Annotated in this window: 212 protein-coding genes, 1 tRNA gene and 3 pseudogenes (1 of these 216 running past the window's edge); 123 read left to right on the forward strand and 93 right to left on the reverse strand. The window is 66.1% G+C overall.

All coding sequences use genetic code 11. From position 1 onward, the window contains the following. From QF036_RS22065 to QF036_RS22085, 5 genes are all read left to right on the forward strand, one after another. A protein-coding gene (locus QF036_RS22065) for a mannitol dehydrogenase family protein (protein WP_307105298.1) crosses the window boundary here: on the forward strand, positions 1-363 show its end. The gene continues 1,173 nt to the left of window position 1, outside the view; only the last 363 of its 1,536 coding nucleotides appear in the window; its start codon lies off the left edge, out of view; it ends in the stop codon at positions 361-363. Beyond that, entirely contained in the window at positions 360-1,412 is a 1,053-nt protein-coding gene (locus QF036_RS22070) for an alcohol dehydrogenase catalytic domain-containing protein (protein WP_307105299.1), read from the forward strand. The genes QF036_RS22065 and QF036_RS22070 overlap by 4 nt, the downstream gene beginning before the upstream one ends. Positions 1,413-1,487: 75 nt before the next feature. After that, complete coding sequence (locus QF036_RS22075; RefSeq protein WP_307105300.1) at positions 1,488-2,876, forward strand: MFS transporter; 1,389 nt, start codon at positions 1,488-1,490, stop codon at positions 2,874-2,876. 99 nt (positions 2,877-2,975) lie between these two features. Next, complete coding sequence (locus QF036_RS22080) at positions 2,976-3,662, forward strand: bifunctional 4-hydroxy-2-oxoglutarate aldolase/2-dehydro-3-deoxy-phosphogluconate aldolase (RefSeq protein ID WP_307105301.1); 687 nt, start codon at positions 2,976-2,978, stop codon at positions 3,660-3,662. Then, entirely contained in the window at positions 3,659-4,609 is a 951-nt protein-coding gene (locus tag QF036_RS22085; protein WP_307105302.1) for a sugar kinase, read from the forward strand. The genes QF036_RS22080 and QF036_RS22085 overlap by 4 nt, the downstream gene beginning before the upstream one ends. Positions 4,610-4,675: 66 nt before the next feature. Here the strand turns inward: QF036_RS22085 and QF036_RS22090 are convergent, their stop codons facing one another. The 5 genes from QF036_RS22090 to QF036_RS22110 all read right to left on the reverse strand — a co-directional run bounded on the left by QF036_RS22090 (position 4,676) and on the right by QF036_RS22110 (position 9,592). Further along, positions 4,676-5,770 (reverse strand): type I restriction endonuclease, encoded by a 1,095-nt coding sequence (locus QF036_RS22090; protein WP_307105303.1) that lies wholly within the window; start codon positions 5,768-5,770, stop codon positions 4,676-4,678. A gap of 203 nt (positions 5,771-5,973) precedes the next feature. Then, positions 5,974-6,312, reverse strand: a complete 339-nt coding sequence (locus tag QF036_RS22095; protein ID WP_307105304.1) for a hypothetical protein — start codon at positions 6,310-6,312, stop codon at positions 5,974-5,976. 12 nt (positions 6,313-6,324) lie between these two features. Beyond that, positions 6,325-7,197: a putative bifunctional diguanylate cyclase/phosphodiesterase gene (locus tag QF036_RS22100; RefSeq protein WP_307105305.1), complete on the reverse strand. Its 873-nt coding sequence runs from the start codon at positions 7,195-7,197 to the stop codon at positions 6,325-6,327. Next, entirely contained in the window at positions 7,194-8,837 is a 1,644-nt protein-coding gene (locus QF036_RS22105) for a sensor domain-containing protein (protein ID WP_307105306.1), read from the reverse strand. The genes QF036_RS22100 and QF036_RS22105 overlap by 4 nt, the downstream gene beginning before the upstream one ends. 116 nt (positions 8,838-8,953) lie before the next feature. Continuing rightward, positions 8,954-9,592: a GOLPH3/VPS74 family protein gene (locus tag QF036_RS22110; RefSeq protein ID WP_307105307.1), complete on the reverse strand. Its 639-nt coding sequence runs from the start codon at positions 9,590-9,592 to the stop codon at positions 8,954-8,956. A 156-nt stretch (positions 9,593-9,748) separates the two neighbouring features. Between QF036_RS22110 and QF036_RS22115 the strand changes: the two genes are divergently transcribed. From QF036_RS22115 to QF036_RS22140, 6 genes are all read left to right on the forward strand, one after another. After that, on the forward strand, positions 9,749-10,642 hold the full coding sequence (locus tag QF036_RS22115) for a MurR/RpiR family transcriptional regulator (protein ID WP_307105308.1): 894 nt from the start codon (positions 9,749-9,751) through the stop codon (positions 10,640-10,642). A gap of 48 nt (positions 10,643-10,690) precedes the next feature. After that, positions 10,691-11,638, forward strand: coding sequence for an NAD(P)-dependent oxidoreductase (locus tag QF036_RS22120; RefSeq protein ID WP_307105309.1), 948 nt, complete (start codon positions 10,691-10,693; stop codon positions 11,636-11,638). A gap of 46 nt (positions 11,639-11,684) precedes the next feature. Beyond that, complete coding sequence (locus tag QF036_RS22125) at positions 11,685-13,232, forward strand: aldehyde dehydrogenase family protein (protein ID WP_307105310.1); 1,548 nt, start codon at positions 11,685-11,687, stop codon at positions 13,230-13,232. A gap of 13 nt (positions 13,233-13,245) precedes the next feature. Then, the gene (locus tag QF036_RS22130; RefSeq protein ID WP_307105311.1) at positions 13,246-14,460 is read left to right on the forward strand and encodes an amidohydrolase; all 1,215 of its coding nucleotides are present in this window, start codon (positions 13,246-13,248) and stop codon (positions 14,458-14,460) included. Next, positions 14,457-15,851: a DUF3100 domain-containing protein gene (locus QF036_RS22135; protein ID WP_307105312.1), complete on the forward strand. Its 1,395-nt coding sequence runs from the start codon at positions 14,457-14,459 to the stop codon at positions 15,849-15,851. The genes QF036_RS22130 and QF036_RS22135 overlap by 4 nt, the downstream gene beginning before the upstream one ends. Before the next feature lie 347 nt (positions 15,852-16,198). Next, positions 16,199-16,651 carry a hypothetical protein gene (locus tag QF036_RS22140; protein WP_307105313.1) on the forward strand — a complete coding sequence of 151 codons (453 nt, stop codon included), beginning with the start codon at positions 16,199-16,201 and terminating at the stop codon, positions 16,649-16,651. 2 nt (positions 16,652-16,653) lie between these two features. On the opposite strand, the gene QF036_RS22145 is transcribed toward QF036_RS22140, so the two are convergent. From QF036_RS22145 to QF036_RS22190, 10 genes and pseudogenes are all read right to left on the reverse strand, one after another. Beyond that, positions 16,654-17,166, reverse strand: a complete 513-nt coding sequence (locus tag QF036_RS22145) for a gluconokinase (RefSeq protein WP_307105314.1) — start codon at positions 17,164-17,166, stop codon at positions 16,654-16,656. A gap of 27 nt (positions 17,167-17,193) precedes the next feature. Continuing rightward, positions 17,194-18,312 carry an L-idonate 5-dehydrogenase gene (locus tag QF036_RS22150; protein ID WP_307105315.1) on the reverse strand — a complete coding sequence of 373 codons (1,119 nt, stop codon included), beginning with the start codon at positions 18,310-18,312 and terminating at the stop codon, positions 17,194-17,196. Then, positions 18,312-19,082 (reverse strand): SDR family oxidoreductase, encoded by a 771-nt coding sequence (locus QF036_RS22155; RefSeq protein WP_307105316.1) that lies wholly within the window; start codon positions 19,080-19,082, stop codon positions 18,312-18,314. Before QF036_RS22155 ends, QF036_RS22150 begins: the two co-directional genes overlap by 1 nt. Next, on the reverse strand, positions 19,079-20,023 hold the full coding sequence (locus QF036_RS22160) for a 2-hydroxyacid dehydrogenase (RefSeq protein ID WP_307105317.1): 945 nt from the start codon (positions 20,021-20,023) through the stop codon (positions 19,079-19,081). Before QF036_RS22160 ends, QF036_RS22155 begins: the two co-directional genes overlap by 4 nt. A 64-nt stretch (positions 20,024-20,087) precedes the next feature. Continuing rightward, positions 20,088-20,837 (reverse strand): SDR family oxidoreductase, encoded by a 750-nt coding sequence (locus QF036_RS22165; RefSeq protein WP_307105318.1) that lies wholly within the window; start codon positions 20,835-20,837, stop codon positions 20,088-20,090. 30 nt (positions 20,838-20,867) lie between these two features. Beyond that, positions 20,868-21,218, reverse strand: a complete 351-nt coding sequence (locus QF036_RS22170) for an MFS transporter (protein ID WP_307105319.1) — start codon at positions 21,216-21,218, stop codon at positions 20,868-20,870. Positions 21,219-21,333: 115 nt separating this feature from the next. Continuing rightward, positions 21,334-22,248, reverse strand: a pseudogene (locus tag QF036_RS22175) (MFS transporter); the annotation flags it as partial. 9 nt (positions 22,249-22,257) lie between these two features. Then, complete coding sequence (locus QF036_RS22180) at positions 22,258-23,271, reverse strand: 5-oxoprolinase subunit C family protein (RefSeq protein WP_307105320.1); 1,014 nt, start codon at positions 23,269-23,271, stop codon at positions 22,258-22,260. Beyond that, the gene (locus tag QF036_RS22185; protein WP_307105321.1) at positions 23,268-23,993 is read right to left on the reverse strand and encodes a 5-oxoprolinase subunit B family protein; all 726 of its coding nucleotides are present in this window, start codon (positions 23,991-23,993) and stop codon (positions 23,268-23,270) included. The genes QF036_RS22180 and QF036_RS22185 overlap by 4 nt, the downstream gene beginning before the upstream one ends. A gap of 1 nt (position 23,994) precedes the next feature. Next, positions 23,995-24,783, reverse strand: a complete 789-nt coding sequence (locus QF036_RS22190; protein ID WP_307105322.1) for a LamB/YcsF family protein — start codon at positions 24,781-24,783, stop codon at positions 23,995-23,997. 548 nt (positions 24,784-25,331) lie between these two features. On the opposite strand from QF036_RS22190, the gene QF036_RS22195 reads away from it, so the two are divergent. The 3 genes from QF036_RS22195 to QF036_RS22205 all read left to right on the forward strand — a co-directional run bounded on the left by QF036_RS22195 (position 25,332) and on the right by QF036_RS22205 (position 28,502). Then, positions 25,332-26,252, forward strand: coding sequence for a LysR substrate-binding domain-containing protein (locus QF036_RS22195; RefSeq protein ID WP_307105323.1), 921 nt, complete (start codon positions 25,332-25,334; stop codon positions 26,250-26,252). Between the two features lie 136 nt (positions 26,253-26,388). After that, positions 26,389-26,622 carry a hypothetical protein gene (locus tag QF036_RS22200; RefSeq protein ID WP_307105324.1) on the forward strand — a complete coding sequence of 78 codons (234 nt, stop codon included), beginning with the start codon at positions 26,389-26,391 and terminating at the stop codon, positions 26,620-26,622. A gap of 164 nt (positions 26,623-26,786) precedes the next feature. After that, entirely contained in the window at positions 26,787-28,502 is a 1,716-nt protein-coding gene (locus QF036_RS22205) for an HNH endonuclease (RefSeq protein WP_307105325.1), read from the forward strand. 248 nt (positions 28,503-28,750) lie between these two features. On the opposite strand, the gene QF036_RS22210 is transcribed toward QF036_RS22205, so the two are convergent. After that, positions 28,751-29,428 carry a 4-carboxy-4-hydroxy-2-oxoadipate aldolase/oxaloacetate decarboxylase gene (locus tag QF036_RS22210; RefSeq protein ID WP_307105326.1) on the reverse strand — a complete coding sequence of 226 codons (678 nt, stop codon included), beginning with the start codon at positions 29,426-29,428 and terminating at the stop codon, positions 28,751-28,753. Positions 29,429-29,478: 50 nt separating this feature from the next. Next, positions 29,479-30,687 (reverse strand): aspartate transaminase, encoded by a 1,209-nt coding sequence (locus tag QF036_RS22215; RefSeq protein WP_307105327.1) that lies wholly within the window; start codon positions 30,685-30,687, stop codon positions 29,479-29,481. 305 nt (positions 30,688-30,992) lie between these two features. Here QF036_RS22215 and QF036_RS22220 point away from each other — a divergent pair, with 305 nt between their 5' ends. Continuing rightward, the gene (locus QF036_RS22220) at positions 30,993-31,526 is read left to right on the forward strand and encodes a hypothetical protein (RefSeq protein ID WP_307105328.1); all 534 of its coding nucleotides are present in this window, start codon (positions 30,993-30,995) and stop codon (positions 31,524-31,526) included. 99 nt (positions 31,527-31,625) lie between these two features. Then, positions 31,626-33,803 (forward strand): amylo-alpha-1,6-glucosidase, encoded by a 2,178-nt coding sequence (locus QF036_RS22225; protein ID WP_307105329.1) that lies wholly within the window; start codon positions 31,626-31,628, stop codon positions 33,801-33,803. A gap of 308 nt (positions 33,804-34,111) precedes the next feature. Here QF036_RS22225 and QF036_RS22230 read toward each other — a convergent pair whose 3' ends face one another. Next, positions 34,112-34,627 (reverse strand): flavin reductase family protein, encoded by a 516-nt coding sequence (locus tag QF036_RS22230; protein ID WP_307105330.1) that lies wholly within the window; start codon positions 34,625-34,627, stop codon positions 34,112-34,114. A gap of 365 nt (positions 34,628-34,992) precedes the next feature. Between QF036_RS22230 and QF036_RS22235 the strand changes: the two genes are divergently transcribed. Continuing rightward, a complete protein-coding gene (locus QF036_RS22235) occupies positions 34,993-35,268 on the forward strand; it encodes a hypothetical protein (RefSeq protein WP_307105331.1) in 276 nt (91 codons plus the stop codon). 87 nt (positions 35,269-35,355) lie between these two features. Continuing rightward, positions 35,356-35,426 (forward strand) — tRNA-Cys (locus QF036_RS22240). An 18-nt stretch (positions 35,427-35,444) separates the two neighbouring features. Here the strand turns inward: QF036_RS22240 and QF036_RS22245 are convergent. After that, the gene (locus tag QF036_RS22245) at positions 35,445-35,816 is read right to left on the reverse strand and encodes a PadR family transcriptional regulator (RefSeq protein WP_307105332.1); all 372 of its coding nucleotides are present in this window, start codon (positions 35,814-35,816) and stop codon (positions 35,445-35,447) included. Positions 35,817-35,873: 57 nt separating this feature from the next. Between QF036_RS22245 and QF036_RS22250 the strand changes: the two genes are divergently transcribed. Genes QF036_RS22250 through QF036_RS22265 form a run of 4 tightly spaced genes read left to right on the forward strand, consistent with a single transcriptional unit; the run spans position 35,874 to position 39,037 of the window. After that, positions 35,874-36,284 (forward strand): TOBE domain-containing protein, encoded by a 411-nt coding sequence (locus QF036_RS22250; RefSeq protein WP_043417530.1) that lies wholly within the window; start codon positions 35,874-35,876, stop codon positions 36,282-36,284. Beyond that, positions 36,281-37,150: a molybdate ABC transporter substrate-binding protein gene (gene modA, locus QF036_RS22255; RefSeq protein ID WP_307105333.1), complete on the forward strand. Its 870-nt coding sequence runs from the start codon at positions 36,281-36,283 to the stop codon at positions 37,148-37,150. The genes QF036_RS22250 and modA overlap by 4 nt, the downstream gene beginning before the upstream one ends. Further along, on the forward strand, positions 37,125-37,991 hold the full coding sequence (locus QF036_RS22260) for an ABC transporter permease (protein WP_307105334.1): 867 nt from the start codon (positions 37,125-37,127) through the stop codon (positions 37,989-37,991). The genes modA and QF036_RS22260 overlap by 26 nt, the downstream gene beginning before the upstream one ends. Continuing rightward, complete coding sequence (locus QF036_RS22265; protein ID WP_307105335.1) at positions 37,988-39,037, forward strand: sulfate/molybdate ABC transporter ATP-binding protein; 1,050 nt, start codon at positions 37,988-37,990, stop codon at positions 39,035-39,037. Before QF036_RS22260 ends, QF036_RS22265 begins: the two co-directional genes overlap by 4 nt. Before the next feature lie 57 nt (positions 39,038-39,094). Here the strand turns inward: QF036_RS22265 and arfA are convergent, their stop codons facing one another. The 6 genes from arfA to QF036_RS22295 all read right to left on the reverse strand — a co-directional run bounded on the left by arfA (position 39,095) and on the right by QF036_RS22295 (position 46,416). Next, the gene (gene arfA, locus QF036_RS22270) at positions 39,095-40,633 is read right to left on the reverse strand and encodes an arabinosylfuranosidase ArfA (RefSeq protein WP_307105336.1); all 1,539 of its coding nucleotides are present in this window, start codon (positions 40,631-40,633) and stop codon (positions 39,095-39,097) included. Between the two features lie 65 nt (positions 40,634-40,698). Then, the gene (locus QF036_RS22275; protein ID WP_307105337.1) at positions 40,699-41,595 is read right to left on the reverse strand and encodes a carbohydrate ABC transporter permease; all 897 of its coding nucleotides are present in this window, start codon (positions 41,593-41,595) and stop codon (positions 40,699-40,701) included. A 2-nt stretch (positions 41,596-41,597) separates the two neighbouring features. Continuing rightward, a complete protein-coding gene (locus QF036_RS22280; protein ID WP_373460220.1) occupies positions 41,598-42,578 on the reverse strand; it encodes a carbohydrate ABC transporter permease in 981 nt (326 codons plus the stop codon). Between the two features lie 44 nt (positions 42,579-42,622). Further along, positions 42,623-43,972: an extracellular solute-binding protein gene (locus QF036_RS22285; protein WP_307105338.1), complete on the reverse strand. Its 1,350-nt coding sequence runs from the start codon at positions 43,970-43,972 to the stop codon at positions 42,623-42,625. 182 nt (positions 43,973-44,154) lie between these two features. Then, positions 44,155-45,156 (reverse strand): LacI family DNA-binding transcriptional regulator, encoded by a 1,002-nt coding sequence (locus QF036_RS22290; RefSeq protein WP_307105339.1) that lies wholly within the window; start codon positions 45,154-45,156, stop codon positions 44,155-44,157. A 42-nt stretch (positions 45,157-45,198) separates the two neighbouring features. Next, positions 45,199-46,416, reverse strand: coding sequence for a Vgb family protein (locus tag QF036_RS22295; RefSeq protein WP_307105340.1), 1,218 nt, complete (start codon positions 46,414-46,416; stop codon positions 45,199-45,201). A gap of 112 nt (positions 46,417-46,528) precedes the next feature. Between QF036_RS22295 and QF036_RS22300 the strand changes: the two genes are divergently transcribed. Next, positions 46,529-47,173, forward strand: coding sequence for a VOC family protein (locus QF036_RS22300; RefSeq protein WP_307105341.1), 645 nt, complete (start codon positions 46,529-46,531; stop codon positions 47,171-47,173). A 26-nt stretch (positions 47,174-47,199) separates the two neighbouring features. On the opposite strand, the gene QF036_RS22305 is transcribed toward QF036_RS22300, so the two are convergent. The 7 genes from QF036_RS22305 to QF036_RS22335 form a co-directional block, all read right to left on the reverse strand. Beyond that, on the reverse strand, positions 47,200-47,700 hold the full coding sequence (locus QF036_RS22305; RefSeq protein ID WP_307105342.1) for an alpha/beta fold hydrolase: 501 nt from the start codon (positions 47,698-47,700) through the stop codon (positions 47,200-47,202). Positions 47,701-47,884: 184 nt separating this feature from the next. After that, positions 47,885-48,820: a polyphosphate kinase 2 gene (ppk2, locus tag QF036_RS22310; RefSeq protein ID WP_307105343.1), complete on the reverse strand. Its 936-nt coding sequence runs from the start codon at positions 48,818-48,820 to the stop codon at positions 47,885-47,887. Positions 48,821-48,906: 86 nt separating this feature from the next. Further along, positions 48,907-49,308, reverse strand: coding sequence for a universal stress protein (locus QF036_RS22315; RefSeq protein ID WP_307105344.1), 402 nt, complete (start codon positions 49,306-49,308; stop codon positions 48,907-48,909). Positions 49,309-49,493: 185 nt separating this feature from the next. Beyond that, positions 49,494-49,898 (reverse strand): VOC family protein, encoded by a 405-nt coding sequence (locus tag QF036_RS22320; protein WP_307105345.1) that lies wholly within the window; start codon positions 49,896-49,898, stop codon positions 49,494-49,496. 31 nt (positions 49,899-49,929) lie between these two features. Continuing rightward, positions 49,930-50,175 (reverse strand): hypothetical protein, encoded by a 246-nt coding sequence (locus QF036_RS22325; RefSeq protein ID WP_307105346.1) that lies wholly within the window; start codon positions 50,173-50,175, stop codon positions 49,930-49,932. A 78-nt stretch (positions 50,176-50,253) separates the two neighbouring features. Then, a complete protein-coding gene (locus tag QF036_RS22330; RefSeq protein WP_307105347.1) occupies positions 50,254-51,138 on the reverse strand; it encodes an aminoglycoside phosphotransferase family protein in 885 nt (294 codons plus the stop codon). A 22-nt stretch (positions 51,139-51,160) separates the two neighbouring features. Further along, on the reverse strand, positions 51,161-51,958 hold the full coding sequence (locus tag QF036_RS22335) for an IclR family transcriptional regulator (RefSeq protein ID WP_307105348.1): 798 nt from the start codon (positions 51,956-51,958) through the stop codon (positions 51,161-51,163). A 121-nt stretch (positions 51,959-52,079) separates the two neighbouring features. Here QF036_RS22335 and QF036_RS22340 point away from each other — a divergent pair, with 121 nt between their 5' ends. The 8 genes from QF036_RS22340 (at position 52,080) to QF036_RS22375 (ending at position 59,339) form a co-directional block, all read left to right on the forward strand. Then, positions 52,080-52,583, forward strand: a complete 504-nt coding sequence (locus QF036_RS22340; protein WP_373460222.1) for a tripartite tricarboxylate transporter TctB family protein — start codon at positions 52,080-52,082, stop codon at positions 52,581-52,583. Positions 52,584-52,585: 2 nt separating this feature from the next. Next, positions 52,586-54,085 carry a tripartite tricarboxylate transporter permease gene (locus tag QF036_RS22345; RefSeq protein WP_307105350.1) on the forward strand — a complete coding sequence of 500 codons (1,500 nt, stop codon included), beginning with the start codon at positions 52,586-52,588 and terminating at the stop codon, positions 54,083-54,085. A gap of 52 nt (positions 54,086-54,137) precedes the next feature. Beyond that, on the forward strand, positions 54,138-55,139 hold the full coding sequence (locus tag QF036_RS22350; RefSeq protein WP_307105351.1) for a tripartite tricarboxylate transporter substrate binding protein: 1,002 nt from the start codon (positions 54,138-54,140) through the stop codon (positions 55,137-55,139). Positions 55,140-55,241: 102 nt separating this feature from the next. Next, positions 55,242-55,868, forward strand: a complete 627-nt coding sequence (locus QF036_RS22355; RefSeq protein ID WP_307105352.1) for an RraA family protein — start codon at positions 55,242-55,244, stop codon at positions 55,866-55,868. Between the two features lie 15 nt (positions 55,869-55,883). Further along, entirely contained in the window at positions 55,884-56,669 is a 786-nt protein-coding gene (locus QF036_RS22360) for an NAD(P)-dependent oxidoreductase (protein WP_307105353.1), read from the forward strand. A 79-nt stretch (positions 56,670-56,748) separates the two neighbouring features. Then, positions 56,749-58,083 (forward strand): TRAP transporter large permease subunit, encoded by a 1,335-nt coding sequence (locus QF036_RS22365; protein WP_307105354.1) that lies wholly within the window; start codon positions 56,749-56,751, stop codon positions 58,081-58,083. Between the two features lie 12 nt (positions 58,084-58,095). Next, positions 58,096-58,353: a hypothetical protein gene (locus tag QF036_RS22370; protein ID WP_307105355.1), complete on the forward strand. Its 258-nt coding sequence runs from the start codon at positions 58,096-58,098 to the stop codon at positions 58,351-58,353. Beyond that, complete coding sequence (locus tag QF036_RS22375; protein WP_307105356.1) at positions 58,350-59,339, forward strand: cyclase family protein; 990 nt, start codon at positions 58,350-58,352, stop codon at positions 59,337-59,339. Before QF036_RS22370 ends, QF036_RS22375 begins: the two co-directional genes overlap by 4 nt. On the opposite strand, the gene QF036_RS22380 is transcribed toward QF036_RS22375, so the two are convergent. The 3 genes from QF036_RS22380 to QF036_RS22390 all read right to left on the reverse strand — a co-directional run bounded on the left by QF036_RS22380 (position 59,336) and on the right by QF036_RS22390 (position 61,500). Next, entirely contained in the window at positions 59,336-59,695 is a 360-nt protein-coding gene (locus QF036_RS22380) for a hypothetical protein (protein ID WP_307105357.1), read from the reverse strand. The two genes, QF036_RS22375 and QF036_RS22380, sit on opposite strands and share 4 nt — an antisense overlap. Before the next feature lie 75 nt (positions 59,696-59,770). Continuing rightward, on the reverse strand, positions 59,771-60,337 hold the full coding sequence (locus tag QF036_RS22385) for a hypothetical protein (RefSeq protein WP_307105358.1): 567 nt from the start codon (positions 60,335-60,337) through the stop codon (positions 59,771-59,773). Between the two features lie 14 nt (positions 60,338-60,351). Further along, positions 60,352-61,500, reverse strand: coding sequence for a zinc-dependent alcohol dehydrogenase (locus QF036_RS22390; protein WP_307106066.1), 1,149 nt, complete (start codon positions 61,498-61,500; stop codon positions 60,352-60,354). A gap of 239 nt (positions 61,501-61,739) precedes the next feature. Between QF036_RS22390 and QF036_RS22395 the strand changes: the two genes are divergently transcribed. Further along, on the forward strand, positions 61,740-62,069 hold the full coding sequence (locus QF036_RS22395) for a hypothetical protein (RefSeq protein WP_307105359.1): 330 nt from the start codon (positions 61,740-61,742) through the stop codon (positions 62,067-62,069). Positions 62,070-62,071: 2 nt separating this feature from the next. Here QF036_RS22395 and QF036_RS22400 read toward each other — a convergent pair whose 3' ends face one another. Both QF036_RS22400 and QF036_RS22405 read right to left on the reverse strand, forming a co-directional pair. Beyond that, positions 62,072-64,078, reverse strand: a complete 2,007-nt coding sequence (locus QF036_RS22400; RefSeq protein WP_307105360.1) for a vWA domain-containing protein — start codon at positions 64,076-64,078, stop codon at positions 62,072-62,074. A 30-nt stretch (positions 64,079-64,108) separates the two neighbouring features. Continuing rightward, positions 64,109-65,497: a sigma 54-interacting transcriptional regulator gene (locus QF036_RS22405; protein WP_307105361.1), complete on the reverse strand. Its 1,389-nt coding sequence runs from the start codon at positions 65,495-65,497 to the stop codon at positions 64,109-64,111. 136 nt (positions 65,498-65,633) lie between these two features. Between QF036_RS22405 and QF036_RS22410 the strand changes: the two genes are divergently transcribed. The 3 genes from QF036_RS22410 to QF036_RS22420 all read left to right on the forward strand — a co-directional run bounded on the left by QF036_RS22410 (position 65,634) and on the right by QF036_RS22420 (position 68,586). Next, positions 65,634-66,302 (forward strand): MSMEG_4193 family putative phosphomutase, encoded by a 669-nt coding sequence (locus tag QF036_RS22410; protein ID WP_307105362.1) that lies wholly within the window; start codon positions 65,634-65,636, stop codon positions 66,300-66,302. Positions 66,303-66,348: 46 nt separating this feature from the next. Further along, positions 66,349-67,050, forward strand: a complete 702-nt coding sequence (locus tag QF036_RS22415; protein ID WP_307106067.1) for an SCO1664 family protein — start codon at positions 66,349-66,351, stop codon at positions 67,048-67,050. Positions 67,051-67,173: 123 nt separating this feature from the next. Further along, a complete protein-coding gene (locus QF036_RS22420; protein WP_307105363.1) occupies positions 67,174-68,586 on the forward strand; it encodes an MFS transporter in 1,413 nt (470 codons plus the stop codon). 120 nt (positions 68,587-68,706) lie between these two features. Here QF036_RS22420 and QF036_RS22425 read toward each other — a convergent pair whose 3' ends face one another. Further along, positions 68,707-69,129, reverse strand: coding sequence for a hypothetical protein (locus tag QF036_RS22425; protein WP_307105364.1), 423 nt, complete (start codon positions 69,127-69,129; stop codon positions 68,707-68,709). Positions 69,130-69,241: 112 nt separating this feature from the next. Further along, complete coding sequence (locus QF036_RS22430; protein WP_307105365.1) at positions 69,242-69,586, reverse strand: CBU_0592 family membrane protein; 345 nt, start codon at positions 69,584-69,586, stop codon at positions 69,242-69,244. A 264-nt stretch (positions 69,587-69,850) separates the two neighbouring features. Between QF036_RS22430 and QF036_RS22435 the strand changes: the two genes are divergently transcribed. Together QF036_RS22435 and QF036_RS22440 are read left to right on the forward strand one after the other, a co-directional pair. Next, positions 69,851-70,774, forward strand: coding sequence for a LysR family transcriptional regulator (locus QF036_RS22435; RefSeq protein WP_307105366.1), 924 nt, complete (start codon positions 69,851-69,853; stop codon positions 70,772-70,774). A gap of 153 nt (positions 70,775-70,927) precedes the next feature. Then, a complete protein-coding gene (locus tag QF036_RS22440) occupies positions 70,928-71,077 on the forward strand; it encodes a lmo0937 family membrane protein (protein ID WP_307105367.1) in 150 nt (49 codons plus the stop codon). 10 nt (positions 71,078-71,087) lie between these two features. Here the strand turns inward: QF036_RS22440 and QF036_RS22445 are convergent, their stop codons facing one another. Then, positions 71,088-73,112 (reverse strand): ABC transporter ATP-binding protein, encoded by a 2,025-nt coding sequence (locus tag QF036_RS22445; protein ID WP_307105368.1) that lies wholly within the window; start codon positions 73,110-73,112, stop codon positions 71,088-71,090. Then, positions 73,109-74,854 carry an ABC transporter ATP-binding protein gene (locus tag QF036_RS22450; protein WP_307105369.1) on the reverse strand — a complete coding sequence of 582 codons (1,746 nt, stop codon included), beginning with the start codon at positions 74,852-74,854 and terminating at the stop codon, positions 73,109-73,111. Before QF036_RS22450 ends, QF036_RS22445 begins: the two co-directional genes overlap by 4 nt. Positions 74,855-74,999: 145 nt before the next feature. Between QF036_RS22450 and QF036_RS22455 the strand changes: the two genes are divergently transcribed. The 12 genes from QF036_RS22455 (at position 75,000) to QF036_RS22510 (ending at position 88,864) form a co-directional block, all read left to right on the forward strand. Then, on the forward strand, positions 75,000-75,482 hold the full coding sequence (locus QF036_RS22455; protein WP_307105370.1) for a hypothetical protein: 483 nt from the start codon (positions 75,000-75,002) through the stop codon (positions 75,480-75,482). After that, entirely contained in the window at positions 75,479-76,000 is a 522-nt protein-coding gene (locus tag QF036_RS22460; protein WP_307105371.1) for a YbaK/EbsC family protein, read from the forward strand. The genes QF036_RS22455 and QF036_RS22460 overlap by 4 nt, the downstream gene beginning before the upstream one ends. A gap of 19 nt (positions 76,001-76,019) precedes the next feature. Next, positions 76,020-76,868 (forward strand): PhzF family phenazine biosynthesis protein, encoded by an 849-nt coding sequence (locus QF036_RS22465; protein ID WP_307105372.1) that lies wholly within the window; start codon positions 76,020-76,022, stop codon positions 76,866-76,868. Between the two features lie 383 nt (positions 76,869-77,251). Beyond that, the gene (locus QF036_RS22470; protein WP_307105373.1) at positions 77,252-77,800 is read left to right on the forward strand and encodes an AAA family ATPase; all 549 of its coding nucleotides are present in this window, start codon (positions 77,252-77,254) and stop codon (positions 77,798-77,800) included. Positions 77,801-78,121: 321 nt separating this feature from the next. Further along, positions 78,122-79,096: an SRPBCC family protein gene (locus QF036_RS22475; RefSeq protein ID WP_307105374.1), complete on the forward strand. Its 975-nt coding sequence runs from the start codon at positions 78,122-78,124 to the stop codon at positions 79,094-79,096. Positions 79,097-79,511: 415 nt separating this feature from the next. Continuing rightward, positions 79,512-80,672, forward strand: coding sequence for a glycosyltransferase family protein (locus QF036_RS22480; protein WP_307105375.1), 1,161 nt, complete (start codon positions 79,512-79,514; stop codon positions 80,670-80,672). Then, entirely contained in the window at positions 80,659-81,876 is a 1,218-nt protein-coding gene (locus QF036_RS22485; RefSeq protein WP_307105376.1) for a glycosyltransferase, read from the forward strand. The genes QF036_RS22480 and QF036_RS22485 overlap by 14 nt, the downstream gene beginning before the upstream one ends. Continuing rightward, on the forward strand, positions 81,876-83,054 hold the full coding sequence (locus QF036_RS22490; RefSeq protein ID WP_307105377.1) for a glycosyltransferase family 4 protein: 1,179 nt from the start codon (positions 81,876-81,878) through the stop codon (positions 83,052-83,054). Before QF036_RS22485 ends, QF036_RS22490 begins: the two co-directional genes overlap by 1 nt. A 2-nt stretch (positions 83,055-83,056) precedes the next feature. Continuing rightward, positions 83,057-84,970: an ABC transporter ATP-binding protein gene (locus QF036_RS22495; RefSeq protein ID WP_373460224.1), complete on the forward strand. Its 1,914-nt coding sequence runs from the start codon at positions 83,057-83,059 to the stop codon at positions 84,968-84,970. Beyond that, a complete protein-coding gene (locus QF036_RS22500) occupies positions 84,967-86,247 on the forward strand; it encodes an aminoglycoside phosphotransferase family protein (protein WP_307105379.1) in 1,281 nt (426 codons plus the stop codon). The genes QF036_RS22495 and QF036_RS22500 overlap by 4 nt, the downstream gene beginning before the upstream one ends. Beyond that, positions 86,247-87,389, forward strand: a complete 1,143-nt coding sequence (locus QF036_RS22505; protein ID WP_307105380.1) for a phosphotransferase — start codon at positions 86,247-86,249, stop codon at positions 87,387-87,389. Before QF036_RS22500 ends, QF036_RS22505 begins: the two co-directional genes overlap by 1 nt. A 20-nt stretch (positions 87,390-87,409) precedes the next feature. Then, positions 87,410-88,864 carry a UDP-glucose dehydrogenase family protein gene (locus QF036_RS22510; RefSeq protein ID WP_307105381.1) on the forward strand — a complete coding sequence of 485 codons (1,455 nt, stop codon included), beginning with the start codon at positions 87,410-87,412 and terminating at the stop codon, positions 88,862-88,864. A 13-nt stretch (positions 88,865-88,877) separates the two neighbouring features. Here the strand turns inward: QF036_RS22510 and QF036_RS22515 are convergent, their stop codons facing one another. Beyond that, entirely contained in the window at positions 88,878-89,084 is a 207-nt protein-coding gene (locus QF036_RS22515) for a hypothetical protein (protein WP_307105382.1), read from the reverse strand. A gap of 336 nt (positions 89,085-89,420) precedes the next feature. Here QF036_RS22515 and QF036_RS22520 point away from each other — a divergent pair, with 336 nt between their 5' ends. Further along, on the forward strand, positions 89,421-89,612 hold the full coding sequence (locus QF036_RS22520) for an SRPBCC family protein (protein WP_307105383.1): 192 nt from the start codon (positions 89,421-89,423) through the stop codon (positions 89,610-89,612). Further along, complete coding sequence (locus QF036_RS22525) at positions 89,570-89,836, forward strand: SRPBCC family protein (protein WP_307105384.1); 267 nt, start codon at positions 89,570-89,572, stop codon at positions 89,834-89,836. The genes QF036_RS22520 and QF036_RS22525 overlap by 43 nt, the downstream gene beginning before the upstream one ends. Positions 89,837-89,922: 86 nt before the next feature. On the opposite strand, the gene QF036_RS22530 is transcribed toward QF036_RS22525, so the two are convergent. From QF036_RS22530 to QF036_RS22540, 3 genes are read right to left on the reverse strand one after another with little or no spacing between them, the layout of a single operon-like run. After that, positions 89,923-91,245 carry an MFS transporter gene (locus tag QF036_RS22530; RefSeq protein WP_307105385.1) on the reverse strand — a complete coding sequence of 441 codons (1,323 nt, stop codon included), beginning with the start codon at positions 91,243-91,245 and terminating at the stop codon, positions 89,923-89,925. Next, complete coding sequence (locus QF036_RS22535; protein WP_307105386.1) at positions 91,242-92,840, reverse strand: acyl-CoA synthetase; 1,599 nt, start codon at positions 92,838-92,840, stop codon at positions 91,242-91,244. The genes QF036_RS22530 and QF036_RS22535 overlap by 4 nt, the downstream gene beginning before the upstream one ends. A gap of 14 nt (positions 92,841-92,854) precedes the next feature. Further along, complete coding sequence (locus tag QF036_RS22540; RefSeq protein WP_307105387.1) at positions 92,855-93,622, reverse strand: enoyl-CoA hydratase/isomerase family protein; 768 nt, start codon at positions 93,620-93,622, stop codon at positions 92,855-92,857. Positions 93,623-93,734: 112 nt separating this feature from the next. Between QF036_RS22540 and QF036_RS22545 the strand changes: the two genes are divergently transcribed. The 8 genes from QF036_RS22545 to bcp all read left to right on the forward strand — a co-directional run bounded on the left by QF036_RS22545 (position 93,735) and on the right by bcp (position 102,452). Beyond that, positions 93,735-94,628, forward strand: a complete 894-nt coding sequence (locus QF036_RS22545; RefSeq protein WP_307105388.1) for a LysR family transcriptional regulator — start codon at positions 93,735-93,737, stop codon at positions 94,626-94,628. A 199-nt stretch (positions 94,629-94,827) separates the two neighbouring features. After that, positions 94,828-95,628, forward strand: a complete 801-nt coding sequence (locus QF036_RS22550) for a hydroxypyruvate isomerase family protein (RefSeq protein ID WP_307105389.1) — start codon at positions 94,828-94,830, stop codon at positions 95,626-95,628. Positions 95,629-95,677: 49 nt separating this feature from the next. Next, positions 95,678-96,556, forward strand: coding sequence for a 2-hydroxy-3-oxopropionate reductase (locus QF036_RS22555; RefSeq protein ID WP_307105390.1), 879 nt, complete (start codon positions 95,678-95,680; stop codon positions 96,554-96,556). 126 nt (positions 96,557-96,682) lie between these two features. Beyond that, on the forward strand, positions 96,683-98,461 hold the full coding sequence (gcl, locus tag QF036_RS22560) for a glyoxylate carboligase (protein ID WP_307105391.1): 1,779 nt from the start codon (positions 96,683-96,685) through the stop codon (positions 98,459-98,461). Between the two features lie 53 nt (positions 98,462-98,514). Then, entirely contained in the window at positions 98,515-99,738 is a 1,224-nt protein-coding gene (locus tag QF036_RS22565) for a glycerate kinase (RefSeq protein WP_307105392.1), read from the forward strand. Continuing rightward, positions 99,731-101,074, forward strand: a complete 1,344-nt coding sequence (allB, locus tag QF036_RS22570; RefSeq protein WP_306926227.1) for an allantoinase AllB — start codon at positions 99,731-99,733, stop codon at positions 101,072-101,074. The genes QF036_RS22565 and allB overlap by 8 nt, the downstream gene beginning before the upstream one ends. 10 nt (positions 101,075-101,084) lie before the next feature. Next, a complete protein-coding gene (locus QF036_RS22575) occupies positions 101,085-101,897 on the forward strand; it encodes a winged helix-turn-helix domain-containing protein (protein WP_307105393.1) in 813 nt (270 codons plus the stop codon). A 75-nt stretch (positions 101,898-101,972) separates the two neighbouring features. Continuing rightward, the gene (gene bcp / locus QF036_RS22580; protein WP_003806269.1) at positions 101,973-102,452 is read left to right on the forward strand and encodes a thioredoxin-dependent thiol peroxidase; all 480 of its coding nucleotides are present in this window, start codon (positions 101,973-101,975) and stop codon (positions 102,450-102,452) included. Between the two features lie 126 nt (positions 102,453-102,578). Here the strand turns inward: bcp and purU (QF036_RS22585) are convergent, their stop codons facing one another. From purU (QF036_RS22585) to glyA, 7 genes are read right to left on the reverse strand one after another with little or no spacing between them, the layout of a single operon-like run. Continuing rightward, the gene (purU, locus tag QF036_RS22585; RefSeq protein WP_307105394.1) at positions 102,579-103,478 is read right to left on the reverse strand and encodes a formyltetrahydrofolate deformylase; all 900 of its coding nucleotides are present in this window, start codon (positions 103,476-103,478) and stop codon (positions 102,579-102,581) included. 2 nt (positions 103,479-103,480) lie between these two features. Next, positions 103,481-104,854 carry an L-serine ammonia-lyase gene (locus QF036_RS22590; protein WP_307105395.1) on the reverse strand — a complete coding sequence of 458 codons (1,374 nt, stop codon included), beginning with the start codon at positions 104,852-104,854 and terminating at the stop codon, positions 103,481-103,483. Then, positions 104,854-105,489 carry a sarcosine oxidase subunit gamma gene (locus QF036_RS22595; protein WP_307105396.1) on the reverse strand — a complete coding sequence of 212 codons (636 nt, stop codon included), beginning with the start codon at positions 105,487-105,489 and terminating at the stop codon, positions 104,854-104,856. Before QF036_RS22595 ends, QF036_RS22590 begins: the two co-directional genes overlap by 1 nt. After that, positions 105,482-108,424 (reverse strand): sarcosine oxidase subunit alpha family protein, encoded by a 2,943-nt coding sequence (locus QF036_RS22600; protein ID WP_307105397.1) that lies wholly within the window; start codon positions 108,422-108,424, stop codon positions 105,482-105,484. The genes QF036_RS22595 and QF036_RS22600 overlap by 8 nt, the downstream gene beginning before the upstream one ends. Then, the gene (locus QF036_RS22605) at positions 108,421-108,792 is read right to left on the reverse strand and encodes a sarcosine oxidase subunit delta (protein ID WP_306926244.1); all 372 of its coding nucleotides are present in this window, start codon (positions 108,790-108,792) and stop codon (positions 108,421-108,423) included. Before QF036_RS22605 ends, QF036_RS22600 begins: the two co-directional genes overlap by 4 nt. A 30-nt stretch (positions 108,793-108,822) precedes the next feature. Then, positions 108,823-110,043, reverse strand: coding sequence for a sarcosine oxidase subunit beta family protein (locus tag QF036_RS22610; RefSeq protein WP_307105398.1), 1,221 nt, complete (start codon positions 110,041-110,043; stop codon positions 108,823-108,825). Continuing rightward, on the reverse strand, positions 110,040-111,395 hold the full coding sequence (gene glyA / locus QF036_RS22615) for a serine hydroxymethyltransferase (protein ID WP_307105399.1): 1,356 nt from the start codon (positions 111,393-111,395) through the stop codon (positions 110,040-110,042). Before glyA ends, QF036_RS22610 begins: the two co-directional genes overlap by 4 nt. Positions 111,396-111,552: 157 nt before the next feature. Between glyA and QF036_RS22620 the strand changes: the two genes are divergently transcribed. Beyond that, positions 111,553-112,224 (forward strand): GntR family transcriptional regulator, encoded by a 672-nt coding sequence (locus QF036_RS22620; RefSeq protein ID WP_307105400.1) that lies wholly within the window; start codon positions 111,553-111,555, stop codon positions 112,222-112,224. Positions 112,225-112,387: 163 nt separating this feature from the next. Further along, positions 112,388-112,861, forward strand: a complete 474-nt coding sequence (locus tag QF036_RS22625) for a hypothetical protein (RefSeq protein WP_307105401.1) — start codon at positions 112,388-112,390, stop codon at positions 112,859-112,861. Positions 112,862-113,191: 330 nt separating this feature from the next. Here QF036_RS22625 and QF036_RS22630 read toward each other — a convergent pair whose 3' ends face one another. Then, positions 113,192-113,731 (reverse strand): hypothetical protein, encoded by a 540-nt coding sequence (locus QF036_RS22630; protein WP_307105402.1) that lies wholly within the window; start codon positions 113,729-113,731, stop codon positions 113,192-113,194. A gap of 275 nt (positions 113,732-114,006) precedes the next feature. Here QF036_RS22630 and QF036_RS22635 point away from each other — a divergent pair, with 275 nt between their 5' ends. The 3 genes from QF036_RS22635 (at position 114,007) to QF036_RS22645 (ending at position 115,592) form a co-directional block, all read left to right on the forward strand. After that, complete coding sequence (locus tag QF036_RS22635; protein WP_307105403.1) at positions 114,007-114,309, forward strand: hypothetical protein; 303 nt, start codon at positions 114,007-114,009, stop codon at positions 114,307-114,309. Further along, positions 114,300-115,013 carry an EAL domain-containing protein gene (locus tag QF036_RS22640; protein WP_307105404.1) on the forward strand — a complete coding sequence of 238 codons (714 nt, stop codon included), beginning with the start codon at positions 114,300-114,302 and terminating at the stop codon, positions 115,011-115,013. The genes QF036_RS22635 and QF036_RS22640 overlap by 10 nt, the downstream gene beginning before the upstream one ends. A gap of 213 nt (positions 115,014-115,226) precedes the next feature. Continuing rightward, complete coding sequence (locus tag QF036_RS22645) at positions 115,227-115,592, forward strand: hypothetical protein (RefSeq protein WP_307105405.1); 366 nt, start codon at positions 115,227-115,229, stop codon at positions 115,590-115,592. A gap of 120 nt (positions 115,593-115,712) precedes the next feature. On the opposite strand, the gene hxlA is transcribed toward QF036_RS22645, so the two are convergent. Continuing rightward, a complete protein-coding gene (gene hxlA, locus QF036_RS22650) occupies positions 115,713-116,336 on the reverse strand; it encodes a 3-hexulose-6-phosphate synthase (RefSeq protein WP_307105406.1) in 624 nt (207 codons plus the stop codon). A 172-nt stretch (positions 116,337-116,508) separates the two neighbouring features. On the opposite strand from hxlA, the gene QF036_RS22655 reads away from it, so the two are divergent. Both QF036_RS22655 and QF036_RS22660 read left to right on the forward strand, forming a co-directional pair. Beyond that, the gene (locus QF036_RS22655; protein ID WP_175305048.1) at positions 116,509-116,655 is read left to right on the forward strand and encodes a hypothetical protein; all 147 of its coding nucleotides are present in this window, start codon (positions 116,509-116,511) and stop codon (positions 116,653-116,655) included. Next, positions 116,652-117,821, forward strand: coding sequence for a N(5)-(carboxyethyl)ornithine synthase (locus QF036_RS22660; protein WP_307105407.1), 1,170 nt, complete (start codon positions 116,652-116,654; stop codon positions 117,819-117,821). The genes QF036_RS22655 and QF036_RS22660 overlap by 4 nt, the downstream gene beginning before the upstream one ends. Here QF036_RS22660 and QF036_RS22665 read toward each other — a convergent pair. Continuing rightward, on the reverse strand, positions 117,814-118,041 hold the full coding sequence (locus QF036_RS22665; RefSeq protein WP_307105408.1) for a hypothetical protein: 228 nt from the start codon (positions 118,039-118,041) through the stop codon (positions 117,814-117,816). The two genes, QF036_RS22660 and QF036_RS22665, sit on opposite strands and share 8 nt — an antisense overlap. Positions 118,042-118,184: 143 nt before the next feature. Here QF036_RS22665 and QF036_RS22670 point away from each other — a divergent pair, with 143 nt between their 5' ends. From QF036_RS22670 to QF036_RS22680, 3 genes are all read left to right on the forward strand, one after another. After that, positions 118,185-118,757 (forward strand): GNAT family N-acetyltransferase, encoded by a 573-nt coding sequence (locus tag QF036_RS22670; RefSeq protein WP_307105409.1) that lies wholly within the window; start codon positions 118,185-118,187, stop codon positions 118,755-118,757. Between the two features lie 164 nt (positions 118,758-118,921). After that, on the forward strand, positions 118,922-119,737 hold the full coding sequence (locus QF036_RS22675) for an IclR family transcriptional regulator (protein WP_307105410.1): 816 nt from the start codon (positions 118,922-118,924) through the stop codon (positions 119,735-119,737). Between the two features lie 410 nt (positions 119,738-120,147). Continuing rightward, positions 120,148-122,046: a BCCT family transporter gene (locus QF036_RS22680; RefSeq protein ID WP_307105411.1), complete on the forward strand. Its 1,899-nt coding sequence runs from the start codon at positions 120,148-120,150 to the stop codon at positions 122,044-122,046. Between the two features lie 228 nt (positions 122,047-122,274). On the opposite strand, the gene QF036_RS22685 is transcribed toward QF036_RS22680, so the two are convergent. Then, positions 122,275-122,598 (reverse strand): DUF6457 domain-containing protein, encoded by a 324-nt coding sequence (locus tag QF036_RS22685; protein WP_307105412.1) that lies wholly within the window; start codon positions 122,596-122,598, stop codon positions 122,275-122,277. A 330-nt stretch (positions 122,599-122,928) separates the two neighbouring features. Here QF036_RS22685 and QF036_RS22690 point away from each other — a divergent pair, with 330 nt between their 5' ends. The 3 genes from QF036_RS22690 to QF036_RS22700 all read left to right on the forward strand — a co-directional run bounded on the left by QF036_RS22690 (position 122,929) and on the right by QF036_RS22700 (position 126,429). Beyond that, the gene (locus QF036_RS22690) at positions 122,929-124,068 is read left to right on the forward strand and encodes an S-(hydroxymethyl)mycothiol dehydrogenase (protein WP_307105413.1); all 1,140 of its coding nucleotides are present in this window, start codon (positions 122,929-122,931) and stop codon (positions 124,066-124,068) included. Continuing rightward, on the forward strand, positions 124,065-124,685 hold the full coding sequence (locus QF036_RS22695) for an MBL fold metallo-hydrolase (protein ID WP_307105414.1): 621 nt from the start codon (positions 124,065-124,067) through the stop codon (positions 124,683-124,685). Before QF036_RS22690 ends, QF036_RS22695 begins: the two co-directional genes overlap by 4 nt. A 286-nt stretch (positions 124,686-124,971) precedes the next feature. Continuing rightward, positions 124,972-126,429 (forward strand): MFS transporter, encoded by a 1,458-nt coding sequence (locus tag QF036_RS22700; protein WP_307105415.1) that lies wholly within the window; start codon positions 124,972-124,974, stop codon positions 126,427-126,429. 94 nt (positions 126,430-126,523) lie between these two features. On the opposite strand, the gene QF036_RS22705 is transcribed toward QF036_RS22700, so the two are convergent. After that, positions 126,524-127,204: a GntR family transcriptional regulator gene (locus QF036_RS22705; RefSeq protein WP_307105416.1), complete on the reverse strand. Its 681-nt coding sequence runs from the start codon at positions 127,202-127,204 to the stop codon at positions 126,524-126,526. Between the two features lie 113 nt (positions 127,205-127,317). Between QF036_RS22705 and purU (QF036_RS22710) the strand changes: the two genes are divergently transcribed. From purU (QF036_RS22710) to QF036_RS22745, 8 genes are all read left to right on the forward strand, one after another. Continuing rightward, on the forward strand, positions 127,318-128,232 hold the full coding sequence (gene purU, locus QF036_RS22710) for a formyltetrahydrofolate deformylase (RefSeq protein ID WP_307105417.1): 915 nt from the start codon (positions 127,318-127,320) through the stop codon (positions 128,230-128,232). Positions 128,233-128,289: 57 nt separating this feature from the next. Next, positions 128,290-130,782 (forward strand): GcvT family protein, encoded by a 2,493-nt coding sequence (locus QF036_RS22715; protein WP_307105418.1) that lies wholly within the window; start codon positions 128,290-128,292, stop codon positions 130,780-130,782. Positions 130,783-130,894: 112 nt separating this feature from the next. Next, positions 130,895-131,521 carry a cyclodeaminase/cyclohydrolase family protein gene (locus QF036_RS22720; protein WP_307105419.1) on the forward strand — a complete coding sequence of 209 codons (627 nt, stop codon included), beginning with the start codon at positions 130,895-130,897 and terminating at the stop codon, positions 131,519-131,521. Then, positions 131,518-132,396 (forward strand): bifunctional 5,10-methylenetetrahydrofolate dehydrogenase/5,10-methenyltetrahydrofolate cyclohydrolase, encoded by an 879-nt coding sequence (locus tag QF036_RS22725; RefSeq protein WP_307105420.1) that lies wholly within the window; start codon positions 131,518-131,520, stop codon positions 132,394-132,396. Before QF036_RS22720 ends, QF036_RS22725 begins: the two co-directional genes overlap by 4 nt. 12 nt (positions 132,397-132,408) lie before the next feature. Beyond that, complete coding sequence (locus QF036_RS22730) at positions 132,409-132,642, forward strand: hypothetical protein (protein ID WP_307105421.1); 234 nt, start codon at positions 132,409-132,411, stop codon at positions 132,640-132,642. Positions 132,643-132,687: 45 nt separating this feature from the next. Further along, positions 132,688-135,054: an FdhF/YdeP family oxidoreductase gene (locus QF036_RS22735; RefSeq protein WP_307105422.1), complete on the forward strand. Its 2,367-nt coding sequence runs from the start codon at positions 132,688-132,690 to the stop codon at positions 135,052-135,054. A 187-nt stretch (positions 135,055-135,241) separates the two neighbouring features. Next, positions 135,242-136,519 (forward strand): molybdopterin molybdotransferase MoeA, encoded by a 1,278-nt coding sequence (locus QF036_RS22740; RefSeq protein ID WP_307105423.1) that lies wholly within the window; start codon positions 135,242-135,244, stop codon positions 136,517-136,519. Positions 136,520-136,703: 184 nt separating this feature from the next. Next, positions 136,704-137,510 carry an IclR family transcriptional regulator gene (locus QF036_RS22745; RefSeq protein ID WP_307105424.1) on the forward strand — a complete coding sequence of 269 codons (807 nt, stop codon included), beginning with the start codon at positions 136,704-136,706 and terminating at the stop codon, positions 137,508-137,510. Positions 137,511-137,697: 187 nt separating this feature from the next. Here QF036_RS22745 and QF036_RS22750 read toward each other — a convergent pair whose 3' ends face one another. Further along, the gene (locus QF036_RS22750; RefSeq protein WP_307105425.1) at positions 137,698-138,918 is read right to left on the reverse strand and encodes an aromatic ring-hydroxylating oxygenase subunit alpha; all 1,221 of its coding nucleotides are present in this window, start codon (positions 138,916-138,918) and stop codon (positions 137,698-137,700) included. A gap of 55 nt (positions 138,919-138,973) precedes the next feature. Further along, on the reverse strand, positions 138,974-140,215 hold the full coding sequence (locus QF036_RS22755; RefSeq protein WP_307105426.1) for an NAD(P)/FAD-dependent oxidoreductase: 1,242 nt from the start codon (positions 140,213-140,215) through the stop codon (positions 138,974-138,976). Positions 140,216-140,462: 247 nt separating this feature from the next. On the opposite strand from QF036_RS22755, the gene QF036_RS22760 reads away from it, so the two are divergent. The 3 genes from QF036_RS22760 to QF036_RS22770 all read left to right on the forward strand — a co-directional run bounded on the left by QF036_RS22760 (position 140,463) and on the right by QF036_RS22770 (position 144,381). Next, on the forward strand, positions 140,463-140,813 hold the full coding sequence (locus tag QF036_RS22760) for a bifunctional 3-phenylpropionate/cinnamic acid dioxygenase ferredoxin subunit (RefSeq protein ID WP_307105427.1): 351 nt from the start codon (positions 140,463-140,465) through the stop codon (positions 140,811-140,813). Between the two features lie 86 nt (positions 140,814-140,899). Beyond that, complete coding sequence (gene purU / locus QF036_RS22765; protein WP_307105428.1) at positions 140,900-141,838, forward strand: formyltetrahydrofolate deformylase; 939 nt, start codon at positions 140,900-140,902, stop codon at positions 141,836-141,838. A gap of 35 nt (positions 141,839-141,873) precedes the next feature. Then, a complete protein-coding gene (locus QF036_RS22770; RefSeq protein ID WP_307105429.1) occupies positions 141,874-144,381 on the forward strand; it encodes a GcvT family protein in 2,508 nt (835 codons plus the stop codon). 172 nt (positions 144,382-144,553) lie between these two features. Here QF036_RS22770 and QF036_RS22775 read toward each other — a convergent pair whose 3' ends face one another. From QF036_RS22775 to QF036_RS22795, 5 genes are read right to left on the reverse strand one after another with little or no spacing between them, the layout of a single operon-like run. Next, positions 144,554-144,721, reverse strand: coding sequence for a cupin domain-containing protein (locus QF036_RS22775; RefSeq protein WP_307105430.1), 168 nt, complete (start codon positions 144,719-144,721; stop codon positions 144,554-144,556). Positions 144,722-144,781: 60 nt separating this feature from the next. Further along, entirely contained in the window at positions 144,782-145,759 is a 978-nt protein-coding gene (locus QF036_RS22780; protein WP_307105431.1) for a PDR/VanB family oxidoreductase, read from the reverse strand. Between the two features lie 2 nt (positions 145,760-145,761). Beyond that, positions 145,762-146,277 carry a hypothetical protein gene (locus QF036_RS22785; RefSeq protein WP_307105432.1) on the reverse strand — a complete coding sequence of 172 codons (516 nt, stop codon included), beginning with the start codon at positions 146,275-146,277 and terminating at the stop codon, positions 145,762-145,764. Positions 146,278-146,306: 29 nt separating this feature from the next. Then, positions 146,307-147,485, reverse strand: a complete 1,179-nt coding sequence (locus tag QF036_RS22790; protein ID WP_307105433.1) for a zinc-dependent alcohol dehydrogenase — start codon at positions 147,483-147,485, stop codon at positions 146,307-146,309. A 24-nt stretch (positions 147,486-147,509) separates the two neighbouring features. Beyond that, positions 147,510-148,793, reverse strand: coding sequence for a Rieske 2Fe-2S domain-containing protein (locus QF036_RS22795; RefSeq protein WP_307105434.1), 1,284 nt, complete (start codon positions 148,791-148,793; stop codon positions 147,510-147,512). A 161-nt stretch (positions 148,794-148,954) separates the two neighbouring features. Between QF036_RS22795 and QF036_RS22800 the strand changes: the two genes are divergently transcribed. From QF036_RS22800 to QF036_RS22815, 4 genes and pseudogenes are all read left to right on the forward strand, one after another. Then, positions 148,955-150,550 (forward strand): IclR family transcriptional regulator domain-containing protein, encoded by a 1,596-nt coding sequence (locus tag QF036_RS22800; RefSeq protein ID WP_307105435.1) that lies wholly within the window; start codon positions 148,955-148,957, stop codon positions 150,548-150,550. Between the two features lie 143 nt (positions 150,551-150,693). After that, positions 150,694-151,956 carry an MFS transporter gene (locus QF036_RS22805; RefSeq protein ID WP_307105436.1) on the forward strand — a complete coding sequence of 421 codons (1,263 nt, stop codon included), beginning with the start codon at positions 150,694-150,696 and terminating at the stop codon, positions 151,954-151,956. A gap of 125 nt (positions 151,957-152,081) precedes the next feature. Next, a pseudogene (locus QF036_RS22810) lies at positions 152,082-152,640 on the forward strand (hypothetical protein). After that, positions 152,637-155,573 (forward strand): ATP-binding cassette domain-containing protein, encoded by a 2,937-nt coding sequence (locus QF036_RS22815; RefSeq protein ID WP_307105437.1) that lies wholly within the window; start codon positions 152,637-152,639, stop codon positions 155,571-155,573. The pseudogene QF036_RS22810 and the gene QF036_RS22815 overlap by 4 nt, the downstream one beginning before the upstream one ends. Here QF036_RS22815 and metH read toward each other — a convergent pair. Both metH and QF036_RS22825 read right to left on the reverse strand, forming a co-directional pair. Next, entirely contained in the window at positions 155,563-159,213 is a 3,651-nt protein-coding gene (metH, locus tag QF036_RS22820; RefSeq protein ID WP_307105438.1) for a methionine synthase, read from the reverse strand. The two genes, QF036_RS22815 and metH, sit on opposite strands and share 11 nt — an antisense overlap. Positions 159,214-159,288: 75 nt before the next feature. Next, positions 159,289-159,957: a TetR/AcrR family transcriptional regulator gene (locus QF036_RS22825; protein WP_307105439.1), complete on the reverse strand. Its 669-nt coding sequence runs from the start codon at positions 159,955-159,957 to the stop codon at positions 159,289-159,291. A gap of 94 nt (positions 159,958-160,051) precedes the next feature. Here QF036_RS22825 and QF036_RS22830 point away from each other — a divergent pair, with 94 nt between their 5' ends. Continuing rightward, positions 160,052-161,053, forward strand: a complete 1,002-nt coding sequence (locus QF036_RS22830; protein ID WP_307105440.1) for an NAD(P)-dependent alcohol dehydrogenase — start codon at positions 160,052-160,054, stop codon at positions 161,051-161,053. Positions 161,054-161,229: 176 nt separating this feature from the next. After that, complete coding sequence (locus tag QF036_RS22835; protein WP_307105441.1) at positions 161,230-162,180, forward strand: cation diffusion facilitator family transporter; 951 nt, start codon at positions 161,230-161,232, stop codon at positions 162,178-162,180. 351 nt (positions 162,181-162,531) lie between these two features. Here the strand turns inward: QF036_RS22835 and QF036_RS22840 are convergent. From QF036_RS22840 to QF036_RS22860, 5 genes and pseudogenes are all read right to left on the reverse strand, one after another. Beyond that, positions 162,532-162,759, reverse strand: a pseudogene (locus QF036_RS22840) (IS3 family transposase); the annotation flags it as partial. A gap of 177 nt (positions 162,760-162,936) precedes the next feature. After that, complete coding sequence (locus tag QF036_RS22845) at positions 162,937-163,662, reverse strand: SDR family oxidoreductase (RefSeq protein WP_307105442.1); 726 nt, start codon at positions 163,660-163,662, stop codon at positions 162,937-162,939. Continuing rightward, positions 163,659-164,075, reverse strand: coding sequence for a hypothetical protein (locus QF036_RS22850; protein WP_307105443.1), 417 nt, complete (start codon positions 164,073-164,075; stop codon positions 163,659-163,661). Before QF036_RS22850 ends, QF036_RS22845 begins: the two co-directional genes overlap by 4 nt. Before the next feature lie 151 nt (positions 164,076-164,226). Then, positions 164,227-165,132, reverse strand: a complete 906-nt coding sequence (locus QF036_RS22855) for an aldose 1-epimerase family protein (protein ID WP_307105444.1) — start codon at positions 165,130-165,132, stop codon at positions 164,227-164,229. Then, positions 165,129-165,980 (reverse strand): class II fructose-bisphosphate aldolase, encoded by an 852-nt coding sequence (locus tag QF036_RS22860; RefSeq protein ID WP_307105445.1) that lies wholly within the window; start codon positions 165,978-165,980, stop codon positions 165,129-165,131. The genes QF036_RS22855 and QF036_RS22860 overlap by 4 nt, the downstream gene beginning before the upstream one ends. A gap of 137 nt (positions 165,981-166,117) precedes the next feature. Here QF036_RS22860 and QF036_RS22865 point away from each other — a divergent pair, with 137 nt between their 5' ends. From QF036_RS22865 to QF036_RS22940, 16 genes are all read left to right on the forward strand, one after another. After that, complete coding sequence (locus QF036_RS22865; protein WP_307105446.1) at positions 166,118-166,813, forward strand: FGGY family carbohydrate kinase; 696 nt, start codon at positions 166,118-166,120, stop codon at positions 166,811-166,813. Between the two features lie 79 nt (positions 166,814-166,892). Beyond that, the gene (locus tag QF036_RS22870; protein ID WP_307105447.1) at positions 166,893-167,492 is read left to right on the forward strand and encodes a hypothetical protein; all 600 of its coding nucleotides are present in this window, start codon (positions 166,893-166,895) and stop codon (positions 167,490-167,492) included. Beyond that, positions 167,489-168,289 (forward strand): DeoR/GlpR family DNA-binding transcription regulator, encoded by an 801-nt coding sequence (locus tag QF036_RS22875; protein WP_307105448.1) that lies wholly within the window; start codon positions 167,489-167,491, stop codon positions 168,287-168,289. The genes QF036_RS22870 and QF036_RS22875 overlap by 4 nt, the downstream gene beginning before the upstream one ends. Further along, entirely contained in the window at positions 168,286-169,257 is a 972-nt protein-coding gene (locus QF036_RS22880) for a 1-phosphofructokinase family hexose kinase (RefSeq protein WP_307105449.1), read from the forward strand. The genes QF036_RS22875 and QF036_RS22880 overlap by 4 nt, the downstream gene beginning before the upstream one ends. 86 nt (positions 169,258-169,343) lie before the next feature. Continuing rightward, positions 169,344-170,417 carry a sugar ABC transporter substrate-binding protein gene (locus QF036_RS22885; RefSeq protein WP_307105450.1) on the forward strand — a complete coding sequence of 358 codons (1,074 nt, stop codon included), beginning with the start codon at positions 169,344-169,346 and terminating at the stop codon, positions 170,415-170,417. A gap of 11 nt (positions 170,418-170,428) precedes the next feature. Beyond that, a complete protein-coding gene (locus tag QF036_RS22890) occupies positions 170,429-171,817 on the forward strand; it encodes a sugar ABC transporter ATP-binding protein (protein WP_307105451.1) in 1,389 nt (462 codons plus the stop codon). Further along, on the forward strand, positions 171,762-171,974 hold the full coding sequence (locus QF036_RS22895) for a hypothetical protein (protein WP_307105452.1): 213 nt from the start codon (positions 171,762-171,764) through the stop codon (positions 171,972-171,974). The genes QF036_RS22890 and QF036_RS22895 overlap by 56 nt, the downstream gene beginning before the upstream one ends. Positions 171,975-172,009: 35 nt before the next feature. Continuing rightward, positions 172,010-173,137, forward strand: a complete 1,128-nt coding sequence (locus QF036_RS22900; protein WP_307105453.1) for an ABC transporter permease — start codon at positions 172,010-172,012, stop codon at positions 173,135-173,137. After that, entirely contained in the window at positions 173,124-173,702 is a 579-nt protein-coding gene (locus tag QF036_RS22905) for a gluconate 2-dehydrogenase subunit 3 family protein (RefSeq protein ID WP_307105454.1), read from the forward strand. Before QF036_RS22900 ends, QF036_RS22905 begins: the two co-directional genes overlap by 14 nt. Then, positions 173,695-175,392 carry a GMC family oxidoreductase gene (locus QF036_RS22910; RefSeq protein ID WP_307105455.1) on the forward strand — a complete coding sequence of 566 codons (1,698 nt, stop codon included), beginning with the start codon at positions 173,695-173,697 and terminating at the stop codon, positions 175,390-175,392. The genes QF036_RS22905 and QF036_RS22910 overlap by 8 nt, the downstream gene beginning before the upstream one ends. A 90-nt stretch (positions 175,393-175,482) precedes the next feature. Next, a complete protein-coding gene (locus QF036_RS22915) occupies positions 175,483-176,571 on the forward strand; it encodes a nitrilase-related carbon-nitrogen hydrolase (protein ID WP_307105456.1) in 1,089 nt (362 codons plus the stop codon). Positions 176,572-176,668: 97 nt separating this feature from the next. Further along, positions 176,669-177,682: an alcohol dehydrogenase catalytic domain-containing protein gene (locus QF036_RS22920; protein WP_307105457.1), complete on the forward strand. Its 1,014-nt coding sequence runs from the start codon at positions 176,669-176,671 to the stop codon at positions 177,680-177,682. Beyond that, on the forward strand, positions 177,679-178,839 hold the full coding sequence (locus tag QF036_RS22925) for a Gfo/Idh/MocA family protein (RefSeq protein WP_307105458.1): 1,161 nt from the start codon (positions 177,679-177,681) through the stop codon (positions 178,837-178,839). The genes QF036_RS22920 and QF036_RS22925 overlap by 4 nt, the downstream gene beginning before the upstream one ends. A 23-nt stretch (positions 178,840-178,862) precedes the next feature. Continuing rightward, positions 178,863-179,804: an aldo/keto reductase gene (locus tag QF036_RS22930; RefSeq protein WP_307105459.1), complete on the forward strand. Its 942-nt coding sequence runs from the start codon at positions 178,863-178,865 to the stop codon at positions 179,802-179,804. A gap of 120 nt (positions 179,805-179,924) precedes the next feature. Beyond that, positions 179,925-180,140 (forward strand): hypothetical protein, encoded by a 216-nt coding sequence (locus tag QF036_RS22935; protein ID WP_307105460.1) that lies wholly within the window; start codon positions 179,925-179,927, stop codon positions 180,138-180,140. Between the two features lie 190 nt (positions 180,141-180,330). Further along, on the forward strand, positions 180,331-181,137 hold the full coding sequence (locus QF036_RS22940) for a DeoR/GlpR family DNA-binding transcription regulator (RefSeq protein WP_307105461.1): 807 nt from the start codon (positions 180,331-180,333) through the stop codon (positions 181,135-181,137). A gap of 479 nt (positions 181,138-181,616) precedes the next feature. Here QF036_RS22940 and QF036_RS22945 read toward each other — a convergent pair whose 3' ends face one another. From QF036_RS22945 to QF036_RS22970, 6 genes are all read right to left on the reverse strand, one after another. Then, positions 181,617-182,630, reverse strand: a complete 1,014-nt coding sequence (locus QF036_RS22945; protein ID WP_307105462.1) for a sugar phosphate isomerase/epimerase family protein — start codon at positions 182,628-182,630, stop codon at positions 181,617-181,619. A gap of 27 nt (positions 182,631-182,657) precedes the next feature. Beyond that, positions 182,658-184,154: a sugar ABC transporter ATP-binding protein gene (locus QF036_RS22950; protein ID WP_307105463.1), complete on the reverse strand. Its 1,497-nt coding sequence runs from the start codon at positions 184,152-184,154 to the stop codon at positions 182,658-182,660. Beyond that, positions 184,151-185,005 carry a sugar phosphate isomerase/epimerase family protein gene (locus QF036_RS22955; RefSeq protein ID WP_307105464.1) on the reverse strand — a complete coding sequence of 285 codons (855 nt, stop codon included), beginning with the start codon at positions 185,003-185,005 and terminating at the stop codon, positions 184,151-184,153. Before QF036_RS22955 ends, QF036_RS22950 begins: the two co-directional genes overlap by 4 nt. Further along, positions 184,998-185,849 carry a sugar phosphate isomerase/epimerase family protein gene (locus tag QF036_RS22960; protein WP_307105465.1) on the reverse strand — a complete coding sequence of 284 codons (852 nt, stop codon included), beginning with the start codon at positions 185,847-185,849 and terminating at the stop codon, positions 184,998-185,000. The genes QF036_RS22955 and QF036_RS22960 overlap by 8 nt, the downstream gene beginning before the upstream one ends. Before the next feature lie 78 nt (positions 185,850-185,927). Beyond that, positions 185,928-186,917 (reverse strand): sugar ABC transporter substrate-binding protein, encoded by a 990-nt coding sequence (locus QF036_RS22965; RefSeq protein ID WP_307105466.1) that lies wholly within the window; start codon positions 186,915-186,917, stop codon positions 185,928-185,930. A gap of 85 nt (positions 186,918-187,002) precedes the next feature. Then, the gene (locus QF036_RS22970) at positions 187,003-187,716 is read right to left on the reverse strand and encodes an ABC transporter permease (RefSeq protein ID WP_307105467.1); all 714 of its coding nucleotides are present in this window, start codon (positions 187,714-187,716) and stop codon (positions 187,003-187,005) included. On the opposite strand from QF036_RS22970, the gene QF036_RS22975 reads away from it, so the two are divergent. Continuing rightward, positions 187,709-188,041 (forward strand): hypothetical protein, encoded by a 333-nt coding sequence (locus tag QF036_RS22975; RefSeq protein ID WP_307105468.1) that lies wholly within the window; start codon positions 187,709-187,711, stop codon positions 188,039-188,041. The two genes, QF036_RS22970 and QF036_RS22975, sit on opposite strands and share 8 nt — an antisense overlap. Before the next feature lie 134 nt (positions 188,042-188,175). Here QF036_RS22975 and QF036_RS22980 read toward each other — a convergent pair whose 3' ends face one another. Both QF036_RS22980 and QF036_RS22985 read right to left on the reverse strand, forming a co-directional pair. Further along, a complete protein-coding gene (locus tag QF036_RS22980; protein WP_307105469.1) occupies positions 188,176-189,219 on the reverse strand; it encodes a Gfo/Idh/MocA family protein in 1,044 nt (347 codons plus the stop codon). After that, complete coding sequence (locus tag QF036_RS22985; protein WP_307105470.1) at positions 189,216-190,352, reverse strand: Gfo/Idh/MocA family protein; 1,137 nt, start codon at positions 190,350-190,352, stop codon at positions 189,216-189,218. The genes QF036_RS22980 and QF036_RS22985 overlap by 4 nt, the downstream gene beginning before the upstream one ends. A 250-nt stretch (positions 190,353-190,602) precedes the next feature. Between QF036_RS22985 and QF036_RS22990 the strand changes: the two genes are divergently transcribed. Continuing rightward, on the forward strand, positions 190,603-191,877 hold the full coding sequence (locus tag QF036_RS22990) for an ROK family transcriptional regulator (protein ID WP_307105471.1): 1,275 nt from the start codon (positions 190,603-190,605) through the stop codon (positions 191,875-191,877). 95 nt (positions 191,878-191,972) lie between these two features. After that, positions 191,973-193,211, forward strand: a complete 1,239-nt coding sequence (locus tag QF036_RS22995; protein WP_307105472.1) for an AraC family transcriptional regulator — start codon at positions 191,973-191,975, stop codon at positions 193,209-193,211. Between the two features lie 391 nt (positions 193,212-193,602). On the opposite strand, the gene QF036_RS23000 is transcribed toward QF036_RS22995, so the two are convergent. From QF036_RS23000 to QF036_RS23040, 9 genes are all read right to left on the reverse strand, one after another. Further along, complete coding sequence (locus QF036_RS23000) at positions 193,603-195,954, reverse strand: FdhF/YdeP family oxidoreductase (RefSeq protein ID WP_307105473.1); 2,352 nt, start codon at positions 195,952-195,954, stop codon at positions 193,603-193,605. A gap of 103 nt (positions 195,955-196,057) precedes the next feature. Beyond that, positions 196,058-196,678, reverse strand: a complete 621-nt coding sequence (locus tag QF036_RS23005; RefSeq protein WP_307105474.1) for an MBL fold metallo-hydrolase — start codon at positions 196,676-196,678, stop codon at positions 196,058-196,060. Next, on the reverse strand, positions 196,675-197,811 hold the full coding sequence (locus QF036_RS23010; protein WP_307105475.1) for an S-(hydroxymethyl)mycothiol dehydrogenase: 1,137 nt from the start codon (positions 197,809-197,811) through the stop codon (positions 196,675-196,677). The genes QF036_RS23005 and QF036_RS23010 overlap by 4 nt, the downstream gene beginning before the upstream one ends. A 58-nt stretch (positions 197,812-197,869) precedes the next feature. Next, positions 197,870-199,510 carry an APC family permease gene (locus QF036_RS23015; RefSeq protein WP_307105476.1) on the reverse strand — a complete coding sequence of 547 codons (1,641 nt, stop codon included), beginning with the start codon at positions 199,508-199,510 and terminating at the stop codon, positions 197,870-197,872. Between the two features lie 151 nt (positions 199,511-199,661). Continuing rightward, positions 199,662-201,209 carry an aldehyde dehydrogenase family protein gene (locus tag QF036_RS23020; RefSeq protein ID WP_307105477.1) on the reverse strand — a complete coding sequence of 516 codons (1,548 nt, stop codon included), beginning with the start codon at positions 201,207-201,209 and terminating at the stop codon, positions 199,662-199,664. 4 nt (positions 201,210-201,213) lie between these two features. Beyond that, on the reverse strand, positions 201,214-202,932 hold the full coding sequence (gene betA / locus QF036_RS23025) for a choline dehydrogenase (protein ID WP_307105478.1): 1,719 nt from the start codon (positions 202,930-202,932) through the stop codon (positions 201,214-201,216). 377 nt (positions 202,933-203,309) lie between these two features. Further along, positions 203,310-203,894 carry a TetR/AcrR family transcriptional regulator gene (locus tag QF036_RS23030; RefSeq protein WP_307105479.1) on the reverse strand — a complete coding sequence of 195 codons (585 nt, stop codon included), beginning with the start codon at positions 203,892-203,894 and terminating at the stop codon, positions 203,310-203,312. A gap of 64 nt (positions 203,895-203,958) precedes the next feature. Then, complete coding sequence (locus tag QF036_RS23035) at positions 203,959-205,332, reverse strand: HAMP domain-containing sensor histidine kinase (protein WP_307105480.1); 1,374 nt, start codon at positions 205,330-205,332, stop codon at positions 203,959-203,961. A gap of 23 nt (positions 205,333-205,355) precedes the next feature. After that, positions 205,356-206,039, reverse strand: a complete 684-nt coding sequence (locus tag QF036_RS23040) for a response regulator transcription factor (protein ID WP_307105481.1) — start codon at positions 206,037-206,039, stop codon at positions 205,356-205,358. A 604-nt stretch (positions 206,040-206,643) separates the two neighbouring features. Between QF036_RS23040 and uraD the strand changes: the two genes are divergently transcribed. From uraD to purM, 6 genes are read left to right on the forward strand one after another with little or no spacing between them, the layout of a single operon-like run. Next, complete coding sequence (gene uraD / locus QF036_RS23045; RefSeq protein WP_307105482.1) at positions 206,644-207,141, forward strand: 2-oxo-4-hydroxy-4-carboxy-5-ureidoimidazoline decarboxylase; 498 nt, start codon at positions 206,644-206,646, stop codon at positions 207,139-207,141. Further along, a complete protein-coding gene (uraH, locus tag QF036_RS23050; protein WP_307105483.1) occupies positions 207,138-207,476 on the forward strand; it encodes a hydroxyisourate hydrolase in 339 nt (112 codons plus the stop codon). The genes uraD and uraH overlap by 4 nt, the downstream gene beginning before the upstream one ends. A gap of 11 nt (positions 207,477-207,487) precedes the next feature. Beyond that, positions 207,488-208,333: a fumarylacetoacetate hydrolase family protein gene (locus QF036_RS23055; RefSeq protein WP_307105484.1), complete on the forward strand. Its 846-nt coding sequence runs from the start codon at positions 207,488-207,490 to the stop codon at positions 208,331-208,333. Between the two features lie 56 nt (positions 208,334-208,389). Beyond that, entirely contained in the window at positions 208,390-208,800 is a 411-nt protein-coding gene (locus tag QF036_RS23060; RefSeq protein ID WP_307105485.1) for a hypothetical protein, read from the forward strand. 47 nt (positions 208,801-208,847) lie between these two features. Then, positions 208,848-210,584, forward strand: coding sequence for an amidophosphoribosyltransferase (gene purF, locus QF036_RS23065; protein WP_307105486.1), 1,737 nt, complete (start codon positions 208,848-208,850; stop codon positions 210,582-210,584). Then, positions 210,581-211,744 carry a phosphoribosylformylglycinamidine cyclo-ligase gene (gene purM / locus QF036_RS23070; RefSeq protein ID WP_307105487.1) on the forward strand — a complete coding sequence of 388 codons (1,164 nt, stop codon included), beginning with the start codon at positions 210,581-210,583 and terminating at the stop codon, positions 211,742-211,744. The genes purF and purM overlap by 4 nt, the downstream gene beginning before the upstream one ends. 73 nt (positions 211,745-211,817) lie before the next feature. On the opposite strand, the gene QF036_RS23075 is transcribed toward purM, so the two are convergent. Beyond that, the gene (locus QF036_RS23075) at positions 211,818-212,612 is read right to left on the reverse strand and encodes a VOC family protein (protein WP_307105488.1); all 795 of its coding nucleotides are present in this window, start codon (positions 212,610-212,612) and stop codon (positions 211,818-211,820) included. A gap of 329 nt (positions 212,613-212,941) precedes the next feature. After that, a complete protein-coding gene (locus QF036_RS23080; RefSeq protein ID WP_003803040.1) occupies positions 212,942-213,175 on the reverse strand; it encodes a DUF3073 domain-containing protein in 234 nt (77 codons plus the stop codon). Positions 213,176-213,502: 327 nt separating this feature from the next. Between QF036_RS23080 and QF036_RS23085 the strand changes: the two genes are divergently transcribed. Beyond that, positions 213,503-214,321 carry a septum formation family protein gene (locus QF036_RS23085; RefSeq protein WP_307105489.1) on the forward strand — a complete coding sequence of 273 codons (819 nt, stop codon included), beginning with the start codon at positions 213,503-213,505 and terminating at the stop codon, positions 214,319-214,321. Positions 214,322-214,353: 32 nt separating this feature from the next. Here QF036_RS23085 and clpB read toward each other — a convergent pair whose 3' ends face one another. Further along, positions 214,354-217,011: an ATP-dependent chaperone ClpB gene (gene clpB, locus QF036_RS23090; RefSeq protein ID WP_307105490.1), complete on the reverse strand. Its 2,658-nt coding sequence runs from the start codon at positions 217,009-217,011 to the stop codon at positions 214,354-214,356. Positions 217,012-217,240: 229 nt separating this feature from the next. On the opposite strand from clpB, the gene QF036_RS23095 reads away from it, so the two are divergent. Continuing rightward, complete coding sequence (locus QF036_RS23095) at positions 217,241-217,576, forward strand: hypothetical protein (protein WP_307105491.1); 336 nt, start codon at positions 217,241-217,243, stop codon at positions 217,574-217,576. A gap of 3 nt (positions 217,577-217,579) precedes the next feature. Here QF036_RS23095 and QF036_RS23100 read toward each other — a convergent pair whose 3' ends face one another. Then, the gene (locus QF036_RS23100; protein WP_307105492.1) at positions 217,580-218,413 is read right to left on the reverse strand and encodes a S1 family peptidase; all 834 of its coding nucleotides are present in this window, start codon (positions 218,411-218,413) and stop codon (positions 217,580-217,582) included. A gap of 257 nt (positions 218,414-218,670) precedes the next feature. Between QF036_RS23100 and QF036_RS23105 the strand changes: the two genes are divergently transcribed. Continuing rightward, the gene (locus tag QF036_RS23105; RefSeq protein ID WP_307105493.1) at positions 218,671-219,807 is read left to right on the forward strand and encodes a metallophosphoesterase; all 1,137 of its coding nucleotides are present in this window, start codon (positions 218,671-218,673) and stop codon (positions 219,805-219,807) included. 21 nt (positions 219,808-219,828) lie between these two features. Here QF036_RS23105 and QF036_RS23110 read toward each other — a convergent pair whose 3' ends face one another. Continuing rightward, the gene (locus tag QF036_RS23110) at positions 219,829-220,986 is read right to left on the reverse strand and encodes a glycoside hydrolase family 16 protein (protein WP_307105494.1); all 1,158 of its coding nucleotides are present in this window, start codon (positions 220,984-220,986) and stop codon (positions 219,829-219,831) included. Between the two features lie 279 nt (positions 220,987-221,265). Here QF036_RS23110 and QF036_RS23115 point away from each other — a divergent pair, with 279 nt between their 5' ends. From QF036_RS23115 to QF036_RS23140, 6 genes are all read left to right on the forward strand, one after another. Then, entirely contained in the window at positions 221,266-222,072 is an 807-nt protein-coding gene (locus tag QF036_RS23115; RefSeq protein WP_307105495.1) for a glycosyltransferase family 2 protein, read from the forward strand. 1 nt (position 222,073) lies between these two features. Further along, positions 222,074-223,072, forward strand: a complete 999-nt coding sequence (locus tag QF036_RS23120; protein ID WP_307105496.1) for a glycosyltransferase — start codon at positions 222,074-222,076, stop codon at positions 223,070-223,072. Between the two features lie 61 nt (positions 223,073-223,133). Next, complete coding sequence (locus QF036_RS23125) at positions 223,134-224,234, forward strand: hypothetical protein (protein WP_307105497.1); 1,101 nt, start codon at positions 223,134-223,136, stop codon at positions 224,232-224,234. Position 224,235: 1 nt separating this feature from the next. Then, the gene (locus QF036_RS23130) at positions 224,236-226,356 is read left to right on the forward strand and encodes a glycosyltransferase (RefSeq protein ID WP_307105500.1); all 2,121 of its coding nucleotides are present in this window, start codon (positions 224,236-224,238) and stop codon (positions 226,354-226,356) included. Beyond that, positions 226,353-228,377: a hypothetical protein gene (locus QF036_RS23135; RefSeq protein ID WP_307105502.1), complete on the forward strand. Its 2,025-nt coding sequence runs from the start codon at positions 226,353-226,355 to the stop codon at positions 228,375-228,377. Before QF036_RS23130 ends, QF036_RS23135 begins: the two co-directional genes overlap by 4 nt. Beyond that, positions 228,367-228,780 (forward strand): hypothetical protein, encoded by a 414-nt coding sequence (locus QF036_RS23140; protein WP_307105503.1) that lies wholly within the window; start codon positions 228,367-228,369, stop codon positions 228,778-228,780. The genes QF036_RS23135 and QF036_RS23140 overlap by 11 nt, the downstream gene beginning before the upstream one ends. The last annotated feature ends 47 nt before the right edge of the window (positions 228,781-228,827 follow it).

The following is a 228,827-nucleotide window of genomic DNA, read 5'->3' on the forward strand; positions in this document are numbered from 1 at the left end:
CTCGACGACGGCCGGATGCCACAGCTACTGGCCCTCACCACCGCCGCGTATCTCGCATGCATCGCCCCACTGCCCGGGTTCGATCCCGGACCCCAGGCCCACGCCATGGAGGACCCGGCCCGCGTGCTGCTGGCCGGACTGGCAGCAGGCTCCCGCTCGGGCCAGGACCTCGCCCGCAGGGTCGTCGGCGACCACCACCTCCTTGGCGAAGAACTGGCCAAGCGCGACGAGTTCATCCTGCGCACCGGCGAGTTCATCGACATCATCCACTCAGCGGGACCGCTGGCCGCCATCGCCGAAGCCAGCACCGCCGCTTCCCTCACTCCAGCCCCGTCCCTCCAAACCGTTCGGAGCACGCCATGACCACCCAAGCCATACCGTCAACCAACACAGCCGGGCTTCCCACCGGCACCCAGGCCGCCGTGCTGCACGGCGCCCGCGACCTGCGTATCGAGCACAAGCCGCTGCCCGCTCTCGGCCCGCAAGACCTGCTGGTCGAAATGCGCTCCGGCGGGATCTGCGGCTCGGACATGCACTACTTCGCCGACGGCCGCAACGGCACCAACGTGCTGCGCCGGCCCACGGTCCTGGGCCACGAGGGTGCCGGCGTGGTGATCGCCGCCGGACCGCAGGCCACCGTCGCCGCGGGCACCGCCGTCGCCATTGAACCGGCCCTGCCCTGCCGGGAATGCCCCACGTGCCTCTCCGGACGCTACAACCTCTGCCCGGCCGGTACCTGCTTCGGTTCCCCGCCCACAGACGGGCTGTTCGCCCGTCACGTGGTGGTGCCCGAGGCCGCCGTCCACCGGCTGCCGGACACCATCCCGGCGGAAATCGGGGCAGCGATCGAACCGCTCGCCGTCGCCGTCTGGGCCGTGGAACGGGCGCAGGTCCGGAAGGGCCACCGCGTGCTGGTCACCGGCGCCGGGCCCATCGGCCTGCTGGTCGCCCAGGTCGCGGCAGCCCAGGGCGCCGCCGAGATCGTGGTGACGGACGTGAACGACGACCGCCTCGCCGTCGCAGCGAAGTTCGGCGCCACCCGCACCGTCAACACCGCAACCGCACCGCTGGACCTGGCGGGCATGGACCGCCTGATCGAATGCTCCGGCAACACGAGGGCCCTCGCCGAGGGCATCCAGACTTTGGCTCCGGCAACCCGCGCCACCGTCGTCGGCCAGGCCAAACCCACGGTGGACGGCATCCCGCTCGGGTTCCTCCAGCGCTACGAGATCGACCTCGTCACCGCGTTCCGCTACGCAAACGCATTCCCGACAGCGATCGACCTCGCCTCCTCCGGCGTCGTGGACCTGCCCTCCATCATCACCAGCACGTTCCCGCTCGAAGACGCCGCGGCCGCACTCACCGCCCCGGTGACCGACCCCACCAATCTCAAAGTACTCATCACCTACTGACCAAAATGCAGGCCCGTCAGGGCCGCCGGTTGAGCTAGTCGAAACCACAGGACATCCATTCAAAGGAGTTTGGAAATGACCACAGCAGCGCACCTCCCCCCGGGGGAAGTCGATCAGAGCAAAGTCCGGAAGGCCGCCGTCGCCGGCCTCATCGGCACCACCCTCGAACTGTATGACTTCGTCATCTACGGCACCGCCTCCGCGCTTGTCTTCAGCAAACTGTTCTTCCCCAACGTCTCCCCCGCAGCTGCGCTGATCGCCAGCTTCACCACCTTCGCGGTCGGCTTCCTGTTCCGCCCGCTCGGCGGGATCTTCTTCTCCCACTTCGGCGACCGCCTCGGCCGGAAGTGGATCCTCGTGGTCACGCTGCTCCTGATGGGCGGCGCCACGCTGGCCATCGGCCTGCTGCCCACCTTCGACCAGATCGGCCTGCTCGCCCCGGTCCTGCTCTGCGTGTGCCGCGCAGCCCAGGGCTTCGGCGCCGGCGCTGAACAGTCCGGCGGCGCCACGCTGCTCACCGAATCGGCCGCTCCCGGCACCCGCGGCAAGCTGGCCTCGCTGATCATGGTCGGCGCGGCGGCCGGCACCGCCCTCGGGGCACTGGTGTGGATCGCCGCCCAGTCCCTGGCACCGAACGACATGCTGACCTGGGGCTGGCGGCTCGTCTTCCTCTCCAGCATCTTCGTCACCATCGCCGCCCTGATCATCCGGCGCAAGCTCGATGAATCGCCCGTTTTTGAAGAGATCAAGCAGGCCCGCACCGAGCCGCCCGCACCGCTCAAGGAAGTCGCCAAATTTGGCAAGGCCAACGTCCTCCGCGTCATTCTGATGAACTTCGGCGTCAGCACGCAGTCCTACACCATCCAGGTCTTCATGGCCTCGTACCTGATCACCGTCGTCGGAACGGACCCCAAGTTCATCCCGCCGGTGCTCCTCATCGGTGCACTCTGCGGCGGTGTCGCCGCCGTGTCCTTCGGAATCCTCTCCGACAAGATCGGCCGCCGGCGCGTCGTCTCCCTCATCACCGGGGCACTGATCCTCTTCCCGGCACCGGCCTTCATGCTCCTGACCACCGGCTCCCCCGTGGCCATCGTGCTGGTGATCATCGTGGGCTTCATGCTGGCCTGCCAGGGTGTGGTGGGTGTGCATATGAGCTACTTCCCCGAGATCTTCGGCAGCCGCTACCGCTACGCCGGCGTCACCCTGGGCCGCGAGTTCTCCTCCATCATCGGCGGCGGCATCGCACCGATGGTCTGCGCCGGACTGCTGGGCCTCTTCAGCAACTCCTGGATCCCTGTGGCCATCTACATGTCGCTGACCATGCTCGTCAGCTTCATCGCCACGCGGCTCTCACCGGAGACCGTCAACCGCGACCTGACCGACCCCGAGGACGCCCGCCCTGCCGGCGTGGTCGCCACCCCTACGGTGGCGGCTGAGCTCGCCGCCGCCCGCCCCGTCAAGTAACTCACACCGTCAAGTAACACCCAGTGCACGACGGCGGCACGCGCCGCCGTCGTGCACTGTCAGTTCCGCCTTACAGCACTTCCACCGCAAAGGAATCCCATGCTCCGCCTCGAAAACCCCGGCACGGCATCCCGGCCGGCACCCTCCGCACTCCTCCGCGAGACCCGGGCCGTGGCTGTCCTCCGGGCCAGGCACGCCTCGGACTACGCGCCGGTCATCGAGGCGCTGCAGCGCGGCGGCGTGCTCAGCATCGAACTCACCCTCAGCACGCCCGGCGTCTGGGAGGAGCTTCCCCTCCTCCGCGAGCGGTTCGGTGACTCCCTCGAGATCGGCGTCGGAACGGTCACCAAAGCAGCGGAAGCCGAGGCGGCCCTCGACCTGGGCGCCGCCTACATCGTCACTCCCGTCACCGATCCGGGCGTCATAGAAGCGTGCGTCCGCCGCGGCGTGCCGGTCTACCCTGGCGGCCTGACCCCCACGGAACTGCACACCGGCTGGAAACTGGGCGCCACCGCCGTCAAGATCTTCCCCGCCTCCACCGTCGGCGCCGGCTACGTTTCACAGCTGCGCGGCCCGTTCCCGGACATCGAGGTGATTCCGTCCGGCGGCGTCAACATCGAGGACGTGCCGGCCTGGATCAGGGCCGGCGCGCTGGCCGTCAGCCTCGGCGGGCCGCTCCTGGGCGACGCCTTCAAGGGCGGCGACCTGCAGGACCTCACCACCAGGGCACGGCGCGTGCGCGAGCTGATCGACCAGACCGCCGCGCAGCTGGCGGCTACCAAGTGAGACCGGCACCCTACGTCCTCACGTTCGGCGAGACCATGGCCCTGATGCGCGCCGACCAGGTCGGGCCGCTCGCGCACGCCTCCACCATGAGCCTGGGCATCGGCGGATCCGAGTCCAACGTTGCCATCGGCCTCCAGCGGCTCGGCGTGCAGGCTGTGTGGTGCGGCCGGATCGGAGCGGATTCCCTCGGCCAGCTCGTTGAACGCGAAATCCGTGCCGAAGGCGTTGACGTCCGCATCGCCGTCGACCCTTCCGCCCCCACCGGCCTGATGATCAAGGAACGCCGCACACCCGACGCCCAGCGCGTCAGCTACTACCGCGCCGGAAGCGCCGGCTCCCGGATCGCGGCGGCTGACATTGACGACGAGCTCATCTCCGGAGCCGGGCTGCTGCACGTCAGCGGCATCACGCCCGCCCTGTCCGCCCAGGCAGCGGCTACGGTTCGGCATGCCATCGGCGTGGCCAGGAGTGCGGGTGTTCCCGTGTCGTTCGACCTGAACTTCCGCGGCAACCTCTGGTCCGCCGAGGGCGCCGGTAGCGTCTACCGCGACATCATCCCGCTGGCGGACATCGTGTTCGCCGGCGAGGACGAGGCAGCGATCGCCGTCGGTCCAGGTGAACCCGAGGAGCTGGCCCGGAGAATCGCCGGCCTGGGGCCGGGCCAGGCCGTGATCAAGCTTGGCGCCGACGGTGCCCTCGCGCTGGTTGACGGCACGGTGTTCCGGCAGTCCGCTGTTCCCGTTTCTGTGGTGGACACTGTCGGGGCCGGCGACGCCTTCGTGGCCGGTTACCTGGCCGAACTCATGGAGGGCCGCGGGCCCGAGGAGCGCCTCCGCACCGCCGCTGCCACCGGCGCCTTCGCCTGCTTGGTCCCCGGCGATTGGGAAGGCTTCCCCCGCCGGCACGAACTCGCGCTGCTGGAAGCAAAGGAGCCGGTCTCCCGCTAGGAAGGACGACGGCGGAGACCTCCGCCGTCGTCCTTCCTGGGTTAACGTTGCGCCTTCTACTGCCCGTTATGACTCAAGATAGCTACGAACGCTGCTGCGCAGAATGTCTGCGTGCTCGTAGATCTCGTCCAGCGAGTTGATCGGGATACGCGTCTCAGTCTTGCTTTCATCGAACACACCCAGATACTTCTGGACACGGTTGAAGTGCAACCGGGCAATCGGCTTCCTGTTGTTGTCATCGAGCAGAACCGCAAAGTAGGACTTCGCATCGCGCTGCACGACTCGCGCAGGCTTAACGTCGCCGCACACAATTGCCCGGACGATATGGAAACCTTCCAGCTCTTCCAGTGTGGTCTCGATCCCGGTCTCGATCAGGTCGTCCTCCGCCGATTTCTCGCTGGTGACAGTGGCAGCGATCTCAGGGTCACTTGCCATAGGAAAATTCGGAGCACCCAGTGCCGTCTTCAATCGTTCGTTGACCTGATCATTGAGGAACTGCTTGGTCGCCTTAGTCACCAGGCCCGTGAACTGTTCCCTGACCTTCTGGGTGTACGGCCCCTCATAGACCTTCGCCGTCAGGAATTTGATCCAGTCATCCTCAGGCTGCTTGAACTCCGATGCGATGACTCGCTTGATTGCCCCTATGTACTTCAGTTCACCGGCTGCACTGATGATCGAGTCAAGGTCAAAGACGTCCTTGGACAGTTTCATCAACTCGGGGATGAGGGTCTCGTCAACCTCGTTGAGGTCCAGGACGAGGAACGGCTTCGCGTCCATACGGTTCGGCGCATCCAGGTCAGTGAAGAACTGGTACACCTCGCCGTTGGTCAGAATGGCGATACGGGCATTCGTCACCGCGAAGTAGCGGAAGAGTTGGGAGGCGTGCTCAATCCTCAGGGGCTCTTTGGATTTCTTGCACTCGATGAGGATCTGCACCGTGCCACCATGCATGATGGCATAGTCGATCTTTTCTCCCTTTTTCACGCCGACATCAGCCGTAAATTCCGGCACGACTTCCAAAGGATTGAAAACGTCGTAGCCAAGAATCGTCGAGATGAAGGGCATCACGAAGGCGTTCTTCGTTGCCTCTTCCGTCTCGATCTGTGACCTCTGCTGTCGCACTTTTGCTGCCAGCGCGGTCAGTCGTTCAGCAAACTCCATTGTCCCCTCCAGATTTACTTCCACATCAGCCGCGAAATACACACCACATATGTGTAAAAGCTATGTGGTATTGCGACGGGCAGCAAGATATTTCAGTGCACCCGATGAATCCAGGTTTTGCGATCGGCTAACTGCCCGAGCCGGATGCCGCTGCGATGAAAATCAAGAGGAAGACCAGAATCGAGAGAAGTCCCGCAATCGTGTCAATCCAGCCGAGAACCGTTCCCAAGGTTGTGCAAGGCTTCCGCCTTCCGGGCATTGGAAATTGCCAGCGGGCCGAACACGATGCCGAGGAAAAAGAATCCGATGACGCCGAAGATGACGGACTTCTCCTTGAATTTGCTGCCGTGGAAGAACGGGTTATTTGGTGACGTGAGTGGTCGCATCCAGCGTGCATTGGCGACGGTCGATTTCCCGTATTGAAAAATACCTCGTGCGAACTGCTCAAAGAGGCCTTTCAGCCAATCTTGCGGAAATCCTCCCCATAATCTGTGATGACGTTGAGGTTTGGGTCCAACATCTAGACAAGTCAAAAACTCCAACCCGAGCGAAACTCAGCCGACGCGGGGCAGCGACTCCCCCTCGGATATTCCCGCGGAAATCTGGGCGGCGGAAATCGCGGCGGCAACGTTGGCTGGGTGGGACCGCAGCCAGGCGGGGATCCGTTCAGCCGGCAGCGGCTTGCTCCACAGGTACCCTTGGGCGAGGCGCACACCCAGCCGGCGGAGTTCGCCCAGCTGGACGGCGGTTTCCACGCCTTCGGCCACGACGTCAAGCCGCAGACTCTCGGCCATGCCAAGGACCAGTTCGATGATGGTGGCCCCGTGCGGGTCGGTGCCCAGTTCCTCGACGAAGGTGCGGTCGATCTTGAGGGTCCGGGCCGAGAGCCACTTGAGGTAGCTCAGCGACGAGTAGCCGGTGCCGAAGTCGTCGATGGACAGGCCTACCCCCAGGCGGGCCAGCCGCTGCAGCGTTTCCTTGGGCAGGTCCGGCTGGTCCATGAGCACGGTTTCGGTGATTTCCAGGTGGACGGCGGCGGGGTCGATGCCGGTATCGCGGATGGCCGCTTCGACGACGTCGGGAAAATCGCCGGCCACGAGCTGGCGGCCGGAGATGTTCACTGCCGCCGTGAAGTTCGCCGCCCCCGGGACCTGCGTGCGCCACTGCTGCACCTGGCGCAGCGCCTCGCGGAGCACCCAGGTGCCGATTGGCAGGATCAGGCCCGTCTCCTCGGCAATCGGGATAAAGGCATCGGGCATGATCGGGCCGTGCTCATGGTGGTGCCAGCGCAGCAGCGCCTCAAAGCCGACGGCACCCTCGGTGGAAACGTCGATGATCGGCTGGTAGTTGAGGGAAAGCTCGTTGCGGTCGAGTGCAAGCCGCAGATCGGATTCCAGGTCGAGGCGCCCGGTGGCGCGCCCGGTCATGCGGACATCGTAGATCGCTGACGAATCCCCGCCGGCGGACTTGGCCCGGTACATGGCGGCGTCCGCCCCTGCAGCATGGACTCGGCGGTATCCTCGACGTCCGCAAGGGCGATGCCCACGCTGACATTGAGGTAGATCTGCCGGCCGTCCACGTCGAAAGGCCGCCGGGTCGCATCCCTGATCCGTTCGGCCAGATCCTGCGCGCCGCACATCTGCAGGCCCTCACAGATCACCACGAATTCGTCGCCGCCGAACCGGCCCACCGTGTCGCCATCCCGAACGGCGGCCTTCAGCCGCTCGCCCAACTGCACGAGGATCATGTCGCCGGCGCCGTGGCCAATGCCGTCGTTGATGAGCTTGAAGCGGTCGACGTCGACGAACATCACCACCGGCCGGGCGGTCCGGTCCAGAAAATTCTGCAGGACCTCCGTGACCATGTACCGGTTCGGCAGGCCGGTCAGGGCGTCATGGCGCGCCTGCCACTCGAGAATCTGTTCAGCGTTCTTCCGGTCGGTGATGTCCAGGACAGTGTCCAGGAACCGGACAGGGGTGCCGTCGGCGCTGTTAATGCTCCGGATCCGTGAATGCAGCCAACGCTGTTCGCCGCTGGGCCGAACGATCCGGTATTCAAAGTCTGCGAAACCGAGCCCGTGGTCGAGACTCTCCCACACTTCGCGGACACGGTCCCGGTCATCGGGGTGCGTCCGCGCCAGGATGGCTTCCCGGTCCTTCCGGTCCCCGGCGGAGATTCCCAGGATCCGGTCGAATTCCTCCGAATGCCACGTCTCACCGGTGGCAACGGTGTGCTCGACACTTCCAACATGGGCCATCTCCTGGGCAGCCAGCAGCCGCTCACGTTCGGCATCGGCCGCGGCCTTCAGCCGCTGGATCTCCGTGATGTCCCTGGCAATGGCGGATGCCCCCACCCTGATGCCGTCCTGGTCGTAGACAGGGGACACGGTCAGTTCGACGTCGATCACCGACCCGTCCTTGCAGCGCCACCGGGCCTCCACACCGGTAACAAACGCCCCGCTCCCCGAACCGGAGGTGACCTCCGTGCCGAAGTAGGCGCCGTCGTCGGCCGTTACCAGCCCGTGGCTCTGTCCCACAGCTTCCCAGGAGCTCCAGCCGAGCATCCTCGCCGCCCCCGCATTCCAGCTGGTGATCTTCCCGGTGAGGTCGGCGCCGATGATGGCATCGCCGGAGGATTCGACCATGGCCGAGAGCCTGCGCAGGATGGCCTCGGTGTGCTTGCGGTCCGTGATGTCCTTCGAGATCGCGACAACGGCTACGGGCACGGTGTGCCGGCCCCTGATCCGGCTGACCGTCGCGTGGACGGGGAATTCACGGCCGGTGCTGTGGCGGGCCCAAAGTTCGCCGGCCCAGTCCCCGCCGCGGGCCACCCTGTTGGCGATTTCGCGGTCGGTGGCGCCGCCGCCGCGGACCTCGGCGCCGCCGATGATGCCCAGGTCCGTGATCTTCAGCCCCAGAACCTTGTCCGGACCCAACCCGTACAGCCGCTCCGACGCGCGGTTCCAGTACGTGATGCGCCAGTCGCCGTCCATGCCGATGACCGATTGACCGATCTCGTCCAGCAGCAGCGACTGCATCACCAAATCGTCGCGATGTTCCCCAGCCATAACCCCTCCGACAGGTGTTCCCCCAATGGCAGCGCGCTATGCACTCGGACCCGTTTGCTTAGGGAACCGTGCTGGCAGTAAATCAGCAGCCTGCGTTTCCTGCAAGAGAATGGCCGCTACGTGGCGGCTTCCGCCTCCGCGAGCCGGATCATGCGAAGCTCATCCCGCACCGCACGGGAAGGCCAATGGTCACCGGCCAATTCCCTGATCCGGGCGGGACCGGCCCCCGGGAAAAGCTTGTCCATCAGCCCCGCCGCGTGCAGCAGGCCAATCAGGGCGGCGGTCCTGGCGTCCGACGGCGATCCGCTGAGTATGCTTTCAATCCTCGCCAGTAGTGCCGCCTCCGGAGCGTGGTCCTTCTCCGGGTAGCGCGTGGTCCTGAAGACGCCAAGATGCTTTTCGCCCACATGGGTCACGACGCCGAGAGCCGCCATCCCCTCATAGACGCGATGCAGTTCGGTTCGGCTTTCCAGCATGGCAACCCACCGCCGCGGGCTGTGCGGCCGGGACTTGTCGTGGATCAGCTCCCACTGGTGCCGGAAGTCAGACTGCAGAGGGGCTCCGGTGGCCCTGACGTATTTCCCCTGCAGCTGGATTGCGCCCAGCAGGTCCAGCTCGGCCAGGATTGCCCCGGCCAGGGCGGCTTTGAGGACGCTCTGCGGCACTTCCGGTTCGCCGTCCTTGTCATTCGTTGCCAGAACGAGGAACGCCTGCGGGAGGTTCAGCTCCCCGGCGCCCGGTATTTCGGTGCTCATACCCTCATGGTCCACCGGTCCCGTCACCGCTGCAATGGACGATCGAAGCGGGATTTTCAAGCCGGAAACCAACGCACTTCCCGCAAAGAAAATTGCAGAGTACATTTGATGCAATCAATCTTGCAGAGTGATCTGAGTAACAGAAAGAGGTCCGACTTGAACGCCAACACAGCCGGCCTGGAAGCCGGCACAGAAACCGGCGCGGTCCCCGCCTCCCATGCGTGGCTCGGCGACGCGCTTCCGGACCTTCCGCTGTCCAAGGCCCAAAGCCGAGTGGTCGATGTGATTGCGCGCAACCCGCAGCTTTCCTCGTACGCAGACATCGCGGAGATCGCCCAGCGGGCCGACGTCAACAATTCGACAGTGGTCCGCGCGGCCCAGCACCTGGGCTACCGGGGATGGCCGGACCTCCAGCGCGAACTGCGGTCCCGCTACCTGGTGATGATCTCCACCGAGGACACCCTGACCGAGCACGGGGAACACCGCAGTCCCCTGCATGACGCGCTCAACCACGACATCGAGAACCTGCGCCTGACCCTGGACTCGAACACGGCCGACGACGCCGAGGCGGCCATCGCCACCATGGCGGCGGCCAAGTCCATCATCGTCCTTGGGCTGGGCTCGTTCGCCGGCCCCGCCAGCGTGATGGCCCATCTGGGCTCGACCATGGGATACCCCATCACCCTCGAGAACCGCGGCGCCGTCCACCTCGCCTCCAGCGCCAACGCCTTGGGCCCCGGGGATGTCCTGGTGGTCATCAATATGTGGCGCTCGATGCGGCAGATCATCGTCACCGCCGAAGCCGCGAAACAGGCGGGCGCCAAGGTCGTCGCCATCAGCGATATGCGCCGCGGGCGCCTGGCGGCCGTGGCCGACCACCTCCTGGTGGTGGCATCGGAGGGCATCTCCTTCTTCCAGTCCGTCACTGCCGCAAACTCACTGGTCTACGGCCTGCTCGCGGGCATGGAGGCGGCGCACCCCGAGCGCAGCCGTGCAGCCATCCGCCGCACCCAGCAGCTGTGGAAAGACCTCGACATCTACCTCGACTGACCTGCAGCTCCCTCAACTGCCCCCCACGTACCTTCCAGGAGCACCTTCATGAACACCAGCACCGAACGCCGCATCGCCGTGATCGGCCTCGGCTCCATGGGCGGAGCGATGGCAGCCACGCTCCACAACGCCGGCTGGGAGGTCACCGGCTTCGACCCCTCCGAGGCAGCACGGGCCGCCGCGTCCGACGCCGGCATCGCCACCACCGCCAGCGTCGAGGATCTTGCCGGCACCCCCTACGCGGTGCTCTCGCTGCCGGCGGCCAGCGTCGTCGAGTCCACGGTGCCGCAGCTCCTGGCGTCACCCGGAACCGTCGCAATCATCGACACCACCACCTCGGAACCGGCAACGAGCAAGCAGATGGCCGAACTCGCCGAAGCGCAAGGCGCAGCGTTCGTGGATGCCCCGGTCTCTGGCGGCCGCGACGGCGCAGCAACCGGAACCTTGAGCGCCTTCGTCGGAGCAACCGACGCGGCCCTTGCCGCCGCCGAACCCGTCCTGCTGGCACTCACCGGCGGCAAGTACAACCACATCGGCGGGCCCGGCAGCGGCAACGTCGTCAAGCTCCTCAACAACGTCCTGGCCGCGGCCAACCTCGTCTCGGTCGGCGAGGCCCTGGGAGTCGCCAAGGCCTACGGCATCGATCCGGCCACGGCGGCGGCAAGCATCAGCGACGCCTCCGGCGGCAGCAAAGTCTCCGCGAACATGTACCCCAACTGGGTGCTCTCCGGAACCCACGATTCCGGTTTTTCGCTCGGGCTCATGGCACGTGACGCTGCCCTCGCGGTCGACGTCGCCGCCCAGATTGGCGAAAACCCGGCCCTGCTGGCGGCCGTGGCCGGCCGATGGCAGCAAGCCCTGGCGGTCCTCGGACCCCGCGCGGATTTCACTGAGATCGCCCGGACCGTCGCCCCGGCCATCACCCCCGCCGGTGCCCCCGCCGTCACCCCCGCGGGGGCAGCGGAAAGCACAAACGACACGACCGCCGTCGCCTGACGTCCCCCGAAGCAATCGCCTCCCCCAAACAAAGAGGATCAGCACATTGAGCACCATCACAGCACCCACTTCCTCGTCCGCGGCCACCGCCCGCGCCGTCCTGGTTGCCGCCTTCCCCAAAGGGCTCGGAGCCTTCCTTGACGGCAGGACTGTCCCCGGCAGCGGCGAGGGCATCACCCTCACCGCTGCGGCAACGGGCGAACCGTTCGCCACTTACGCCGACCCCGGCGCCGAGGGCGCCGACGCCATCCTGGAAAGCTCAGTCGCTGGGGCAAAAACCTGGGGCGAAATGAACGGGTTCGACCGGGCCGCCATCCTGCGCAACGTCAGCCGCACCGTTGAAGCGCACGCGGAGGAACTGGCCATCCTCGAGTCGGCCACCACCGGAAAGCCCATCCGCGACGCCCGGGGGGAGGTCGCCAAGGTCGCCGAGATGTTTGGCTACTACGCCGGCTGGGCGGACAAACTGACCGGGCAGACCATCCCTGTGCCCGGCCCATGGCACACGTACACGGAACGCGTCCCCTGGGGCGTCGTCGTCGCCATCACCCCCTGGAACGCGCCCCTGTTCACCGCCGGCTGGAACTCCGCGGCTCCGCTGGCCGCGGGCAATGCCGTGATCATCAAGCCCAGCGAATTCACACCGGCCTCCAGCATCCGGCTGGCGCAGCTGGCGCACGAGGCCGGCCTGCCTGCAGGCGTGTTCAACGTGGCCACGGGACTGGGGCAGACCGTGGGCGCGGCCCTCACGAGCGACCGGCGCGTCGGCAAAGTCAGCTTCATCGGCTCCGTCCCCACCGGGCGCCGGGTTGCCGTCGCGGCCGCGCAGGCCGGCATTCCCGCGCTGCTGGAACTCGGCGGCAAGAGTGCCAACATCGTGTTCGCGGACGCGGACCTGGAACGCGCCGCCGACGGCGCCATCGCGGCGATCTTCTCCGGCGCCGGGCAGTCTTGCGTGGCCGGGTCGCGGCTCCTGGTGGAGCGCAGCGTGCACGCCCGGGTCGTGGAGCTGGTCGCACAAAGGGCAGCCCGGCTGCGTGTCGGCGACCCGCTGAGCGCGGACACCGAGGTGGGCCCCATCATCACGGCGCAGCAGTTCGCCACCGTCACCTCGCTCATCGAGGCCGGAATAAACGACGGCGGACGCCGCGTCACGAGCGGAACACTGCCCGACGCTCTGGCCGGGTCGTCGCTGGCCGGAGGCCACTGGGTGATGCCCACCCTGCTCGACGGCGTGACGCCGCAGAACCGCCTGGAAACCACTGAAGTCTTCGGACCCGTCGTCGGGGCCGACGCTTTCGACACGGAGGCCGAGGCCATTGCCCGGGCGAACAATACCAATTTCGGCCTGGCGGGCGCGGTGTGGACCTCGGACGTTTCCCGTGCCCACCACGTGGCACGCCAAGTGAAGGCCGGAACATTCTGGATCAACTCCTACAAGACAATCCACGTGGCAGTTCCGTTCGGCGGTTTCGGGGACTCCGGCCATGGCCGCTCCTCCGGCCCTGGCGTCCTGGACGAGTACACGCAGACCAAGGCCATCTGGGTGCCGACCCGTGCAGCGGGCGCCCCTTTCCCATCCCTCTCCTACTAGGGCAGGCAAGATCATGGAACTGACAGAAACACCGGCCCTCCGCGCGGCCCTTGCCGAGGGTGTCAGCAAGTGGAAACCGCGGGCCATGGCCATGGCGCAGCAAATCCACGCCCTCAAGGAAGTGTCCTTCGAGGAGGTCCACTCGGCGGGTGCGGCAGCAGACCTGCTGGCCGAGGGCGGCTTTGAGGTGGAACGCGGCACCGGCGGACTCCCCACGGCCTTCACCGCCAGCGCCGGCAGCGGCGAACTGACGGTGGCCCTGTGCGTGGAATACGACGCGCTGCCCGACATCGGGCACGCCTGCGGGCACAACCTGATCGCCGGCGCCTCCGTTGCCGCCGCCCTGGCGCTGCGGCCCTTCGTCGACGAGCTGGGCATCACCCTGAAGACCATCGGAACACCCGCCGAGGAACATGGCGGCGGCAAGGCGCTCCTGCTGGAACGCGGCGCGTTCGACGGCGTCAGCCTGGCCCTGATGGTCCATCCCGTCCAGGACGGGGTGACGTACAACCCCGCGGGCACCAGCGCCCAGGCGGTGGGCCGGTACCGGGCGACGTTCACGGGAAAAGCCGCCCATGCGGCTGCCGCCCCGCACCAGGGCGTGAACGCCGCGGACGCCGCCGTGCTGAGCCAGGTGGCCGTCGGACTCCTGCGCCAGCAGATCCCCGGCGACCACCGCATCGCCATGTATGTCGCAGAGGCCGGCCACGTCACCAACATCATTCCGGAACGGGCGGTGGTGGAGTTTGAATGCCGGGCCTTCACGCTGAAGGAATACGAAGTGCTGCTGGAGCGCGTCCGCCGCTGCTTTGAAGGCGCCGCGCTGGCCACCGGCGCCACGCTGGCCATCGAGGACACCGAACCGCTCTACGAACCGCTGATCCAGGACGACGCCCTGGCAGCGCACTGGACCGAGGCCATGGACGTGTTTGGCAAGGACACCTCGCCCTCGGCCGGCATCAGCGGCGGCTCCACGGACATGGGCAACATCTCCCAGGTCATCCCGAGCCTGCATCCCTGGCTGAGCATTCCCGGCGCGGACGTACCCATCCACTCCCACGCCTTTGCCGCACTGGCAGACTCCCCGGAGGCCTACGCCGTGATGTTCGAGGCAGCCACCGCGCTGTCCTGGACAGTCGCCGCCGCGGCCACCACCCCCACAGAAAGGGCACGCCTGATCAAAGCGGCCTACCGCCGTCAGACGGACAGACAGGAAGGCACACCATGAGCACCAGCACAACACCCGCGCGGACAGACAAGGCCGGCACCCGGCTCACGCTTCCCATCGCCGCGCTGGCCTTCGTCATTGCGCTGGCGGTCCAGCTGATCGGCCAGGCCAAGATCGACGTCGGCATCGGCGCGGTCGTCATCTTCCCCATGGTCTGGGGCCTCATCCTCGGCCTGCTGGTCTCGGTCCAGAAATTCAAGCCGCTGGGTCTGGACCTGCAGCGGGTCGCGGCCGCCCTGGTCGGTGTGGCCGTGCTGCTCCTGGTGGCCCGGCTGGCGTTCAATATCGGGCCCAGCCTTCCCACCCTGCTCAAGGCGGGCCCCGCGCTGCTGCTGCAGGAGGTGGGCCACCTGCTGGGCACCATTGCGCTGGCGCTCCCTCTGGCCGTGTTGCTCCGCATGGGCAAGGCGACGGTCGGAGCCACGTTCTCCCTTGACCGCGAACCGTCCTTCGCCATGGTCTCCGAAAAGTACGGCCCCGACTCCGACCAGTACCGCGGTGTCCTGGCCATGTACGTTTTCGGCACCCTGTTCGGCGCCGTCTACATCACGCTGCTGACCTCGCTCGTGTCCAACTGGAAGATCTTCGACCCCCTGGCCCTAGCCATGGGCGCAGGCGTGGGGTCCGGGTCCATGATGGCGGCGTCGTCCGCCAGCATCATCGCCGCGTATCCTGGCGACCAGGAGGCCATCCTGGGCATGGCGGCCATCTCCAACCTGATCACCACCATCCTGGGCGTCTATGTCGGCATCTACCTCGCCCTGCCGCTGGCGGACCGTTTCTACCGGGTCCTCACCCGCAGGCATACCCGCGAAGAGGCCGCAGTCACGGCCGGCGCCCCGGCACAGCGTGCGGACACCCAGCGCAGCGCCGCCGGCGCGGACACCGCCGGAGAAGCAGCCCAGGCAGAGGAAAACCGCCGCTTCCGCGAACGGGTTGCCGAATCGTCGGCGGCCATGCACCTTCCGCTGTGGCTGTCCCTCTCTGTCCTGACCGTCCTCGGCATCGGCACGGCCTCGATCGCGGCCAAGGGATTCAGCCTGACCATCGTCGCCGGGTACGCGATCATGCTGGCCCTCGTTCTGGTCAGCATTGCCCTGGCCAAGCTCACCAAGAAGATCTCGGCCATCGTCTACATCACCACCATCGGCGCCTACATCTCCAGCCCCTGGTTCTTCGGCGCCGCGGCGCTCAACGGCCCCATCAAGTCGGTCGACTTCCTCTCGATCGCCACGGTCATGCTGACGCTCGCCGGCCTGTCCCTGGGCAAGGACATTCCGCTGCTGAAAAACATCGGCTGGAAGATCATCCCGGTGGGCCTGGTGGCAGTCACCGCATCATTCCTGCTGTCCACCGTGATCGCGGAGTTTGCCCTCGGGCTTTGGCATTAAGCCCTTTGGCATTAAGCCTCTGGCACTAACCACTAACGCACAAAAGGAAGCGGACGACGGCGGGACCTCCCGCCGTCGTCCGCTTTCCTTTTCATTTGGCTCTTGTCAGCGCAACCGGTCCATGAGTATGGTGCGGCCAGCCGGACTTTCGGCCGCGCGGGACTTTCGGCCGCGCCGAATGTTTGGCGCACCGCGCGGCACCTCAAACGGCGCCGCAGTCAGGGGCTCATGGCCTTTACAAACATGGCCCCGTAATTCGGGCACCCGGTCGCAGCACTGGCACGGCCACAGGCGACGCAGGACGCCACGCTTCCGTTCGCCACAGCCTTTATGCAAGGAAGAACCTGATGTTAGGCACCAAAAGCCGCCTCGCCGCCGTCGCACTCTCAGCTGGCCTCATGGGCATCGCCGCCCCCGCCCACGCAGCCCCCGCGGCACTCGTCACCGCGGGACCCGGAATCCTCGTCGCCGACGGCGCCGCCGTCGATATTCCATTGACCTTTGTCTGCGACACCGATCCCACCCTGCTCATCGCTGTGCCCGTCATCCAGCTCACCCAAAGGGTCAGCGACGGACGGATCGCCGGCGGTATCGGAAACGAACAGCTCAGCTGCACCCGGCAGGCCCAGAGCGTCACCATCCGGGTGGTTCCCAACGTGATGGCGTTCAACGAGGGCACGGCCGCAGCTACCGTCGTTCTGCAAAGCTGCAACGCGCAGTTCCAGTGCTCGGCCGAAATCATCAACACCGAACTAAAACTCGCCAAGGGCGCGGGAACCGGGATCCTGCCTCAGAGGTAGGGCTATGAAAGTTCCAGCTCGCGGACGATGCCGTCCACCAGCGATGCCGGATCGCCGAGGATATCCACGGGAATATGCACCTCATCGGCCCCCAGCGGCTCCAGCGTCGCAAGCTGTGAAGCCAGGAGGCTGCTGGGCATGTATTCGTGCGCCCTGCCGCTGATCCGGCCCGAAATGGTGGCGGCCTCGCCGGTGAGGTGGATGAACACCAGGTCAGGTGCGAAGCTGCGCAGCAGGTCCCGGTAGCTGCGCTTGAGCGCCGAGCAGGCGATGATGCGCGTGCCCGCTCCGTCGGCGGGCGTTGCCAGCCCCGCACCGATTTCGGCGAGCCAGGGCGCCCTGTCCTCGTCATTCAGCGGTGTGCCGCTTGCCATCTTGGCCTTGTTTTCGGCCGGATGAAAGTCGTCCCCGTCGAAGAAGGGCACGCCCAGACGCTCGCCCAGCAGCGCGCCGACGGTCGACTTTCCGCAGCCGGAGACGCCCATGACAATCAGGGGCGGCAGGTTCGTGATCATTGTTGTTCTTTCCGTACGTGGCCCGGTTTAGCTGGCGAAGTTGAGGAGGACTTTGCCGGATTGGGCGGAGTTGCGGGCGATGTCGAAGGCTTCGAGGGCGTTGGTGACGGGGTAGTCGTGGGTGATGACGGGGCCGATGTGCAGGGTGCCGTCGGTCAGGGCGGTGATGACCTCGTCGATTTCGTCGTTGAACCGGAACGAGCCTTTGAGGTCCAGTTCCCGGGTGATGGCCAGGGAGATCAGGACCGGCTGGGCTCCGGTGGGCAGCAGCCCGACCATTACCACGGTCCCGCCCCGGGCCGCGCCCTGGATCGCGGAGGCCAGGCCGTGGTGGTTCCCGGAGGACTCGATCACGACGTCGGCCTGGACCGCGGCGATCGCCTCCGCGTCGGCCGCGTTCAGGACCTCGTCCGCGCCCACCGCCGCGGCGATTTCCAAGGGTTTGGCGTGCATGTCCACCGCGACGATCCGGGCAGCACCGGCGCGTTTGAGGACCGCGACGGCCAACGCCCCGATCGGGCCGGACCCGATGACCATGGCGGTTTTGCCGGCCACGTCCCCGGCCCGGGACACCGCATGCCACGCCACACTGGCCGGTTCGATCAGCGCCGCCCTCCGCAAGTCCAGGGTTTCGGGCAGGGCACGGAGCATCCGAGTGGGGAGGTTCACGTACCGGCTGAACGCCCCGTCCGTGTGCGGGAACCTCGCCGCGGAGCCCAGGTACGTGCAGCCCGGGGACAAGTTCGGCCGCCCCGCCGGATACCGCGGCGCGTCAGGACCCGCACCGGGGCCCGGAGTGGCCGGGTGCACCGCCACCGGCGTCCCCGCTCCCGGGCCGGTCCCGTCCCCCGCGGCCCGGACCACCCGCCCGGAAATCTCATGCCCCAGCACCAACGGCGCCTTCAGGATGGACTCCCCCGCCGCGCCGTGCAGCCAGTAATGCAGGTCCGACCCGCAAATCCCCCCATACAGCACCTCCACCACGGCCTCGTCCGGCGCCGGCACCTTCAGCGGGATCTCCTCGATCCGCAGATCCCCCTTGCCATGCGCCACGACCGCCGGACCCGATACCGGCAAAGCGGTTTGCGCCGCCGTCGACGATGCTGCTGTTGTTGCTCCTGCTGTTGCTGTCTCTGCGTGTGTCATCAGACCACCACCGTCATTCCGCCGTCGATAAAGATCGTCTGCCCGTTCACGAAATCCGACCCGGACGAGGCCAGCCACACCGCCGGACCCGCCAGGTCCTGCACCGTGCCCCACCGCGCCGCCGGGGTCCGGCCCAGAATCCAGGCATTAAACTGCTCATCATCCACCAGGTTCTGCGTCATCTCGGTATGGATATACCCCGGCGCGATCCCGTTGATCTGCAACCCCGACCCCGCCCACTCCGCGGTCATCGCCCGGGTCAGGTTCCGCAACCCGCCCTTCGCCGCAACATACGGCGCGATCGTGGGCCGGGCCAGGTCCGTCTGCACCGAACAGATGTTAATGATCTTCCCCCTGCCCCGCGGAATCATGTGCCGCGCGGCCTCCCGGCCCACCAGGAACGCGCTGGTCAGGTCCGTGGAAATCACCCGCTCCCAGTCCTTCACGTCCAACTCCAGCATCGGCACCCGGTGCTGGATCCCGGCATTGTTCACCAGCACCTCCAACGGACCCACATGCTCCTCCACCCACGCCACACCCGCCGCGGCCGCCGCATCGTCCGTGACATCAAACGCCACACTGTGCACCCGCCCCGGCGCGTACCCGGCCGCCATCACCGCCTCCGCAGCCTTCAACCGCTCAGCATTCACACCATTCAGCACCACCGTCGCACCGGCATCAGCCAACGCCCGCGCCAACGCATTACCAATCCCCCGACTCGAACCAGTCACCAACGCAACCCGCCCGGTCAAATCAAAAAGTGACGTCATGCGAAGGGGCCCTTCTGAACCAGGTTGGCGGGGGTCTGTCCGGCGGCCAGCGCTTCGAGCTGCCGCCGCAGGAGCTTCAGGATCCGCGGCTCGAAGGCGGACGTGTTGCCGCCAATATGGGGTGTGATGAGGGCGTTGGGCGCGGACCACAGCGGGTGGTCCTGCGGCAGCGGTTCGGGATCGACGACGTCGAGGGCGCACTGCAGGCGGCCGGACAGGACTTCCTTGGTCAGGGCTGCCGTATCCACCACCGGGCCGCGTCCCACGTTCACCACGAGGGCGCCGTCGGGCAGGGCGGCGAGGACTTCCTCGCCGATCAGCTGGTGGGTGTGCTCGTTCAGCGGCAGCACCGTGACCAGGATGTCGTGCGTGGCGGCGAGCGCGGGCAGGTCCGCGGAGGCGTGGACCTCGCCGTGCTCGTCGGTCCGCGCCGTGCTTCCGACCCGTGTGACCGTGACCTCGAAGGGCTCGAGCCGGCGGGCGATCTCGTGGCCGATCCCGCCGACGCCCACCAGCAGCACGCGGCGGTCCGCCAGGGACTGGCGCCGTTCCGGCCGCCAGAGGCCGTACTGCTGGTCGCGGACGGCCTGGTCGATGCCGCGCAGTTTGGCGAGGATCAGACCCACCGCAAGTTCCGCCGTCGCCGCTGCATGCACGCCGGAGGCGTTGGCGACGCCGGCGGCCGGACCGGCGGCCTCAATGACGCCGTCGTATCCGGTGGACTGCGTCTGGACGAACTTCAGTCCGTCCACTTGGGCGAGCGATCCCAGAACCGCGCCGGCGTTGATGTACGGGAGGATGACGCCGTCGATCTCTCCCAGCGTTGCGTCTTCGGGACCCGACTTCATGTCCCAGACAACACCTCTCAGCCCCTCAGGAAGGGGTGCGAGATCGGCGAGCAGTTGCCGGTCGGGGAAGCTGACGGTGCGTACTGGTTGCATCGGAAACCTGTTTCTGTGGATCTGGGGCGGATTGGGCGTGCGGACTCTTGAGGGTCCGGGGCGGTTAGCGCCGGTCGAACGTGAGCCCGCCGGGGACCTGGAAGGTGGGCATGAGTTCCAGCATGCCAACGTTCACGTGGCGCGGCGTTTCGATGGCGTAATCCATGGCATTGACGATGTCGTCGGTGGTCAGGGATTCGTAGCCCTCGTAGTACGTCTTCCAGGCCTCTTCCATGGCCTCAGGCGTACCGCCCATGTTGCGCCCGAAGATCTCCGTCTCGACGCGTCCTGGGCAGATCTCGGTGACACGGATGCGCTTGCCCACGGTGTCGTTGCGCAGCTGGCGTGAGACCTGGTGCACGGCGGCCTTGGTGGCGTGGTAGACCGTGTGGCCGTAGAAGTTGTACAGGCCGGCGATGGAGCTGATGTTGATGACATGGCCGCGGTCGCGTTCCACCATGCCCGGCAGGACCAGGCGGGTGAGCTGGAGCAGGCCGCGGAGGTTGACGTCCACGAGTTCGTCGATGTCGCTCGCCGAGGAGTCCAGGATGTTGCCGGGCCGGGACACGCCGGCGCAGTTCACCAGGACGTCGATTTCGAGATTTCCGACGGCGGCCGTCAGGGCCGCGGTGTCGGTCAGGTCGACGACGTGGGGAATGGCGCCGGTCTTGTCGGCGAGGTCGTTCAGGCGTTCCTCGTTGCGGGCCACGGCGTGGACGGTGAGTCCGCGCTTAGCCAGGCGCTCGGCGATCGCGGCACCCATCCCGGTTGAGGCGCCGGTGACGAGGGCGGTTGAGTAGTCTGAAAACGGCATGTAAGTCTCCTGGTTGTGCAGTGGTAAGTGTTAGGCGTCGCGCAGCGGAAGGTGCGCGCGGTCCTTGACGGTGCTGACGGCCGCCAGCGTGCCGAGCGCGGTGATGACGGCGTAGAAGGCGGGCATGTAGATGTTGCCAGTCGAGGAGATCAGCCAGGTCATCAGCAGCGGGGCGGTTCCGCCGAAGAGTGCCGAGGAGACGTTGTAGCCCAGGCCGTAGGCAGAGTACCGGACGCGGGTGGGGAACAGTTCCACGATCAGGATGTGGATCACCGCGGTGTGCCCGGCGAAGACGACGGCCATGAGGCAGGCGCCCAGGATGGCCAGGGCCATGTTGCCGGTGGCGATGAGTGCGTAGGAGGGGATGCCGAGGACAGCCATGGCGATGGCCGATCCGGCGATGACCTTCTTGCGTCCGATGCGGTCGGAGAGGGCCGCCCATGAACGGGATGGCGATGCAGATGACGACGAGGCTGCAGGCGGTGACGAGGAGCGCCTCGCCGATGGTGAAGTTCAGCTGCTTGCCCTTGAGGAACGTCGGCATGTAGGAGAACAGGACGTAGTAGCCGGAGCCGTTCATCAGCGGGATGAACAGGGCCAGGAGCATGGCACGGCGGTGTTCAGCGGAGGCGAAGGCTTCCTTCAGCGGGTTCTTAGACAGCCCGCCCTCTTCCTTCAGCTTCACGAAGTTGGGGGTGTCGCTGATGGCCTTGCGGATGTACCAGCCGATGACGCCCATGGGGATGGCCACCAGGAACGGAATGCGCCATGCGAACGAGCCGAAGCCGCCGCCGTCGATCGCTGCCGCGGTGAGCCACGGGGACATGGAGAAGGCGACCAGGGTGCCGGTGAGCAGGGCAGCGAAGGAGGCGATCTGGGCGTAGGAGGTGATGATGCCGCGCTTGCCTTCGGGGGCGTGTTCGGCAAGGAAGGTCATGGCGCCGGCAGCCTCGCCTCCGACGGAGAAGCCCTGAACGAGCCGGAGCAACACCAGCAGCACGGGCGCTGCGATGCCGATGGCCGTGTATGCGGGCAGGAGCCCGATGCCGGCGGTGGCGACGCTGATCAGCAGGATGACGAAGACCAACAGTTTCTGGCGTCCGATCTTGTCTCCCAGGATGCCGCAGACGACGGCGCCGAGGGGGCGGACGAAGAAGGACACGGCGTAGCCGGCGAACACGAACAGCAGGGCGTTGTCCGGGTTGCCGGGAGCCAGGAACACGAGCGCAAGCGTTCCGGCCATGAAGGCGAAAATGCCGTTGTCGTAGAGCTCAACAAAAATTCCGACGCACCCGGCGGTGACGACTTTCCGGGTCTGCCTCGCATCGAGGCGGTCGTGCTGCGGGGCACCCGCACGCGTTGATGTAGACATTTTCATTCCTAACTTGGACTTAGTTCGAGGGGAGGTCATCGGTGATCCTTAGCTGCCGGCTGCCGGTACGAGTTCCGGCCATCCGGGATCCTTGCCGATACCAAGGAGGGCGAAGACTGTGCTGACTCGGGAGCGGAGGTTTTCCAGTTCCCGTAACGCTGCCCGATGCTTTGCTGTGGCTTCGGGGACGGTGGTCTTGCGGAAGGTGACGGTGTGCCCGGGCCGGGCCTGGGCGAGGGTGTCGAGCGAGCGGCTGGTGACCACTGCCAGGACGGGGTACCCGGCGGTGACTCCGCGTCCCCGGTGCAGCACCAGCAGCTCTTCCCTGGAGGGAACCTCGATGGCTCCCACCGGTACGCCGCGCGACAGCACTTCGGCTGACGATTGGCGTTCGGGAAGCGCCCCGCCGAGGCGCAGCCCGATGTGGTTGCTCCGGGCGCTGACGGTGTATTCGGTGTTGAACAGCAGCTCTGCTGTGTCGCCGAATTCTGCAACGTCCGGACCGTCCGTGACGTCAATGACCGCCCGGCTGCTGAACTCGGGCCGGGTCAGCCCCAGCCGGAACAGCGGAAGGTCAAAGTATGGTTGCCGGATTGGTCCGACGCTCCTGGAGGTCTTCAGCTCGTTACCCTCGGAGAGCCGAAGGCCGAAGCCGATGACCGTATCGGGGGCACAGCTTCCCAGCAGCGCCGGCGCCTCGACCGAACCGTGAACGGCAAGGTAGGCGCGGAGGCCGCCGGTGATGCGGCGCACCGCCACGGTTTCCCCGGCACGCACCGACACCGGTTCCCACTGCGGGCATTCGCGCCCACCCACCGTGAGGGTCAGCGGCGCGCCGGTGACTGCTATGAGGAGGTCCGTGGTGGCCCGCATCCGGAAGTCCAGGGCAGTTATTTCCAGAAGCGGGGCGTTGTCGGCGTTGGCGGCGAGGATGTTCGCCGCCCGTGCCGAGAACTGATCAAGCGCCCCGTTGACGGGAAGCCCGAACCGGGGTCCGCGGAAGCGGCCCAGGTCCGTGACCACGGAGTTTCCGGGCTGCTGGATGATCAGTGATCCGCTCATCGTGCTGCCTCCAGTTTCCGGCCCGCGTAGTCCGCGAACTGTTCCGGCTGGATCTGGCGGAACGTGAGGAGGTCGCCGGGCAGGTAGGGAACCAGCGGCTCGCTGGCGGCGTCAAGGACGGTCAGCGGGGTCTGTCCGATGACGCACCATCCGCCGGGAGCCACCGCCGGGGCGATGACGGCCTGCCGGCCGGCGACGGCCACGGCGCCTGCCGGAACGGACAGCCGTGGGTCCTTCAGCCGCGGAACGGGGAGCGGAAAATCGGGGCCGTCCATCATGGGTGAACCCGCAGGGGCACCGAGGCAACGGATGACGTAGGACTTGGCCGTGTGCAGGGCGATGATGTCCTCCACGGAGAGCTGCTCGTGCTCGGCGACGCGCTCCAGGTCCGGACCGTACTCGCCACCGTAAACCACCGGAACGCTGAATTCGCGGGGCGTGCGGGCGGGTGCGCCGACGTGCTCAAGCTGGCGCAGGCCAAGGAGGACGAAGGCCCGGACCTGTCGTGCCGAGGTGACCCCGGGGTCAAATTCCACGAGCAGCGAGTCGTACGTCGGCACTGCGCCGTGTACGCCGTCGGCCCCTGCAGTCTCAAGCCACTGCGCGAGGGAGTGGACGGTGCTCCAGTTGGCCTCCGTGTCAGCGGAGGAGGCGACGACCCGCAGGGCCGAATCCCCGGACTCGAAGATCTCCACGGGAGTCGGATTTGGGGTGGCAGCCATGTCAGGCGACCTTCTCTTTGGCGGCCAGCACCTGGGCAAGCGGGGCGATGGTCACGCCGGCGTTCTCCAGTTCGGCGCGGACCTGGCGGGCCAGCTGCACGGCGCCGGGGGTGTCCCCGTGCAGGAGTACGGTGTCGGCAACGATCGGCAGGTCCGTGCCGGCGACGGTCTCGATGAGACCTTCGCAGACCATCCGCACGGTGCGCTCCACGATGGCCGCAGGATCGTGGATCACGGCGCCGGGGCGGCCGCGGGGCACCAGGGTGCCGTCGGCTTCGTAGGCGCGGTCGGCGATCCCGACGATACCCACCGGGAGCTGCCGTTCGGCGGCGGCGGAGGCCAGTTCGCCGTCCTGCGCCAGGACGATGAGGCCGGGGTTCAGTCGGGCGGCGGCGTCGGCCACGGCCGCTGCGTAGTCGGGGCGGGTGGCAACGAGGTTGCCCAGGCGTCCGTGCGGCGCAATGTGGGCGACGCTGGTGCCGTGGTACGCGGCGAATGCGCTCAGCGCACCGAACTGGTACAGGACGTCGTTGCGGACCTCGTCGGCCGTCAGGTCCATGGCGCGCCGGCCAAAGCCACGCAGGTCCGGGAAGCTCGGGTGCGCCCCGATGCTGACGCGGCGGCGGACACATTCAGCGACTGTGGCGTGCATGATGTCCGGGTCACCGGCGTGGAAGCCGCAGGCGATGTTGGCACTGGAAACCACCTCGAGCAAGGCCGCGTCGTCGCCCATCGAGTAGGCGCCGAAGCCTTCTCCAAGATCTGCGACGAGATCAACTGTGGGTCCCATTATCTGCCTTCCTGGGGTGGTTAGCAGCGGCCCTGCCCGCCGGGGCAAAGGGATCAGCTGCGCTGGTGATGATGAGGGTCCGAACTGGCCCTGTGGAGGGTTCCCGGTTCGGCACTGCCGGGCTACCGGCTTCTGCAAAAAAGTCTGACACCGGGATTTGGCTCACACAAAGACGTAATCGGTGTCACGGGATAGGTGCCGGTTATGACCACCGCCGCAGTGGAGTCCATGATGGTCTCCTTCCCACTAAGGAGGGTTCGCCCCTTGCGGCCAGCCCTCGTTGAATTGAAGATATGGAGCATTTATTTCGGGAATGTAAAACAAGCCGTCCATTTCGGATAAAGCCCATTTCTATGCAAAATGCATCTGACCCCATCGGGAATTCGCATGTCACCGGAGGGGATAGAATGTAGGATTAGTGAAATAGCGTTCTGGGTTCAACCTAGTGTCAGCGATGTGGATCACACAAAGACCTATTGCGTGTCCCTCCATAGCAACCCGTTATGACCTTCTGTGGGTTCAGGGCGCCGCAAAGAGAGAGGGCGGCCGTGGATACCAGGAAACTTGCGTACTTTGTACAGATCGTGGATTCGGGGAGCATCACCAAGGCGGCGGCCGCACTTCATGTGGCACAGCCGGCCCTGAGCCAGCAGGTCTCGGCGCTGGAGACTGATCTGAAGCAGCGGCTGCTGATCCGCAGCAAGCAGGGCGTGCAGCCAACGGCCGCCGGGCACACGCTCTACCGCCACGCCCAGTCCATCCTTCGGCTCGTCGCGCAGGCCAGGCAGGACGTTGCCAAGTCCGGGGCCGCCCCGTCAGGCAGGGTGTCCATCGCCATTGCGCCCTACAGCATGGCCTCGAGCCTGACACCTCAGATCATCAGCGAAGTGGCCCGCCGGTACCCGGATATCGTCCTGCACGTCACGGAAATCTATGGCGGTGTCCTGAGTGAAGCCATCAAGAACGGTCGGCTGGACATGGCCCTCATCTACGAACCGGGCCCCATCCGCGGCGTCCTCTTCACCACGATGATCGTCGAGGACCTGCACCTGGTGGTCAACGCCGCCAGAACGGATCTCAACGCCGAGAACGGCGAGATTACGCTGGAGGAGGTGGCCCGTCTGGGACTCTTCCTCCCCGAGAAGATCCACACCCTCCGCCAGGCCGTGGAGAAGGGCTTTGACAGCAAAGGGCTGAAGCTCCAGCTCGTGGGCGAGGTGGAGTCGGTGCCGTCAATTGCCCGTCTCCTGCGGGCGGACCTGGGGGCCACCATCATGCCCAAGTCGGCGGCGGACGCGCTGTTCCATGAGGAGGACTTCCACGTCCTGCGGATCGTGGACCCCGCACTGCAGTGCAAGATCGCGCTGTGCACGCCCGATCACGATCCCCTCTCGGAGGCGGCGTCGGCTGTACTCCTGGTGCTGAAGGAAATGCTGCAGGAAATGCTCAGCAATAAGTATGGCCGGTAGGGGTTCATAGGTTCCGCTTATTAGGGCACTCATCATTTGTCTTAGTAACCGGCCCCCCCGGGATTCTAATATTGGCAGCAAGCCAAGAAATTGTGGAAAAGCATTTTCCACAATCAGAATCAACGGGGAGCCTGCCATGAAAAAGCTCAGCACCATCAGGAGAACTACCGACTCGAGTCTGGGACTTATGGCGAAAACCGGGTCCCACTGCCCCACCAACGGTTTCTGGCGGCCGGAGGACCGGTCCGCAGCTCCAATCTTCGTGTTCGAGGGAAGCATCATGCCGGTCAGCGGCGGCGGCTCGACGGTCTGGTACCTGGAGGACGCAGTCTTCGGCGGCCCGGCCTACCCGGTCCCCCACCGCGTCTAACCGCACCCAACTACGTAGCACTTCAGGGCCTTCTCACGGCTGGGAACGCCCTGAGCTGCTACCTACTTGCCGTTATCAGGTGATCCGGAAAAAACTTTTGATCCCACCCGCATCTGGCCCCCAATCGGCCCTTAAATGTCGGTGCCCCTTGGCAGACTGGGTCCATGGACGGCTTCGAGAATTCAGCGGTGACAGCAGGGGCGCCCCGCGTCGTTCTGCAGGCTGCCGCGGTTCCTGGCACCCTTCTTCCAGACGCCGTCTTTCCGCTTGCCGCTTTTCCGGAGGATGCGTTCGCGGACGACGGGATTCCGTATGACGATGACCTCAACGCCGTGTATCCGGCATCGTTTCCGGAGGACCCCTTTCCCGAGGTTCTGTTTGCCGACTGCCCTTTCGGCGAAGACCTCTTTGACGACATCCCTTTTGACGACGGCGTTCGCTCCACCGCCGCTACTACCTGGCACGCTAGTGCCGGTGCCTGCGTCCAGGACCCTGCAATAACCTCGGGTTCGTTTCTCCCCGCAGCTGACCTCACCGCTGACAATGCCGGTCTAATCGACCAGATCCATGTTTACGAGAACTTCAAGTGCTGGGCCGCCGGCCAACAGGCGCGGCTTTCGGTGGCCTTCGAGGCCCGGCTCCGTCAGGAACAGTCCGACCGGGGGACACTGAGAGCCGAAGACCTGGGCAAAGACCGTACCAAGGAGCACGGCCTGGGCGCGGCCGAACAGATCGCACTGGCCCGGCGCGAATCCCCGAACCGCGGCGGCCGGCTGCTTGGGATGGCGAAGGCGCTGGTGCAGATGCCCCATACCCTGGCCGCGCTGGACACCGGGCAGCTCAACGAAGAGTGTGTCATGCATGTCGTGAAAGAGACCGACTGTCTGAGCCCGGCTGACCGGGCGGCGGTCGACGAGGAGCTCGCCGCCGACACCGGAACCTTCACCGGGGCCGGGACCCGGACCATTGTGGGGGCGGTCCGCGCCGCCGCCACCCGCAGGGACCCCCGCTCTGTCGCTCAGCGCGCCAGCCACGCCGCAACCGAACGGACCGTCAGCCTCCGGCCCGCGCCGGACACCATGACGTACCTGACGGCACTGCTCCCCGTCCACCAAGGCGTCGCCGTCTACGCGGCCCTCACCCGGCACGCCGGTGCCCTCCACGCCGCCGGGGACACACGCTCCTTGGGCCAGATCAAAGCCGACACCCTGGTCGAATGGACCACCGGCACCCCCGGCGGCATCACCGGTATCGAAATCAACCTCGTCATGACCGACCACACCCTCCTGCAGGGCGACAGCGAACCCGCCCGGATCCCTGGCTACGGCACCGTCCCCGCAGACTTCGCCCGCAACCTCATCATCCAGGGACGAGGAGAGCAGGGTAGCGTCCAGCCAGCCGCCGACGGTTCAACCGCCGGTCTGAAGGAGCTCAAGACCTGGATCCGGCGGCTCTACACCGCCCCCGGGACCGGCAACCTCGTGGCCATGGACTCGCGAAGGCGGCTCTTTCCGGCACCGCTGCGCCGGTTTATCCAGATCCGGGATGACACCTGCCGGACCCCCTACTGCGACGCCCCCATCCGCCACCACGACCACATCATCCCCTGGCACGACGGCGGCCCCACCACGTTGGCCAACGGCGCCGGACTGTGCGAGGCGTGCAACCACACCAAAGAACGCCCCGGCTGGAAAGTGAAGCCCAGACCAGGACCCCGGCACACCATCGAACTAACTACGCCCACCGGCCACACCTACCGCTCCACTGCACCGCCACTGCCCGGAACCGGGCCAGCGGGTATCGGTAGGAGTGAATCCAGCCGGCCCGGAACCTGGGCGCGCGAAACACGCCAGTCCGAACAGCCCGACCCAGCCCCGTAACGGGCGGGTTGCGGCGGGCAGGCCGCGGCCGCGGGGAGCAAAGCCCTGGGAGCAAAGAGTGGGAGGCGAAAGAGCGGCGGCATGGCTACGCCTCAGGCGGGACAGAAGACTGTCCCGCCTGAGGCGATGCGGCGGGTCAAGGCACCGGCGCGTCGCGTCAAGGCTGTCGAATCCAGCCACCTGCGCGACTAAGCGTATTCAGCGGGAAGACCCTTGGCCTTCAGAACCGCAGGTCCCCCGCTCCGCGACTACGCGTGTTCGACCAGCAGCCCCTTGGCCTTCAGGACCTCTGTCAGGTTGCACAGCTCGATGGTGGTTCCGCCTGCCTTGTAGAGGCCGATGAGCTCGCGCTCGGCGTCGTCACGTTCCTGAGAGAGGCGGATGACTTCCTCGATCTCGTCCTTCCGGACCACAACAACACCGTCGGCGTCGCCGCGCAGGACGTCGCCCGGGTAGATGATCTCGTCACCGAAAACCACAGGGTGGTTGATGGGGCCGATGGTTTCCTTAACAGTGCCCTTGATGGAGACACTGCCGGAGAACACGGGCAGGCCCAGTTCCATGAGGTCCTGGGTGTCGCGGACGCCGGAGTCCGTCACCAGGCCCGCGAGGCCCTTGGCCTTCATGGCATTGCCGAGGACGTCGCCGAACGTGCCGGCTTCCTCGTACTCACCGGCCGCGGCCAGGACTACGTCCCCAGCCTCGGCGTAGTGGATGGCCACCTGCAGCATGAGGTTGTCCCGCGGCGCGCAGCGGACAGTGGTGGCAGGGCCGCAGAAGGACATGCTGCGGTCGATCGGCTTGATCCTGGAGCTGAGCGCTCCCTTGCGGCCTTGTGCCTCGTGGATGGTGGCCGAGGAAAACTGCGCCAGGCGACGGACGGCGTCGGCGTCGGGTCGTTCGATGTTGGTCTTTACATGGATCACGGAATTTTCCTTCATTTGGTGGGGGTAGCTGAGCGCCCGATTGGCGGTGGTTAGCTGAGGGCCCGGACGGCCTTGTCGATGGCTGCGATGGACTCTTCAATGACGTCGAGGCTGGTGGCGTAGGAGATGCGGAAGTACGGGCCCAGTCCGTAGGCCGATCCCTGGATGACGGCGACGGAAGCTGCCTCAAGAAGGTAGAGCGTGAAGTCCTCGTCGTTGGCGATGACCTTCCCCTCCGGGGTGGTTTTGCCCACGGCACCGCCGCAGTTGACGTACGCGTAAAAGGCGCCTTCCGGCGTCGCGCATGAAAGGCCGTCGACGGCGTTTAGCGCGGCTACCGCCGCGTCGCGGCGGCTACGGTAGACCTCCACACTCTCCCGAACGAAGCTCTGGTCGCCGGTGAGCGCGGCGGCGCTGGCGGCCTGGCTCACGGAGGACGGGCAGGAGGAGATCTGCGACTGGAGCTTGTTGATCGCCGCGATCAGCGGCGCCGGCCCGGCGGCGTAACCCAGCCGCCAGCCGGTCATGGCGTAGGCCTTCGAAACGCCGTTGACGGCGAGAACGCGGTCCTTCAGCTCCGGAGCAATCTCCACCAAGCTCGAAATCCGGCCGGAACCGAAGTAGATCTGGTCGTAGATCTCGTCCGTCAGGACGTAGACGTTCGGGAAGTTCGCCAAGACATCCGCCAGGGCCCGTAGTTCCGCCCGGGAGTACACCGCGCCCGTCGGGTTTGACGGGGTGTTCAGGATGACCCACTTGGTCCGCTCGTTCAGCGCCCCGGCCAGGGCTTCGGGGGTCAGCTTGAAGCCCGACTCCTCGCCGCAGGTGACAACCACCGGGGTGCCCTCGTTCGCGAGCACCATGTCCGGGTAGGAAACCCAGTACGGGGCGGGCACCACAACCTCGTCCCCGGCGTCCAGTGAAGCCATGAACGCCGTGAAGATCACCTGCTTGGCGCCACCGCCGATGGTGATCTCAGCCGGGGTGTAGTGGATGCCGCTGCGCAGCTCGATGGTCTGGAGGATCGCCTTCTGCAGTGCCGGCGTACCCGTGACCGAGGTGTACTTCGTCTCGCCCTTGCTGATCGCCTTAACCGCTGCAGCCTTGATGTGCTCAGGGGTATCGAAGTCCGGCTCACCGACTGTCAGGTCCAGGATCCGGCGCCCTTCTGCCTTCAGCTCACGCACGCGAGCCGCTGCGGCCACGCTGGCGGAAGACTTGATGCGGGACACTCGCGATGCAGGTTCAAATTCAGACATGGTCTCTTCCTAGGGAGTCAGGAGGGAGCGATACTCGTTCCTTCGACACTAGGGAATCCCGGCCGGTATGGATAAGACCTAATCTGCGTGGACGGATAAGCGTCTCTTATGGACCGCCGTTGGACCGCCGTCGAACGTCCTGCAGAAGAACACAAAGCAAACTTTTTGGTTATGGCTCCACGCACTATAGGTATTTCCGCCCCGCCGTCCGGTCTGCCTAGCCTTCTACATAAGTCGGGCCCGCTTGGCGGCCGCCATCTGGCCGGCCCAAGCCGGCGCCGTCCGACGTAAATCCGATCCGAGGAGTGCTCTTGGCTGTTTTGCACGATGACGACCGACGGGAGGGCTACTACCGCTACCGGGGGACAGCGAAACCCGATAAGGCCGCTGTCCAGGCGGAAAAGACGCGCAAGCTGCTCAGGGACAGCCGGCAGCGGATTTCCTTCAATGCCACCAGCATGCGCGCCCTCTCCGTCCGGCTGAACCAGCAGATCGCGCAGGCGCTCTGCGACGGCATGAAGATGACGCGCCTCGCCGAAGCCGCGGAGCTCTCCCGCTGGGCGGTCCGCACAGTGGGCCTGTCGGCCGATGACCTGCTCCCGTCGGGGCTGCCAGCTGAGCTGCATCTTGCCGAGATCCGCCAGCTCAAGTCGGAGCTGGCTGAACTTGAACAGTCCAAGACCGTTCTGGAAGACCGCCGTCTCAACCTCCTGGCAGCAGCACGACGGCGGGGAGTTCTGGATGATTATGAGCTCGCCGCCCTCAGCGGTTTGCAGCGCGAAACCATCCGGAAGATGACGTGGGGCGTCCAGCCGGAATCCGGCGCGATCCCGGCGTAATCCGGCACGCGTCGTCGTCGCGTCAAGGCCTAGCGAGGCCGAGCGAGCAAGCGTAGCGTCGAACTGCACGCTGTTGCTGGTTGCTCGGAGGTGGCAACGATGGCTGGATGGAATGCTGATACGGCGGCGGGCCCGTTGGGGGCCGGGACGGTCACTCTGGTCGAGGGATCGTCTTTCTGCATTTCCTTGCCGAACGGGGACATCAGTGCCGATCATCCGCATGGCCTCTTTGTACAGGACGCCCGCATTCTTTCGGGCTGGAGCCTGACGGTTGATGGACTGGCGCTGGAGCCGCTGGCGGCCGAGACGAAGGAGCCGTACCGGGCGCTGTTTGTCGGACGGGTTCCCCGCTCGGACGGCTACGCCGACAGCCCGCTGATCGTGGAGCGGCTACGGGAAGTGGGGGCCGGGATCCAGGAGCAGATCACCGTCCGGAACTACTCCCTCGAGCCGGCCGAATGCATCATCGCGTTGAGGATCGAAGCGGACTTCGCGGACCTCTTCGAGGTGAAAGAGGCACGGATCCAGCGGCGCTGGGACGAAAGCCGGCAGCCCGACGGCGGTGTGCTCACCATTCGTGCGGCCTGGCAGGATGTCCGGAAGGGCGTGGTGGTCCAGGCCCCGGGGGCGGACATTTCGACGGATACCGTGACGTACCGGGCCTCAGTTCCGGCGCACGGACGCTGGAGCACGGTCCTGACCGTGCTGCCCACCATCGAGGGGACCGATTCGGTGACGGCTTTCGTCCATTCTGAGGGGGATGGCTTGTCGCCCCGGGACGTCCGCCGGCGAGAGTGGGTGGCGAAGATCCCGGTCCTGCAGATGGGCAACCGGTCGGTTGAACGGACGTTGCGCCGCAGCTACGACGATCTGGGCGCCCTTCGGATTGAGGACCCCGACCACCCTGAACGTGTCGTGGTGGCCGCCGGGGCGCCCTGGTTCATGACCCTGTTCGGCAGGGACTCGCTGTGGGCTTCAGTAATGGCGATGCCGGTGGACCCGTCCCTGGCGCTGGGCACGCTGCAGACCCTGGCAGACCGCCAGGGATCCGTGGTGGACCCCATGACCGAGGAGGAACCGGGCAAGATCCTCCATGAGGTCCGGCTCGACGTTTCCAGCGGGCTGTCCCTGGGCGGCAAATCGAACTACTACGGCAGCGTCGATGCCACACCCCTGTTCCTGATGGTGCTCGGGGCGGTCAGCCGCTGGGGCTTCGCCGCGGATACCATCGCCGCGTTGCTCCCTCATGCGGACCGTGCGCTCGAGTGGATCATGAAATACGGGGACAAGGACGGCGACGGCTTCGTAGAGTACGAGCGCCTCAATGACCAGGGGCTGATCAACCAGGGCTGGAAGGACTCCTGGGATGGAATCAACTTCGCCAACGGCAAACTGGCCGCGCCGCCGATCGCACTCTGCGAGGTCCAAGCCTACGTGTACGTCGCTTATCTTTCGCGTGCGTGGCTGGCATACGACGCCGGGGACACGGCTTTTGGGAATGAGCTCGCCGACCGGGCGGCCCGGCTGAAGAAACAGTTCAACGAGCAGTTCTGGATCCCTGAACGCGGGTACTACGCCATTGCCCTGGACGGAAAGAAAAGGCAGGTGGACGCGTGCGCGTCGAACATGGGCCACTGCATGTTGCAGGGCCTCATTGACGAGGACAAGGCACCCCAGGTGGCCGAACGGCTGATGTCCCCCGAGATGTTCAGTGGCTGGGGCGTGCGCACCCTGGCCAGCGACATGGGTGCCTACAACCCCGCCAGCTATCACAACGGATCTGTGTGGCCGCACGACAACGCCATCGTCGCGGCCGGTCTCCTCCGCTATGGCTTCGTCGATGAGGCGCAGCGGATCGCCACCGGCATGATGGATGCTGCCGAGTACTCCGACGGCCGGCTCCCCGAGCTGTTCTGCGGTTTCAGCCGGGAACAGCTCGCCGCCCCCGTCCCGTATCCGACAGCGTGCTCGCCGCAGGCCTGGGCGGCGACCGCGCCGATTCAGCTGGTGACGAGCTTGATGCGGTATGACCCGGTGGTTTCCGCCGGCGGCGTCTGGATGGATCCCGTTCTTCCGGAGTCCTTTGGGGACCTGCACATCACCAACGCGCCCCTGGGCGGTGGCCGCATCACCATCGACATTGCCAATTCCGTCCCCTCAGTCCAGGGGCTGCCTGACGGGATGACGTTCCTCCGGGGGCACCGTCCGTGGATGATTGAACTGGTTGAGCAGGCCCATCGCCGCCGAGCGGAAGCGCGGCGCCAGGCGGGACCGTAGGGCGCTCAGGGCGGCCCCCCAGACACCGGCGCTACTAGTCAATCCGGATACCGGAGGCGGACTCCTTCGCGGTTGCCGTACATCTGGCTGGCGGCCCTGCCCCCCGGAACTGATGATCCACACCAGGCCGGAGTCCCGCGTCTTGGAGTCGACGCGGCCGGTGTAGGAGTGCCCGGCGGGAAGCGTGACTTCAACCGTTGCCCCCACCTCGATGGCTGCCCAGTCCTCCGCAGGCTGCAACACGTCGCCGCTGGTTTCCGGCTGCGCATGCCGGCGGCCGCGCCGCCGGGACGTGGCCTTGGCCCGTGTCATGCGACGCCCTCCAGGATCTTGGCCCCTGGCTGCACGGAGACGTAGTCGCCCTTGAAGAAGAGCAGCGGATCGACGTCGGACCGGGCACTCAGCGCGTGGACCGCGGCCACCACAATGGTGTGGTCGCCGCCGTCGTACTCCTGGTGCAGCTCGCAGTCCACCCAGGCCAGGGCGCCGTCGAGGACGGGGTTGCCCAGGGGCGACGGCGAGTGGTCAACGCCGGCGAACTTGTCCGCACCGGACCGCGCGAACTGGGCCGCGAGGTGCTGGTGGTCGGCGGGGAGGATGTTGACGGTGAAGCGGCCCGCCCGGCGCAGCAGCGGCCAGGTGCTGGAGGTCCGTGCCGGGCTGAAGGTGACCAGCGCCGGTTCCAGCGAAAGGGATGCGAAGGACTGGCAGGTGAACCCGGCAGGGCCGTTCTCGGTGACGGCGGTGATCACGGTCAGGCCTGTGGCGAAGTGGCCCAGCACATTGCGGATCCGGCGCGGGCTGAGGTCTGAGAGTTCCGTCATGGCGAGTCCTTTCGAAGCGTGTACACCCAATCAAGCACCTCGCTGCCCGCTTCCAAACCCCGGCTGCAACGAACTGACGCGCATGGAAACGCAGCTTCACCGGCCGAAGCGGGGCGTAACAAAACCACTCTGAATGCGGGCTTTGGGTGACGAAGAACGTCGGAGGATGTCGCTGCTGCGGGAACCGCCGGCGCGGAGCGTTTAGCCTGTGGTGCAGGCTGGCGGCCGGCCTGCACAACGTCAAAGGCGTCCACGCGTGACACTGCCAGGAACGGCAACACAGTACCGGATCCGCGAGGCCACGGAATCGGAGCTCGACACCGTCGGACGCCTGACTTACGAGGGCTTCGGGCACCATCTTCCCGGTGCCCCGGAGCCTGCGCCCGACCGCCTGGAACTGCTGCTCGCTGCCGCGTCACGGGCCAGGGAGGGTGTGCTTCTGGTCGCTGAGGACGCGGCCGACGGCGGCCACCGGCGCCAGCGGCCTGGTGCTCGACACCGGGGCGAACAACGAGCGGTCGCAGCAGCTATACCGGCGCTTCGGCTTTGTCCGGCGGCCGGAACGGGAGCGGCCCCGGCCCGCTCCGAAAGTCCAGCTGGTGGTCTACACACTGGACCTTGCCGGGTACCAGGCGGCGTAGGCGAGCTCCGGCGTAGTCGGGCGCAACGCAGCGACCGAGTTCTACACACAGGGGACATCGGGCCAGAGCATGCCTAGGCTACCGGTACGTGGTGTGCCCGAGAGGCCAGGGAGCGGTCTGCAAAACCGTTTACGCGGGTTCGAATCCCGCCATCACGTCAGGTTCCGGAGGGCGGCTCAGGCTCGGGAGGACGACGGCCAGCACGTACACTCGGGACACTGCCACGGCCACGGTGGTGACGACCGTTCCGCGTGACCGGCTCTTGCCTTTCGGGAACTGCTTGGCGTACTCCTGCGCAGTCCCGAACTCGTCCTGCGCCGGCGTTCCGCCGCGCGCGTCAGTTCCGCGCGGCCTTCGTCGGTAATGGCGAATTGTTTGCGGCCCGGCCCCGCTGTATCGTGCTGCCATTTATGGCTGACCAGCCCCTGCTCCTCGAGGCGCCTCAGCAACGGATATAGCGTCCCGCCCTGGGTCCGGGGAAACCCGCCGGAGCGGAGGACTTCGGCAATCGTAGTCGCGTACTCAGCGCGTAGAACCGACCCCCGCACATTCGGATTTGCGGTAAAAAGCTCCAGTTTTCACCGCAAATAGTGGAGTATGGTGTCATGCCGAAAATTCGCATCTCTGAAGCAGCGCGCTTCCTGGGCGTCAGCGACGACACCGTCCGCCGCTGGACCGAGAACGGGACCCTGACCCCGGTGAAGGACGCCTCCGGCCGGCTGGCCGTCGAGGGGCTTGAACTCGCGCACCTCGCCCGCGACCAGGCGCAGCTGCCCGAGGACCCCACCCGCGTGGGCAGCTCTGCACGCAACCGGTTCGTTGGCCTGGTCACCGGCATCACCGCGGACAAGGTCATGGCCCAGGTGGAGTTGCAGTGCGGCCCCTTCCGCGTCGTCTCCCTGATGAGCAGCGAAGCCGTCAGGGAGCTCGGCCTGGAACTCGGCTCCGTGGCCACCGCCGTGGTCAAGGCCACCACGGTCATCATCGAAACACCCCAGGGAAAGAGCATCATATGAGCATCACCCGCGTGCGCATCAGCGCCCTGCTGGCCGCCGGCGTCCTTGCCGCCGGGCTGTCCGGCTGCGCTGCTCCCAATACCGCGAACGCCAATACCGCGAACGCCAATACCGCGAGCGGCAGTACCGCGAACAGCACGGCCCCGAACGGCAGTTCGACGGCGGCCGGGACCAGCGGCGCCCAGAAGCTGTCCGGCACCGTGACCGTGTTTTCCGCCGCGTCGCTGAAAGCGACCTTCACCAGGATCGCCTCCGAATTCGAAGCCGCGAACCCGGGCACCAAGGTCACGCTCAACTTTGCCGGGTCCTCGGACCTGGCCACCCAGATCAGCCAGGGTGCTCCGGCCGATGTGTTCGCCTCCGCCGACGCCAAGAACATGGCCAAGCTGTCCGAGGCCGGGCTCATCGACGGAACGGCGAGCAACTTCGCCACCAACGTCCTGGAGATCGCGGTTCCGCTGGCCAACCCGGCGTCGATCAGTTCCTTCGCCGACCTGGCGAAGCCGGGCGTCAAGGTGGTGGTCTGCGCACCGCAGGTGCCCTGCGGTTCCGCCACAGAGACGGTGGAGAAGGCCACCGGGACCACCCTGAAACCCGTCAGCGAGGAATCCTCCGTCACCGATGTTCTGGGCAAGGTCACCTCCGGGGAAGCCGACGCCGGCCTGGTCTACGTCACCGACGTCAGGAACGCAGGCGACAAGGTCAAGGGCATCACGTTCAGCGAGTCGCACCGGGCCGTGAACACCTACCCGATCGCCACCGTGGGCAGCAGCAAGAACAAGGAACTGGCCAAGGCCTTCATCGCCATGGTCACCGGCAGCGAAGGCAAGAAGGTCCTCAGTGACGCCGGTTTCGGGACACCGTAGCAAGGCTTGGACGGTCCGCAAAACAAACAGGCGGGACACCCGATACACCGGTGTCCCGCCGTGGGTGTTCGCCCCCGCCTTAGCAGGAGCCCTGTTTGTCCTGCTGCCGCTGGCTGCCATGGTGGCCAAGGTGAACTGGGGGCAGTTCATCCCGCTCATCACCTCGGATCCCTCCCTCACGGCGCTGGGCCTGAGCCTGCGGACCTCGGCCGCCAGCACCTTGCTGTGCATCGTTCTTGGCGTGCCGCTGGCCCTCGTCCTGGCCCGTGCCCGCTTCCCGGGCCAGCGGCTGCTGCGGGCCTTCGTGCTGCTCCCCCTGGTCTTGCCGCCGGTCGTCGGCGGCATCGCCCTGCTCTACACATTCGGCCGGCAGGGCCTGCTCGGGCGGAGCCTGGAACTGGCAGGGATCCAGATCGCCTTCTCCACCACCGCCGTCGTTCTTGCCCAGACGTTCGTGGCGCTGCCGTTCCTGGTGGTCAGCCTCGAGGGCGCCCTGCGCACAGCCGGCACCAAATACGAGGCCGTCGCGGCGACCCTTGGCGCGCGCCCCACCACGGTGCTGCGCCGGGTCAGTATCCCGCTGGTGCTGCCGGGGCTGGCTTCCGGCGCCGTGCTGTCCTTCGCGCGCTGCCTCGGGGAGTTCGGCGCCACCCTGACGTTCGCCGGCAGCCTGCAGGGGGTCACACGCACCCTGCCGCTGGAGATCTACCTGCAGCGCGAAACCGACGCCGACGCCGCCGTCGCGCTCTCGCTGGTGCTGGTCGCGGTGGCCGTCGCCGTCGTCGGACTTTCCTACCGGCGCCCCCGGGCACTGGCCGCAGAGGCAGGACCAACAGCATGACCTTCACACTCAACGCCGCGCTGCACGCGCGCAACTTCGACGTTTCCCTCAACCTCGGGCCGGCCGAAACCGTCGCCGTGCTGGGGCCCAACGGAGCCGGCAAGTCGACACTGCTGGGGATCATCGCCGGGCTCCTCCGCCCGGACAGCGGGCACGCAATGCTCGGACAGAAAACGCTGTTCAACCTCGACGACGGGAACAGCCACTTCCTGCCGCCGCACACCCGGGGAACAGCGCTGCTCGCACAGGAGCCGCTGCTGTTTCCGCACATGAGCGTGCTGGAGAACGTCGCCTTCGGGCCACGGGCGGCCGGCGCGAACCGGGCCAGTGCGCTGCAGACGGCACGGCACTGGCTGGCCGAAGTGGAGGCCGCGGAGTTCGCTGACCGGCGCCCCGGCCAACTCTCGGGCGGCCAGGCACAGCGCGTCGCCATCGCCCGTGCCCTGGCCACGGACCCCGAACTGCTGCTGCTCGACGAACCCATGACGGCCCTCGACATCCATGCCGCCCCCATGCTGCGAAGGCTCCTCAAGCGGGTCCTCGCAAACCGCCGGGCCATCATCATCACGCACGATGTCCTGGACGCGCTCATGCTCGCCGACCGCGCCATCGTGTTCGAGGGTGGGCGGATCACCGAGGAAGGACCCACCCGCGGCGTCCTGGAGAGACCGCGCAGCAAGTTCGCCGCCGGCTTGGCGGGCATGAACCTCCTCCCCGGAACCATCACAGGCCACGGGCTCACGTCCGACGGCGGACTGGACATCACCGCGCACCCCGAGGACGGTGCCGTGCCCGGCCAGGACGGCGTCGCCGTCTTTTCGCCGACGGCGGTCTCGGTCTTCCTGACCGCTGAACACGGCAGCCCGCGGAACTCGTTCGCCGTCACCATCACGGACCTGGAACCCCACGGCGACCAGATCCGCGTCCACGCCGGTGGGCTGTCCGCGGACATCACCCCGGCAGCCTCGGCAGACCTCGGACTCACGCCCGGGATGACCGTCTACTTCGTCATCAAAGCTACGGCCGTCGCCGTTTATCCGGCGTAGCTCGCAAAGTGCAAGGGACGTACGACGGCGGGACCTCCCGCCGTCGTCGTCTTGCCTCTAGTTCTTGACCACTTCCAGCTCGACGACGGCCCAGGACAGCGCCGGCAGGCTCAGCCGGAGTTCGGAGCCGCTTGCCTTCGCGCCTTCGAGCGGCTTCAGGCCCACGCGGTCCGGGCTGCCCTGCGTGTTGATCGTGAAGCGGTCCCCGCCCTCCGGGATTTCCAGGACCTCGGCCCGGAGCACCTGCCGGGCATCAAAGCCGCGCAGGGCCACCTCAACGTCGGCCGCCTCCTCCAGGCCGCGGTTCGCGAAGAACAGCGCCACCCGGCCCGTTTCCTCGTTCCACGTCGCACTGACATCGACGAGGTCGGTGTCGCCAAAGCGGGCATTCCCGTACTTGTCCGAGTCGACGGACAGGCGCAGGATTTGGCCCTTCGCCAGTTCGGCCATCCGGGCGAACGGGTGGAAGATGGTCTGGCGCCAGGCCGGGCCGTTTTCCTCGCTGAAGATCGGGGCAATCACGTTGACCAGCTGCGCCTGGTTGGCGATCTTGACCCGGTCACCGTGGCGGAGCAGCGAGTTGAGCAGGGTGCCGACGACGACGGCGTCCGTCACGTTGTACTTGTCCTCGATGACCCTGGGGTGCTCGCGCCAGCCCGCCTTGGAGACGTTGTGCGGCTGGTCCTCGGTGTCGAGGCCGCGCTGGTACCAGACGTTCCACTCGTCGAAGGACAGGTTGATGTGCTTCTTGTGCTTGCCCTTCGCGCGGACGGCGTCGGCCGTGGCGATCACCGATTCGATGAAATAGTCGGTGTCGACGGCGCTGGCGAGGAAGCTGCCGACGTCGCCGTCGTGCTCCTGGTAGTAGGCGTGCAGCGAGACGTAATCCACCTCCTCGTAGGCGTGGGTCAGGACGGTCTGCTCCCAGGCGCCAAACGTGGGCATTCCGGAGTTGGAGCTGCCGCAGGCCACCAGCTCGATGTCCGGGTCCACGAACCGCATCGCCTTGGCGGCCTCCTGGGCCAGCCGGCCGTATTCCTCGGCGGTCTTGTGGCCGATCTGCCACGGTCCGTCCATTTCGTTGCCGAGGCACCACAGTTTGATGTTGAACGGGTCCTTGTGCCCGTTCTTGGCGCGCAGGTCGGACAGGTAGGTGCCGCCGGGGTGGTTGGCGTACTCCACGACTTCGCGGGCCGCGTCCACTCCCCTGGTGCCCAGGTTGATGGCTTCCATGATTTCGGTGCCCGCCTGCCGGGACCAGTCCACGAACTCGTGCAGGCCGAAGGCGTTGGTCTCGAGGGTGTGCCAGGCGCCGTCGAGCCGGCGGGGGCGGTTTTCCCGGGGGCCGATGCCGTCTTCCCAGTTGTAGCCGGAGACGAAGTTGCCGCCGGGGTAGCGGATGACGGTGGCGCCGAGCTCCTTGACCAGCTTGAGCACGTCCTGCCGGAAGCCGTTGTCGTCGGCCTCCGGGTGGCCGGGCTCGTAGATGCCGGTGTACACGCAGCGGCCCATGTGCTCAACGAAGGAGCCGAAGAGGCGGCGGGGTACTTCCCCGATGGTGAAATCGCGGTCGAGGGTGATCCTTGCGCGGGACATGTGGGGTATCTCCTTGGTTGTGGAACAGGTTCGTTGATAGGCAGTGGAAAGCGAAGGTGCTTAGGTCAGGTACCGGCGAGTCCCGTCGTCGCAACGCCCTTGATGATCTGGCGCTGGAAGAACAGGAAGACCAGGATGAGCGGCAGCGCCGCGAGCAGCGCGGAGGCCATGTTCTGCGCGTACTGGATGCCGTAGGCGCTCTTGATGGTCTGCAGCCCCACCGGGAGGGTCAGGATGGAGCCGTCGTTGGTGGAGATGAAGGGCCAAAGGAAGTTGTTCCAGGCGCTGATAAACACGAAGATCGCGACGGCGGCCAGGATGGGGCGTGAGAGCGGCAGGATGATCTGGGTGAAGATCCGCATCCGGCTGGCACCGTCCATCACCGCGGCCTCCTCGAGTTCACGCGGGATCTGGTCGAAGAACTTCTTGAGCACGAACACCATGGCGGGGTGGATGACCTGCGGCAGGATGATGGCCCACGACGTGTCGATCATGTGCAGTGCCACCATCTGGTAGAACAGCGGGATGATCAACACCGGCGGCGGAATGATGATGGAGGCGATGATCACCGTCATCAGGACCTTCTTGCCGCGGAAGTCGATGCGGGACAGGGCATAGGCCACCAGCGCGGAGATGGCCAGCGTGATCACGGTGATGGCGGCGGAGGTGTAGAGCGAGTTCCACGTCCACAGCGGGATGTTGCCGTCCTGGAACACCTTGATGAACGCGTCGGCGGTAAAGCCCGACGGCGGGATCCAGCTTACTTTCGGCGCCGCGGCATCCGTCTCGCTCTTGAAGGCGGTAACGGTTGCCCAGGCGAAGGGGACAATCCAGAGGACGGCCAGGATCGCGGCGACCGCCAGGACGGCGGCCCTGCCCACTGTCATCTTCTTCCGGGGCTGGCGGAGTTGTGCGGCGGACGTGCTGCGGGGGGCGGGGCGGGTCAGCGTGTGGGTTGCCATGGTTATGCACTCCTGCGGCGAGTGATGAAGAACTGCATGGCCGAGACGGCCACGATCAGCCCGAAGAAGATGTAGGAGATGGCTGCGGAGTAGCCCAGCCGGTAGCCGGTAAACCCGGTTTCGAAGATGTACTGCACCACCGGCCGGGTGGAGCCGGCGGGGCCGCCGGCGGTCATCTGGTACACCTGGTCGAAGATTTTCAGTGAGGCCAGGATCTGCAGGAGCGCGATCATCACGGTGGTCGGGGTCAGCTGCGGCAGCGTGATGGAGAAGAACTGCCGCCACGCTCCGGCGCCGTCCAGGGATGCGGCCTCGTAGTGCTGGGCGGGAATGTTCTGCATGGCGGCCAGGTACAGCAGGAAGTTGAAGCCCACAGTCCACCAGAGGGTGGCGATGACGATGGACCACATGGCCACGTTCGGGTCATTCAGCCAGGCCACCTTGGGAAGCCCAATTTTCGCGAGGGAGTCGTTGATGAGGCCCAGCTGCGGGTTGTACATCCAGGAGAAGAAGAGGGAGACCACTGTGGAGGCAAGTAGGTACGGGGCAAAGTAGGAGAGCCGCCACAGCCACTGGGCCGGCAGCCCGACGTTGACCAGTGCGGCCATGGCGAGGGCAACGAGTACCAGGGGGACCGTGCTGATCACCGTGAAATAGAGCGTGTTGCCGAGGGAATGCCACATGTCGGCGTCGGCCAGGGCTTCGGCGTAGTTGGCCAGGCCGATCAGGCTGTCATTGGCTCCCGTAAGTGACTTCCCGGTGAGGCTCATGTACAGGCCGTACAGCAGGGGCCAGACGAGGAAGACCAGGAAGAACGCCAGGAACGGGGCGGCAAAGCCCCAGCCGTTGACGTTGTCCCGGGTCCGGCGAGGACTGGAGGTTTCTGAACCGGACGCGCTGTTAGGGAACGGGTTTCTGCGGGGCTGGCCGGGCATGGACTGCGCCGTCTGCTCGGCGCCTTGGGATGTTGCTAAGGAACTCATCGGGGACTCCTTTGTCGCTCAGTGCTTTCGGAAGCTCAGTGGCCTCAGACCGGGTTGGGCCGGGAAAGAAGGGTGTTGGTGCGCCGCACAAAGGCGTCCCAGCCATCGGCTGCCTTGTCGCGGCCGAGGAGTACGTTCTGCACGTTTTCCGCGAAGTACGTCTGCCAGTCCGAACCCGAACCGCTGAACCAGGCCTCGGGATCGTAGGCGATGATGTCCGCGGCGCTGGCGTAGTGGATCTGGGGGGTGAGTTCCCGGTAAGCCTGGGACTGCACAATCGGCTGGTAGGCAGGAATGTGGCCGGCCTCCGCCCAGGACAGCGAGCCCTTGAGCATGTCGCTGACGAACTTGTACACGTCCCGGCGCTTCTCGTCGTCGACGTTCAGCTGCCGGGGCAGCACGAAGGAATGCGAGTCCGCGTAGGACGCCGGCGTCCCGTAGAGCGTGGGGATGGTGGCGGCGTCCACCGGCAGGTCCGCTTTCTTGAAGGTGGGGAGTTCCCACACGCCGCTGAACAGCATCCCTGAACCGCCGCGGGCAAATTCGGCGATGCCCGTCCCGATGTCACCGCTCTTGGCGGCGACGGTGTCATCGAACAGCGAGGCCATGAATGCCAGGGATTCAACGGCGGCATCCCGGTCAGCCTTCATCGGCTGGCCAGGAGTGAGTTCCATGTCCGCCCCGTGCTGCTTGTAGAGCGTGTAGAACAGGCGCCACATCTGCGACCCGCTGCCGAGGTAGCCGAAGGACAGGCCGTGCGCCTGCGTCACCTTCTGCATCTCGCGGGCCATCGCAAGGAAGTCCTGCGGCGAAGTCACTTCCTGCAACTGCCCGTTGGCGGCCAGTACCCCCGCCTTGCCGGCGACGTCGGTGTTGTAGAACATGACGAAGGGGTGGGAGTCCAGCGCGATGGAGAACACGTTGCCGTCGTGCTGGCTCTTGTCCCAGATCCGCGGGGCGAAGCTCTCCGCCGTCACGCCGTGTTCTGCCAGCAGGGACATGTCCCACGGATCGATGAGTCCGCCCGGCGCATACCCGGGGACGCGGCTGGCGTGCATGATGGCAAGCTCCGGGGGTCGGCCGCCGGCTGACGCCATGGCCAGCTTGGTGTAGTACGGCGGGCCCCACGCGAGGACGGTCGGATGGACCTTGAAGCCGGGGTTGGCCCCGTTCGCCGCGCGGATCATGGCCTGCATCTTGATGCCGTCACCGCCGGACAGCAGATGCCAGAACGCAATGTCCCGGACGGCGGCCGCCGAGGCGGTTCCGCCGCAGCCTGTGAGGCCGGCCGCGGCAAAGACACTGCCCAGGGCCGCGGTTCCTGCCAGCAACTGCCGCCGCGACACCTGTTTGCCGGACAACTGTTTCCCGGCGAAAAAATCAAACTGCTTCACCCGTCACTCCTTTGGATGGGTCCGCTGAAAGTAATCCTTGTGGCACCGCGCCAGCCTTTCCGGCCCCTTGCATCCCGGATCCGGTAAGACTTGGCGTGTGACGCAGACCTCACATTACATCGTTGTAAAACGGGGCACAAGGAAAAATTGTTAGCGCCAACAATCTGATGTGACGGTCTCGCTTACCTGCGCGTGCTGTCCCGCTCAATGATCCTGTAATCGACGGTGACCACGCGCTGCCCGCCGGCCCGGTCGGTCATTCGCTCGGTGAGCAGGCGCAGGGCCTCAATGGCCACGCGGCGCTTGTCGAAGGACACGGTGGTGAGCGACGGCACGGCATATTGCCCGTCGGCGATGTCGTCAAAGCCCGCCACCGCCACGTCGTCCGGAACCTTGATTCCGCGCTTCCACAGCACGCTGAGCGCGCCGATGGCCATGGAGTCGGTGAAGCAGAACAGCGCGTCCGGGAGCGGGTGTGAATCGAGGTAGGAAGCAAGCGCACCCGCCGCCGTCTGGGGCGTCCACTTTTCACAGGGGATCAGCAGCGAGCCGTCCCGGCCAATGCCGAGTTCCTCAAGCGCGGCCTGGTAGCCGCGGGTGCGCAGAACCGCTGCTGCGGAGTGCCGGCCTTCGGCAGTCCCCAGCACGGCAATGCGGTGCCGGCCAGTCCGGGCCAGCGCGAGGGTCATGTCGCGGGCGGCGGCAACACTGTCCACCCACACCCGGTCGGCCAGCTGCTGGGATACTTCCCCCAGCAGGACCACCGGAGGCAGGGAGACACCAACCTTGACGGCGCTCTCGTCCAGCACCACAGGGTTGAGGATCAGGCCGTCGATCAGGTTGGACCGCGCCCGGGACATCAGTTCGTATTCGCGGCGGGGATCGGACCCGGTTTCCTCGATCTGGACGCTCCAGCCCTGTTCGTGGGCGACCTCCACGACGTGGTGCGCGATCTCGGCGGAGTACGGCGTGGCCAGGTCCGGCAGCGCCAGGGCAATGACGCCGGACCTGCCGTTGCGCAGGCCCCGGGCGGAGAGGTTGGGCACATAGTCGAGTTCGAGGATGGCCTGCTCGACCTTGAGCCGGGTGGTTCCGCTGACCGGCACCACACCGTTCATCACGTTCGAGACAGTCTTGGGCGAAACCCCGGCACGGCGCGCGACGTCCTTGACCGTTGCGCGCACTGCTCCCCTTTCAAAGACGGATGTGAACGATGTTACAGCCCGCTACCCGGCCTGGCTGGCACCGGCAGCCAGCCCGGCCTTCCGGCGTCGGCCATTCAACAGAATCCAAAAAGCGCCGCCGACGACGACCGCCGCCAGCCCGCCGGCCACGGCGGGCAGGGCGTTCCAGGAACCGGCGGACGGTTGTGCGCCGGCGGCTGGTTGCGTCGCCGCCTCCGGCGCCGGGGTTGCGGCCGGCGCTGCCGCCGTCGGCACCCCGGACGCAAGCGGCGTTGCCGCCAGTGCATCCTTGGAGTACCGGACCACCGACCCCCGTCCGGGGCCGGATCCGGGGCTGCTCACGATGACCGAACCGTCCGGGGCCACCGCCAGGTGACCGGGGCCGCCGTCGGTGGGGATGGAGCCTGCCACTTCCTTCGCGTGGGAACGAATCACGGACAGCTTCTCCGTCAGCAGGCTCGTCACGTACAGGGAGCCGTCCAGTGCGATGGCTACGTCCTGCGGCCCTCCCCCGATGTAGATCCGCTCAGCCACGGTGTCGGCGCCGGGTTTGATCACGGCGATGTCGTTGGACTTGATGTTGGCTACATAGACGGTTCCGTCTGGTCCCGCAGCGATCCCGTGCGGTTCCTGTGACGTACCGGTGTTGGAGATCAGCTCGATGGTTTTTGAGACGGTGTCCACCCCTGCCGGGATCACGGAGACCGTCCCTGCGACCTGGTTGGTCACGAACGCGGTTCCGTCCTTCGCCACCGCTATTTCCGCCGGGCCTGCCCCTACTTCGATAGTCCGGTCCACCGCCGTCGCCTGCGGCGCAATGACTGAAACGGTGTTTCCCGTGGAGTTGGCGACGTACACCGTTCCGTCCGGTCCGACGGCGAGCGGATGGAACCCGGCGGACACCGGAATGGTCCGTGCCATGTCGGCATCTCCGGCCGGAATAACGCCGACGGCGCTCTGGTCCCCGTCCGCCGTGGCCGCATACAGGGTACCGTCCGGGCCGAGCGCGAGCCCTGTGGTGACGTGTCCTCCGGTGCTGATGGTGCGGGACGGCTTGGTGGCACCGGGGGGAACCACGAAGATGCCGCCGCCCTGGCCGTAATTGCCGAGGTAGGCCGTGCCGTCTGCCGCAATGGCCATCCGTACGGGTGTGCCGGAGACGGAGATTGCGGCTTCGTCAGGTGCCGCCACCGCCGGGGCGGAACCCAGGGACAAAATTGCTCCGAAAACGGCAGTGAACGTGGCCCAGCGGTACTTCATCAAATTTCCCCCAACAGATTCCTTAATAATGCTTCGGCGTGACCCAAGGAAGCCTACTAGCTGCCGCACAGCGACCATTGACCGGCGCCTCCGTAGTCCGAATAGTGGGGGCATGGCAACAGCGATTTCCGATGCAGAGTTCTCTTCCGCCGACGGCGTCGCGGAGTGGCGGGTGCTGTTCTGGGGTGCGAAAACACTTTATGAGACAGGCGACTTTGCTACTGGGGCGAAGTTTGTTGCCGCGATCGCAGAGGCCGCCGAAGCCATGGGCCACGCCCCGCTCGTGGACCTCAGGCCGGACACGGTGACAGTCCAGGTCATCACACCGGGTGTGGGCCTGAGCGACCGCGACCTCGAGCTTGCCCGCAGCATCTCCGGCATTGCCGCCCGACTGCGGCTGAAGTCGGATCCCTCGGCCGTGCAGCACGTGCAGCTCGCATTCGACACCGCGGACCGGCCGGCCGTGATGGAGTTCTGGCGGGCGGCGCTGGGCTACGTCGCCGTCGGGGACGAGGACCTCATCGAACCCAACCTCATAGGCCCACCCGCGTGGTTCCAGGACAAGGAGTTCGTTCCGCCGCGCAACCGCATTCACATGGACGTCTCGGTCCCGCACGACCAGGCGCAGGCGCGCATTGATGCGATCGTGGCCGCCGGCGGCCGTGTCCTGGGCGACCGTTACGCGCCTGCGTGGGTGTCCCTCATCGACCCCGAAGGGAATGTGGTGGACATTTGCACCTGGCAGGGGCGCAACTGACGCTCCGCCAGCAGTGCATCCTCTTCCTATGCGTCCAGGAAACGCAGCAGCTGCGGCAGAGTTGCAAGCATGGGACGCAGGTCGCCGTCGCTGGGGGCGAGTTCGCCGAGGTAGTCGCCGTGGCCGCCGGGCACAATCAGCAGGCGGGCACCGGGGATGGCGCGGGACATCCGCACGGCGTGCTCGGGACTCATCACGTCCTGGTCGGCGCAGAGCACCAGGGTTGGCGCGGTGATCCTGCCAAGCTCCTGCTCGGACCAGCCCTCGAAGCCGACGATGCGCTGCCGGTCCAGCTCGAACAGCCGCTCAAGGTGCCCGGGTTCGGGATTGAGGCTGCGGTCCGCGTCCATGTAGGCAGCCGGCATGTTGTCCAGGGTGGCAGTTTTCATGCCCTCCCAGAATTCGTCGGGCACCGCGTCCCGGCTGAAGAACGTGGAGGCTGCGACGAGGCGGCGCACCCTCGCGGGGTGCTGCATGGCCAGGGCGAGGGCGGTGTGGCCGCCGGCGCTGAAACCAAGCACGTCCACCGAGTGTTGTGTCGGTTGTCGGGCGGCCGTGGAGCTCGTAGTACATGCGGAGCTCGCCGTTGGCCGCGTATCCATGGGTGAAAGTCACACGGCATCCTAACGTCGCGTGGTTACGGGTGGGTAGGGGCGCTGCGGCCTGCGGGGGCCAGCAGACGGGCTCGCCGCCTGACCCGAACGCCACCGATCAGTCGCCCACGGCGTCACGGCCGCGCCGCACGATGAGCGGGTCGGGTTCGTAGACCACGGAGGTGTCCTTGCCCTCGTAGTCGAACTGGTTCAGGAAGAAGCGCATCGCGTTGACCCGCCCGCGTTTCTTGTCGTTGGACTTGATGGTGATCCACGGTGCGTGGTCCGTGTCAGTGCGCAGGAATGTCTGCTCCTTGGCCTCCGTGTAGTCCTCCCACCTGTCCAGGGAGGCCAGGTCCACGGGCGAGAGTTTCCAGCGCCGGACCGGGTCGATCTGGCGGATCGCGAAGCGCGTGCGCTGCTCGCGGCGGGTCACGGAAAACCAGAACTTATTGAGGTGGATCCCGGAGTCCACAAGCATCTTCTCAAACTCCGGGACCTGCCCCATGAAGATGCGGTACTCCTCGTCCGTGCAGAACCCCATGACACGTTCCACGTTGGCGCGGTTGTACCAGGAGCGGTCGAACATCACGATCTCGCCCGCCGTCGGAAGGTGCTGGATGTAGCGCTGGAAGTACCACTGCCCCAGTTCCCGGTCGGAAGGCTTGCCCAGCGCCACCGTCCTTGCGGTGCGGGGATCCAGGTGTTCGGTGAAGCGTTTGATGGTTCCGCCCTTGCCGGCTGCGTCCCTGCCCTCAAACACAATCACGTTCTTGAGGCCGTGATCCTGGCCCCAGTACTGGAACTTCAGCAGCTCAATCTGCAGCAGGTATTTCTCCATCTCGTATTCCTGCCGCGACATCCGCAGCGCGTAGGGGTAGTCCTCCCGCCACGTCTCCACCGCCGAACCACCGGGGTCGATGAGCTCCGGGTCTTCGCCCTGGCTGCCGCTGACCGTGTAACCCGATTCCACGAGGTCATCGATGGCCTGGCGCAGGTTTTCCCGGACCCACCAGTCTTCTCCAGCCACCCACGGATTGTTGGACTCTGCCATCCGGATCTCCCCTCCTGTCTGCCGCTTTCGTTGTAACCCTGGCGGCCATTCCCCCGCAAGGCTGGCGCCAGCCCTCCCGTCCCGGGTTAGGGCGCAGGGACGACAATCACCGGGCGGCGCTGGATGCGCATGAGCCGGGCAGACACGGACTGTTCCAGCAGCCTGCTGAGGGTGGCCAGGGCGCCGTGGCGTGGACCTCCGACGACGATGGCCGAGGCACCGGTGCTGTCGGCCAGCCGTGCAAGCGCCTCCGGAACGGACCCGTTCAGCACGCGGAGGGACCATGTGTCTCCGGGGATGCCCAGGACCGCTTGCAGCGCTGAACGCACATCCGCTGCCGGGAACAACGATTCGGGGTTGGGTTGGGGGTCAATGTAACCTGCCGTCCGGGTGCCTGCGGCGTCGAATTCGGCCAAGTACCCGGACGGGTCCACGAACGCGCAGACGAGGTGCACGCCCAGTCCGTCCGCGAGCTCGGTTGCGCGCACGATCAGCCGCCGCGGCGGGGCCCATGGCACCCCCGACGATCAGGGGTCCGTGTGTCCACACGGACCCCTGATCCCGGTCGAAGGGAAGATCATCCATCGGCTGGCAGGGTCCTCGTCACCGAATAAGTCCTCGTCACGAATAGGGACGACGGCGCAGCGCCAGGCAGCTCGAAGCGACTGCGCAGCTACGAGGCGGCTGGGTCCAGGTGCGCGCCCTTGATCTCGGGAGGCGTCGCGCCCTGGATGACCCAGCGGTTGCCGTCCGGGTCGCTGAGGAAGGCGAACTTCACCCCGCCCATGTCCTGGACGTCGCTGATGCCGGCGCCGCGCTCCTGCAGTTCGGCGCGGACGGCGTCGATGTCGAGCACGACGAGCTGCAGCCCTTCGAGGCTTCCCGGTGGCATGCTGGTCATTCCCGTGCCGATGACGATGGAGGCAGCGGAACCGGGCGGCGTCAGCTGCACGACCCTCATACCGGGGATGTGTTCCACGTCGTGGTCCAGGACAAAGCCCAGCTTCTCCACGTAGAACGACTTAGACCTGTCCACGTCGGCGACGGGTACTTGCACAACTTCAAGGCGCATCTCCATGCGCCCCACCCTACGGCAACCATGACCGGGCTCAGCTGGAGGATGGGCGAGCCGGCGGCTTCGACTCGGAGCGGCGCCTGGCAACCTTGAGCCCACGCTTCCGGGCCAGAACACCCCGCTTTGGGACGTGGTTCTCATGGCTCTGGCGCTCCTTCATGCGCAGCGCCTTCGTCTGCTGCCTCAAAGCACGCCGTTCATCCCTATTGATCCTTGAGAGCAACAGCACCGGAACAGCGAGCCACAGCAGCGCCACCACGAACACCAAGACAATTGACACCAGCGGCTCCATGCAACAAGTCTATTGGGCTTCGGAAGAAATAGTAAGTACGCTTATTACTTGCTGCTTCGGGAAGGCTTAACGCGCCAGGACCTGCCGGATCCCGAACTCCCCCACCGAGAACATCCGCGGATTGTCGTCGGAGTTGCTGAGCATGGCAGTGGACAGGACGAGGGCCCAGCCACGGGCGCGCATCCAGGTGTCCCGGTCCACCGAGGTGGCAAAGGCGCCGATGAAGCGCTGGCGGGCGCCGGCGTCGAACATCAACCATCCCGCCGCAAGATCGACGGCGGGATCCCCGGCCCCCACGTCGCCGAAATCGATCACACCGGCCATGGATCCGTCGGCCGCCAGCAGAATGTTGGCCGGATGCAGGTCCCCGTGGAGCATCATCGCCGGACCGTCCCATACGGGAACCGCGCAGGCCTGCGCCCATACCGCCCTCAGCCCCGCCGACTGCGGGTAGCGCTCCCGGTCCCCGAGCCTTTCCCGCACCACCGCGTCTCGGTCAACCAGCGGCACTCCCCGGACAGGATTCACCGGAACCCCGGGGGCGGCGGGCACATGCAGCGACTTGAGAAAGGCGGCCAGGCCATCAACGGCCGGCGCACGGTCGGCCGGTCCGGCGTCGACTGCCTCTGCACCGGGAACCCACCGGACGATGCTCCACGGCCAGGGAAAGTCCGACGTCGGCCGGCCGGCATGGACGGGCACGGGAACCGCGACCGGGGACCGGCTGGCGATGCCGGGAAGATACTGCTGCTCGTGCAGGATCAGCGGCACGGCCTCGTCCCGGCGGGGCAGCCGGACCGCGAGATCATCACCAAGCCGGAAGGTCGCGTTGTCCCAGCCATTCGCTACCCGCACCAGGGAACGGCCGGCAAGGTCGGGCCGCTGGTCCCGGATGAGGGCATGGACGACGGCGGCGCTCACCTCGATGGTGGCCTGCGGCATCCGTGCCATCCAGTCTCCCGCCTTTCCTGCGCTAGTAGACACTGCCCTCCAGCAGTTCAGCGAGCCGGGCTGCAGCGCGGCGCAGTTCTGGCACCCCCGCCTTCAGCCCCTCTTCGGTGGCGGCGTCAACGGGGCTCGTCAGGGCAATGGATTCGCTGGGCAGGCCCGCCCTGTTGATGGCGACCGCCACTGAGAGGACTCCGGTGGCGCGCTCGTCGGACGAGTAGGCGTAGTCCGTCCCGGGCTCGGGCAGGCGGGCCTTGAGTTCGGCCAGGCTGAAGGTGGGACTTTCGTGTCCGGCCGCCACAGCCGCCTGCACCACTTTCTGGAGATCTTCGTCCGACGCGCCGGCCAGCAGGACCTTGCCGGCAGCACCGACCGTCAGCGGAAGCCGCTTACCCAGGGGCATGTCGTACCGGAGCGGGGCGTTGCCGTCGACGCGGACCACCAGGATGCGCTCGATACCCAGGCGGGTGTAGAGGGACGCGGTCATTCCGGTCTGCGCCGCCACCTGCTGCAGCACGGGACGGGACGCCGTCACCAGGGGGTCGTTCTCGATGTAGCTGCGCGCCGCGGGCAGCACGGCCGGCCCAATCCGGTAGGTCTTGTCCGTTTGGCTGACCATGCCGAAATCCTGCAGCACGCGCAGGATGCGCAGCGTGGTGGGCAGGCTCATGCCGCAGTTCCGCGCCAGATCGCTGAGCCGCTGGGGGCGGTCCGCCCGCTGCAGTTCCGCGAACACCTCCAACGCCCGTGACAGCGAGCGCATGTTGGAGGGCTTGCCGCCGTCGTCCGCTGCAGTGCCGGACTGCGCATTGGTGACCGTCATTCTTTCATTCTATGTAAGTTCTGGTCCCCACCTACCCGCTTGACAGCACCTGTGGGCCGTGTCACTATTTCTTCTGACGTAAGACACTTTCATTCTATGAAAGCAATCGGAAGGCATTTTGATGACAACGGAGTCGACCATGACCCAGTCCCCCGCCCGGGCGAGGCCAGCGCGCAGCGTCCTGGCCGGAGTCGCCGCCTTCGGGGCGCTGGGCGCCTACGTACTTGTCAGCTCAGTGGGCCTCGGCCTCTGGACCTCGCTGGGTCCCGGCCCCGGGCTGTTCCCGTTCGCAATGGGCGCGGTGCTCGCCTCGATGTCAGTCCTGTGGCTGCTTCAGGAGCTCAGGCGCCCCAGCGCGGCAGGTGAAAAGGCCGACGGCGGACTGGTGCTCGCCGTCGTCGTCAGCCTTGTGCTGCTGGCAGCGTTGCTGGACCTGCTCGGCTTCCAGCTGAGCATGTTCCTCTTCCTGATGTACCACCTGAAGATCCGGGGGAAGCGGGGCTGGCTGTCCGCCCTGCTCACCGCCCTGGCCGGAAGCGTCGGAGCTTTCTACGCCTTCAACTACGGACTGAACGTGGCCCTGCCTGTCTCATCTATTCCCGTCCTGAACCTGATCGGACTCTAGACATGGACACCCTCAATGAACTGCTGAACGGCTTCGCGGCCGCCCTGACCTGGCAGAACCTCATCTTCGCGTTCCTGGGCTGCCTCCTGGGCACCGTGATCGGCGTTCTGCCGGGCATCGGCCCGGTGGCCGGCGTCGCCCTGCTCATCCCGCTCACGCTGAACATGGACCCCACCGGCTCAATCATCATGCTGTGCGCCATCTTCTACGGCACGGCCTACGGGGGAACCATCACCAGCGTGCTGCTGAACACCCCTGGTGAGGCGGCGTCGGCCATCACCACCATTGACGGCCATGCGATGACATTGATGGGCAAGGCCGGAGCGGCCCTCACCATCGCCGCCATCGGCTCCTTCGTCGGCGGCACCATTGCCACCCTCGGACTCGTCGCCGCCGCCAAACCGCTGGGCGAGCTCGGCCTGCTCGTCGGTCCCCCGGAGTTCTTCGCCCTCATGGTCGTCGGCATCTCCCTGCTCGTGGCGCTGGCCGGCAAATCCATGGTCAAGGCCCTGATCTCCGGAGCCCTGGGCCTGCTGATCTCCATGGTCGGCATCGACCCCGTCGCCGGCGCACCCCGCTTCACGTTCGGCATGGACCGGCTCCTGGACGGAGTGAGCTTCGTGGCCGTCATCGTCGGTGTCTTCGGCCTGTCCGAGATCCTCTCCTACCGCAAGGGCGAGTCGACCGTGGTGCACGCCCCCGGCTTCCGTTCGCTGCTGCCCACCGGCAAGGAATGGCGCCGCAGCGCACCGTCCATGGCCCGCGGAACCGGCATCGGCTTCGGGCTCGGCCTGATCCCCGGCATGACCGGATCGGTCGCATCCCTGCTCTCCTACGGCGCCGAGAAGAAGTTCTCCAAGCACCGGAACGAGCTGGGCAAGGGCGCCGTCGAAGGTGTCGCCGGGCCGGAAACGGCCAACAACGCCCACGCCAACGCCGCGCTCATCCCGCTGTTCACCCTCGGCATCCCTGCTTCCCCGACCATCGCCGTCCTGATGGGGGCCTTCCTTCAGCAGGGTCTGACGCCGGGACCGACGCTGTTCACCGAGCACTCCGAGATTGCCTGGGCCATCATTGCCAGTCTCTTCATCGGCAACCTCCTGCTGGTGCTGCTGAACGTCCCCCTGGTCGGTCTGTGGACCTCGATCCTGCGGGTCCCGGCTCCGATCCTGACCGCGCTGATCCTGCTCTTCATGGTCATTGGCGCCTACACCATCAACTTCAGCGTCTTCGACGTCTTCGTGATGATCGGTTTCGGCCTGCTGGGCCTGGCCCTTCGGCACCTGGAGATCCCACTGGCCCCCATGGTCCTCACCCTGGTCCTGGGTCCGCTGATGGAACGGTCGCTGCGTGAATCACTGGAAATTTCCCAGGGCGACTTCAGCATCTTCCTCAACCGGCCGATCTCCCTGGTCCTGATCATCCTCGGCGTCCTGATCATCTGCAGCCCGCTACTGAAGCTCCGCAAGCCCAAGGCCCTGATGGACGACCCCGAAGCCTAAGCCCGCCCGCACTCCCCTCAATAAACAATCAACCTCTTCGAAGGAGAAGAACTTGTCACGCACCAAAATCACCGCGGCCATCGCTGCTGCTGCCCTGCTCGCCCTCACCGGATGCGGCGCCAACGCCGGCGCAACATCCGCCGCCGGCGACGACTTCCCCAAGAAGGGCAAGTCCATCGACCTCATCGTCGCATTCTCCTCCGGCGGGGCAGTGGACACCGCGGCCCGCCTGGTCCAGCCCGTCCTGGAGAAGGAACTCGGCACCAACGTTGAGGTCATCAACAAGCCCGGCGCCGGCGGCCAGATCGGCTACACCCAACTGACCAGCGCCAAGCCAGACGGCTACACCATCGGCGCCACCGGCTCCCCGTCCGTCGTCGTATCCCCGCTGGACCCCAGCCGCGGCGCAAAATACACGCGCGACAGCTTCCAGCCACTCGGCCGCCAGGTCATTGACCCGGCCGTCATCGCCGTCCAGCCGGACAGTCCGTACAAGACACTGAAGGAACTGCTCGACGCCGCCAAGGCCAACCCCAAGTCCCTCACCGCTAGCACCACCGGCCTGCAGACCGGCGAACACTTCGCGCTGGCCCAGATCCAGGAAACCACCGGCGCCGAATTCGCACCGGTCCACTTCTCCGAAGGGGCCTCCCAGGCCACCACGGCATTCCTCGGCAAGCACGTCGACATCCTGGTGGCCAACGTCAGCGACGTCACCGACCTGACCAAGCAGAACAAGGCCCGCGTCCTGGGCATCATGACCGCCGAGCGGTCCCCGTCCCTGCCGGACGTTCCCACGTTCAAGGAAAGCGGTTACGACGTCGAAGCCGGAACCGCCCGCGGTTACTCCGCCCCCGCCGGCCTTCCGGACGCCGTCGCCAAGAAGCTCGAGGCCGCCCTCCAGAAGGCCATCGAGGACCCGGAGGTCGTCAAGAAGATGAACGACCTCGGCCTGCAGACCAGCTACCTCTCCGGCAAGGACTACCAGACGTTCTGGGCAGCACAGGAAGCGGACTTCAAGAAGGTCCTGCCCCTGGTCCAGAAGAAGGACTAGTTCAAAAGAAGGACTAGTTCAGAAGACGGACTAACCCTCCCACATCCGGCTCAGAGACCGCCCGCCCCAGTTCAAACCGACACCACCAGGGAAGACACCGCCATGACCACCCCCGCCCTTCAGGACACCTCCTTCACCCGACCGGACCAGGAACTAATCAACCGTCTGGCCAAGCTGCCCGCTGCCAACATCGGAGACGCGGTGGACCGGCTCGGTGTGGCAGATTCCGCGATTCAGGCGGTCTGGCCGGGCGCGAAAATCGCCGGTCCCGCTTTCACCGTTTGGACCCGCCCCGGGGACAACCAGGGCATCCACGAAGCGCTGAAGCTGGCGCAGCCGGGGGACGTCATCGTTGTGGCGGGTGGCGGCGACGAGTCCCGTGCCCTCCTCGGTGAGCTGATTGGCGAGCGCGCCATCAACCTCGGCATCGCCGGCTTCGCCCTTGACGGTGCGGCACGCGATGCCGAGGCCCTCGGTGAGATCGGCATGCCGGTCTTCGCCCGGGCGGTCACCCCGGCGGGTCCGTACAAGAACGGGCCGCACCGGCTCGGCGGTCCCATCGCCTTTGGCGGCGTCCCCGTCCTGCCCGGCGACATCATCATCGGTGACTCCGACGGCGTCGTGGTCATCCCCAGCGAGCAGGCCTCAGCCGTGGCGGAAGCCGCCGAGGCTGTATTCGCCGACGAAACCAACCGGCGGGCATCCATCATCGCCTCCCGCGGCGAGTAAGTAAGGAACAGTTTCATGACCAAGTGCACCATCATCGGCCTGGGCGAAGCAGGTGCGGCCTACGCCTCCGCGCTGGCAGCAGCAGGCCACCAGGTCACCGGCTTTGACCCCGTGGCCCCGAACACCCCGGCCGGAATAACGCGGGCAGCCACCGCCGCCGAAGCCTGCCGGGGCGCGGACATCGTCCTGGTGCTCACCGGCGCCGCAGCTGCCCGCAGCGTGGCCAAGGACTGCCTGCCAGTGCTCCCGGCCGGCAGCACCTACGCGGACTTCACGTCGTCGTCCCCGGCGGTGATGGAGGAACTCGGCCAGCAGGCCGGCCAGGTTCAGTTCGCCGACGTCGCGATCCTTGGGCCCGTCGCCGCCCTCGGCGCCAAAACCCCGCTCATGGTCAGCGGTCCCGGATCCGCCGCGGTGGTGCAGCTGCTGGCGCCGCTGGGTGTCGACGTCGAAACCGCCGACGGCGGTCCGGGGGCGGCCATGTCCCATAAGCTGCTGCGCAGCGTCCTCATGAAGGGCCTGGCTTCGGTGGTTGTCGAAGCGGTCACCGCCGGCCGGGCAGCCGGGCTTGAAAGCTGGATCCGCGAGCAGATCGCCCGGCAGCTCGCCGGCGACGGCCAGGCCGTCATCGACAGGTTCCTCACCGGAACGTCAAAGCACGCCGTGCGCAGGTCGCGGGAAATGCAGGACACCGCTGACTACCTTGCCGAGCTCGGCGTCCCCGCGGAAATGACGGAAGCCTCAGCGGCCGCCCTGGCGCGGATCGCGGCAGCACCAGCACCGGAGGCGGCCCTGCGCTGACCGCGCATGAGGCAGAATCAATGAACAGGGAATCAACGATGAACCCGGAAGCAACCGAACACCCCGAAGGAGCAGCCCGATGATCGGCATCTGGGCACTGGGAGCCTACCTGGCGGTCATCCTGCTCTGGACAACTGTCATCAAACGCAGCGTCGGCGAAGCGATGCTCCTCGGGTTCCTCGTTGTCCTTCCATTCACCGGGGCCGCCGGCCAGGTCGGCTGGAACGCCTTTTACGACGCCATTACCGATGAGATCGTCTATGCCACCATGGCGTTCGTCTTCATGGGTTACCTGCTGGAGCGGACCGGCGTACTGGACCGGCTGATCGACCTGCTGAATTCCCTGATCGGCGGGGTCAAAGGCGGCCCGGCCTGGGTCTCCACGGTCGCGTCGGCAGGCCTGGGCGGCGTGGTCCACAACCAGGCCGCGATCGCCGCGACCGTGGGATCGGTGACCATCCCGTGGATGGAAAGGTCCCGCCTCGACAAGCCGTCCGCGGCAACGCTCGTGGCAGGCAACGCAGGCATGGGCATCACCTTCCCGTTCAGCGCCTCGATGTTCGTCCTCGTGGGATCCTCCACCGTCGGCCCGCTGCTAAAGGTCAATGACCTCGTCCTTCCCCTGCTGCTCGGCGGGCTCTGGTGCTTCCTGCACCGCCTGATTGTCACCTACGTGCTGATCCGCAGGAGCGACATGGCGCCCCTCGATGCGGCGCACCGGACACCCGTCCGCCGGGCCTTCGCCCAGGGCTGGGCCACCATGATCCTGTTCGTCGTGGTGGCCGTCCCGCTGATCCTCACCTCCGGCGCCATCGCCGCGGCCCTTTCCGACTGGACGGGCTCGGACGTGGCCAAGTCCGTCAGCGTCATCGTCTGGATCCCCGTGGTCCTGATCATCACGGGCCTCATCCTGGGACGGAAGCGGCTGCCGCGGGGCCGGAAGGCCTACTGGGACTTCCTGCAGCAGTCCGCGCCGCGCTTCGGCGTCGTCGGCGTCACCGTGGTCTTCGCGTTTGCCGGCGCCAACGCCCTGGCCGCCACCGGCCTGCCGAAGCAGATGACGGCACTGCTGACCCAGTTCAACCTGCCGCTGTGGCTGTTGGCCATCCTGATCGGACTGATTGTCATCGCCGTGGCTGCGCCCCTGTCCGCGACGGCGACCATGGCCGCCGTCGGAACCGTGGGTGTTGCCACGCTGGTGGCGGCCGGCGTTCCGGCAACCACCGCGGCAGTCGCGGTGCTGGTCTTTTCCTCCTGTGAAGCGGCTGTCCCGCCCGGCGGCGCTCCGCTTTACGTCGCGTGCGGCATCGCCGACGTAGACCCGTACAAAACGTTTGCCCGCCTGTTCGTCCTCTACGCCCTGCCGCTGCTGGCCATCGGCGTGCTGATCGCCGTCGGCGTCCTGCCGATCTAAGGAAGCGTGGAAATGCAGAAGTTACGTAACACCATCAACACCATCTTCGTGATCAGCCTCGCGGTACTCCTCATCGCCGGAATAGTTTTCGTGGCCGGGCAGGCCCTCGCCCTGATCACCGGGCAGGGTGACTGGCTGGCGGTCCTCAACGAGGCCGTCAAGGGCCCGGCGTGCATCAGCGCGTCCGTCTGTGCCATCGCCGGATTCCTGCTCAGCTACAAGGCCCCCGCGCAACAGAACAACCCGCAGCAGGAAGCCCGCACACCATGACGTCCACGGAATCCGGCACAACCTACCCCTCCTACGAGGCACTCCTGGAACGGGAAGGGCAGCTTTCGGGCACCTCCTGGGGCCTGTTTCCCGACGCCGGGCGCGGCACCCCGTCCTTCATCCAGCCCGGTTCCGTCCGGGATGCCGCCAACTGCGTCAGGACCGGCACCGTTTTCGGCCTCGACTACCCCGCCGACGCCTTCGACCCCGGGATGTCCCTGAAGCGGCGGGCTCCCCGGCACACGATCTACTCGGCACACCCCGCCCACCGCGACGACTTCCTCGACGGGTACTACCTGCAGGGCTCCAGCCAGATCGACGGCCTCCGGCACCGCAGGGCGGACGACGTCGGCTTCTACAACGCCACGCCCGACGACGACATCCGGGAAGGAACAGCGGCCCTCGGCATCCAGGTATGGGCGGAGCAGCCCATCGTCGGCCGGGGCGTACTGGTGGACGTCGACGGATATTGCCGGGACCAGGGCAGGCCCATCGACCATGCGGCCGGGCAGCCTCTTGGCCTGAACCTGATCCGGGCCGCAGCCGAGGCCCAGTCCCTGGCTCTCCGGACCGGGGACATCCTCATGATTCACACAGGGTGGTGCGAGTGGTTCCTCGCGCTCCCCGCCGGGGAAAAGGAGAGCCAGCGCGACAGCCGCCGGGCCAGCGGCATCGAACAATCGGCCGAGTTCGTCGCCTGGGCCTGGGACACCCGGCTCGCCGTCATCGGAGCGGACAACTTCGCCGTCGAATGCCTGCCGCCCGTCCCGTCGAGCCCCTTCCGGGCCACGGCACCCAACGACCACGGCATGATGCACCAGCAGTTCCTCGCCAAGCTCGGCCTACCGCTGGGCGAACTCTGGCAGCTCGGACCGCTCAGCCGGCACATGAAAGCCACCGGCAGCTGGGACGCGCTCGTCACCATCAAACCGCTGAACATTACGGGAGCCACCGGTTCCCCGGCCAACGCGACGGCGGTAACCTAACGCACTTTTGCGCGCCTGTGGCGGTACCAGAGGGACATCCACAGGAATTCGGCTGCCGCATCCAGCAGGTACATCTTGCTGAGGGTGCCGTTCCCGACGTAGATCAGATCGGCGGCAGCAAGCGTTGCTGCTGTGCCAATGCCGAGCTGCCTGGCGTGCCCGGCGCCCTCGGGGCTGCTGCCGGCCCGAAGCTGGGCCAGTCCGTTGGTCAGGAGAAGACCGCCTACCGTCCGGACCAGCCATTTGTCGGTCTTCGGCCCGAAGACAGCCTCAAAGCTGGGCATATGAACAAGCGGCCAAAGGCCGTTCACCACCAGAAACGCCCCCTGCAGGCGTCCAATCGCAACAGCAGACATCGAAGCTCCTTCGAATGATCAGGCCGGCAAGTCCTTAATCCTGCCGGGTATCCCGTACCTTGACCGGGCGCTGGACTAACACCTGCGGCGCCGCCAAGACCTGATACCAGCGACGGCGATCCCGACGGCAAGGAGCCACGGACCCGCCACGACAACAGGGTCCAGTGCCTGATGGGGCAGGTCCGCGCGTTTCTTGCCGAACCGTGAACGGATGCCGTGGCTGCTGAATTCACTGAGCATCCCGGTTTCGGTGACCGGGTTGTCCGGGCGGAGCGTGGCCAGCGAGCGAAGATGGTGTTCCCAGGCATCCACCCGGTCGGCCGCGAGCAGGATCAGCCAGTGCGCGGCACGCCCTTCGCTGTACTTATAGGCAGCCCTGCGCATCGCACCGGAGACGCCCCGCAGCGGGGTGGACGTGCCGAACACCGGGGTGAGCTGCTCGTGCTCGATAGAGCGTTCCCGCGGCCATTTTTCAGGCTGTCGGTCGGGGAAGTGCCAGTGGGCCCCGGTTTCGAGGCCGGGCTGCTCCCGCGGGACGGCGGGACGGTCCTTGGGGTCCAGGTCGGCACCCCATCCTGGGATGCGGGCCCGGAGTTCCTCGCTGGTGGCCTTCGGCTTTGGCCTGTCCGCAGTGTAAGGCACGGTTGCGCTCCTGTTCAGCCGGCAGTGGGTACAACGAGCGGTTTGATGATGTTGTCGAGCTTCGCGGAGAACATGTGGTAACCGTCGGCGATGTGTTCGAGCGGGATCCGGTGCGTCACGATGTCACTCGGTTTCAGATAGCCGTTGCGGATGTGGTCGAAGAGCCGGGGCCACTGGCGTTTGACCGGGCACTGGTTCATCCGGAGGGTCAGACCTTTGTTCACCGCATCGCCAAACTTCACTGCACTGAACATCGGCCCGTATGCCCCCATCACGGAAACCGTGCCGCCCTTGCGGACAGAATCGATTGCCCAGTTCAGCGCCACCGGCGAGCCTCCCTGCAGCTTGAGCTGGGAAGAAGCGACGTGCTGCGTGAGGTTCCCGTCCGCTTCCGCACCCACTGCATCGATCACCACGTCAGCGCCCAGATAATCGGTGATCTTCTTCATGTGCAGGACGATGTCGTCATACTCCGTGAAGTTGTACGTTTCGGCATCCGCGAATGACCGCGCTTTCTCCAGCCGGTACTCAAGGTGGTCGATGACGATGACCCGGCCGGCGCCCATCAGCCAGGAGGACTTCGCCGCGAACAGGCCCACGGGCCCCGCCCCGAACACCGCAACGGTGTCGCCCTCGCCGATGTCACCCAGCTGCGCACCGAAGTAACCGGTAGCCAGGGCATCGGTGCACAGGACTGCATCCTCCTCGTCCATCCAGTCCGGTATGCGTGCCGGGCCCACGTCGGCGAAGGGGACGCGGACAAACTCGGCCTGGCCGCCGTCGTACCCGCCACAGGTGTGGGAATAACCGTAGATGCCGCCCACCGCCGTCGCATTCGGGTTTACGTTGTGGCAGTTCGAATAGAGGCCCCGGGAGCAGAAGTAGCAGGAGCCGCAGAAGATGTTGAACGGCACCATCACCCTGTCCCCGGGCTTCAGATTCTGCACGGAGGACCCCACCTGGTGCACGGTGCCCACGAATTCGTGGCCAAAAGTCATGCCCACGCGGGTGTCGGGCATCATCCCGTGGTACAGATGCAGGTCGGACCCGCAGATGGCCGCCAGGGAAACGCGCACAATGGCGTCATTCGGATGCTCAATCCGGGGAATGTCTTTTTCCTCAACCCGGACCTTGTAGGGTCCGCGGTACACCATCGCCTTCATCACAACCACCTGCAAGCTGGCCAATAAAAGAATCCGAAGGTGCCCAGCGTTCCACTATTGGCCGCCAACGGTCAAGGATTTCAGGCAACACCGGAAGAGGCGCCAAAACCGGATTACCGCACCGAATGCCTCAGCCGGGCGGGGACGGGGCAGCCTCAACTTGTAACGCAGCTCACATTCCCCTATCGTAGTCGGGGGCCACAGCGTGGTGGCCCTTTCTAAATTGGGGAGACAACTTAGTGAATGAGAAGCTGCGGGTGCTGGTCAGCGTTGACCTTGATGGCGCCAAGGCCCAGGTCAAGACGCAGGGTCATGTGACTGTCCAGAGCATTCAGGGCCTGTACGACGTCATGAAGCGCGCGGACTCCCTGGTCCCAGGGCTGGCGCTGGAACTGGACATGACCCTTGCCAGTGTGGAACCCCAGGCGATGGAGGAGCTCCGCGGCTGCGCCCGCTCCCACCACCTTCCGCTGCAGGTCGATCCGCTCCAGCGCGACTACCGGTTCAGCATCCTGGCACCGGCGCTGGTAGCTCTCCCGGTCGCCGCACCTGTGCTGGCAGCCGCCTGATCTCAAATCCCGGCGGCCCAGTCGTCGTCGTAAGCGCGGCCGCGGAAGTGGGCCCGGAGGTACTCCCCCACAACAGCGGCCCCAAGGTCCCCAGTTTCGGGTGCCACCACCCGGCCGTCGATCCGGCGGGCCAGTCGCCCGACGAAGCGTTCAAGTCCCGGGTCATCGCCGAGCCGGAAGAACGTGGCCTGCGTGCCGGCACGCGCCAGCCGGTCCAGCTCCGCGACGGTGACGCGGATCGTCTCCGGATCCGGCGGCCAGCAGAACCACGATTCGCCGTCGGCCAGCAGATGGGCGGTGGGCTCGCCGTCGGTCACCACGAGCAGGACGGGCTGCATCGACGGGTGCTGGCGGAAGAAGCGGCCAGCCAGCAGCAGGCCGTGGTGCAGGTTGGTTCCCTGCTCCCGCAGGGCCGGCAGGGCTGTGAGCTCGCCGATATCCATCGACTGGGCATAGCGGCCGAACGTGACCAGCTGCAGCCGGTCCCCGCGGAACCGAGTTGAGACAAGGTGGTGCAGGGCGAGCGCCGTGCGTTTCATGGGCACCCACCGTCCTTCGGCCGACATGGAAAAGGATACGTCGGCAAGGAGGACGACGGCGGCCTGGGTCCGGGCCTCCGTCTCCGTCACCTCGATGTCGCCGACGGCGAGGTGCAGTCCCCGGCCCGGATCACCGCCGTCGGCCATGGTGCGCCGGATCGCGTTGGTCATGGTGCGGGTGACGTCCCACGGCTCGGCGTCGCCGAACTCCCACTGCCGGCTGGAGCCCGTCTGCTCGCCGGCGGCCCCGGCGACGCGCGTATCCCGCCCGCCCTGCCGGCCGGACAATTGCTTGGCGGTGTCCCGCAGCAGCGATTTCCCGAGCCGCCGCATGGCCTGGGGTGACAGCCTGAGGTCACCGTCGGCCCCGCGCCGCAGGTAGCCGCCGTCCTGCATCGCCCGCTCGATCTCCGCGAGGGTGCGGGCGGTCACCGCGGCGTTCTGCCCGAGCTGGCGGGCCAGGGCATCCAGGTCCAGGTCGTCGAGGGTGGACCCGTTGTAGTGCTGGGAGAGCTGTTCGGACAGTTCGTCGAGCTCGGCGATGTCCTGCAGCACGCCGGTGCCGTCGCCCAAGCCAAGCCCTTCCTGGCCCCCGAAACGCTCGGAGCCGCTCCAGTCCTCGCCGGGGCGCAGCGCGCGCAGGCTGTTGTCGAGCTGATTGAGCTGGGCCATGAGTTCGGCCGAGCCGAACGCCTGGGCGGACAGCCGCATCAGCTCTTCGCGCTGCTCGGGGGACATCGATTGCAGCAGCCGCTGGGCTGCGGCCGCGCGCTTGGCGAGGGCGTCAACCAGTTCCTCGACGGACTGCGGATTCTCCGGGAAGTAGTCACCGTGCTTGGCCATGAACTCCCGGAAATCCGCGTCGGTGTCCTCGCCGCGGCGGTGCTTACCGAGCAGTTCGTTGAGGTCGCGCAGCATCTCGCTCACGGCTTCGCGATCCTCATCCGTGGCGTTCTCGAGCGCCTGCTTCATGCCGGCGAACCGCTGGTCAAGGACTTCACGGCCCAGCAGGTCCTTGATCCTGTCGTAGGCTTCCCGGGCGCTGCTCGACTGCCAGTCGTAGGAGGCCAGTTCGTTGACCGCCGCCGCCGTGGACTGGGGCAGGTTCTGCAGCTGCATCTCCCGGAAGGCGCGCTCGGTGTTGTCCATCATGGCGTCGCGGGCGAGTTGCTTTCGCTCCTCCAGTACCGCCGTGTCGAGCAGCTTCTTGACCTCGTTGAGGGTCCCGTCCAGCCGGTGGCGGCCCAGCAGTTCACTCCGCCGCTGCTGGACGCGCCGGGCCAGGTTGTCGAGCCCTTCGCGGTCCCGGCCGCCGCGCCGCAGGAACTCCTGCAGGGCGTGCCGGGGAGAATACCCTGCCATGACGTCCTCGGCGATCGCGTCAAGCGCCTCTGCCAGATCGACCGGCGGGGCAAGCGGGTCCGGGCCTCCGGCGTACCGGCCGTACCTGGACCGGTTGTGAAGGGTCATGGTGCCTCCTGTACCGAGCAGAAACTGTACCTAGCCGTACACCGTTTCCTCGTCGTCGGACTCCTTGGAGATCCGCCGGGCGAGGTAGAGGCCCTCCAGCGCAAGTTCGACGGCGGCGGCCCGTTGTCCGTCGTTTTTCGCGCCCAGGCGCTCACCGATTTTGTCGTAGAGGCTTGATCCGTTGAGGGACGGAAGGTTCTCGAGGAATTCCCGCGCTGTGACCTGGTCCCCAGTGGTCACCGTGGTGTGGCCGTCGAGGGCGGCCACGAGCGGGCCCATGTCGAGGCCCTGGAAGTGCGCCCGGACGGCTTCGGCCGTGGCCGTGCGCAGCAGGTGGTCCAGGACGCCCTGTTCGCGCCCTTCCTCACCGGATTCAAACTCGATCTTCCCCGTGAGGACCTCCACCGCGGTCTCCAGGTCGATGATGCGCGCCACGGCCTCGTCCTCTCCGCGCACGCTGGCCCTGCGCAGGGCAGCCGCGGCGACGGTTTCGGCACCCGCGATGGCGAACCGTGCGGAAACCCCCGAGGTCTGGTTGATGGCCGGGGACTGCCGCAGCGCCCGGGTGTAGCGGGCCAGGATCTCGAGGATGACGGGCGGGACGTCGGCCACCAGCTTCCCCTCCTGGCGAATGACGGAAACCTCGTCGTCCAGCTCGATCGGGTAGTGAGTGCGGATCTCGGCGCCGAAGCGGTCCTTCAGGGGAGTGATGATCCGGCCGCGGTTGGTGTAGTCCTCCGGGTTGGCGGAGGCGACGACGAGCACGTCAAGCGGCAGCCGTAGCACGTAGCCGCGGATCTGGATGTCGCGTTCCTCCATCACATTGAGCATCGACACCTGGATCCGCTCGGCGAGGTCAGGCAGCTCGTTGATGGCGATGATTCCGCGGTTGGAGCGCGGGACGAGGCCGTAGTGGATGGTTTCAGGATCCCCGAGACGGCGGCCCTCAGCCACCCGCATCGGGTCGACGTCGCCGATGAGATCTGCCACGGAGGTGTCCGGCGTCGCGAGCTTTTCGACATACCGTTCCGAGCGGTGGCGCCAAGCCACCCGCATCCTGTCCCCTTCGGTGGAGGCACGGGCGCGGGACTGCTCCGTGATCGGTTCGTACGGGTGCTCGTTCAGCTCCGATTCCTCGATCACCGGCGACCATTCATCCAGCAGCCCGGCCAGGGTGCGGAGCAGCCGCGTCTTGCCCTGCCCGCGTTCGCCGAGCAGGACGACGTCGTGGCCGGCGATCAGGGCACGCTCGAGCTGCGGCAGGACGGTCCGGCTGAACCCGTACAACCCGGGCCACGGATCGCGCCCGGCGGCGAGCGCGGCGAGCAGGTTGTCGCGGATTTCGTGGCGCAGGTCCTTGTGGACGTGGCCGGCTGCACGCAGTTCGCCAACGGTGAAGATATCGGGACGATCACTCACCCCTCTACCGTAGTCCTCGACTGTGCGGGGAATCGAGCAATTTCCTCCGATTTCTGCGGCGGCGAACGCTACCGCTCCGCGTCTCCCCCTTCCCTCGCAAGCTCGGGCGGGGCCCCTGACGCTACGCTTAGTGCTGATGACTGCAGCAACGCCGACGGCGCCGTCCGCGCCGCCGTCGAAACCGGAGAGCACGCTTCTCCTTTTGGTGCGCCACGGGGAGACGCCCACCACGGGCAAGGTGCTGCCGGGGCGGGCGCCTGGACTACACCTGTCCGAGCGGGGCCGGGCCCAGGCCGAACGGGTCGCAGAACGGCTAGCCGGCCTGCCGGTCGACGCCGTCTATTCCTCGCCGCTGGAGCGAACCTGCGAGACAGCCGAGCCCACCGCAGCCGGCACAGGACTTGAGGTGCGCGAGGAAGCCGGCCTGATCGAATGCGACTTCGGCGAGTGGACCGGCGCTGCACTCACCGAACTGGCCGGCCTGCCGGAGTGGCAGACCGTACAGCACAGCCCGTCCGCCTTTCGTTTCCCGAACGGCGAGAGCTTCACCCAGATGCAGACTCGGATAGTCGGATCCCTTGAGGTACTGCGTGCAGCGCACGCAGGGGGCATCGTGGTGTGCTTCTCCCATGCCGACCCCATCAAGGCGGCCGTCGCCCACGCCTTGGGCACGCCCCTGGACCTTTTCCAGAGAATTGTCATCAGCCCGGGGTCGGTCTCGGCCATCTCCTATTCGGACGGTCAGGCACCCGCCGTGCTCATGGTGAATTCGACGTCGGAACCGCTGAGCGGGCTGCGGGCGTGAAGGTCAGGGTGCCGTGACATGGGCAGAGGGTGACATGGGACCGCCGGTGTCCGGACGGGAGCTGACCCTCCTTGCCGAGGGCCAGGTCGAGCTGCTCGGACGCATCCCGCGCAGCAGCAACGAGACGTTCCTGGTGGAGGTCTCCTCCGGGGACGACTCCTCTTATGCGGTGTACAAGCCGGAGGCCGGAGAACGGCCGCTGTCCGATTTCGAGCCCGGGCTGTACCGGCGGGAACGCGCGGCGTACCTGCTCAGCGAGTCCCTTGGCTGGGGAATCGTGCCGCCGACGGTGATCCGCGAGGAGGCGCCGTTGGGGATCGGTTCGCTGCAGTGGTTCATCGACTGCGATTTCAGCGAGCATTACTTCACCCTGTATGCCGACGTCCCGGAAACGCACCGCGACCTGGCGCGGATCGCCCTGTTCGATTACGTCGCCAACAACACGGACCGCAAAAGCGGGCACGTGCTGCGCGGTGACGACGGGCGGGTGTGGGGCATCGACCACGGGCTGTGCTTCTCGGCCATCTTCAAACTGCGCACCGTGATCTGGGATTTCGCGGGTGACCCTATCCCCGAAGCACTGCTCGACGACATCGCCCCGCTCGCCGATGCCGTGCCCGCCGACGTGGCCGAGCTCCTGGACGGCTCGGAGGTCACGGCCCTGCAGCGGCGGGTGCGGCGCCTGCTGCACGAACCGGTGCTGCCGGTGGACCGCACCGGCATGCGGTACCCGTGGCCCCTGGTGTAGCCGGGCCCTAAGCGCGAACGAACACTTGGGCCCCGGGTATTGGGGCCACAAGTGTCCGTTCGTTGCGCTTAAGGGAAGCGGACGCCGTATCTGTGCCGGTCGGCTGTCAGTACACTTGGACGCATGACCGAGCAGGAACCAGCCCCGGTCGAGGACGCCGAGGCTCCGACTCTGACTGATCCGGACGCCGTCGATACGTCCTTGCGCAGTCCCGAACAGCGGTCCCGCACCTTCGCCGGAATCCTGGTGAATACCGCGCTGGCCAATGTCACCACCAGCTATCTCTGGTTCGCGCTGACGTTCTGGGTGTACCTCGGGACGCGCAATGTGATCGCCACCGGCGTGGTCGGCGGCGCATACATGCTGTTGATCGCCCTTTCCAGCATCAGCTTCGGTACCTTCGTGGACCGCTACCGCAAGCTGGCCGTGATGCGCTTTGCTGCCGGATTCACCCTGGTGATGTTCGTGCTGTCCGGGGTCATGTTCCTCCTGACGCCCGCCGACCGGATCCTGGACCTGGCCCAGCCCTGGTTCTGGATCTTTACGCTGATCATCCTGGTCGGTGTAGTGGTGGAAAACATGCGCAACATCGCACTGTCCACCACGGTCACCATCCTCATCGAGCCGGACCGGAGGGCCAACGCCAACGGGCTCGTGGGAATGGTGCAGGGACTGATGTTCATCGTCACCTCGCTGCTCTCCGGGCTGTCCGTCGGGCTGCTGGGCATGGGGTGGACGATCGTCGTCGCCCTGGTGCTCACCGCCGTGGCGTTCGCGCACCTGCTCACCCTGCGCATGCCAGAGGAAGTGCGCGCGGCCGCCACCGATGCGCAAGGGGGATTCGATCTGCGCGGTTCACTCGCTGCCGTGCTTGCCATCGCCGGACTGTTCGCGCTCATCCTGTTTTCCACGTTCAACAACTTCATCGGCGGCGTCTACATGGCGCTGATGGATCCGTACGGACTGGAGATGTTCTCCGTGGAGATGTGGGGGGCCGTCTTCGCTCTCGGCTCCACCGGGTTCATCGTGGGCGGGGCACTGATCGGCAAATTCGGGCTCGGTGCCAACCCGCTGCGCACCCTGCTCATCGCCGTGGCTGTGATGGGGCTCCTCGGTGCGGTGTTCACGCTGCGGGAGTGGGCCTGGCTGTATGTCGCGGGCATCTGGCTGTACCTCGTCCTGATACCGTTCGTGGAGGCCGCCGAGCAGACGGTCATCCAGCAGGTGGTGCCCCTCCCCCGCCAGGGCCGCGTATTCGGATTCGCCATGGCCTTCGAATCCGCCGCGGCGCCGGTCACCGCATTCCTCATCGCCCCGATTGCCCAGTTCTGGATCATCCCATACGCACGGTCCGCCGAGGGCGCCGCCCAGCTGGCCCCGCTCCTGGGCGAGGGCACCTCCCGCGGCATCGCCCTGGTCTTCCTGGCGGCAGGAATCGTCATGATCGCGGCCGCGTTGGCGGCTTTTCTGACCCCTGTCTACCGCAGGGTTTCGGCCTCATATGCGCGGGCCGCTGCTGACCCCGAAGCGGGATGACCTTCCGGGCCTCCGCGGCGGTCATAAACCGCGAGGCCTAGGTCCGCGGCGTTGATGCAGGGCTACCGGTACCAGCCCACGGCGCGGTCGTAGTTGCACTCCAGCGCGCCCGTACCTGGGTCAGTGCCTCCTCCGGCCGGGAAGTAAATGGCGCCAAAGTTGGCGCCATCCGCTTCGATCCGTCCCCTGGGCCCAGATCTGGGCCGCTTCCAGGTCGGTTTCGGGGATGGATTCGCGCGTGGTGCGGCCCGTCTGGTGATGGATGTCCAACTGGTACTGCCCGGGCTGGGACGTCCCGGGATGATTGCCGGGGTCCTGCTCGTCCCGTCGGCTTATGAGCACCTGGGCGGCAGCATGGAGAGTGGACTGTTTGCTCGGTGCGTTGCCTTGCTGCTGCTGTTTGATTCGGAGGCCCGATGCCGCGCTTTCAACGGTGTCCTCTGGCGTGACGAGGTAGTTTGAGCCGCTGACGTCAGCTTCTGAGCCCCCGACACTTTTCAGATGCTGCTCGAATTGATCGGAGCTGGCTTGGATGGGGTTCATGCACCCTCCTTGAGGGTATTCGCGGCGATTGCCGACAGGTCCCACCCTAGACCTATCTCACCGCTTTCGGGTCGTGTGCAGCCCGTTATCTGCTGCGCGGCCCTACATCAGGTTATGCGCAGCGCGGTGCCCGAGGCGCGTCAACGATGGCCAGCTGGCCGGTTTCGGGGACACCCGGAAACTGCACCTGCGGAGGCTCAACAGCGTCCGCCGGCGACTCCTGCTGGGAGCGCATGCGAAGAAGCGCGACCGCGGAAATGAGGAACCAAGCGACGTTCGTGACCACGGACGGCCATGCTTCGTGGAATGCCCCATTGACAATGAAGGCACACGAACCGAGGAGATTCGCGGTCTGGAATCCCTTGCCGGCCTTGAGCCAACCCATGGACACGGCCAGGTACGCACTGAGAATCGCAACCGCGCCGGCCCAACCGGAGATTTCCCACAGCAGTTCCATGATGTCCTTTCAGGGTTGATGCCCGGCCGCCATTCGCTGGGCGGAGTGAAGATGACGGGCGATATGTTTTGTTTTGGAAGAGGCGTCGTTGCCGGAGCGAACAGGCATCGCTGGAGCGGCGCATGCTCAGCCGTCCGGGCGGGGATCTCCTTCGCTGGACGGTCCGGCCTGTATCCCTTGTCCCTACTTTTACTGCAATTATGGGGACGGGATAGCTTTAGATCAATTGCATTCCACTGAAGACATGGTTTAGAACTACTTAACATGGATATTGATCCGCGCCGGCTGCGAGTTCTTCTTGCGGTTGCCCGTACGGGCGGAGTGCTCGCCGCGGCTGACGAACTGGGGATTACGCCGTCTGCTGTGTCCCAGCAACTCAACAAATTAGAGGACGAGACGGGGCACGCTCTGGTCGTACGCACACCCAAAGGCTCGGTTTTGACGCCCGCGGGCCTGGCCATCGCGGAAGCCGGCGAGGAGATAGAACGCGCACTCAGCGTCGCCCGCGCCCGGATCGAAGGCGGGGCCAAGATCGCGGGGGTCGTGCGGGTGGGCGGATTCACCAGCTTTGTCCGCACGGTGGTGATCCCGCGCCTGCCCGAGTGGCGCATCCAGTACCCGCAATTGCAGATCCGGATGATTGAGGACGACTACCCCGCCTTGATGCGGCTGCTCCGGCAGCGTGCGCTCGACGCCGTCGTGGTCGAGCTCGATTCGACGACGCCCGGTCAGCATTCGCTTTCCGCCGGAATGACCGAGGAGCCCCTCCTGGACGAGCCCTGGAAACTGGTGGTACCCGCGGGTGCCCTGCTCAGCACCGAGAACATCGACCTCGGCCGGCTGCCACTGCCATGGCTCGGCGTCGAGCCCTCAGCCGCCAACGCTTCGGTGCTCGGTCGCCTCCGTGAGTCAACCGGCGCCCAGATGGAGACCGTGCACCAGTACCAGGACACGCTGACCGCCCTCGCACTGATCGCCGCCGGCGAGGGTGTCGCCATTGTGCCCACCTTGGCGCTGACCGGAGTCGTCCAGGACGGCGTCGACGTCCTGGACGTCCCCGGACTCGGAACGCGACGCATCGTTCTGCGGCGGTTCGACCGGCGGCGGTCAGCCAGCATGCCGGTGGACACAGTCGCACGCCTTCTGCGGGAATCGGCTGCGGCGTTCGACACGCGCTCGACAACCTGACCTGTTCTCTATGTGTCCAGAGCTCTCTGGACACATAGGCGGGGTACGGCTATTTCCGGCAACATGCTCCGGGCGTAGGGTGAAAGCACCGCAGCTGGAGCGGCGGGGACGCCAAATAGCGTTTCCATCCGTGAAGAAACGAAGGAGATTCTCATGTTGCTTTGGATAGCCATCATCATCGCAGTTCTCTGGCTTCTCGGCCTGCTCGGCAACATCGGCGGCGGACTAATTCACCTGCTTTTGGTCATAGCCGTGGTGGTCCTGATCTTCCACTTCATCCGCGGTAGGTCCTCCCGCGTGTAAGACGCCACGTCTAAACCTCCGCCGCGGGCGCCGCGAACTGCGCCTCGTACAGCAACGCATATGCACCGCCCGCGGCCAGCAGGGACTCATGCGTGCCCTGCTCCACGATCTGCCCGGCCTCCATCACCAGGATGAGGTCGGCGTCGCGGATCGTCGAGAGGCGGTGCGCGATCACGAAGCTCGTCCGGTCCGACCGCAGCGCACTCATCGCCTTCTGCACCAGCACCTCGGTCCGGGTATCCACCGAACTGGTGGCCTCGTCCAGAATCAGCACCGACGGGCGGGCCAGGAACGCGCGGGCAATGGTCAGCAGCTGCTTCTCGCCGGCGGACACGTTGGAGCCCTCATCCTCGAGCAGCGTGTCGTACCCTTCAGGCAGGGCGCGCACGAACCGGTCCACGTACGTCGCCTGCGCCGCCTCCAGGATTTCCTCCTCCGAAGCCGAGGGCCGGCCGTACGCGATGTTGTCCCGGATGGTCCCGCCGAACAGCCACGTATCCTGCAGCACCATGCCCATCCGCGAGCGCAGCTCGCGCCGGGGAACCGAGGTGACGTCCACGCCGTCGAGCGTTATCCGCCCGGCGTCCAGCTCGTAGAACCGCATCATCAGGTTCACCAGGGTGGTCTTGCCGGCCCCGGTGGGGCCGACGATCGCCACCGTCTGCCCCGGTTCCGCCATCAGGCTGAGGTCCGTGATCAGCGGTTTGTCCGGTGAATAGGAGAACGAGACGTTCTCGAACACCAGGCGGCCCCGGCCGCCAACAGGAGCAGAGCCGGCAGCCTCAGCCGACTGCTCGTCCTCATCCAGCAACGAGAACACCCGTTCCGCCGACGCCACTCCGGACTGCAGCAGGTTGGCCATCGACCCCAGCTGGGCCAGCGGCTGGGTAAACTGCCGCGAGTACTGGATGAACGCCTGCACGTCGCCCAGCTGCATCGCCCCGGACGCCACCTGCAGCCCTCCCACCACCGCGACCCCCACGTACACCAGGTTCCCGATGAACGTCAGCGCCGGCATGATCAGGCCGCTGATGAACTGCGCCCCGAAGCTCGCCTCGAACAGCTCCGCATTCTTCTCCCGGAACCGCTCCTCCACCTCCCGCTGCCGGCCGAACACCTTCACCAGCGCGTGCCCCGTGTACGTCTCCTCGATCTGCCCGTTCAGCTCCCCCGTGTGCTTCCACTGGGCCACGAAGAGCTTCTGCGAGCGCTTGGCGATCAGCGCCGTCGTCACCAGCGTCAGCGGCACCGTTACCAGGGCAATCAGCGCCAGCACCGGCGAGAGCAGGAACATCATCACCAGCACGCCCAGCACCGTCAGCAGCGACGTGACCGCCTGGCTGATCGACTGTTGCAGGCTCTGCGAGATGTTGTCCACGTCGTTCGTCACCCGGCTGAGCAGTTCGCCGCGCTGGATGGAGTCGAAATACCGCAGCGGCAGCCGGTGTACTTTGGCCTCGATCCGCTCGCGCAGCCTGTACACCGTCCGCTGGACCACGCCGTTGAGCACGTACGCCTGGATCCAGCCGAACGCCGACGCCAGCACATACAGCGCCAGCGCCCACAGCAGCACGTTCGCCAGCGCCGCGAAGTCGATTCCCGCCCCCGGCGTCAGCGTCATCGCACCGAGCATGTCCGCCTGCGCATCCTGGCCGGACGCCCGCAGACCGGCGATCACCTGTTCCTTGCTCGCCCCGGCCGGCAGGTTTTTGGACACAACGCCGGCGAAGATCAGGTTGGTGCCCTCGCCCAGCAGCCGCGGCCCGGTCACCGAAAACGCCACACTTACGACGGCGAGCGCCAGTACCAGCACCAGCCATGCCCGCTCGGGACGCAGCTCGCCCAGCAGCCGCCGGGCCGACTGCCCGAAGTTCAGCGCCTTCTCCGCCGGGACATTCATTCCGGCGAACGGTCCGCCGCGTCCCGGTCCGCCGGCGGGCCGGGGAATGCGTACGACGTCGGCCTGCCGGGTTCCGGACGCAGCTCCGGTTCCGGGTGCGGCACCGGTTCCTTGGGCGCGGCTTGACGTGCTCATGCCGCCTCCTCCGCTGCCAGCTGCGAGGACACGATTTCACGGTACGTCTCCGACGTCTCCAGCAGCTCCCGGTGCGTTCCGCGCCCGACGATCCTGCCGCCGTCGAGCACCAGAATCTGGTCCGCGTCCACGATGCTGGAGACGCGCTGGGCGATGATCACCAGCGTGGCACCGGCGGTGTCCCGCCGCAGCGCCTGCCGGAGCCGGGCGTCCGTCGCGGTGTCCAGCGAGGAAAACGAGTCGTCAAAGATGTACAGCTCGGGCCGCTTCACCAGCGCCCGGGCGATCGCCAGCCGCTGCCGCTGCCCGCCGGACACGTTGGTGCCGCCCTGCGAGACGGGCGCGTCCAGGCCGCCCTCCATCTGCCGCACAAAATCCTCGGCCTGCGCGGTGGCCAGCGCCCGCCACAGCTCCTCTTCGGTGGCGTCCGGCTTGCCGTACAGCAGGTTGCTCCGCACGGTCCCGGAAAACAGGTACGGCCGCTGCGGCACCAGGCCGATATGCCCCCACAGCAGGTCGGGATGCAGCTCGCGCACGTCCACGCCGCCCATCCGCACCGACCCGGACGTGGCGTCGAAAAGCCGCGGCATCAGGTTCACGAGGGTGGTCTTCCCCGAGCCGGTGCTGCCGATGACCGCTGTCGTCCGGCCTGCGGCGGCGGTGAAGCTGACGCCGCTCAGGACCGGCCGTTCGGCACCCGGGTAGGCGAATCCGACCTCGCGCATTTCCAGCTCACCGCGGGCGGTGCCGGTTTGTTCCGCGAACACCACCGGGTTTGCCGGCGGCCGGACGGACGACTCCGTCTCCAGAACCTCTCCGATCCGGTCCGCCGAGACGGCCGCGCGCGGGATCATCACGGCCATAAAGGTGGCCATCATGACGGACATCAGGATCTGCAGCAGGTAGCTGAGGAACGCCACCAGTGTGCCCACCTGCATGGAGCCGTCCTCGATCCGGAACGACCCGAACCAGATCACCGCCACGCTGGACACGTTCAGCACCAGCATCACCACGGGAAACGCGAGCGCCATCAGCCGCCCGGCCCGCAGCGCCGTGTCCGTGACGTCCGCGTTGGCGCCCGCGAAGCGCTCCGTTTCCAGGTCCTCGCGCACAAACGCCCGCACCACCCGGATGCCCGCCAGCTGTTCCCGAAGCACCCGGTTGACGGCGTCGATCCGCAGCTGCATCAGGCGGAACAGCGGCACCATCCGGCTCACAATCAGCCCGACGCCGATCAGCAGCGCCGGCACGCTCACCGCGATCAGCCACGACAGCTGGGCATCCTGCCGGACGGCCATCACCACGCCGCCGATGCTGAGCATGGGCGCGGCCACCATCAGTGTGGCGGACATCAGCACCAGCTGCTGGACCTGCTGGACGTCGTTCGTGGACCGCGTGATGAGGCTCGCCGGGCCAAACCGGGTGACCTCCTGCTCGGAGAATCCGCCCACCCGGCTGAAGATCGCCCCGCGCAGGTCGCGCCCCATCCCCATCGCCGCCTTGGCACCGAAGTAAACTGCCGTCACCGCGCAGGCAATCTGCAGCAGGGTGATGAACAGCATGAGGCTGCCAACGCGCAGGATGTAGCCGGTGTCCCCTCTGGCAACGCCCAGGTCAATGATGTCCGCGTTCAGCGTGGGGAGATAGAGGGAGGCAACGGACTGCGCCAACTGAAAAACGACGACGGCGATCAGCAGCCGCCGTTGCGGCTGCAGGTACCGGACAAGAAGCTTCCAAAGCATCCAGGTGCACCCTTGCAGCAGGTCCTCGAAGTGATGGGAAGGCCAGTGTACGTCCGGCGGCTGAGGACAGCCTGTAGGCTGAGGCCGTAGCCGGAATTCCGGAAACGGCAAATTGAACACCGCAAATTGAAGAATGGGGACTTCATTGAGCGATCAGCAGTTGGGCTTTGGCGAGCCCGGAAACATACCGGCGGCTGTCCGGCTCTCGGCAGCCTGCTGGGTGGCCAGCGCCGTGGTGGCCGGCATGATGCCCGTCATCCTGGAGGTGGCTGGTATCGACTTTGGCCAGTCGATCCCAGATTGGGTGGTGCCCTATCTGGTGGCGTTCGCCGTCCCGCTGACAGCCCTGCAGGTATTGGCGGCCCAGCATTTGCTGCACGGAGCCAGATGGGCCCGCATTCTCCTCACTGTCGCCGCTGCCCTGTCGGCGCTCGGCGTACCCGTCGACCTCACGGCCCTGATCCTTGCCGGACTGGTCCTGACGCTGGCCGGGGCCACGCTGATGTGGCTGCCCGCATCCAACCGCTTTTTCGTGCTGCACCGCAGCGGCCCCGCCTATCCCGTGCCGGCACCTTCCGGCGCTGACACCGCCCTCGCTGACACGGCCCTCAAGGGAGAACTCCTGTGACTGACACGCTCCTTCTGCCCGCCGTGGCCGAGGCCTTGGCCGCCCACGGCTTGGTCCACGAGGTCCTGGAATGTTCACCGGATCTGGCGGACACGGCGGAGTTCTGCGCCCACTACGGCTTCAGCCTGGAGCAGGCGGCCAACACCATCCTGGTCGCCTCCAAAAAGGTGGAGCCGCCCCGGTATGCGGTGTGCGTGGTCCTGGGCACCACCCGGCTGGACGTGAACCGCTCCGTCCGGGACCTGCTCGACGTCAAGCGCGCCTCCTTCGCCGACGCCGGCACCACCACCGCGCTGACCGGCATGCTGGTGGGCGGCGTCACCGTGCCCGGCATTGCCGGGCTTCCCGTGTACGTGGACCAGGCCGTGATGGACGTGCCCCGGGTGGTCATGGGAGGCGGCAACAGGTCCAGCAAGATCGTTCTGGACCCGGCCGAGCTCCTCAAACTGCCGGGAGTCGAGGTGGTGGACGGGCTCGCCGGAGCGCGTACAGCCCCAAGCCACGATATGCAGGGTTGAACTCCAGAGAAAGAACAGCATGTCCGCCACCGTGAACGAATATCCCTTTTCGCAGGTCGACGTTTTCGCCCCCGGGCCTAGACCCGGCAACCCGGTTGCCGTCGTCCATGATGCCGACGGCCTGTCCACCGAACAAATGCAGAGCTTCGCGAACTGGACCAACCTCTCCGAGACCACGTTCCTGCTGAAGCCGACACAGCCGGAGGCCGACTACCGCCTGAGGATCTTCACGCCGGCGTCCGAGTTTCCTTTCGCCGGGCACCCCACGCTCGGCTCCGCGCACGCGTGGCTGGAGAATGGCGGCCAACCCCAGCGCCCGGGCGAACTCGTGCAGGAATGCGAGGTGGGGCTCGTGAAGATCAGCCGAACCGACGGCGAACAGTTCTTCGAGGCGCCGCCGCTGCTCCGTTCCGGTGCCGTGGAACCTGAGGTGCTGGAGCAGGCCATTGCGAGCCTGGGCATCACACCCGAACAGGTTCTGGACAGCAACTGGGTGGACAACGGACCCGGCTGGCTCGGGATCCGGCTGGCCTCGGCCCGGCAGGTGCTCGACCTGGTGCCCGACTTCGTGGCCATGGGACAGCTGAACGTGGGCGTCATCGGCCCCTATGGAAACGGCGGCCCGGCAGACTTTGAGGTGCGCGGTTTCCTTCCCAGCCTGGGTATCCCCGAAGATTCAGTCACTGGCAGCCTGAACGCAGGCCTCGCCCAGTGGCTGATCGGTTCGGGAGCAGCGGACGCCAACTACACCGTCAGCCAGGGCACTGTCCTGGGCCGCGGCGGCCGGCTGACCATCACTGGCGAAGGCGGCAGCATCTGGGTCGGCGGCACCAGCCGCACAGTCATCCGGGGCAGCGTCTTCCTGTAGTTCCGAGGCCGCTTGAATTCCGACCGCCCGTTCGACGAACGTGCCGGGGACGGGCCGGTGCCCCATTGCGCCTGCCCGTCCCAGTCCGTGGTGTTCGTCGGTGACCTGGATGGTGATCTTCGTGTCGGGTCCCTTGCGGGGGCCGCGGCGCTTCTGCACGGCCCCTGCGCAATACTGTCCCCCGCAACGCTCAAGAATGGCGCAACTTTCGGGCAGGATCACTGCAAGATCCGGCGGGCCCGCCGTCGTACGTTTTTTAGTGCCGTACGCGGCCGTGGGCTGCTGCGGACGGCTGCTGGTTGGACCAAAGAAAGTGACGTCCGCCTCAAAGCAGCAACGTTGCACGGTCCCGGGGCGTTGGACAGGGGACGGAAGGAGGCCACATGCTCATTGTTCTGACAGGAATCGACGGTTCGGGAAAGACGACGGCGGCCCGTTCCCTGGTTGCCGCAGCCCGGGCGGAGGGTAAGGACGCGCTTTTGCTGAGCAACTATGCCGGCCGGCGGCGGATGTCCCTGCTCAGCGCAAAGCTCGGCATCCGGCTGCCAGCGCGCCTGGCCGACGCGGCTGAAAGCACCATGCGGGTGTTCAATGTGCTGGTGTCGCATGCCCGGGCATCCCGGTTCCGGGGCCTTGTTGTCATGGACCGGCACCTTCATTGCCAGCTGGCGCTGCGCGAGGCAAGGGGCCTGCGCCGCGGGCGGCTTCTCCCCTGGCTGCTCCGCACCCTGCCCACCCCGGACGTGGTCCTCCACCTGGACGTGAGCCCCGAAACCGCACACCAACGGATCTTGGCGCGCGGCACGGACGAGGAATCCGTTGCCGAACTGGCCGCCCTCCGGAACGCCTACCGCGCACTGCCCGAATACGCAGACATGGTTAGGATCGACGCCGGCGGCCCTCCGGGGCGACGTACTGGCCAAGCTGCTTGACGCCGTCGATTTCCGCCGGCTACTCAAGGTTTAGTCAAGAATTTCCAAAACGGCCAAATAGGCCTTCCCTCGGGTTCCGCCGGCTGTACATTAGTGCCAGCTCTCCTCTTTCCCCCCAAACCGGAGTGCTGGAAGCCTCCGCGCTGGAGTCGTCTGATTCGCGCGGAGGCTTCCCCTTTCACCCTCCGCACCAGCTTCACCCCAACACTGCCGGCCGGCATGGCATCCTCTGGCCACACTCCGCCCTCGGCGATATAGTAAGCATGCTGATGACCTCGGATTGCCGGACCATCATCTGTTCACTTCGACGAAGGAGACACTATGAGCACGAGGGTTGAGAAGCGCATTCTGGTGAACGTGCCGGTCAGCACGGCATACAACCAGTGGACCCAGTTCGAAGACTTTCCGCACTTCATGGGCGGCGTCAAGAAGGTGACCCAACTCAGCGACGACCGCCTCGAGTGGGTGGCCGAGATCGCGGGCGTGAAGCGCAAGTGGGAGGCACGGATCCTCGAGCAGAAGCCGGACCAGAAGGTTGCCTGGGCCGCCACGGAGGGGGCCACCAACGCCGGCTCGGTGGAGTTTGAAGACGTGGGCGGCGGCCAGACCTCCATCAAGCTGTTCATCGACTACGAACCCGAGGGGATCGTGGAGAAGATCGGCGACAAGCTTCACGTCGTGGAGCACCAGGCCGAGGCCGACCTTAAGAGGTTCAAGGCATTCATCGAGGACGAAGGCTACGCCAGCGGCGCCTGGCGGGGCTCGGTCAATGAAGGCGGCACGGTGGGCACCCCTGGCGTTGAGCACGCTGCCGGGTCGCTCGGCGACAGCGGCAAGGCCGGCGTCTCCGGCAAGATGGCGGCGGCCGCCGGAGTGGCGGCTGCAGCAGGCGCGGCAGCAGCAGTTGCCGCGGGCGGCAAGGACAAGGACACCGACGCGGCCTATGTTGTGGACGAGACCGTCACCCTGGTGGTTCCGGAGTACACCGAAACCACCGTCGTTACCGACACGACCGACACCCCGGGCTTCTCCGGCGGAACTGCGGCGGACACCGTTGCAGGCGGAACTGCTGCCGGTGGAACTGTTGCCGGTGGAACTGCGGCAGGCGCCGGCTCGGCGCTGACGGACGAGACCATCGCCCATCCCTTCGACCAGACCAACGGACTGATTGACGACGAAGGCGACTCGGACGAGACCGCTGCAAGCGACACACGCAGCGCCGCAGACCGGGCCGAAAGCGCAGACCGCGATCCCGGCACCATCCCGCCCCTGGGCGGCACCTCCGGCCAGCACTAAGGCGGGCTGGCATCCAACAGAATCGCAAAAACGACGGCGGGACTACCCGCCGTCGTTTTTGTCCATTTGCTGCCCTGGATGCCAGTTTTGAACGCTTTATTTTGAGCATTGACCCCGACGTCACGCGGTGGCAACGTAGGATTAATCTTCCTTCCCCCAGTGCCGGGGGATTTGCACAAATATTTCCCTGCCCCGGCGTCTGCGCCCAGGCAAGCACAATTTGATATCGCAACAGTTGCGGCAGCGATATCGCACGCCCTGACATATGAGAATCCTTTATTTCTCTAACCCGACTCAGTCGTCTCATTAATGCTTGCCTGAACAAATGTTCTCATCGAGAACGGCAGGTGTGGGGGCCCACATGGAAATACTAAGAATTGTCCTTTATTCACACGACTCATTGGGTCTCGGTCACGTGCGGCGCAATCTCGCGCTGGCCCACGCACTGAGCAACCAACTCCCCCTCCTGACGGGCCGCGACGTTACCGGCATCCTCATTTCCGGCACCGCACTCGCCCCCGGGTTCGATCTTCCGGCCGGCTGGGACTGGGTCATCCTGCCCGGAGTGGAAAAGAGCCATGACGGCTATCAGCCCCGCCACCTTACAGTGCCCATGCAGGACCTCGTTTCCCTGCGGGCCGGCCTGCTCCAATCGGTGCTGGGCGGCTTCCGTCCCGATCTGGTAGTGGTTGATCGCCACGCCACCGGCATCCACCGCGAACTTGAACCCGCCCTGCGACGGGCCCGCGCGGCCGGGCCCGTCCGCACAGTTCTGGGACTGCGCGAGGTCCTGGATGAGCCTGAGGCAGCCAACGCCGAATGGGAGAAGGTGGGCGGCGCGCCACTGGTCAAAGACCTATTTGACGCCATCTGGGTTTATGGCGATCCTGCCATCCATGATCCTGTTGCTGCGGGCGAAATTCCGCATTCCTTCTCCAAACTGATCCGCTACACCGGATACCTTGCGGCAGGGCGGCCGCCCGGCCCCGGGAAGCTCAGCGTGCAGCGCCCTTATTTCATAACGACGGTGGGCGGCGGCGCTGACGGGCACGCCCTGGCAGCCATGGCGGCGGCGGCCGACGTTCCTGCGGGCGTGCGGCATCTGATCATCGCCGGGCCCCAGATGCCAGGGCGGCAGATCACGGACCTGCGGCGGCGCGCAGCCCCAGGCGTAAGGATTGCCGAGCGGCTCAATGACATGGTGCTTCACCTGCGCGGAGCCCAGGCCATCGTGTCCATGGGGGGTTACAACACCGTCTGCGAAATCATGAGCACCGACGTTCCTGCCCTGATTGTGCCGCGCATCCACGCCCGCTCCGAGCAGCGGATCAGGGCCGCCTCCCTGGCTTCCGCGGGGTACCTGGAATATCGCGAGATCACCACATTGACGCCGGGGATCCTCTCCGGCTGGCTGGTCCGCCGGCTGGGCACCAGGGTGGACCGGAGGCAGGCGCGGCTTGACGGGCTGGTCCGCGTGCCGCAGCTCGCGGCCGAACTCCTGCAGCCCCTGCTGCGCCCTGACGCATCTTCGGCGCCCAGCAGCTCACGGGAAGGTGCCGCGCATGTTGCAATCTGAACCGGCTACCGCCTACATCCTGAAAATGTACCCGCGGTTCTCCGAGACGTTCATCGTCTCCGAGATTCTGGCGCGCGAGGCCGCCGGAGACAGGATTGAGATCTTCTCCCTCCGACCGCCCAACGACCCCCGCTTCCATCCCGAGCTGGCACGCGTCAAGGCGCCCGTGACGTATATCGCCCGGCCGAAGAGCGCCGAGCGTGTCTGGGAGACCTTCCGCGCCGCGGAAGCCGCCGGGCTAGCCCCGGCGGTGTCCCGGGTTTTCGCGGAACTGGCCACCACGGACACAAACGATGCGATTCAGGCCATCAGCCTCGCCGTCGCCCTGCAGAACCGCAACATCAGGCACCTGCACGTCCATTTCGCGTCAATCCCCACGACCGTGGCGAGGCTCGCCTCGGCCATCACCGGCATTCCCTATTCCTTCACAGCGCACGCGGTGGATATTTTCGTTGAGATCGTCGACGACGATCTCCGGACCAAGTTTGCCCAGGCCCACCATGCCGTGACGATCAGCGAGTACAACCTGCGATTCCTGACCCGCCGCTTCCCGGACGTTACCTCGCGCCTGCACCTGGTGCGAAACGGTCTGGACCTCGACCGCTTCCCGTACCGCGACCCCCGGACCATCGGTGCCACGGTGCGGGTGGCCGCCGTCGGACGGCTCGTGGAGAAGAAGGGATTCCAGCATCTGATGCCGGCCGCCGCAGAGCTCGTGGCCCAGGGCGTCCCGCTCGACCTGAGAATCGCAGGAACTGGAATCCTCGCCGCGCAACTGCAGTCCGCCGTCGAGCAGCTGGGGCTTGCGGACCACGTCAGACTGCTGGGGCCGCAGACCCAGGACCAGGTCCATGAGCTGCTGGATTCCTGCGACGTGTTCGTTGCTCCCTGTGTGGTGGCGGCGGACGGCAACGCAGACGGGATGCCCACGGTGCTGCTGGAGGCCATGGCCACCGGCGCGCCATGCATTTCCACTGCCGTGACCGGCATCCCTGAGGTGGTGCACAACGGACGCACGGGAATCCTGACGCCGCCCGGCGATCCGCACCTGCTTGCACAGGCCATCCGCCGCATGAGCGCTCCATCAACGAACAGGGTGTCCCTGGCGCGCAATGCCCGTGCACTGATCGAACGGGACTACGACGTGCGGAATCAGGCAGAGATGCTCCGTGCCCTGGCGCCCGTGGCAAGGAAGGTGGCGTAATGCGCGTCGCCTACATCTGCGCCGATCCCGGCGTCCCGGTCTTCGGGACCAAGGGATCCTCCGTCCATGTCCAGGAGATCGTGCGCGCCTGGGGCAGGGCCGGAGCCGACGTCACGGTGTACTGCGTCCGCGCCGGGAACGACCGCCCGGCCGACCTCACGGGTCTGCCCGTCGTGGAACGGCCGCCCCGCAAGGCAGAACCGGCCGTGCGCGAGCGCGCCATCGAAGAGGCGGCGTCCTCCCTCGCTGACGCCGCCCTCCGCAACGGCTGCGACCTCGTCTATGAACGCTACTCGCTGTTCAGCGCCGCCTTGGCCATGGTGGCCGGCGCACTCGGGGTCCCGGCCGTCCTTGAGGTCAACGCGCCGTTGATCGAGGAGCAGCAGCGGTACCGCCAGCTTTTTGATGTTGGCCTCGCTGAATCGATGCTCCGCCGGAACGCCCTGGCCGCCGACGCCGTGGCCTGCGTCTCTGAGCCGGTGCTCCGTTGGGTGAAGCAGCGCGTACCCGAGGCCAGGACCGTGCTGGCACCGAACGGCGTCAACACCGACCGGATTACGGCCCGGACGTGGTGGCAACCTTCCGGACAGCGGGCAGGACACGGCCGTTTCACAGTGGCGTTCACCGGCACCCTCAAGCCGTGGCACGGCGTCCCGGACCTGCTCGAGTCGGTGGCCCTGGCTAACGCTGATCCGGAGAGAGCGGGCTTGTGGACGGTGAGGATCATCGGCGACGGGCCGGGCCGGCCGGACCTCGAACGGCTCGCCACCCGGCTCGGCGTGGAGACGGAGTTCACCGGTGCCGTCCCGCCGGACTCCGTGCCTGGCCTGCTGCATGAATGCGATGCCGCCGCTGCGCCGTACCTGCAGCCCGCGCCCGGCCAGGACCACTACTTTTCGCCGTTGAAGGTGTACGAATACCTGGCATCGGGCATGCCGGTGATCGCCACGGCCCTGGGCCAGATCCCGTCCATCATTGAGCACGGCCGCACCGGGCTGACGGTCCCTGCCGGCGATTTGGCAGGGTTCGCCGCCGCCCTGAACCGTCTGGGGGCTGACGCCGCGCTCCGCGAACGGCTGGGCACCCAGGCCCGGGCCGCCGCCGTCGAACATCACAGTTGGGACGGCGTGCTTTCCCTGATCACCGCGGCGCTGGCATCCCGGCAGGAGGTGGCCTGACCATGACCGCGCACGACCACCGAGCGCAGCCGCCAGGGCAGAAAGCGGCCGTCGAGCGGAAGCCTGCGGGCCCATCCAGGCGGCGGGGGCGGAACCCCGCCCGGCCGCCAAAGCCGGATTCCGGGCTGCGGCGCACACTGCGCAGTGTGCGCCCGCATCTCCAGGGCCACCGCGTCCTCATGGTGGGCGGATTCGTCGGGCTCACGTTCGACGTGGCTTTCCGCTTGGTGGAACCTTGGCCCCTCAAGGTGGTGATCGACGCCGTCTCCCGCTCGCTGGGCGCCACGCTGCACAAACCCGGTCCCAGCATGGACGCCAGCATGCAGACGCTCATCCTGTGCGGGGCGGCGGTGGTGGCTATCAGTATTGGGCGCGCCATCTCCAACTACTGGTCCGCCGTCTGCTTCGCCCTCATCGGCTCGAGGGTCGCCGCTGACCTGAGGGCACGGGCCTTCCGCCACGTGCAGGGCTTGTCCATGCGCCACCACACCCGGGCGTCCACCGGGGACACCGTCCAGCGCCTGGTGGGCGACGTGACCCGCCTGCAGGACGTGGCCATCACCGCCGGGCTGCCGCTCCTGGGCAACATGGCCACCCTGGTGGCAATGACCGGCATCCTGCTTTGGTTGGATCCCCTGCTCTCCCTGGTGGTGGTCCTGGCCGCCGGCGTCTTCGTCCTCCTTTCCCGCGCCAGCTCAGGCCCCATCACGGCGGCGGCCGGCAACTCCCGCAGGGGGGAAGGGCACTTGGCCACGACGGCGGCGCAGACCTTGGGTGCCATCCGCGAGGTCCAGGCTTACGGGCTGGAGGACACCATCAGTTCCGGCTTCCGCAGCAGTAACCAGGCAACCCTGGGGACGGGCGTTGTGGCGCTGCGGCTCGCCGCCGGCCTCGAGCGGCGCACGGACGTGCTGATCGGCGTAGCGACGGCGGTGGTGTTGGCCGGAGGCGGCTGGCGGGTCATGGAGCACGTGATCACGCCGGGTGACCTGGTGATATTCCTGATGTACCTCAAGACGGGCATGAAACCGCTAAAGGACGTGGCGAAACAGATTGGCCGGATCGCCCGTGCCACGGCCTCCGGCGAGCGGGTGGCGGACCTGCTGGAAGCACAGACGGACCTGCCGGAGTCCGCCCATGCCCGCCGCCTGGACAACAGGAACCCGGACATCGTTATTGATGACGTGTCCGCGGGCCACGGCGACGGAATGGTGCTTCACGGGATCAACCTCACCATCCCGGCCGGTGAGCACGTGGCCATCCTAGGCCCGTCCGGCGCCGGAAAGTCCACCCTGGCCAGCCTCATCCTGCGCATGATCGACCCCGCCACCGGATCTGTCAGGGTGGGCGGCGAGGACCTGCGGGACCTCAAAATCGCATCCGTGCGGTCCCACGTGTCCATCCTGCTGCAGGACTCCGTGCTGTTCGGCATCTCCGTCCGGGACAACATCCGGTTCGGCAGGCTCGACGCCACGGACCGGGAAATCGAGGAGGCTGCCGCCCTGGCCCAGGCCGGCGACTTCATCCGCGCCCTTCCGGACGGCTACGACACGGTGCTGGGCGAAGCGGCAAAGGACCTCTCCGGCGGCCAGCGGCAGCGGATCGCCATTGCCCGCGCCATCCTCCGGCGGGCCCCGATCGTGATCCTCGACGAAGCGACGGCAGGCCTGGACGCCGCCTCCCGGGATTCCGTCCTGCAGGCCCTCGCCGCCCTGACCCGCGAACGAACCTCCATCACGATCACCCACGATCCCCACTCCGCCCGTTCCTGCGACCGCATCGTGTGGCTCGAAAACGGCAGGATTGTGGAGGAGGGACGCCCGGAGGAGCTGCTGCGGGATCCCGGGTCCAGGTTCGCCCGCTGGATGGATGACGAGGACCCCAGCCGGCCCGAAGAGAAGCTGGAAGTGCCATGACCGGGGCAGAACCAGCGTTCAGGGATCCGGACCTCTCCCTGGCCAGCCGCGATGATGCGCTCCCTTGCCTTCCCTACCTGCTGGACGACGCCCGCCTGTCCTCGCTGCTCGGCGAAACCGTCCGCGTGACCCGGGTCCGCTACAAGCCTCGCACCTCCTTGCTGGTGGCATTCCGGTGCATCCGCAACGGCGCCTTCGTCTACGGGTGGGCCATGACCCGGACCCGCGCCGGCAACTCCGATCTCCTGCGGCGGGAGCTCACCTCGCGGTCCCGCGGTGGGGGTATCCGGGTCCTGCGCCCCGATCCGCGGCTGGACGACAACCTGGTGGCGGTGGGCGGCGTCGAGGACGACTGGCTCCTCTACAGAAACCTGCTCTGGCTGCGCGAACACGGCATGGAACGGCTCGGCCTCCCGCAGCGGCCGGGCAGCGCGCTGGCCGGCGCAGGCAGCGCGGTGCGGTACAAACCCGAGCGCCGTCTGGTCCTCTTCGTCCAGAACTCCGGCACACCGGTGGTCATCAAGGTCGCCGCCAGGCCGGCCGGTGCCGAACAGGAGGCCCATTTCCTGGAGCGGCTGAGCCTGCACGGTGTTCCGCACCTCCCCGAGCTGGGCGACGCCGAATGCCTGAGGCACGGCATCACCGCCTGCGCGGCCTGGGGCGGCGGCGACCTTGCAGGTCTCGACGACGACTCCGGGGCGGTCAACGCGGGGGAAGCCCTGGCAAGGCTACATGGCATACCCCCCGGCGGATTCCCGGAAGGGCAGGACGTCTGGCGTGACCACGTCGCGGCGCAGATGCAGGCCACACGGTCCATGGTTGCGTTGCTGCTTCCCACACTGGAGGAGCCGGCCAGGCGGGTCGAATCCGAGCTCCGCGCCCGCCTGCTGACGGACGGCGCGGCAACCGAGTACGTCTTGGTGCACGGGGACTTCTCCCCTGACCAGGTGCTGGTGGGGGGCTCGGAAGTGCGCCTCATAGATTTTGACCGGGCGCGCACCGGTGTGGCTGAGGCTGACCTGGGATCGTTCGCTGCCGCGGAGGAAGCCGTCCGGGCCGGTGCTTCCGCAGTGCCAGCAGGGGGCGCGGGAGGCCCGAAAACCGCACGGCTCAACGAGGGCTACGCCAGGGCGGGCGGGAGGTTCACCGAAGCCGGCGTGGACGCCTGGGCGGCCTACCGGCTCTACAACAGCAGCGTCGAACCCTTCCGCGACCGGTCCCCGGAATGGGCCGCCGACATGTCCTGGCATCTGCACCGGGCCAAGGAACTGATCTAATGAACTGGCATCCTCCCGTACCCCGCCGCGTGACCGACCCCGCGGGAAAAGAGTGGCTGGTGAGCCGTTCGTGGCCCGGCGTTTCGGCAGACCGGTACGTCCTCGAAGTGCAGTCGCCCGGCTATCCCGGGGTGCTGGGCGGGTTCTTCCGCGAAGGCCGGTTTGTCCCGGTAGGTGCGGACGACTCCAAGCTGCCTGCACTCGCCCTCGAGTCGCCTAAGGGCGAAACCGTGGTCCACCGCGCCCACAAGCGGGCAGTCCTGTGTGCCGGTGACACCTACATCAAAGTGTTCCGGCCTGAACAGGCGCCTGCGGCGGCCACAAACCATGTGTTGGCCACCGCACCCCTGGCCGGCGGCCACTTCAGGACACCGGTGATGACCTCAGCCCGGCCGGATGTCCTGGTTTTCGGCCGCCTGGCGGGGCGGTCGTATCATGAGCTCGGCCAGGACCGGACGACCGTCCCGGACGAGTTCTTTGCCGGCATGTGGGCTGACTGGTCGCACGCCTGGACGGAATCTGTTGCCCGTGCCAGGGGCTCCGCTTTCCGCGCCAGCCTGGAGCAGCTTCCGCTGCACGATGCCGAGGAGGAACTGGTCAAGGTGCGGCGGTGGATCGATCACTGGCTGCTCCACAGCAATGGGATCCCCGAGGCTGAGCAGGGACGCGCTGCGCTCCTGGCACAGGCCGACGCCGTCACGGCCGGTCTTCTGGCCGGGCCCCGCGATCCCCTCGGGTGGGCGCACGGAGACCTGCACGACAAACAAATACTGGGCAGCGACAACACCGGAGCGCCGGGGCTGCTGGATTTCGACGAGGCCTGCAGGGCCGAGGCCGCCCTGGACCTGGCCAACCTGGACGTGCACCTGGAACTGCGCCGGAGGCAGAATCTCCTGAGTGAGCAGCGGTTTGCAGTCGCCCATGCGAGCATCGGATCGGCGGCCCGCCGCCTGCACGTCCGCCCGGAACGGTTCGAGGCGTATGCCGCTTCCGCCCGGCTGCGGCTGGCCTGCATGTACTCCTTCCGCCCGCCGTGGGGATCCTGGGCGGTGAGGTACCTGACATCAATGGACCTGGTTTCGCCGGAGCTGCGCCGATCACCGAAATGCCGAGCGCCGCGGCGCGAACCTGTCCCGCTATAGAGCACAGAACCGAGTCTGACATGAGCAATTCCCCATGGGGAGATTACGTCGCCCCGTCCGTCCCGCCGTCGTCCGTTAGAAGTCCCGCTGGCCTTTCCCTGTCCGTCATCGGAACCGGTTACCTTGGCACCACGCACGCCGTCTGCATGACGCTGCTGGGGCACCGCGTGGTGGGGATCGACGTCGACGAGAACAAGATCCGTTCACTGGCCAGCGGAACACTGCCGTTCTACGAACCGGGACTGCAGGAACTGCTCCGCCGGATGCTGGACAGCGGCAGGCTGAGCTTCACCACCGACTTCTCCGCCGCACGCGGCGCCGATATCCATTTCCTGTGCGTCGGCACCCCGCAGATGCCCGATTCGCCGGCCGCCGACCTCCGCTTCCTGGACGCAGCCCTCGCCCGGCTGGCACCGCACCTGGACAGGGACTGCCTCGTGGCCGGCAAATCCACGGTGCCCATCGGCACCGCCGAGCGGCTGGCCCAATTCCTGCAGCTGAACGCCCCGGCGGGCAACCGGGCAGAGCTGGCCTGGAACCCGGAATTCCTCCGCGAAGGGCACGCCGTCGAGGACACCCTGCACCCGGACCGGCTCGTGTTCGGTGTCGCGTCCGAGTGGGCCCGAGGTCGGCTGGCAGCCTGCTACGCGCCGATCATCGCCCTGGGCACTCCAGTGGTGGAGACCGACCCCGCCACCGCCGAACTGGTCAAGGCCGCCGCCAACTCCTTCCTCGCCACCAAAATCTCCTACATCAACGCGATGGCCGAAATCTGCGAAGCCACCGGCGCCGACGTCAACCAACTCGCCGCAGCCCTCTCCTACGACAACCGGATCGGCGGCCGATTCCTCACACCCGGCCTCGGCTTCGGCGGCGGCTGCCTACCCAAAGACATCCGCGCCTTCACCCACCGCGCCAAAGAACTCGGCGTCGGACAGGCCGTGGGCTTCCTGCAGGAGGTGGACGCCATCAACCAGCGCCGCCGCCAACGCACCGTGGACCTCATCACCGAAATGGCCTGCGGGGACCTGGCCGGCGTGCACGTCACCGTCCTCGGCGCCGCCTTCAAACCCGACTCGGACGACATCCGCGACGCCCCCGCCCTGGACGTGGCCCGCATGCTCCACCAGGCCGGCGCCAAAGTCACTGTCTTCGACCCCAAAGCCATGGACAACGCCCGGCTCAGCTACCCAGACCTTGCCTACGCGGACACCCTCGAAGCTGCGGTGACAGGAGCTGAGATCGTGGCCCTCCTCACCGAATGGGACCTCTTCCGCCAAGCCGACCCCGCCACGCTAGGCGCCTTGGTACAGCGGCGGAACATCGTGGACGGCCGGCACGCGCTGGATGCCGACGCGTACCGCGCCGCCGGCTGGGACTACCGCGCCCTCGGCGCCCCCAACCGGATGCCAGCGCGGGTTCCGCAGGGACACGGTTCATTCGTTGCAGAGGCGCATGTGCCTGAGCACGTGTAGCCGGGCGGTGCCATCAGAGTGCGGGGTCCGGTGTTCCGGCTGACTTGTTGCGGGTTTCCATCAGGTGCAGCTGCAGTTTCGCTTCTGCTTCCCGGCGCCGCTTGGCCTGCTCACGCATCTTCCGTGTTGCCTCGGAGCCTTCGGAGTGGATCAGTCCGGCCGTTCGATTGCGGGGAGCGCCACCGCCGGAGGGTGCCGCCGCCATAAGTTCATCGCTCATGCCTCATGGTCACATGGCCGTGATCCTGCGGGAAGAGCCGTAACCGGATCGGAACCTGGCGGCATTCATAAGGGCCGGCGGCGGTTGGGAAGGCGCCCCGGGCTCGTAAGGATCGCTCTCCGGGGCTCTTGCCGTCGGCCCCACCTTCATTTTACGAGCCCGGAGCCCCGTGAAACAGGGGTTCTCGGGCAAATCCGCACCGCTTTGGCCGTCCGTTGGGCGGGCCGGCGTTGGAATATGGGGCGTTCCGGGCACTAGACGTCCGCCAAAGCGGTGCAGATATGGGCGGCAGAGTCCGGCCTAGACCCGAGGCCTACTGGACGAGGAGAACCCGCCATGACTGACAACACGATCCGCCTCACGCGCTACTTCCCGCACCCACCGGAGGCGGTCTGGAAGGCACTTACCACGCCCGACCTGCTCGCACGCTGGTGGGCGCCCGGCGGCATCGCCCCCCCACCGTTGAGCATCGCTTCACCCTCGACATGGGCGCTTGGGGCACCCAGCAGTGCGAAGTCCTCAGCGTAAACCCGGGCACGTCCATCAAATTCCTGTTTGCCGAAGGCGCCCTGGACACCACCATCACGTGGACGCTTGAAACCGTCGAGGACGGCACGGTCCTGCACCTGGAGCACGCCGGCTTCAAGCTCGATACCCCGATGGGCCGGCAGGCATTCAGCGGCATGGGCAACGGCTGGCCCGGCGTGCTGTCGCGGATAGACGGCGTCCTCGTGGATGCTGCGCGCCCTTAGCCCGGCGGCGGGACACCAACAAGGATGAGGAGGCAACGCAATCGACAGTCGACCGCGTTGCCTCCTCGGCCTGTACCCCTCCGGGGCTAGAGCACTGTAGTTCGGGTGAGGGAGAGGTTCTTCGTCTCCCGGAAGAAAAGAATAACGACGACGGCGGAGACTACCGCCACGCCCATCAGGTAGAAGGCGGGAGCCAAGGGTGTGCCGAAGCCTGCAACCAGGCCGGTGGCCACGAAGGGCGCGGTACCGCCGAAGAGGACGTAGGCCAGGGTGTAACCGATGGCCGAGCCGGACGCCCGGACAGAGCTGGGGAACATCTCCACGAGGGCCGGCACGTTGGAGGTTCCGATTACGGCCACCAGGGCGCCCAGGATGCTCGTTCCAAGGATGGCGAAGCCGAGTCCCAGCGGCATGATCGCGAAGGCGGGAATCGTCATCACCACGAAGCCAACGCACGCCACCAGCAACATCCTCTTGCGTCCGTACTTGTCACTGGCCCTGGCCGCGACCGGGCACGTCACGGTGTAGACCAGCATGGTGACCACGCTGGTGATCATCGACTCCGTGCTTGAGTAGTGGAGGCTGGATGTCATGTAGGCGATCATGTAACTGCTCATCAGGTAATAAGCCACGGCGTTGGTGATGCTGTAGCCGAAGAGCGTGAAGATCTGCCGGGCACACATGCGGACAGCGTCGCCGAGCGGCCTCTTGGCCACTTCGCCCTTGTTCTCAAGGCCGCGGAAAACGGGAGTGTCATCCACGCGCGACCGGATGTACAAACCGATCAGGCCAAGCGGCGCAGCGAGCAGGAAGGGGATCCTCCAGCCCCAGGCCTGCAGGTCGGCCGGGCTGAGGTTTGCCGTGATGGCGGCGCCGAGGAGTGCACCGGCAACCGAAGCCAGGCCGACAGTGGCCGGAATTATGCTGGCGTAAGTGGCGCGCTTGCCAGCCGGGGCGTACTCAACGATGAAGGCGGACGATCCGGTGTACTCGCCTCCCGTCGTGAAGCCCTGGACGGCCCGGAAGACGAACAGCAGGATGGGCGCCCAGATGCCGATCACGGCGAACGTCGGCAGGATGCCGATACAGAACGTGGCTGCGCTCATGATCACCACGCACAGCCCGAGCATCTTGTTGCGCCCGATCCTGTCGCCGTAACGGCCGAAGAACGCTGCCCCGAGCGGCCTGGCGATGAAGCCGCCGGCGAAGATCGCCCACACGGCCAGCAGGGACGCCGTCGTCGAATAGTCCGGGAAGAAGAGCTTTGCGATCGTCACCGACATCACCGCATAGGCGGCGGAATCGAACCATTCCACGAAGTTTCCGACGGCGGCCGCTGCGGCCACGCGCTTCAGGCTGCGCCGGGAGGAAGACTCAGTTTCAGCGACGTTCTGGGTCATGGTGTTCATGATGGCTGTCCTTCGAGACGGGGAGAAGGGGTTGTGTGAGGGCGTTCACGCAGCTCTGCGCGCTGGACTTTTCCGGTAGCCGACTTCGGCAGCTCGGCGACGTATTCAATGAATCGCGGGTAGGCGAAGCGGGAGAAGTTCTCCTTCACGTGGGCCACGATGGCTTCACTCAGGTCCGCTCCCCCACAGTGGCCGGGCGTCAGTTCCACCCATGCCTTAATGGACTGGCCTCGGAGCTCGTCGGGCACGCCGGTGACCGACACGTCCTTCACTGGGTCGAGCTCACGAATGACTGCCTCCAGCTCGTAGGGTCCCACTCTGTAGCCGGACGTTTTGATGACGTCGTCGGTCCTCCCCAGGAACCAGAAGTAGCCGTCATCGTCCGCGTAGGCCTGATCCTTGGTGTGGTACCAGCCGCCCCCGAACGCGGCGGCGGACGCCTCCGGCATGTTCCAGTATCCCAAGGGAAATTGCGGGTTGGAGCGCGCGCGAAGGCAGATCTCGCCGGTCTCGCCGACGGGAACTTCCTGCTCATTCGCGTCCAGGAGGCGGACCTCCCAGCCGGGCAGCGGACGGCCCATCGAGCCGGGCTTCACCGGAACGTCCGGGTAATTCCCCAGCAGCGGGTACGACTCTGTGGAACCGTAGTAGTCGAGCAGCGTCACGCCGTACTGCGACTCGAACCATTCGATCAGGTCCTGCGTCAGGGGCTCATTTGACGAACAAACCGTCCGCAGGGACAGCGGGAAGCGAGTGCCGGCGTCGGGCACGTCTTCGCGCATCTTGCGCAGGAACGTCGGGTTGACGAGCGCGCTGGTGACGCCGTTGCGGCTCATGCTGTCCAGCAGGGCCGCGGGGTCGAAGCCGCCGGCGGGGCGGAAGACCAGGTGCGTGGCGCCGAGCCGCAGCGGGCCCATCAGCTTGGCGAGCGACCACGCCCAGTCCCCCGCGCCGTAGAAGACGTCGCCGTCCCCGATCTGGTGGCAGAACTCGAACTCGTTGTGGCCCAGGAGCGTCCTGTGGGCGTGGACGATTCCCTTGGCCCGGCCTGTGGTGCCCGACGTGTAGAAGATGAGGGCGGGGTCGTCGGCTTTCGTTTCGACGTCCTGGAACTCCGTGGGCGCCTCGGCGATTGCGGGGCTGTCGATATCGATGAACGTCCCGTCGTAACCGCCGAACAGTGATTTTGCGGAGTCTTCGGCGAGGATCACCGAGGCGCCGCTGTCTTCGAGCCGGAAGCGGATGGGTTCTGCCGCCCAAAGCAGGGACATGGTGACCAGAATGGCGCCGGTCCGCAGCACGCCGAGGTAGGCGGCGGGGGTGTCGGCGCGCTGCGGCAGGAGCACGGCGACGCGGTCGCCTTTCTTGATGCCGGCGGCTTGCAAGGTAGCGGCGATCTGCCGGGAACGGTCCTGGATTTCTCCCCAGCTCACCTCGCGTTGACCTTCGACGGCGGACTCCAGGATGAGTGCGCGCTTGCTCCGCGGGTGCCGGTCGGCGACGTCGACGGCCATGTTGTAGAACTCCGGCACCTCCCAGCGGTGGGCGTCGAGCAGTTCTGCGTAGCGGTCCTGGGTGGCAGTGTTCGGTGTCATGGCTGCGGATCCCCTCAGCGTCCGCGGCCGGCGAGGAAACGGGCCATTTCCCGCTGCGGTTCGCCGGTGCCGTACGCCTCGCGGTGGACGCGCTTCGCTTCGACCATGGCGTCGCTCAGGTCGTCGTCCTCGAGGCTGCGCAGGCGGTTCTTGGTCAGGCGGACGGCGCCCGGGGGAAGGAGGCTCAAGCGTGCGGCGAGGTCCTGTGCGTAAGCCAGCACGCCGCCGTCGTCCGCGAGGTAGTTGAGCAGGCCGAGGCGCTGGGCTTCCGCCGCATCGACCAGTTCGCCGGTGAGGACGAACTGGGAGGTTTTGGACTTGCCGAGAATGCTCCACATGGCCCAGATTCCGGTGATGCTGGGAATACCGGAGAGGACTTCGGGCTGGCCCATGCGGACTTTGGAGTCGCCGACGCGGAGGTCGGCGAGGAGCGCGTATTGGAAGCCGGAGCCCGCGGCGACGCCGTTGACGGCGGCGATGGTGATCTGGTCGAGGTTGCGGACGGCGCGGTAGAGGCGGTCGAAGCCGTCGATCCATGCCTCGGCGGACGCGTGGTCCTCGGGGTTCATGGATGCCGTCTCGGCGAGGTCCTGCCCGGCGCAGAAGGCCCGGCCGCTGCCGGTGAGGATGACGGTGCGGACGTCCTCGTTGCCCTTCAGGCCTTCCAGATGGCCGATGAGTTCGCTGCGCATGGCCTCGGTCCAGGCATTGAGCTTGTCCGGCCGGTTGAGCGTGATGATGGCAGTTGAACCGGTTTGTTCGAAGAGGACGTCCTGGGACATTGGGGGTTTCCTTCCGTGGATGCTGCGGATTGCATCCATCAGAGCACCGCCGCATGTGACCCGTCTAACATCAAAATCCACTCGGCGTGATACCAAACTGATATGGTGCGGCATGGACATCCACCATTTGAAGTACTTCGTGGTGCTCAGCGAGGAGCTGCATTTCGGCCGTGCCGCACAGCGCCTGCACATGGCCCAGCCGCCGTTGTCGCAGCGGATCAAGGACCTGGAGAAAGAACTCGGGGTTCTGCTGTTTCACCGGCGGCGCACCGGCGTCGAGCTGTCCGAGGCCGGGGCACTGCTGCTGGAGCACGCCCGCAATGTGTTGGACAACGTGGCGATGGCGCAGGAGTCGATGCGGCGGATCCGCCCGGGCGCCTCGGGCATCCTGCAGGTGGCGGTACCTCCCGACACGAACCCTCGTGCTTTGGAGGCCATGGTCTCTTCCTTTGCCGCCGCGGCGCCGGATGTATTGCTGAACCTGCACGAGCTGACCACGGTGGAGCAGGTTGAGCGGCTGCGCGACGGCGAACTGGACGTCGCGGTGGTCCGTCACCCTTTGAGCAGCGTGGGTTTTGAGTCGGGGCCCGTTTTGTCACGCGCGCTGGGCGTGGTGCTGAATGCTTCGCACCCCCTGGCTGCTTTGCCATCCGTGCGGTTGGGCGACCTGTCCGGGAACCCGCTGATCATCTTTCCACGGCACATGGCGCCGCCCCTGTACGACTCGTTCCTGCAGACGTGCCGCGACGCCGGGTATCTGCCGGCCGCCATTGTGCACGCGCGCAACCAGCATTTCACGCACGGGCTGATCATGGCCGGCCGGGGCGTGCATTTCAACGAAGAGCCGTGGACGCCGCTGCCTGACGGGATTGTTTGGCGGCCGCTGGTCGGGGAGCCGTTGGCCTGGCGGACGTCGGCGCTGTGGCTTAAGAGCCGCAGGTCAGCTGAGACGGACGCGTTTGTTGACGCCGTGTGGACCGGGTTGGCAGCAGGCGGGCACGGGTAAAAAGGTGCGAGGCTATCCGTGCTCCTCGCTGGTCATCTGACGGCGTCGCCCTTTCACCCTACTCACTCCCCTTGACTACCCTGCCACCCCTTCCCTACACTTTTCATAAAGCAGAATCTAAATTCCACAAAGCGGAAACGGTAGAACAGCTGAGAAGCAGGGAAGATAGATCAAAGCCCCTCCCCCGGAAGGACCTACGATGACGTACACAGTGAACTGCTCCATCCTGCTGACGGAGCTGCCCCTGCTCGAGCGCCCCGCAGCCGCGAAGGCGGCGGGTTTTGACGCCGTCGAGTTCTGGTGGCCCTTTGAGAGCTCAGTTCCTTCCGACGCCGAGACCACGGCTTTCGAGCGCGCCATCACCGACGCCGGCGTCCAGCTCTCCGGCCTGAACTTCAACGCCGGCAACATGCCGGGCGGTGACCGCGGCCTGGTGTCCTGGGTGGGCCGTGAAGGTGAGTTAAAGGACAACATCGACGTCGTCGCCGGCATCGGCGAGCGCCTCGGCTGCACGGCCTTCAACGCCCTCTACGGCAACCGCCAGGAGGAATTCAGCCCGGAGGAGCAGGACGAACTGGCTGCCAGGAACCTGGCCGCCGCTGCCGAAGGCGTGGCCCGGATCGGCGGCACCGTCCTCCTCGAACCCGTCAGCGGAGCCCCGCGGTACCCGCTCCTCAAGGCCCAGGATGCGCTCGACGTGATCGCCCGGGTCAAGGCGGAATCCGGCGCGCAGAACATCAAGCTGCTCGCCGACTTCTACCACCTGGCTGTCAACGGGGACGACGTCGCCGCCGTCATCGAAAAGCACGCCAAGGACTTCGGCCACATCCAGATTGCCGACAACCCCGGCCGCGGGGCTCCCGGAACCGGCGAGCTTCCCCTCGGCGAGTGGATCGCCCGCAGCCGCGAACTCGGCTACGACGGCTACATCGGCCTCGAATACAAGGAACCGCAGGAAACCGCCTTCAGCTGGGCGATCCGCGAACACGCCGCCCACTAGGTTTCGCTCCCCACCCGCACCACCCACAGACTTCAGAAAGAGAACCATCATGAGCAACGTTGCAGTCATCGGACTCGGCATCATGGGCCTGCCCATGGCCATCAACCTCGTCAAGGCCGGCCACACCGTCACCGGCTTCAACCGCAGCCAGGACAAGATCGACAAGCTCGTCTCCGAAGGCGGCAAGGGCGCCTCCAGCATCGCCGACGCCGTTAAGGATGCCGACGTCGTCATCACCATGGTGCCGGACTCCCCCGACGTTGAGGGTGTCGTCAGCGGCGCCGACGGCGTCTTCGCCAACGCCAAGCAGGGCACCCTCTGGATCGACGCGTCCAGCATCCGCCCCGACGTCGCCAAGCGCCTCTCCGAGGAAGCAGTAGCAGCAGGCATCCGCCCCCTCGACGCCCCGGTTTCCGGCGGCGAACAGGGCGCCATCGACGCCGTCCTGTCCATCATGGTCGGTGGCGACAAGGCAGATTTCGAGGCAGCGCAGGACGTCCTCAACGCCGTCGGCAAGACCATCGTCCACGTCGGCCCGTCCGGCTCCGGCCAGACCGTCAAGGCTGCAAACCAGCTGATCGTCGCCGTCAACATCGAGGTCCTCGGCGAGGCCATCGCCTTCCTTGAGGCCTACGGCGTGGACACCGACGCCGCCCTCAAGGTCCTCGGCGGCGGCCTGGCCGGCTCCAAGGTCCTCGACCAGAAGGGCCAGAAGATGCTGGACCGCAACTTCGACCCCGGCTTCCGCCTGGCCCTGCACCACAAGGACCTGGGCATCGTCACCTCCGCAGCCCGCGAAGCCAACGTCTCCATCCCGCTCGGCGCCGTCGTCGCCCAGCTCGTCGCCGCCACCGTCAACCAGGGCGACGGCGGACTCGACCACTCGGGCCTCTTCAAGCAGGTCCTCCAGCTCTCTGGTCGAAAGTAATCCCGGGCCGGAAGTAAAGCACCTCCGGCTGTAGCCGGCTAACAAGCAAAACACGGAGTACCGCCGTCGTACATAACGACGGCGGCTCCCTCAGCACACCCAAAAACAGACTTTTAGGAGCACACCATGACCAAGATGCGCACCGTAGACGCTGCCACCGCCATCCTGGAAAAGGAGGGCGCCACCGAGGCGTTCGGCCTGCCAGGCGCGGCGATCAACCCGTTCTACTCCGCCATGCGGGCCCACGGCGGCATCCGCCACACCCTGGCCCGCCACGTTGAAGGCGCCAGCCACATGGCCGACGGCTACTCCCGCGCAGCCGACGGCAACATCGGCATCTGCATCGGCACCTCAGGCCCCGCCGGCACCGACATGATCACCGGCCTGTACGCGGCATGGGCCGACTCCATCCCCATGCTCTGCATCACCGGCCAGGCCCCGGTTGCCAAGCTGCACAAGGAAGACTTCCAGGCCGTGGACATCGAGTCCATTGCCAAGCCCGTGACCAAGATGGCCATGACCATTCTGGAGCCCGGCCAGGTGCCCGGCGCCTTCCAGAAGGCCTTCCAGCTGATGCGCTCCGGCCGCCCCGGCCCCGTGCTGCTGGACCTGCCGATTGACGTGCAGATGGCCGAGATCGAGTTCGACATCGACACTTACGAGCCCCTGCCCGTCGAGAAGCCCAAGGCCTCCCGCAAGCAGCTGGAGAAGGCCCTGGACATGCTGACGGCCGGAGAGCGCCCGCTGATCGTGGCCGGCGGCGGCATCATCAACGCCGGCGCCTCCGCGCAGCTGGTGGAACTGGCCGAGCTGCTGAACGTTCCCGTCATCCCCACCCTGATGGGCTGGGGCGCCATCCCGGACGACCACGAGCTGATGGCCGGCATGGTAGGCCTGCAGACCAGCCACCGCTACGGCAACGAGAACTTCCTGCGCAGCGACTTCGTGATCGGCATCGGCAACCGCTGGGCCAACCGCCACACCGGCGGGCTGGACACCTACACGGCGGGCCGCAAATTCGTGCACATCGACATCGAGCCCACCCAGATCGGCCGCGTGTTTTCCCCGGACTTCGGCATCGCCTCCGACGCCGGCGCCGCCCTGGACGGCCTGCTGGAGATCGCCCGCGAACGCCAGGCCGCCGGAACCCTGCCCGACTACAAGGCATGGGTTGCCGAGTGCGCCGAACGCAAGGCCACCCTGCACCGCAAGACCCACTTCGACAACGTGCCGATCAAGCCGCAGCGCGTGTACGAGGAGATGAACAAGGCCTTCGGTAAGGACACCACCTACGTGTCCACCATCGGCCTGTCGCAGATCGCCGGCGCGCAGATGCTGCACGTGTTCGGCGCCCGCAAGTGGATCAACGCCGGCCAGGCAGGCCCGCTGGGCTGGACCGCCCCGGCCGCCCTCGGCGTCGTGCGCGGCAAGCCGGGCGAGACCGTGGTGGCGCTGTCCGGCGACTACGACTTCCAGTTCATGATCGAGGAACTGGCCGTGGGCGCGCAGTTCAACCTGCCGTACATCCACGTGGTGGTGAACAATTCCTACCTGGGCCTGATCCGCCAGTCCCAGCGCGGGTTCAACATGGATTACCACGTGTCGCTGGGCTTCGACAACATCAACTCCCCCGAGACCGAAGGCTACGGCGTTGACCACATCAAGGTGGTTGAAGGCCTGGGCTGCAAGGCCATCCGCGTGACCAGCCCCGAGGACATGCCGGCCGCGTTCGACAAGGCCAAGGCACTGATGGGCGAGTTCCAGGTTCCCGTGGTGGTTGAAGTGATCCTGGAAAAGGTCACCAACATCTCCATGGGCCTCGAGATCAACGCCGTGAACGAGTTCGAGGAACTGGCAACCTCCGCCGCCGACGCCCCCACCGCCATCCTGGCCCTGCAGGACTAACAACCTGCAGGACAGAACCAGCCGCACCCAAAAGTACCGAAGATAGGCAAGCAATGCGCATCGTGATCGCGCCGGACAAGTTCAAGGGCTCACTCTCCGCCCCGGACGTCGCCCGGCACCTTGAAACAGGGCTCCGGAAGGGCTCCGCCACAGCGGACGGCCCCGGCCCTGAGGGACTGGGCACCCTTGAGGTACTGCGGATTCCCGTGGCCGACGGCGGCGAGGGCACCCTCGACGCCGCCGTCGGTTCCGGCTTCACCCGCCGCCGCGCCGTCGTCAGCGGCCCCACCGGTCAGCCGCTGACGGCGGAGTTCGCGGTCCGCGGCCGGGAGGCCGTGATCGAAATGGCCGTGGCGTCCGGCCTCGCCGTCCTGCCGCCCTCCGCTGTGTCCAAACACGACGGCGGGCGGCCGGGTTCGGACTCTGCCCGGACTGCCAGCAGCCTGGGCACCGGGGAACTGATCCGCGCGGCGCTCGACGCCGGCTGCCGGCAGATCATCCTCGGCGTCGGTGGCAGCGCCAACACCGACGGCGGCGCTGGCGTCCTGCAGGGACTCGGCGCCCGGCTGCTCGACGCCGCCGGCAACGAACTGCCCCTCGGCGGCGCCGCGCTGGCGCAGCTGGCGGCCATCGACTTCTCCGGCTTCGACGCCCGGCTGGAGGAATCCCGCTTCATCCTCGCGAGCGACGTGGACAACCCGCTGCTCGGACCGGAAGGCGCGGCGGCCATCTTCGGACCGCAGAAGGGCGCCACCGCCGCCGACGTCGGCGAGCTGGATGCCGCCCTCGCCAACTTCGTCCAGGTCCTCGCCGCGGAGATCGGGCCGCGCGCGGTCAAGGCCGCCAGCGCACCGGGGGCCGGAGCGGCCGGCGGCGTCGGCTACGCCGCCATCGCGGCACTGGCGGCATCACGCCGCCCGGGCATCGACGTCGTGCTTGAATTCACCCGGCTGGCCGAACGGCTGGCCGGCGCGGACCTGGTGATCACCGGCGAAGGCAGCCTGGACGAACAGAGCCTGCTGGGCAAGACGCCCATGGGCGTAGCCCGCGCTGCCGCTGCGGCCGGCGTGCCGGTACTCGCCGTCTGCGGCCGCACCACGCTGGACGCCGCGCAGATCAGCCGGTCAGGTTTCCGGCAGGTCTACCCCCTGACGGCGCTGGAAAGCAATGTAGAGATATGTATAGCTGAAGCAGGCCGACTGCTTGAAGAATTGGGTCAGCACATCGGCGTGCACCTGACCGACAGTGCTTACACGAAGGAGCCCCTGAATGTCTGAAGAACGCTTTGACCTGGTCATCCGGGGCCGGCGCATCCTCACCACCGCCGGCATCGCCGCCCGTGAAGTGGGCGTGCGCGGCGGAAAGATCGTCGCCCTCGAGCCGCTTGGCAACGGCCTCGCGGGCGCCGAGGTCATCGAACTGGCCGACGACGAAACCCTGATCCCCGGCCTGGTGGACACGCACGTCCACGTCAACGAGCCCGGCCGCACCGAGTGGGAGGGCTTCGCCTCCGCCACCCGTGCGGCAGCCGCCGGCGGCGTCACCACCATCATCGACATGCCGCTGAACTCCATCCCGCCCACCACCAACGTGGAGGGCCTGAAGCTCAAGCGCGAGGTGGCCGAGGACCAGGCCTTCGTGGACGTCGGCTTCTGGGGCGGCGCCATCCCCGGCAACAAGGCCGATCTCCGCCCGCTGCACGACGAGGGCGTCTTCGGCTTCAAGTGCTTCCTGCTGCACTCCGGCGTGGACGAGTTCCCGCACCTGGAAGCAGACGAGATGGAGGAGGACATGCGCGAGCTGAAGTCCTTCGACTCGCTCATGATCGTCCACGCCGAGGACTCGCACGCCATCGACCACGCACCCCATCCCGGCGGCGCCCACTACTCCACCTTCCTCGCCTCCCGCCCCCGCGGCGCCGAGAACAAGGCCATCGCCGAGGTGATCGAGCGCGCCCGCTGGACCGGCGCCCGCGCCCACATCCTGCACCTTTCGTCGTCGGACGCGCTGCCCATGATCGCTTCGGCAAAGCGCGACGGCGTGCACCTCACCGTGGAGACCTGCCCGCACTACCTCACGCTCATGGCCGAGGAAATCCCCGACGGCGCCACGGCCTACAAGTGCTGCCCGCCCATCCGCGAGGCCTCCAACCGGGAGCTCCTCTGGCAAGGCCTGCAGGACGGCACCATCGACTGCATCGTCTCCGACCACTCCCCTTCGACACTGGACCTGAAGGACCTCGAAAACGGCGACTTCGCGGTGGCCTGGGGCGGCGTCTCCTCGCTGCAGCTGGGCCTGTCCCTGATCTGGACCGAGGCCCGGCACCGCGGCATCCCGCTGGAACAGGTGGTGTCGTGGATGGCCGAGAAGCCGGCCGCACTGGCCCGTCTCTCCAACAAGGGCCAGCTTGCCCTGGGCTACGACGCCGATTTCTCCGTCTTCGCCCAGGACGAGGCCTTCGTGGTGGACGTGTCCAAGCTCAAGCACAAGAACCCCATCACCCCGTACGACGGCAAGGCACTCTCCGGCGTCGTCCGCCGCACGTACCTGCGCGGCAGCGTGGTGGACGGCCAAACCCCCGGCGGCAAGCTGATCCGCCGCGGCGGCATCTGAGGACCGCGCGGTGGCTGTGCATGCCCATTCACCGCGCGGCACTTCGGCCCCCCGGGGCGCCAAGGCCCCCGGTGCTGCCAACGACCACAGACCTGCCAACGCCCACATACCTGCCATCGCCCCGGGGACTGCGAAAGCCCACGGCCTGGCGGTCTGGGTAGCTCCCCCCGAAGGCCAGGACATCGATCCGGAGGTCCTGGCCCGGGCCGCCGAGCTGGTGCTGGCGCGGGCCCTTCAATTTGCTCCGGAGGCGGAAGTCCACTGGCCCGCCGCCGGAGCTGCAACTTCCGCCGCCGGGACGCACCCGGGCACGCCCCCAGGGGAGGGGGAACCCAACGGTGCGCCCGACGGCGGAACTCCCGTGCCGCCGTCGTCCTCCCTGGAGGATTCCCCGCAACATTCCCCGCAACCGGACTCTGCGCAACAGGAACCAGGGGAATCGGAGTCCCGGGAAACGGACGACGACGGCGCTACCCACCTCCCGCCGTCGGCCGGGCACGTCAGCCGGGTGGCCGTGGACCTTGCCCGGTCCGAGGTGCTGCTGGACGGCGAGCGGGTGCCGCTGACCGGCGTCGAATTCAAGCTGCTGCGCTACCTTGTGGAGCACTGCTCGCGGACCGTTGACCGGGAGGAGCTGCGGCTGTTCCTGGAGTCGTTCGACAGCCCCGGCGCCGCGACCCGTTCCATCGACGTCTACGTGGGGCGGGTGCGGCGGAAGCTGCTCGGCGGCCGGCACGCGATCGCTACGGTCCGCGGCGGCGGCTACCGCTTCATCTGCGGACCCGCAGCCACCGTGCGCGGACCGGCGGAATACAGTATCTAGGGCTGCTGTTATCCATATCAGTCATTGTGCTTGACCAGATTTTTCGCTCGACCCAGATCCATCAGAAGGAATGCCATGAGCCCCAAACTGACCACCAAGCTCCAGCCCGGAACCCAGGCGCCGGACTTCACCCTGCAGGACGCCGAAGGCAAGCAGACCGCGCTGGCCGACTACCGCGGCAAGAACGTCATCGTGTACTTCTACCCCGAGGCCGCAACTCCCGGCTGCACCACCGAGGCCTGCGACTTCCGCGACAACCTGGCCTCTTTCCAGGGTTCGGGCTACGCAGTGCTGGGCATCTCCCCCGATGCGCCGGAGAAGCTGGCCAACTTCACGGGCGACTTCGGGCTCACCTTCCCGCTGCTGGCTGACGAGGACCACGCGGTGGCCCTGGCCTACGGCGCCTGGGGCGAGAAGCTCGTCGACGGCGAGGTGCAGGAGGGCATCGTCCGCTCCACCGTTGTCCTGGATCCCGAAGGCAAGGTCACGCTGGCCCAGTACCAGGTCAAGGCGCAGGGCCACGTCCAGGCGCTCCGCGAACAGCTCGGCGTCTGACACGCTCCCTCACCTTTCGTCGCTTCACCCCAAACGCGTCCTCACCTCTGGTCGCTTAACCCCAAACGCTCCTGCAGGAACTGCAGGAGCGTTTCGGGTTAAGCGGCAGGACCTGAGGAAGCGTCCCTACTTCAGGACCACGGTCCGGTTGCCGTTCAGGATAATGCGGCCTTCGCAGTGCCAGCGGACGGCGTTGCTGAGCGCCTTGCACTCGGTGTCCCGACCGGCGGCAACCAGGTCCTCGGGACCGAAGGTGTGGTCCACCTCGACCACCTGCTGCGCGATGATCGGGCCCTCGTCGAGTTCCGCGTTCACGTAGTGCGCCGTCGCACCAACCGTCTTCACGCCGCGGGCGTAGGCCTGGTGGTACGGCTTGGCACCCTTGAACGAGGGCAGGAACGAGTGGTGGATGTTGATCGCGCGGCCATCCAGCTTCCGCGTCAGGTCGTCGCTGAGAACCTGCATGTACCGGGCCAGCACCACCAGCTCGACGTCGAGCTCGTCCACGATTTCCAGCAGCCGTGCCTCCGCCTGCGGCTTGGTGGCCGCGGTGACGGGGACGTGGAAGAACGGGATGCCGTGCCAGTCCACGAGGGCCTGGTGGTCGGTGTGGTTTGAAACCACGCCCACAACCTCGATGGGCAGTTCCCCCACGCGGGCCCGGAAGAGCAGGTCGTTGAGGCAGTGGCCGAACTTCGAGACCATGATCAGGACCTTGCGGCGGGACCCGTTCCGTTCCAGCCGCCACTTCATGTTGTACTTCTCGGCAACCGGCGTGAAGCCGGCACGCAGCTGCTCCAGCGTGGATTCGTTCCCGTCGGACGCGAAGTGCACCCGCATGAAGAAGTGGCCTTCGGACCGGTCGCCGAACTGCTTGTTGTCGATGATGTCGCAGCCGTATTCCAGCAGGAAGCCGGAGACGGCGTGCACGATGCCCGGGCCTTCGGGGCAGTCCAGGGTCAGGACGTGCTCGACGCCGCTGCTTGCCTGCCCGGAGGCGCGGTCCTCAGTCTGGATAGCAGTCATGTTCAGCACTCAATTACATTCACAGCGAGGCCTCCTCGAGAGGTTTCCTTGTACTTGGTTTTCATGTCGGCCCCGGTGTCGCGCATGGTCTTGATGGCCTTGTCCAGCGACACCTTGTGGCTGCCGTCCCCGTGCAGGGCCAGCCGCGCGGCGTTGATCGCCTTGACGCTGGCGATCGCGTTCCGCTCGATGCACGGGATCTGCACCAGGCCGCCCACGGGGTCGCACGTCAGCCCGAGGTTGTGTTCGATCCCCACCTCGGCGGCGTTCTCCACCTGTTCGGGCGTGCCGCCCAGCACCTCGCAGAGTCCGGCCGCGGCCATGGAGCAGGCCGAGCCGACCTCGCCCTGGCAGCCCACCTCCGCGCCGGAGATGGAGGCGTTGATCTTGAACAGAATCCCGACGGCGGCCGCCGCCAGCAGGAAGCGCACCACACCGTCGTCGTCCGCTCCCGGAACAAACTTCATGTAGTAGTGCAGGACCGCCGGCACGATGCCGGCTGCCCCGTTGGTGGGGGCGGTGACGATGCGGCCGCCGGCCGCGTTCTCCTCGTTGACGGCCAGCGCGTAGAGGTTCACCCACTCCATCGCCCGGAGCGGATCTGTGACGCCGGTGTCCGCCGTCAGGGTCTTGAAGAGCGACGGCGCCCGCCGCCTTACCTTCAGCCCGCCGGGAAGGATGCCTTCCGCGGCGCAGCCGTTGTCCACGCATTCGCGCATGACGGCCCACAGCTTCAGAAGTTCCTCGCGGAGTTCCGCCTCGCTGCGCCACACCAGTTCGTTGGCGAGCATGACGTCCGAGATGGACATGTTTTCGCGGCTGCAGATCTCCAGGAGCTCGTTGGCCGTGGTGAAGGGGTACGGCAGCGGGGTTTCGTCCGCAATCACCTTGGCGCCGGCGTCGGCATCCCCGTCCACGACGAACCCGCCGCCGATGGAGTAGAAGCTCCGTTCGCTCAGCACCGTGCCCGCGTGGTCCAGGGCGCGGAAGGTCATGCCGTTGGGGTGGGCCGGCAGCGACTTGCGCCGGTGCAGCACCACGTCCTCGTCCCAGTTGAAGTCCACCCGGTGGTCGCCGCCGATCCTGAGTTCGGCGTCGAGGGCGGCGGCTGCCACCTGGTCGTCGGCGGTGGAGGTGTCCACCGTCTCCGGCTCCAGGCCCTGCAGGCCCAGCACCACGGCCTTGTCGGAGCCATGGCCCCGGCCGGTGGCACCCAGGGACCCGAAGAGCTCTGCCTGGACCCGGGTGGTGGCACTCAGCAGTCCACCGCCCTTGAGCCCGTCGGCGAACTGCTTTGCCGCCCGCATCGGGCCGACCGTGTGTGACGACGACGGCCCGATGCCAACGGAAAACAGGTCCAGGGCGCTTAGCGCCATCAGGGCACCTCGGGGGAAGCGAACTCCCTCATGGCGTCCAGGAGCCAGCGGCCCAGGTAATCCGCGAACGAGGCGCGGGGGAACAGCCGGAAGCTTTCCTCCCCGGACTTGAACAGGACCACCGGGATGTTGCCGACCTCGGTGTTCAGGGCCGTGCCTGGCTTGAGGGTCCGCGGGTGCAGGTCCAGGGCGCAGCCCTTCTCCAGCACTGCACGGGCCCGCGGGCCGGACAGCTCGAACGTGGTGCGGTTGGCGGACAGGTCCACCACCTGCCCGGCGGCGTCGCCCAGGGCGGACTTGAGGGAGCCGATCAGGTCCCCGCCCAGGGAGTCGTGGGCGTCTTCCGGGGCCACCACCAGGAACTCCTGCGGACCGAGCCACAGGACGCTGACGCGTTCCGTGCCGCGGACCTCGCCGCAGCGCTCCGGCAGGCCGCCGGTGACGGAGGCAATCCGGGCGCCGGCCTCGGTGCTGCGGTCCACCCGGACGCCGACCATGGTCTGGAACGGGCCCTCTTTCAGGGTGACTGTTCCCTGCACGGACCCGGTGTCGAATGCTTCGGCCAGGTGTGAGGCTGGGCTGCGGCGGATTTCCCGGAGTCCATTGATGCCTGTGAAGGCTGCGGTGTTAGCCATCTTTGCGGGTCCCTTCGGGGTCAAAAAGTACGGTTTCTGCCACGACTACGTCGACGAGCTGGTTGCCGGCGGCGGCCACCAGGGTCTCGCCGATCCGGTTGCGGCCGTTCTTGATCAGGGCCAGGCCGAACGAACGGCCCAGCGCAGCGCTGTGGTAGCTGGAGGTCACGAAGCCCTGCATCGGGACGGGGCCGTAGGCGGGGCTGGTGCTGATGCCCTTTTCCACCAGCTGGGTTCCTTCCGGAAGCCTCAGCGAACCGTCCACCGGCAGGACGCTGACCAGGTGCTTGCGGTCGTCGCGCTGCTGGTCCGCCCGGGAGTAGGAGCGCTTGCCGATGAAGTCCTTGGCCTTGGAGACGATCCATTCCATGCCGGCATCCTGCGGGGTGACCGTGCCGTCGGTGTCCTGCCCGACGATCGGGTAGCCCTTCTCGGCACGCAGCACGTGCATGGTCTCGGTGCCGTAGGGGGTGATGTTGAACTCGGCACCTGCCGCGGCAACGGATTCCCAGGTGTTCAGCCCGTACCAGGACGGCACGTTGATTTCGTAGGCCAGTTCACCGGAGAACGAGATCCGGCAGATGCGGGCCTGCACGCCGGACGCGAGGGTGGTTTCGCGGAAGGTCATGAACGGGAACGCCTCGGCGTCGAGGCCGCCGTTGGCGGCGAGTTCCGGGGCAACCTTGGCGATGACGTCGCGGGACTTGGGTCCGACGACGGCGATCGTGCTCCACTGTTCGGTCACCGAGGTGCAGTGCACGTCGAGTTCCGGCCATTCGGTCTGCAGCCATTCCTCCAGCCAGTCCAGCACCTTGGCGGCGCCGCCGGTGGTGGTGGTCATGAAGTAGGTTTCCTCGTCCAGGCGCAGGGTCACGCCGTCGTCGAAGATCATGCCGTCCGAGAGGCACATGACGCCGTATCGGGCGGAACCCGGGGCCAGCTTCTTGAACGCGTTGGTGTAGATCCGGTTCAGGAACTCACCGGCGTCCTTGCCGCGGATTTCGATCTTGCCGAGGGTGGTGGCGTCCATGAAGCCCACGGAGTCGCGGACGGCGGCGCACTCGCGGAGCACAGCCTCGTCCATGTCCTCCCCGTTCTGCGGGTAGTACCACGGACGCTTCCACTGCCCGACGTCCTCGAACAGTGCGCCCTGGGCAACGTGCCACGGGTGGATCGAGGTGACGCGGGCGGGATCGAACAGCTCGCCGCGCTGGCGGCCGGCCAGCGCCGCGAAGGCCACGGGGGTGAACGGCGCACGGTAGGTGGTGGTGCCGATGTCGCCGATGCCCCGGGACGCCTCGCCGGCGGTGCGCAGTGCAGCGGCAATGACGCCGATCGCGTTGACGCCGGACGTCTTGCCCTGGTCGTTGGCGGTGCTGATGGAGGTGTAGCGCTTGACGTGTTCCACGGACCGCATGCCGGCGCCGGTGGAGCGCAGGACGTCGGCCACGGACTGGTCACGCTGGAAGTCGACGAAGTGGTGGTGCCAGTCGTCGGGGGTTCCGGTCTGGCCGGGGACCAGCCACAGCTGGCGGGTCGGGGCGGACGCCTTGGGCTCCGCCAGGGCGGAGGGCTCGACGGCGGTCTCAAAGCCGGCGGCGATCGCGGCCGCAGCTCCGGCCGAGATGCCCTCGGCCAGGCAGTCCGCGAGTTCGAAGCTGCCGCGGCCGGAACCGATGGTCTGCTGGTTCGGAACCACGGTGGCCGGCACGAAGGCCGCGAGGTCCTCGTCCCAGCGCAGCTTGCCCTGGCGCTGCGAGTGCAGGTGCACCAGGGGGCTCCAGCCGCCGGACACTGCCAGCAGGTCGGCGGCGATCTCTTCGATGCCCGAGGTGAGTTCGCCGTCGTCGTTGATGCTGCGGACGGTGACGCTGTTCAGGCGGCCGTCCGAGCCGGCGGCCGTGTTGGCAACCGCGCTGCCGATGAGCACCCGGGTGCCGGCTTCGACGGCGGCGGCAGCCACCGGCGTGAGGGCCGGACGGGCGTCGACGACGGCCGCGACCTTGACGCCGGCGGCGCGCAGGTCCGCGGCCAGGGCGTAGGCGCTGTCGTTGGTGGTGTTGATGACCACGCGGGACCCGGCGGCCACGCCGTAGCGGTTCAGGTAGCTGCGGACAGCCGAGGCGAGCATGATGCCCGGGCGGTCGTTGTTCTCGAACACCAGCGGACGCTCGTGGGCGCCCGGGGCCAGGACAACCTGGTTGGCGCGGATGTGCCAAATGCGCTGCCGGGAGACGCCGGCGGCTGCCGGGCTGGAGAGGTGGTCGGTGCGGTTCTGCACGGCGATGACGTAGTTGGCGTCGTAGGCGCCGAAGGCGGTGGTGCGGTTCAGCACGGTGCTTTCGGCGCCGGAGACGAGTTCAGCCTCGACGTCGGCAACCCATTCCAGGGCGGGCTTGCCCTCGATGGTTTCCGCCAGTTCGGCGGCCGTGGAACCGGACAGCAGCGACCCGCCGAGTTCGGGCTGGTCGTCCATCAGGATGACGCGGGCGCCGGTGCGGACTGCTTCGCGGGCCGCGGCCAGGCCGGCGGGGCCGCCGCCGATCACCAGGATGTCGGTGTGGACGTACTTCTTGTCGTACTCAGCCCGGTCATCCGCGGGGTCCAGCTTGCCCAGGCCGTTCAGGAAGCCGGCCTTCAGGCCGTCCACCAGCGAAACGGTGGTGGCGGGGAGCATGGACTCGGCAACGTCACCGGGGAACCGGGCTTCGATCCGGACCAGGGCGTTGGGCTCTTCCACGCCGGCGGCCAGGATGCCGCGGGCACGGTCCTCGTACAGCGAGTTGCCGGCGGCGATGCGGCCGTTGGCCAGCAGCGCGGAGGCCAGGGTGTCGCCCGGGTGTCCGGTGAATTCCTCGCCGTCCACGGTGAACCGCCAGGAGATGCTGCGGTCGATGCGGCCGCCGGTGCTGAGGCGCGCGTTCTGGGAGGTCACTTGGTCGCTCCTTCCGGGGCGGTGCTGGGGCTGAGGGGGGTGGTGCTGGCGGCGCCGGTGCTTGCGGTGCCGGTGTCAGCTGCGGGTGGGACGGGCGCGGCGGGCCGCGGCACCCCCATCTGGTACACAGCCTGGATGTCGTACGTGACCGTGTCGCGGAGCATGTTGAACCATTGCCGGCAGCCGGTGCTGTGCACCCACCGTTCGGCGAAGGTGCCCTTGGTGTTCTCGCGGTAGAACAGGTACTCGGCCCATTCCCGGTCGGTGAGGTCGTTGGGGTTCTCGGGGTAGGGCACGTGGGCCTGGCCGCCGTAGTGGAACTCGGTTTCGTCCCGCGGGCCGCAGTTGGGGCAGGAGATAAGCAGCATGTGCGTCTTCTTCTTTCTTGTGGACCGTGGCTAGTGGGCGACCGCGGCAGCGCCGTGTTCGTCGATCAGGGCACCGGTTTCAAAGCGTTCCAGGGCAAACGGCCTGTTGAGCTTGTGCGGCGCTCCGGTGGCGATGGTGTGCGCGAAGGTCAGGCCGGCAGCCGGCGTGCCCTTGAAGCCGCCGGTTCCCCAGCCGCAGTTGACGAACATGTTGTCCACCGGGGTGGTGCCCACGATCGGTGAGGCATCCAGGGTGGTGTCAACGATGCCGCCCCAGGTCCGGAGCACGTGTGCCCGGGCAAAGATCGGGAACAGTTCGACGGCGGCCGCCATCTGGTGCTCGATCACGTGGAAGGAGCCGCGCTGGCCGTAGCCATTGTAGGAGTCGACGCCGGCACCCATGACCAGCTCGCCCTTGTGTGCCTGGGAGACGTACACGTGGACGTGGTTGGACATGACGACGGTGGGGTGCACGGGCTCGTGCAGCTCGGAGACCAGGGCCTGCAGCGGGTGGGACTGGATGGGGAGCCGGAAGCCGGCCATTTCCGCCAGGACCGAGCTGTGGCCGGCGGCGCAGAGGCCCACCTTCTCGGTGTTGATGGTGCCGCGGTTGGTCTTGACGCCCACCACGCGGTTGCCGTCCTTGACGAAGCCGGTGACTTCGCAGTTCTGGATGATGTCCACGCCCAACTCGTCACACTTGCGGGCGAAGGCCCAGGCGACGTGGTCGTGCTTGGCGATACCGGCGCGCGGCTGGTAGGTGGCGCCCATGACCGGGTAGCGGATGTCGTCGCGGATGTTCAGGATGGGGCAGAGTTCCTTGACCTGCTGCGGGTCGAGCCATTCCGCGTCCACGCCGTTGAGCTTGTTGGCGCCCACGCGGCGGATGCTCTCGCGCACGTCGCCCAGGGTGTGGGCCAGGTTCATCACGCCGCGCTGGCTGAAGAGGAAGTCGTACTCCAGCTCCTCGGGCAGGATCTCCCACAGCTTCAGGGCGTGCTCGTAGATGGCGGCGCTCTCGTCCCAGAGGTAGTTGGAACGGATGATGGTGGTGTTACGGGCCATGTTGCCGCCGGCCAGCCAGCCCTTTTCCAGCACGGCGATGTTGGTCATGCCGTGGTTCTTGGCCAGGAAGTACGCGGTGGCCAGGCCGTGTCCGCCGCCGCCGACGATCACGGCGTCATAGGAGGACTTGGGCTCGGGGTTGTGCCACAGGAAGTCCGGGTGCTCCGGGAGCTGGTGGGTGCTCACTGGGCTGCTCCAATCATGTCATTTTCAAACGCGGCAATCTCGGGTGCGCCGCCGAGCTGGGGGTACAGGGGGAACTGCTCGGCCAGTGCAGTGACGCGGGCGCGGAGTTCGACGGCGGTGCCGTCGTCGAGCGTTCCGGTGCCGTCTGCGCCAGTACTGGCAGAGGCGATCAGCGCCGTGGCGATGATGTCCGCTACCTCGGTGAACTCGGTGGCGCCGAAGCCGCGAGTGGCCAGGGCGGGGGTACCGATCCGGAGGCCGGAGGAAACCATCGGCGGGCGGGGGTCGAAGGGGACGGCGTTGCGGTTGACGGTGATGCCGATCCGGTGCAGCGTGTCCTCGGCCTGCTGGCCGTCCAGCTCGGAGTTCCGCAGGTCAACGAGGACAAGGTGGACGTCCGTGCCGCCGTTGACCACGGTGATGCCGGCGGCTTCGACGTCAGGCTGCAGGAAGCGCTCGGCCAGCAGCTTGGCGCCCTCCAGGACGCGCTCCTGGCGTTCCTTGAAGCCCTCGGTTGCTGCCAGCTTGAAAGCCACGGCCTTGGCGGCGATGACGTGCTCCAGCGGGCCGCCCTGCTGGCCGGGGAAGACTGCGCTGTTGATCTTCTTGGCGTACTGCTCCTTGGCGAGGATGACGCCGCCGCGGGGACCGCCCAGGGTCTTGTGCGTGGTGGTGGTGACGACGTCGGCGTAGGGCACCGGGTTCGGGTGCAGGCCCGCGGCGACGAGGCCGGCGAAGTGGGCCATGTCCACCATCAGGTAGGCACCGACGAGGTCGGCGATCCGGCGGAACTCGGCGAAGTCGAGCTGGCGGGAGTAGGCGGACCAGCCGGCCACGATGAGCTTCGGCTTGTGCTCCAGGGCCAGGGCCTCGACCTCGGCCATGTCCACGCGGAAGTCGGATTCGCGGACGTGGTACGGGACCACGTTGTAGAGCTTGCCGGAGAAGTTGATGCGCATGCCGTGGGTGAGGTGGCCGCCGTGGGCCAGGTCCAGGCCCATGATGGTGTCGCCCGGGTTCAGCAGCGCGAACATAGCGGCGGCGTTGGCCTGCGCGCCGGAGTGCGGCTGGACGTTGGCGAACTCGGCGCCGAAGAGTGCCTTCACGCGGTCGATGGCCAGCTGCTCGACGACGTCGACGTGCTCGCAGCCGCCGTAGTAGCGCTTGCCCGGGTAGCCCTCGGCGTACTTGTTCGTGAGGACCGAGCCCTGCGCCTCCATGACGGCCGCAGGAGCGAAGTTCTCCGAGGCGATCATTTCCAGCGTGGACTGCTGGCGGTCCAGCTCGCGTGCGACGGCCTGCTGGATCTCGGGATCGACTGCGGAAAGTCGGTCGTTCAACTGCTCAACCACGAATGCTCCTTATGAAATACCACTTTGCTTATGACTGATATATCAGTGTGATGTCAATGGTATGATTGAGCTCACAACATAGTCAATAGCAGTAAGCAAAATGGCACTTCGCTTCCGCCTGAAGCCAATGACCATAAGCAAGGAACGGAGCCTCGCTGTGAATGCTCTTCCCGCCATGCCACCCGCCGAGGACGAAGCGCTGTCCCGGGCCGAGGCCGCCTACCGGCAGCTCCGCGACAAGCTGATCATGCTGGACATCCGTCCGGGCGAGCCCATCAATGACGGCCAGCTGGCAACTGAACTGGGCTTCGGGCGCACGCCCGTGCGTGAGGCCATCAAGCGGCTGGAGGTGGACCATCTGGTGGTGTCCTACCCCCGCCGGGGAACATTCGCCACCACCGTGGACTTCACGGAACTGGCCGACGTCTCGGAGATCCGGGAGCTGCTTGAGCCGCTCGCGGCGCGCCGGGCTGCCAAGCGGGCCAACACCGCCATGCGCGAGGAACTGCTGGAGGTTGCCAAGGCCATCTCGGAGCTGGCGCCCACCCCCGCCCAGTCGCGGGAGCTCATGCGCTACGACCTCATGGTGCACCGCCTGATCTACCGTGCCGCAGCCAACCCGCACCTCGAGGACACCCTGATCCGCTACGACAACCTCGCCACGCGCATCTGGTGCCTGGTCCTGGACAAGGTCCCCTCGGTGAGCGGCCACATCAGCGAGCATGTGGACCTGCTCAAGGCCGTGGCCGAGGGTGACGCGGACAAGGCGGGCGAGCTCGCACTGCACCACGTCACGAGCTTCGAGGAAACCATCCGCAAGGTGCTCTAAACCACGGCATCGGATTGCTGTATGCCTTGTTGGCGGTCGGCGCCCTTGTTGACGGTCACGGCGGCGGCTATTCTGCCAGAAACGTCCGCCGCCAATGAGGGTGACCGCAGGGCCAGGTACCTGCCACTTCCAGGCCTGACCAGCGTTTCGAAAGAGGCACGCCGTGTCCGTTTCACCGACCCCTCCAGCCGCGTCCCGGCGTCGTCTGCTTCTTATCCTCCTTGCTGCTGTGGTGGTGGTCCTGGTGGGTGTGGCCACCGCCGTTTCTGCGCAGGTACCCCGGCCGGACCAGCAGGCCGCCACCGCGCCCCCTTCCCCTTCATCTGCGGCCGCCTCCAGCGCCGCGCCGGGCTCCGCGTCGCCGGCTCCCTCTTCCCCCACCAGGGAAGCAGCGAAACCGGCGGCCGCGGAGCTCCTGGACGAGGCCAACACGGTGTGCGAAATGCGCGTGACGGAGAAGTACCCCACCGCTGAGGTCCAGCCCGGAACCAAGTCCACCGCCAAGGCGAAGAACGGCACCTTCGAGACCACCGGCTCATACACTGACCCGACGGCCGGCAAACCCGCGCCCACGGAATTCCAGTGCTCCTCTGTCAATGCCAGCGGCAGCTGGACCGTGAACCTGGGCCGGGGCTAGGCGCCCGGAGCGGGACTCGGTTGGGTCTGCTGGACCACGCGCTGGGTTTGGTATGGCAGGATCTGAGGACGCGTCGCAGGTGAAGCGACGGGATGTGAGGACGCGTCGCAGGTGAGGCGACGGGATGTGAGGACGCGTCGCAGGTGAAGCGACGGGATGTGAGGACGCGTCGCAGGTGAAGCGACAGGATGTGAGGAAGCGCCGCATGTGAAGCGACGGGATGTGAGGAAGCGTTTGCGGGGGAACGAGGAATCCCCCGGGACCGTCCCGGGGGATTCCTTTTTTGGTGAATTCAGGGCTGACGGTGCCGGCAGCCTGATGGACTGGTTCCTAGTGGCCGCCGCCTCCGATCACGCCTTTCTCGACGGCCTTCGTGACGGCGTCGGCTTCGGCCTCGGTCAGGGTGCCGTCCTTGACCGCCGTGTCCAGCTTGGTCTTCAGAGCGGCGGCGTGCTCCGTCTGGGCAGCGGTGCGGATTTCCGTCAGGGCTGCGGTGACCTTCGATTCTTCGACACCGAGTGCCGTCGCCAGAGCCTTCGCCATCGCCGCATCCTGGGCTGTGCGGTCGGGCTTGGTGCCCTCGGTCGGCGCCGTGGTGGGCTTGTTGGCCTCGCGGAACGCCTGGATTGCCTCGGTCACCTTCGCTTCGTCAACGCCCAGCTTGGTGGCCAGGTCTGCCGCGATCTGGCCACGGCCGCCCTTGTGGCCACGGAAACCGTCAGACGACGCGCTGCTGTCCGTGGATGCGCTCGACGACGCACTGGGGCTCGGGGTGGTGGCGGCTGAGGCCATTCCCGTAACCCCCAGGCCAGCGCCCAGCGCCAGGGCGCCAGCAGTGATTCCGAGGGTGATTCTCTTGGTTCGTGACATGGTGTCTCCTTGATCGGCCGTGCGATACGGCTTTGAACGGAAGGGCATCTGTCCTAGCCCCTCACTCAAAGATCCGGCAGCAGCTTAGGGCACCGCTGTTCAGAAACTGTCAGGAGGCTGTGAACCCGGCTGCCTTACGGAACTTTTTCAACCACTGAAATTCGCGCATACTTCGACCACCTGATCCGGCCTGCAGAAGCCGGGCCCCCACGGACGGACGCTGCCCCGGCGCCCCTCGATCGCGGCATCAGCTACCGAGGAGTAGTGTGAAGGCCATGGACGAGTCGCCTCCGGACGGTGAACATACACCGGAACTGTTCCGCAACGTGGACGGAGAAACGCTTCGGCGCCAGGTGCTGGAGATCATCAGCGATGTGCTGGCAGACTCCGATCCGCAGAAGGCCTGGGCCAGGGAGCAACTCCTCGACCTGCTGGGGACTCACATGGACGACCCCGAACAGGCACTGCTGCACCATCTGATCAGCACCAGGAACGTTCCCGACTCCTCAGATGAGGATTCGTCAGAAGATTCTTCCGGGCCCGCGCCCCGGCCGCAGCGGGAAAGAGGATGTTACTGACGGCCTTCCAGCCGATCAGGCAACTGCCTGGAGGCGAGGTGATCGGGGTTGAGGCGCTGGCACGGTTCGTCAGCCATGAAGGGACTAGCGCAGACGTCTGGTTCCGGGGAGCAGCTGCCATGGGACTGGGACCGGACCTGGAAATCTCAGCCCTGCATCTCGCTCTTGCCGCAGCAGGAGAGATTCCGCCTCACCTTTTTGCGTCGTTCAATCTCAGCCCCACCGCGTGCGCTGACCCCCGCGTTCAGGCGCTGATGCTGGGAGGGACCGTCGACCCGGAAAGGATGGTCATCGAAATCATGGGCGACATAGCGGACCGGGAACTGGCAGCCCTCGCCGCGGCTCTGAGCCCCCTGCGCCAACACGGCGTGCGCCTGGCCGTGGACGGTTCCGGTCCGGCCGCCACCTCAGCGAAGCAAATCCTCCATCTGCTTCCCGACATCATCAAAGTCGACCGCGACTTCCTCGCCGGCGCCGTCGCTTCAGGAGACCGGCCGGCCGCATCCCCCTTCGTATTCGCACTTGCCGAACAGACCGGCGCGACGCTGTCCGCGGAAGGAATCGAAAGCCGGGAGGAACTCGCCGCCGTCGTCGAATTGGGAATCGCCAGAGGCCAGGGCTACCTGCTCGGCAGGCCCTCCGTGGACCCGCGGGACTGGGCAGCCTGGACCGGCGACGCTGACCCAGTGGAGGACCGCGGATAAAACAGTGCGTACTCGGTTTTTACTGGCGGCGGGAGGATCGCACCAGTTCTGTGCCTGGAACCAAACTGTGAGTTCCCTCTTAATCTGACCCGCGGGCTTTGTGTCCCGGCCGGACGGGCGTAACTTTCGAGAAAGGGCCTCTTCTCCACGGTGCCGGCGTCTCCACTACGCCGGCGCTGGAGATTCAGGCCGCCCGGTCCGGAAGGGGCCACAATGAAAACACGTACGCGTAATGCCACCGTCGTGGCGGGTATCGCCATCCTCCTGGGGACGGCCGGTGGTGGAACACTCGCCGCACAGGGGCAGGCGAAACAACAGCTGATTTCCGGTGACGCCGTGATCCGGATATCGGCTACTTCCCCGGACCATCACGGGAAACACAGGACCACGCACCGCAACCAGAACAGGTCTGCGCAGGAGACAGCGGCGCAGATCCGGACAGCAGATGTCGGGGTGGAGGCATCCGCTGACGCAGTGCCCCGCAGCCAGGCGGCTACTGAATCTCCGCAGGGTACGGGCCTGGAGGTGGTCCTCAAGTCCCTGCCCGGGCTCGATTCAGACGGGGAATCGTGTTCCTAGCCGCCCCACTTCCGCAACAACCGCTTCCGAACGCCTTCCAAACGCCGATGGCGGCCCCCACCTGTCGGTGAGGACCGCCCCCGGCGGCGGGTGCCGCCGTCGGCCTTGACCAGGAAGGGCCTAGACGATGGCTGCGCGGAGTTCCTTCGCGGCCACGGCGGGGTCGGCTGCACCGTAGATGGCACCGCCGGCGACGGCGACATCGGCGCCGGCCTTCTGCACGTCTGCGATGGTGGCGAGCTTCACGCCCCCTGCCACGGAGAACGGAACGCGGGCTTCGGCACCGGCGCGGAGCAGACCGTTCAGGTCGAAACCGGGCTTGGCCTGCTCGTCCAGGCCGGCGTGCATCTCTACGAACTTCGCACCCAGCGCGCGGACTTCCTTGGCCCGGGTGACCTTGTCCTCGATGCCGATGAGGTCCACGACGACGCCCTTGGTGTGGGCCTGGGCTGCCTTGACCGCACCGGCGATGGTGGAATCGTCAGCGGCACCGAGCACGGTGACCAGGTCAGCGCCGGCCTTGAAGGCGATGTCGGCTTCGAGCTCACCGGCGTCCATCGTCTTCAGGTCAGCGAAAACGATCTTGTCCGGGTGGGCATCCTTCACGGCGGTGATGACGGAAAGGCCTTCGGCCTTGATCAGCGGCGTGCCCAGTTCGATGATGTCGACGTACTCGGCAACCTTGCCGGCCAGTTCGAGAGCGGCTTCGGTGGTCAGAAGGTCGATGGCAACCTGGAGCTTCATGTGTTTTTTCCTTACTTGGGTGGGTTTGGATCGCCCTTCCATCTTCGATCGCCTGGCAGATGGGCACTACAGCATGTTCGGGCAGTCTTTCCCACCCAAAGGGATAGGGGGCTCACGGCAGGGTGTAGGGTCAGGAGTCAGGAACCTCTTTGGTTCCACTACAGGAGCGATCATGGCTGACAAGTCCCCCCGTCAAGCAGCATCCAAGAAATCCACCAAATCCATCAAGGAAAAGCGTGCTGACAAGCGGGCCGCCGCGGCACCCGCCAGCTCACTTGACAAGACCAGCGCCAAGCCCGTGCCGGCAAAGAAGAAGTGACCGTTTCACCGAACTACCTCACCCTTGGGGTGCTCTCCTCATCACGCAAACCTGATGAACAACGTGTTCCTCTGCACCCGCTCCACCTTGAACGCATCCCGCCGGAGCTGCGCCAGCACATGGTCTTTGAGCGCGGCTACGGGGAACGTTTCGGCTTTTCCGACGCCCAGCTGGCCCAGCTGGTAGGACGGCTGGCCAACCGTCAGGAGATTGTGGCGCAGGCGGACGTTGTTCTGTTACCCAAGCCCCAGCCGCAGGACCTTGCCGAGCTGCGGGACGAACAGGTTCTCTGGGGCTGGCCGCACTGTGTCCAGGACAGGGCCATCACGCAGATGGCCATCGACAAGAAGCTGACGCTGATCGCCTTCGAGGCCATGAACCACTGGGCATCCGACGGCGGCTTCGGCCTTCATGTCTTTCACAAGAACAACGAGTTGGCCGGCTACTGCTCGGTCATACATGCTTTGGCGCTGAGCGGGTCCACCGGGGATTACGGCCGCCGCCTCCGCGCCGTCGTCATCGGTTTCGGTGCCACCGCCCGCGGCGCTGTCACGGCGTTGAACGCACACGGCATCCATGACGTGCAGGTACTGACGAACAGGGGCGTTGCTGCGGTAGGCGCCCCGATCCATTCAGTGCGGATCACCCAGTTTGATCACGACGACAAGGCGCCGTTCCTTAGCCAGGTCATCACCGAACGCGGCCGGGTTCCCCTGGCCCCGTTCCTGGCCGAGAGTGACATTGTAGTCAACTGCACCCTTCAGGACCCGAACAATCCCCTGACCTACCTTCGGACGGAGGATTTGGCCGCGTTCCGGCCGGGAAGCCTGATCGTGGATGTGTCCTGCGACGAAGGCATGGGCTTCAGCTGGGCCAGGACCACTACCTTCGCAAAGCCGATGTTCACCGTGGGTGAGCACATCAACTATTACGCAGTGGATCACAGCCCGTCCTACTTGTGGGACTCCTCCAGCTGGGAAATCAGCGAAGCCCTCCTGCCTTTCCTCGAGCCAGTCATGTCAGGACCTGTGGCCTGGGATAACAGCGAGACCATCAGCAGGGCAATCGAGATCCGCGAGGGCGCCGTCCTCAACCCGGACGTGCTGGAATTCCAGGGACGCGATCCGGGCTACCCCCACGCCGCGCCCGCAACGGTGGTCAGCTAACGGACCACCATTTCCGGGGCGGAGCCGGCTCTGCAGACTCTTCTCCGGTGTGCTCTGCATCAGAATCTTCAGTCCGGTCAAGAACCTCCCACACGACCACCGCCAGGGTGACAGCGGCGGCCAGGGCCCCGGCGACGATCCAGGCGACGCGAGAGCCCTTGCCCGGCCGGTCCAGGCCGTGGCCCTCGATGCGTACGTGTGCGCGTCCAAACATCTCCATTCCCAACTTTCTCTGACCCTGCCGCGTCCCGGGCGGGACTGCAAAACGTATCGAGCACGATAGCAAGAGTCATCAGGAAAGCTGAAGCTGGCGTATTGGTGCTTGATCTTGTCGGCAGCCCCGACCGGTGGCAGGGTGGCGGCATGGCGATCGAAGTCCGTCCGGCGACGCTGTTTGAGGACGTGAAAGCGGTAGTGGGGCCCAAGCGGCCTGACGCAACGGTGTGCTGGTGCCTGAGCTACCGCATCCCCTCCAAGCAGAATGTAGAGCTGCGGGGTACCGCCCGCGGGGAACTGGTCCAGGAACTGCTTACGCAGGATCCGCCACCCGGGGTGCTGGCGTACGACGGCGGGGAGGCAGTTGGGTGGGCAGGTGTCCATCCGCGCGCCGATACCAGCTTCGCCCGCAACCGCCGCATCCCCCACGTGGACGATCTGGACGTCTGGTCGGTATGGTGCATCCGGGTCCGCCCGGGGTACCGGGGAAAGGGAATCTCGCATCGGCTGCTGCAGGGCGCCATCGACTTTGCGCGCTCCTACGGCGCTCCTGCCATCGAGGGTTATCCGGTGGACAATCAGGGCAAGAAGGTGGACCTCACCATGGCCTATGTGGGCACCCGCAAGCTCTTCGAGGAGGCAGGCTTCACCAAGGCCGCCGGCACCGACTCAGTCCTCAACGGCTTCCCGCGGGTACTCATGCGCCTTGACCTGCGCTGATTGCCCCCGTCCCCAATAACTTCCGAGGGCGTTAACGCGCTTAACGCAATGTCGGCTCCGTCACACTTCCCGGCATAGGATCAACACTGTGGATCGGCTGCCAGGCCGGCCCGCGCGGTCTCCCGGGAAAGCACGCTGCCGAAAACTACTTGAGAGTATGGATCATGGCTTCGAACAATGTCCTTGAATCCGATGCCGACGCCGAGGGCGAGGGCGGCCAGCAGGGTGGCGTCCAATCCGTCGACAGGGCGCTCGCTGTCCTGGAGATCCTGGCCCGCGACGGCCATGCAGGCGTGAGCGAAATCGCCGAGGAAATGGGCATCCACAAGTCCACCGTGTCCAGGCTGCTCGGTTCCCTCGTGGGCAGGGAGATGGTCCACCAGAACAGCGAACGGGGCAAGTATCAGCTCGGCTTTGGCATCCTGCGCCTGGCCAGTTCCATTCCCGGCCGGTTGAGCCTGGTCCGCGAGGCCCGCCCGGTACTCGAAAACCTCGCCGAGGAATTCAAGGAAACCGTCAACCTCGCCGTTCTCCGCTCCAATTACGCAGTCAACGTGGACCAGGCCATGGGGCCATCAACACTGGCCACCTACGATTGGGTTGGAAGCCTGACTCCCTTGCACGCGACGTCCAGCGGGAAGGTTCTGCTGGCAGCGCTGGCCGCAGATGAGCGTGAGCGCATCCTGAAGGAGACAGGTCTGCCGGCCCGGACACCGAAGACCATCACCAGGCGCGACAAACTCGAAAAGCAGCTGATCGATGTAGCCCACGACGGCTATGCAGTGGTCCTCGAAGAGTTCGAAATCGGGCTGAACTCCATGGCAGTGCCGGTCTACAACCATCTGGGAACGGTGATTGGCGCGGTCAGCATCTCCGGCCCGGCCTTCCGCTTCGACCCGGAAAAGGTACCGGGCCTCGTGGAGGGCCTCGGCCAGGCCGGCCTGCAGATCAGCGCCAACATGGGCTACACCCGCCGTTGACCCGGACCGCCGATGGAGCCGGACCGCTTAATCAGCGGCTCTGGAATTCGCTGGCGTCGGTATAAGCCACTTCTTTTCTTAATTGCCTAATGCGCAACAGTAATCACGATAAGCAACAGCTAGGGCATCAGACACCCCCTTGTCAAGAAGTGACGGCACCTTAAAAAAGTCCTTGACATCGCGTGTGAGCTGGCGCACTCTGTTGCTGAAGGCGAAGTGTGTTGATTACTGCGGAACGATTGAGCTAACCAAAGCTTCCGACGAAACCGTCGGTCCGCATTCACGAAGTCAGGATCGTCGACGGCGACCATCCTGGCTGTCGACTCCGTGGACGAGCTGAACCTGGCGCCGGGCCCAAACCCCGGCGGCACGGCTGGGCCGTCCCGCATATTCAATTAAGGAAACCCCTCATGACAATCAATAGTGACGTCACTATCGATGAAAGCAGTGAAGACGGTCGGGCCCCGGGGGTGGAACCGGTGTCGGAACGAGAACCTGAAACTCCCCAGGAAGACCTGGAACTCCTTCAGGCCCTGCGGGAAACCGAATCAGAACACGAAGAAGCGCGGCGCAGCAGCCACCTGTTCCGGAAGGGAGGCATCGACAAGGTAGTCTTCGGCGTCGCCGGAGTACTCACGCTGGCCTTTGTTATCTGGGGATTTGCCGGCAGGGAGAATCTGGCCGCGACTTCCCAGGTGGTCCTTGACTGGGTCATGAAAAACACGGGCTGGCTGTTCGTCTCCCTCTCCTCCCTGTTCGTGGTCTACGTGCTGTGGCTGGCAGTCAGCCGCTTTGGCAACATTCCGCTGGGGAAAGACGCGGAAAAGCCCGAGTACTCCATGGTCTCGTGGGTCTCGATGATGTTCGCCGCGGGCATGGGCATCGGCCTGATGTTCTATGGTGTGGCCGAGCCGCTTTACCACTACATCTCCCCGCCGCCGGGCACGGTTGACGGCCAGACGCCCGCTGCTATCCAGACGGCGATGGCAACCTCAATCTTCCACTGGACCCTGCACCCGTGGGCCATGTACGCGGTGGTGGGCGTTGCCATGGCTTACGGAACCTACCGCCTTGGCCGCAAGCAGCTCATTTCCACCGTCTTCACGTCCATATTCGGCATCAAGCGGGTGGAAGGCCCCATCGGCAAGCTCATCAACATGCTGGCCATCTTCGCCACACTCTTCGGAACGGCAGCATCGCTCGGACTTGGTGCCCTGCAGATCGGCAGCGGCATGGCGTCGAACGGCTGGATCGGCGGCCAGCTGGCCACCCCCGTGCTCGTAGTTATCGTTGCCGTACTGACAGCCTGCTTCGTGGCCTCGGCGGTCTCCGGGATCAGCCGCGGCATCCAGTGGCTGTCCAATATCAACATGGTCCTGGCTGCAGTCCTGGCCGTCATCGTGTTCGTGGCTGGGCCCACGCTCTTCATCCTGAACCTGATCCCGGCGGCAGTCGGCGACTATGCACGGGACCTGGCCGAGATGGCCTCCCGGACCGAGGCCGTCGGCGACGACGCCCTGCGCACGTGGATGTCCGGCTGGACCATCTTCTACTGGGCCTGGTGGGTCTCCTGGACCCCCTTCGTGGGCCTGTTCATCGCCCGTATCAGCCGCGGCCGCACCATCCGCCAGTTCGTCACCGGCGTCCTGCTGGTCCCCAGCATCGTCAGCGTGATCTGGTTCGGCATCTTCGGCGGTGCCGCCGTCAACATCCAGTCCACGGCAGATGCCACCCCGGACGCCGGCGATGGCCTGGCCAAGATCGTCGACGGAACTCCCTCGATTTCCTTCGACGGCGCCCTGTTCGACCTGCTTCACCACCTGTCCCTCCCCACTGGCATCGCCGCCGCAGTCTCCGTCCTGGCGATGGTCCTGGTGGCCATCTTCTTTGTCACCGGCGCCGACGCAGCATCCATCGTGATGGGCTCGCTCAGCTCCGACGGTGCTGAAGAACCACGCCGCGGCGTCGTTATCTTCTGGGGCACCCTCACCGGCGCCGTCGCCGCAGTGATGCTGCTCGCCGGTGGTGACAAGCCCGCCGAGGCACTCTCCGGACTGCAGCGCATAACTATCGTGTCTGCGCTGCCCTTCGTCATCGTGATGTTTTTGATGTGCTTTGCCCTCACAAGGGACCTGCGCAGGGATCCGCTGTCACTGCGGAGACGGCTGGTCACGTCCGTCGTCGAGCGCTCCATCCGCAGTGGAGTCGAACAGCACGGCGGCGTCCAGTTCGATCTGGTGACCAAGCACGAATGTGATGAACGATGCGCCAAGAATGAGCTTGATCCGAACGGGCACAAGCAGCACTAAGCGCTGAGCGGCCGGATCCGGGTGGCACAAGCCACCTGGATCCGGCCGCTCTGACGTTGGTCCTCTAAAGAAACGCACTCGCGGCTCACACTAGGAAAGGCATCTCATATGGCATCGGCGCCCGCCATGACACAGGTTGAAACGAAGCCGGATGAAGACCGCCCGGTTGATGACTGCGACTATCACGGCTGCTTCTTCTGTTCCGGCCCAGAGACCGACTGACTGCCGCTACATCGCCCCGGTGTGGCCAGCGCCCTCGCCGTCCTTACTGTTAGCGCGGTCCTCGCACAACCGGAACGCGATGTCTGCGGCCCGGGCAGTCGCTTCCCTGGAACCTTCCGAACCAGCGTTACCCTTCCCGGCTTCATGGCCGGCCACGTAGCCCACCATGAAAGCCGTCACCGGTGCCGCGGCATGAATTACTTTATCCGCAGCTTTCCTGGCCACATCCAGCAGCAGCTCCTGATCGACGTCGAGATCCGGGATCTGCAACGCCTTCGCCAACTGCTCGCACCACTCGGACAGGACCTGCATTTCATCGTCGACGGCCATGATCTCTCCTTGTACAGAACACTTCCGCTTGAAGCTGGTGCCCTGACCCTACAAGGCATGGCGACGTAAGTCATGGGGCTTTTGCTGGCGGGGCCCGTCGTTGCCATGCGGTTGGCCTCAGGCTCGGCCCAGGCCACGTTGACGCAGCCAAGTTCCGGCGCATACGATCGCTCATATATCAGTTACGTAGCTCACAAATATCAAAGGCATATCAGCCCCGCCGCTGATGGCCACCCAGAAGACCTCCGGCCACCGCTCCCCACCGACAGTGCCAAGCTCCTGCTGGGTGGACTGTATCAGCCGCAGAACACCCGAAAGGAACGCGATTTCATGGTTCATAAAGTGCAGGCAGTTGTTGTCAGGGCGAAGGATGCTCCGGTGTCGGTGGAGACGATTCTGGTGCCGGATCCGGGGCCGGGGGAGGCGTTGGTGGATGTGCTGACGTGCGGGGTGTGCCATACGGATTTGCATTACAAGCTGGGCGGGATCGGGGATGAGTTCCCGTATCTGCTGGGTCATGAGGCGACCGGTGTGGTCTCGGCGGTGGGCGAGGGCGTGACGGAGGTGGCCGTTGGTGACCGGGTGATCCTGAACTGGCGTGCGGTGTGCGGGCAGTGCCGGGCGTGCGCGAAGGGCCAGCCGCAGTACTGCTTCAACACCGCCAACGCGTCCCAGAAGATGACCCTGGAGGACGGCACCGAACTGTCTCCGGCGCTGGGGATCGGGGCGTTCGCGGAGAAGACCCTGGTCGCTGCCGGGCAGTGCACCAAGGTCGATCCGGACGCCGATGCGGCCGCCGTGGGTTTGCTGGGCTGCGGGGTGATGGCCGGGATCGGTGCGGCGATTAACACCGGTGAGGTCAAGCGCGGCGAGTCCGTGGCCGTGATCGGTTGCGGCGGAGTGGGGATCGCCGCGATCGCCGGCGCGAAGCTGGCCGGGGCGACGACGATCATCGCGGTGGACATTGACGAGAACAAGATTGCGATGGCGAAGTCCCTGGGCGCGACGCACGGGGTGAACTCCCGCACCACGGACCCGGTGGAGGCGATCCGGGCGCTGACCGGCGGGAACGGCGCCGATGTGGTGATCGAGGCGGTCGGCCGGCCGGAAACGTATAAGCAGGCGTTCTACGCCCGGGACCTGGCCGGGCGCGTGGTCCTGGTCGGTGTCCCGACCCCGGAGATGGTGTTGGAGTTGCCGCTTTTGGATGTGTTTGGCCGGGGCGGGTCGTTGAAGTCCTCCTGGTACGGGGACTGCCTGCCCTCGCGGGACTTCCCGATGCTGGTCTCGCATTACCGGCAGGGCAACCTGGACCTGGACGCGTTCGTGTCCGAACGGATCACCATCGACCAGGTCGAGGAGGCCTTCGAGAAGATGCACGGGGGCAAGGTCCTGCGTTCCGTCGTCGAAATCCAGCCCGCCACCAAGAACCGGCCGGCCACCGTGCAGGCGCAGGGAGCGTCCGTATGAGTGTCAGGATCGAGAACCTGGTCACCTCGGGCACGTTTTCGCTGGACGGGGGGACCTGGGATGTGGATAACAATGTCTGGATCGTCGGTGACGGGCAGGAGTGCGTCATCATTGATTCCCCGCACGACGCCGCCGCGATCATCAACCAGGTGAGGGGCCGGACGGTGAAGGCGATCCTGCTCACGCACGCGCACAACGACCACATCGGCGCCGCCCGCGAGGTCGCCCAGGCCGTAGGCGCTCCTATTTACATGAACCCGGAGGACCAGGTCCTGTGGGAACAGGTCTACCCCGGCACCACACCGGATAAGGCCATCGCGGACGGGGACGAGTTCGAAGTCGCCGGTGCGGTGCTGAAGGCGATCCACACCCCGGGCCACTCACCCGGGTCCACCTGCTTCCACCTCGAGAGTGAGAACACCGTGTTCACCGGGGACACCCTGTTCAACGGCGGACCCGGCGCGACCGGACGGTCCTACAGTGACTACCCGACCATCCTGGCCTCCATCCGCGAACGGCTCCTCACCCTCCCCGCGGACACGGTCGTCAGGACCGGTCACGGGGACAACACCACCGTCGCCGCCGAACGCGAAACCCTCGCCAAGGTGGCACAGTAAGAAACCGCAAAACACCGAATGGCCCCCGTCCAGCGATGGGGGCCATTTGCGTAACTCGTGTCATGTTCTCGACTACCACTGTGAGCTGACGCACTTTGTTGCATAAACTGAACCTTGTTGATTACTACGGAACACGTTGCGATCCCCCGCGCGGTCGCGTGTAGGAAGTCATAGTCCTGGACAGCGCCTTCTGGCCCTGGAGTCCGAGGACCAGCCGAACTTGTCCGCGGGGTGAACAGCAGCTCGCTGCACGTCAGTCCCGTCAATACCCAGTAAGGAACCCCTCATGACACTCAAAGGTGATGTCACAACCGAGCAAAGCAGCAAGAGTAGACAGGCCTCCCGCCGGCTCACGGCCTCCGACATAAACGTCGTGGACCAGCGGATGCTTAAGAAGGCCCTCGGCGGCACAGTCGTGGGCAACACCATGGAGTGGTACGACGTCGGCGTGTTCGGCTATCTGATCACCACCATGGGGCCGGTGTTCCTGCCGGAAGCGGACAGGTCCGTCCAGACGCTGTTCCTGCTCGGCACTTTCGCGGCCACCTTCATTGCCCGCCCCATCGGCGGCGTCGTGTTCGGCTGGCTTGGCGACAAGGTGGGCCGTCAGAAGGTGCTCGCCGCCACCCTGATGCTGATGGCGGCCAGCACGTTCGCCGTCGGCCTCCTGCCCGGCTACGCACAGATAGGCGTCTGGGCCGCAGCGCTGCTGGTACTCCTGAAGCTCGTGCAGGGCTTCTCCACGGGCGGCGAGTACGCCGGCGCCACCACGTTCGTGTGTGAGTATGCCCCCGACAAGCGGCGCGGCTTCTTCGCCAGCTTCCTCGACATGGGCTCCTATATCGGGTTTGCTCTGGGCGCTGCCACGGTCTCGGTCCTCCAGGTCACCCTCGGCGAAGCCGCGATGGAGGACTGGGGCTGGCGACTGCCATTCCTGGTGGCCGGGCCGCTGGGTCTGATCGCCATCTACTTCCGTAACAAGATCGAGGAGTCGCCCCAGTTCCAGGCGGCCCTGGACGCGCAGGAGTCAGCCGCCGTCGAAGCCGCCGCCGGCGATGCAGCAGTCGCCAAGGGCCCGGTGGGCATCATCGCCAGGTACTGGCGTCCGATCGTGCTGGCCATGATCCTCGCCGGTGCCGCCAACACCGTTGGCTACGCCCTGACGTCCTACATGCCAACGTACCTGACCGAATCCAAGGGCTACGACCCCGTTCACGGGACGTTGCTGACCATCCCGGTGCTGGTGGTGATGTCCTTATGCATCCCGCTCACCGGCAAGCTTTCTGACCGCATCGGAAGGCGCCCGGTCCTGTGGATCGGCGCCGGAAGCACCGTCCTGTTCGCGATCCCCGCCTTCACCCTGATCGGCATCGGCGAGATCTGGTCCACCCTGGCGGGCCTCTCCCTGGTCGCCTTCCCCGTGACCTTTTATGTGGCCAACCTCGCCTCGGCGCTGCCTGCCTTGTTCCCCACGTCAAGCCGCTACAGCGGCATGGGCATTGCCTACAACTTCTCGGTGGCGATTTTTGGCGGGACAACGCCCTTCCTGATCCAGGGCCTGATCCAGGCCACCGGCGACGACATGGCCCCCGCCTACTACCTGATGGGCACCTCGGTCATCGGTGCGATCGCCATCTACTTCCTTCGTGAATCCGCCCGCCGCCCCCTGCCGGGCTCCATGCCGAGCGTTGACACCGAGGAGGAGGCCCAGGAGCTTATCGCGTCCCAGCACACGTGGCGCTAGCCCCGGCCCCAAACAGCGGTGTCCCCGTCGTGAGAACGACGGGGACACTTTTTTCAGGCGGCAAACAGGGCCCCTGAGGCAACAAGCGGCCTGTTCAGGCGGCGAACAGGGCTGTCCGCACGGCCTTCTCAAAGCCGTCGACGTGGGCACGGGCCAGCTGCGCCGCACGGGCCTCGTCTCCGCCGATCACCGCTTTCAACAGCTCGACATGCTCGTGCACATGCCCGGAAAGGTTCGGCAGCCGGTCCAGCACCATGCACCAAATGCGCGTTGCCAGGTTGTCATAACGGATCAACGCGTCTTCCAGGTGTGGATTCGCGGCGGCGGCGTAGATTCCCTGGTGCACCCGGGCGTCCAGGCGCAGAGTCTCGACGACGGATGCGCTGTTTACGTCGAAGGCCTCCACTTCCTCCACGATGAGGCGGAGTCGGTCCCGGGTCGCCGGTGTGGCCACACGGGCCGCACGGGAAGCCGCGAGGGGCTCAAGCTGTGCACGGATTTCCGAGATGAACGCCAGATCCGTGACCTCCACGCGTGTGGCGAACGTGCCGCGCCGGGGATACGTCACCACAAGCCGGTCCACTTCAAGCCGTTTCAACGCTTCCCTGACGGGAGTACGGCCGACCCCGAGTTCCTTTGCGATTCCCTCGTCATAGAGGGGGTCCCCGGGCCGGATCTCCAGGGTCAGCAGGCTGTCACGTATCCGTTCGTAGGCCACATCGGCCAACGACCTCGAACCTCCGGCCTCAGTCACCGCCAAAGCTTCAAAAGCCACCGTTCCGCCTCTCCTGCGGGCCAACTATTGACCTCGTCCGCACACCAGTATACGCTGGCCATCACCGCTGATATATCAATAAGGTTATCAACCATATATCTAAAGGATTTGAAATGACTCTTGTGGAGACCGCCACAGAATCCAGCCCGGCGCCGCTGACGGAAGCCGCTGGAGAAACCAAGACCGGCAAGTTTGTGCTCACACTGTCGTGCGCCCAGCGTGCCGGGATCGTTCAGGCCGTGACCACTTTCCTGTTTGAGCGCGGATTCAACATTGAAGAGCACCAGCAGTTCGACGATGGTCTTCGCCAGTCCCTGCACCTGCGCACCGCCTTCTCCGGTGCGACGGGTTACGACCTGCAGAAGCTCGAAGAGGAGTTCCGCCCCATCGCGGAACGCTTCGAGATGAAGTTCGGCGTCCACGACGAGACCAAGACGCGCGTTCTGGTCATGGTGTCCAAGTTCGGGCACTGCCTCAATGACCTGATTTTCCGCTGGCGGGGCGGCAGCCTCGGCGGAGATCTTGCCCTGGTGGTTTCCAACCACGAAACGCACCGGGCGATGGCCGAGGCGGCCGGTCTTCCGTTCGTTCACATTCCGGTGACTCCGGAAACCAAGCAGGATGCCGAACGGCGCCTGCTCGAGCTCGTGGATGAGTACGACATCGACCTCGTCGTCCTGGCCCGGTACATGCAGGTGCTTTCCGATGACCTGTGCCGGTCCCTGGAGGGCAGGGCCATCAACATCCACCACTCGTTCCTGCCTGGGTTCAAGGGCGCCCGCCCCTACCACCAGGCCTACGACCGCGGGGTCAAGCTGGTGGGCGCGACCGCGCACTACGTCACCGCCGACCTGGACGAGGGCCCGATCATCGAGCAGGAAGTCATCCGCGTGGACCACAGCCACGGGCCCACCACGCTCTCCACCATCGGGCAGGACGCGGAGGCCCTGGCACTGTCCCGCGCGGTGCGGTGGCACTGCGAGCACCGGGTGCTGATCGACCAGTCCAGCACCATCGTCTTCCGGTAAGGCAGCCTTTCCACAGGCCGCAGAGGCCCACTACCTAAATCTGCAGGAGAAACCCATATGGCATCGACGCCACGTATTGTCATCATCGGAGCCGGCATCGTCGGGACAAACCTCGCCGACGAACTGGTCGCCCGGGGCTGGAACAACATTACGGTCCTGGACCAGGGGCCTTTGAACATGCCCGGCGGGTCCACCTCACACGCTCCGGGCCTGGTCTTCCAGACCAACCCGTCCAAGACCATGGCCTCCTTCGCCAAGTACACGGTCGAAAAGCTGCTGTCCCTGACCGAGGACGGCGTGAGCTGCTTCAACCAGGTGGGCGGCCTGGAAGTCGCCACCACCGAAACGCGTCTCGCCGACCTCAAGCGCAAGCTGGGTTACGCAGCCTCGTGGGGCATCGAAGGACGGATCCTCACCGCCACCGAATGCAAGGAGCTCTACCCGCTCCTGAACGATGAGAACATCCTGGGCGGCCTCCACGTTCCCAGCGACGGCCTGGCCAGCGCCGCCCGCGCCGTGCAGCTGCTGATCAAACGCACCGAGGCCGCCGGAGTCAAATACCGCGGCTCCACTACCGTGACGGGCATCGAACAGTCCGGGCGGCGGGTCACCGGCGTGCAGACCTCCGAGGGCGTCATCCCGGCCGACATCGTCATCTCCTGCGCCGGGTTCTGGGGCGCGAAGATCGGCGCCATGATCGGCATGGCCGTTCCCCTGCTCCCGCTGGCCCACCAGTACGTGAAAATCACCCCGGTTCCGGCGCAGAAGGGCAAGAACGAACTGCCCAACGGAGCCCAGCTGCCGATCCTGCGCCACCAGGACCAGGACCTCTACTACCGCGAACACGGCGACCGCTACGGCATCGGCTCCTACGCCCACCGCCCCATGCCCGTCGACGTCAACACCCTCGGCACCTACGCCCCCGAGAGCGTCAGCGAACACAACATGCCCTCCCGCCTGGACTTCACCCTCGAGGACTTCCTGCCCGCCTGGGAGGCCACCAAGCAGATCCTTCCCGCACTGGCGGAAAGCGAAATCGAGGACGGCTTTAACGGCATCTTCTCCTTCACCCCCGACGGCGGACCGCTCCTTGGCGAGTCCAGGGAACTCGACGGCTTCTACGTCGCCGAGGCCGTCTGGGTCACGCATTCCGCCGGCGTGGCCAAGGCCATGGCCGAACTGCTGACCACAGGCCGGTCCGAGACCGACCTGGGCGAGTGCGACATCACCCGCTTCGAGGACGTCCAGCTCACCCCCGAGTACGTGAGCGAAACCTCGCAGCAGAACTTCGTGGAAATCTACGACGTCCTCCACCCGCTCCAGCCCAAACTTTCCCCCCGGAACCTGCGCGTCAGCCCCTTCCACGCCCGGCACAAGGAACTCGGCGCATTCTTCCTGGAGTCCGGCGGCTGGGAACGGCCCTACTGGTTCGAATCCAACGCCGCCCTCCTCAAGGAGATGCCGGCTGAATGGCTGCCACCGGCCCGGGACGCCTGGTCCAACATGTTCAGCTCCCCCATCGCCGCCGCCGAAGCCTGGAAGACCCGCACGGCTGTGGCCATGTATGACATGACGCCGCTCAAGCGCCTCGAGATCTCCGGCCCGGGAGCCCTCAAGCTCCTGCAGGAGCTGACGACGGCGGACCTGAACAAGAAGCCCGGCGCCGTCACCTACACCCTGCTGCTCGACCACGCCGGCGGCGTGCGCAGCGACATCACCGTGGCCCGCCTGGACGACACCACCTTCCAGCTCGGCGCCAACGGCAACATCGACACCGCCTACTTCACCCGGGCGGCCCGGCACCAGACGCAAAGCGGATCCGCCACCGACTGGGTCCAGGTGCGGGACACCACCGGCGGCACCTGCTGCATCGGACTCTGGGGTCCCCTGGCCCGGGACCTGGTCGGCAAGGTCAGCGACGATGACTTCACCAACGACGGCCTGAAATACTTCCGGGCCAAGAACGTCGTCATCGGCGGGATCCCCGTTACGGCCATGCGGCTTTCCTACGTCGGTGAACTCGGCTGGGAGCTGTACACGTCCGCCGACAACGGACAACGGCTGTGGGATGCGCTCTGGCAGGCAGGACAGCCCTTCGGAGTGATCGCCGCCGGACGCGCCGCGTTCAGCTCCCTGCGCCTGGAAAAGGGCTACCGCTCCTGGGGAACCGACATGACCACGGAGCACGACCCCTTCGAAGCAGGGCTCGGATTCGCCGTGAAGATGGCCAAGGAGAGCTTCATCGGCAAGGCCGCGCTCGAAGGCCGGACCGAAGAAACCTCGGCCCGCCGGCTGCGCTGCCTGACCATCGACGACGGCCGGTCCATCGTCCTCGGCAAGGAACCTGTCTACTACAAGGAGCAGGCCGTCGGCTACATCACCAGTGCCGCCTACGGATACACCGTGGCCAAACCCATCGCCTACTCCTACCTGCCGGGAACCGTCTCGGTCGGCGACTCCGTCGAGATCGAATACTTCGGACGGCGCATCACCGCCACCGTCACAGAAGACCCGCTGTACGACCCGAAAATGACCCGGCTCCGCGGCTAAGCAGCCAGCAGGGCCCTCTGGGGGCTCGCAGCCCGGCTCATCCTCGCAACGGGAGCCGGGCTGCGTGCAGCCCCCATCCGCTCCAGCCTCTACCCAGCCCAGGAATGGACAAATGATCGGTTCAGAAACAATTAATGACTACCTCGGCAGGCTTGCCGCCCGGAAGCCCACCCCCGGCGGCGGCGCTGCCGCAGCGCTCCACGCGGCACAGGGTGCGGCCCTGGTGGCGATGGTGGCGCGCTTCAGCACCGGCGGCAAATATGAGCAGCACGCCGAGACGACGTCCAGAATCATTGCCGCCGCCGACCAGCTCGTCGGTGAGACGCTGGGGCTGGCCGACGCCGATGAAGCCGCCTTCAAAGCTGTGATCGCCTCGTACAAGCTGCCCGCCGAAAGCGACGCTGAGCGTGAGGCGCGCGCAGCCGCCATCGACGACGCGCTTGGCCAGGCCGCCGAACCGCCGGCCCGGCTGATCAAGCTGTCGGCCGCCGTCGTGGATCTCGCAGCCGAACTTCTGGATATTGCGAACCCGAATGTCATCAGCGACATTGCCGCCGCAGCCGACGCGGCCCGGGCAGCAGCGACCACGGCCCGGGTCAACATCGACATCAACGTCGTCGCCATCAAGGACGCCCAGGTGCGCGCAGCACTGGCTGAACAAACTGACGGACTCGAAGAAAAAGTCGTGCTGGCAGCTGACTCCCTCTCACGCCAGGTACGGGAAAGGATCCTCCGATGACGGCATCCCTGCTCTCCGGCAAGCCCCTCGCCAAACTGATCCAGCAGCAGGCCCGGACCGAAGCCAAAGTCCTCGCCGACGAGGGCACCTGCCCAACCCTCGCCGTCGTGGTTGCGACCGAGGACAGCTCAACGCACTGGTACGTGCGCTCCATCGAGCGCGCCGCCGAAGCCGCTGGGATCAACTGCAGGATTATCGACGTCGGCCATGACGCGACCGAACAGGTGCTCATCGCCGTGTTGAAGGACCTCAGTGCAGAGCCTTCCGTCAACGGCATCATCCTGCAGACTCCCCTGCCTCCGGGCGTCAGAACCCAGGAGCTGGTGAAGTACATCGCCCCGGAAAAGGACATCGACGGCGCGAACCCGCTGAGCCTCGGGCTTCTCGCCGTCGGGGAACGTGCCTTTGCCCCGGCCACGGCACGCGCCGTGGTGGAAATCCTGGACCACTTCGAGATTCCGGTGGCCGGCCGCAACGTGGTGGTCGTGGGCCGTTCCACGGTCGTCGGCAAGCCGCTCTCCCTGCTGCTGCTGCAGAAGGACGCCACCACAACCGTCTGCCACTCGAAGTCCGGCCCCCTCGGGACATACACCAGGACGGCCGACGTCGTGGTTGTTGCGGCGGGCCGCACCGGGCTGCTCACCGGGGCGGATGTTTCGGAACATTCAGTGGTCATCGATGTGGGAACCAACGTGCTCTCCGATGGTTCGCTCACCGGCGACGTCGACGAAGCCAGCGTCCGTCCGGTCGCTGCCGCGCTGACACCGGTCCCTGGCGGCGTGGGCTCAGTCACCACCGCACTGCTCCTTCTCCACACCGCCGAGGCGGCGCGCGAACAGTCACGCGCAACCCGCGCGCCTGTGCTCACGCGGTAACCGGGGGCACTGATGGCACGCAGCACCGCGCCGCAGCCCACCGGCACCAAGGTCGTGGCGGACTGGACGGCGCTCATGCCAGGCGACTTCGTCACCGTACTGGAGTCGTACACGGTTCCCTATAGCGGCTGGATCGACGACCTGACCGAGGACGGCAGCATCATCTGGCTGGTTCGCGCCTTCGGGGGCGGCCGTCGCATGTTCTTCCGCGAGAACGGCGACATCATCACGGTCGAAGCTCCCTAGGCAGCGCACGTCCGCACTGCCGCCACAGATCCAAAGGAAGATCCAATGGCCTCGAAAGCCCCCCGCAACAACATCGACGAGTCAAAGCTGACCGTCAGCAAACCCAAAACCAAGGCCGTGGGCATCCCCGCGGTGACGAACGCGCTGAAAATCTCCCTGGAGCAGATGGGTCCGCTGCGCAGCGTCCAGACCCTGATGGCAATCAACCAGGTAGACGGCTTCGACTGCATGGGCTGCGCCTGGCCGGAACATGAGAAGCGCAATGCCGCGGAATTCTGCGAGAACGGCGCAAAAGCCGTGGCGGAGGAGGCCACCCGCCGCCGCGTCAGCCCGGAGTTTTTCGCCCGGCATTCCGTTGCGGACCTGAAGACCCGTGATGACTACTGGCTGGGGCAACAGGGACGACTGACCCACCCGATGGTCCTGGATGAGGGTGCAACCCACTACAGGCCCATCGACTGGGACGACGCGCTGGAGCTCGTCGCCCAGGAACTCAGGGACATGGACCACCCCGACCAGAGTGTCTTCTACACGTCCGGCAGGACCTCCAACGAGGCGGCGTTCGTGTATCAGCTCCTCGTCCGCGGCGTGGGCACGAACAACCTGCCGGACTGTTCAAACATGTGCCACGAGTCATCCGGGTCGGCGCTGGTGGAGACCATAGGCATTGGCAAGGGTTCGGTCAGCCTCAAGGATCTGGAGACGGCGTCCCTCATCTTCGTGGCGGGCCAGAACCCGGGAACGAACCACCCGCGCATGCTCAGTGCCTTGGAGAAGGCCAAGAAAAACGGCGCCGCCATCGTCTCCATCAACCCGCTCCCCGAAGCCGGACTCCTTCACTTTGAGAACCCGCAGACCATCGCGGGAACGCTGGTGGGCACGCAGCTGACTGACGACTTCCTGCAGATCCGGGCCGGCGGGGACCAGGCACTCTTCCAGGGCCTCGGGAAATACCTGCTGGACGCGGAACGTGCAGGCAGGAGCACACCTGGCCTGTCCACGGTTTTTGACCACGACTTCATCAGGAGCCATACGGCGGGCCTCGAGTCCTACCTTTCGCAACTCGAACAGGTGCAGTGGGACGACATCGTCGAGGCGACCGGCCTGACCATGGAGCAGATCAACGCCACCGGTGAACGGCTTCTGGCCTCGGGATCCACCATCGTCTGCTGGGCCATGGGCCTGACGCAGCACAAGCACTCAGTTCCCACCCTTCGGGACGTCGTCAATGTCCTGCTCCTGCAGGGCAACATCGGCAGGCCCGGAGCGGGAGTCTGCCCGGTTCGCGGACACTCCAATGTCCAGGGCGACCGGACCATGGGCATCTTCGAACGGATGCCCGAGTCCTTCCACGACCGGCTGGACCAGGAATTCCAGTTCCGTTCACCCCGGGGACACGGCTACGACACCGTCGCCGCGATCCGGGCGATGCGTGACGGCAAGGTCAGGCTGTTCGTGGGCATGGGCGGGAACTTCGTGCGGGCGGCTCCGGACTCGGATGCCACCGAGAAGGCCCTGGCGAATACCCGGCTGACCGTCCAGATCTCGACGAAACTGAACCATTCGCACCTGTCGACAGGAAAGCGCGCCCTGATTCTCCCCACGCTGGGCCGCACGGAGCGGGATACCCAGCGGTCCGGTGACCAAAGGGTCACCGTGGAGGATTCCATGAGCGCCGTTCACGCATCCCGCGGCCGGCTCAAGCCCGCCAGCGAGCACCTGATGTCCGAGGTGGCCATCGTCTGCAACCTCGCGCACAGGGTGTTCACGGACGCTGACGGCCGCGCCCTCCCCGACGCACCGGTGGCCGACTGGCTCGCGCTCCGGGACGACTATTCCTTGGTCCGGAAGCACATCGAGGCTGTCATCGATGGCTTCGAGAATTTCGAGGAGAGAATCCAGCACCCCGGCGGCTTCGTTCTGCCCCACCCACCGCGGGACAGCAGGGAATTCAAGACCCCGTCCGGCAAGGCCCACTTCACTTCCAATGCCCTGGAGTACCTTCGGGTCCCGCCCGGCCGGCTGATCCTGCAGACCCTGCGTTCGCACGACCAGTACAACACCACCATTTATGGAAAGGACGACCGGTACCGCGGAATCCACGGAGGCCGGCGCGTGGTGCTGGTCAGCGAGGCGGACATCGCCGAGCTGGGCTATGCCGACGGCGACATGGTGGACTTGGTCTCGGAGTTCCGGGGCACAGAACGCAGGGCGGAGAACTTCCGCATCGTCAGCTACTCGACGCCGAAGGGCTGCGCAGCCGCCTACTACCCGGAAACCAACGTGCTGGTGCCGCTCGACTCCGTCGCTGACACCAGTGGAACCCCGACGTCCAAATCCGTCGTGGTTAGGCTGGAACCGGCACGAATCGAAACAGCGGGAAATCAGGTGCTTGCAGCCCTTCCGCACTGATATATCTTTACGATATATTTGTAATATCAGTGGCGCCGCTGTGATGCGGAGTCCAGCCCGCGCGTCGCCACGGGCACAAAGCAGTTTCGTTTCCCGTAAACGGTGTTTCGGAGGCCTGAAATACCTGGGGAGGTAAGCGCCGAAGCACCGCTTTCGGGAAACGAACCATCCAACGAGGGGACGGCCAGTGGTAGCTCCAGCCTTGCAAACGGTCGACAGGCCGGGCAAGGATGACGGGCGGCCTGCCCACGGGGAGCTCACGTGGGCGGACGCGCGCCGTCTGGCCTTCGACTGCGCCGGGCCCCTTGGGCCAGAGCGTGTGCCCCTTGGGGAGGCGAACGGCAGAACCTTGGCGGCCGACGTCGTCGCGCTTCAGGAGATGCCCCACTACGCCTCATCCGCCATGGACGGCTGGACCGTCAGTGGCGACGGCCCCTGGGTGTTGACGGAGGCGGGACAGCCCCTCAAAAGCGGAGAGGCAAGCCCCGTAGTCACCGGCGGCGTCATTCCTCCGGGCACCCAGGCGGTGCTCCGGGTGGAGAGCGGACGGTTTGGCACCAACGCAGCCGGCCAGGTCATGCTGATGCTGGGCGAGGGAGCATCCCCCGGCGAACCCCGTCCGGGCCAGCACATCCGCAAGTCGGGCGAGGAAGCGGCAGCCGGCGAGGTGCTGATCCCCGCCGGGACAACCTTGAACCCTGCGCATATCGCGCTGGCCGCCGTCGCCGGATTCGACCAACTGACGGTGCGCGGCAAGCCACTGGTCAAGATGCTGGTTACCGGCTCAGAGGTGGTGGCGGCCAGGCTCCCGGCACCGGGCCAGGTCAGGGATGCCTTCGGGCCCCAGCTCAGCACTGTCATCCAGATGCTTGGCGGCACCCCGGGACCATTGGTCCGGATCGGGGACTCCTACGAGGAATGGCTCACGGCGCTGGGCGCCTCCGAGGCGCCGATGGGGCAGTGGCCCGACGTCCTTGTGACCACCGGCGGCACGGGGCGTTCAGGCGCGGACCATTTCCGAAATGCCGTGCTGGCGCTCGGCGGGCGGCTCCTCATCGACGGCATCGCCATGCGGCCCGGCCATCCCGCGGCCTTGGGCAAACTGCCCAACGGCCGGTTCGTCGTCGGACTTCCCGGCAATCCGCTCGCCGCCCTCATGGCGCTTTTCACCGTTGGCGGCCCGCTGCTGGCTGCCCTCGGCCACCAGCCAATGCCCGGCATCAGCCGGGTGCCGTGCGGCACCTCCATCGACGCACACCGTGCGTCCACCCGGCTCATGCCGTTCCGCTGGGTCCAGGACCTGGCGACTCCCGCCGACTACACAGGCCCCGGAATGATGCGCGGACTGGCCACTGCCGACGGCGTCATGGTGGTTCCGTCCCGCGGCGTCCAGCGCGGTGAGCCGGTTCCGGCTTTTGCGCTCCCGTGGCGCCCGGAGCTGCGGCCGCCGCTGCCCGGCGAATAGGCCTGGGAGGACTGAATGTACTAACCCGGGCGCGCCCCGGGTTTCCCTGCGTCCGGGAAATAAACGTTGTGTTCAGGAGAATGACGCCGGGGTGTCCGCCGCAGTCTAGGATCGAACGTGTGAAGCAGGCGGGATGGTGCAGAGCCTGACCGCTGGTCACAGCGACGACACGGGAGCACCTCTGATGGCTGCAAGAGACGAACCAGGGACCGGCAGGGATCCGGACGCCCAAGGCGGAGGCGTCCAGTCCGTGGACCGCGCCCTCCAGATCCTGGAGATCCTCGCCCGGGACGGACACGCAGGCGTCAGCGATATCGCGGATGAAATGGGGGTCCACAAGTCCACCGTCTCGCGGCTGCTCGGATCGCTGGTGTCCAGGGAGATCGTGCGGCAGAACAACGACCGCGGCAAGTATCAGTTGGGCTTTGGCATCCTGCGGCTGGCCAGCTCCATTCCGGGCCGGCTGAGCCTGGTCCACGAGGCACGTCCCATTCTGGAGAGCCTCGCAGACCACTACAAGGAAACCGTCAACCTCGCCGTCCTGCGGTCCAACTACGCGGTGAACGTGGACCAGGCCATGGGCCCGTCAACGCTGGCAACATCCGACTGGGTGGGCAGCCTCACGCCTCTCCATGCCACCTCCAGCGGCAAGGTACTGCTGGCGGCACTGCCGGCTGAAGAACGCTCCCGGGTCCTCCAGGAGGTGGGCCTTCCGGCCCTCACCCCGCGGACCATCACGGACCGGGACACCTTGGAAAACCAGCTTCTCGACGTCTCCCGCAACGGCTATGCGGTTGTCCACGAGGAATTCGAGACCGGTCTGACCGCGGTTGCCGTGCCCGTCTATAACCACTTCGGGACGGTCATCGGGTCCGTCAGCATCTCCGGCCCCTCATTCCGCTTCGACCCGGAAAACACACCCGGCCTGATCCAGGGCCTCCAGGAGGCCGGCCTGAACATCAGCGGAAAAATTGGCTACACCCACCGGTGATCCCGGCCGCTGGTTGAGCCTGAAACCCGGCGCCGCTGGCTGAGCTTGTCGAAACCCGGCGCCGCTGGTTGAGCCCGTCGAAACCAGATTGAGCCTGCCGAGATGTCGGCAGGCTCAATCAGCGGTCCTTCAGGCTCAGTCAGCGATAGACAGGCTCAGTCAGCGATAGACAGGCTCAATCAGCGGACTAGGACTTTGCGGTCTCCTTGCGCTGCAGGGTTTCGGCCCGCTCCTCCAGCGGCGGGGTGTCCGCGGTGAGGCCCAGCAGGGCTTCTCCGGACAGCTGGACGTCGCCGACCTTTTCCTGGACCCAGTCGTGGAAAGCGCCGATGTGGTGTTCGCTGGGGACGAGCACGCCGCCCTTGGCGTAGGACTTGGAGGCCATGCCCGGCTGGCAGCGCTCGCACGCGTCGAAGTCCTGCATGTTCACGCGGTGGAACAGCTCAACGGAGGCGCTGACGTCCTTGCCGGACTCCACCACGGAGGGCAGGTACAGCCAGTCGCATTCAACGATCGTGTGGTCTGCGGACATCGGGAACATGCGGTGGATGATCACGTGGTCCGGAACCAGGTTCACGAACACGGTCGGCTTGATCGTGATCGCGTAGTAGCGCCGGTCCTGGTCCTCGGCCACGCCCGGGATGACGTCCAGGCCCTCGGAGCCATCCACAGTGAAGCCCTTGATGTCCTCGCCGAACTCCGCGCCGTGGCCCACGAAGTACTGCGCGGCCAGGCCGTCAGCGAACTCCGGCAGGACCTCGGTCAGCTCCGGGTGGATGGTGGCGCAGTGGTAGCACTCCATGAAGTTCTCAATGATGAGCTTCCAGTTGGCCTTCACGTCATAGCGGATCCGGCGGCCCACGGACAGGTTCGCCACGTCGTACCCGTCAATGGCGTGGACGTTGCCCAGGCGTTCCTCGATCGCACCCATCACCTCTTCTTCGAAGGACGGCGGCTCCTCGGCGAGGCACACCCACACGTAGCCCAGGTATTCGCGAATGTGGACCTTGGACAGGCCGTACTCGTCGCGGTCGATGTCGGGCATCTTGGTCAGGTTCGGGGCGGCGATCAGCTTGCCCTCGAAGTCATAGGTCCAGGCGTGGTAAGGGCACTGGAAGTTGCGGGCAGCTTCGCCCTTTTCCTCCATGCACAGCTTCACGCCGCGGTGCCGGCAGACGTTGTAGAAGGCCCGGATCTCACCCTTGCGGGTCCGCGAGATCAGCACGCTTTCCCGGCCTATCTGCACCGTCTGCCACGCCCCGGGCTTGTCCAGGTCCGCGGACCGGATCGCGCAGAACCACATCTGCTCGAAAATACGTTCCTGCTCGGCCCGGAAGATAGCCGGATCCGTGTACAGGTGCCCGCCCAGCGTCGGGATCAGGCTCGGGGTGGATACCTCAACAGACAATTTGTTCTCCTAACAAAACAACACAAACAACACGAATGACAAGAAGAGTGGGGGGCTAAAGCCCCGCGGCGGCGCCGGCAAGGGCGGGTCCGACCGCCGGTGTCAAAACTGAGGGCACGACGGCGGCGGCCGGCTTGGGTGCCGACGGTGCGAGGCTCCTGCGCCACTTGGTGAACAGCCGTGGCTGGTTCATGCCCAGAACGGCGACGGGAACGTCTTCCCGGTAGTAGACGGCCAGCAGGCTATGCTCCGCAGCATCCCCCGCTTCGACGTCCAGGCGGTCGTAACCGGCTGAGTGGCCGGCGAACTGGATCTTCACCCCGTGCTGGTCCGACCAGAAGTACGGCGGCTTGAGCGGCTGCGCCGGGGCGTCGTCATCGAGCAGCGCCTGCACAGCCAGGGCCGCCCGCTCCAGCGCACCCGTCCAGTGCTCCACCCGGCGGTGCCTATCGACGGCGGCGTCAAACCAGGCGGCGCAATCGCCCACTGCCACAATGCCCGGAACGTTGGTGCGCCCCATCGCATCGCACAGCACGCCGCCGTCGACCTCCACGCCGGAACCGGCGAGCCATTCAACGTTCGGCTCCGCACCGATGCCCACCACCACAACGTCGGCGGCGACGAACGTCCCGTCGGCCAGCCGCAGGCCGGTAACGTTTCCCTCGCCTGCGTAGAAGTCCTCAATCACAGCCGAGGAGATGAGCCGGACGCCTTTGGCGGTGTGCAGGCCGCCCACTACCGAGCCCATCTCCATGCCCAGCTGGGCGGCGAACGGTACGGGCTTGGTGTCAACGAGGGTGACGTCCATCCCGCGGGAGGCGGCGGAAGAGGCAACCTCGGCGCCGACGAAGCCTGCCCCGATGACGGCCATCTTGCTTCCTGGCACCAGTTCCGGCGCCAAGCTTTGTGCATCGGCGAGGGTGCGCAGGGAGAAGACGTTGCTCAAGCCGGCGAGGGCCGGCAGCTGGCGGGCCCGTGCACCGGTGGCTATGACAATGCCATCGGCCTGGACAACCTGGCCGTTGGCCAGGCTGACGGTTTTCGAATCAGCGTCCAGGGACACGGCACGTGTACCCAGCAGCCATTCGGCGTCGAGGTCGTCGGTTTCGGTTTCCAGGGACAGGTCCTCCGCCGTCATGGATCCCAGCAGGAAGTCCTTGGAGAGCGGCGGCCTGTCGTACGGACGGTGCTCTTCATCGCCGATGATGACGAGCCGTCCGGTGAAGCCTTGGGCGCGGGCTGCCCGTGCGGCGGAAAGTCCGGCCAGGGAGGCTCCCACGATCGCAAGCGTCTGCATTACTTCACCCTCTTTCTATTGCTATTAGCGCAACAAGAATCGCTATATGCAACAGAGTGATTCATACCACGGTGCCTGTCAAGGGGTTGGTGACTCATTAAAGAAGGAGCGCGTAATTGGGCCCTTAGCCCTTGACAAAACAGTGTGAGCGAAAGCACGCTGTTGCATATTACGACGGCTGTTGAGCTATGCGGAACAAGCCGCCGGGCAGCATCCATATACCTTCCACACAAGAAAAGAGGCCCCCATGCACAAGGCATGCCCGCTCAGCGAACTGGCACCAGGGGAAGCCCTGCGCCTGAACACGGCGCCGCCCATCGCCGTCTTCCACACCGAGGACGGCGAGCTGTTCGCCATCGACGACACCTGTACCCACCAGGACGCCTCGCTGACCGACGGCTGGGTGGAAGGCTGCGAGGTCGAGTGCCCGCTGCACGCCTCCAAGTTCAACCTCCGGACCGGACAGGTTGACGCACCGCCGGCCAAACTCCCCGTCCGCACGCACGAAGTGACCGTTGTGGACGGCGACATCATGGTCATCGAGTCCGAGGATGAGCCGAACCTTCCCCCCGGGCTGACGGTCAACGGCCACGTCTAAGCAAGCCCGTTCCGGTGGCCAAAGCAGCGCGGCTTGGGCCACCTCCGCAACCGCAGCGACGTCTGCACCAACCCAGGAGACAACCCTTGTCCACACTCCTTGAAGGCGCGCCCGCGGTCGCCGCCACCACCGCCGCCAACTCCGGCGCTCCGGCAAAAGCCCGCAATGCCGAATTTGTCCTCACCCTGGCCTGCCCCGAACGGCCCGGCATCGTCCGCGCCATCACCACATTCCTGGCCGACCGCGGCTTCGACATCGTGGAGCACCAGCAGTTCGACGACCACGTCAGCGGCAACCTCTACCTCCGCACCGCCTTTGGTTTCGACAAGCTCAGCCAACGGGACCAGCAGACGGCCGAAAGCCTCAGCGCCGAATTCGCAACCATCGCCGGCGAGTTCGGCATGGACTTCAGCATCCACGACAGCCGCCCGCAGCGGCTGCTGGTCATGGTATCGAAGTTCGGCCACTGCTTGAACGACCTCATCTTCCGGTGGCGGGCCGGCAGCCTGGGTGCGGAGATCGCCGTCGTGGTATCCAACCACGAGGACCTGCGGCCCATGGCCGAGGCGGCCGGGCTGCCCTTCATCCACCTGCCGGTGACGGCAGCCACCAAGCCGGAGGCCGAGGCCCGGCTGCTTGAGCTGGTGGCCGAATACGACGCCGATCTTGTTGTACTGGCCCGCTACATGCAGGTGCTGTCCGACGATCTGTGCAGGCAGCTGCGCGGACGGGCCATCAACATCCACCACTCGTTCCTGCCCGGGTTCAAGGGCGCGAAGCCGTACCACCAGGCCTACGACCGCGGAGTCAAGATGGTCGGCGCCACGGCCCACTATGTCACCGCAGACCTCGATGAAGGTCCCATCATCGAGCAGGAGGTCTTCCGGGTGGACCACGCCCTTGACCCGGACGCACTGGTGACGGTGGGCCGGGACGCGGAGACCCAGGCGCTCTCCCGCGCTGTGAAGTGGCACTGCCAGCACCGCGTCCTGCTCAACAAGACCCGCACCGTCGTATTCCGCTAATTTTCCGCTAACGCGAACCAGGAGAACCACACCCCATGAGCGCATCACCACGCGTCGTTATCATCGGAGCCGGCATCGTCGGCACAAACCTCGCGGACGAGTTGTCCAGCCGCGGTTGGAACGACATCACCGTCGTCGAGCAGGGCCCGCTGGAACTGGCCGGCGGCTCCACGTCGCACGCCCCCGGCCTGGTGTTCCAGAACAACTCATCCAAGACCATGACCGAATTCGCCACGTACACGGTCAACAAGCTGCTCTCCCTGAGCAAGGACGGCCAGTCCTGCTTCAACCAGGTGGGCGGCCTGGAGCTGGCAACCACTCCCGAGCGCCTGGCCGACCTGAAGCGCAAGATGGGTGTGATGACCTCCTGGGGCGTCGAAAGCCGGATTATCGACGCCGATGAATGCGAAAAGATCTACCCGCTGCTGAACACCGGCAAGCTCACCGGCGGCCGCGAGGTCCTGGGCGGCCTGCTCATCCCCACCGACGGGCTGGCCCTGGCTGCCCGTGCCGTGCAGTTGCTGATTGAGCGCTCCCGCGAGCGCGGCGTGGCCTTCCTCGGCTCCACCACAGTCACCGGTATCAGCCAGTGGGGCGGCAAGGTCACCGGCGTCGAGACGTCCTCCGGCGTGGTTCCTGCCGACATCGTGGTGTCCTGCGCGGGTTTCTGGGGCCGTGAGCTCGGCAAACTGGTGGGCCTGGAGGTGCCGCTGCTGCCGCTGGCCCACCAGTACGTCAAGACCACGCCGCTGCCTGAACTCAAGGGCGTGAACGACCTGCCCAATGGCGCCCAGAAGCCCATCCTGCGCTACCAGGACCGCGACCTGTACTTCCGCGAGCACGGCGACCGGATCGGCATCGGCAGCTACGCCCACCGGCCGATGCCGGTGGACATGGAACAGCTGCCCCGCGTCGGCGCGGAGGAAATGTCCGACCACCGGATGCCGTCGCGACTTGATTTCACCCTGGAGGACTTCGCGCCCGCGTGGGAGGACTGCCAGGACCTGCTGCCAGCCCTGCACGCCACCCAGATCGAGGACGGCTTCAACGGTATCTTCTCGTTCACCCCTGACGGCGGCCCGCTGATCGGCGAAGCCCCGGAACTCTCGGGCTTCTTCGTTGCCGAGGCCGTGTGGGTGACGCACTCCGCCGGTGTGGCCAAGGCCGTTGCCGAGCTGCTCACCGAGGGCCGTTCCCGCACCGACCTGCACGGTACCGAGCTCACCCGCTTCGAGAAGGTCCAGACCTCTGACGACTACGTCAGCGAGACCTCGCAGCAGAACTTCGTGGAGATCTACGACATCCTGCACCCGCTGCAGCCCAAGGAATCCCCGCGGGACCTGCGCGTCAGCCCGTTCAACGTCCGGCAGAAGGAACTCGGCGCGTTCTTCCTTGAGTCGGCAGCATGGGAGCGCCCGCACTGGTTCGAGGCCAACCGCGCCCTGCTGGACGAACTGCCGGCTGAATGGCAGGCGCCCGAACGCGAACCCTGGGCCGCGATGTTCTCCTCCCCCATTTCGGCGGCCGAAGCGTGGAAGACGCGTACCGCCGTCGCGCTTTACGACATGACGCCGCTGAAGCGGCTGGCCGTCAACGGACCCGGCGCGCAGGAGCTGCTGCACCGCCTGAGCACCGGGAACATCGCAAAGAAGCCCGGCGCGGTCACCTACTGCCTGCTGCTGGAGCACGACGGCGGCATCCGCAGCGACGTGACCGTCGCCAGGCTCGCGGAGGAAGACTTCCAGCTCGGCGTGAACAGCAACGTCGACTTCGACTACCTGCGCGTGGAGGCCCGGAAGCAGTCGGCCGCCGATCCGGCGCAGTGGGTGCATGTCACCGACATCACCGGCAGCACCTGCTGCATCGGCCTGTGGGGCCCGCTGGCCCGCGAAGTAATCGGCAAGGTCAGCAGCGACGACCTCACCAATGACGGCCTGAAGTACTTCCGCACCAAGGAAATTTCGGTGGGCGGTATCCCCGTCACAGCCATGCGCCTGTCCTACGTGGGCGAACTCGGCTGGGAGCTGTACACCACCGCCGAATACGGCCTCAAGCTCTGGGACCTGCTCTTCGAGGCGGGCCGGGAGCACGGCATCATCGCCGCCGGCCGCGGCGCCTTCAACAGCCTGCGCCTGGAGAAGGGCTACCGGCTCTGGGGCACCGACATGACCACCGAGCACCACCCCTACCAGTCCGGTCTGGGCTTCTCGGTGGCCAAGGACAAGGTGGGTTTTGTCGGGGCCGAGGCTTTGGCGGCCCGGAAGGAACAGCCCGCGGAGAAGGTGCTGCGCTGCCTGACGGTCGACGACGGCACCTCCATCGTGCTGGGCAAGGAACCCGTGTACGTGGGCGGGGTAGCGGCCGGGTACGTCACCAGCGCGGCCTACGGTTACTCGATCCGCAAGCCGATCGCCTACGCCTGGCTCCCCGCCGCGGTTTCCGAGGGTGACGCCGTGGAGATCGAGTACTTCGGCCGCCGCGTTGCCGCCACGGTCAGCGCCGAACCGCTGTTTGACCCGGGCATGGAGCGCCTCCGCGGCTAAGGCCGCTGGTTGAGCTTGTCGCAACCCCGCTGGTTGAGCCTGTCGAAACCCAAGAACGGCCCCGCTTCCGAAAGGAGCGGGGCCGTTCTGTTGGTTGAGCGCGAACGAACACTTGAGCCCCGGCCGGGGGCTGACTGGTCCCCCACCGCGGGAACCGGTCCAGTGACGCCATCTAGACAGAGACGGTGATGTACTGCTTCTTGAAGTGCTCGTGGATCTCCCAAACCCCACTCCAGCCGTTCGGGATCAGGACCATGTCGCCGGCCTTGTGGTCGAGGCGTTCGCCGGCGTCGGAGACGAGAGTTCCCTTGCCCTCCAGCACCAGCATGTTCTTTGGCACGTTCCCCCTCATGAGTCATGCGCCATGGCTGGTGGAGTTATGCCAACAACATGACAATCTCTAGGCGTCCAGAACGAGCTTTGGGCACTTGGAGCGGCTGACGCAGATGAACATGGTGTCGTTCCTGGCGCGTTCCTTTTGGGACAGAATGGTGTCCCGGTGTTCGACTTCGCCTTCCAGGACCTTGGTTTCGCAGGTACCGCAGAAGCCTTCCTCGCAGGAGGACATGAAGGAGGGGTTCACCTCGAGCACGACATCCAGGACGGACTTTTCCGGTGGAACGGTCAGCGTGCAGCCGGATTGCCGCAGCTCAATTTCAAATGGTGCGTCCGCCTCTGTTTCCTCAGCGGCCCCGGTGCGGGCCGGTGGAGTGGCGGCGGCAAACAGTTCCGCATGGAAGGCGTCTGCACCGAGGGCATCGGTGGTGATGGTTTGGAGGTCGGCCAGGAGCCATTCCGGTCCGCACGCGTACACGACTGTTCCGGCGGGAGCGTTCTTTATTTCGGTGAGCAGGTCGGCACGGCCGCGCTCGTCCCGGGGGTAGAGCGCGAGGGAATCGCCCATGACTTCCTGGAGCTCGTCGATGAACGCCATGGTTTGCCGGCTGGATCCGCAGTAGACGAGGCGGGCGCTATTTCCCGCTGCCATGAGTTCCCGTGCCATGGCCAGGATGGGTGTAATGCCGATGCCGCCAGCGACCAGGAGGTAGTGTGTTGCGCCATCCTCTACCCTGAAATGGTTGCGCGGTCCGCGCGCTGTCAGTTTTGTGCCGAGCCGGACCTCGGAGTGGAGTTCCTCCGACCCGCCGCGACCGCCGGTCTCGCGGAGGACGGCGAGACGGTATTCCTGGAGGTCACGTGGGTCGGAGCACAGGCTGTAGTGCCGCACCAGGCCCGACGGCAGGACGACCTCCAGGTGGGCGCCGGGCTCCCATTCGGGGAGTGAGCCGCCGTCGGGAAGGGCCAGTTCGAGGGACATGACGTTGGTGGATTCCTGGCGCAGGCCGCGCACAACGAGGTCGAGGGTATCTTGGGACATGGTCAGGCTCCGGTGATGGGGTGTTGGAAGAGTTTTCCGGGGACGGCTTCCCTGGTTCCGCCTTTGAGGACCTCGATGAAGTCGCGCGCGAGGTCTGTTTTTCGCACGGTGACGAGCATGTCGAGTTCACGGCGCAGCACTCTCATGGAGGTCGAACCGGGTTCGGAATCCCAGCCGCCCAGGCCAACCAGGACGCCGGCGAGCAGCGTCCCCTGGTTCCGTCCTGCAGTGGCCATGGCCTCGACGAAATCGTCGGGAATCTCTTCGAGCCGCGATCCGAGGAACACCATAATGTCCGTACTGGCTGCGAGGTCGCTGACGGTTTCGGTGGTGGGTTGGGTCCCGGGTTCATCGATCCCGTGTTGGAGTACTCCGTCGGGGTGGCTCGCGGGTGCCGCTACCCGGACCTGCCGCAGCCCGGCGTCGGACATTGACGAGACGAGTGCAGCGCCCGAGGTCCCAAGGGGGACAAGAAGGATCCGGGCCTTGTAGTAGGCGCGCGACGTTAGGTGTGTCATGGGCTTTCCTTAGTTTGGGTTGTCGGTGCTCAGAGCGAAGGTCGAACGACGACGTGCGGACTGCTGGGCCCTGTCCGGTCCAGTAGGGTGCGGAAGAGTTCGTCGACGCCGTCGAGCGCGACGTCGATGCTGGGCACGTGTTCCAGGCCGGTGTCTTCGGTGGCCAGTAGTTCGATGCTCCTGGTGACCGCCTGTGGTGAACGGCCCCGTACCCCGACGACACCGGACGCCCCCCGCACCAGGGTCTTCAGGTTCACTTCTGCGACGGGAGTGTCCCCGAGCCCGGCCAGGACCAGACGTCCGAGTTTCCGGAGGTGTTCTGTGGTTTGGAGCGCTGGTCCACCAAGGCCGACGGTATCGACGATGACGTCGAATCCGGTGGCTTTGCCGTGCCGGCCCAGGGCCGCGGACGTTGATGAGGCGTCGTCGTTGACGATGACGGAGGCGCCCATGGCCTCGGCGATCTCCAGACGTTCGCGGCTGGTGCGTGAGTTGCGTCCGAGCACGACGATCTCCTGGGCGCCGGCTGCCCTGGCGGCCGCCACGGCGGCGATGCCGTGGTAGCCCGGTCCGATGATGGCCACGCGCGAGCCGCTCGTGGCCCCACCGATGTTAATGACCCAATCAACCGCGTTGGCGAAGGGCTGGGTCCAGGCAGCGAGGTTCGAATCCAGGTCCCGGGGCAGCTTATGTAGCACTGTCCGGGCCGACAGCTCCATGTATTCCGCGTTGCCGCCGTGAAGACCGGAACCTTCATGGAGTCCCAGCATTCCTACCCGGCGCTGTCCGCCCCACAGATCCGCGTCCGGGCAGAAACGGTAGATGTCCGGCTGCAGGCAGGCATCACAGGTCGCCCGCCCGCAGGGCAGGTATTCCTCCAGTGCCACCCTGTCGCCGACCTCGGCGTCCCACGACCACTGCATTACAGGAGTGAGAGAGACGATTTCGCCAATGACGTGGTGGCCCATCACTGCGGGATGGCCCAGGCCCTGCTGGTACAGGTCCAGGTCGGTGCCGCACAGCGCGGAGGACTCCACCTTCAACCACCCTGCGGCGCTCGTGGCCAGTCTCGGGTCAATCGCCTGGACCGTGGTGGTCGAATCAGGCAACGAGACAGCGGCCCTGACAGCATCGGGAAGGGGCGTTGCCAGCGTCGCGGCCGTCTCAGCCGTCTCGGGAGACACAACCATGGAACCGTGGTCTTTCATGCGGAACTCCTAGCGGGTTCGGGTCTAGATGGAAACGAAGTCGGTTCCGGGGACCACCTGGATGGCCTGGTGGGCACCCTCGTGGAACGGCACGTCCTTGGGGAGCAACACAGACGTCGAGCGCACACGCTGGTCCGCGGTGTCGATGCCCGGGAGGGCCTCGTCCTCCATGGAGTCCAGCGCTGCGAGCAGGCGGCGCCGCGCCAGGATGATGGCGGCATCGGAGGTGCCCAACCGCTCCTTGGTGCGGTCCGCGATGTCGCCCATGCTTTCCTGCAGGGAGAAATCCTGCGCGGCGATGCCCTCAATGCCTGAGAAGGTCTTGTTCTGCTTCTGGGCCTCACGGTCCATGAGGTAGTCGTTGTCCTTGTTGGCGAGGGTCCGGTAGGTTCCGGGAATGTATTTGGCGTGGATGCCGTCGCCGTTGCGCATCTGTTCCAGTTCGTCTTCGCGCAGGTCGCGGGTCGGGTGGTAGTTCCAGGACCAGGCCCAGCATGTTGTGTCGTCGATCGGGACCCAGGCGTGCCCGCCCATGGGGTTGTGGGTGCCGAAGGGGGGAATGATCGTGTAGAAGGGCATGATCCACTGGGTGATGCGCCAGTAGAACTCTTCCTCGTTCGCGTTGCGCCGGGCTCCGATCAGCAGGCCGCCGTCGCTTTCGGCCACCTCGAACTTCGGGCGGGTGTCAGCCTTGATGTACTCATTCCCGGCCGTTCCGGAGTGCATGGGGTCATCGTCGAGGTTGAAGCGGTGGGCGAAGGACACGTGGCTGGAGTCGATGCCGCCCTCCATGGCCTGGAGGTAGTTGGTTTCCTGGAGGCGCTTGGAGATGAAGCGCTGCCCGTCGCCGAGCAGGGCCCATTCGAGTTCAGGAAGGTCCGGCATCTTTTCCCCTGGACCCATGTACGCCCAGAGCACGCCTCCCCGTTCCACGAGGGGATATGACTTCTGCTTGATCCGGCATTTGAACTTGGAGTCTTCCGGCTCGGACGGCATGTCCGCCAGGTTGCCCTCCACGTCGTACTTCCACCCGTGATAGGCACACCGGAGGCCGTTTTCTTCGTTGCGTCCGAAGTACAGGGAAGCGGTCCGGTGTGCACAGAACTCGTCCAACAGGCCCAGCCGGCCGGAAGTGTCTCGGAAAGCGATGAGCTTTTCGCCCAGGAGCTGGACACGCACGGGTGGGCAATCGGCTTCGGGGAGTTCCTCGGCGAGGAGAGCAGGGAACCAGTATCGGCGGAACAGGCGCCCCATGGGCGTTTCCGGGCCGGTCTGGGTCAGCAAGACGTTCTGTTCTGAAGTGAGCACTGTTGGCCTTCCATTGAGCCGAGAGGATTTGCTGTCCGATCTGCGCGCAACTGCGCGTCATTCGGTCACCGAAGTGTTGCATGGCTCTCAGTGGTCCGTCAAGCAATGGCCTTGGGCGGCACCACGACCGGCCGGAGGAGCGATGGTCTAGATTCGAGAGTGTGAATGCATCGATGCCGGCAGCCGCAGAACTCGCGGCCACAGACCCGGACTATGTGGAGTCCTTGGATCGGGGCCTCTGTGTCCTCAGGGCGTTCAGCGAGCACGAAGAAGCGCTTTCCGTCACGGATGTGGCGTCGCTTGTGGGTATTACGCGTACTGCGGCGCGCAGGTTCGCCCTGACGTTGGAGTACCTGGGTTACGCAAGCCAGTCGGCGGAGGGGTACAGGCTGACGCCCGGGGTGCTCGAGATCGGGGACGCCTACCTTCGCAGCAATCCGCTGCCGGATGCTGCCCATCCCCATCTGGACGAGCTCGTCCGGGCGGTGGGGGAAACAGCCTCCCTGACCGTCCTGCACAAGCGTCGCGTGTATTATGCCGGCCGAGTGGCCGCTGACAGGATCGTCACTGCAAACATCACCGTCGGCACCAGCGTCGCCGCATACAAGACCGCCACCGGCCGCATCCTGCTGGGCGATCTCACTCCAGACGAACTCGAAGACTACCTTTCGTCCATTGAACCCGCGCCTGGCTTCGACCCCAATTACGTGCGGGAACGGATTGAGGAAGCCCGAAGGCGTGGGTGGACGGTGGCCGATCAGGAGCTGACGCCGGGAATCCGGTCAGTGGCCGTTCCCCTGCACGACCCTGCGGGGCGGATCGTTGCCGCCCTGAATATTGCAGCGCACGCCTCGCGGGTAGACGCCCAGGTGCTCGAAAACGACTTTGTTCCGCTGCTCCAGTCCGCTGCACAACGGACCGCGGCCGCCCTCTGGCCAGCCGCCGGGACAGCTCCCACCAGGCCCGTGTTGACGCCTGCGGACGCCAATCGCCCGAAGATGCGCCCATCGGATGTCATCCAGTCGGTAGAACGCGGATTGTCCATCCTCACCGCTTTCGACGAGGGCCACCCGGCCATGAACCTGGCACAGATCTCCGAGCGGTGTGGACTCCCGCGATCAGCGGCGCGTCGCTTCGTCCTGACCCTGGCCTCCCTTGGCTACCTCGCACCGCAGGGACGCAGCTACGCTCCCACTCCACTGGTCCTGGAGCTGGGGTACTCCCTGCTGTCCCGGCTTTCGCTCGCAGACGTGGCCAAGCCACGCCTCGAAGCATTGGCCCGAAAACTCGGAGCGTCCGTTTCCATCGGCGTTCTCGACGGCATGGACCTGCGCTACGTAGCCAGGGCCAGCGCACCGAGCCCCTTGACCGTGAACATTCGCCCAGGCACCCGGGTCCCCGCAGAGCGCACGGCCATGGGCCAGGTCCTCTTGTCCCTCCTGCCCCCCGCTGCCCTTGAGGACGCGGCGCGTTCCGCGGGCAGAGACAGTACTGCTGACGGCCTGGCAGACCTGCAGATCACACTGGCGGCCGTCCGAGAGCAGGGATGGGGCTACGTTGACCAGTTGCTCGAGGCGGGAATACGTGCCGTCGCAGTCCCCCTTCGGAACCGCCGAGGCGAGGTCGTAGCCGCCATGAGCGCCTCGGTGCACGAAGCCTCAACACCGAACCGGGACATGACCGAGAACTTCCTGCCGGCCCTGCGTAACGCCGCCGAGGAGTTCGTCATGGATCTGAGGGATGGCCTAGACGCCTAGAAACGTCCGCTTTACGCGCATGCTGGCACGATGCGGATAAAAAAGCTTGCTATCCGCTGGCGGGGGTGGTTATATTCATCACACGCAAATTCCTGTTTTCGCGATGTCCCGCGGCAACGACGCCCCCTCAGAATGGGATACACATGACTGCCCTTGAACCTGCACGAGTCTCCTCTGATCTCGATCCATCCAAGCGCCCCTACCGCTGGCTGGTCCTAGTCCTTTGCTGGCTGGCCTTCACCATGACTTCCGTTGACCGTTCCACCTGGGGTCCGGCGTCCATCTCTATTGGTGACGACCTCAGCGTGCCCCTGGCAAGCCTGGGCCTTTTTGCCACCTTCTACTACATTGGCTACGTCGTCTCGAATGCCGGCAGTGGATTTCTCACGGATAAGCTTGGCGGACGCCTCCTCATCGCGGTGTCCCTTGTCGGTGCCGGAGCGTCCATGATGCTCTTCGGGTCCACGACGTCCGCGTGGGTCGGAATGGCCGTCCAGGCGGTCATCGGCCTCTTCGCGGGAGCCGAATACGCCGCCGGCATCAAATTGATTTCCAGCTGGTTCCGTCCCGAGGAACTCGGCAAGGCCATGGGGATCTACACCTCGGCAACGTCGCTGGGCGTCGTGGTGGCGAACACCGCCGTGCCCTACCTCATCAAGCACTACTCCTGGCATGCCTCCTATCTGCTTTTCGGTGGCATTTCCATCCTGGCCGGCATCGCCTGCTACCTCATGCTCACGCCAGGCCCGGTCGTGGCCAAAAGGGCCAACCGCGCCGAAGGCCGGTCCGTCCTTATCGAACTGGGACGCAACAAAAACCTTCTGCTCCTGGCGTTGGCAGGCTTCGGCGGCTTCTGGGGGACCTACGGATTCATCACCTGGTCCAACGCCCTCATGATCAAGGGGCACGGCATCGACCCGACGATCGCCGGTGGCATCGTGGCTGTCTATGGGGCCCTCGGCGTCTTCGGCAAGCCCCTCATCGGCTGGATCGCCGATAAGTTCAACGGCGCCCGCAGGGTTCCCGCGATGGTCGTCCTCGGCTGCTTCGCCGTCATGCTCGTCGTCTTCGGCATGCTGGACAACGCCCTGGCCTTCTTCATCGCCGCCCCGCTGCTCGGTCTCGGGGCCTACTGCTACCTCCCGCTCATCGTGGCCCTCGTACCCCGCCTCGTGAGCAGCCGCGTTCTCGGCGGAGCTGCCGGAATTACAAACGCCATGTGGCAAATCGGAAGCGTCCTCGTCCCCTTGGCAGTGGGCGCCGTCTTCGCCGCAACCGACAACTCCTTCATGGCCGCCCTCATCACGCTTGCCGCCGGCCCCTTCCTCGGCATGATCATCATGTACTTCGTGAATGAGCGCCCCGACGACGTTGAAATCGCCGTAAAAGCCGACGCAAAAGCCTAGGCCGTGCAAAATGGCGCGCACCCCCCCGCGGCGTAGCCGGACCGACCCTGGATTGTATTGAAGAACTAACGTCACACAACGCGACGGCATCCTGATCCGGATAAGCAACGGCCTACCCTTGTCAGGTGACTTTGACTAAGATCCGCACCGCCGCCGCGAGCTCCCTCGCCGCCGCAGGTCTCCTGTTTGCTCTTGCCGGCTGTTCCACGCCGGCTGCCACCCAGCCGACTACCTCTGCACCGGCTTCCCCTGCAACGTCTTCATCCAGCGCCGCCTCCGAGCCATGCGCCGGTGTGAAGGTCATCGTCGATTCGGGCCGCCCTGAAGCAGGATGCCGCCGACACCTCCGTTTGCGTGCCTGTGGACGCCCCGACTCTGGCATCCAAGGTGCTCGACGAGGCAAAGGTGAAAACCGAGGGCACTGCCGAATATCCCAAGGAACTGGTGTGCCGTGTGAACGGTGTGCCCGCCGCAGACTTCGACATCAAGCACAAGGGCGGCACGTACCGGGAGGAATGCAAGAAGATGCCCGCCGCCTTTGCGTACTGGGCGCTCTGGGTTAAGCCGGCCACGGGTGCCTGGGCCTACGCGCAGGAAGGCCTCGCTACCCTGAAGGTCAGCCCGGGACAGAGCCTGGAACTGCTCTACACGGTCGACGGCGCACCGGCCGCACCGGCGGCATGACCTTCCGGCCCGCGCCGTTACGCGCAGCGGCGGCTCTCGCCGTCGTCTTCATCGCGGCGCGGGTCATCTACCGCATCCTTTTCAACGGGGCGGGCATCGGTGACACGGTTCTGCTCAACATACCGGCGATCCCGCTGCCTGCCCCGTACGCCCATGTGGTCCTCCTCGGCCCGGTAACGGCAGCAGGCCTGTGGCAGGCGGTCCTGTCGGCCCTGCCGATTGCCGGAATGATCCTCGGTTTCGGCATCCTCAACGCCTGGGTGGACGTGGCCCGCGGCTTCGTGCACCTGGCCCGCCGCGGCCCCATGCAGGGCATTGCCCGGATGCTTGTGGTGGCGTGGGCGGCGCTCCCGGCACTCGCCGACGCCGTGGGCTCCGTGCGGCTGGCTTTCCGATTGCGGGGCGAACGCTTCGGACCCCGCGCCCTTGTTCCCATACTCGAGCGCACCCTCGAGCACGCTGGCCGGGTCGCCGCGGCCCTGGAGCTGCGGGGCTTCGGGAGCCGGGCGCCGCACCAACCCGTCCGCGGCAATGACGCACCGCTGCTCGTCCAGGACGCACAATTCTGCGTTGGCGACGCGCAGGTGCGCGTCGCCGGGTTCGCACCGCCAAACGGGTCAATTACGGTCATTACCGGACCGACAGGCTCCGGCAAGTCCACGATCCTGCGGGGTATCGCGGGCCTCCTCTCACACGTTGACGGCGGGGAAATTTCCGGCACGGTGCGCGTCGCCGGAACGGACCGTGCCACCACGCCGCCGCGCGATACCGCCCGCCTCATCGGCGTCGTATTGCAGAATCCCCGCGCTGCCTTCGCCACCACCCGGGTCCGGGACGAAATCGGCCTCGCCCTTGAGCTGGGCGGCATGGCATCCGGGACCGCCAACGTCCGGGTGCTGGAGGTCTCGGAGAGTATCGGGGTGTCGGCGCTGCTGGACCGGAACGTCAGCACCCTCTCGGCCGGTGAGGCAACGCTCGTAGCCATTGCCGCCGCCGTGGTGGAGCAACCGCCCCTCCTCCTGGTGGACGAGCCCCTGGCCGACCTTGACACCGCAGCACGCGGACACGTCATCGCCGTGCTCAACGCCCTCGCCCGCGAAGCGGGCGTCTGCGTCATCGTGGCGGAGCACCGGGCGGAACCGCTCGTGCCCGTTGCCGACTCGTGGTGGACCATCGACGACGGCGCCCTGGTGCCGGGTGTTGCGCCATCGCCGCCGTCGCCCGCTGCCGTTGCCGGTCCGGCGCCGGTACAGCCAGTTGTGCACGCACCCGTCCTGACTGCCACGAAGCTCGCGGTGCACCGCCAGGGCACGCCGCTGGTGCGCGAGGCATCCCTGACCCTGCACCGCGGTGAAGTGGTGGCCCTGGTGGGGCCGAACGGGGCCGGGAAGTCGTCCCTCCTGGTCGCGCTCGCCCTTGGTGAAGGCACTGGCGGTGAAGGCACTGGCGGTGTACACACGGTCGACGGCGGCACGGTCGACGGCGGCCGCGTCGCCCTTGTCCCGGATGCCTCGGACGACCTCTTCACACGGGATACCGTCGCCGGAGAGCTCCGGGCCGCCGAGCGGCGCTTGGCGCGCATTCGGCGTCATTCAGACAGGCGTCAGTCAGACAGGCGTCATTCAGATAGGACGGGCGGCGAACAGCTTCCCCCTGAGCCTGCGGATTCACGTCTTGCCCGTCTGCGGGGCGACGTCCGGATTCCGATTGGCCACGAGCATCCCCGGGACCTCTCTGCCGGGGAGCGCCGGATCCTTGCCATCGCGCTTCAGACAATGGACGACCCCCAGGTACTTCTGATCGATGAGCCCACCCGCGGACTCGATCCCGCGGCGCGCGCAGCAGTCTCCGCGGCGCTGCGCGCCGCAGCGGACGCCGGTGCGGCGGTCCTGATCGCCACGCACGATCTCGGTTTTGCGCGCGGCCTTGGCGCCCGGATCCTCCCGATGCGCGCCGGCGTCGCACCCTCATCCGAGCCAGAAGCCGCCACAGCCAGTGCGGCCACGGCGCAGCACATCGAAACAGCACGGCACATCGAAACATCGCAACGCATCGCTGCACCACGGTTCACCGACCGCCGAACAGAGATTCCAGCTGCGAAAAAGGCCCGCCGCCTCCGGATGCCGCGGGGCGTCGAGCTCGCAATTCTCGCCGCTGCGAACCTCGTGGCCCTCGCTGCGTTCTGCTGGCCGCTGCTTGCTGCGGCCCTCCCGGAGGATGCCGCCGCGGCCCTCCCCTACGCGGCGCTGGCCATTGCGCCGCTCGCCGTCGTCGCCATCGTGGTGTCCCTCGACGGCTCGGTCAGCTCCGCGCATACGGTGGCGTTGCTCGGTGTCCTGGCCGCCGTCGGTTCGGCAGTGCGGGTGGCGAGCACTGGCGTCGGGGGTGTGGAGGCAGTCTTTATCCTGCTGATCCTGGCCGGCCGGGCCTTCGGTGCCCGCTTCGGGATGCTCCTCGGCGCCGCCACCATCGCCGTCTCAAGCGCCTTGTGGAGCGGCATCGGGCCTTGGACACCGTTCCAGATATTCGCCTGTGCGTGGGTGGGCGCGGGGGCCGGGCTGCTTCCCCGCCGGGTGCGGGGACGAGCCGAACTGTGGATGCTGTGCGGCTACGGCGTTGTGGCGTCCTACCTGTTCGGCCTGCTGACCAACCTGTGGTTCTGGCCCTTCGCAGTCGGTGCCGGCACCGGCATCTCCTACGTGGCCGGCGCACCGCTGGGCACCAATCTCTCCAGCTTCCTGCTCTACTCGCTGTTGACGTCGACGGCGGGCTGGGACACATTGCGTGCCGTCACCACGATCATCGGAATCGCTGTGGTGGGGCGGGCCATTCTCGCCGCACTCCGGCGGGTGAAGCCGGTCTCCAGCCCGGGCGAACGCGCCGCCCGGGCCCAAGCCATTCAGGACAGGGACCAGCACCAACTCACACCTTGAAGTACTTCGCCTCCGGGTGGTGGAACACGAACGCGTCGGTGGACTGTTCGGGGTGCAGCATCAGCTCATCACTGAGGATCACGCCCATCCGCTCGGGACGCAGCAGCTCCGTCACCTTGCGGCGGTCCTCCATGTCAGGACACGCGGGGTATCCGAGCGAGAACCGCGCACCGCGGTAATCGAGCTTGAAGTACCCTGCCTTATCCTTCGGCTCCTCGGCTGCGAAGCCCAGCTCGGAGCGGATGCGCGCGTGCCAGAATTCCGCGAGCGCCTCGGTGAGCTGCATGACCAGGCCGTTGAGCTCGTAGTAGTCGCGGTAGTGGTTCCCGGCGAACAGTTCGGAAGTCACCTCTTCGATCTTCGAGCCGGCGGTGACCAGCTGGATCGGCAGGACGTCGATCTGCGCCGATTCGCGCGAGCGCACGAAGTCGGCGAGGCAGAGGTGCCGGTCCCGGCGCTGGCGCGGGAAGTCGAAACGCAGCCGCTCGGTGCCGATCGGACCGCCTGAGCCACCATCGGGGGCGAGCAGTCCCGCAGTGCCGAGGACGCCGTCGTGGTCCTCCCCGTGGTGCAGCACCACCACCTGTTCCCCCTCGGAGACCACCGGGAAATAGCCGTACGCGACGGACGCGTCAAGCATTCCCTCGGCGAGGATGCGGTCCAGCCAGTACCGCAGGCGCGGCCGGCCCTCGCGTTCCACCAGTTCCTCGTAGGAGTCGCCGTCATCGCCGCGGCCGGGCTTGAGTCCCCACTGCCCCATGAAGGTGGCGCGCTCGTCGAGCAACGCTGCGTAGTCGTGGAGTGCCACGCCGCGCACAATGCGGGTACCCCAGAACGGCGGCGAGGGCACAGGGTTGTCGGCGGCCACGTCGGATCGGCCGGGCATGGCCTCCGGTTCGGTCACCGTGAGCTTCGCGCCTCCCTTGTGGATCCGCTTCTTCAGGGGCGGAAGGCCGACGGCGTCCGGCGCGGCGCCGCGGGCCACCTGCACCAGCGGTTCCATGAGTGCCAGGCCCTCGAAGGCGTCCTTGGCGTACCTGACGGTTCCCTCAAACTGTTCCGCCAGGTCCTGCTCCACGTAGGCGCGGGTGAGGGCTGCACCGCCGAGGATGATTGGCCACTTCTTCGCGAGCCCACGGGACTGCAGTTCTGCGAGGTTCTCCTTCATCACCACCGTGGACTTCACGAGCAGCCCGGACATGCCGATCACGTCGGCGTCGTGCTCCTCGGCGGCGGCGATGATGTCGGCGATCGGCTGCTTGATGCCAATGTTGATCACTTTGTAGCCGTTGTTGGTGAGGATGATGTCCACCAGGTTCTTGCCGATGTCGTGCACATCGCCGCGCACGGTGGCGATCACCATGGTGCCCTTACCGGAGGCGTCGGACTTCTCCATGTGCGGCTCGAGCAGCGCGACCGCGTTCTTCATCACCTCGGCGGACTGCAGCACGAACGGGAGCTGCATCTCGCCGGCGCCGAAGCGCTCGCCCACAACTTTCATGCCCTCGAGCAGCTGGTCGTTGATGATGCCGAGCGGGGTCATGCCTTCGCTGCGCGCCAGGTCGAGGTCCTCTTCGAGGCCCTTGCCCTCGCCGTCGATGATGCGCCGCTGCAGGCGTTCGCCGGTGGGCAGCGCCGCAAGTTCCGCCGCGCGCTGGTCCTTAAGCGCTGCCGAGTCGACGCCGGCGAAGAGGTCCAGGATGCGCGCCAGGGGGTCGTAGGTGACGTTGCCGTCGGCGTCGTATTCGCGGCGGTCCCAGACGAGGTCCAGCGCCACCTGGCGCTGCTCCTCCGGAAGGGAAGCGAGCGGCACGATCTTGGCGGCGTCGATGATGCCGCTGGACAGGCCCGCCTGCACGGCCTCGTGCAGGAACACCGAGTTCAGGACGATGCGCGCTGCCGGGTTCAGGCCGAAGGAGACGTTCGAGACGCCGAGCGTGGTGTGGATGCCGGGATACTTCGTGGTGATCTGGCGGATGGCCTCGATCGTTTCGATGGCATCGCGGCGGGTCTCTTCCTGGCCGGTGGCGATGGGGAAGGTCAGGCAGTCGACGATGATGTCTTCAACGCGCATACCCCATTCACCCACCAGGGCGTCGATGAGGCGCGAGGCGATCGCCACCTTGCCTTCGGTGGTGCGCGCCTGGCCATGCTCGTCGATGGTCAGGGCGATCACGGCGGTGCCGTGTTCCTTCACGAGCGGCATGATGCGCGCGAAACGGCTGTCCGGGCCGTCGCCGTCTTCATAGTTGACGGAGTTGACTACCGGGCGCCCGCCGATGTGTTCGAGACCGGCTTGCAGCACGGGCGGTTCGGTGGAGTCGATGACGAGCGGGAGGGTGGAGGCCGACGCGAAACGTGAGACGACCTCCTTGATGTCGGCGACGCCGTCGCGCCCCACGTAGTCAATGCAGACGTCGAGCAGGTGCGCGCCAACACGGACCTGCTCGCGGGCGATATCGACGCAGTCGTCCCAGCGTTCTTCCAGCATCGCCTGGCGGAAGGCCTTCGAACCGTTCGCATTGGTGCGCTCACCAATGGCAAGGTACGAGGACTCCTGGTCGAACGGCACATGATGGTAGAGGGACGCGATGCCTGCTTCACGCTCGGTGGGAAGGCGGCCGCCGTCGGCGCCCCTCCCGCCGCCGGTGACGGCGGCGCTCGTGCGGAAGGGCGCAAGGCGTTCGACGACGGCGGCCATGTGTTCCGGCGTCGTGCCGCAGCATCCGCCCACGAGGCCCAGTCCGAATTCCCGCACGAACTGCTCGTGCGCGGTGGCGAGTTCGGTGGGCGAGAGCGGGTAGTGCGCGCCGTTGGCGCCAAGGACCGGGAGGCCTGCGTTGGGCATGCAGGCGATGGCGACGGAGGACTGTTTGGAGAGGTGGCGGAGGTGTTCGCTCATCTCGTCCGGCCCGGTGGCGCAGTTCAGGCCGATGGCGTCGACGCCGAGCGGCTCGAGCGCGGTGAGCGCCGCGCCGATCTCGGATCCCATCAGCATGGTTCCGGTGGTCTCGACGGTCACCTCGACGAAGATCGGGAGCCGGACGCCGCGGGTCACGATGGCCTGTTTGCACCCGTTGACCGCGGCTTTGGTCTGCAGGAGGTCCTGGCTGGTCTCGATGAGGAAGGCATCCGCTCCCCCGTCGATGAGGCCCTCGGCCTGCAGGGCGAAGGTCTGTTTGAGGTAGTCGTAGCTGGTGTGCCCGAGGCTGGGAAGCTTGGTGCCGGGCCCCATCGAGCCCAGGACCCACCGCATCCGTCCGTCTGTTTTTTCTGCCGCCTCTGCGCGCTCACGGGCGATCTCTGCACCCTTGCGGGCCAGCTCTTCAATCCGGTCGTCGATGCCGTAGTCGGAGAGGTTGGACCAGTTGGCGCCGAAGGTGTTGGTTTCGACGGCGTCGATGCCTGTAGCGAAGTACGCGTCGTGGATGTCCGCGAGGACGTCCGGACGCGTGTCGTTGAGGATCTCGTTGCAGCCTTCCAGCCCCAGGAAGTCCTTCTCGAGCGAGAGTTCCCGCCCCTGCAGCATGGTGCCCATCGCACCGTCGGCGATGACGACCCGATGGTTCACGGCATCCAGGAGCTCCTGTGAACGGACGGGGCGGGGGACGGAGTCGATATCTAGCGCGAAACGAGGCATGTGACCAGATTACGGCGAGGCCCGAAACATTGCGCCGTGTTTCCATGTGCTACGACGGCGGGCGGTCACCTTCAGCTAGCCGGCCGGTGCCGGTTCCAACGCGTCGAGGATCAGCTCCAGCCCGTAGGCGAATTCGTTGGCGTAGTCGTAGCCGGGCTGCATGATGACCTGCGTGGCGATCTCGACCATGTGCGGGTATTCGCCGGTCGCGAAGCGTTCCATGATTGGACCGGCCACCTCCGCCATCGGCTCGTTGCCGGCTAGGGGCAGTGCGGCTTCCTGGAGGGCGAACCCGTAGATGTAGCTGTCCAGGAGCGAGTAGGCCCGGGCGGTCTGCTGCACGGTAAAGCCCGCGGCGCGCAGTGTCCCCAGGGTTGCCTCGTGGTGCTTGAGGGTCGCCGGGCCGGGAGCTTTACGGGATTCCAGCAGCCCGACCGCCCATGGATGCCGGCGCAGCACTTCGCGCGCCGAGTGGGCCCGCCGGCGCATCTGTTCCTTCCACTCAGCCCCAGCCTCCGGGGTGTCGATCTCGGTGAAGACGAGGTCCACGAGGCCGTCAAGGATCTGGTCCTTGTTGGCCACGTAGTAGTAGAGCGTCATCGGCTTGGTTCCCATCCTCTGGGCGAGAGAACGGATCGACAGGGCAGCGATGCCGTCCCTGTCCGCCAACTCCAGCGCTTCCTGCAGTACCTTTTCGCGACTGAGCCCCGGCCGCCCCCTGCCACCCGAGCCTGCGTTCTTCATGTTCGCTCCTCACAGCCCTTCCGTTTCCGTACATTGTACGATACCTTTCTCGTACGCTGTACGAAAGTTGACTGCACATGCGGAAGGGATCGTTATGAATACGCAGGAGCGCTCTCATCGACAGGGCATCAGGACCGTGGAGGACATGCGCGCCATCGTTCGGGAGACCTATGGGGGTCCGGAGGTGCTGCGCCTGGAGCGGGTGCCCTGCCCTGTTGTCACAGGCGGCGACGTGCTCGTCCGTGTCAGGGCGGCCGGCGTCGACCGCGGAGTCTGGCACATGATGACCGGCCTGCCGTACCTGGGCCGTCTCGCGTTTGGCGTCCGGAAACCGAAGGACCCGGTTCTGGGCCTGGATCTGGCAGGAACCGTGGAAGCCGTGGGTCCCGACGTCACGCGGTTCGCCGTTGGCGACGCGGTGTACGGCAGCGGCCATGGTTCCTACGCGGAATACGCCGTTGCAGCCGAGGCCAAGCTGGCCGCGAAGCCCCAGGCCCTCTCCTTCGAGCAGGCCGCGGCGGTGCCGGTCTCCGCGGTCACTGCGCTCCAGGGCCTGCGCGCCGGGAAGATCAGGGAGGGGCAGAAGGTGCTGGTCACGGGCGCGTCCGGCGGCGTCGGCAGCTACGCGGTCCAGCTCGCCAAAGCCTACGGTGCGCAGGTCACCGGAGTCTGCAGTGCCGGCAAGGTCGGATTTGTCCGTGGTCTCGGCGCGGACCACGTCATTGACTACACCCGTGAGGACTTCGCAGACGCCGGCCCGTACGACCTCATCCTGGACATCGCGGGAAACCCGCCGATCTCGCGCCTGCGCCGCGCCCTGACACCTGCAGGAACGGCCGTCATCACCGGCGGCGAGGGCGGCGGGAAACTGACCGGGGGCCTGCACCGCCAGCTGGGCGCCCTGGCGCTGTCACCCTTCATCGGCCAGCGGCTGACCACGTTCCTGGGCATGGTCCGTGCCGCCGAACTTCAGGACCTTGCCCCGCTCATCGAGGCCGGCAAAATAACCCCAGCCCTCGACCGGACCTTCACGCTGGCTGAGGCTCAGGACGCGCTCCGCTTCCTGGAGGACGGCAAGGTGGCGCTCATCATCTGACGGGCATGAGTCCCTGTCGAAATTGCCTGCTTTCCTGGCTCGAACCGTTCAACCGCTCCTGCCTCCTGGCTTTCGTGCGCTGATCACGGAGGCCTTTTGGCCCATTACCCGCCCCTGATCATCGGCCCGCACTGCCGCCGGGGCATCATTTCCCTCCCGTTGGGTACGGTATCCCCATGGCGGCATCCGAGAAACGAGAAGACCCGAGCTCCACGCTGCTGACTGTTACCATCGCTTTTACGGCGAACGCCCTCGTTGCCGCGGCCAAGTCCGTGGCGGCCGTCCTCACCGGGTCTGCCTCCATGACCGCAGAAGCCGCGCACTCCTGGGCGGACACCGGCAACCAAGTGTTCCTCTTACTGGCGGAACGGCGCTCCCGCCGCCCGCGGGACAAAAGCCATCCGATGGGCTATGGCCGGGAAGCATATGTCTGGTCGATGTTTGCCGCTTTTGGGCTCTTCACTGCAGGGGCGGTGGTGTCCATCGTGCACGGCATCCAGGAGATCATCGCGCCGGAGCCTGCGTCCGACTTCCTGGTGGCGTACGTGGTCCTGGCCGCGGCCTTTGTCCTTGAAGGGATTTCCTTCGTCCAGGCTTTCCGCCAGACCCGGGAGGCAGCGCGTGAGATGGAGCGGCACACCCTGGAGCAGGTCCTGCTCAGCTCCGATCCCACCCTGCGCGCCGTATTTGCGGAGGACGCTGCCGCGCTTGTAGGCCTGGTGGTCGCGTTTGCGGGCGTGTCCCTGCACCAGGTCACCGGATCGCCTCTGCCGGACGCCGTGGGCTCGATAATCGTCGGTGTTCTGCTGGCAGTTGTTGCCGTTGTGCTGATCGACCGCAACCGGCGGTTCCTGGTGGGCCAGGGCGTAACCCCGGACATCGAACGTTCCATGGCCCGGCGGGTGCTCGAACACCGGGACATTGCCAGACTCACCTACCTCCACATGGAATTCGTCGGCCCCCGCAAGCTGTACCTCGTCGCGGCGGTGGACCTGCAGGGCGACCACCCGGAACACGAAGTAGCCGTGGCCCTGCGCCGGATCGAGCGCGAACTGGAGGATCACGAAACGGTGGAGGAAGCCGTGCTGACGCTGTCGACTCCGGACGAAACTGCACTGCGCTTCTAGGGACGCGCTGAGGGAAAACGAAACCCGGGACGAGCTGTTGCAGAAGCCTTACTTCTGTAGCGGCTGGCGACGGCCTAAGATGGCGGAGCTGGGCGCAGATGACACGCTCTCTGACCTCGGTGATCCTGAAACATTCAGCCCAACCCGTCCCCCTATCTCGCCCCGACCTCATGGCGGAATCACAACACCCGGGAGCGCCGGAACGGGCATAGTCCTTCGCGAGCCTTCCCAAGGGGAAATCGCACAAGAAGTAGCCGTCGCTAGCGCTGAGCAGCGAAGCTATCGGCGCTAGCGGATCGGTCCTCTCACAAGTCGTCGGTGGCGTCATCATGAGCAGGCGTGAGAAAAAGAAGGCTGAAGCCGACGTACGCCGTTGGCATCGGCGTTCCAAAGCGTTTCGATCTCCAGTCGGTTCCGCTTATTCAACTCCCGCACCTCAGTCGGTTCAGCCGATGCCGGCGCAAGCCCGGATTCCATACGTTCGGCGATGGCAATCCAACGCCTCAGCGTAGTTACCGAAAGGCCGAAATCCTTCGCAATCTGTGCCAGCGGCGCCTCACACCTACGGGCGACATCAATAAAATTCTGGCGGAACTCCGCCCATAAGCCGTGATATGGTCAGCACCCTTCCACGAGCACAAGATGCTAGGTCGAGGAGTCAAAAAAACCGGGGGCAGTCCCCCATTTGGGGCTTCACATGTTCCTCCTGGTCATATGAACGGCTATTCCTTCCGCTAGGCCGGAGCTCACGGCCTGCTATCCCCAGGATTGTTCGGACATGTGCCGGAAGGCGACCTCGAGGATCCTCATGTGCCGCGGGCGGGAGAGTGCGAACAGAACTACCTCGGCCACATCGTCAGGGCTCATCATGTTTTCCAGTTCCGGCATGCCGGGAAGGCGCAGGCCCCGCCCCATCCCAAAGTTACTCGCGACCCCTCCCGGGCAGACATTGGTACACCGGATGCCGCTGGCCCTGAGTTCGTGGTCCAATGAGCGTGTGAATCCGACTTGAGCGAACTTCGTGGCAACATATACGGCTTCGTCGGGCAGCCCGCGACGGCCTGCTTCGGATGCAACGGTGACGATGTCCCCTGCGCCTCTTTTTTGCAGGTAAGGAAGAGTGGCACTCACCGTGTTGAAGAGGCCCGTCACGTTGACGTCCGTCATTTCCTGAACGTCACGGTCGGCGGTCTCGATGAAGGGTGCCCAGGAGCCCACCCCGGCGTTACCGACGACGATGTCGATACCGCCAAAGTGCTCCGCCGTCCTCTCGGCGGCGCCCTGCATCGCCTCGCGGTCCCGGACATCTGCCGCGACCGTCAAGCTGTTGGGAAGACTGGGACCCAGTCCCGACCGCGACACCATGGAGACAGCGACTCCCGACCTGGACAGGGCAGCGGCGACGGCCGCACCAATGCCGCCGCTGGCTCCCGTGATGAAAGCAGTCTTGCCCGATAATTGATGGCTGATGGTTTCGTTCATGACATTACCGCCTGAGTCGATTCGATAGATTTCAATTCCGCAGTATCAATCTGGGCAGTTCGGGTTCGTGCCGGTGCCAAGTGCTTCCGTGGGTGTACCAGCTCCGGTGTGTGCTCGCCCAGAGCGAACGGGACGATCAGGTCGGCGTCATGGGTGGGCATGGGCACGGCGGCTCCGTTCAGCAATTGGACTCCATCCCAGTTGCCGTACATTTTTCGTCCATGTCCGTTGGTGCCGAACACCCAGACGAGACTGGAATCCGGCGATTTCTCATCCACGATTGCCTGGTAGGAATAGCCGGAAGGGTACCGCACCTCCACGGTTGTATCGGCGTCGATCTGAGTCCAGTCCTGGCTGGGATACGGTGGCTCCTGTGGAGCTTCATGCTGCGTGCATAATTTGGAGCTCTTCATCGCACTGTCCTTATTCTTTTCGTCGCGGTGGGGCAGCCTGCGCGGATGGCGGGGGTTGCCCTCATGCCGCAAACGTCGGCTTGTGGCGTGGAATGCGCCGTGCGAGGTGGTGGTCACACCGAATACGGCTGGAAGGGTGCTGGTCGCTGCGTCACAGTGCATGAACGGTCCAGTCAGCATTGTGGGTCGTTCCTGGAGGCAACGTCACGAGGTCTTCACCTGTGTTGAACGCGTTGGGAGGGCAGGTCATGGGTTCCACTGCCAGTCCGATGCGGTGCCGTTCGGGAATCTCATGGTCCGCGGTGTGAAGCTGGACCCATGGGCAGGCTTCTCCCCAAGTCATGGTGACTCCGGTACCGAGGGGATCCCGTAGCTGTAGACGTACTTCGTCCTCGCCAGGGATGGTACGGAGATCGGTGAAGGCGTGGTCTATTGCCGTCTTACCCAGCCGTTGGGGGCGGCGGTAATCGAACGGCGTGCCGTCCACGGAGGTACGTTGGAGCGGAATGAGTCTGTCCGGTGTGACGTCGAGGATGGTGCCTGCATCCAGTTCCAGTGACCAGGTATCCAGGGGGGACGGCCCGGCCATGAGGTACGGGTGGGGGCAGGTCCCATAGGGCGCAGCGTGTTCCCCGGTGTTCGTGGCAGTGACGGTGGTGTGAAAACCAGACTCGTCCACAGCGTAGCTGGCATCGAGCAGCAACTCGAAGGGGTAGCCCTTGCTCGGGCGCAGTACGTGCCGTAGTCCCAGGCGTGATCGTTCATGGTAAAGAACGGTCCAGGGAACGTGGGAAACCAGGCCGTGTAGCGCCGCCGCCCTAGAAGGCTCGTTGATTGGAACCGTCAGCTCAACTCCCCCGAAAATATAGCGCCCGTCCGGAATGCGATTGGGCCAGGGTGCGACGATGGCGCCTCGGTAGTCGGGCATCGGCTCACCGAGAGGGAACGGGACGATCAGGTCGCGGCCCTCATGGGTGAGCATGCGGACGGCGGCCCCTTCCTGCGTAATCGCCGCGCTGTAGCCCGCTGAGGAAATTCTGTAGTCACCGGCGTTCACGGTGCAGCCACCGGCCGCGTGGCCACGACCTGCAACAACCTGCAAGCGACTGCCGCGGTTTCCATCCGTGCTGGGGCGAGGTAGGCGCGGGGATCAACGATATCCGGGGCGGCCAGCGCGGAGCGGACCGCACCCGTGAATGCGACGTTCAGGATGGTCCCCAGATTGATCTTCACCATTCCTGACGCAACCGCAAGGACCACTTCGTCGTCGGGCACACCTGAGGACCCGTGGAGCACCAGGGGCACTCCCACTACAGCCCGGATGCGCGCGATGAGGTCATGATCCAGCCGAGCCGTTTGTGCCGTCATGGCATGGGAACTGCCGACGGCGACTGCCAACGAATCTACCCCGGTATCCGCGGCAAAGCGGGCGGCTTCGACGGGGTCGGTGCGCACTCCGGGGGCGTGGGCACCGTTCTTTCCGCCGATTTCTCCGAGCTCAGCCTCGACGTGCCATCCGCGCAGATGGGCCCACCGGGCTGCATCGCGCGTCGCAGCGACGTTGTCTTGGAACCCTAGGCGGGAGCCGTCAAACATCACGGACGTGATGGCAGTTCCGGCCGCCTCGCGGAGAATTCGCTCATCCTCAATGTGGTCCAGGTGCAGCGAGACGCAGGCATGGGAGGACTCTGCCAGCGCCGCCAGCCCGCTCACGAGCGGCTTGAGCCGGCCGTGGTGGAACTTGATGCAGTTTTCGCTGATCTGCAGCACGGCCGGCAGTTGGGTTTGCTCGGCGGCCTCAATGATGGCTTCCCCGTGCTCGAGGCTGATGACGTTGAAGGCCGCCAGCCCGACGCCGCTTCCGACCGCGTCGCGCATGAGCTCCCCAGTGTGTGCCAATGGCATATGACCTCCCCGTTGCGTTTGGTTGAGCCGCAAACCGTTGGAATCGGCGGCTTTCTAATGTGAGCTTGACAACATCTCCAATAAAACACAACAATATCCAATATCTTCCAATCAACCAACAGGCAAGGATGGAACTGGTGCTTCTCGTAGGACTCGACATCGGCACGACGGCGATCAAAGCCGTGGTCTTTGACGAGCACGGCACTGCCCTCGCCGAGGGCCGTGCAGCCACTCCGTGGTCCGTCTCGCCCCTCGGGGTTCAGCTGGAGGCTGCCGAGCTCCTCGAGGCCGCGGCCTCGGCCCTGACCTGTGCGCTGGCCACGGCACCGGGCGGTGCTGTGGCTTCCATCGGCATCACCGGCATGGGTGAGTCGGGCGTGCTGACCGGCCCGGACGGCGAAGTTGTGGCGCCGGTGATCGCCTGGCATGACCGGCGGGACCTTGCCGAACTGGCGAGCCTGCGCGCGGCCATTTCCGAGGATGCGTTTTCCGCCCGCACGGGCCTGCCGATGCGGGAACAGTGGTCCCTGACCAAACACCGCTGGCTCCTGACCCACCTGCCGGAAACCCGGCGGGCGACCATGCGCTTCAACATCGCGGAGTGGGTGGCCTTTTCGCTGGGCGGAGCCCCCATCTCCGAGCTCTCCCTGGCCTCACGCACCGGATGGCTGGACCTTTCCCGGAACTGGTGGACTGAAACCCTGGAATGGTCGGGGGCCAGTCAGACCCTAATGCCGGAAGTGGCGGTGGCCGGGACCAACCTGGGCGCCGTGAGCGCCAAAGCAGGGATAAGCCCGCCTCACCGGGGCGGCCATCACGGTAGCGGGGCATGACCACCAGGCGGCGGTCGCCGGAGCGGGGGCCTACCTGCCCGGCGATGTCCTCGACTCCTGTGGAACTGCTGAGGCCCTTGTGCGGGTCATTGAACCAGCCCTTTCCGAATCGTCCCTGCTCGAGCTGACGTCCGCAGGGGTCACCGCAGGCTGGTCGGTCTTCGAGGACAAATGGACACTTCTCGGCGGCACGCAGGCCGGGCTGGTACTCCAGAATGCGTTGAAAATGCTCGGTCTCGACAGCGTTGACATCGCACACCTTGACGCCGATCCCTCCCGCGGCACGGGCCCGCTTCATGCCACGATCGGCGCCGGGCAGGAACTTTCGCTCCACGGTGCCACCGAGGCAACGAGCCAGGCAGGCATCTGGCGGGCAGCGCTGGACGCTGTGACCCGGCAGGCCATGGAGGTCCACTCCCTGATGACCCGGGCAGCAGGCGCCCCGTCCCGGATGGTGGTGACCGGCGGCTGGTCCCAAAGCTGCGGACTCCTGCAGAGCAAGGAAAGAGTGTTCGGCGCCCTCACGGTGTCACCGGCCAAGGAAGCCGGTGCGCGCGGCGCCGCCTTCTTCGGAGGCCTCGCTGCAGGCGTCTACGGATCTGTCACAGATTTTCCCTCGGGCGAGGCCCCGCGCCCGTTTACCAATACCGCGCTGCAGCCGAAAGGAGCACTGAAATGACTCCAGGATCCGACCAGGCACGCTCCGATTCCCGGGTCCCCTATCCGGAGCAGCGGCGCGGACTCATCCTTGAGCGCCTCCGCACTGAACGCCGCGCCGATGCGGCCGCGATCGCAGAGGAATTGGGTGTCACCGGTGAAACCGTGCGCAAGGACCTCATGGTCTTGGATCAGCTGGGACTCCTGCGCCGGGTACACGGCGGAGCCGTACCGGTGGGGCGCCTGACCTACGAGCCAGCCGTCTCGACGCGGACAGGCTTCATTGACGAAAAGACCCGCATCGCCAAGGCAGCCCTGCGGCACCTGCCCCCCGCCGGTTCGGTGCTGCTCGATGCCGGATCCACCACAGGCCGGCTGGCCGCGATGTTTCCGCATGACAAGGAGTTAACGGTGTACACAAACACGCTGAGCATCGCCATCGGCCTCCTGGACAAGCCATTGCTGACGGTTCACACGCTCGGCGGACGGATCCGGCCGCTGACGGAGGCCGAAGTGGACGACTGGGCATCCCGGTCATTGGAGGAGATCAACGTTGATGTTGCCTTCCTCGGAGCGAACGCGATTTCGGTGGACAGGGGGCTGACCACTCCAGACCCGGCGGAAGCCGCAGTGAAGAGGCTGATGCTGGGAAGCGCCCGGCGGCGCATCCTGTTGGCGGATAACAGCAAATTCGGGTGTGTGAGCAACTGCAAGCACGCAGACCTTGCCGACATTGAGCTGTTGATCACCGACTCCGGCATTGACGGCCGCGAGCTCAAAGCAGTCCAGGCGGCAGGGGTGGAGGTGGAACTGGCATGATCGTGACCGTTTCACCGAATCCGAGCATGGACCGCACGATGTGCATTGACCGGCTGCCGCACGGGGATATTGTCCGCAGCCCCCGGAGTTACAGCGAACCCAGCGGCAAGGGGGTTAACGTCGCCGTCGCGCTGCATGCCAACGCCATCGACGTCGTCACAGTCCTGCCCGCCGGCGGCTTCACAGGGGTGCAAATCACCGGAACGCTGTCGGACCTGGGCGTCCCGCACATCGCGGTGCCGATCGCGCAGGAGATTCGCAGCAATGTCAGCCTGGTGGAACCCGATGCGACTGTCACCAAGATCAACGAGGTGGGCCCCAGTTTGGACGATGCGGAGGCTGCATCCCTGATCAGGGCCGCCTTGGAGCATGTCGGTGCCGATGACTGGCTTGTCCTTTGTGGGACGCTGCCGGACGGAGCGGTAGAACGGCTGTACATCGATCTGGTGGAGGGGGCACACGGGCGGAACGCCCAGGTCGCCGTCGACACCTCAGGCGAGGCCCTGCGGAGTGTGCTTCCGTACGGGCCCGACCTGGTCAAGCCCAATGCCGATGAGCTTGCAGAGCTCACCGGACGGGCGCTGGCGACCCTGGGCGACGTCGTCGACGCCGCCGGGGAACTCCGGCGCCGGGGAGCCCGGGCCGTTCTGGCAAGCCTAGGATCCGACGGAGCAATCCTCCTCGACGATTCCGGCTGCTATTTCGGCCAGGCACGGGTGGACCGCGTCGTCAGCGCCGTAGGCGCCGGGGATGCACTGCTTGCCGGCTTCCTCGCTCGCGGCGCAAACGGACCCCGTGCCCTCCGGGAGGGCTTGGGGTGGGCGGCGGCGGCCGTCCAATTCGAGGGCACTCTATACCGCGGCCGAGCGCCACGGATAAAAGTGGACATCAGCGACGATCTCGACCGGAGTCGACCCCTCAACGAACCCTGCACCGCGGCGGGCCAACCGGCGGAGAGCCTGGTCTAAGCCCGCACCTCCACCCGCCAGCACCACAGCCTCGGGCCCTCAGGGCCCTTGGTTGGCTACACGCAACCCAAATTCAAAGGAGAACCATGGTTACCAAGCGAACAGCGCGGCTCGCACTTATCTCGTCTCTCTCGGCTGCCACCCTTCTCGGCCTCACGGCCTGCGGCGGCTCGGCCCCGGCCACCACCTCGTCAGAGGAGAAAGGACTGATCGGCATTTCCATGCGGTTCATCGCCGGAAACGCCTGGCTCAGCACCATGTCCGACGGCGCCGTCAAGTCCGGAACCGCCAAGGGCTGGACGATGGAAGCCGTCGACGCCCAGGGCAGCGCCCAGGCCCAGATCCAGCAGATGAGGACCTTCATCAACAAGGGCGCCAAAGCGATCATCATCGAGCCCGTTGGCGACCGCAACGTTGCCGGCGGCATAGAGGCTGCCAAGGCTGCTGGCATCCCGGTCATCGTCGTCAACGACCGCGTCTCGGAGGAGCTCGCCAAGAAGGTGGCCTGCAACGTCCACGACGACGGCGAAGCGACCGCCGAGCTGGTGGGAGCGAAAGCCGCGGCGGCCGCCGTCGCCAGGAAGGGCGAAAACTCCACCATCAACCTCTACATCCAGGCGCTCTTCCCCCAAGAACTGGTCACTGAAAGCCGTGAAAACGGCTTTCTGGCCGGCTGGAACAAATACATGGAGCAGCACCCGACGGTGAAGACCAAGCGGATCCCCAACAACTACGGCGAAGCCCTGCCGGACAAGACTCTGGCAGCGATGCGTAACGTGCTGGCCGGAAACCCGGACGTCGACGTCGTGTTCAACCAGACCGACGTCGTGATGCCGGCGGTGATCGAGGCATTGAAGGGTGCCGGGCGGATGGACCAGAACGGCAAAACCGACGTCATCCTTGCCGGGTTTGACGGCGGTATGGACGTTATCAAGTCAATGGCCAAGGATCCGTCTTACCCCGTGGTAGCGGACGGCCTGAACCAGCCGGCGCTGCAGGCCGCCTACGCCGTGGACGAAGCGATCTCGGCGGTGACAGGCACCCCTACCGGCAAGTGTGAGGGCAGCCCGGCCACGCGGATCCTGCCCGCTCTGGCCGTGACCCCTGAGAATGCCGGACGGTACATCAGCGACGACCTCGCCTTCGCCGGCGCCGAGTAGGCGGGACTATCATGACTGCACCCGCTGAGCTCGACCTGCGCCCCCTGATCGCGGTGTCGGGAGTGTCCAAGGCATACCCGGGAACCCAGGCCCTCGCAGGCATCGATCTGGAAGTCATGCCCGGAGAAATCCATGGCATTGCCGGACAGAACGGCGCCGGCAAATCAACCCTGGTGAGAATCCTCTCAGGCGTGGAAAGGCCTGATGCCGGCAGCGTCCTAATTGACGGCCAGTCTGTCACGCTGGATAACCCGCAGGCAGCTCAGCGGGCGCGGATCATGACCGTCCACCAGGAACTCAGCCTTGTCCCGCACCTCTCCGTGGCGGAGAACATCTACGTCGGAGAATTGCCGCGCACCGCCGTCGGCACCATCCACTGGTCCAGGGTCCGTACCCAGGCCCGTGAACAGCTGCTGCGCATCGGATTCGACATCGACGTCCGCGCCACCGTGGCGAGCCTGCCGATCGCCCACCGGCAGGCCGTGGAAATCGCCAAGGCCCTCACCCGGGACGCCCGGGTCCTGATCCTGGACGAACCCACGGCCACCCTGCCGCGACACGACGTGAAGCAATTGTTCGACCTGCTGAACCAGCTCAAGAAGCTGGGGTTGGCCATCATCTACATCTCGCACCACTTCGACGAGATGTACGCCATCTGCGACAGAATTTCCGTCTTCCGCGACGGCCGCCGTGTGGCGCTTCACGACGGCGACGAAAAGCAGCACGATGCCATCCTGCAGTCCATGCTCGGCGGGGTCAGTCCTGAGCGGTCAGAGAAGCTTCAGGTGGGGTCCGGAGACATGCCTCGGCTCGGCACCGGCCGGACCGCGGGCGAGGTGGCGCTGTCAGTCCGCGGCCTCCGCGACGGCCACGACCTGCACGGGGTGGACCTGGACCTTCACAAAGGCGAGGTGCTCGGCATAGCCGGACTTTCCGGCAATGGCCAAAGCCAGCTTGCCGCGGCCCTGTTCGGAGCTGAAAAGTCGCGGCACGACGAGTTTCTGGTCAACGGCCGGGAGCGGCGCCGGCAGGATCCTGCCCACTCAATCGCCCTGGGCATCGGCCTCCTCCCCGAGGAACGCAAGACGCAGGGGCTGATCCTGTCCATGTCCATCACACGGAACATCACAATGGCCTCCCTGCCGCGGTTCTCGCCCGGATACTTCCTGAGCAAGGGCAAAGAACAGAAGGCAGCGGTGCGCATGCGTGACGCCCTTGCCATCAAGACCGCACACGTCGGCGAAGCGGTGGGAAACCTCAGCGGCGGCAACCAGCAAAAGGTTGCCCTCGCAAAATGGCTGGTCAGCGGCGTCAGCACGCTCATCATCGTCGAACCCACCCGGGGTGTGGACGTCGGGGGCAAAACTCGAGATCTACGAACTCATCCGCACCTTCGCTGACCAGGGTGGCAGCATCATCCTGATCACCTCTGAAATCGATGAGGCCCTGATGTGCGACCGCGTGCTCATCCTCAGCCGGGGCCGGACCACCGGTGCCGTGAGCCGCAGCGAAATCGAGCAGCGCGGGGAGGGCGCGATCCTCGACCGCTTCAACTGACCGTCCCGAAAACCAAAACAATGGAGTTCAAACCCGTGGCTACCAACACCACCCCCGCGCCGCCGGCACAACGGCTATTCCACAGTCTGCCGTCCGCCCTTACTTCGCTCCGCACGTTCGTCGCTTCGCTCGGCTCCAAGGGATACCTGCTGGCCGTCGGCGCCATCGTCCTTCTCGTCGGCAGCGCCCTCTCCCAGCACTTCATGACCTCAAGGAACCTCATATCGGTCCTGATCACCGCTTCTGTGGTGTCCGTCCTTGCCGTCGGCCAGTACCTCGTGATCGTCACCGGCGGCATCGACCTCTCGGTAGGCGCCGTCGCCGCAGTGTCGTCGGTGATAGCCGGGCTGGCCCTTCAGCAGGGCACGCCCTGGCCCGTCGCCCTCCTTCTGGCGTTGCTCACCGCCGGCCTGATCGGGATCTTCAATGGCCTGATGATCGTCTACGGCGGCATTACCCCGTTCATCGTGACGCTTGCGATGATGAGCATCGCCCGCGGTGTGGCCTACATGCTCCAGACGGGGCGGCAGGTCGCGATCGAGGACCAGGGCTTCCTCGCGGCCTTCACCGCTAACATCGGCCCGATGCCCGCACCGGTCATGATCGCCCTGCTGGTGACCATCGTCTTCGCCGTCGTCATGTCCCAGACCCGCTTCGGCCGCCGGCTCTTCGCACTCGGAGGCAACGCGGAAGCGGCCAGGCTGTCCGGCCTTCCCATCAAGCGGGACATCATCGGCGCCTACTTCCTCTCCTCCCTTCTGGCCGGCCTGGGCGGGGTGATGATCGCCGCGCAGCTCACCGAGGGCAGCGCAATCATCGGCGAGGGCTACGAGCTCAACGCAATTGCCGCCGTCGTGGTGGGCGGGGCGTCCCTCTTCGGCGGCACCGGCGACCCTGTCAGCGCGGTCCTTGGCGGCCTGATCATCGCGGTGATCCTGAACATCATGGACCTGCTGGGCATTCAGGCCCAGCCCCAACTGGTGGTCAAAGGGGCCGTGATCCTGCTGGCCGTCCTGTTCACCAGCGGCGTGGGCAACAAGCTGCCCGGGGCCCTTCGAAAACTCATCTTCCAGCAGCGCTACACGGGCAAGCCCGCCACTGAAACGACGCCGGCCGGCGCTGCACCGGTCAAGGACAAGGAGGAAGCGGATGCCCGCCACTAATGAGACCACGCTGACCCAGTGGCGGTTCTTCACGGAGGCGGAAGCCGAAACCGTGGACGCCATCTGTGCACGCATCTTCCCCAGCAGTGACGGAAAACCCGGCGCCCGGGAAACCAAGGTCATCACCTACATCGACAGGACGACGGCGAACGAGGAGGAGGCCCTGCGCCGCTGCTACCGGGACGGAGTGGAGGCCCTGAACGCCCTCACTTCCGAACTCTACGGCCAGCGGTTCGCGGAGCTGACCGACGAACGCCAAGACGAGGTGCTGGAACGTGTCGAAGCCAGCACAGCCACTGAATCCACTGGAGCCCCGGAGGGCCCCGAAGACGAAGGCCTCCTGGCCACCTTCTTCGCCCTCGTCTGGGAACACACGATCCAGGGCATGTTCTGCGACCCCCAGTACGGCGGCAATCACGAGGCCCTGGGCTGGCAGTTGGTCGGCTTCCCGGGGGCCCAATGGGGCTACGACGCCGAACAGATGCGCCCCGGGTTCGATTCCAAAACCATCCCCATCAAGACCCTTGAAGATCTACGCAGAGAGTTGAGGCGAGCAGATGCCTGAGACTGCAGAGGCCGTCGTCGTCGGGCTGGGAGCGTCCGGCGGCATCATCGCCGAACAGCTGACCAGGGCCGGGATCCGGGTACTGGCCCTCGACAAAGGCCCGGTGCACACCAGTGAGGAATTCACGTTCAAGCAGGACGAAGTCAAGTACTACTCCCGCGGCTCCCTCGTCCCCCAGCTGGCAACCGACCCCGTCACCTGGCGGCCGGACGAAACGTCCACCGCACGGCTGCTCCCCTGGGCAGCCGGGGTACGCGGGAACAGCGAACCCCTGCACTTGCCGCCCTCCATCGGCCCCGGCGGCGGAACCCTGCACTGGGGCGGTGCCTCCTGGCGCCACCGGGACGCCGACTTCCACATGAAATCCCTCATCGAAGAACGATTCGGACCAGACGCCCTGGAGGAGGATTCCACCATGGTGGACTGGCCGATCGGCTACGACGACCTGGAACCCTACTACGACCGCGTCGAATGGGAACTGGGCGTCTCCGGCCGGGCCGGCAACGTCAAGGGCGCACCGGACCCCGAGGGCAACCCCTACGAATCCCCGCGGGAGCGGGGCTTCCCCATGCCCCCGCTGCGCACCGCCCCGGCCGACGACCGGTTCAAGGCGGCCTGCCAGAGCCTCGGGTACCGCCCCTTCCAGCAGCCGGCGGCAGTGGCGTCCACGGACTACAAGTCGCTCAAGGGCTGCGAATACTGCGGTTTCTGCCACGGCTTCCTGTGCCACGTCAACGCCAAGCAGTCCAGCCGCATCACCTCCGTAGAGGCGGCCCTGCAGACGGGCAACCTGGAAATCCGTTCCAACTCACGGGTCTTTAGGCTGGACCGCGATCCTTCCGGGCGCCGGATCACCGGGGTTTCCTACTTCGATCCCGACGGCAACGTCCACCAGGTCCAGTCCAACCTCGTGGTGGTTGCGTGCTACGCGCTCGAGAACAGCCGCCTGCTGCTCGCCTCCGGCATCAACGCCAACGGCCAGGTAGGCCAGAACTTCATGACGCACAGCTTCGGCTGGTGCAGTCTGGTCCTGCCGGAGTTCAGCAACCCCTTCATGGCACCCCTCGTCGCCGCCAGTGTCGTGGACGACCTGAACTGCGACGGCGTGCCGGACAACGACGAAGGGGTGCTGTGGGGATCCGTCCTGACCAGCATCCCCGGCGACCTCCAGCCCATCGAGGCCGCGCACAACCTCCCGCCCGGCATGCGCCGCTGGGGTCAGGGCTTCAAGGACTGGTTCTCCGAGAACTACCGCCGCCTGATGGGCATCCACAACCAGGTGCCCAGCTTCCCGTCCAAGAAGTACTATTGCGACCTGGATCCGGTGGTGAAGGACAAGTTCGGCCAGCCGGCGCTGCGCATCACGCACGACTGGTCCGAGCACGATCTGGCTGCCCTGAAGTACTTCGAGAAGGTCAAGCGGGCCATCGCCGAGGAAATGGGCGCCACCCAGTTCTGGTCCGAACCGACGCCCCCGGCGTACCACCTGTCCACGCACGAGGTGGGAACGCACCGGATGGGCGAGAACCCGGCCGATTCCGTGGTCGACATCTACGGCGAATCCCACGAATGCAAGGGCCTGTACGTCGTAGGCGGCGGCCAGTTCCCCACGCTGTCCGGCTACAACCCGACCCAGACCCTGCAGGCGCTGGCATATCTCAGCGCCGACCACATCCTCGACAAAGTCTGATCCGACCCGTACCGGCACCCTAAACCCCCGAAAGAACCCCCCGCCGGCCTGAAACCAGGCGGCGACTTCACAAGGAAAGAGAAATAACAAATGGTTGACCCGTATGCCATCGTGGCATTGTCCAACACCGTCCACACCATCAAGAAGCGCGAAGACGCCATCGAGAACACCAAGCGGATTTGTGACTTCATGGACCCGGCCGTCATGGTGGCGGCCACGGACGGCGCGCCCGTCAAGCTTGTTGTCCTGCCGGAAATGGCGATCCAGGGGATGCTGCCGGACTTCAAGGCCGGCAACCGCGAAGCCCACGAGGCCTTCGCCATGACCATTCCCGGCCCGGAGACCGAGATTCTCGGCCAGAAGGCCCGTCAGCTCAACACCTACATCGCCGCTGAGCTCTACCTAGTCCGCGACGACGACTTCCCCGGCCACCTCTTCAACGTCGCCTTCATCATCGACCCCAACGGTGACGTCGTCTACAAGCGTTACAAGTCCACCTCCGATGCGTACGAAGGCGGCGCCCTGGGCACCACCAACCCGCACGACATCTGGGACGAATTCATCCAGAAGCGCGGCAACGGCAACCTCCTGGATGCGTTCTTCCCGGTCGCCAAGACCGAGATCGGCAACATCGGCTACATCATCTGCCACGAGGGCGCCTACCCGGAGACCTCCCGCGGCCTGGCCATGAACGGTGCCGAGCTCATCATCCGCGGCACCTTGATCGAACCGCAGGTGGGCATGGGCATGTGGGAACTGCAGAACCGCGCCCACGCCATGTTCAACCAGGTCATGGTGGTTGCACCGAACCTGGGCCCGCAGCGCAACGACGACGGCAGCCTGTTCGACCTCTTCGGCGGACAGTCCATGATCGTTGACCACAAGGGACGGGTGCTGGTGAAGAACGAGGGTGTCAGCGCTGGTGACTCCTTCGTGAGCACCGTCGTCGACCTGGAGGCGCTGCGCCGCTCCCGGGCCGCCAACGGTGTCACCAACTGGTTCAAGGACCTGCGCACAGAAATGTACGCCGGCATCTACGAACAGCCTATCTACGAAAAGAACCAGTACCTCAACGAGCTGCCGGCCGAAGGCTGGCTTGCCCGCGAGGCAAAGCGCCGTGGCATGAACATCGAAAAGCTCGTGGAACGCGGACTCCTCACCGCCCCGTCGAGCAACTAACCCAACTCCCTGCAGAGGGAAACCACTGCGGGCGTCCGGCCCAGGCCGGACGCCCGCACCCCCTTCACTTCAGACCCAAACCGCGAAAGGCAGACGCATGTACGCCGCCGTCCTCCGTGCCCCGGGCCCCGTCGAGAACCAGCCGCTGGACTACATCGACGTCCCCGAACCCGTCCCCGGACCCGGTGAAGTCGCCATCACCGTACTCGCCTGCGGGGTCTGCCGGTCCAACCTGCACATGGTCGAGGGTGACTGGCTGCCCGCCACCCCCGCCGCGCTGCCCATCATCCCGGGCCATGAGGTAGTCGGCCGGGTCAAGGCCGTAGGTCCCGGCGTGGAAAATCTCACGGTGGGCGACCGGATCGGCGTCCAGCCCATCTGGTCCACGTGCGGCGTGTGCGGCCACTGCGTCAGCGGCCATGAGCAGCGTTGCCGGCGGCGCCAAATCACCGGAGAGACACGCGATGGCGGCTACGCGGAAGTCATGCTCGCGAACGCCGCCTTCGCCTGCAAGATCCCCGACTCCCTGGCCGACACGGAGGCGGCACCGCTTTTCTGCCCGGGGATCACAGCCTACGGCGCAGTAAAAAAGGCCCTGCCACGGCCGGGGCAGAACGTGGCCGTGTTCGGCATCGGCGGCGTCGGCCACCTGGCGCTGCAGATGGCCGGGCTCACCGGCGCCCACGTCAACGCGGTCTCCCGCAGCCTCAAGGCCCGCACCCTTGCCGAGCAGCTCGGGGCCCGTGGAGCGTACGTTCCGGCCGGCATAGATGGAGGTCTGGCCCTTCGGGATGGGTCCCAGGACGCGGCCATCGTCTTCGCCCCGTCGGACCATGCCGTGGCGGAGGCGCTGCGAGTCATCAAGCCCGGCGGCCGCGTGGTGCTCGGGGTGGCACAGTCTGTCGGCGTTATGGACATCGGCGACGAAAAAACGGTCGTCGGAACCGTGCTCGGTACCCGCCAGGACATGGCGGACGTCCTGAACATCGCAGTGGACGGCAAACTCCACGCCGTCCACGAAGACTTCCCACTTAGCGAGGCCAACCATGTGCTGCAGCGGCTCAAGACGGGCCAGTTGCACGGCCGCGCCGTACTGGTGCCGGGCGCATGAGTGCCGTTGCCGGTCGGGAACCGCAACGGTTCATCATCGTAGGCCGTGGCTGGCGCGCCGACTTCTACCTGCGCATCGCCCGAAGCCTTCCGCACCTCTTCACCTGCGTCGGTGCGGTCACCCGCACATCAGAGGGCGGGGAGGGGATGGAGCAGCAGTGGGGCATACCCACATTCCGGACCGTCCAAGAAGCAGCCCGCAGCCTGGACCCGGATCTCGCCGTCACGTGCGTCCCCCGGCACGCCAACCCGGAAGTCGTCCGCGCACTGGTTAGCCTAAACATTCCAGTCCTTTCGGAAACGCCGCCCGCCGCTGACCTTCCCTCCCTGCTGGCACTGTGGAACGACGTGGGGCCCACGGGTCTGGTCCATGTGGCTGAGCAGCACCCTTATCTTCCCTTCTTCCGCGCTGTCCGCTGTCTCCTCGACGCCGGCAAGTTCGGGGAAGTTAGCTCCGCCACGGTGTCCTGGACCCACGACTACCATGCCATGGCCATCCTGCGGTCGGTGCTCGCCATCGGACACGACCGCGTACACATCCTGGCGATGTCCCGGCAGTCCCCGCTAATGAACGGGCCGGACCGGCAGGGCAAACCCGATCAAAAGAAACTAGACGATGCCCGGACCACACTCGCGCTCCTAGGTGCAGGCTCCAAAACGGGATTCTACGACTTCACTGAGACCCAGTGGTTCAACCCCCTGCGCGGCCGGCATTTCCAGCTCCGCGGCAGCCACGCCGAACTCACTGGCAACCGGCTCACCTGGTTAAACGACGACGGCGACCCCGTCAGCGCGCCGATCGAAAGACGCCAACTCGGCATCGACGGCAACCTCGAAGGCGCTGACCTGGACACCCTCAGCGCCGCCGGCGAGGTCCTGTACGAGAATCCCTTCCGTGGCGCACGCCTTTCCGACGAGGAGATCGCCATGGCCACCTGCCTCAACAACACGCTGCCGGAAAATCGTCCCCAGGGCTACTCCCTCGCAGACGCCTGCCAAGACCACTATCTCTCCCTCCTCATTCATGAAGCAGCCGGGTCAGGAGGGAGCATCAACTCCACGCCACAACCATGGCAGGCCGATCCCAGCCTCCACACTTTGTCGGGCCACCAGCCCACACCAGCACGTGCCGTCAACGGCCCGGAACCAACCAATTAACACCGATTCGAAGGAACGACAATATGCAGAAGCGAACCCTGGGACGTACCGGGCTATCCGTATCGCCAGTGTGTGTGGGAACAAGTGCCCTGGGCAGCCACCCCACACAATACGGCTATGAAGTCAGCCACGAGACGGCGGTAGCCACCATCCGGAGGGTGCTGGAGGGGCCTTTCAACTTCATCGACACCTCCAACGAATACGGGCACGGCGGCGACAGTGAACGCCGGATCGGCGAAGCCATCAAAGAAGCGGGCGGCCTGCCGGCCGGTGTCGTCGTCGCCACCAAAGTCGACCCGATAGTCGGCACCACGGACTTCTCCGGCGACCGCGTGCGCAGGTCCGTCGAGGAGAGCCTAGAACGGCTGGGACTGGACAAACTGCAACTTGTGTATTTTCACGACCCCGAAAAGATCACCTTCGAAGAAGGAACGGCGCCCGGAGGTCCCCTTGAGGCCCTCATTGACCTGAAAAACCAGGGCATTATCGAGCACCTGGGTGTCGCAGGCGGCCCCATCGACCTCGAACTGAAGTACCTGGCGACCGATGCCTTCGACGTCGTCATCAGCCATAACCGCTACACCCTCGTGGACCAGACCGCAGAGCCGCTGATCCAGGACGCGGCGGCCCGCCGCGTGGCGTTCGTGAACGCCGCCCCGTTCGGCGGCGGCATGCTGGTCAAGGGCCCGGCCGCCGTCCCGAACTACTGCTACCGCCCCGCAAGCCCGGTGATTGTGGAACGGGTCCGAAAAATGGAACAGCTGTGCAAGGCGCACGATGTGCCCTTGGCCGCCGCGGCGCTGCAGTTCTCCACCCGGGATCCACGCGTCGCGTCCACGATTGTAGGCATGTCCGAACCCCGCCGCGTCGCCCAGACAGCCGAACTCGCCGAGTGGGACATTCCCGCCGAGCTGTGGGACGAACTTATCCCGCTGGCCCGCGCTGGATCGGGCGAATTGGGATAACCGCCGACCTTTCCACCATGGTGAATGCCTCCGCCGAAATCCCCCACCGGAATTTGACGGAGGCATTCCGGTGTCCACGACAAACCGCGCGCGCCGCGATGAGACCCACATGAGGACCGGATGAGTCTGAAAGTCATAGATCCCCGCACCATTCACATCACCGCAACTCGCGCCGACAGAATTCAGCAACACCTGGATGAGGCAGTAAACAAACTGATCGGCGCCGCTGCACACCCACGGGCCGGGATCCTTCTGACCCGCCACAGCGCCACCAAGTACACAGCAGCGCTGGATACCAGCGTGCCATATGGGCAGACCATCGAACGCGTCCACTGACCGCAGACCACGATACTGGGCTCCACGGACAGACCTCTGCCTGTGCAGGGACACCTCCGCGTTCCGGCGCCCAGACATGACGGCCAAGCTCACCGCACCACCCCGTAATCCAGGTTCTCGTCAGCAGGGATTTCATGACACCGTTAGGAGGAGTCAACAGGCCAACTGAGCCGCTTTACAGGAGGTAGCCATGACCCCAGCCGCAGAACCGGCCAACGGGCGTCCGGACACGCGCGTTCCCTACGCGGACCAAAGAAGAGAATTCATCCTTGCCGCACTCCGAGCGAACGGCCGGGCCGATGCCGCCAACATGGCTCTGGAACTCGGGGTCACGAACGAAACCGTCCGCAAGGACCTGGTAGCGCTCGAGCAACTCGGCTTGCTCCGCCGAGTCCACGGCGGCGCCATCCCCGTGGGACGCCTCACCTATGAACCTCCGCTGGCAGCGAGAACAGCCCTCTCCGGGGAAAAGGAACTCATCGCCCGGGCGGCCCTCCAGCACCTGCCCACCAACGGATCAGTCCTCATCGATGGGGGGTCCACGACCGCGAAGCTGGCCGAAATCCTGCCACGGGACCGTGCCCTGAGGGTCTACACCAACACCCTGTCGATCGCCATCACCCTCATGGATGCCCCATTGCTGACCGTTTACACCCTTGGCGGCCGCGTTCGGCCAGTCACCTACGCCGAAGTGGATGACTGGGCCGCCCGGGCACTTGCTGAAATCAACGTGGACGTAGCGTTCCTCGGAACCACAGCTGTCTCCCTTGACCGGGGCCTCACAACCCATGACGCGGCCGAAGCGGCCATCAAACGGCTCATGCACGCCAGCGCCCGTCGTCGCATACTACTTGCCGACCACAGTAAGTTCGGCAAGGTCAGCAACTGCAAACACGCAGATCTGACCGATATCGACCTCCTTATTACTGACACCGGCATCAACCCCCAGATGCTGACGTCGCTGCGTTCAACAGGCCTCCAGGTGGAATCCGTCTGACTCTTCACCAACGGTGAACATGCCCTCAGACACAAATACGCCGCAGTCAGTCGTCGCCCCGTTCTGAATGACGAACGCAGAGATGCCCCCACCCGGCGTCCAATCCTGAAAAGCCCAGGACGGAAAACGCCCACGCACAACATTGGCTCTCGTAGCCGGACTCGCCGCCCCATGATTCGCCTGCCAGTGCCCGCTGAAATCGTATGTCAGGGTTACCGCCGGCACGCCATCCCTGAATTCAACACAGCAGTGCCGTACGTCCCCCCGATCCCCGACGACCATCTCTATCCCCATGATGAAAGTGCCCATGCACGGGAGCTCTCCGCTGTACTCAAACTCAAGAAAGCAGTCACGCTCGGACCGCAAGAGAGCTGCCCTGACTAGCCGGGGCGAGTGAAGGCAAACTTGGTCATAGGCGTGAGTACACATGCTGACTCCTCATACACAGGACCAAATAGTGGTCGTTCTGTGCTCGACAATTAATCCTTGCTGCTGAAGGCGGCGTCGAAGCTGGTCTGCGACGCGGGGAAGTCGAACTTCTTGAGCGCGGCGAGGGCTTCGGGGGCGCCGTGGAGCCGGTCCATGCCGGCGTCTTCCCATTCGATGCTGATGGGGCCGGTGTAGCCGATGGCGGTGAGCGCCCGGAACGAGGATTCCCAGGGGACATCGCCGCGGCCGGCGGAGACGAAGTCCCAGCCGCGGCGGGGGTCGCCCCAGGGCAGGTGCGAGCCCATCACGGTGTTCCGGCCCGTAAACCGGAGCTTGGTGTCCTTGCAGTCCACGTGGTAGATCCGGTCTTTGAAGTCCCAGATGAAGGAGACGGGGTCGATGCCCTGCCACATGAAGTGGGAGGGGTCCCAGTTCAGGCCGAACGCTTCGCGGTGGCCGATCGCTTCGAGGGTGCGGACGGTGGTCCAGTAGTCGTAGGCGATTTCGGAGGGGTGGACTTCGTGGGCGAAGCGGATGCCGCATTCGTCGAAGACGTCCAGGATGGGGTTCCAGCGGTCGGCGAAGTCCTGGTAGCCGGCGTCGATGACTTTTTCCGGGACGGGCGGGAACATGGCGACGTATTGCCAGATGGAGGATCCGGTGAATCCGACGACGGTGTCCACGCCGAGGGCTTTGGCGAGCCGGGCGGTGTGTTTCATTTCTTCGGCGGCGCGTTGGCGGACGCCTTCGGGGTCGCCGTCGCCCCAGACCTTAGATCCGACGATGGCTTCGTGGCGGAAGTCGATGGGGTCATCGCACACGGCCTGGCCTTTGAGGTGGTTGGAGATGGCCCAGACCTTGAGGTTGTACTTCTCCAGCACGGCGAGCTTGGACTCGACGTAGCCGGGTTCGTCCCAGCGCCAGGCGTCCAGGTGGTCCCCGGAGACGGCGATTTCCAGGCCGTCGTAGCCCCAGCCGGAGGCGAGCCGGGCGACTTCCTCGAAGGGCAGGTCGGCCCACTGGCCGGTGAACAGGGTGAACGGCCGGGTCTGTTGATCGGTCATGATTGTTTCCGTTCTTGGTGGGATCGCCTACGCCGCGGCGTAAGCGATGACGTTCTCTTTGGTTGCCTGCGCTTTGTCCAGTTCCGCCACAACCCGGCCGGCCCGCATGACCATCACCCGGTCGGAGAGCTCGAGCAGCTCGGGAAGCTCGCTTGAGATCACGAGCACCGCCACCCCTTTGCGGGCGAGCTGTTCAATCAGGCGATGGATCTCGGCCTTCGCACCAATGTCGATGCCCTTTGTTGGCTCGTCCAGGATGAGGACCTTGGGATTGCTTGCCAGGCAACGTGCGATGATGACCTTTTGCTGGTTGCCGCCGGACAGGGACTGAATCGGCGTTTCCGCAGACGGGGTCCTGACATCGAGTTCCTTGATGTAGTCGCCGACCATCTTCTTTTCGTAGCCCCGCTGCAGCACGCCCCATTTACTGACCTGTTTCAGGAGGGTCAGCGTGGTGTTTTCGCGAATAGACAGCATTGGAATAATGGCCTGCAGCTTTCGCTCCTCCGGGACGAGGGCAATGCCGGCAGCGATGCCGGCAGAGGCACCATGGAGACTCAGCTTCCGGCCGTTTACCTCTACGGTCCCGGCGTCGGCTTTGTCTGCCCCGTAAATGCATCGGGCGACCTCGGTCCGGCCTGCACCGACGAGTCCCGCGAGTCCAACGATCTCCCCTGCGTGCAGTTGGAGGTTCACGTCCTCAAACGCGCCGGCCAGGCTTAGACCCCGCGCGTCAAGAACAAGTTCACCGCGTTCGCGGGGAATGTGCTCGTAGAGGTCAACGTCCTTGCCCACCATCAGCTGCACAACGGAACGGGCGTCGAGCTCCTCTGCCGGGACGGATGAGGCCACCGTTTTGCCTTCGCGGATGACGGTGATCCGGTCGGCCAATGTGAAGACTTCCTCCAGTTTGTGCGAAACGTACATGATCGCCAGGCCCTTGCCCCGCAGCTCGTCGACCAGCTTGTACAGTTTGTCAACGTCCTGCTCGGTCAGGGCTGTGGTGGGCTCATCCATGATGATGACTCTCGCGTCCTGTGCTATGGCGCGCGCGATTTCCACCATCTGACCGTCCACCGTTGAGAGCGCCATCGCAGGGGTGTCGAGGTTGAGGTGGGGTGCGACCTGGTCGAGGGCCTTGCGTGCGCGCTTGCGGATCTCGCGGCGGGAGAGGATGCCGTTGTGTCCGCCCCAGTTTCCCAGAAGAACATTTTCGGCGACGGACAGGTCCGGGACCAGGTTGTGCTCCTGGTAGATGGTGGCGATGCCGGCGGCCTTGGAGGCCACCGTGCTGGAGGGCATGAGCTCGCCGTCCACGTACACGCCGCCTTCGTCGGGAGTGTAGAACCCGCTCAGTGTCTTGATCAGCGTTGATTTTCCGGCTCCGTTTTCACCGCAGACGCAGTGCACCTCTCCGGCATGAAGCTCAAAGTTCATACCGGAGAGGGCGACGACGCCCGGAAACAGTTTTACGAGATTGCGTGCTTCAACGATGGCTGGAGCACGTCCGGGCGTCACGGTCACGGCAGTTCCCTCCTCAGGAAGGTGAGTCCGTCCCTGGCAAGTGCGTCCATGGACGGTGCCACCGGCCGCCAGAGCGAAACGGCCTTGGCGATTTCCTCGACCGTGGGAAGGAACGATTCGACCACAATGGAACCCTGGTAATCGATCGTTTTCAGTGCGTCAAAGGTCTCGGTCCACGGGACGTGTCCGCTGCCGGGCGTTCCGCGGTCGTTTTCCGACACTTGGAAGTGGAAAACCTTGTCACCGGCAGATGTGATGGCCTCGCCGATGTTCTTCTCTTCGATGTTCATGTGGAACGTGTCGAGCATCAGGCCCACGTTGTCCCGGCCGATCAGTTCGCACAATTCCAGACCTTGCTGGACGGTGTTGGCCAGGTCGGTTTCGAAGCGGTTGAGCGGTTCTATGGCCAGGGTGACGCCGCGTTCGGAGGCGTAGTCGGCCACTTCGCGCAGACTGTCGGCCGCCCACTGGCGCTGCTGCTGGCGTTCCCCGGGGGGAAGCAGCCGGGCTTTGCCGGTGGCGGAGTACATCGGGCCGGCCACATGGGGTGATCCGACGGCTTGGGCGATGTCAACGCACAGTTTCAGGTAGTCAATGCCCTGCCGCCGCTTCTGCGGGTCCTCGTGCGAGACGTCACGGTCCGGTCCGAACGCACCGCAGATGGACACGGGCAGTCCGGTCCGCTCCGAGGCTTTCTTCAGTGCTTCCGCGCTGACCACGGCAGGGTCTTCAATGCAGACCTCGATCAGGTCGTAGCCCATCTCTTTGGCGACATCGAACTGATCGACGTCCTGATCGGTGAACGGGGAGACCAGGATGAAGGTGCTGACTCCGAATTGGTATTTACTCATTGGGCCACAGCTCCTGTTCCAGCTTCTTCATTTCGTTGATGGCTTTTTCGGTGTAGGGGTCCAGGAACTCCAGGTGGCCGCCGCGTGCCATCATGGCAAAGGGGTTTGATGCGGCGGGCAGGAGCTCGAAGGTCAGGTAGCCGTTGAAGTTGATGTCCTTCAGCGTCTGCAGTGTCGGACGAAAGTCGATGTGTCCTACGCCGGGGGCTGCACGGTTTGAATCGGCCAGGTGGACATGGTTGACCTTGCTGCCGGCACGGGCGAAGGCGCCGTGAATGGTGTCTTCTTCGATGTTCATGTGGAAGAGGTCACCATGCACGCCGGCGTTTTTCAGGCCGGTAGCGTCCAAGAGTTCAACGGCGCGGTCGAGCCGGTTCAGGAAATGTGTCTCGTAGCGGTTCCACGGTTCCAGGGTGATGTTGATGCCGACGCTGGCCGCATATTCGCCGAGCGTGCGGACGTTCTCGACAGCCCATTCCCATTCCTGTTCGTCGCTGGCCAGGGCTTCGGTCTTACCCACCGGGGAAGGTCCGACGATGATGGTCGGAGCTCCGACGGCGGCGGCGAAGTCGGCTACCGACTTGCCGTAGTCCAGGGCCTTCTGCCGATTGGCGGCGCTGGGGTTGATCAGGTCGCGTTCCTCCCCAAACCAGATGCTGCAGATGGAGCTGACGTCAATACCAGCATCGTTGGTCAGCTTGTTGATCTCTTCGACGTTGTGCGTTGCGGGTTCTCCCACCAGTTCAATGGCGTCATAGCCGTAGCGGGCGACGCGGTCGATGCCTTTGGCGATATCTTCCTGGTAGTAGACGATGGCGTTGTAGGAATACTTGAAGCGGGACATGTTTCTCCTTGAGCTGGAATTGTTGGATCTGCCGGGCCAAACGGCGGGGCTCGGCCCGGCATTTAGAGCTTTGGGGCTCTAGTCCTTGAAGATGTTGCCCCAGAGCTTGGGGTCATCGACGTTCTCTTTTGTGATGAGCTTGGTGTCGGTCAGCTGCATCTTCGGGACCTGCTTGCCGTCCAGCAGATCAACTTCGGCCTGAAGGGCCAGTGCTCCCATCTCGAATGGGTTCTGGTCCATCGTGGCGTCCTGGATGCCCTTGCGGATGCGGTCCAGCGCGAGCGGTGTGCCGTCGACTCCGACGAGCGGGATGTGGTTTGCGGCTCCGACCGGAGCGTCCTTGTTGATCTGTGAGAGGCCGGAGACAATGCCACGCACCATTTCATCGTTGTGGCTGAAGAGACCGTTGATGCTCGAGTCGGCGGTGAAGTTATCGACGGTCAGGGACAGTGCGTTATCTGCAGTCCACTGCGCGTCACGGCTGATGACCTTGATGTCCGGGGACTGCTTGATGCCCTCGGTGAAGCCCTTGCCACGGAGAATCGCGTGGTAGGCGCCCTTGGCTCCTTGGTACTCAAGCACGGTCCCCTTGTTTCCCATCAGTTTGGCCAAGGCTTCAGCCCCGAGTTTGCCGGCCTTTTCGTTGTCGAAAGCGACGGCAGCGTCGGCGATGTCGCCCGGGATCACCGAGTCAACGGTGGTGACGGTCTTTCCGGCATCGTGGATCATCTGGACTCCGGGAACGAGCTCAGCGGAGTTATTCGGGCTAAGGACGATGCCGTCCACGCCCTGGGCGAGCTGGTCCTGGATCTGGCTGATTTGGGTGCTGGAATCGCCTTTGGCATCAAGGACTGTGACCTCCACGCCGAGTTCCTTCGCCTTATCCTTGACGCCCTGCCCGAGGGCAACCATGAATTCAAAACTCTGGCTGTAGAGCAGGACGGCGATTTTCTTTGTCTTAGTTCCGTCGTTTGCTTCCTGTGCGGCGCTGGGTGCACCGCAACCGCTCATGGCGATGGCAGCGGCGGAGATTGCCGCAAGGACCGCCAGTTTCGGTGAGGTCTTCATTGACTTACTCTTTCTGTTGATGATTCCACTGGTGCTCAGATATGCCGGCTGGGCCTGGCAAACGGGTGATGTGTCAGGCCGAGGTTCAGGTGGTGTGCGCTGCGCCGGGCCCGGTGACCGGGGTGCCGGCCGCCTTCGGGTCTATCGCCGGGGGCGGCCCGATCTTGCGTTTCCGTGACAGGTTCTTTTGGACGTACTTGTAGCGGTACACGTCCAGGGCGGCGGCGGCGAAGATGACGACGCCTTGGACGATGCGGTCGTAGGATGAGGGGATGCCGAGCAGGTTTACGGCGTTGGAGACCATGGCGATCAACAGCACGCCGAGCAGGGTGCCCTTGATGTTTCCCTGGCCGCCGAAGAGGCTGGTTCCGCCGATGACCACGGCGGCGATGACGGTCAGTTCAATGCCGTCGCCGGCACGGGGGCTTCCGGAGGCCAGGCGGCCGGTGAGCAGGAGCCCTGCCATTCCCGCCGAGAGACCGGCGATGATGTAGGCGTTCATCGTGACACGGTCGACGCGAATGCCTGCCAGCAGGGCTGCTTCCTTGTTGCCGCCGACGGCGTAGATGGAGCGTCCGTAGGTGGTACGGGTCAGGGCCAGGTGGGCCAGGAAGGCCAGCACCAGAACGGCCGGTATGAGCAGGGGGATTCCTGCGATTTTCGCGCTGACCATGTCGGTGAGCACTTTCGGAACAGGTGTGATGTTGCCGCCGTCGGAGTAGGCGAAGGCGATTCCCGACCCGGCCGAGAGTGTAGCCAGGGTCGCGATCAGCGGGGATATGCCCAGCTTCGTGACCATCAGCCCGTTGACGGCTCCGACTCCGGCGCCAACCACGAGGCCGGTCAGGAGTCCGATTGCGCGGGGGCATATTGATGTTGACGATCACGCCCATGGACAGCACGGACGACAGGGCAGCCGTCGATCCTACCGAGACGTCGATGCCGCCGGTGAGGATCACGAAGGTCATGCCGATGGCGAACACACCGAGGATCGTGCACTGGTAGAGCAGGTTTACCAGGTTGACTGTGGTCAGGAATACCGGGCTGAGGAATGTCAGCAGTACACCGAAGAGCAGGACGACGACGAGCAGGCCCTGTGCACCGATGAAGTCGCCGACGCCTGAAAGCCGTGAACGGGACTCGTCTTGGGATTTTCCGGGGCCAGCCTTCCCGGAAACCGGACCGGCGGAGCCGGTGGCTGTTTGTGGCTGCATGATTGTATCTCCAGTCAATTCGACACTTCCTCGGGTCAGAAGTGCTAGTGGCTGCCGAAGAGTTCGGCGTTGGTCTTCAAGGAAATGGGCGCACCGTCTTGGCGGGCGCTGTCGGCGGTGGCCATGACCAGCTGCAGGCTCTGGATGTTGTCGGTGACGTCCGTCTCAGCCCTATTGCCGGTTTCGATGGCGTCGCGGAACGCTGCGAGGGTCCCCAGGCGTTCCTCAACCGGCAACGGGTCCAGGTCGACGTGCATGACGCCGGAGCGTTCGACCGCGCCGGCGAGGAATACGGTGTCGAACAGTGAGGCGAAGTTGATGGTTACCTCGTTGTTCTTCCACGTGATGGCGCCCTTGCTGCCCTGGATTTCCCAGTCGCCGTCCCAGCTGGTCTGGGGGCCGTAGGAGCTCCATGAACCGGTGTATACGACGCGGGCACCGTTGTCGCAGTCGAACTGCACGACCGCGGAGGCATTGCCCTTGAACCTGGAGGTGCCAGTGTTCCAGGACCGTGCGCGGACGGCGGTGGGTTCGACACCGACGATGCCGCGGAGCTGGTCAAGGTGATGGATCATGGCGTCCACGATGAGGGGTTCATCCATTTCCAGCCGGAACCCTTCGAACGGCGGGTTCTTCTTGTAGTCGATGAAGACGTGCTCGAGGTCTCCGATGACCCCTTCGCGGATGAGGCGCTGAACGGTGCGCGCAGCGCGCTTGAAACGGTAGTTCTGTGACACCATGGCCTGTTTGCCGGATTTCTCTGCCGCTTCGATGATGCGGATGCCGTCCTCAAGGTTGTGTGCGAGGGGCTTCTCGATCAAAGTGTGCACGCCGGCTTCAAGGGCCGGGATGGCCACGGCTGCATGATACTCGGGCGGTACGATGACCAGGACAGCGTCGAACGTTTCCTTGTGGTTCAGCGCTTCTTCGATAGTGGCGTAGGCGGGGATTCCGTACTGTTGACCTGCGGCCCGTGCGGCGTCGGGGTTGACGTCGACAACGCCGGCCAGCTCCCAGGTTTTGCTTTGGTGAATCACGTTCAGCCATGAAGCGCCCCACGCGCCGAGGCCTACCTGGATAATTTTCATTTCTGCGCTCCTTCTAGTTGTTTCACTCCGGGGACGTCGACCCATTCGCCGCCCTTGCTGGATTCGATGATGCTTTCGGTGAGGACGGCTGACCTGAGGCCGTCACGGAATGTGGGCAGGCCATCGCGGATGTCTCCGTTGATGGCGGCGTAGGTATCGGCGATAAACGCGTTGAAGGCATCCTGATAACCCTGCGGATGCCCTGCCGGCAGGACACTGAGGCGTGCCGCTTCGGGGCTAAGCGCATCCGGGTCACGGACCAGAAGCTCGGAGCCGGCCCGTTTACCAAGCCACAACGTCTCCGGGGCTTCCTGGTCGAACTGCATCGTGCTTTCGGTGCCGGAGATCTCAATCATCAGCCGGTTTTTCCGGCCCGGTGCCACCTGGCTGACCAAGAGGTTTCCCACAGTGCCGGCCTCAGTCGTGAATACAGCCGCAACGAGGTCCTCGGTCTGGACGTCCTTGTGGTTTGCCCGGCCGGAGAAGAGTGTGCGGCTAATTGCGCCGATCCGGATGATCGGGTCATTGGTGACGAATTCGATCAGGTCGCACAGGTGGGAGCCGATGTCGGCGAACGCGCGTGACGCTCCTCCGAGACCGGCATCCACCCGCCAGTTGTCGTCGTCCCGGGACAACAGCCAGTCCTGGAGATAGGACCCCTGAATGGTGGAGATCCGTCCCGTTTGGCCGGATGCAATGCGTTCCCGGGCTTCCCGTACCATCGGGTGGAACCGGTAGACGAAGGGAACGGTCGCAACCGTCCCGGCGCTTGCGGCTAGCTCCACCAGATGGGCCGCATCCTGCACGTTGGTAGCCAGAGGCTTCTCACAAACAACATGCTTGCCTGCCTTCAGTGCGGCCTCCGCCAAGGCTAGATGGGTGGCGTTCGGGGTGCAGACGTGGATGACGTCGATCATGTCGTCCTCGACGAGGTCCTGGGCGGAGGCGTAAGCCTGCTCGACGCCGAAGCGGTCTTTGGCGCGGGCGGCACTGGCAGGGCTCGAGGACGCGATGCCGGCGATTTCCGCCCCGGCAGCACGGGCCGCTCGGCTGTGCACCTCAGCCATGAACCCGGCACCGACGAACCCGGCCCGTAACCGGGAGGGGGCTGTCGTGGTTCTGTCGTTTTCCATGCCGAAACAGTGACACGCACCACGGGCTTTAGTCAGTCATCCAACAAAAGTCTGCACCTTTTGACGCTGTTGGCCATGGAATGCACACCCAAGTTGCACCTTTTGATGCTCAACACATCGACGAGTGGACGGGAACGAGTGGACACCTTGACACTGAGTGGAGACGAGGCCCCCTCGGGGTCCTGTGAGCCTGATGCGTCAAGTCCTCAGTCTCACTATTCACCTCTTTCGAGCCCCGAAATGGAGAGACATGGACAACGGCGGCCCCGGCGAACTTTTGCACATCCTGCGGGACGGATGCCCACGAACCAGGGCAGACCTGGCCGGGATAACGGGCTTGGGTCGAGCTGCCATCAGTTCTCGCCTTGAGCCGCTCCTGAAACTTGGGCTAGTTGTACCCGTGTCAGATGCGGCTTCCACCGGAGGCCGCCCGTCGGCGCGCCTAGCCTTCAACCCCGTTGCAAGGGTAGTGGCTGCCGCTGACGTAGGCGCCACACACGCGACCGTGGCACTTACGGACCTGTCGGGAAGGGTACTCGTGGAGACCACTGAACGACTTGAGATTTCGTGCGGACCGGAAGCTGTTCTGGACTGGCTGACAATGACGCTGACGGGCCATTTGAAAGCGATGAAACGTCCAGCGATGGATATCATTGCAGTCGGCATCGGACTACCTGGTCCGGTAGAACACTCCACCGGAAAGCCGACCAGCCCGCCGATCATGCCAGGATGGGACGGATTTGATGTTCCCGCTTACGTTCAGCAGACCTTTAGCGTCCCCGTACTCGTCGATAACGACGTCAACCTCATGGCCCTCGGCGAGCGGGCGACCCGCTGGCCCAGTGAGGACAACATGATCTTCCTTAAAGTCGCCACGGGTATCGGCTCGGGGGTTGTTAGTGGAGGAATATTGCAGCGAGGCGCGGCAGGAGTCGCTGGAGACGTCGGCCATATTGCTGTTTCCAGGGCGGCAGGAATTCAATGCCGCTGTGGCAAGACTGCCTGCCTGGAGGCCATTGCAGGCGCTCCGGCCGTGGCCGCACAGCTCCGCGAAAACGGACTAGAGGCAAGCACAGGGAACGACGTCGTCTCACTCGTCCGTTCGGGTGATTTGGCTGCTATTCAAGCCGTCCGCCAGGCTGGCCGCGACATCGGGGAAATGCTCAACATGTGCGTGAGCTTCATCAACCCCTCCCTAATTGTCGTGGGCGGATCGCTTGCACAATCCGGAGAACATTTGATCGCCGGGATCCGCGAAACTGTCTATGCACGCTCAACGCCGTTGGCGACCCAGCACCTAAATATCACCCAATCCGAAACCGGACCGGAAGCCGGAGTTGTTGGTGCCAGCATCTTGGCCGTCGAATATGCCCTCGCCCCTCACCGAGTCAATGACCTCGCAACCACGCTGCATGCTGCCGGACCCGAAGATACTCGCGGTCTGCAGAAAGTGGAACAGGTCGCCCAAACATCCCAGCAGCTCCGTGACACGGTGGCCGAACAATTGCAGGACGCATTTCCTTGATCACGTCTGGCGAATGAAGATGCGGACGACAGCCACGCCAGGGTGTAAAGCGGCGGGTTGGGTCGTTTCTCCGAGCGCCCGCCCTATTCAAGGACATGCTCGCCCAGCGCCAAGGCGGCGACAATACTCCTCTCGTGGGTGCCGGCAACTGCACCCATCAGCGCACCAATCAGAGTCGTACGAGTAAAATATTGCTAACAGCTGAGGTCCTTTCTGGATGGTCCCATGAGACACAGCAACCGCTTCCTCAAGGGGTCGCGGCCGTTCTCATGGCCGCCATGATGGTTCAGCTGGTGAAGGAGGATGATGGCATGCCTCAATCCGCGACCGGGAGCAGTGGCCGTCTGCTGCGATACGCAGTGCCGGAGGGGCTTAATCCTGAACAAAGGTTCGAACATTGGCGAGCTTGGTACGGTAGTGCCGTCGAAACCCCAATGCGGTTGGAAAAGTCGGCTCGTCAGACTCCTGTGTCCTTTAATCCTTCAGCCATTAATCTTGCCGGGCCGGGCTTCAGCCTCATAGAAATATTCAACGGCCCCGCATTGGGCTCGTGGGCGCCGAATCCCGACACCACGGATCTGCGCCTGGCCTACTTCCGCAAAGCGCCTGCCCTAACTCTCGCTCTCAACGGCGTGCCCGAGCCAGTATCACCGGGTACCGTCAGGTTCATCGATACCTCGCTGGGCGGAAGCTTCGATGCGCCCGAAGGCTTTCACGCCTTGCAGCTCAACATTGACCGCAGCAGCCTGAACGTGAGCGAGGCCGCGCTGGGCTCCCTGCTTCGCCTGCCTGACCTCGCAAAGCACCCAATTGTGGGCACTTTCGTGATCCCTGCGCTGATGAGCTGGAAGCGGCCGGGCATCGACAGGGAGGCATCGGGAACCGCAGACATCCTACGATCCGTAATGGCAACCCTGGTGGGCTCCCTGCTCGAAACGCCGATCGACGATGAGGCGCAGAAACCCGCCATGAGTAGGGCGGTGAAGAAATACCTTGATGCCAGTTATGACAACCCCAATTTGGATGTGGCAATGGTCGCCGATAGGTTCAACCTCTCCCGTCGCTCCCTGTTCTACTTTTTCGAGAATGAAGAACTCCACCTGGGTGAGCGGATACGCGCGTTGAGAACGCGCAAAGCCCTCGAGCTCCTCCTTCAGGCCGGTGCCCAAGGGATCACATACTCGGAAATTGCGACATCGTGCGGATTCACCAATGTGCAAAGCATGCGCCGTGCAGTGAAAGAGTTTACCGGGATGAATGTGAGGGAGATCCATCGATCCGAGCCCGACGTTCATGAGGCACTGCAACAACTGCGGAAGTCACTGAACCCCTAACGCCTAACCGCGCTGGAGGCGTCAATAGACGACATCCCGAGCCCTCGTCACAAGGAACGTTAGTGCCTCATTTATCAGGTATTGCAAACCCGCCGCTTGCGCGACTGGCGTCCGCTGCAGCTGAGCGAACAACATGTTGAAGTACACCCCAACCTGACGTCAGGAAACATCGAAAAGACCGTCAGAATAGGGTCCAGCTCAATCTTTTCTGACGCGAAGTCGAGTAGGTCTTAGAACTCAATCTGACACATACAGGGCTTGAGGCCCTGACCCAAAACAGAACGGCCCCGCCTCCGAAAGTGACCTGCTCCCCGGAAGTTGGACTGAGAAATTCAGTTCCGACTCCCGGGGAGCAGTTCAAAGTGAGCGGGGCCGTTCTTGTGGAAATCGGCTAGCCCGCGGCGGCCGGCTCCAGGGCACTGGCCTCCGCCGTCGCAACCCCGCCTGCGTGCGGCTCGAAGCGGACGAACATGGCCTTGAAGCCGGGGGTGTTGGACACGCGGGCCACGTTTTCCTTGTGGACCAGGGCGTTGGCTTCGGGGAAGTACGCCGCAGCGCAGCCCTTGGCCGTCGGGTAGGCCACCAGGCGGAACTTCTCGGCGCGCCGGTCCGTGCCCTGGAAGGTGCTCACCACGTCCACGAGGTCGCGGTCCTTGAAGCCCTGCTCGGCCAGGTCCTCCGGGTGCACCAGGATCACGCGGCGGCCGTCGGAGATGCCGCGGTACCGGTCGTCCAGGCCGTAGAAGGTGGTGTTGTACTGGTCGTGGCTGCGGATGGTCTGCAACACCAGGTGGCCGTCAGGCGGGGTGAGGTATTCCAGCGGGCTGACGGTGAAGCGGCCGCGGCCGATGTCGGTCGCAAAGGACCGGGTGTCGCGCGGCGGGTTCGGCAGCACGAAGCCGTTCCTGGTCCGGACTCTGGCGTTGAAGTCCTCAAAGCCCGGCAGCACCCGGGAGATGTGGTCGCGGACCACGTCGTAGTCCTCGGCCATGGCCTTCCAGTCCACCGAATGGTCCGGCCCGAATGTGGCCTCGGCCATCCGTGCCACGATGACGGGCTCGGCGAGCAGGTGCTCGGACACCGGCTGCAGCCTGCCCTGGGTGGAGTGGACCACGGACATGGAGTCTTCCACGGACAGGAACTGGGCACCCTTGGGGTGCTTGTCGTCCTTGTCCGTCCGTCCCAGCGTGGGAAGGATCAGCGAGGTGCGGCCGTGCACAATGTGGGACCGGTTGGGCTTGGTGGAGATGTGGACGGTGAGCCCGATCCGCTGCATTCCGGCTTCCAGCGTCTCCGTGTCCGAGCACGCCAGCGAGAAGTTCCCGCCCATGGACACGAACAAGTCCACCTCGTCGCGCTCGAACGCCTCCATGGACTCCACGGCGTCGTGACCGTGATGCCGCGGCGACTGGATACCGAACTCCTTGTCCAGCGCTTCGAGCAGCCATTCCTTCGGTTTCTCCCAGATGCCCATGGTCCGGTCGCCCTGGACGTTGGAGTGTCCGCGCACCGGGCACGCACCGGCGCCGGGCTTGCCGAAGTTGCCCTGCAGCAGCAGGACGTTGACCATTTCCTTGATCGTATCCACCGAGTGCGGCTGCTGGGTGACACCCAGCGCCCAGCAGAAAATGGTGGCCTTGGACGCCACCAGCATCCCGGCCACATCCTCGATCTGCTGCCGGCTCAGGCCGGTGGCCCGCTCCGTCTCCTCCCAGTCCAGGTCGCGGCGGGCTTCCCGGTACGCGTCGAAGCCGTCGGTCTGCGCGTCAATGAAGGAACGGTCGACGACGGTCCCCGGGTTTTGCTCTTCGGCCTGCAGCAGCAGGTGGCCGAGGGCCTGGAACAGGGCGAGGTCGCCGCCCACCTTGATCTGCAGGTATTCGTCGGCCAGCGGCGTGCCGCCGCCCACCACGCCGGAGAGCGTCTGCGGGTCGCGGAAGTTGAACAAGCCGGCCTCGGGCAGCGGGTTCACCGCCACCACCTTGCCGCCCTTGTCCTTGCATTCCTTCAGCGCGGACAGCATGCGCGGGTGGTTGGTGCCGGGGTTCTGCCCCACCACGAAGATCAGCTCGGCGTCGTGAATGTCATCCAGCGACACCGTGCCCTTGCCGATGCCGATGGTGGGGTTCAGCGCGGAGCCGGAGGACTCATGGCACATGTTGGAGCAGTCCGGCAGATTGTTGGTGCCCAGCGAGCGGGCGAACAGCTGGTACATGAAAGCTGTCTCGTTGGCCGTGCGCCCGGAAGTGTAGAAGACGCAGCGGTCGGGCGTGCTGGCGCGGATGTGCTCGCCGATCAGCTCGAAGGCATCCGCCCAGGAGATCGGCGAGTAGTGCGTCTCCCCTTCCCGGATGACCACCGGTTCGCTGAGCCTGCCCTGGTTGCCCAGCCAGTACTCGGTCTTTTCGGACAGCTCGGCGATGGAATGCTTCGCCCAGAACTCCGCCCCCACGGTCCGCAGGGTGTTCTCCTCCGCCACAGCTTTGGCGCCGTTCTCGCAGAACTCGGCGGCCTTGCGCTTCTTGTCCGACTCCGGCCACGCACAGCCCGGGCAGTCAAAACCGCCGCGCTGGTTGAGCCGCAGCAGCGACTGCGCCGTGCGAGTCACGCCGGCCTGTGCCACGGCGCGTTCCAGCGCCACCATCACGGCCTTGACGCCGGCGGCTTCGGTCTTCGGCTTGTGGACTTCGAGCTCGTCCTCGTTGATGTCCGCGACGGGGGCGGGCTGCTTCCCGAACTTCATTGTTCCAACTTCCTAACCGGCTGCTTTGGTGCCTGTTTGATCGCCACTAAGGCGCGCCAGGCATTCCTGGCGCGCCTCACGTGTGGCGATCTTGTCTTTCTTCTTACTGTGCCACCTTGGCGAGGGTTTCGCGTTCGGCGGCGATGGTGGTGTTGTCCCCGTGTCCGGTCCTGACGGCCGTGTCCGCGGGGAGGGTGAGGAGCCGTTCGCGGATGGAGGCCAGGATGGTCGGGTAGTCGCTGTAGGACCGTCCGGTCGCGCCGGGTCCGCCATTGAACAGGGTGTCCCCGGTGAACACGGTGTTCTCACTCTCGAGGTGGAAGCAGGTGGACCCGGGTGAGTGGCCGGGGGTGTGGATCGCCTTCAGTACCGCACCGGCGACTTCGAACTCGTCCCCGTCCGCGATGGCCTTGTCCGGGGTGGTGCCGGGGTAGACCTGTTCCCAGAGGACCTGGTCCTCCGGGTTCATGTAAATAGGAGCGCCTACGGCCTGGGCGACCTCGCGGGCGGCGCCGATGTGGTCGTTGTGCGCGTGCGTGAGCAGGATCGCCTTCACCGTCCGGCCCCTCACCTGGTTGATGATCGCGGCGGCGTCGTGCGGGGAATCAATGATGACGCACTCCTGCCCGTCACCGACGATCCAGACGTTGTTATCCACATCCCAGGTCCCGCCGTCCAGGGAGAACGTGCCGGAGGTGACGAGGTTCTCGATCGTGACGCTCATACGGATGCTCCCTGCGCCTGCGTGGCGGGCTGGTTCTTGGTGGCGGGCTGGATTTCGACGACGGAGCGCAGGACCTTGCCCTCGTGCATCTTCTCGAAGGCCTCCTCGACCTGGTCGATGGTGATCCGTTCGGACACGAACGCGTCCAGGTCCAGGTTGCCCTGCCGGTAATGCGAGACCAGCATCGGGAAGTCCCGCGAGGGCAGGCAGTCCCCGTACCAGGAGGACTTCAACGACCCGCCCCGGCCAAACACATCCAAAAGCGGCAACTCCAACACCATCTCCGGGGTCGGGACACCGACCAGGACCACGCGCCCGGCGAGGTCCCGGGCGTAGAACGCCTGCTTATACGTTTCCGGCCGGCCGACCGCCTCGATCACCACATCGGCGCCGTTCCCGCCGGTCAGCGCCCGGATCGCCTCCACCGGGTCCGTGCTGCGGGAGTTCACCCCGTGCGTCGCGCCCAGCGACTTCGCCATCGCAATCTTGTTCTCGTCAATGTCCACCGCGATGATCGTCGTCGCCCCGGCCAGCTTCGCCCCGGCGATCGCGGCGATCCCCACCCCGCCGCAGCCGATCACCGCCACGGACTCGCCGCGCTTGACCTCACCGGTGTTAATCGCCGCACCGATCCCGGCCATCACCCCGCACCCCAGCAAACCCACGGCGGCAGCATCGGCGTCCGGATCGACCTTGGTGCACTGCCCGGCAGCGACCAGGGTCTTCTCCGCGAACGCCCCAATGCCCAGCGCCGGGGACAGTTCGGTGCCGTCCTCCAGGGTCATCTTCTGGGTGGCGTTGGCGGTGTTGAAGCAGTACTGCGGCTGGCCCTTCGCGCACGCCCGGCACTGCCCGCACACCGCACGCCAGTTCAGGATCACCCGGTCACCAACGGCCACCTCCGTCACGCCCTCGCCCACCGCGGAGACCACACCGGTCGCCTCGTGACCCAGCAGATACGGGAACTCATCCCCGATCCCGCCCAGCTTGTAATGCAAATCCGTATGGCACACCCCGCACGTCAGCACATCCACCAACGCCTCCCCCGGCCCCGGATCCGGCACCAGAATCGTCTCCACCGACACCGGAACATCCTTCGCCCTGACAACAACTGCCTTCACTTTATGAACCATGAAATCGCGTTCCTTTCCTGAGCCGGGGGGCCCTTTGGCTACGGCACCTCAGCCAAATCTAACCGACTTGCTGCGGTTCGAGATCCCCGTCCCGAGGACCGGACAGTCCGCTTGCGTTGTTGCTGGTGTCGGGGCGGGTGTGCGGCTCCTGCGCGGGCACCGGGGATGGGGCGGCGTGCACTGTGGCATGCTCTGCGAGAATGCCCGTCTGGTGCCTGATCTTCAGGCGGTAGAGCAGCGCCCCGCCGCCGGTGACGGCTGCGACGAAGAGGACCCCGCCCCACTGCAGGTACCACTCGAACGGCGGCACCGAGTTGTAGATTTCGGGGCGCGGCCAGATCAGGTTCAGGGTCATGGCGCCGCCCCACAGAACCGCGAGAATGTTCACGGGCAGCCCCCATTTACCCATGCTGAAGCCGGACTCCGAATGGTCGCCGGCGCCCGGCCACTTCTTCAGGAAGCGCTTGCGCAGCATGGGGACCGTCACCAGCAGGTAGGACAGGTAAATCAGGACGATGCTGATGCTGGAAAGAATCGTGAAAATCGCGGGCTGCATGACGTTGACCAGCAGCGGGATGACGGCAATGACGCCGATCACGATGGCCGCAATGGTGGGGGTCTTGCGGACCGGGTCCACCTTGCTGAGCTGGCGGCTGAACGGCAGGTTGTTGTCCCGCGCCATGGCGAACATCATGCGGATGGCGGCGGCGTGCACGGCCAGCGTGCAGACCACGACGGCCACCACGATGCACACGAGGAAGGCCTTGCCGAAAGGTCCCCCCAGGACGGAGAGCACAATGTGCTGCAGGCCGCCGTCGGCCGCGCCGATCTTGGGGTCGGTGAGGTCCGGAGCGGCCAGGATGCCGAAGAGCAGGATGAGCCCGCCCAGCAGGAAGGACGCGGTGACGGCGCGCAGGATGGCCTTGGGGGCGGTGCGCTTCGGGTCCTTGGTTTCCTCGCCGAGGGAGCTGGCGGTATCGAAGCCGTACATGACGTAGCCCGACGCCATCGCGCCGATGAGGAACACCCCAAAGAAGCCGAGGTCATGGCCTTCGCCGAACCCGGCGGTGTCGAAGAAGACCTCTGGTCCGCGCACCACGTGCCAGCCCAGCGCGAGGATGAGCAGCACGGCCGCGACCAGCTCAACGAACACGCCGATGCTGTTGATCCGGGTCATGAGCTTTACACCGAACGCGTTGATGAGTGTGGAGATGGTGATCATGATGGTGGCGAGCAGAACCCCGTTAAGGGCAAAGTCGTAGGTGCCGGTGCCGTCGCCGACGATCTGGAATCCGGACCAGAGCTGCGGCAGGGTGATCTGCAGGGCAAGAGCCACGGATCCCAGCGCCATGATGGAAGACAGCAGCAGCAGCCAGCCGGCAAGCCAGGCCGAGGTGCCGGAGGCGAGACGCTTGGCCCAGTTGTAGACCGAGCCTGCCACGGGATACCGGCCTGCCAGTTCGGCAAAGCACAGCGCTACCATCAGCTGGCCGACGAAAACGATGGGCCAGGACCACGCGTACGCCGGGCCGGCCATGGAGAAACCAAAGTAGAACAGTTGAAATACACCGGTGAGGATGGAGATGTAGCTGACGCCTGCGGCGAAGCTGGCGAACTTGCCGATGCTCCGGTCCAGGGTCTGGGCATAGCCGAACTCGTCCATGCCGCTTGAATCAGTACTCTTGCTGGGTTCCAACATCTGAACTCCTAAGTCAGAAAAGCACGATGGTGATGACCCGCGGCCGCCTTTGGACGCGGGTAACACTACACGCAGTTGATACTGCGTGCAGGTGAAACCGAGGGCCGGGCACCGCGCTGCAGCGCCCGGCCGTCTCCCCCAATGCTGATGCCTAGCCGGCCGCGCCGGCCCCCGTTTCCCCGGAGGTTTCCCCGGGAGCTGAGCCGAACCACCCGCTCGGGGCGGGGGCGATGTTCTGCCAGATGTGCTTGGCCTCGCGGTACTCGGCCAGGCCGGCCTGGCCGAGCTCACGGCCGATCCCGGACTTCCCGAAACCGCCCCATTCCGCCTGGGGGACGTACGGGTGGTAGTCGTTGATCCACACCGTTCCGTGCCGGAGGGCGCCCGCGACGCGCTGAGCCTTCGACGCGTCCGAGGTCCACACCGCGCCGGCCAGGCCGTACTCGGTGTCGTTCGCGATCGCGACGGCCTCGGCCTCGGTCCGGAACGTCTCCACGGTCAGCACCGGGCCGAACGATTCCTCCCGCAACACGCTCATCCCCGGGCGGCAGTTGCCGAGCACGGTGGGCGGGTAGAAGAAGCCGTCCGCGAGCGGCCCGTCGTCGGGAATGTAGCCGCCGCACAACAGCTCTGCGCCTTCCGCGATCCCGGCCTGGACGTAGGCGTGGACCTGATCGCGGTGCCTGGCGGAGATGAGCGGCCCGGTCTCGGCGTCGGCGTCGAACGGTCCGCCCATCCGGATCTTCTTCGCCCGCTGGACCACCTCGGCCACGAAGCGCTCGGCGATCGTCTCCTCGACGACGAGCCGTGCCCCTGCCGAGCAGACTTGGCCGGAGTGCAGGAAGACCGCGGTCAGGGCGTTGTCGACGGCGGCGTCCCAGTCAGCGTCCGCGAAGACGACGTTGGGGTTCTTCCCGCCGAGTTCGAAGGCGACGCGCTTCACGGTTTCGGCGGCGGCGGCCATGATCGTTTGCCCCGTGGCCAGGCTCCCAGTCAGGGATACGAGGTCGACGCGCGGATCGGAGCTGAGGGGGCCGCCCACCTTGGACCCGGATCCCGTGACCAGGTTCGCGACGCCGGCCGGAACGCCGGCCTCCGCGAGGGTCTCCATGAGCAGGATCGAGGTCGACGGCGTGAGCTCGCTGGGCTTGAGCACGAATGAGTTCCCCGCAACGAGTGCCGGCGCCACCTTCCACGCCGCCTGGAGGAGCGGGTAGTTCCACGGCGCAATGAGCGCGCAGACCCCGAGCGGCTCGTACACCACGCGGCTGATCGCGTCCGCCCGGCCGGTGTCGATGACGCGGCCGGCGTCGAGCCCGGCCACCTTGCCGTAGTACCGGAAGCACGCGGCGATATCGTCCATGTCGTACTCCGCCTCCACGAGCCGCTTGCCCGTGTCGAGCGCCTCGGCCCGCGCATAGGCGGCCTTGTCCCGCTCAAGGAGGTCTGCGACGCGGAGCATGACCGCGCCGCGCTCGATGTCTGTGAGCCGGCGCCATGGGCCGTCGTCGAACGCGGCCCGGGCACTGGCGATGGCCCGCTCTGCGTCTTCCACCGTGGAGGAGGCCACGACAGCCACCTCGCGCCCGTCCGCCGGGCAGCGCACGGTGGTGGTCCCGCCGTCGGACGCCTCCTGCCAGGCACCGTCGATGTACAGGCCGCGGGCGAGGTCCAGCTGGGTGTCGATCGTCACGCTCATCCCCTTAACCCTTCGCCGCCACGGCAGCGGCTGCCGCCGGCACGGATCCGCCGCGTTCCAGCGGGCTCACGCCGTGCCGGTAGAACTCGGCGTGCTGGGGTGCGAGCGGCGCCTTGCCGGCGATCAGGTCGGCAGCCTTTTCGGCGAGCATCATCACCGGGGCGTAGATGTTGCCGTTGGTGACGTAGGGCATGGCCGAGGCGTCCACCACGCGGAGGCCGCGGGTGCCGTGCACGGTCATGTCCAGCGGGTTCACCACGGCCATGGGATCGGAGTCCGGGCCCATCTTCGCGGTGCAGGACGGGTGCAGCGCCGTTTCGGCGTCGCGGGCAACCCAGTCAAGGATCTCCGCGTCGGTCTGCACGCTCCGGCCGGGGGACAGCTCGCCGCCGTTGAAGGGTCCCATGGCGGACTGGCCCAGGATGTCACGGGCAACATGGATCGCCTCGACCCATTCCCGGCGGTCCTGGTCGGTGGAGAGGTAGTTGAACAGCATCGACGGGTGCACCGTGGGATCTGTGGATTTGATCTTCAGGCTGCCGCGGGCGTCGGAGTACATGGGGCCGATGTGCACCTGGTAGCCATGTTTGGCGTCCGCCTTTTGGCCGTCATAGCGGACGGCAACCGGGAGGAAGTGGAACATGAGGTTGGGGTACGCCACGTCCTCGTTGGAGCGGACGAAGCCGCCGCCCTCGAAGTGGTTGGTGGCGGCCGGCCCCTTCCGTCCCAGCATCCACTGCAGCCCGATCAGCGGGTAGCGCCACAGGTCCAGGGCGGGCTGCATGGAGACCGGCTGGGTGCAGGCGTGCTGGATGTAGACCTCGAGGTGGTCCTGGAGGTTTTCGCCGACGCCGGGCAGGTTCACCACGGAGTTGATGCCCAGTGAGTTCAGGTGGGCTGCGTTGCCCACGCCGGAGAGCTGCAGCAGCTGCGGGGTGTTAATGGCGCCGCCGGCCAGGATCACTTCGCCCGCGGTCACCTGGTGGGTCTTGCCGTTGCGGCGGTAGGTGACACCGGTGGCCACGTTGCCCTTGAAGTTGACCTTGGTGACGAGCGCACGGGTCAGGACGGTCAGGTTCTTCCGGCCGAATTCAGGCCGCAGGTAGGCACGGGAAGCGGAGAGCCGCTGGCCCTTGTGGACGTTGCGGTCGAACGCCGCGAAGCCCTCCTGGCGGTAGCCGTTGACGTCGTCGGTCAGGGGGTAGCCCGCTTCCTGGGCGGCGGCGAAGAACGCCTGGAACAGTGGATTGGTGGCGGGGCCGCGCTCCAGCACCAGCGGGCCGGAGTGTCCGCGCAGTTCATCGTCGGGGTCGGCGGCCAGCGCGTTTTCCATCCGGTTGAAGTACGGGAGGCAGTGTGCGAAGTCCCACGTTTCCATGCCGGCGTCGGCGCCCCAGCGCTCGTAGTCGAGAGGGTTTCCGCGCTGGAAGATCATGCCGTTGATGGAGCTCGAGCCGCCCAGGACCTTGCCGCGGGCGTGTGCCACGCGCCGGCCGCCCATGTGGGGCTCGGGATCGGACTCGTAACGCCAGTCGTAGAACGGGTTGCCGCTGGGGAAAGTCAGCGCGGCGGGCATCTGGATGAAAAGGTCCCAGGGGTAGTCGCTCCGGCCGGCTTCAAGAACCAGGACGCTGCTCTGGCCTCCGTCGCTCAGGCGGTTGGCGAGCACGGAACCCGCGCTTCCGCCGCCGACGATGACGTAGTCGTAATTGCTCTGTGTCATGCAAAATCTCCTTTTACCTGGTGCAGATCAACCGCCGGGGGCGGGTTGTCCTTAATCCGGAAGCTGGCGATACCGCGAAGCCCCGGAAACGTAATTGGGTGGTCCTTACCCCGGCGTGGGGGTTGACGGGATGGACTGGGAGTTGCGGCGAGTGGAGTTTTTCCTCGCCCCGAAACCGAAAGCCGCCGATCCGGAAGTCGCGCATGAAACGCCTTTATTTCCGCGGGACCCCGTTTGTGTGGTGTAGGTCATACACATGCAGAGTAGTCCACCTTGAACAAGTGTTCAAGGTTAAAACTGAACCGATGTTCAAGATTTTTTGGGCGCGCTTTGCCGAAGGGCCGGGTTGTGCTTGTTTTGGCTGGGGCTTTTCTCAGCTATGCGGCGAAGGCGATCTGCTCCGTGCGGGCGATGCTCCTGCGGATGGATGCCTCATCTACGCCAAGGAGCGCCGTTAGCCACATCCCGTTTTGAACGACGACGATGTCAGCGGCCCGCTCCCTGCATTGATCGCCGGAAAGCTCGGGCCTGGCGTTGCCTATTAGCGCCGCGAGCCCGTCGAGATACCGCTCAAACGCAGCCGCATTTATCAGTGCAAAGTCCTCATGGGCTTGCGCGAGCGCCCAAAGGTGGAGGCGAAGGGACAGGTGTTGGGTGGTCAGCAATTCCGGGTCCGCAACGCGACGGAGGGCTTTCTGGAGCTGTTCGTCCGGCGCCGATGCCGGGTCGGGCGCCACGAGCTTAAGATCGCGTTCGTCAATCCGGTGCAAGGCCGCGCGGATCAGGCTCGACTTGTCTTCGTAGTAGTAATTGACGAGCCCCAGTGCGACCCCGGCCTCGCGGGCCACAGCACGCATGTTAACGCCTGAGATGCCGTGGCGTGACAGCAGGCCCAGCGCGGCTTCGAGAATGCGTTCCTGCCTGTCAACCTGTTCGCCGGAGTTCACGGTGCTTGTATCCACTTGGCCAGAATATGGCGAAACCCGTGATGGTGCATCTGCTGTCCGGGCGATGGCCGAAGTCCGGTCAGGGGCGCGGGGCGGCCCTGAATGTGACGCGGGCGTCCAGGCCCGGGGCGCCGGGCCTGGCTTCGAGGGACGCCAGCGCGCCGCTGGCCTCGGCGAGCTGCTGGACGATGGCCAGGCCCAGGCCGCTGCCGTCGGACGTCGACTGGCCGCGCCAAAAGCGGTTGAAGGCCCGGTGCCGGTCCTCCTCGGAAAGCCCGGGACCCTCATCGAGCACGTGAAGCTCGTAAGTGCCAGAGGCGCCGTCCGGGCGGACCACGAGGCAGATCTCTGAGTCCGGCGGCGCCACGGCCAGGGCGTTGTCGATGAGGTTGTCGATGATCTGTTCCGCCGCGCCGGGCATGGCCACTACCCTCGCCTCCGGAACCGCGTCCAGCACCGTCCGCACTCCGCTTTCCTCGGCCAGCGCCTCCCACTGCTCCACGCGGTTCCGGGCGATCTCGCTGAGGTCCACGTCCTCCCGGTCAACGTGGCGGCTGTCCGCCCGGCTCAGGAGGAGCAGGCCGTCAATGATGCGCTGCAGCCGGTACGTCTCCTCCAGCGAGTCGGCCACCATGACGCGCGCGCCGTCGGGATCGTTGCCGACGGCGTCCACCGCGTTCTCCAGCCGCAGCCGCAGTCCCGTCAGCGGGGTGCGCAGCTGGTGGGACGCGTCGCTGGCAAATCCGCGCTGCTGCTGCAGCAGGTGCTCCAGCCGGTCCGCCATCTGGTTGAAGGACCGGGCCAGGGTGCGCAGCTCCGGCGGGCCCTGCTCCTCCTCGGTGCGGGTGGCGAGGTTGCCTTCCGCGAGCAGTTCGGTGGCCTTCTGCAGCCGCTTAATCCGCCCGGTCACGGCGCCGGCCATCAGGTAGGCCAGCAGGCCGGCAAGCAGCACGGTGGTGCCCGCTACCGCCCACATCACCCTCAGCTGGCCGGACACGCGGTCGTCCACCACCGATGCCGGGTACGTCAGGCGCACGGCACCGGTGATGTTCTCGCCGCTGAGAACGGGAACCGTGACGTACACCAGGTCGAACCCCAGGGTGTCCGAGTGCCGCTGGCCGGAGGTGATCTGGCCGGCGAGCGCGGCGGAAATTTCGGGGCGCGAAAGGTAAGAGGCCCCGGTAGCCGACTGGTCGTCGTCGGACGTTGCCACCGCGGTCCCGGCGCGGTTCACCACCACCACTCGGGCCCCGCTGGCGCGGCCGTAATCGCGGACGGCCGTGGCCACCGTCCCCGGTGCGGGACCTCCCGTCTCAAGCAACTGCCGTGCCCGGCCGCTGAGCAGGAAGGCATCGCGTTCGAGCGAGGTGGCCAGGCGGTCCCGTTCCACCCGGACGAGGTAGCTGCCCAGCGGAATGTCCTGCACCAGCACCACCAGGAGCGTGATGGCCATGAACGCTCCAATCAGCCGCCACCTCACCCGGGCACGTCCAGCCTGAATCCGACGCCGCGCACCGCCTCGATCCAGCGGGGGTCGCCGAGCTTCTTCCGGATTGCGGCCACATGCGCATCCAGCGTCTTGGTGGTTCCGTACCAGGTGCCGTCCCATACTGCGCGCAGAATGTCGCTGCGCTGGCACACGGCGCCGGGGTCCTCGGCCAGGTAATAGAGGAGCTCGAACTCCTTGGCGGTGAGGTGGATTTCAGCGCCGCCTATCAGGACCCTGCGTGAGCGCTGGTCGATGCTCAGCGTACCGATCACCCGGGCGCCGTCGGCCGGCGGAGCGGTTCCGGACTGCGGGTCGGCTGTGCGGCGGGCCACGGCCCGGACCCGTGCGATGAGTTCCCGCATTCCGAACGGCTTCACCAGGTAGTCGTCTGCCCCCAGCTCCAGGGCCAGCACCCGGTCGATCTCCTCGTCGCGGGCACTGACAACGATGATCGGCGTCATGGTCAGGGACCGGATGGACCGGCAGACGTCCGTGCCGTCCATGTCCGGCAGCCCCAAATCAAGGAGCACGAAGTCAGGGCTGGAGGAGCGGACCGCGGCGAGCGCCCCTGCCCCGTCTGCGACGTGCCGGGCCTGGAAGCCGGCCCTGGTCAGACCCTCCAGCACGCCGGCGGCCACCGATTCGTCGTCTTCAACCACCAGGATCTGCATATCCGATTATCTTCCGGCCGGAACGGTGCCGCGGCGGATAGCCACGGCTTGCACAGCCTACTTCTCCGAGCTTTGACAATTCTTGGCCCAGCGAGGGCCCCAGCCACCCCTCCGTCCCAACCCTTCCTCAGGTCCTGCACCCCATACACTGACCCTTCCTCAGGTCCTGCAGGAAAAACTCAAACGCTTCCGCACCGATTGAGGAAGCGTCGGCCGGCACCCGACGAAAGCTGAGGAAGCGTCAGGCGGGACCCGACGAAAGCTGAGGAAGCGTCGGGCGGGACCCGACGAAAGTTGAGGAAGCGTCGGCCGGCACCCGACGAAAGCTGAGGAAGCGTCAGGCGGGACCCGACGGAAGCTGAGGAAGGATCGGTCAAACGGCGGCAAAAGCTGAGGGAGCGTTGACACCGGCCAAGCTCGATGCCTGCTGTAGTCTCTTGACACCGGCGGGCCTGCTCCGCTTAACTATTACGTATGCTGAAATAACAGTTCCATGATGCGGAACTTGATGCTCCCCAGCAGGGGATGTCGATAGCCGGGAAAAGTATCCGGCCCTCCGCATAGCCGTCACCATGGATGCCAGCAGACGCTTGAGGATCACAACGTGAAGCTTGCCGAATTCAATGCCGCGGACAGGGACGCTGCCAACGCAGTCCTGCGCCCCTGCATCGACGTCCCCCGCTGGGTGGACCAGATCGCCGCTGCGCGCCCGTTCGCATCCCGCCAAGAGCTCCTCGACGGAGCCCGGGCCGCCGCGGCGCCGTTCACCCCGGACGAGGTGGAAGGCGCCATGGCGCACCACCCGAGGATCGGCGAACGCCCCGCCGCGCAGACCGCCGAGGCTGCCATGTCCCGGTCCGAACAGGCAGGCGTGGACCCGGCGGACACGGAGGTGGCCGACGCCCTGGCGCGCGGCAACCGCGCGTACGAGGAAAAGTTCGGCCGGGTCTTCCTGATCCGCGCCGCCGGCCGCACCGCCGCCGAAATCCTGGCAGCGCTGAACGAGCGTCTGGCCAATACCCCGGCGCAGGAAGACGCCATTGTTGCGCAGCAGCTGCGGGAAATCGCCCTGCTGCGCCTGGAAGGAGTGATCAGCGAATGAGCGTTTCCCACGTGACAACCCACGTCCTGGACACCGGCGCCGGACGCCCGGCGGCGGGCATCGCCGTCGTGCTGTACGCGAACGACGGCGGCAGCTGGACAAAGCTGGGCGCCGGCACCACCGACGCGGACGGCCGCGCGAAGGACCTGGGACCGGAGGTCCTGGCCCCCGGGAACTACCGGCTCAACTTCGCCACCGGCGACTACTACGCCCAGCAGGGCGGCACCACGTTCTTCCCGGAGGTGGATCTGGTCTTCGAGGTCACCGGCACCGAGCACTACCATGTGCCGCTGCTGCTGAGCCCGTTCGCCTACTCCACCTACCGCGGCAGCTGAAAGGAGACAGCATGCGGCTGATGCGCATTGGCCCGGCGGGCCAGGAGATGCCGGTGGTCATCGACGACGACGGCCAGGCCTACGACCTGCAGCCGGTCACCCAGGACATTGACGGACACTTCCTGCAGAACTGGACCGGCCAGCTGCCGGACCTGGACCTGACCGGCCTCCCCCGGGTGACCCTCGACGGCAAACGGATCGGTGCGCCGATCGCCAGGCCCGGCGCCGTGATCGGCGTGGGACTGAACTACGCCGCCCACGCCGCAGAATCCGGCCTGCCCGTGCCGGAGCGTCCCATCATCTTCTTCAAGCACCCCAACACCGTGGTGGGCCCCGACGACGACGTCGTCATCCCGCCCGGAGCGCAGCGGGTGGACTGGGAGGTGGAACTGGGCGTGGTCATCGGCCGGCGTGCCAGCTACCTGGCATCCGACGCCGAGGCGGCGGACTGCATCGCGGGCTACGTCCTCTCCAACGACGTTTCCGAGCGCGAGTACCAGCTGGAACACTCCGGGCCGCAGTGGTCCCTGGGCAAGTCGTGCCCCACCTTCAACCCGGTGGGGCCATGGCTGGTGCCCGCCGCGGCAGTGCAGGCGGACGATATCCGTCTCGCATCCTGGGTCAATGACGAGGTCCGGCAGGACAGCTCGACGGCGGACATGGTCTTCGGCCCGGCAGAGCTGGTCCGCCGGCTCTCGCAGTACATGGTGCTGGAACCGGGTGACCTCATCACCACCGGCACCCCGGAGGGTGTGGCGCTGTCCGGCCGCTTCCCGTACCTGAAAGCCGGCGACGTCATGCGGATGTCCGGCGGGGACCTGCTGGGCGGGCAGCGGCAGCGGCTGGTGCAGGCCTGAGCTTGCTGAACCTGCCGGGGCAGGCTGGCGGCCGGGATGACAGTAGGCTAGATGGCATGTCTTCCGACCAGCCCACCCCTGAACGGCGCGAAATTCCTGCACGGCGCGAAATTCCGGAACGGCGCGAGATCACCGTCCGGCGCGCCCCCAAGTATGTTCCCTTCCTGATCTTGGGCGGGCTGGTGGGCTTCGCCGCGGCGGCGGTCATTGCGTATGCCCTGCCCGGCGATGCCAGCTACGACCGCGGCGCCGTGTACGGCTTCTTCATGGTGCCGTGCACCGCGGCCGGTGTGATTCTCGGCGCAATTGCCGCCCTGGTGCTGGACCGGGCCAGCGTGCGCCGCGCCCGCCGCGGCGTCGTCGAAGCCGCGCCGGAAGGGGAGCTTTCTGCCGAAGAACCGGGCACAGAACCCGGCGCCGCCCCGGAACGCACCACGGACGACGGCGAGCCCGGCCAGCGGTCATAATCCGGCGGCCGGAATTTCCTTACCCCATGACGTGAGATAATCGACCAGTGGCACGCGGCGATGGAAAACTTTCTCATGATCTTCTCCCTGGCGAAAAAGGCCCGATGGACGCTTGCGGCGTCTTCGGGGTCTGGGCACCAGGTGAAGAAGTAGCAAAACTTACCTACTACGGGCTGTACGCGCTGCAGCACCGCGGTCAGGAGTCGGCTGGTATAGCCACCAGCGACGGCAAGCGGATCAACGTCTACAAGGACATGGGCCTTGTGTCCCAGGTCTTCGACGAGACCACGCTGAACACCCTGACCGGGCACCTGGCCGTGGGCCACTGCCGCTACTCCACCACCGGAGCCAGCCACTGGGCCAACGCGCAGCCCACGCTGGGCGCTACCGCCACCGGCACGGTGGCCCTGGCGCACAACGGCAACCTCACCAACACGGCCGAACTCAACGCCATGATCCATGAGCGCAACGGCGGCCAGCTCAGCGGCGAAATGAAGCAGGGCAACACCTCCGACACCGCCCTGGTGACGGCGCTGCTGGAAGGCGAAGAGGGCAAGTCCCTCGAGGAGACCGCCCTCGAACTGCTTCCGAAGATCCGCGGCGGCTTCTGCTTCGTCTTCATGGACGAAGGCACGCTCTACGCAGCCCGCGACACCTTCGGCATCCGCCCGCTCTGCCTGGGCCGGCTGGAGCGCGGCTGGGTTGTCGCTTCCGAGCAGTCAGCCCTCGCCACCGTCGGCGCCAGCTTCATCCGGGAGATCGAGCCCGGCGAGTTCATCGCCATCGATGAGCAGGGCGTGCGGTCCCGCCGCTTCGCGGACCCGACGCCGGCCGGCTGCGTTTTCGAATACGTCTACCTCGCGCGTCCCGACGCCGCCATCGCCGGCCGGTCGGTCTACGAATCCCGCGTGGAGATGGGCCGCCAGCTGGCACGCGAGAATACTCAGACCGCTGACATCGTCATCCCGGTCCCCGAGTCCGGCACCCCCGCGGCCGTGGGCTACGCCGAGGAATCCGGCATCCCGTTCGCGCACGGCTTCGTCAAGAACTCCTACGTGGGCCGCACGTTCATCCAGCCGTCGCAGACGCTGCGCCAGCTGGGCATCCGGCTGAAGCTCAACGCCCTGGAGTCCGTGATCCGCGGCAAGCGCGTGGTGGTGGTGGATGACTCGATCGTCCGCGGGAACACCCAGCGCGCCATCGTCCGGATGCTCCGCGAGGCCGGCGCGGCCGCCGTCCACGTCAAGATTTCCTCCCCGCCCGTGCAGTGGCCCTGCTTCTACGGCATCGACTTCGCTTCCCGGGCAGAGCTCATCGCCAACGGCGCCACCATCGAGGAGATTTCCCAGGCCATCGGCGCCGATTCGCTGGCGTACATTTCCGAAGACGGCATGATCGGCGCCACCCAGCAGCCCCGCGAACGGCTCTGCACAGCATGCTTCACGGGCAAGTACCCCATCGAGCTTCCCGGCGCCGACAAGCTCGGCAAGAACCTGCTGGAGCGCACGGACCTTGGCGGCCTGCCTGCCCCGTCTGTTGCCGCTCCGGCCACCGGTCCGGCAACGAATGCAGTCGCTGACGCCGCCATCGAACCGGCCGCCGCCACCCCCGGCAACCCGGAGAGCATCCCGGTGACCGAGGACCCCGCGGAAAAGCCGGGCGCCACGGGCTGTGACCCGGGACCGGATTCCGAACTCGAGAACCTGCTGACCGACGCCGACCGCGTACCCGATCTCCACCACGACGCTGCGACCGTCGGCGCTGACAAGAAAGAGTCCCTATGACTTCCGCTTCCTCCACTGCTGACATGAATGCTGCCCAGAACAACACCGGCATCACCTACGCGGCCGCCGGTGTGGACGTCGAGGCCGGCGACCGCGCCGTCGAGCTTATGAAGGACGCCGTCAAGGCAACCCACAACGCATCGGTGATTGGCGGCGTCGGCGGTTTCGCAGGCCTGTACGACGTCTCCAGGCTCCTCACCTACAAGAGGCCCCTGCTCGCCACGTCCACGGACGGCGTGGGCACCAAGGTGGCCATCGCCCAGGCCATGGACATCCACGACACCATCGGCTACGACCTCGTGGGCATGGTGGTGGACGACATCGTGGTGGTGGGCGCCGAGCCGCTGTACATGACCGACTACATCGCCTGCGGCAAGGTGGTTCCGGAGCGCATCGCGGACATCGTCCGCGGCATCGCTGCCGCCTGCTCCGTGGCCGGCACCGCGCTGGTGGGCGGCGAAACCGCCGAGCACCCCGGTCTGCTGGGCGAACACGAGTACGACGTCGCCGGCGCCGCCACCGGCGTTGTGGAAGCTGACGCGCTGCTCGGACCGGACCGCGTCCGTGCCGGCGACGTGGTGATCGGCATGGCCTCCTCGGGCCTGCACTCCAACGGCTACTCGCTGGTCCGGCGCGTCATCAACCACGCCGGCTGGGCCCTGGACCGCCAGGTGTCCGAGCTCGGCCGCACGCTGGGCGAGGAACTGCTGGAACCCACCCGCGTCTACGCCGCCGACTGCCTGGACCTGGCCCGGGCCTTCCCGGTCACCGCGGACAAGGCTGTGCACGGCTTCAGCCACGTCACCGGCGGCGGCCTGGCAGCCAACCTGGCCCGCGTGCTGCCGCAGGGCCTCGTGGCCACCGTTGACCGCTCCACCTGGGAGCTGCCCGCCATCTTCAAGCTCGTCTCCGAGCTGGGCCGCGTGCCGCTGCCCGACCTGGAGCGCACGCTGAACCTTGGCGTCGGCATGGTTGCCGTGGTCTCCGCCGAGGCTGCAGACGCCGCCGTGGCCCGCCTGAACGAGCGCGGACTGCCGTCCTGGATCATGGGCGCCGTCAGCGCCGATTCGGACGCCGTGGTCAAGACCGGCCCGGACTACGTGCAGGGTGCCAAGGGCGTGGACGGCGGCGCAGTCCAGCTGGTCAACACCTACGCCTAAATACGTGATCGAGTGCTCCGTATCTGCCCTTTAGAACGTTCATAGGGGCAGCTACGGAGCACTCGATGCGTTTTTAAAGCTCCAGGACGCTGAACACACCGCCCTGCGGGTCCTTCAGGGTGGCGATGGTGCCGCCGTCGTCGTCGAACTCCGGCTCCACCAGCACCTCGGCTCCGGCGGAGACGGCCGACAGCACCGCTTCCTTGACGCTGGAGACGCCGAAGTAGACCTGCCAGCCGCGGCTGCCGGCGTCGCCGTCCCCGTCCTCCTCGTCCTCGTCCGGAGCGGGGGCAATGCCCGCCACCTCCGCGCCGTTCACCATCAGCGTGGTGTAGGTTCCGCCGTCGTCCTGGGGGTATTCGGTCACCTCGTGCCCGAACAGCTGCTGGAAGAATCCGACGGCGGCCTGCGGCTCGGGCGTGATCAGTTCGGCCCAGGCGAACGTGCCGGGCTCGTTGTGCCGCCCGCTGCCCGGGTGGGTACCGGCCTGCCAGATGCCGGTGGCGCCGCCGCCTGGCGGCTCCACGAACACCAAGGTTCCCGTGTCCCCGATGTCCTCCGGGCCGAACTGCACCGAGCCGCCGGCGTGATCGGCTTCCTCCGCGGCGGCCCGGGCATCCACAGCGGCGAAGTAGACGTTCCACTGCGCGGGCCGCGGTGCGCCGCCCTGCTGCGGCTGGGGCGCCACCGTCGCCACGAGATCGTCATCCAGGAAGGCCTTCGCATAGCTGCGGCCGTCCGGAGTCGGCAGGTCCTCGTAGCGCCACCCGAACACGGCGGCGTAGAAGGCTTTGGCCGCAGCCACGTCCGGCGTCTGGACGTCCGCCCAGCAGAGCTCACCGAGGCTGTACCCGCTGCGCTGAACCATGGGTCCGTACCTTTCGTTGGCGGAGTTCCTCCAGCCTAGACGTGCACGGCCCGTCCGGTGAAGGCAACGAGTCGCTGGGCCAGCACCTCCGGGGCTTCCCCTGCAACGGATCCGGAAAGGCAAAAGGCCCGCTGGGCACGCCAAGGACTGGCGTGCCCAACGGGCCTGATAACTGTGGCGACACCTGGACTCACCCTGCGGCCACGTCTCTGGCTATGACCAGATGTCCGGGTCAGGGAGGGAAACGGGCAACCCTAATGCGGGAAATGCCCAGGAGGTGTACGACGGCGGCGTTCAGCCAACTGCCTTACGGCAGTTCAGGGAAACGACTAACCGATACGACGGCTGTCTACCTCGTCGTCGTCTTCATCCAAATCGTCCGCGTACTTATCCACGTAGGCTGAATAGTCCGGCTCGACCGGTTCATTCGCGAAATGGCTCGTGGCACGACTTCCCGGACCCGTGAGCTCACGCTGTAGGGCCGAATAATCGGTGTTCGGGGAGTAGTACTTGATGTCCCGAGCCTGCTTGGTAGCTTTTGCCTTTTGACGGCCGCGCCCCATGGCGTGACCCCCTTTTGTACTTGGACCGGAGGTGGTCACCTTTGGCGATCGGTGAGGCCCCGGAATGTTTGGTCAATTTGTCGTACCCCTAGATTACATGCTTTCGGCGGCATCTGCTTGCCACGGGGGCCTCCGGAGGCCCCCGTGGCCCACTTCTCCTCGGCAATCCCGGGCTCGCAGGGATTTTTTGTTCGATAGAGTCTCCTGAACGACTGAAATAAGCGGGCAGGGGAATCCGGCAACCAGCCGCCAGGGCCACACCGCGGAAACGCATTGATACCGGATCCTCACCGCCGAGCGAACGCCAGGAAGGGGTGCCGCCCCCATATGAATGACAACGATCCCAGCCACGACGGGGAACGCGGGCCGGTCCGCTCCGTCACCGTGCAGCCCGAGCCGGCCGAGGCCCAATCAGCCGGCCGCGAACCGGCGGAGCCCCAACCGGAAAGGCCAGAATCAGCCGGGCCGGGCCGGGCCCAACCCAGTGCAGCTCAACCCGGCGCTGCCCCGCCCGGCGCTGCCCCGCCCGGTACTGCCCGGCCCGGTGTTGCCCAATCCAGCACAGCCCGGCTCGAAAGCCTCCTCGGCTCGGTCCGTTCCCGGCTCGCGCAGACCGAGGTCCGGCAAACCCTGCTCAAGGCCGGTTTTGTCGTTGCGCTGCTTGTGGTGGGCGGCCTGCTCGTGTGGCTCCTGACGTCACTCCTCGCCAGTGCCACCATGCAGGCCGCCAACCGGCCCGCGGCAACCGCGGCGCAGCCCTCCCCCGCCGCGCCGGCGGTATCGCCCCGGCCGAGCCTGCCCCTGGCCAACGTGGGCCCGCTGGACTTCCGGGTCGGGGACTGCTTCAAGGACTTCGACCCCGAGGCATCCAAGTCCACCGTGGTTGCGTGCACCTCCGGCCATTCCGCCCAGCTGGTGGCGGTCACCCATTACGCCGACGGTGACGCGTACCCGGGACGGGAGGGCCTGAAGACAAGGGCCAGGGAGACGTGCCAGACGGCGGCGCTGACGGAGAAGTCCAATGCCTATAACCTGAACTACCGCCTCGCCTATCCGAGCACGGCAAGCTGGGCCAAGGGTGACCGCCGCGTGGACTGCTACGTCGCCGCGTCGGGCAACGTCATCAAGGCAAGCCTGCTCCCGTAGTTCCCTGCCCCCTTCCCGTCAGTCCCGTCCCGTTAGTCCCGGCGGCGGACCGTGAGCCCGCTGCCCAGCGGCGCGCCGCCGTCGGGCCCGGAGAGTGCTTCCAGGCCCTTGACGGTGAGTTCCCCAAGGTCCGCGGCGGTATCCACCAGGACCGTGTCGCCGTCGGAGATTTCACCGGCGAGGATGGCTTTGGCCAGCCGGTCGCCGATTTCGCGCTGCACGAGGCGGCGCAGCGGCCGGGCGCCGTATGCCGAGTCGAAGCCGGACATCGCCAGCCAGGAGCGGGCACCTTCGGTGACCTCGAGCGAGAGCCGCCGCTCGTGCAGGCGCTTGGTCAGCTCCGCCACCTGCAGCTCGACGATGCGGGCGAGCTCCTCGACGGACAGCGGATCGAACAGCACCACCTCGTCCAGCCGGTTCAGGAACTCCGGCTTGAAGGAGGCGTTCACCGTGGCCATCACGGCATTGCGCTTGGCGTTCGCATCCAGCGTCGGGTCAACAAGGAACTGGCTGCCCAGGTTGGAGGTGAGCACCAGGATCACGTTGCGGAAGTCCACGGTGCGGCCCTGGCCGTCGGTGAGGCGGCCGTCGTCGAGCACCTGCAGCAGGATGTCGAACACCTCGGGGTGGGCCTTCTCCACCTCGTCCAGCAGCACCACGGAGTACGGGCGGCGGCGGACGGCCTCGGTGAGCTGGCCGCCCTCCTCGTAGCCGACGTAGCCGGGAGGCGCGCCGACGAGGCGCGCCACGGAGTGCTTCTCGCTGTACTCGGACATGTCGATCCGCACCATGGCGCGTTCGTCGTCGAACAGGAAGTCCGCGAGCGCCTTGGCGAGTTCGGTTTTGCCGACGCCGGTGGGGCCGAGGAACAGGAAGGAGCCGGTGGGCCGGTTGGGGTCGCTGATGCCGGCCCGGGCGCGGCGCACGGCGTCGGAGACGGCGGTGACGGCCTTGGACTGGCCGATCAGCCGCTTGCCGAGTTCCTCCTCCATGTGCAGCAGCTTCTGGCTCTCGCCCTGGAGCATCCGGCCGGCCGGGATGCCTGTCCAGGCCGAGATGACCTCGGCGATGTCGTTGGCGGTGACGTCCTCCGCCACCATCAGCGCGGACTTGTCGGCGACGGCGGCCTCGGCCTCGGCGGCGGCGTTCAGTTCGCGTTCCAGTGCCGGAATTTCGCCGTAGAGGATCCGGGACGCTGTCTCCAGGTCACCTTCGCGCTGCGCCTTGTCCGCCGTGGACCGCAGCTCATCCAGTTTCGCTTTCAGGTCTCCCACGCGGTTCAGGCCGGCCTTCTCGGCCTCCCAGCGGGCGTTCAGGCTAGCCAGCTGCTCCTTCTTGTCCGCCATGTCGGCCCGCAGGGCGGCGAGGCGCTCCACCGACGCGGCGTCCGTCTCGCCCTGCAGGGCGAGCTCCTCCATGGTGAGCCGGTCGACGGCGCGCCGCAGCTGGTCGATCTCCTCCGGGGCGGAGTCAATCTCCATGCGCAGCCGGGAGGCGGCCTCGTCCACGAGGTCGATCGCCTTGTCCGGCAGTTGCCGGCCGGAAATGTAGCGGTTGGAGAGCGTCGCGGCAGCCACCAGCGCGGAGTCGGCGATGGCAACCTTGTGGTGGGCCTCGTACCGCTCCTTCAGGCCGCGGAGGATGCCGATGGTGTCGTCCACGCTGGGCTCCCCGACGTACACCTGCTGGAAGCGGCGCTCCAGGGCGGGGTCCTTCTCGATGTTCTCGCGGTACTCGTCGAGGGTGGTGGCGCCGATCAGCCGCAGCTCACCCCGGGCCAGCATGGGCTTGAGCATGTTGCCGGCGTCCATGGCGCTCTCGCCGCTGGCCCCGGCTCCCACCACGGTGTGCAGCTCATCGATGAACGTGACAATCCGGCCTTCGGAGTTCTTGATCTCCTCAAGGACGGCCTTGAGGCGCTCCTCAAATTCGCCGCGGTACTTGGCGCCGGCCACCATGGAGGCCAGGTCAAGGGCGATCAGGGTCTTGCCGCGAAGGCTCTCCGGCACGTCGCCGGCCACCATCCGCTGCGCCAGGCCCTCGACGACGGCGGTCTTGCCGACGCCCGGCTCGCCGATCAGCACGGGGTTGTTCTTGGTCCGGCGGCTGAGCACCTGCACGACGCGCCGGATTTCACTGTCACGGCCAATGACCGGATCCAGCTTCCCCGAACGCGCCACCGCGGTGAGGTCGGTGCCGAACTTCTCCAGGGCCTGGAAGGTGTTTTCGGGATCGGGCGAGTTGACCTTGCGGTCGCCGCGGACACCCGGAAGGGCCGCCGCCAGCGCCTCGTGGGACGCGCCGGCGTCGCGCAGCAGCCTGCCCACGCCGTCGCTTCCGGCCGAGAGCCCCAGCAGCAGGTGCTCGGTGGAGACAAAAGAATCGCCCAGCTTGTCGGCCTCGTTCTGGGCATTCTGGATGGCCTGCAGGGACGGCCGGGACAGCTGGGCCTGCTGGACCGAGCTTCCGGACGTGGCGGGCAGTGCCTTGATGGCGGTACTGGCCTGGACGCTGACAGCGTCCGGGTCCGCTCCGGTGGCACGGAGGAGTACGACGGCGACACCCTCCCGCTGATCCATCAGCGCCTTGAGCAGGTGGGCGGGTTCCACCTGCGGGTTCCCGGCCGTGGAGGCGTTCATGGCGGCAGCCGAAAGAGCCTCCTGGCTCTTGGTGGTGAATTTGACGTCCAAAGAGAGCTCCTTTCGAAGACGGTTTAGCTAAGTTGAGTCTACTACGCTCAACTTTGCTTTTCAGGTCTTCACGGCCAAGTTTTCCCACAGCGAAATGCCCACTCGGTGGTAGGGCGAATTTTCCGTAAACGGTGGCCCTTGAACTGTATCCCCGCAGGCCGAATCCCCCTAGGATCGGACCTGTGGCTGCGATGGTCACGCCCCCACTTCTCCAGAGACAGGACCGGCAATGAAGAAGTTTGTAGTTCTTTACAACGCACCGCAGTCGGCACAATCCCAGATGGCGGAGAGTTCCCCCGAGGCCGCGCAGGAGGGCATGAAGGCCTGGATGGAGTGGGCGTCCCGGGCGGGCAGCGGCATCGTGGACATGGGTCAGCCCCTGGGTGCCGGCAAGGAGGTCAGCCAGTCGGGCACCTCGGACACGAACACCAGCGTGGGTGGATACGGCATCCTGCAGGCCGAGGACATGGGCGGCGCGTTGGCCCTGCTTGAGGGGCACCCGCACCTCATGATGCCCGGCGCCAGCATCCAGGTGTACGAGACCCTGGACCTGCCCGGGATGTAACTCCTACGAGCCCTGGACTCCCGAGACGCTGGCGATCCAGGCGAGGTTGCGGACCACGGAGGCGTGGTCGTTGTAGTAGCCGGTGTAACTCGCAGGGTTCCGGGCCGGCAGGATGTCCGACGTGGACAGTACCCCTGCAAGTTTGCCGTTCACGATCAGCGGCCCGCCCGAGTCGCCACTGAGCGGGTGGCCGCTCTCCGACCGCGTCCGGACGGACGGGCCGCCATAGTTGTCCACGCCCTGCCAGACCACCGAGACGCCCGCCGCCTTGAGGTAGTAGGACATGGCGCCGGACCCCTCGGACTGGTCGCCCCAGCCGTAGACCGTCGCGGGCGTTCCGGTGGCAGGAAAGGAACTGGACAGGCCCACATAGGAGCCGTAGTAGGGCGTGGACAGCTTCAGCAGCAGGACATCCCCGGCCGGTGCCGCGTAGCGCGCGGCAACCGAACGGACCACGCCGCCGGTTCCGAGGTAGCTGGTGCCCAGCCGGACCGACCTCAGGCTCGTGGAGTTGCAGTGCTTGGCCGTGATGACCCAGCCCGCGGCGATCTGGCTGCCGGTGCACCCCACGTTGGCACCTGCGGAGTCGAAGGAAACTTGCGCCACAAAGGGGGCGGCTGAAACTGTGGTGGTACTGCCGCCGGCGATGTCCCTGCTGAACGTGCCGTCACCGGAGGGGGTCGGCACCTCCTTGGCGGGCACTTCCTTGGCCAGCGCTACTTCTTGTGCCGGGGCTGCTTCCTTGGCAGGGGCGGCCTGGGCCGGCGGGCCGCAAAGAACGGGAGCCAGCAACGCCGCGCTGGCCGCGGCCGTGGCCAGGATTTTCGCGATCTTCAACGTGAGGCTCCTTAGTGTCGGGCGGGAGAGGGTGCGTTGGGTGCGAGAGGTCCGGCTGCGAGCCTACGTTCAATGACAAGATTTGTCATATTCATGACATGAAATGTCATTATTCATCCCACACCGGGGTTGGTGTAGGGATGCCGGGTCCGGTGTATGGTCTGGCGGCGCTGCGGGCATTACCCTGAGGGCCTAGCAGTAGATACTGTTCCCCAGCCTGCAGCGGCATCAGGCTCGGTTCCGTGAGGTGAGGGATCATGCCTGGACAGTCGAAACAGCGGAGATGGTCCGGCGTGGCTCCGGCCGTGCTCTCACTGGCGCTGCTGCTAACTGCCTGCCAACAGGGTCCGCCCCCGCCGCCGTCGTCGGAAACGCCGGTTTCGCCCGGCTCGTCCGGACCGCAGGCAACCGCGCCGCCCGGCCCGGCAGGGTCATCTTCCCCCACTGGACCCTCCTCGCCGACAAAGTCCGACCCCGCCGCTGTCCATTTCACGGCCCAGGGCGACATCGGGCTGAGCACGGGGGCACGCGAGGTGCTTGACGCCATCAACGGCCTCGGTCCCGAGCTGAATCTGGCTCTCGGGGATTTCTCCTACGAGGCGGGGCGTGAGCAGGAATTCTGCGACATGGTCACAGGCAAGCTGGGCGGGGACTTTCCCTACCAGGTGGTCACGGGAAACCATGAGAGCGACGGCCACGACGGCGACATCGCCAACATCGTCAACTGCCTGCCCAACAAACTGCCGGGACTTATAGGCGAGTACGGAATCCAGTGGTACGCCGACTACCCGGAACGGGACCCGCTGGTGCGCTTCATCATGGTGTCCCCCGGCATCAAGTTCCACGACGGAAACACCCTTGACTACTCCAGGGGCAGCGAGCGCTGGCTGTGGACAGCGGCCGCCCTTGACGGCGCGAGGTCCAAGAAGATCCCGTGGACCGTCGTCGGCATGCACACCCCCTGCTTCAGCGTGGGCAAGTATGACTGCCAGGCCGGGCGCGATTTCACCAACCTGCTCATCGACAAGAAGGCGGACCTGGTGGTGACCGGCCACGACCACAACTACCAGCGGAGCCATCAGCTGGGCCGCGGCCAAGATTGCCCGGCGCTGGTGCCGGACACTTTCTCCGGAGGCTGCCTCGCCGACCCGGACAACGCCATGGTCCAGGGCGCCGGAACCGTGTTCGCCACCGTGGGAACCGGCGGAGTGGGACTCTATGAGGTCAACGACCAGGATCCCGAATCCCCCTACTTTGCTGCCCGGTCCGGAAAGAACCACGACGCGGCCCTCGGCACCCTGGACGTAACGGCCACCGCGGACCGGCTCTCAGCGCGGTTCGTTCCGGCGGCCGGCTACACGTTCACGGACAGCTTCGAGATCAAACGGAAGTAGCTCGCCGTCGAACCGGCATCCCTAACCCCGCTTCCAGATGGCAATCCAGTCCAGGTAGACGTGCCCCGCTGTGTCCGGTTTGGGGCAGCCGAACAGGCAGGCTTCGGTCTGGAGAATGTAGTGCATCGGGATATTCGGCGTCCGCGAAGTTCCCGCCCCAAGCGAGCGGCCGTCGAGGAAAAACTCGACTTTGCCCGGGCTCCACTCCATCGTGGCCACGTGCCACTGGGTGAAGGTGGTGTCGGAGTAGAAGATATCGGTGGCGTAGGGGTCGTTACCCATCTTGTGAACGGCACCGTAGAACTTCGTGGAGAGGTCCCCCTCGGGGAAGTCGAGTTCGCCGTCGCGGGGCCAGATCCCGCTGTCCGGCCACAGCAGCCAGGCAGTCTTGAAGCCGCGCAACGGATCGGCCTTGAACCGTACCGAGAACCTCCCGTAGAGGAGACTGTTGGCCCGGTGCGGGTTGGTGCTGCTGTTCGGGATTTTGGGGGTGGGCGCGGCCCCCATCGATACGCCGTTCTCCGTGTGCAGATACCAGTCCAGCATGCCGTTCTTCACGCTGAGCACCTTGGAGGGGTAATAGCCCGACTTCGCGCCCCGCTGCCCGGCCGTGTCCGGGGTGCCGTCCACGTACCCGGCGCTCCACTTTGCAGCGTAGGCAGGGCCCGGAAATCCGCCAACGGGCACGTTTCCCTGGTTGAAGTCCTCCCGGAACACCTGTTTCCACCCGGGAAGGTCACCAGTGGGCAGCTGGTGCAGCCTAGGGTCGGCTGCCGGCACCTTCTGGGTCAGGGGTCTTGGCGGGGGCGGCGCCACCGGGGCCGCCGTTGAGGGCGGCGCGGCTGCGGATGGCCCCGTTGCCGGGGCCGCGGCCCGGGTTGGCTCCGGACGGGATGACGACGGCGGGGCGGGCTTGGCAGCCTTCGCAGCCGGGGATGAAGATGCCGGGGACGACGATGCAGGGGAGGAAGACGCTGGGGGTCCGGCCGCTGACGCAGCGCCCGTTTCGGTCGCCGATGGTTCGGCGGCGGGCAGCCGGTCCGGCGGAAGCCGCTGCGCTTCCGTAGCCACCGTTCCGTACACCGTCAGCGCCGCCACCGCCGCGAGCACAGCCAGCCGCCCTGGGAACCGGGGCAAAGTGCGGCGCCCACGGTGTCTGCCGTGAGCTGAGTTAACCATGGGGCAAGTGTGGCACCGGAGACTAACCGCATCCAAGGATTCTTCGACCCCCAAAACTGGGGTCGGTTCAAGGCATCCCAAGCTTTTTACAAGTTGCCCGGCCGAACATGATCCGAGGGGGAGTGCAAGCAAGTTGCCAGTACCGCAGCAGCAGGCGCTTCGATTTTCCCGTATCCATTCGGGGAGGCTGCTCGGCCGGGCATAGGCATACGACTCCGATGAGTGGTGAGGCTAGTGACCATCCCCATACAAGTTTCAACTGTTCGTGCACCACATGCGGTGCCGGTACCCCTGGCCTCCATCAGCGTGGTGATTCCCACCCTGAATGAAGCCATGAACCTCCCGTGGGTCCTTCGCCGCATGCCCTCGTATGTGGACGAGGTGGTGATCGTCGACGGCCGTTCCCTGGACAGCACTGTCGACGTGGCCCGCGCCCTGCGCCTGGACGTCGTGGTGGTCTCGGAACCCCAGGCGGGCAAGGGATTCGCCGTCCGGGCCGGGCTGGCCGCGGCATCCGGGGACATCATCGTCATGCTTGATGCCGACGGGAGCATGGATCCGCAGGAAATCGGCTGGTTCATCTCGCCGCTCCAGCATGAATTCGACTTCGTCAAGGGCTCCCGGTACGTCACGGGCGGGGGCTCCGAGGACATCACCCTGCTCCGCAGCGCCGGTAACCGCACCCTGACCCGCCTGGCCAACCTTGTCCTGCACAGCAACTATTCGGATCTTTGCTACGGCTACATCGCCATGCGGCGGGAGTGCCTCCAGATCCTCGAGCTGGAGTCTGAAGGGTTCGAGATTGAAACCGAGCTGATCGTCCGTGCCTCCAGGGCGGGCCTGCGGATCGCCGAGGTGCCCAGCAACGAACTGACCCGGATCTCCGGCAACTCCAACCTTCATACCTTCCGCGACGGGTGGCGGGTACTGCGGACCCTGGCCCGTGAATGCGTGGGCTGGGAAGCACCCACGGCCGGCGCCCGGCCAGAGTCGCTTAGGCGCGTGAAATACAGGTACCCCAGCATGACCCTCCCCCACATTCCGACGGATCCGGCCACCGTCCTTGGCCTGATAGCGGGTGAATAACGTGAACCACACTGAAGGGCTCCCTACTGCTTCGGTGGTGATCTGCTCCTACACGGAAGACCGGTGGGACAGGCTGATGGCCGCCGTCGAATCCGTCCGCGCCCAAACCGTGCGGCCGCAGCAGACGATCGTGGTGGTCGACTACAACGTGGATCTCTACAAAAGGCTCATCTTTACGGTGGACGATGTCGTGCTCCTGGAGAACACCGGTCCCAAAGGCCTCTCGGGAGCCCGGAACACGGGGGCCGCGGCGGCGACTGCCGGCGTCGTTGCCTTCCTCGATGACGACGCAGTGGCGGCCCCGGACTGGCTGGAGCGGCTGACGGCCCTCTACGACGACCCCGACGTACTGGCCGTGGGCGGACGCGTCGTGCCGGAATGGGAAACAAGCCGGCCAGCCTATTTCGGCGAGGAGCTCGACTGGATCATCGGCTGCACGCACCGCGGCATGCCCAAGGTGGCGGCCGAGGTGCGCAACGTCATCGGCGCCAACATGTCCTTCCGCTCCCAGGTCCTCCAGGTGGTGGGAGGTTTCAACACTTCCCTAGGCCGCCAGAACTCGCTGCCACTGGGCTGCGAGGAGACGGAAATCTGCATCAGGGCGGCCATCGGTTCGCCCGGTGGCCGGGTGGTGTACGAACCGGCGGCACTGGTGAACCATTTCGTTCCCGCCGAGCGGGGCACGCTGAGCTACATGCTGCGGCGCGCCTGGTCTGAGGGGATATCCAAAGCCCTGGTCAGCAAGATCGTCGGCCACAAGCGCGCCCTGGGGCCCGAGCGCCGGTACGTCCGCAGCGTGCTGCCGCGCGCCGTGGCGGCGGGGATAGCGGGCAGGATCCGGGGAACGGACCCTGCCGGCCTGCGACGCGCAATGGCCACGGTCGCCGTGCTTGCCGTAACTACCTGCGGGTACATCCGGGGACGCCGCCTCCCCCTTGATCCGGCGGACGCGGGTCTCGCGCCGCACGAGCCACACGCCAGCTGGAGGGAAGTCAAATGATCCGGATGCATCCGCAGTACACCCCTGTCCGTAACGCCGATACCGCTGGAGGGTACGGGGCATGAGCCAGTCCGAAAAAGACGTTCTGCGGGATTCGCTCCCGTCCACCGGCACCAGCTTCGATATCCACGGCCTCGTGGGCATCGATGTTGCCCCCGATACCCCCGGCGAAGCGCAGCTGCGGGACATGCTCGCTCCGTTCCTGGGACCGTCGCGGGCACCGCTCCGGCTGAACGTCAGCGCGGAAACAGAGGAGGTGGCGGAACAGTCGCACGCCGAGGACGCCTACCGGTTCACGCCGGACTCGCTCTACATCCCCGCGGACCGCGTCCAGGTCCAGGAAACACGCGACGGGTACTCGGTCCAGGGCCGTGGCGAGCTGCTGACCGCCGTCATCCCCCTGCTGGACTGGCTCTGCATCAGGCAGAACGCCGCCATGATCCACGCGGCGGTGGTCGACTTCCGCGGCTCGGGAGTCCTCCTTCCCGCCTGGGGCGGCGTGGGCAAAACCAGCACCGTCGCGAAGCTCGTAGCCATGCCCGGCGTGCGGTTCATGGCCGATGACTGGGCCTTCCTGGATGCCGGCGGCATGCTCATGGGCTACGCGAAGCCGATGTTCCTCAAGCCGCACCACCGCAGGATCTACCCCGAGGTGTTCAGCGGTGCCCGCAAGCCCCTCGCCCCGGGCTGGCTTACGAACACGGTGGCCCACCTCGCCACCGCCGTCCATCCGGTGATCGTCCGCTACCCGAAGACCGCCGCCTTCACGCGCCGCTGGTCCCCCGAGCACCGGATGGTTCATCCGGAGCTGGTCTTCGGGCAGGAGGGCATCTCGTCGGCGGCGCTCACCCGGCTGGCCATCTTCCTCGAACGCTATGACGGGTCCGAAGCCCGGCTGGAGACGCGAACCCGCGAATGGATGACTTCCCGCATCGTCGGGAACTTCCATTCGGAGCTACCGGTGGTGTCACGGCGGCTGATCGAGGCGCTGGGTGCGACCGGCCTCGTTCCGCTGGAGGAGTTCTTCAGCCAGAAGGCGGCAGTGGTGCGCCGGGCCTTGGACGACGTGCCCTGCTCCCTGCTCCGGATTCCCGCCTCGTGGTCCGCAGACCGGACGTCCGACTACGTTGCCGGCCTGATCAGCTCCAAGCTGGAGGAGTGACGTGAGGGCCCACGTGAGCGACCTCGAGGTGTCCGTGGTGGTTCCTGCGCGGAATGCAGCCCGTTGGCTGGGCGAATGCCTGGAATCCATCCGAGCCGAAAAACCGCGGGAGATCATCGTGGTGGACGGCTGCTCCACGGACAACACGGTCGAGATCGCACGGTCCATGGGCGCCCGCGTCATCTCGGACGAAGGCCGCGGGCTGCCGGCAGCGCGGATGCTCGGCGTCAAGAACGCCCGCTCCGACCTCGTTGCCCTGATCGATGCCGACGTCGTCCTGCCGCCGGGCGCCCTGGGCGGGCTCCTGGATGAATTTAAGGCCTGCGGCTACGACGGTCTGCAGTTCGGCCTGGTCAGCGAAGCGGACGGCCCCGGGTACTGGGGCGCGGCCCTGGCCTGGCACCACATCAACAGCCGGGTCCGTTCCTGGTTCGGCGTGTGCGCCACCCTCATGTGCCGAAATGTCCTGCTGTCCGTGGCGTTCGATGACACCTTCCGCTCGGGTGAGGACATCGAGCTCAGGATCAGGCTCGAAGAGGCCGGCTACCGGCTTGGCGTTTCCAGCACCACCGCGGTGCGGCACCGGTTCATGGACTCGTTCGACGCCGCCCGGGACCAGTGGCTCCAGGACGGCGCCGGGCTGGCCCGCACCGTCCGCAAGCACCCCGGCCGCGCCGGATGGCTGGTGCTGCTGCCGCTGCTGGCGACCATCCGCGGCGTCGGCTTGTCGCTGCTGCATGCGCCCCGGTTCCTGGCGTACTGGGCCTGCTTCCTCGTATACAACTACAGGTCGATGTTCGGCGAGCTTATGCGGCCGTCCGGCGCCGGACTGTCCGTGGGCGGGAACGCGGCCTGGCTGACCGCCGCCCGGGTGGCCCCGATGGCCACCGGTTTCCTATTCTGGGCGCTGGCGGCGATCATGCTGCCGCCAGCGCAGCTCGGCATGGGTTCCGCCGTGGTGGCCGCAGCGCTCCTGACCGTGCAGCTGGGGATGTTGGGAGTGGGGCCGGCCACTCTGACCCTGCTCCCCGAACAGTCCGACGGCGGCCGCCGGCTGGTTGCCAGCAGCCTCCTCACCGTCGGGGTTTCCACCGTGATTTTGTCCGGTGCCGTGGCAGGGGTGACCTACGCGCTGGGGTCCGGTGTGGGCCTGGCCTGGAACGATCCCGTCCTGACCGGGTTGTTCGCCGCTACGGCCGTGTTTGCCGCGGCCGCGTACCAGCTGGACCATGTGGGCGTGGCACAGGAACGCTCCGACCGCACCCTGGTTAGGAGCCTTGCCCAGAGCGTGGTGCAGCTGGCTGTGCTGGCCCTTGCCCTCGCCGGCGGAATCCGGGAAGTGGCAGTGGTGGTCGGGGCGGTGGCCGCCGGAGCCCTGGCCAGTGTGGTCCTCGGGCTCCGCCAGCTCCAGCGCGCCAAGGTGTCACCCGACTGGAAGCACGGGTTCCGCGTCGGACCGGCCCTGCGGCTGCTGAAGCCCGGCCTGCCGAACCATGCGCTGATGCTCGCCGACCGCGCCCCCGGCTACCTCCTGCCGTTGATCGTGGCCGCCGTCCTCGGCCCGGCCGCCACGGCATCCTGGTACATGGTGTGGATGATGGCGTCAGCGATCTTCTTTGTGCCCCAGTCCGCCGGGTTCTCGCTGCAGACCGCACTGGCCGGCGACAGGTCACGTCCCGGGCTGGTCTCGTCGGCGCTCAAGGCCAGCCTCGGCTTCACGCTGGCCGCCGCTGTGATGTTGCTGGCCGCCGGCCCCTTCCTTCTTCGCTTCCTTGGCCCGGAATATGCCGCCGCCGCCATCCTGCTTCCCGTCCTGGTGCCGGCCCTGCTGCTGGGCTGCGTCACCCAGGTCTACTTCGGCCTGTGCCGTGCCCGGGGCCGGCTCGCCGAAGCTACGTCGGTGGCGGTGTCCGCAGCCGTCCTCATCGTGGTCCCGGCCGCCTTCGCCGCCCAACAGTTCGGCCTCACCGGCGTCTCGGCCCTCTGGTCCGCCGCTCAGGCCGCCGCAGCCCTGGTGGCCGTCTGGCGCCTCAGGATGCTGACCACCGCAATGCCCGCCGCTGGACCGGTCCAGGTTGCATCAGCGGTCCTTAACCAGCCGACCGAATTCGAGAAGCCATGACACCTGAACCCACCTCCACCGCACCGGCAGCGCCACCGGCCCCTCCGACGCCGGCGCCGCCCTCGCATGCCCCGCACCGGCACGCCGAGCCAAAGCGCGGCGAAACGCAGCACGGCAGCGGCCACCACGACGCTAAGCACGGTGACACTAAACACGGTGACACCAAGCACGGCGGGCACGCCGAAATCAAGCACAGCGGTGCCAGGCGCGGCGGGGCTGAACCGCCCGCCGTCGTCCGTCATGGCCCCACGCCGCCGTGGAAACTGGTGGCACTGGCTGCTTTGGCAGCCGCTGCCCTGGCCCTCGGAATCTGGAGCCTGCTGAGTGTGGATACGGCGCGGATTGGCGGGACGGGGCTCGTGGAGGCGGTGCCGCCGGCCTTCTTCGTAGCCATCTTCCTCAGCCTGACCGGGTTCGTGGCAACGCTTAACCTGCGCCGACACACCCCGGTGCTGCTGGCCACCCAGGTGCTTGTCCTCGTGGTGATCCTGCACGCCGCCGACCCCATCGTCCACGGCCTGCCCCGGCTGACGGCCAGTTACCGGCACCTTGGCGTCGCCGACTACATTGCCAGCTCCGGGCAGCTGGACACGAGCCTCGACGCCTACTTCAACTGGCCCGGATTCTTTTCTCTTCTGGGGCTGCTGTCCGGTGCCACCGGCGTCGGGGACCTGATGGGGATCGCCACGTGGGCACCCCTTGGAATGAACCTGCTGCTGCTGGCGCCGCTCCTGGCCCTGGCCAGGCGGCTTACCTCCCACCCCCGGCAGGCATGGGCCGGCGTGTGGCTCTTCTACCTGGCCAGCTGGGTGGGGCAGGACTACCTCGCGCCGCAGGCCTACGCCTTCCTGCTCCTGGTCACACTGGTCGCATGCCTCCTGAGCGCCTTCAGCGGCTGGGCCTGGCCGACCGGCAGCAACCGCTTCACGCGGTTCCTGGCCCATCATGTGACCCGGCTTGATCCGACTGTCCCACACCAGGGCATGTCCAGCCCGCCGCCGGCGGACACCGCAATCCTGCTGGTCATCAGCGCCGGCCTCCTCGTGGCCATGACGGCCTCGCACCAGCTCACACCCTTCGCGGCCATCCCGATCCTCGCCGTGTTCCTCCTGAGCGGCCGGCTCCGGATGCCGTCCCTGCCGATTCTTGCAGCGGTGCTGTCGTCCGGGTGGCTCGTGTTTGTGGCGAGCGACTTCTTTGACGGCCACCTGGCCCAGCTGTTCGGATCGTTCGGCGACGTCGAGGGCCACACCCTGGGGGTCGTGACGCAGAGGGTTGGCGGCAGCGACCCCCACGTGCTGGTGGTTTACACCCGGCTGGCCGAAGTGGCCCTGGTTTGGCTACTGGCCGCACTCGGGGCCTTCATGGCGCACCGGCGCCGCACAGCCTGGCTCACCGCGGCGCTCGGGGCACTTGCTCCACTCACCCTCATTCCCGGCCAGCCTTACGGCGGCGAACTGCTGCTCCGCCTGTACCTGTTCAGCCTGCCGTTCGCCGCCTGCCTCGCCGTACTGACGCTCCTGCCGGACCGTCCCGGCGGTCCCGGCTGGCGCCGGGCGTTTGCGCTGCTGGTGATGGGAGCCGTCCTTGCATCCACCACCGTGGTCAGCCGGTACGGCAACGACAGCATGGAAAAGTTCACGCCGGACGAAATCTCACTGGTCAACCAGCTCTACGCGACGGCGCCGGCGGGATCGGTCCTCATTGAGGTGGTGCACGACACTCCGTGGAAGTTCCAGAAGTACGCTGACTACGACTACCGCGCCCTGCTTCTGGCCGAGCCGAGGCCTGGCGCGGGACCGCTGTCCTGCGATCCGGCCAACAGGATCGCCGAGCAGTCAGGTGCCTACCTGATCGTCACCACCAGCCAGAAGCGGGCCGCGGACCTGCTCGAAACAACACCCCCCGGGGACATTGACCGCTTCATCGCCACCTGCGGCAGTTCGCCGGGCTGGTCGAAGCTGTTTGAGAACACCGGTGGCGTGGTCTTCCACATTCAAGGAGCAGGCAATGGCAATTGATCGTAAACACATCGCTTGGGTGGTGGCCGCCGTCGCCGTCGCCGCTGTGCCGCTGTCGTTTTTCGGTCCGGAGGGACTGCGGATGGTGGTCATCGGCCTCCTGATGCTCGCCGGACCGGGAACGGCGCTGGTGCTCTACATTCGGCTCGGCTCCGCCGGCACCGACGCCGACGGTGCCGACGGTGCTGGCGCCCACCGCTCGGCCGTGCAGAGCACCCTTCCGCTGGCCATCTCAATCGCCGTGGCATCAAGCCTGGCCCTGTCCACGATCGTGGCCACGGCCATGGTCTTTGCCCGGATGTGGTCCCCGCCGGTGGCAGTGCTGATGCTGTCGCTCATCACCCTCCTCCTGCTGGCCCTCGGAGCCAAGAGGTTCCCGGTCTCTGCGGCGGGTGCATCATGATCATCTTTTTGGCTGGTCTTGCCACCGTCGTGGCGGTGGTCACGTGT

Origin of the sequence: Arthrobacter globiformis (genome assembly GCF_030817195.1) — a bacterium.
GTDB lineage: Bacteria > Actinomycetota > Actinomycetes > Actinomycetales > Micrococcaceae > Arthrobacter > Arthrobacter globiformis_D.

What these genes read in the sequence shown, in the direction of transcription:
- QF036_RS22070 (WP_307105299.1), top strand. Translation starts at nt 360, where the DNA reads ATGACCACCCAAGCCATACCGTCAACCAACACAGCCGGGCTTCCCACC.
- QF036_RS22075 (WP_307105300.1), top strand. Translation starts at nt 1,488, where the DNA reads ATGACCACAGCAGCGCACCTCCCCCCGGGGGAAGTCGATCAGAGCAAA.
- QF036_RS22080 (WP_307105301.1), top strand. Translation starts at nt 2,976, where the DNA reads ATGCTCCGCCTCGAAAACCCCGGCACGGCATCCCGGCCGGCACCCTCC.
- QF036_RS22090 (WP_307105303.1), bottom strand. Translation starts at nt 5,770, where the DNA reads ATGGAGTTTGCTGAACGACTGACCGCGCTGGCAGCAAAAGTGCGACAG.
- QF036_RS22100 (WP_307105305.1), bottom strand. Translation starts at nt 7,197, where the DNA reads ATGACCGGGCGCGCCACCGGGCGCCTCGACCTGGAATCCGATCTGCGG.
- QF036_RS22105 (WP_307105306.1), bottom strand. Translation starts at nt 8,837, where the DNA reads ATGGCTGGGGAACATCGCGACGATTTGGTGATGCAGTCGCTGCTGCTG.
- QF036_RS22110 (WP_307105307.1), bottom strand. Translation starts at nt 9,592, where the DNA reads ATGAGCACCGAAATACCGGGCGCCGGGGAGCTGAACCTCCCGCAGGCG.
- QF036_RS22120 (WP_307105309.1), top strand. Translation starts at nt 10,691, where the DNA reads ATGAACACCAGCACCGAACGCCGCATCGCCGTGATCGGCCTCGGCTCC.
- QF036_RS22130 (WP_307105311.1), top strand. Translation starts at nt 13,246, where the DNA reads ATGGAACTGACAGAAACACCGGCCCTCCGCGCGGCCCTTGCCGAGGGT.
- QF036_RS22135 (WP_307105312.1), top strand. Translation starts at nt 14,457, where the DNA reads ATGAGCACCAGCACAACACCCGCGCGGACAGACAAGGCCGGCACCCGG.
- QF036_RS22140 (WP_307105313.1), top strand. Translation starts at nt 16,199, where the DNA reads ATGTTAGGCACCAAAAGCCGCCTCGCCGCCGTCGCACTCTCAGCTGGC.
- QF036_RS22145 (WP_307105314.1), bottom strand. Translation starts at nt 17,166, where the DNA reads ATGATCACGAACCTGCCGCCCCTGATTGTCATGGGCGTCTCCGGCTGC.
- QF036_RS22150 (WP_307105315.1), bottom strand. Translation starts at nt 18,312, where the DNA reads ATGACACACGCAGAGACAGCAACAGCAGGAGCAACAACAGCAGCATCG.
- QF036_RS22155 (WP_307105316.1), bottom strand. Translation starts at nt 19,082, where the DNA reads ATGACGTCACTTTTTGATTTGACCGGGCGGGTTGCGTTGGTGACTGGT.
- QF036_RS22160 (WP_307105317.1), bottom strand. Translation starts at nt 20,023, where the DNA reads ATGCAACCAGTACGCACCGTCAGCTTCCCCGACCGGCAACTGCTCGCC.
- QF036_RS22165 (WP_307105318.1), bottom strand. Translation starts at nt 20,837, where the DNA reads ATGCCGTTTTCAGACTACTCAACCGCCCTCGTCACCGGCGCCTCAACC.
- QF036_RS22170 (WP_307105319.1), bottom strand. Translation starts at nt 21,218, where the DNA reads ATGGCTGTCCTCGGCATCCCCTCCTACGCACTCATCGCCACCGGCAAC.
- QF036_RS22180 (WP_307105320.1), bottom strand. Translation starts at nt 23,271, where the DNA reads ATGAGCGGATCACTGATCATCCAGCAGCCCGGAAACTCCGTGGTCACG.
- QF036_RS22185 (WP_307105321.1), bottom strand. Translation starts at nt 23,993, where the DNA reads ATGGCTGCCACCCCAAATCCGACTCCCGTGGAGATCTTCGAGTCCGGG.
- QF036_RS22190 (WP_307105322.1), bottom strand. Translation starts at nt 24,783, where the DNA reads ATGGGACCCACAGTTGATCTCGTCGCAGATCTTGGAGAAGGCTTCGGC.
- QF036_RS22200 (WP_307105324.1), top strand. Translation starts at nt 26,389, where the DNA reads ATGAAAAAGCTCAGCACCATCAGGAGAACTACCGACTCGAGTCTGGGA.
- QF036_RS22205 (WP_307105325.1), top strand. Translation starts at nt 26,787, where the DNA reads ATGGACGGCTTCGAGAATTCAGCGGTGACAGCAGGGGCGCCCCGCGTC.
- QF036_RS22215 (WP_307105327.1), bottom strand. Translation starts at nt 30,687, where the DNA reads ATGTCTGAATTTGAACCTGCATCGCGAGTGTCCCGCATCAAGTCTTCC.
- QF036_RS22225 (WP_307105329.1), top strand. Translation starts at nt 31,626, where the DNA reads ATGGCTGGATGGAATGCTGATACGGCGGCGGGCCCGTTGGGGGCCGGG.
- QF036_RS22230 (WP_307105330.1), bottom strand. Translation starts at nt 34,627, where the DNA reads ATGACGGAACTCTCAGACCTCAGCCCGCGCCGGATCCGCAATGTGCTG.
- QF036_RS22250 (WP_043417530.1), top strand. Translation starts at nt 35,874, where the DNA reads ATGCCGAAAATTCGCATCTCTGAAGCAGCGCGCTTCCTGGGCGTCAGC.
- modA (WP_307105333.1), top strand. Translation starts at nt 36,281, where the DNA reads ATGAGCATCACCCGCGTGCGCATCAGCGCCCTGCTGGCCGCCGGCGTC.
- QF036_RS22265 (WP_307105335.1), top strand. Translation starts at nt 37,988, where the DNA reads ATGACCTTCACACTCAACGCCGCGCTGCACGCGCGCAACTTCGACGTT.
- arfA (WP_307105336.1), bottom strand. Translation starts at nt 40,633, where the DNA reads ATGTCCCGCGCAAGGATCACCCTCGACCGCGATTTCACCATCGGGGAA.
- QF036_RS22275 (WP_307105337.1), bottom strand. Translation starts at nt 41,595, where the DNA reads ATGGCAACCCACACGCTGACCCGCCCCGCCCCCCGCAGCACGTCCGCC.
- QF036_RS22280 (WP_373460220.1), bottom strand. Translation starts at nt 42,578, where the DNA reads ATGAGTTCCTTAGCAACATCCCAAGGCGCCGAGCAGACGGCGCAGTCC.
- QF036_RS22295 (WP_307105340.1), bottom strand. Translation starts at nt 46,416, where the DNA reads ATGAAGTACCGCTGGGCCACGTTCACTGCCGTTTTCGGAGCAATTTTG.
- QF036_RS22300 (WP_307105341.1), top strand. Translation starts at nt 46,529, where the DNA reads ATGGCAACAGCGATTTCCGATGCAGAGTTCTCTTCCGCCGACGGCGTC.
- ppk2 (WP_307105343.1), bottom strand. Translation starts at nt 48,820, where the DNA reads ATGGCAGAGTCCAACAATCCGTGGGTGGCTGGAGAAGACTGGTGGGTC.
- QF036_RS22320 (WP_307105345.1), bottom strand. Translation starts at nt 49,898, where the DNA reads ATGGAGATGCGCCTTGAAGTTGTGCAAGTACCCGTCGCCGACGTGGAC.
- QF036_RS22330 (WP_307105347.1), bottom strand. Translation starts at nt 51,138, where the DNA reads ATGGCACGGATGCCGCAGGCCACCATCGAGGTGAGCGCCGCCGTCGTC.
- QF036_RS22335 (WP_307105348.1), bottom strand. Translation starts at nt 51,958, where the DNA reads ATGACGGTCACCAATGCGCAGTCCGGCACTGCAGCGGACGACGGCGGC.
- QF036_RS22340 (WP_373460222.1), top strand. Translation starts at nt 52,080, where the DNA reads ATGACAACGGAGTCGACCATGACCCAGTCCCCCGCCCGGGCGAGGCCA.
- QF036_RS22345 (WP_307105350.1), top strand. Translation starts at nt 52,586, where the DNA reads ATGGACACCCTCAATGAACTGCTGAACGGCTTCGCGGCCGCCCTGACC.
- QF036_RS22355 (WP_307105352.1), top strand. Translation starts at nt 55,242, where the DNA reads ATGACCACCCCCGCCCTTCAGGACACCTCCTTCACCCGACCGGACCAG.
- QF036_RS22360 (WP_307105353.1), top strand. Translation starts at nt 55,884, where the DNA reads ATGACCAAGTGCACCATCATCGGCCTGGGCGAAGCAGGTGCGGCCTAC.
- QF036_RS22365 (WP_307105354.1), top strand. Translation starts at nt 56,749, where the DNA reads ATGATCGGCATCTGGGCACTGGGAGCCTACCTGGCGGTCATCCTGCTC.
- QF036_RS22370 (WP_307105355.1), top strand. Translation starts at nt 58,096, where the DNA reads ATGCAGAAGTTACGTAACACCATCAACACCATCTTCGTGATCAGCCTC.
- QF036_RS22375 (WP_307105356.1), top strand. Translation starts at nt 58,350, where the DNA reads ATGACGTCCACGGAATCCGGCACAACCTACCCCTCCTACGAGGCACTC.
- QF036_RS22380 (WP_307105357.1), bottom strand. Translation starts at nt 59,695, where the DNA reads ATGTCTGCTGTTGCGATTGGACGCCTGCAGGGGGCGTTTCTGGTGGTG.
- QF036_RS22390 (WP_307106066.1), bottom strand. Translation starts at nt 61,500, where the DNA reads ATGAAGGCGATGGTGTACCGCGGACCCTACAAGGTCCGGGTTGAGGAA.
- QF036_RS22400 (WP_307105360.1), bottom strand. Translation starts at nt 64,078, where the DNA reads ATGACCCTTCACAACCGGTCCAGGTACGGCCGGTACGCCGGAGGCCCG.
- QF036_RS22410 (WP_307105362.1), top strand. Translation starts at nt 65,634, where the DNA reads ATGACTGCAGCAACGCCGACGGCGCCGTCCGCGCCGCCGTCGAAACCG.
- QF036_RS22420 (WP_307105363.1), top strand. Translation starts at nt 67,174, where the DNA reads ATGACCGAGCAGGAACCAGCCCCGGTCGAGGACGCCGAGGCTCCGACT.
- QF036_RS22425 (WP_307105364.1), bottom strand. Translation starts at nt 69,129, where the DNA reads ATGAACCCCATCCAAGCCAGCTCCGATCAATTCGAGCAGCATCTGAAA.
- QF036_RS22430 (WP_307105365.1), bottom strand. Translation starts at nt 69,586, where the DNA reads ATGGAACTGCTGTGGGAAATCTCCGGTTGGGCCGGCGCGGTTGCGATT.
- QF036_RS22435 (WP_307105366.1), top strand. Translation starts at nt 69,851, where the DNA reads ATGGATATTGATCCGCGCCGGCTGCGAGTTCTTCTTGCGGTTGCCCGT.
- QF036_RS22440 (WP_307105367.1), top strand. Translation starts at nt 70,928, where the DNA reads ATGTTGCTTTGGATAGCCATCATCATCGCAGTTCTCTGGCTTCTCGGC.
- QF036_RS22445 (WP_307105368.1), bottom strand. Translation starts at nt 73,112, where the DNA reads ATGAGCACGTCAAGCCGCGCCCAAGGAACCGGTGCCGCACCCGGAACC.
- QF036_RS22450 (WP_307105369.1), bottom strand. Translation starts at nt 74,854, where the DNA reads ATGCTTTGGAAGCTTCTTGTCCGGTACCTGCAGCCGCAACGGCGGCTG.
- QF036_RS22465 (WP_307105372.1), top strand. Translation starts at nt 76,020, where the DNA reads ATGTCCGCCACCGTGAACGAATATCCCTTTTCGCAGGTCGACGTTTTC.
- QF036_RS22470 (WP_307105373.1), top strand. Translation starts at nt 77,252, where the DNA reads ATGCTCATTGTTCTGACAGGAATCGACGGTTCGGGAAAGACGACGGCG.
- QF036_RS22475 (WP_307105374.1), top strand. Translation starts at nt 78,122, where the DNA reads ATGAGCACGAGGGTTGAGAAGCGCATTCTGGTGAACGTGCCGGTCAGC.
- QF036_RS22485 (WP_307105376.1), top strand. Translation starts at nt 80,659, where the DNA reads ATGTTGCAATCTGAACCGGCTACCGCCTACATCCTGAAAATGTACCCG.
- QF036_RS22490 (WP_307105377.1), top strand. Translation starts at nt 81,876, where the DNA reads ATGCGCGTCGCCTACATCTGCGCCGATCCCGGCGTCCCGGTCTTCGGG.
- QF036_RS22495 (WP_373460224.1), top strand. Translation starts at nt 83,057, where the DNA reads ATGACCGCGCACGACCACCGAGCGCAGCCGCCAGGGCAGAAAGCGGCC.
- QF036_RS22500 (WP_307105379.1), top strand. Translation starts at nt 84,967, where the DNA reads ATGACCGGGGCAGAACCAGCGTTCAGGGATCCGGACCTCTCCCTGGCC.
- QF036_RS22505 (WP_307105380.1), top strand. Translation starts at nt 86,247, where the DNA reads ATGAACTGGCATCCTCCCGTACCCCGCCGCGTGACCGACCCCGCGGGA.
- QF036_RS22510 (WP_307105381.1), top strand. Translation starts at nt 87,410, where the DNA reads ATGAGCAATTCCCCATGGGGAGATTACGTCGCCCCGTCCGTCCCGCCG.
- QF036_RS22515 (WP_307105382.1), bottom strand. Translation starts at nt 89,084, where the DNA reads ATGAGCGATGAACTTATGGCGGCGGCACCCTCCGGCGGTGGCGCTCCC.
- QF036_RS22520 (WP_307105383.1), top strand. Translation starts at nt 89,421, where the DNA reads ATGACTGACAACACGATCCGCCTCACGCGCTACTTCCCGCACCCACCG.
- QF036_RS22525 (WP_307105384.1), top strand. Translation starts at nt 89,570, where the DNA reads ATGGGCGCTTGGGGCACCCAGCAGTGCGAAGTCCTCAGCGTAAACCCG.
- QF036_RS22530 (WP_307105385.1), bottom strand. Translation starts at nt 91,245, where the DNA reads ATGAACACCATGACCCAGAACGTCGCTGAAACTGAGTCTTCCTCCCGG.
- QF036_RS22535 (WP_307105386.1), bottom strand. Translation starts at nt 92,840, where the DNA reads ATGACACCGAACACTGCCACCCAGGACCGCTACGCAGAACTGCTCGAC.
- QF036_RS22540 (WP_307105387.1), bottom strand. Translation starts at nt 93,622, where the DNA reads ATGTCCCAGGACGTCCTCTTCGAACAAACCGGTTCAACTGCCATCATC.
- QF036_RS22545 (WP_307105388.1), top strand. Translation starts at nt 93,735, where the DNA reads ATGGACATCCACCATTTGAAGTACTTCGTGGTGCTCAGCGAGGAGCTG.
- QF036_RS22550 (WP_307105389.1), top strand. Translation starts at nt 94,828, where the DNA reads ATGACGTACACAGTGAACTGCTCCATCCTGCTGACGGAGCTGCCCCTG.
- QF036_RS22555 (WP_307105390.1), top strand. Translation starts at nt 95,678, where the DNA reads ATGAGCAACGTTGCAGTCATCGGACTCGGCATCATGGGCCTGCCCATG.
- gcl (WP_307105391.1), top strand. Translation starts at nt 96,683, where the DNA reads ATGACCAAGATGCGCACCGTAGACGCTGCCACCGCCATCCTGGAAAAG.
- QF036_RS22565 (WP_307105392.1), top strand. Translation starts at nt 98,515, where the DNA reads ATGCGCATCGTGATCGCGCCGGACAAGTTCAAGGGCTCACTCTCCGCC.
- allB (WP_306926227.1), top strand. Translation starts at nt 99,731, where the DNA reads ATGTCTGAAGAACGCTTTGACCTGGTCATCCGGGGCCGGCGCATCCTC.
- bcp (WP_003806269.1), top strand. Translation starts at nt 101,973, where the DNA reads ATGAGCCCCAAACTGACCACCAAGCTCCAGCCCGGAACCCAGGCGCCG.
- purU (WP_307105394.1), bottom strand. Translation starts at nt 103,478, where the DNA reads ATGACTGCTATCCAGACTGAGGACCGCGCCTCCGGGCAGGCAAGCAGC.
- QF036_RS22590 (WP_307105395.1), bottom strand. Translation starts at nt 104,854, where the DNA reads ATGGCGCTAAGCGCCCTGGACCTGTTTTCCGTTGGCATCGGGCCGTCG.
- QF036_RS22595 (WP_307105396.1), bottom strand. Translation starts at nt 105,489, where the DNA reads ATGGCTAACACCGCAGCCTTCACAGGCATCAATGGACTCCGGGAAATC.
- QF036_RS22605 (WP_306926244.1), bottom strand. Translation starts at nt 108,792, where the DNA reads ATGCTGCTTATCTCCTGCCCCAACTGCGGCCCGCGGGACGAAACCGAG.
- QF036_RS22630 (WP_307105402.1), bottom strand. Translation starts at nt 113,731, where the DNA reads ATGTCACGAACCAAGAGAATCACCCTCGGAATCACTGCTGGCGCCCTG.
- QF036_RS22635 (WP_307105403.1), top strand. Translation starts at nt 114,007, where the DNA reads ATGGACGAGTCGCCTCCGGACGGTGAACATACACCGGAACTGTTCCGC.
- QF036_RS22640 (WP_307105404.1), top strand. Translation starts at nt 114,300, where the DNA reads ATGTTACTGACGGCCTTCCAGCCGATCAGGCAACTGCCTGGAGGCGAG.
- QF036_RS22645 (WP_307105405.1), top strand. Translation starts at nt 115,227, where the DNA reads ATGAAAACACGTACGCGTAATGCCACCGTCGTGGCGGGTATCGCCATC.
- hxlA (WP_307105406.1), bottom strand. Translation starts at nt 116,336, where the DNA reads ATGAAGCTCCAGGTTGCCATCGACCTTCTGACCACCGAAGCCGCTCTC.
- QF036_RS22655 (WP_175305048.1), top strand. Translation starts at nt 116,509, where the DNA reads ATGGCTGACAAGTCCCCCCGTCAAGCAGCATCCAAGAAATCCACCAAA.
- QF036_RS22665 (WP_307105408.1), bottom strand. Translation starts at nt 118,041, where the DNA reads ATGGAGATGTTTGGACGCGCACACGTACGCATCGAGGGCCACGGCCTG.
- QF036_RS22670 (WP_307105409.1), top strand. Translation starts at nt 118,185, where the DNA reads ATGGCGATCGAAGTCCGTCCGGCGACGCTGTTTGAGGACGTGAAAGCG.
- QF036_RS22675 (WP_307105410.1), top strand. Translation starts at nt 118,922, where the DNA reads ATGGCTTCGAACAATGTCCTTGAATCCGATGCCGACGCCGAGGGCGAG.
- QF036_RS22680 (WP_307105411.1), top strand. Translation starts at nt 120,148, where the DNA reads ATGACAATCAATAGTGACGTCACTATCGATGAAAGCAGTGAAGACGGT.
- QF036_RS22685 (WP_307105412.1), bottom strand. Translation starts at nt 122,598, where the DNA reads ATGGCCGTCGACGATGAAATGCAGGTCCTGTCCGAGTGGTGCGAGCAG.
- QF036_RS22690 (WP_307105413.1), top strand. Translation starts at nt 122,929, where the DNA reads ATGGTTCATAAAGTGCAGGCAGTTGTTGTCAGGGCGAAGGATGCTCCG.
- QF036_RS22695 (WP_307105414.1), top strand. Translation starts at nt 124,065, where the DNA reads ATGAGTGTCAGGATCGAGAACCTGGTCACCTCGGGCACGTTTTCGCTG.
- QF036_RS22700 (WP_307105415.1), top strand. Translation starts at nt 124,972, where the DNA reads ATGACACTCAAAGGTGATGTCACAACCGAGCAAAGCAGCAAGAGTAGA.
- purU (WP_307105417.1), top strand. Translation starts at nt 127,318, where the DNA reads ATGACTCTTGTGGAGACCGCCACAGAATCCAGCCCGGCGCCGCTGACG.
- QF036_RS22715 (WP_307105418.1), top strand. Translation starts at nt 128,290, where the DNA reads ATGGCATCGACGCCACGTATTGTCATCATCGGAGCCGGCATCGTCGGG.
- QF036_RS22720 (WP_307105419.1), top strand. Translation starts at nt 130,895, where the DNA reads ATGATCGGTTCAGAAACAATTAATGACTACCTCGGCAGGCTTGCCGCC.
- QF036_RS22725 (WP_307105420.1), top strand. Translation starts at nt 131,518, where the DNA reads ATGACGGCATCCCTGCTCTCCGGCAAGCCCCTCGCCAAACTGATCCAG.
- QF036_RS22730 (WP_307105421.1), top strand. Translation starts at nt 132,409, where the DNA reads ATGGCACGCAGCACCGCGCCGCAGCCCACCGGCACCAAGGTCGTGGCG.
- QF036_RS22735 (WP_307105422.1), top strand. Translation starts at nt 132,688, where the DNA reads ATGGCCTCGAAAGCCCCCCGCAACAACATCGACGAGTCAAAGCTGACC.
- QF036_RS22745 (WP_307105424.1), top strand. Translation starts at nt 136,704, where the DNA reads ATGGCTGCAAGAGACGAACCAGGGACCGGCAGGGATCCGGACGCCCAA.
- QF036_RS22755 (WP_307105426.1), bottom strand. Translation starts at nt 140,215, where the DNA reads ATGCAGACGCTTGCGATCGTGGGAGCCTCCCTGGCCGGACTTTCCGCC.
- QF036_RS22760 (WP_307105427.1), top strand. Translation starts at nt 140,463, where the DNA reads ATGCACAAGGCATGCCCGCTCAGCGAACTGGCACCAGGGGAAGCCCTG.
- QF036_RS22770 (WP_307105429.1), top strand. Translation starts at nt 141,874, where the DNA reads ATGAGCGCATCACCACGCGTCGTTATCATCGGAGCCGGCATCGTCGGC.
- QF036_RS22780 (WP_307105431.1), bottom strand. Translation starts at nt 145,759, where the DNA reads ATGTCCCAAGATACCCTCGACCTCGTTGTGCGCGGCCTGCGCCAGGAA.
- QF036_RS22785 (WP_307105432.1), bottom strand. Translation starts at nt 146,277, where the DNA reads ATGACACACCTAACGTCGCGCGCCTACTACAAGGCCCGGATCCTTCTT.
- QF036_RS22790 (WP_307105433.1), bottom strand. Translation starts at nt 147,485, where the DNA reads ATGAAAGACCACGGTTCCATGGTTGTGTCTCCCGAGACGGCTGAGACG.
- QF036_RS22805 (WP_307105436.1), top strand. Translation starts at nt 150,694, where the DNA reads ATGACTGCCCTTGAACCTGCACGAGTCTCCTCTGATCTCGATCCATCC.
- QF036_RS22815 (WP_307105437.1), top strand. Translation starts at nt 152,637, where the DNA reads ATGACCTTCCGGCCCGCGCCGTTACGCGCAGCGGCGGCTCTCGCCGTC.
- metH (WP_307105438.1), bottom strand. Translation starts at nt 159,213, where the DNA reads ATGCCTCGTTTCGCGCTAGATATCGACTCCGTCCCCCGCCCCGTCCGT.
- QF036_RS22825 (WP_307105439.1), bottom strand. Translation starts at nt 159,957, where the DNA reads ATGAAGAACGCAGGCTCGGGTGGCAGGGGGCGGCCGGGGCTCAGTCGC.
- QF036_RS22830 (WP_307105440.1), top strand. Translation starts at nt 160,052, where the DNA reads ATGAATACGCAGGAGCGCTCTCATCGACAGGGCATCAGGACCGTGGAG.
- QF036_RS22835 (WP_307105441.1), top strand. Translation starts at nt 161,230, where the DNA reads ATGGCGGCATCCGAGAAACGAGAAGACCCGAGCTCCACGCTGCTGACT.
- QF036_RS22845 (WP_307105442.1), bottom strand. Translation starts at nt 163,662, where the DNA reads ATGAACGAAACCATCAGCCATCAATTATCGGGCAAGACTGCTTTCATC.
- QF036_RS22850 (WP_307105443.1), bottom strand. Translation starts at nt 164,075, where the DNA reads ATGAAGAGCTCCAAATTATGCACGCAGCATGAAGCTCCACAGGAGCCA.
- QF036_RS22860 (WP_307105445.1), bottom strand. Translation starts at nt 165,980, where the DNA reads ATGCCATTGGCACACACTGGGGAGCTCATGCGCGACGCGGTCGGAAGC.
- QF036_RS22875 (WP_307105448.1), top strand. Translation starts at nt 167,489, where the DNA reads ATGACTCCAGGATCCGACCAGGCACGCTCCGATTCCCGGGTCCCCTAT.
- QF036_RS22880 (WP_307105449.1), top strand. Translation starts at nt 168,286, where the DNA reads ATGATCGTGACCGTTTCACCGAATCCGAGCATGGACCGCACGATGTGC.
- QF036_RS22885 (WP_307105450.1), top strand. Translation starts at nt 169,344, where the DNA reads ATGGTTACCAAGCGAACAGCGCGGCTCGCACTTATCTCGTCTCTCTCG.
- QF036_RS22890 (WP_307105451.1), top strand. Translation starts at nt 170,429, where the DNA reads ATGACTGCACCCGCTGAGCTCGACCTGCGCCCCCTGATCGCGGTGTCG.
- QF036_RS22905 (WP_307105454.1), top strand. Translation starts at nt 173,124, where the DNA reads ATGCCCGCCACTAATGAGACCACGCTGACCCAGTGGCGGTTCTTCACG.
- QF036_RS22910 (WP_307105455.1), top strand. Translation starts at nt 173,695, where the DNA reads ATGCCTGAGACTGCAGAGGCCGTCGTCGTCGGGCTGGGAGCGTCCGGC.
- QF036_RS22915 (WP_307105456.1), top strand. Translation starts at nt 175,483, where the DNA reads ATGGTTGACCCGTATGCCATCGTGGCATTGTCCAACACCGTCCACACC.
- QF036_RS22920 (WP_307105457.1), top strand. Translation starts at nt 176,669, where the DNA reads ATGTACGCCGCCGTCCTCCGTGCCCCGGGCCCCGTCGAGAACCAGCCG.
- QF036_RS22925 (WP_307105458.1), top strand. Translation starts at nt 177,679, where the DNA reads ATGAGTGCCGTTGCCGGTCGGGAACCGCAACGGTTCATCATCGTAGGC.
- QF036_RS22930 (WP_307105459.1), top strand. Translation starts at nt 178,863, where the DNA reads ATGCAGAAGCGAACCCTGGGACGTACCGGGCTATCCGTATCGCCAGTG.
- QF036_RS22935 (WP_307105460.1), top strand. Translation starts at nt 179,925, where the DNA reads ATGAGTCTGAAAGTCATAGATCCCCGCACCATTCACATCACCGCAACT.
- QF036_RS22940 (WP_307105461.1), top strand. Translation starts at nt 180,331, where the DNA reads ATGACCCCAGCCGCAGAACCGGCCAACGGGCGTCCGGACACGCGCGTT.
- QF036_RS22945 (WP_307105462.1), bottom strand. Translation starts at nt 182,630, where the DNA reads ATGACCGATCAACAGACCCGGCCGTTCACCCTGTTCACCGGCCAGTGG.
- QF036_RS22955 (WP_307105464.1), bottom strand. Translation starts at nt 185,005, where the DNA reads ATGAGTAAATACCAATTCGGAGTCAGCACCTTCATCCTGGTCTCCCCG.
- QF036_RS22960 (WP_307105465.1), bottom strand. Translation starts at nt 185,849, where the DNA reads ATGTCCCGCTTCAAGTATTCCTACAACGCCATCGTCTACTACCAGGAA.
- QF036_RS22965 (WP_307105466.1), bottom strand. Translation starts at nt 186,917, where the DNA reads ATGAAGACCTCACCGAAACTGGCGGTCCTTGCGGCAATCTCCGCCGCT.
- QF036_RS22970 (WP_307105467.1), bottom strand. Translation starts at nt 187,716, where the DNA reads ATGGTCACGAAGCTGGGCATATCCCCGCTGATCGCGACCCTGGCTACA.
- QF036_RS22980 (WP_307105469.1), bottom strand. Translation starts at nt 189,219, where the DNA reads ATGAAAATTATCCAGGTAGGCCTCGGCGCGTGGGGCGCTTCATGGCTG.
- QF036_RS22985 (WP_307105470.1), bottom strand. Translation starts at nt 190,352, where the DNA reads ATGGAAAACGACAGAACCACGACAGCCCCCTCCCGGTTACGGGCCGGG.
- QF036_RS22990 (WP_307105471.1), top strand. Translation starts at nt 190,603, where the DNA reads ATGGACAACGGCGGCCCCGGCGAACTTTTGCACATCCTGCGGGACGGA.
- QF036_RS22995 (WP_307105472.1), top strand. Translation starts at nt 191,973, where the DNA reads ATGCTCGCCCAGCGCCAAGGCGGCGACAATACTCCTCTCGTGGGTGCC.
- QF036_RS23000 (WP_307105473.1), bottom strand. Translation starts at nt 195,954, where the DNA reads ATGAAGTTCGGGAAGCAGCCCGCCCCCGTCGCGGACATCAACGAGGAC.
- QF036_RS23005 (WP_307105474.1), bottom strand. Translation starts at nt 196,678, where the DNA reads ATGAGCGTCACGATCGAGAACCTCGTCACCTCCGGCACGTTCTCCCTG.
- QF036_RS23010 (WP_307105475.1), bottom strand. Translation starts at nt 197,811, where the DNA reads ATGGTTCATAAAGTGAAGGCAGTTGTTGTCAGGGCGAAGGATGTTCCG.
- QF036_RS23015 (WP_307105476.1), bottom strand. Translation starts at nt 199,510, where the DNA reads ATGTTGGAACCCAGCAAGAGTACTGATTCAAGCGGCATGGACGAGTTC.
- QF036_RS23020 (WP_307105477.1), bottom strand. Translation starts at nt 201,209, where the DNA reads ATGAGCGTGACGATCGACACCCAGCTGGACCTCGCCCGCGGCCTGTAC.
- betA (WP_307105478.1), bottom strand. Translation starts at nt 202,932, where the DNA reads ATGACACAGAGCAATTACGACTACGTCATCGTCGGCGGCGGAAGCGCG.
- QF036_RS23035 (WP_307105480.1), bottom strand. Translation starts at nt 205,332, where the DNA reads ATGGCCATCACGCTCCTGGTGGTGCTGGTGCAGGACATTCCGCTGGGC.
- QF036_RS23040 (WP_307105481.1), bottom strand. Translation starts at nt 206,039, where the DNA reads ATGCAGATCCTGGTGGTTGAAGACGACGAATCGGTGGCCGCCGGCGTG.
- uraH (WP_307105483.1), top strand. Translation starts at nt 207,138, where the DNA reads ATGAGCGTTTCCCACGTGACAACCCACGTCCTGGACACCGGCGCCGGA.
- QF036_RS23055 (WP_307105484.1), top strand. Translation starts at nt 207,488, where the DNA reads ATGCGGCTGATGCGCATTGGCCCGGCGGGCCAGGAGATGCCGGTGGTC.
- QF036_RS23060 (WP_307105485.1), top strand. Translation starts at nt 208,390, where the DNA reads ATGTCTTCCGACCAGCCCACCCCTGAACGGCGCGAAATTCCTGCACGG.
- purM (WP_307105487.1), top strand. Translation starts at nt 210,581, where the DNA reads ATGACTTCCGCTTCCTCCACTGCTGACATGAATGCTGCCCAGAACAAC.
- QF036_RS23075 (WP_307105488.1), bottom strand. Translation starts at nt 212,612, where the DNA reads ATGGTTCAGCGCAGCGGGTACAGCCTCGGTGAGCTCTGCTGGGCGGAC.
- QF036_RS23080 (WP_003803040.1), bottom strand. Translation starts at nt 213,175, where the DNA reads ATGGGGCGCGGCCGTCAAAAGGCAAAAGCTACCAAGCAGGCTCGGGAC.
- QF036_RS23085 (WP_307105489.1), top strand. Translation starts at nt 213,503, where the DNA reads ATGAATGACAACGATCCCAGCCACGACGGGGAACGCGGGCCGGTCCGC.
- QF036_RS23095 (WP_307105491.1), top strand. Translation starts at nt 217,241, where the DNA reads ATGAAGAAGTTTGTAGTTCTTTACAACGCACCGCAGTCGGCACAATCC.
- QF036_RS23105 (WP_307105493.1), top strand. Translation starts at nt 218,671, where the DNA reads ATGCCTGGACAGTCGAAACAGCGGAGATGGTCCGGCGTGGCTCCGGCC.
- QF036_RS23110 (WP_307105494.1), bottom strand. Translation starts at nt 220,986, where the DNA reads ATGGTTAACTCAGCTCACGGCAGACACCGTGGGCGCCGCACTTTGCCC.
- QF036_RS23125 (WP_307105497.1), top strand. Translation starts at nt 223,134, where the DNA reads ATGAGCCAGTCCGAAAAAGACGTTCTGCGGGATTCGCTCCCGTCCACC.
- QF036_RS23135 (WP_307105502.1), top strand. Translation starts at nt 226,353, where the DNA reads ATGACACCTGAACCCACCTCCACCGCACCGGCAGCGCCACCGGCCCCT.
- QF036_RS23140 (WP_307105503.1), top strand. Translation starts at nt 228,367, where the DNA reads ATGGCAATTGATCGTAAACACATCGCTTGGGTGGTGGCCGCCGTCGCC.